The 229,268-nt window shown below is 70.2% G+C and carries 193 protein-coding genes, 8 tRNA genes and 10 pseudogenes (1 of these 211 running past the window's edge); 90 read left to right on the forward strand and 121 right to left on the reverse strand.

Features of this window, described 5'->3' with window-relative positions; all coding sequences use genetic code 11:
• Positions 1–264: 264 nt before the first annotated feature.
• A pseudogene (locus tag AC5WRT_RS05985) lies at positions 265–807 on the reverse strand (lipid II flippase MurJ); the annotation flags it as partial.
• Between the two features lie 521 nt (positions 808–1,328).
• Between AC5WRT_RS05985 and AC5WRT_RS05990 the strand changes: the two are divergent.
• Positions 1,329–2,348, forward strand: a complete 1,020-nt coding sequence (locus AC5WRT_RS05990; RefSeq protein ID WP_496092253.1) for a BRO-N domain-containing protein — start codon at positions 1,329–1,331, stop codon at positions 2,346–2,348.
• Between the two features lie 87 nt (positions 2,349–2,435).
• On the opposite strand, the gene AC5WRT_RS05995 is transcribed toward AC5WRT_RS05990, so the two are convergent.
• Genes AC5WRT_RS05995 through pdhA (AC5WRT_RS06005) form a run of 3 tightly spaced genes read right to left on the reverse strand, consistent with a single transcriptional unit; the run spans position 2,436 to position 6,050 of the window.
• Positions 2,436–3,827, reverse strand: coding sequence for a dihydrolipoamide acetyltransferase family protein (locus tag AC5WRT_RS05995; protein ID WP_496092252.1), 1,392 nt, complete (start codon positions 3,825–3,827; stop codon positions 2,436–2,438).
• 11 nt (positions 3,828–3,838) lie between these two features.
• Positions 3,839–4,816, reverse strand: a complete 978-nt coding sequence (locus tag AC5WRT_RS06000) for an alpha-ketoacid dehydrogenase subunit beta (protein ID WP_496092251.1) — start codon at positions 4,814–4,816, stop codon at positions 3,839–3,841.
• Position 4,817: 1 nt separating this feature from the next.
• Entirely contained in the window at positions 4,818–6,050 is a 1,233-nt protein-coding gene (gene pdhA, locus AC5WRT_RS06005; RefSeq protein WP_496092250.1) for a pyruvate dehydrogenase (acetyl-transferring) E1 component subunit alpha, read from the reverse strand.
• 658 nt (positions 6,051–6,708) lie between these two features.
• Between pdhA (AC5WRT_RS06005) and AC5WRT_RS06010 the strand changes: the two genes are divergently transcribed.
• Positions 6,709–7,725, forward strand: a complete 1,017-nt coding sequence (locus AC5WRT_RS06010) for a phosphotransferase (protein WP_496092249.1) — start codon at positions 6,709–6,711, stop codon at positions 7,723–7,725.
• A 31-nt stretch (positions 7,726–7,756) separates the two neighbouring features.
• Here the strand turns inward: AC5WRT_RS06010 and AC5WRT_RS06015 are convergent, their stop codons facing one another.
• Complete coding sequence (locus tag AC5WRT_RS06015) at positions 7,757–9,418, reverse strand: protein kinase domain-containing protein (RefSeq protein WP_496092248.1); 1,662 nt, start codon at positions 9,416–9,418, stop codon at positions 7,757–7,759.
• A 343-nt stretch (positions 9,419–9,761) separates the two neighbouring features.
• Between AC5WRT_RS06015 and AC5WRT_RS06020 the strand changes: the two genes are divergently transcribed.
• Entirely contained in the window at positions 9,762–11,393 is a 1,632-nt protein-coding gene (locus AC5WRT_RS06020; RefSeq protein WP_496092247.1) for a Stk1 family PASTA domain-containing Ser/Thr kinase, read from the forward strand.
• Positions 11,394–11,488: 95 nt separating this feature from the next.
• On the opposite strand, the gene AC5WRT_RS06025 is transcribed toward AC5WRT_RS06020, so the two are convergent.
• Positions 11,489–12,034 carry a bacterial proteasome activator family protein gene (locus AC5WRT_RS06025; RefSeq protein ID WP_496092246.1) on the reverse strand — a complete coding sequence of 182 codons (546 nt, stop codon included), beginning with the start codon at positions 12,032–12,034 and terminating at the stop codon, positions 11,489–11,491.
• Positions 12,035–12,751: 717 nt separating this feature from the next.
• Here AC5WRT_RS06025 and AC5WRT_RS06030 point away from each other — a divergent pair.
• Positions 12,752–13,057: a hypothetical protein gene (locus tag AC5WRT_RS06030; protein ID WP_496092245.1), complete on the forward strand. Its 306-nt coding sequence runs from the start codon at positions 12,752–12,754 to the stop codon at positions 13,055–13,057.
• A 57-nt stretch (positions 13,058–13,114) separates the two neighbouring features.
• Here the strand turns inward: AC5WRT_RS06030 and AC5WRT_RS06035 are convergent, their stop codons facing one another.
• The 6 genes from AC5WRT_RS06035 to pdhA (AC5WRT_RS06060) all read right to left on the reverse strand — a co-directional run bounded on the left by AC5WRT_RS06035 (position 13,115) and on the right by pdhA (AC5WRT_RS06060) (position 20,105).
• Complete coding sequence (locus tag AC5WRT_RS06035; protein ID WP_496092244.1) at positions 13,115–14,095, reverse strand: NAD(P)H-quinone oxidoreductase; 981 nt, start codon at positions 14,093–14,095, stop codon at positions 13,115–13,117.
• Between the two features lie 97 nt (positions 14,096–14,192).
• Positions 14,193–15,545, reverse strand: coding sequence for a molybdopterin molybdotransferase MoeA (locus tag AC5WRT_RS06040; protein ID WP_496092243.1), 1,353 nt, complete (start codon positions 15,543–15,545; stop codon positions 14,193–14,195).
• Positions 15,542–16,453, reverse strand: coding sequence for an NTP transferase domain-containing protein (locus AC5WRT_RS06045; RefSeq protein WP_496092242.1), 912 nt, complete (start codon positions 16,451–16,453; stop codon positions 15,542–15,544). Before AC5WRT_RS06045 ends, AC5WRT_RS06040 begins: the two co-directional genes overlap by 4 nt.
• 69 nt (positions 16,454–16,522) lie before the next feature.
• Positions 16,523–17,950, reverse strand: a complete 1,428-nt coding sequence (locus AC5WRT_RS06050) for a dihydrolipoamide acetyltransferase family protein (protein ID WP_496092241.1) — start codon at positions 17,948–17,950, stop codon at positions 16,523–16,525.
• Positions 17,950–18,954, reverse strand: a complete 1,005-nt coding sequence (locus AC5WRT_RS06055) for an alpha-ketoacid dehydrogenase subunit beta (RefSeq protein WP_496092240.1) — start codon at positions 18,952–18,954, stop codon at positions 17,950–17,952. The genes AC5WRT_RS06050 and AC5WRT_RS06055 overlap by 1 nt, the downstream gene beginning before the upstream one ends.
• Complete coding sequence (gene pdhA / locus AC5WRT_RS06060; RefSeq protein ID WP_496092239.1) at positions 18,951–20,105, reverse strand: pyruvate dehydrogenase (acetyl-transferring) E1 component subunit alpha; 1,155 nt, start codon at positions 20,103–20,105, stop codon at positions 18,951–18,953. The genes AC5WRT_RS06055 and pdhA (AC5WRT_RS06060) overlap by 4 nt, the downstream gene beginning before the upstream one ends.
• A gap of 189 nt (positions 20,106–20,294) precedes the next feature.
• Here pdhA (AC5WRT_RS06060) and AC5WRT_RS06065 point away from each other — a divergent pair, with 189 nt between their 5' ends.
• Positions 20,295–20,780, forward strand: a complete 486-nt coding sequence (locus AC5WRT_RS06065; protein WP_496092332.1) for an Lrp/AsnC family transcriptional regulator — start codon at positions 20,295–20,297, stop codon at positions 20,778–20,780.
• Positions 20,781–20,799: 19 nt separating this feature from the next.
• On the opposite strand, the gene AC5WRT_RS06070 is transcribed toward AC5WRT_RS06065, so the two are convergent.
• A complete protein-coding gene (locus tag AC5WRT_RS06070; protein WP_496092238.1) occupies positions 20,800–21,387 on the reverse strand; it encodes a TetR/AcrR family transcriptional regulator in 588 nt (195 codons plus the stop codon).
• On the reverse strand, positions 21,384–22,901 hold the full coding sequence (locus tag AC5WRT_RS06075; RefSeq protein WP_496092237.1) for a 3-hydroxyacyl-CoA dehydrogenase: 1,518 nt from the start codon (positions 22,899–22,901) through the stop codon (positions 21,384–21,386). The genes AC5WRT_RS06070 and AC5WRT_RS06075 overlap by 4 nt, the downstream gene beginning before the upstream one ends.
• 212 nt (positions 22,902–23,113) lie before the next feature.
• Here AC5WRT_RS06075 and paaN point away from each other — a divergent pair, with 212 nt between their 5' ends.
• A complete protein-coding gene (gene paaN, locus AC5WRT_RS06080; RefSeq protein ID WP_496092236.1) occupies positions 23,114–24,808 on the forward strand; it encodes a phenylacetic acid degradation protein PaaN in 1,695 nt (564 codons plus the stop codon).
• Here the strand turns inward: paaN and AC5WRT_RS06085 are convergent.
• The 3 genes from AC5WRT_RS06085 to AC5WRT_RS06095 are packed head-to-tail and all read right to left on the reverse strand — an operon-like array spanning position 24,805 to position 27,823.
• A complete protein-coding gene (locus tag AC5WRT_RS06085) occupies positions 24,805–25,557 on the reverse strand; it encodes a TrmH family RNA methyltransferase (protein ID WP_496092235.1) in 753 nt (250 codons plus the stop codon). The two genes, paaN and AC5WRT_RS06085, sit on opposite strands and share 4 nt — an antisense overlap.
• Positions 25,554–26,789 carry an HTTM domain-containing protein gene (locus AC5WRT_RS06090; RefSeq protein ID WP_496092234.1) on the reverse strand — a complete coding sequence of 412 codons (1,236 nt, stop codon included), beginning with the start codon at positions 26,787–26,789 and terminating at the stop codon, positions 25,554–25,556. Before AC5WRT_RS06090 ends, AC5WRT_RS06085 begins: the two co-directional genes overlap by 4 nt.
• Positions 26,786–27,823 carry a DUF5819 family protein gene (locus AC5WRT_RS06095; protein ID WP_496092233.1) on the reverse strand — a complete coding sequence of 346 codons (1,038 nt, stop codon included), beginning with the start codon at positions 27,821–27,823 and terminating at the stop codon, positions 26,786–26,788. The genes AC5WRT_RS06090 and AC5WRT_RS06095 overlap by 4 nt, the downstream gene beginning before the upstream one ends.
• 367 nt (positions 27,824–28,190) lie before the next feature.
• Here AC5WRT_RS06095 and paaA point away from each other — a divergent pair, with 367 nt between their 5' ends.
• The 6 genes from paaA (at position 28,191) to AC5WRT_RS06125 (ending at position 33,211) form a co-directional block, all read left to right on the forward strand.
• A complete protein-coding gene (gene paaA, locus AC5WRT_RS06100) occupies positions 28,191–29,246 on the forward strand; it encodes a 1,2-phenylacetyl-CoA epoxidase subunit PaaA (RefSeq protein WP_496092232.1) in 1,056 nt (351 codons plus the stop codon).
• Positions 29,243–29,530 (forward strand): 1,2-phenylacetyl-CoA epoxidase subunit PaaB, encoded by a 288-nt coding sequence (gene paaB / locus AC5WRT_RS06105; RefSeq protein ID WP_014673816.1) that lies wholly within the window; start codon positions 29,243–29,245, stop codon positions 29,528–29,530. The genes paaA and paaB overlap by 4 nt, the downstream gene beginning before the upstream one ends.
• Positions 29,527–30,252, forward strand: coding sequence for a 1,2-phenylacetyl-CoA epoxidase subunit PaaC (gene paaC, locus AC5WRT_RS06110; protein WP_496092231.1), 726 nt, complete (start codon positions 29,527–29,529; stop codon positions 30,250–30,252). Before paaB ends, paaC begins: the two co-directional genes overlap by 4 nt.
• Complete coding sequence (paaD, locus tag AC5WRT_RS06115; protein ID WP_496092230.1) at positions 30,246–30,803, forward strand: 1,2-phenylacetyl-CoA epoxidase subunit PaaD; 558 nt, start codon at positions 30,246–30,248, stop codon at positions 30,801–30,803. The genes paaC and paaD overlap by 7 nt, the downstream gene beginning before the upstream one ends.
• Positions 30,803–31,867 (forward strand): 2Fe-2S iron-sulfur cluster-binding protein, encoded by a 1,065-nt coding sequence (locus tag AC5WRT_RS06120; protein WP_496092229.1) that lies wholly within the window; start codon positions 30,803–30,805, stop codon positions 31,865–31,867. Before paaD ends, AC5WRT_RS06120 begins: the two co-directional genes overlap by 1 nt.
• Before the next feature lie 213 nt (positions 31,868–32,080).
• Entirely contained in the window at positions 32,081–33,211 is a 1,131-nt protein-coding gene (locus tag AC5WRT_RS06125) for an acyl-CoA dehydrogenase family protein (protein WP_496092228.1), read from the forward strand.
• A gap of 27 nt (positions 33,212–33,238) precedes the next feature.
• Here the strand turns inward: AC5WRT_RS06125 and AC5WRT_RS06130 are convergent, their stop codons facing one another.
• The 3 genes from AC5WRT_RS06130 to AC5WRT_RS06140 all read right to left on the reverse strand — a co-directional run bounded on the left by AC5WRT_RS06130 (position 33,239) and on the right by AC5WRT_RS06140 (position 36,047).
• Positions 33,239–33,568, reverse strand: a complete 330-nt coding sequence (locus AC5WRT_RS06130) for a rhodanese-like domain-containing protein (RefSeq protein ID WP_496092331.1) — start codon at positions 33,566–33,568, stop codon at positions 33,239–33,241.
• Between the two features lie 69 nt (positions 33,569–33,637).
• Complete coding sequence (locus AC5WRT_RS06135; RefSeq protein WP_496092227.1) at positions 33,638–34,444, reverse strand: hypothetical protein; 807 nt, start codon at positions 34,442–34,444, stop codon at positions 33,638–33,640.
• Positions 34,445–34,613: 169 nt separating this feature from the next.
• Positions 34,614–36,047, reverse strand: coding sequence for a DUF2252 domain-containing protein (locus tag AC5WRT_RS06140; protein ID WP_496092226.1), 1,434 nt, complete (start codon positions 36,045–36,047; stop codon positions 34,614–34,616).
• Positions 36,048–36,418: 371 nt separating this feature from the next.
• Here AC5WRT_RS06140 and AC5WRT_RS06145 point away from each other — a divergent pair, with 371 nt between their 5' ends.
• Positions 36,419–37,207 carry an Fpg/Nei family DNA glycosylase gene (locus AC5WRT_RS06145; RefSeq protein WP_496092225.1) on the forward strand — a complete coding sequence of 263 codons (789 nt, stop codon included), beginning with the start codon at positions 36,419–36,421 and terminating at the stop codon, positions 37,205–37,207.
• A gap of 161 nt (positions 37,208–37,368) precedes the next feature.
• On the opposite strand, the gene AC5WRT_RS06150 is transcribed toward AC5WRT_RS06145, so the two are convergent.
• A tRNA-Leu gene (locus AC5WRT_RS06150) sits at positions 37,369–37,452 on the reverse strand.
• Positions 37,453–37,909: 457 nt separating this feature from the next.
• On the opposite strand from AC5WRT_RS06150, the gene AC5WRT_RS06155 reads away from it, so the two are divergent.
• From AC5WRT_RS06155 to pknB, 6 genes are all read left to right on the forward strand, one after another.
• Positions 37,910–38,755 carry an FHA domain-containing protein gene (locus tag AC5WRT_RS06155; RefSeq protein ID WP_496092224.1) on the forward strand — a complete coding sequence of 282 codons (846 nt, stop codon included), beginning with the start codon at positions 37,910–37,912 and terminating at the stop codon, positions 38,753–38,755.
• A gap of 10 nt (positions 38,756–38,765) precedes the next feature.
• Positions 38,766–39,296 (forward strand): FHA domain-containing protein FhaB/FipA, encoded by a 531-nt coding sequence (locus AC5WRT_RS06160; protein ID WP_496092223.1) that lies wholly within the window; start codon positions 38,766–38,768, stop codon positions 39,294–39,296.
• A 140-nt stretch (positions 39,297–39,436) separates the two neighbouring features.
• Positions 39,437–40,978, forward strand: coding sequence for a Stp1/IreP family PP2C-type Ser/Thr phosphatase (locus tag AC5WRT_RS06165; RefSeq protein WP_496092222.1), 1,542 nt, complete (start codon positions 39,437–39,439; stop codon positions 40,976–40,978).
• 27 nt (positions 40,979–41,005) lie between these two features.
• Positions 41,006–42,445, forward strand: coding sequence for an FtsW/RodA/SpoVE family cell cycle protein (locus tag AC5WRT_RS06170; protein WP_496092221.1), 1,440 nt, complete (start codon positions 41,006–41,008; stop codon positions 42,443–42,445).
• Positions 42,442–43,905, forward strand: coding sequence for a peptidoglycan D,D-transpeptidase FtsI family protein (locus AC5WRT_RS06175; RefSeq protein ID WP_496092220.1), 1,464 nt, complete (start codon positions 42,442–42,444; stop codon positions 43,903–43,905). Before AC5WRT_RS06170 ends, AC5WRT_RS06175 begins: the two co-directional genes overlap by 4 nt.
• A 191-nt stretch (positions 43,906–44,096) precedes the next feature.
• A complete protein-coding gene (gene pknB / locus AC5WRT_RS06180) occupies positions 44,097–46,079 on the forward strand; it encodes a Stk1 family PASTA domain-containing Ser/Thr kinase (protein ID WP_496092219.1) in 1,983 nt (660 codons plus the stop codon).
• A 420-nt stretch (positions 46,080–46,499) separates the two neighbouring features.
• Here pknB and AC5WRT_RS06185 read toward each other — a convergent pair whose 3' ends face one another.
• The 6 genes from AC5WRT_RS06185 to AC5WRT_RS06210 form a co-directional block, all read right to left on the reverse strand.
• The gene (locus AC5WRT_RS06185; RefSeq protein ID WP_496092218.1) at positions 46,500–47,252 is read right to left on the reverse strand and encodes a class E sortase; all 753 of its coding nucleotides are present in this window, start codon (positions 47,250–47,252) and stop codon (positions 46,500–46,502) included.
• Between the two features lie 14 nt (positions 47,253–47,266).
• Positions 47,267–48,355 (reverse strand): class E sortase, encoded by a 1,089-nt coding sequence (locus AC5WRT_RS06190; protein WP_496092217.1) that lies wholly within the window; start codon positions 48,353–48,355, stop codon positions 47,267–47,269.
• Positions 48,352–48,990 carry an aminodeoxychorismate/anthranilate synthase component II gene (locus AC5WRT_RS06195; protein WP_496092216.1) on the reverse strand — a complete coding sequence of 213 codons (639 nt, stop codon included), beginning with the start codon at positions 48,988–48,990 and terminating at the stop codon, positions 48,352–48,354. Before AC5WRT_RS06195 ends, AC5WRT_RS06190 begins: the two co-directional genes overlap by 4 nt.
• Positions 48,987–49,148, reverse strand: a complete 162-nt coding sequence (locus AC5WRT_RS06200) for a hypothetical protein (protein ID WP_496092215.1) — start codon at positions 49,146–49,148, stop codon at positions 48,987–48,989. The genes AC5WRT_RS06195 and AC5WRT_RS06200 overlap by 4 nt, the downstream gene beginning before the upstream one ends.
• 62 nt (positions 49,149–49,210) lie before the next feature.
• Complete coding sequence (locus tag AC5WRT_RS06205) at positions 49,211–49,903, reverse strand: class E sortase (RefSeq protein ID WP_496092214.1); 693 nt, start codon at positions 49,901–49,903, stop codon at positions 49,211–49,213.
• Positions 49,904–49,946: 43 nt separating this feature from the next.
• Entirely contained in the window at positions 49,947–50,735 is a 789-nt protein-coding gene (locus tag AC5WRT_RS06210; RefSeq protein ID WP_496092213.1) for a DUF881 domain-containing protein, read from the reverse strand.
• A gap of 153 nt (positions 50,736–50,888) precedes the next feature.
• Here AC5WRT_RS06210 and crgA point away from each other — a divergent pair, with 153 nt between their 5' ends.
• Positions 50,889–51,143 carry a cell division protein CrgA gene (crgA, locus tag AC5WRT_RS06215; protein WP_452971222.1) on the forward strand — a complete coding sequence of 85 codons (255 nt, stop codon included), beginning with the start codon at positions 50,889–50,891 and terminating at the stop codon, positions 51,141–51,143.
• A 234-nt stretch (positions 51,144–51,377) separates the two neighbouring features.
• Here the strand turns inward: crgA and AC5WRT_RS06220 are convergent, their stop codons facing one another.
• On the reverse strand, positions 51,378–52,274 hold the full coding sequence (locus AC5WRT_RS06220; RefSeq protein WP_496092212.1) for a rhomboid family intramembrane serine protease: 897 nt from the start codon (positions 52,272–52,274) through the stop codon (positions 51,378–51,380).
• Between the two features lie 108 nt (positions 52,275–52,382).
• Entirely contained in the window at positions 52,383–52,913 is a 531-nt protein-coding gene (locus AC5WRT_RS06225) for a peptidylprolyl isomerase (RefSeq protein WP_496092211.1), read from the reverse strand.
• A 282-nt stretch (positions 52,914–53,195) separates the two neighbouring features.
• On the opposite strand from AC5WRT_RS06225, the gene AC5WRT_RS06230 reads away from it, so the two are divergent.
• Complete coding sequence (locus AC5WRT_RS06230) at positions 53,196–53,921, forward strand: DUF5324 family protein (protein ID WP_496092210.1); 726 nt, start codon at positions 53,196–53,198, stop codon at positions 53,919–53,921.
• Positions 53,922–54,115: 194 nt separating this feature from the next.
• Here the strand turns inward: AC5WRT_RS06230 and AC5WRT_RS06235 are convergent.
• Positions 54,116–54,188, reverse strand: a tRNA-Ala gene (locus AC5WRT_RS06235).
• Between the two features lie 182 nt (positions 54,189–54,370).
• On the opposite strand from AC5WRT_RS06235, the gene AC5WRT_RS06240 reads away from it, so the two are divergent.
• Both AC5WRT_RS06240 and AC5WRT_RS06245 read left to right on the forward strand, forming a co-directional pair.
• Positions 54,371–54,922, forward strand: coding sequence for a helix-turn-helix domain-containing protein (locus AC5WRT_RS06240; protein WP_496092209.1), 552 nt, complete (start codon positions 54,371–54,373; stop codon positions 54,920–54,922).
• Positions 54,923–55,236: 314 nt separating this feature from the next.
• Positions 55,237–56,595 (forward strand): serine/threonine-protein kinase, encoded by a 1,359-nt coding sequence (locus tag AC5WRT_RS06245; protein ID WP_496092208.1) that lies wholly within the window; start codon positions 55,237–55,239, stop codon positions 56,593–56,595.
• Here AC5WRT_RS06245 and AC5WRT_RS06250 read toward each other — a convergent pair.
• Both AC5WRT_RS06250 and AC5WRT_RS06255 read right to left on the reverse strand, forming a co-directional pair.
• Positions 56,559–57,926 (reverse strand): hypothetical protein, encoded by a 1,368-nt coding sequence (locus AC5WRT_RS06250; RefSeq protein WP_496092207.1) that lies wholly within the window; start codon positions 57,924–57,926, stop codon positions 56,559–56,561. The two genes, AC5WRT_RS06245 and AC5WRT_RS06250, sit on opposite strands and share 37 nt — an antisense overlap.
• A gap of 214 nt (positions 57,927–58,140) precedes the next feature.
• A complete protein-coding gene (locus AC5WRT_RS06255; RefSeq protein ID WP_003999697.1) occupies positions 58,141–58,269 on the reverse strand; it encodes a DLW-39 family protein in 129 nt (42 codons plus the stop codon).
• Between the two features lie 349 nt (positions 58,270–58,618).
• Between AC5WRT_RS06255 and AC5WRT_RS06260 the strand changes: the two genes are divergently transcribed.
• Positions 58,619–58,963, forward strand: coding sequence for a DUF6344 domain-containing protein (locus AC5WRT_RS06260; protein ID WP_496092206.1), 345 nt, complete (start codon positions 58,619–58,621; stop codon positions 58,961–58,963).
• A 232-nt stretch (positions 58,964–59,195) separates the two neighbouring features.
• Positions 59,196–59,975: a glycosyltransferase family 2 protein gene (locus AC5WRT_RS06265; RefSeq protein WP_496092205.1), complete on the forward strand. Its 780-nt coding sequence runs from the start codon at positions 59,196–59,198 to the stop codon at positions 59,973–59,975.
• 31 nt (positions 59,976–60,006) lie between these two features.
• On the opposite strand, the gene AC5WRT_RS06270 is transcribed toward AC5WRT_RS06265, so the two are convergent.
• Both AC5WRT_RS06270 and AC5WRT_RS06275 read right to left on the reverse strand, forming a co-directional pair.
• Positions 60,007–60,195 (reverse strand): ferredoxin, encoded by a 189-nt coding sequence (locus tag AC5WRT_RS06270; protein ID WP_496092204.1) that lies wholly within the window; start codon positions 60,193–60,195, stop codon positions 60,007–60,009.
• Positions 60,196–60,290: 95 nt separating this feature from the next.
• The gene (locus tag AC5WRT_RS06275; protein WP_496092203.1) at positions 60,291–60,764 is read right to left on the reverse strand and encodes a hypothetical protein; all 474 of its coding nucleotides are present in this window, start codon (positions 60,762–60,764) and stop codon (positions 60,291–60,293) included.
• 650 nt (positions 60,765–61,414) lie between these two features.
• Between AC5WRT_RS06275 and AC5WRT_RS06280 the strand changes: the two genes are divergently transcribed.
• Complete coding sequence (locus tag AC5WRT_RS06280) at positions 61,415–65,482, forward strand: nSTAND1 domain-containing NTPase (RefSeq protein WP_496092202.1); 4,068 nt, start codon at positions 61,415–61,417, stop codon at positions 65,480–65,482.
• Between the two features lie 715 nt (positions 65,483–66,197).
• On the opposite strand, the gene AC5WRT_RS06285 is transcribed toward AC5WRT_RS06280, so the two are convergent.
• The 9 genes from AC5WRT_RS06285 to dnaA form a co-directional block, all read right to left on the reverse strand.
• Positions 66,198–66,274 (reverse strand) — tRNA-Ile (locus AC5WRT_RS06285).
• A gap of 112 nt (positions 66,275–66,386) precedes the next feature.
• Positions 66,387–67,121, reverse strand: coding sequence for a DUF3566 domain-containing protein (locus AC5WRT_RS06290; protein ID WP_496092201.1), 735 nt, complete (start codon positions 67,119–67,121; stop codon positions 66,387–66,389).
• A gap of 18 nt (positions 67,122–67,139) precedes the next feature.
• The gene (gyrA, locus tag AC5WRT_RS06295; RefSeq protein ID WP_496099997.1) at positions 67,140–69,731 is read right to left on the reverse strand and encodes a DNA gyrase subunit A; all 2,592 of its coding nucleotides are present in this window, start codon (positions 69,729–69,731) and stop codon (positions 67,140–67,142) included.
• A 42-nt stretch (positions 69,732–69,773) separates the two neighbouring features.
• Positions 69,774–71,870, reverse strand: a complete 2,097-nt coding sequence (gene gyrB, locus AC5WRT_RS06300; protein ID WP_496092199.1) for a DNA topoisomerase (ATP-hydrolyzing) subunit B — start codon at positions 71,868–71,870, stop codon at positions 69,774–69,776.
• Between the two features lie 374 nt (positions 71,871–72,244).
• A complete protein-coding gene (locus tag AC5WRT_RS06305) occupies positions 72,245–72,802 on the reverse strand; it encodes a DciA family protein (RefSeq protein WP_496099998.1) in 558 nt (185 codons plus the stop codon).
• Positions 72,799–73,920, reverse strand: a complete 1,122-nt coding sequence (gene recF / locus AC5WRT_RS06310) for a DNA replication/repair protein RecF (RefSeq protein WP_496092197.1) — start codon at positions 73,918–73,920, stop codon at positions 72,799–72,801. Before recF ends, AC5WRT_RS06305 begins: the two co-directional genes overlap by 4 nt.
• Before the next feature lie 118 nt (positions 73,921–74,038).
• Complete coding sequence (gnd, locus tag AC5WRT_RS06315) at positions 74,039–74,914, reverse strand: phosphogluconate dehydrogenase (NAD(+)-dependent, decarboxylating) (RefSeq protein WP_496099999.1); 876 nt, start codon at positions 74,912–74,914, stop codon at positions 74,039–74,041.
• A 183-nt stretch (positions 74,915–75,097) separates the two neighbouring features.
• Positions 75,098–76,228, reverse strand: coding sequence for a DNA polymerase III subunit beta (gene dnaN / locus AC5WRT_RS06320; protein WP_323375925.1), 1,131 nt, complete (start codon positions 76,226–76,228; stop codon positions 75,098–75,100).
• Positions 76,229–77,221: 993 nt separating this feature from the next.
• Entirely contained in the window at positions 77,222–79,180 is a 1,959-nt protein-coding gene (gene dnaA, locus AC5WRT_RS06325) for a chromosomal replication initiator protein DnaA (protein ID WP_496092195.1), read from the reverse strand.
• 396 nt (positions 79,181–79,576) lie between these two features.
• Here dnaA and rpmH point away from each other — a divergent pair, with 396 nt between their 5' ends.
• From rpmH to AC5WRT_RS06370, 9 genes are all read left to right on the forward strand, one after another.
• Entirely contained in the window at positions 79,577–79,714 is a 138-nt protein-coding gene (rpmH, locus tag AC5WRT_RS06330) for a 50S ribosomal protein L34 (RefSeq protein WP_003956500.1), read from the forward strand.
• A gap of 21 nt (positions 79,715–79,735) precedes the next feature.
• Entirely contained in the window at positions 79,736–80,107 is a 372-nt protein-coding gene (rnpA, locus tag AC5WRT_RS06335) for a ribonuclease P protein component (protein WP_496092194.1), read from the forward strand.
• Complete coding sequence (gene yidD / locus AC5WRT_RS06340) at positions 80,104–80,478, forward strand: membrane protein insertion efficiency factor YidD (RefSeq protein WP_496092193.1); 375 nt, start codon at positions 80,104–80,106, stop codon at positions 80,476–80,478. Before rnpA ends, yidD begins: the two co-directional genes overlap by 4 nt.
• Before the next feature lie 3 nt (positions 80,479–80,481).
• Positions 80,482–81,771, forward strand: a complete 1,290-nt coding sequence (gene yidC, locus AC5WRT_RS06345; protein ID WP_496100000.1) for a membrane protein insertase YidC — start codon at positions 80,482–80,484, stop codon at positions 81,769–81,771.
• A 15-nt stretch (positions 81,772–81,786) separates the two neighbouring features.
• A complete protein-coding gene (locus AC5WRT_RS06350; protein ID WP_496092191.1) occupies positions 81,787–82,299 on the forward strand; it encodes a Jag family protein in 513 nt (170 codons plus the stop codon).
• A gap of 114 nt (positions 82,300–82,413) precedes the next feature.
• Positions 82,414–83,130: a 16S rRNA (guanine(527)-N(7))-methyltransferase RsmG gene (rsmG, locus tag AC5WRT_RS06355; protein WP_496092190.1), complete on the forward strand. Its 717-nt coding sequence runs from the start codon at positions 82,414–82,416 to the stop codon at positions 83,128–83,130.
• Between the two features lie 384 nt (positions 83,131–83,514).
• Positions 83,515–84,588, forward strand: coding sequence for a ParA family protein (locus AC5WRT_RS06360; RefSeq protein ID WP_330342874.1), 1,074 nt, complete (start codon positions 83,515–83,517; stop codon positions 84,586–84,588).
• Positions 84,585–85,682, forward strand: a complete 1,098-nt coding sequence (locus AC5WRT_RS06365) for a ParB/RepB/Spo0J family partition protein (protein WP_496100001.1) — start codon at positions 84,585–84,587, stop codon at positions 85,680–85,682. Before AC5WRT_RS06360 ends, AC5WRT_RS06365 begins: the two co-directional genes overlap by 4 nt.
• 319 nt (positions 85,683–86,001) lie before the next feature.
• Positions 86,002–86,619 (forward strand): GNAT family N-acetyltransferase, encoded by a 618-nt coding sequence (locus AC5WRT_RS06370; RefSeq protein ID WP_496092188.1) that lies wholly within the window; start codon positions 86,002–86,004, stop codon positions 86,617–86,619.
• Between the two features lie 112 nt (positions 86,620–86,731).
• On the opposite strand, the gene trxA is transcribed toward AC5WRT_RS06370, so the two are convergent.
• The 7 genes from trxA to AC5WRT_RS06405 form a co-directional block, all read right to left on the reverse strand.
• A complete protein-coding gene (trxA, locus tag AC5WRT_RS06375) occupies positions 86,732–87,061 on the reverse strand; it encodes a thioredoxin (RefSeq protein WP_496092187.1) in 330 nt (109 codons plus the stop codon).
• Between the two features lie 46 nt (positions 87,062–87,107).
• Positions 87,108–88,079: a thioredoxin-disulfide reductase gene (gene trxB, locus AC5WRT_RS06380; protein WP_496092186.1), complete on the reverse strand. Its 972-nt coding sequence runs from the start codon at positions 88,077–88,079 to the stop codon at positions 87,108–87,110.
• 154 nt (positions 88,080–88,233) lie between these two features.
• Positions 88,234–89,121 (reverse strand): anti-sigma factor family protein, encoded by an 888-nt coding sequence (locus tag AC5WRT_RS06385; RefSeq protein WP_496100002.1) that lies wholly within the window; start codon positions 89,119–89,121, stop codon positions 88,234–88,236.
• Entirely contained in the window at positions 89,118–89,846 is a 729-nt protein-coding gene (gene sigM / locus AC5WRT_RS06390) for an RNA polymerase sigma factor SigM (RefSeq protein WP_496092184.1), read from the reverse strand. Before sigM ends, AC5WRT_RS06385 begins: the two co-directional genes overlap by 4 nt.
• Positions 89,847–89,872: 26 nt before the next feature.
• Positions 89,873–91,594, reverse strand: a complete 1,722-nt coding sequence (locus AC5WRT_RS06395) for a protein kinase family protein (protein ID WP_496100003.1) — start codon at positions 91,592–91,594, stop codon at positions 89,873–89,875.
• 118 nt (positions 91,595–91,712) lie between these two features.
• Entirely contained in the window at positions 91,713–94,067 is a 2,355-nt protein-coding gene (gene murJ / locus AC5WRT_RS06400) for a murein biosynthesis integral membrane protein MurJ (RefSeq protein WP_496100004.1), read from the reverse strand.
• A gap of 45 nt (positions 94,068–94,112) precedes the next feature.
• Positions 94,113–96,494 carry a DUF6049 family protein gene (locus AC5WRT_RS06405; RefSeq protein ID WP_496092181.1) on the reverse strand — a complete coding sequence of 794 codons (2,382 nt, stop codon included), beginning with the start codon at positions 96,492–96,494 and terminating at the stop codon, positions 94,113–94,115.
• 301 nt (positions 96,495–96,795) lie between these two features.
• Here AC5WRT_RS06405 and AC5WRT_RS06410 point away from each other — a divergent pair, with 301 nt between their 5' ends.
• Positions 96,796–98,262: a CCA tRNA nucleotidyltransferase gene (locus AC5WRT_RS06410; RefSeq protein WP_496092180.1), complete on the forward strand. Its 1,467-nt coding sequence runs from the start codon at positions 96,796–96,798 to the stop codon at positions 98,260–98,262.
• Between the two features lie 129 nt (positions 98,263–98,391).
• Here AC5WRT_RS06410 and AC5WRT_RS06415 read toward each other — a convergent pair whose 3' ends face one another.
• The 3 genes from AC5WRT_RS06415 to AC5WRT_RS06425 form a co-directional block, all read right to left on the reverse strand.
• Positions 98,392–99,654: an MFS transporter gene (locus AC5WRT_RS06415; protein ID WP_496092179.1), complete on the reverse strand. Its 1,263-nt coding sequence runs from the start codon at positions 99,652–99,654 to the stop codon at positions 98,392–98,394.
• A gap of 120 nt (positions 99,655–99,774) precedes the next feature.
• Positions 99,775–100,857, reverse strand: coding sequence for an inositol-3-phosphate synthase (locus AC5WRT_RS06420; RefSeq protein ID WP_030168547.1), 1,083 nt, complete (start codon positions 100,855–100,857; stop codon positions 99,775–99,777).
• A 43-nt stretch (positions 100,858–100,900) separates the two neighbouring features.
• Positions 100,901–101,578 (reverse strand): PadR family transcriptional regulator, encoded by a 678-nt coding sequence (locus tag AC5WRT_RS06425; RefSeq protein ID WP_496092178.1) that lies wholly within the window; start codon positions 101,576–101,578, stop codon positions 100,901–100,903.
• A gap of 395 nt (positions 101,579–101,973) precedes the next feature.
• Here AC5WRT_RS06425 and AC5WRT_RS06430 point away from each other — a divergent pair, with 395 nt between their 5' ends.
• Both AC5WRT_RS06430 and AC5WRT_RS06435 read left to right on the forward strand, forming a co-directional pair.
• Positions 101,974–104,694 (forward strand): transglycosylase domain-containing protein, encoded by a 2,721-nt coding sequence (locus AC5WRT_RS06430; RefSeq protein WP_496092177.1) that lies wholly within the window; start codon positions 101,974–101,976, stop codon positions 104,692–104,694.
• A gap of 130 nt (positions 104,695–104,824) precedes the next feature.
• Positions 104,825–106,369 (forward strand): glycosyltransferase family 87 protein, encoded by a 1,545-nt coding sequence (locus AC5WRT_RS06435; protein WP_496092176.1) that lies wholly within the window; start codon positions 104,825–104,827, stop codon positions 106,367–106,369.
• Positions 106,370–106,463: 94 nt separating this feature from the next.
• On the opposite strand, the gene AC5WRT_RS06440 is transcribed toward AC5WRT_RS06435, so the two are convergent.
• The 3 genes from AC5WRT_RS06440 to AC5WRT_RS06450 form a co-directional block, all read right to left on the reverse strand.
• A complete protein-coding gene (locus AC5WRT_RS06440) occupies positions 106,464–107,495 on the reverse strand; it encodes an alanine racemase (RefSeq protein ID WP_496092175.1) in 1,032 nt (343 codons plus the stop codon).
• Between the two features lie 82 nt (positions 107,496–107,577).
• Complete coding sequence (femX, locus tag AC5WRT_RS06445) at positions 107,578–108,699, reverse strand: peptidoglycan bridge formation glycyltransferase FemX (RefSeq protein WP_496092174.1); 1,122 nt, start codon at positions 108,697–108,699, stop codon at positions 107,578–107,580.
• A 177-nt stretch (positions 108,700–108,876) separates the two neighbouring features.
• A complete protein-coding gene (locus AC5WRT_RS06450) occupies positions 108,877–109,194 on the reverse strand; it encodes a hypothetical protein (protein WP_496092173.1) in 318 nt (105 codons plus the stop codon).
• A gap of 273 nt (positions 109,195–109,467) precedes the next feature.
• Here AC5WRT_RS06450 and rpsF point away from each other — a divergent pair, with 273 nt between their 5' ends.
• The 4 genes from rpsF to rplI all read left to right on the forward strand — a co-directional run bounded on the left by rpsF (position 109,468) and on the right by rplI (position 111,155).
• Positions 109,468–109,758, forward strand: coding sequence for a 30S ribosomal protein S6 (rpsF, locus tag AC5WRT_RS06455; RefSeq protein WP_014673750.1), 291 nt, complete (start codon positions 109,468–109,470; stop codon positions 109,756–109,758).
• A 78-nt stretch (positions 109,759–109,836) separates the two neighbouring features.
• Entirely contained in the window at positions 109,837–110,412 is a 576-nt protein-coding gene (locus tag AC5WRT_RS06460; RefSeq protein WP_496092172.1) for a single-stranded DNA-binding protein, read from the forward strand.
• A 41-nt stretch (positions 110,413–110,453) separates the two neighbouring features.
• Positions 110,454–110,690 carry a 30S ribosomal protein S18 gene (gene rpsR, locus AC5WRT_RS06465; RefSeq protein WP_003949403.1) on the forward strand — a complete coding sequence of 79 codons (237 nt, stop codon included), beginning with the start codon at positions 110,454–110,456 and terminating at the stop codon, positions 110,688–110,690.
• An 18-nt stretch (positions 110,691–110,708) separates the two neighbouring features.
• Entirely contained in the window at positions 110,709–111,155 is a 447-nt protein-coding gene (gene rplI / locus AC5WRT_RS06470) for a 50S ribosomal protein L9 (RefSeq protein ID WP_496092171.1), read from the forward strand.
• Positions 111,156–111,315: 160 nt separating this feature from the next.
• Here the strand turns inward: rplI and AC5WRT_RS06475 are convergent, their stop codons facing one another.
• On the reverse strand, positions 111,316–112,653 hold the full coding sequence (locus AC5WRT_RS06475) for an MATE family efflux transporter (RefSeq protein ID WP_496100005.1): 1,338 nt from the start codon (positions 112,651–112,653) through the stop codon (positions 111,316–111,318).
• 494 nt (positions 112,654–113,147) lie between these two features.
• On the opposite strand from AC5WRT_RS06475, the gene dnaB reads away from it, so the two are divergent.
• On the forward strand, positions 113,148–114,626 hold the full coding sequence (gene dnaB, locus AC5WRT_RS06480) for a replicative DNA helicase (RefSeq protein WP_496092169.1): 1,479 nt from the start codon (positions 113,148–113,150) through the stop codon (positions 114,624–114,626).
• An 80-nt stretch (positions 114,627–114,706) separates the two neighbouring features.
• Positions 114,707–116,092, forward strand: coding sequence for a serine hydrolase domain-containing protein (locus AC5WRT_RS06485; protein WP_496092168.1), 1,386 nt, complete (start codon positions 114,707–114,709; stop codon positions 116,090–116,092).
• A 69-nt stretch (positions 116,093–116,161) separates the two neighbouring features.
• Here AC5WRT_RS06485 and AC5WRT_RS06490 read toward each other — a convergent pair whose 3' ends face one another.
• Positions 116,162–116,614, reverse strand: coding sequence for a GNAT family N-acetyltransferase (locus tag AC5WRT_RS06490; RefSeq protein WP_496092167.1), 453 nt, complete (start codon positions 116,612–116,614; stop codon positions 116,162–116,164).
• A 9-nt stretch (positions 116,615–116,623) separates the two neighbouring features.
• Entirely contained in the window at positions 116,624–117,082 is a 459-nt protein-coding gene (locus tag AC5WRT_RS06495; RefSeq protein WP_496092166.1) for a MarR family winged helix-turn-helix transcriptional regulator, read from the reverse strand.
• A 144-nt stretch (positions 117,083–117,226) separates the two neighbouring features.
• Here AC5WRT_RS06495 and AC5WRT_RS06500 point away from each other — a divergent pair, with 144 nt between their 5' ends.
• Positions 117,227–118,435, forward strand: a complete 1,209-nt coding sequence (locus AC5WRT_RS06500; protein ID WP_496092165.1) for an MFS transporter — start codon at positions 117,227–117,229, stop codon at positions 118,433–118,435.
• A gap of 95 nt (positions 118,436–118,530) precedes the next feature.
• A complete protein-coding gene (locus tag AC5WRT_RS06505) occupies positions 118,531–118,950 on the forward strand; it encodes a GlcG/HbpS family heme-binding protein (protein ID WP_496092164.1) in 420 nt (139 codons plus the stop codon).
• Between the two features lie 73 nt (positions 118,951–119,023).
• Here the strand turns inward: AC5WRT_RS06505 and AC5WRT_RS06510 are convergent, their stop codons facing one another.
• Positions 119,024–119,890 (reverse strand): GNAT family N-acetyltransferase, encoded by an 867-nt coding sequence (locus tag AC5WRT_RS06510; RefSeq protein ID WP_496092163.1) that lies wholly within the window; start codon positions 119,888–119,890, stop codon positions 119,024–119,026.
• 529 nt (positions 119,891–120,419) lie between these two features.
• Between AC5WRT_RS06510 and AC5WRT_RS06515 the strand changes: the two genes are divergently transcribed.
• Positions 120,420–121,766 carry a globin domain-containing protein gene (locus AC5WRT_RS06515; RefSeq protein ID WP_496092162.1) on the forward strand — a complete coding sequence of 449 codons (1,347 nt, stop codon included), beginning with the start codon at positions 120,420–120,422 and terminating at the stop codon, positions 121,764–121,766.
• A gap of 5 nt (positions 121,767–121,771) precedes the next feature.
• On the opposite strand, the gene AC5WRT_RS06520 is transcribed toward AC5WRT_RS06515, so the two are convergent.
• From AC5WRT_RS06520 to AC5WRT_RS06540, 5 genes are all read right to left on the reverse strand, one after another.
• Complete coding sequence (locus AC5WRT_RS06520; protein ID WP_393857979.1) at positions 121,772–122,254, reverse strand: NUDIX domain-containing protein; 483 nt, start codon at positions 122,252–122,254, stop codon at positions 121,772–121,774.
• A gap of 88 nt (positions 122,255–122,342) precedes the next feature.
• Positions 122,343–123,248 (reverse strand): LysR family transcriptional regulator, encoded by a 906-nt coding sequence (locus tag AC5WRT_RS06525; RefSeq protein ID WP_496092161.1) that lies wholly within the window; start codon positions 123,246–123,248, stop codon positions 122,343–122,345.
• A gap of 216 nt (positions 123,249–123,464) precedes the next feature.
• Entirely contained in the window at positions 123,465–124,613 is a 1,149-nt protein-coding gene (locus AC5WRT_RS06530; protein WP_496092160.1) for a cystathionine gamma-lyase, read from the reverse strand.
• Positions 124,610–125,101, reverse strand: a complete 492-nt coding sequence (locus AC5WRT_RS06535; protein WP_496092159.1) for a low molecular weight protein-tyrosine-phosphatase — start codon at positions 125,099–125,101, stop codon at positions 124,610–124,612. The genes AC5WRT_RS06530 and AC5WRT_RS06535 overlap by 4 nt, the downstream gene beginning before the upstream one ends.
• A 7-nt stretch (positions 125,102–125,108) precedes the next feature.
• A complete protein-coding gene (locus AC5WRT_RS06540; RefSeq protein ID WP_496092158.1) occupies positions 125,109–125,486 on the reverse strand; it encodes a phage holin family protein in 378 nt (125 codons plus the stop codon).
• Between the two features lie 59 nt (positions 125,487–125,545).
• On the opposite strand from AC5WRT_RS06540, the gene AC5WRT_RS06545 reads away from it, so the two are divergent.
• The 5 genes from AC5WRT_RS06545 to thiC all read left to right on the forward strand — a co-directional run bounded on the left by AC5WRT_RS06545 (position 125,546) and on the right by thiC (position 130,315).
• Positions 125,546–125,863, forward strand: coding sequence for a cupin domain-containing protein (locus AC5WRT_RS06545; protein ID WP_496092157.1), 318 nt, complete (start codon positions 125,546–125,548; stop codon positions 125,861–125,863).
• A gap of 160 nt (positions 125,864–126,023) precedes the next feature.
• Positions 126,024–126,236 (forward strand): DUF5326 family protein, encoded by a 213-nt coding sequence (locus tag AC5WRT_RS06550; protein WP_496092156.1) that lies wholly within the window; start codon positions 126,024–126,026, stop codon positions 126,234–126,236.
• A 216-nt stretch (positions 126,237–126,452) separates the two neighbouring features.
• Positions 126,453–127,367, forward strand: coding sequence for an IclR family transcriptional regulator (locus AC5WRT_RS06555; RefSeq protein WP_496092155.1), 915 nt, complete (start codon positions 126,453–126,455; stop codon positions 127,365–127,367).
• 100 nt (positions 127,368–127,467) lie between these two features.
• Complete coding sequence (locus AC5WRT_RS06560) at positions 127,468–127,905, forward strand: SsgA family sporulation/cell division regulator (protein WP_360153351.1); 438 nt, start codon at positions 127,468–127,470, stop codon at positions 127,903–127,905.
• A gap of 625 nt (positions 127,906–128,530) precedes the next feature.
• Complete coding sequence (gene thiC, locus AC5WRT_RS06565) at positions 128,531–130,315, forward strand: phosphomethylpyrimidine synthase ThiC (protein ID WP_496092154.1); 1,785 nt, start codon at positions 128,531–128,533, stop codon at positions 130,313–130,315.
• Between the two features lie 180 nt (positions 130,316–130,495).
• Here thiC and AC5WRT_RS06570 read toward each other — a convergent pair whose 3' ends face one another.
• The 3 genes from AC5WRT_RS06570 to AC5WRT_RS06580 form a co-directional block, all read right to left on the reverse strand.
• Positions 130,496–131,356, reverse strand: a complete 861-nt coding sequence (locus AC5WRT_RS06570; protein ID WP_496092153.1) for a hypothetical protein — start codon at positions 131,354–131,356, stop codon at positions 130,496–130,498.
• 182 nt (positions 131,357–131,538) lie between these two features.
• Entirely contained in the window at positions 131,539–132,621 is a 1,083-nt protein-coding gene (locus AC5WRT_RS06575) for a metallophosphoesterase (protein WP_496092152.1), read from the reverse strand.
• Between the two features lie 281 nt (positions 132,622–132,902).
• Positions 132,903–134,015, reverse strand: a complete 1,113-nt coding sequence (locus tag AC5WRT_RS06580) for a LacI family DNA-binding transcriptional regulator (protein ID WP_496092151.1) — start codon at positions 134,013–134,015, stop codon at positions 132,903–132,905.
• Between the two features lie 431 nt (positions 134,016–134,446).
• Here AC5WRT_RS06580 and hisC point away from each other — a divergent pair, with 431 nt between their 5' ends.
• A complete protein-coding gene (hisC, locus tag AC5WRT_RS06585) occupies positions 134,447–135,526 on the forward strand; it encodes a histidinol-phosphate transaminase (RefSeq protein ID WP_496100006.1) in 1,080 nt (359 codons plus the stop codon).
• A 19-nt stretch (positions 135,527–135,545) separates the two neighbouring features.
• On the opposite strand, the pseudogene AC5WRT_RS06590 reads toward hisC, so the two are convergent.
• A pseudogene (locus AC5WRT_RS06590) lies at positions 135,546–135,867 on the reverse strand (cyclophilin-like family protein); the annotation flags it as partial.
• Positions 135,868–136,078: 211 nt separating this feature from the next.
• Here AC5WRT_RS06590 and AC5WRT_RS06595 point away from each other — a divergent pair.
• The 3 genes from AC5WRT_RS06595 to cydD are packed head-to-tail and all read left to right on the forward strand — an operon-like array spanning position 136,079 to position 142,236.
• The gene (locus AC5WRT_RS06595; RefSeq protein WP_496092149.1) at positions 136,079–137,587 is read left to right on the forward strand and encodes a cytochrome ubiquinol oxidase subunit I; all 1,509 of its coding nucleotides are present in this window, start codon (positions 136,079–136,081) and stop codon (positions 137,585–137,587) included.
• A gap of 15 nt (positions 137,588–137,602) precedes the next feature.
• Positions 137,603–138,622: a cytochrome d ubiquinol oxidase subunit II gene (gene cydB / locus AC5WRT_RS06600; RefSeq protein WP_496092148.1), complete on the forward strand. Its 1,020-nt coding sequence runs from the start codon at positions 137,603–137,605 to the stop codon at positions 138,620–138,622.
• A 59-nt stretch (positions 138,623–138,681) separates the two neighbouring features.
• A complete protein-coding gene (gene cydD, locus AC5WRT_RS06605; protein WP_496100007.1) occupies positions 138,682–142,236 on the forward strand; it encodes a thiol reductant ABC exporter subunit CydD in 3,555 nt (1,184 codons plus the stop codon).
• 107 nt (positions 142,237–142,343) lie between these two features.
• Here the strand turns inward: cydD and AC5WRT_RS06610 are convergent, their stop codons facing one another.
• From AC5WRT_RS06610 to AC5WRT_RS06635, 6 genes and pseudogenes are all read right to left on the reverse strand, one after another.
• The gene (locus AC5WRT_RS06610; RefSeq protein ID WP_496092146.1) at positions 142,344–143,213 is read right to left on the reverse strand and encodes an HAD-IIB family hydrolase; all 870 of its coding nucleotides are present in this window, start codon (positions 143,211–143,213) and stop codon (positions 142,344–142,346) included.
• A gap of 164 nt (positions 143,214–143,377) precedes the next feature.
• Positions 143,378–144,280 (reverse strand): LLM class flavin-dependent oxidoreductase, encoded by a 903-nt coding sequence (locus tag AC5WRT_RS06615; protein WP_496092145.1) that lies wholly within the window; start codon positions 144,278–144,280, stop codon positions 143,378–143,380.
• A 42-nt stretch (positions 144,281–144,322) separates the two neighbouring features.
• On the reverse strand, positions 144,323–144,784 hold the full coding sequence (locus tag AC5WRT_RS06620; RefSeq protein WP_496092144.1) for a hypothetical protein: 462 nt from the start codon (positions 144,782–144,784) through the stop codon (positions 144,323–144,325).
• Between the two features lie 61 nt (positions 144,785–144,845).
• Positions 144,846–145,418: pseudogene (locus tag AC5WRT_RS06625) on the reverse strand (RNA 2'-phosphotransferase); the annotation flags it as partial.
• Positions 145,419–145,683: 265 nt separating this feature from the next.
• Positions 145,684–147,438 (reverse strand): SDR family oxidoreductase, encoded by a 1,755-nt coding sequence (locus AC5WRT_RS06630; protein ID WP_496100008.1) that lies wholly within the window; start codon positions 147,436–147,438, stop codon positions 145,684–145,686.
• On the reverse strand, positions 147,435–148,277 hold the full coding sequence (locus AC5WRT_RS06635; protein ID WP_496092141.1) for a M24 family metallopeptidase: 843 nt from the start codon (positions 148,275–148,277) through the stop codon (positions 147,435–147,437). Before AC5WRT_RS06635 ends, AC5WRT_RS06630 begins: the two co-directional genes overlap by 4 nt.
• Positions 148,278–148,555: 278 nt before the next feature.
• Between AC5WRT_RS06635 and AC5WRT_RS06640 the strand changes: the two genes are divergently transcribed.
• The 6 genes from AC5WRT_RS06640 to AC5WRT_RS06665 all read left to right on the forward strand — a co-directional run bounded on the left by AC5WRT_RS06640 (position 148,556) and on the right by AC5WRT_RS06665 (position 152,817).
• Positions 148,556–149,536: an ABC transporter ATP-binding protein gene (locus tag AC5WRT_RS06640; protein WP_496092330.1), complete on the forward strand. Its 981-nt coding sequence runs from the start codon at positions 148,556–148,558 to the stop codon at positions 149,534–149,536.
• Entirely contained in the window at positions 149,526–150,443 is a 918-nt protein-coding gene (locus AC5WRT_RS06645; RefSeq protein WP_496092140.1) for an ABC transporter permease subunit, read from the forward strand. Before AC5WRT_RS06640 ends, AC5WRT_RS06645 begins: the two co-directional genes overlap by 11 nt.
• Positions 150,440–151,351 (forward strand): ABC transporter ATP-binding protein, encoded by a 912-nt coding sequence (locus AC5WRT_RS06650; protein WP_496092139.1) that lies wholly within the window; start codon positions 150,440–150,442, stop codon positions 151,349–151,351. Before AC5WRT_RS06645 ends, AC5WRT_RS06650 begins: the two co-directional genes overlap by 4 nt.
• Positions 151,352–151,361: 10 nt before the next feature.
• Positions 151,362–152,081 (forward strand): ABC transporter permease, encoded by a 720-nt coding sequence (locus tag AC5WRT_RS06655; protein ID WP_496092138.1) that lies wholly within the window; start codon positions 151,362–151,364, stop codon positions 152,079–152,081.
• A 117-nt stretch (positions 152,082–152,198) separates the two neighbouring features.
• Positions 152,199–152,441, forward strand: coding sequence for an SGM_3592 family protein (locus AC5WRT_RS06660; RefSeq protein WP_496092137.1), 243 nt, complete (start codon positions 152,199–152,201; stop codon positions 152,439–152,441).
• A 271-nt stretch (positions 152,442–152,712) separates the two neighbouring features.
• A tRNA-OTHER gene (locus tag AC5WRT_RS06665) sits at positions 152,713–152,817 on the forward strand.
• Positions 152,818–153,013: 196 nt separating this feature from the next.
• On the opposite strand, the gene AC5WRT_RS06670 is transcribed toward AC5WRT_RS06665, so the two are convergent.
• From AC5WRT_RS06670 to AC5WRT_RS06710, 9 genes are all read right to left on the reverse strand, one after another.
• On the reverse strand, positions 153,014–153,817 hold the full coding sequence (locus AC5WRT_RS06670; RefSeq protein ID WP_496092136.1) for an HAD family hydrolase: 804 nt from the start codon (positions 153,815–153,817) through the stop codon (positions 153,014–153,016).
• Positions 153,814–155,091, reverse strand: a complete 1,278-nt coding sequence (gene serS / locus AC5WRT_RS06675) for a serine--tRNA ligase (protein ID WP_496092135.1) — start codon at positions 155,089–155,091, stop codon at positions 153,814–153,816. The genes AC5WRT_RS06670 and serS overlap by 4 nt, the downstream gene beginning before the upstream one ends.
• Before the next feature lie 584 nt (positions 155,092–155,675).
• Complete coding sequence (pheA, locus tag AC5WRT_RS06680; protein ID WP_496092134.1) at positions 155,676–156,611, reverse strand: prephenate dehydratase; 936 nt, start codon at positions 156,609–156,611, stop codon at positions 155,676–155,678.
• 115 nt (positions 156,612–156,726) lie between these two features.
• Positions 156,727–158,001 carry an iron uptake transporter deferrochelatase/peroxidase subunit gene (gene efeB, locus AC5WRT_RS06685; protein ID WP_496092133.1) on the reverse strand — a complete coding sequence of 425 codons (1,275 nt, stop codon included), beginning with the start codon at positions 157,999–158,001 and terminating at the stop codon, positions 156,727–156,729.
• A gap of 8 nt (positions 158,002–158,009) precedes the next feature.
• Positions 158,010–160,043: a copper resistance CopC/CopD family protein gene (locus AC5WRT_RS06690; RefSeq protein ID WP_496092132.1), complete on the reverse strand. Its 2,034-nt coding sequence runs from the start codon at positions 160,041–160,043 to the stop codon at positions 158,010–158,012.
• Between the two features lie 17 nt (positions 160,044–160,060).
• On the reverse strand, positions 160,061–160,537 hold the full coding sequence (locus tag AC5WRT_RS06695) for a copper chaperone PCu(A)C (RefSeq protein WP_496092131.1): 477 nt from the start codon (positions 160,535–160,537) through the stop codon (positions 160,061–160,063).
• On the reverse strand, positions 160,534–161,187 hold the full coding sequence (locus AC5WRT_RS06700) for an SCO family protein (protein ID WP_496092130.1): 654 nt from the start codon (positions 161,185–161,187) through the stop codon (positions 160,534–160,536). The genes AC5WRT_RS06695 and AC5WRT_RS06700 overlap by 4 nt, the downstream gene beginning before the upstream one ends.
• Positions 161,188–161,293: 106 nt before the next feature.
• Positions 161,294–162,052: a YcnI family copper-binding membrane protein gene (locus tag AC5WRT_RS06705; RefSeq protein ID WP_496092129.1), complete on the reverse strand. Its 759-nt coding sequence runs from the start codon at positions 162,050–162,052 to the stop codon at positions 161,294–161,296.
• 158 nt (positions 162,053–162,210) lie between these two features.
• A complete protein-coding gene (locus tag AC5WRT_RS06710; RefSeq protein ID WP_496092128.1) occupies positions 162,211–163,080 on the reverse strand; it encodes a hypothetical protein in 870 nt (289 codons plus the stop codon).
• 211 nt (positions 163,081–163,291) lie between these two features.
• Here AC5WRT_RS06710 and AC5WRT_RS06715 point away from each other — a divergent pair, with 211 nt between their 5' ends.
• The gene (locus AC5WRT_RS06715; protein WP_496092127.1) at positions 163,292–163,738 is read left to right on the forward strand and encodes an ATP-binding protein; all 447 of its coding nucleotides are present in this window, start codon (positions 163,292–163,294) and stop codon (positions 163,736–163,738) included.
• A 74-nt stretch (positions 163,739–163,812) separates the two neighbouring features.
• Here the strand turns inward: AC5WRT_RS06715 and pdxR are convergent, their stop codons facing one another.
• The 3 genes from pdxR to AC5WRT_RS06730 all read right to left on the reverse strand — a co-directional run bounded on the left by pdxR (position 163,813) and on the right by AC5WRT_RS06730 (position 168,307).
• Positions 163,813–165,177 carry a MocR-like pyridoxine biosynthesis transcription factor PdxR gene (gene pdxR, locus AC5WRT_RS06720; RefSeq protein WP_496100009.1) on the reverse strand — a complete coding sequence of 455 codons (1,365 nt, stop codon included), beginning with the start codon at positions 165,175–165,177 and terminating at the stop codon, positions 163,813–163,815.
• Positions 165,178–165,273: 96 nt separating this feature from the next.
• Positions 165,274–166,758: an aminopeptidase P family protein gene (locus AC5WRT_RS06725; protein ID WP_496092125.1), complete on the reverse strand. Its 1,485-nt coding sequence runs from the start codon at positions 166,756–166,758 to the stop codon at positions 165,274–165,276.
• A 148-nt stretch (positions 166,759–166,906) separates the two neighbouring features.
• Positions 166,907–168,307, reverse strand: a complete 1,401-nt coding sequence (locus tag AC5WRT_RS06730; RefSeq protein ID WP_496100010.1) for a PP2C family protein-serine/threonine phosphatase — start codon at positions 168,305–168,307, stop codon at positions 166,907–166,909.
• A gap of 610 nt (positions 168,308–168,917) precedes the next feature.
• On the opposite strand from AC5WRT_RS06730, the gene AC5WRT_RS06735 reads away from it, so the two are divergent.
• The gene (locus AC5WRT_RS06735) at positions 168,918–169,604 is read left to right on the forward strand and encodes a bifunctional DNA primase/polymerase (RefSeq protein WP_496092123.1); all 687 of its coding nucleotides are present in this window, start codon (positions 168,918–168,920) and stop codon (positions 169,602–169,604) included.
• Positions 169,605–169,875: 271 nt separating this feature from the next.
• Positions 169,876–170,583: a hypothetical protein gene (locus tag AC5WRT_RS06740; RefSeq protein ID WP_496092122.1), complete on the forward strand. Its 708-nt coding sequence runs from the start codon at positions 169,876–169,878 to the stop codon at positions 170,581–170,583.
• Between the two features lie 250 nt (positions 170,584–170,833).
• Here the strand turns inward: AC5WRT_RS06740 and AC5WRT_RS06745 are convergent, their stop codons facing one another.
• The 3 genes from AC5WRT_RS06745 to AC5WRT_RS06755 all read right to left on the reverse strand — a co-directional run bounded on the left by AC5WRT_RS06745 (position 170,834) and on the right by AC5WRT_RS06755 (position 173,691).
• A complete protein-coding gene (locus AC5WRT_RS06745; protein WP_496092121.1) occupies positions 170,834–171,799 on the reverse strand; it encodes a DUF5926 family protein in 966 nt (321 codons plus the stop codon).
• A gap of 242 nt (positions 171,800–172,041) precedes the next feature.
• Positions 172,042–172,680, reverse strand: a complete 639-nt coding sequence (locus AC5WRT_RS06750) for an ATP-binding protein (protein WP_496092120.1) — start codon at positions 172,678–172,680, stop codon at positions 172,042–172,044.
• 180 nt (positions 172,681–172,860) lie between these two features.
• Positions 172,861–173,691: a glycerophosphodiester phosphodiesterase gene (locus tag AC5WRT_RS06755; RefSeq protein WP_496092119.1), complete on the reverse strand. Its 831-nt coding sequence runs from the start codon at positions 173,689–173,691 to the stop codon at positions 172,861–172,863.
• A 260-nt stretch (positions 173,692–173,951) separates the two neighbouring features.
• Here AC5WRT_RS06755 and AC5WRT_RS06760 point away from each other — a divergent pair, with 260 nt between their 5' ends.
• Together AC5WRT_RS06760 and AC5WRT_RS06765 are read left to right on the forward strand one after the other, a co-directional pair.
• Complete coding sequence (locus tag AC5WRT_RS06760) at positions 173,952–175,442, forward strand: S1C family serine protease (RefSeq protein ID WP_496092118.1); 1,491 nt, start codon at positions 173,952–173,954, stop codon at positions 175,440–175,442.
• A gap of 188 nt (positions 175,443–175,630) precedes the next feature.
• Positions 175,631–175,715: transfer RNA gene (locus AC5WRT_RS06765), tRNA-Ser, on the forward strand.
• 491 nt (positions 175,716–176,206) lie between these two features.
• Here the strand turns inward: AC5WRT_RS06765 and AC5WRT_RS06770 are convergent.
• The 4 genes and pseudogenes from AC5WRT_RS06770 to AC5WRT_RS06785 form a co-directional block, all read right to left on the reverse strand.
• A complete protein-coding gene (locus tag AC5WRT_RS06770) occupies positions 176,207–176,491 on the reverse strand; it encodes a hypothetical protein (protein ID WP_496092117.1) in 285 nt (94 codons plus the stop codon).
• A gap of 529 nt (positions 176,492–177,020) precedes the next feature.
• Positions 177,021–177,902 (reverse strand): hypothetical protein, encoded by an 882-nt coding sequence (locus tag AC5WRT_RS06775; RefSeq protein ID WP_496092116.1) that lies wholly within the window; start codon positions 177,900–177,902, stop codon positions 177,021–177,023.
• Positions 177,903–178,670: 768 nt separating this feature from the next.
• A complete protein-coding gene (locus AC5WRT_RS06780; protein ID WP_496092338.1) occupies positions 178,671–179,003 on the reverse strand; it encodes a primase alpha helix C-terminal domain-containing protein in 333 nt (110 codons plus the stop codon).
• Positions 179,004–179,012: 9 nt separating this feature from the next.
• A pseudogene (locus tag AC5WRT_RS06785) lies at positions 179,013–179,698 on the reverse strand (bifunctional DNA primase/polymerase); the annotation flags it as partial.
• Between the two features lie 201 nt (positions 179,699–179,899).
• Between AC5WRT_RS06785 and AC5WRT_RS06790 the strand changes: the two are divergent.
• The 6 genes from AC5WRT_RS06790 (at position 179,900) to AC5WRT_RS06815 (ending at position 185,642) form a co-directional block, all read left to right on the forward strand.
• Positions 179,900–180,217, forward strand: a complete 318-nt coding sequence (locus AC5WRT_RS06790; RefSeq protein WP_496092115.1) for a hypothetical protein — start codon at positions 179,900–179,902, stop codon at positions 180,215–180,217.
• Between the two features lie 226 nt (positions 180,218–180,443).
• A complete protein-coding gene (locus AC5WRT_RS06795; RefSeq protein WP_496092114.1) occupies positions 180,444–181,418 on the forward strand; it encodes a bifunctional MaoC family dehydratase N-terminal/OB-fold nucleic acid binding domain-containing protein in 975 nt (324 codons plus the stop codon).
• Between the two features lie 4 nt (positions 181,419–181,422).
• Entirely contained in the window at positions 181,423–181,893 is a 471-nt protein-coding gene (locus AC5WRT_RS06800) for a MaoC family dehydratase (protein ID WP_496092113.1), read from the forward strand.
• Positions 181,890–183,056: a lipid-transfer protein gene (locus AC5WRT_RS06805; RefSeq protein ID WP_496092112.1), complete on the forward strand. Its 1,167-nt coding sequence runs from the start codon at positions 181,890–181,892 to the stop codon at positions 183,054–183,056. Before AC5WRT_RS06800 ends, AC5WRT_RS06805 begins: the two co-directional genes overlap by 4 nt.
• Before the next feature lie 214 nt (positions 183,057–183,270).
• Complete coding sequence (locus AC5WRT_RS06810; protein WP_496092111.1) at positions 183,271–183,864, forward strand: SigE family RNA polymerase sigma factor; 594 nt, start codon at positions 183,271–183,273, stop codon at positions 183,862–183,864.
• 122 nt (positions 183,865–183,986) lie between these two features.
• Positions 183,987–185,642, forward strand: coding sequence for a long-chain fatty acid--CoA ligase (locus AC5WRT_RS06815; RefSeq protein WP_496092110.1), 1,656 nt, complete (start codon positions 183,987–183,989; stop codon positions 185,640–185,642).
• Positions 185,643–185,774: 132 nt separating this feature from the next.
• On the opposite strand, the gene AC5WRT_RS06820 is transcribed toward AC5WRT_RS06815, so the two are convergent.
• Together AC5WRT_RS06820 and AC5WRT_RS06825 are read right to left on the reverse strand one after the other, a co-directional pair.
• On the reverse strand, positions 185,775–190,292 hold the full coding sequence (locus AC5WRT_RS06820; RefSeq protein WP_496092109.1) for a hybrid sensor histidine kinase/response regulator: 4,518 nt from the start codon (positions 190,290–190,292) through the stop codon (positions 185,775–185,777).
• A gap of 365 nt (positions 190,293–190,657) precedes the next feature.
• Positions 190,658–191,107: an SSI family serine proteinase inhibitor gene (locus AC5WRT_RS06825; protein ID WP_496092108.1), complete on the reverse strand. Its 450-nt coding sequence runs from the start codon at positions 191,105–191,107 to the stop codon at positions 190,658–190,660.
• A 252-nt stretch (positions 191,108–191,359) separates the two neighbouring features.
• Here AC5WRT_RS06825 and AC5WRT_RS06830 point away from each other — a divergent pair.
• Positions 191,360–191,450 (forward strand) — tRNA-Ser (locus AC5WRT_RS06830).
• A 202-nt stretch (positions 191,451–191,652) separates the two neighbouring features.
• Positions 191,653–191,725: transfer RNA gene (locus AC5WRT_RS06835), tRNA-Arg, on the forward strand.
• A gap of 102 nt (positions 191,726–191,827) precedes the next feature.
• Here AC5WRT_RS06835 and AC5WRT_RS06840 read toward each other — a convergent pair.
• From AC5WRT_RS06840 to AC5WRT_RS06885, 10 genes and pseudogenes are all read right to left on the reverse strand, one after another.
• Positions 191,828–193,110: pseudogene (locus tag AC5WRT_RS06840) on the reverse strand (site-specific integrase).
• A complete protein-coding gene (locus AC5WRT_RS06845) occupies positions 193,110–193,292 on the reverse strand; it encodes a helix-turn-helix domain-containing protein (protein WP_496092107.1) in 183 nt (60 codons plus the stop codon). Before AC5WRT_RS06845 ends, AC5WRT_RS06840 begins: the two are co-directional and overlap by 1 nt.
• Positions 193,289–194,776, reverse strand: a complete 1,488-nt coding sequence (locus AC5WRT_RS06850) for a replication initiator (RefSeq protein ID WP_496100011.1) — start codon at positions 194,774–194,776, stop codon at positions 193,289–193,291. The genes AC5WRT_RS06845 and AC5WRT_RS06850 overlap by 4 nt, the downstream gene beginning before the upstream one ends.
• A 139-nt stretch (positions 194,777–194,915) precedes the next feature.
• Positions 194,916–195,620 carry a DUF2637 domain-containing protein gene (locus AC5WRT_RS06855; RefSeq protein ID WP_496092105.1) on the reverse strand — a complete coding sequence of 235 codons (705 nt, stop codon included), beginning with the start codon at positions 195,618–195,620 and terminating at the stop codon, positions 194,916–194,918.
• Between the two features lie 50 nt (positions 195,621–195,670).
• Complete coding sequence (locus AC5WRT_RS06860; protein ID WP_496092337.1) at positions 195,671–196,417, reverse strand: hypothetical protein; 747 nt, start codon at positions 196,415–196,417, stop codon at positions 195,671–195,673.
• A 278-nt stretch (positions 196,418–196,695) separates the two neighbouring features.
• Positions 196,696–197,085, reverse strand: a pseudogene (locus AC5WRT_RS06865) (FtsK/SpoIIIE domain-containing protein); the annotation flags it as partial.
• Positions 197,082–197,222, reverse strand: coding sequence for a hypothetical protein (locus AC5WRT_RS06870; RefSeq protein ID WP_496092104.1), 141 nt, complete (start codon positions 197,220–197,222; stop codon positions 197,082–197,084). The gene AC5WRT_RS06870 and the pseudogene AC5WRT_RS06865, both read right to left, overlap by 4 nt.
• A gap of 1,070 nt (positions 197,223–198,292) precedes the next feature.
• Positions 198,293–199,129, reverse strand: coding sequence for a protein kinase domain-containing protein (locus AC5WRT_RS06875; protein WP_496092103.1), 837 nt, complete (start codon positions 199,127–199,129; stop codon positions 198,293–198,295).
• Between the two features lie 61 nt (positions 199,130–199,190).
• Positions 199,191–199,633 (reverse strand): annotated as a pseudogene (locus AC5WRT_RS06880) (glycine-rich domain-containing protein).
• 250 nt (positions 199,634–199,883) lie between these two features.
• Positions 199,884–200,126 carry a hypothetical protein gene (locus AC5WRT_RS06885; protein WP_496092329.1) on the reverse strand — a complete coding sequence of 81 codons (243 nt, stop codon included), beginning with the start codon at positions 200,124–200,126 and terminating at the stop codon, positions 199,884–199,886.
• Positions 200,127–200,233: 107 nt separating this feature from the next.
• On the opposite strand from AC5WRT_RS06885, the pseudogene AC5WRT_RS06890 reads away from it, so the two are divergent.
• From AC5WRT_RS06890 to AC5WRT_RS06900, 3 genes and pseudogenes are all read left to right on the forward strand, one after another.
• Positions 200,234–200,977, forward strand: a pseudogene (locus AC5WRT_RS06890) (XRE family transcriptional regulator).
• A gap of 2 nt (positions 200,978–200,979) precedes the next feature.
• On the forward strand, positions 200,980–201,450 hold the full coding sequence (locus AC5WRT_RS06895; protein WP_496092101.1) for an NUDIX domain-containing protein: 471 nt from the start codon (positions 200,980–200,982) through the stop codon (positions 201,448–201,450).
• Positions 201,451–201,638: 188 nt separating this feature from the next.
• Complete coding sequence (locus AC5WRT_RS06900; RefSeq protein ID WP_496100012.1) at positions 201,639–202,151, forward strand: hypothetical protein; 513 nt, start codon at positions 201,639–201,641, stop codon at positions 202,149–202,151.
• Positions 202,152–202,270: 119 nt separating this feature from the next.
• On the opposite strand, the gene AC5WRT_RS06905 is transcribed toward AC5WRT_RS06900, so the two are convergent.
• Both AC5WRT_RS06905 and AC5WRT_RS06910 read right to left on the reverse strand, forming a co-directional pair.
• A tRNA-Trp gene (locus tag AC5WRT_RS06905) sits at positions 202,271–202,345 on the reverse strand.
• Between the two features lie 294 nt (positions 202,346–202,639).
• Entirely contained in the window at positions 202,640–203,020 is a 381-nt protein-coding gene (locus AC5WRT_RS06910) for a hypothetical protein (RefSeq protein WP_496092099.1), read from the reverse strand.
• A gap of 540 nt (positions 203,021–203,560) precedes the next feature.
• On the opposite strand from AC5WRT_RS06910, the gene AC5WRT_RS06915 reads away from it, so the two are divergent.
• From AC5WRT_RS06915 to AC5WRT_RS06925, 3 genes are all read left to right on the forward strand, one after another.
• Entirely contained in the window at positions 203,561–204,160 is a 600-nt protein-coding gene (locus AC5WRT_RS06915; RefSeq protein ID WP_496092098.1) for a class I SAM-dependent methyltransferase, read from the forward strand.
• A gap of 224 nt (positions 204,161–204,384) precedes the next feature.
• A complete protein-coding gene (locus AC5WRT_RS06920; RefSeq protein WP_496092097.1) occupies positions 204,385–204,828 on the forward strand; it encodes an SMI1/KNR4 family protein in 444 nt (147 codons plus the stop codon).
• 75 nt (positions 204,829–204,903) lie between these two features.
• Positions 204,904–205,407 carry a hypothetical protein gene (locus tag AC5WRT_RS06925; protein WP_496092096.1) on the forward strand — a complete coding sequence of 168 codons (504 nt, stop codon included), beginning with the start codon at positions 204,904–204,906 and terminating at the stop codon, positions 205,405–205,407.
• On the opposite strand, the pseudogene AC5WRT_RS06930 reads toward AC5WRT_RS06925, so the two are convergent.
• The 3 genes and pseudogenes from AC5WRT_RS06930 to AC5WRT_RS06940 form a co-directional block, all read right to left on the reverse strand.
• Positions 205,402–206,265: pseudogene (locus tag AC5WRT_RS06930) on the reverse strand (IS5 family transposase). The gene AC5WRT_RS06925 and the pseudogene AC5WRT_RS06930 overlap by 6 nt on opposite strands.
• Before the next feature lie 844 nt (positions 206,266–207,109).
• The gene (locus AC5WRT_RS06935; protein ID WP_496100013.1) at positions 207,110–207,622 is read right to left on the reverse strand and encodes a transposase; all 513 of its coding nucleotides are present in this window, start codon (positions 207,620–207,622) and stop codon (positions 207,110–207,112) included.
• Positions 207,604–207,777 carry a hypothetical protein gene (locus tag AC5WRT_RS06940; protein ID WP_496092094.1) on the reverse strand — a complete coding sequence of 58 codons (174 nt, stop codon included), beginning with the start codon at positions 207,775–207,777 and terminating at the stop codon, positions 207,604–207,606. The genes AC5WRT_RS06935 and AC5WRT_RS06940 overlap by 19 nt, the downstream gene beginning before the upstream one ends.
• A 985-nt stretch (positions 207,778–208,762) precedes the next feature.
• Here AC5WRT_RS06940 and AC5WRT_RS06945 point away from each other — a divergent pair.
• A complete protein-coding gene (locus tag AC5WRT_RS06945; protein ID WP_496092093.1) occupies positions 208,763–209,194 on the forward strand; it encodes a hypothetical protein in 432 nt (143 codons plus the stop codon).
• A 334-nt stretch (positions 209,195–209,528) separates the two neighbouring features.
• The gene (locus AC5WRT_RS06950; protein ID WP_496092092.1) at positions 209,529–209,864 is read left to right on the forward strand and encodes a hypothetical protein; all 336 of its coding nucleotides are present in this window, start codon (positions 209,529–209,531) and stop codon (positions 209,862–209,864) included.
• A gap of 516 nt (positions 209,865–210,380) precedes the next feature.
• On the opposite strand, the gene AC5WRT_RS06955 is transcribed toward AC5WRT_RS06950, so the two are convergent.
• A complete protein-coding gene (locus AC5WRT_RS06955) occupies positions 210,381–211,295 on the reverse strand; it encodes an alpha/beta fold hydrolase (RefSeq protein ID WP_496100014.1) in 915 nt (304 codons plus the stop codon).
• Between the two features lie 83 nt (positions 211,296–211,378).
• Between AC5WRT_RS06955 and AC5WRT_RS06960 the strand changes: the two genes are divergently transcribed.
• Complete coding sequence (locus tag AC5WRT_RS06960; protein ID WP_496092090.1) at positions 211,379–212,050, forward strand: TetR/AcrR family transcriptional regulator C-terminal domain-containing protein; 672 nt, start codon at positions 211,379–211,381, stop codon at positions 212,048–212,050.
• Between the two features lie 636 nt (positions 212,051–212,686).
• On the opposite strand, the gene AC5WRT_RS06965 is transcribed toward AC5WRT_RS06960, so the two are convergent.
• Positions 212,687–213,388: a TNT domain-containing protein gene (locus AC5WRT_RS06965; protein ID WP_496092089.1), complete on the reverse strand. Its 702-nt coding sequence runs from the start codon at positions 213,386–213,388 to the stop codon at positions 212,687–212,689.
• Positions 213,389–213,849: 461 nt separating this feature from the next.
• On the opposite strand from AC5WRT_RS06965, the gene AC5WRT_RS06970 reads away from it, so the two are divergent.
• The 5 genes and pseudogenes from AC5WRT_RS06970 (at position 213,850) to AC5WRT_RS06990 (ending at position 221,078) form a co-directional block, all read left to right on the forward strand.
• A complete protein-coding gene (locus AC5WRT_RS06970; RefSeq protein WP_496092088.1) occupies positions 213,850–214,719 on the forward strand; it encodes a DUF2797 domain-containing protein in 870 nt (289 codons plus the stop codon).
• Positions 214,720–215,070: 351 nt separating this feature from the next.
• Positions 215,071–215,811, forward strand: coding sequence for a response regulator transcription factor (locus tag AC5WRT_RS06975; RefSeq protein ID WP_496092087.1), 741 nt, complete (start codon positions 215,071–215,073; stop codon positions 215,809–215,811).
• Positions 215,808–217,393 (forward strand): annotated as a pseudogene (locus AC5WRT_RS06980) (HAMP domain-containing sensor histidine kinase). Before AC5WRT_RS06975 ends, AC5WRT_RS06980 begins: the two are co-directional and overlap by 4 nt.
• 14 nt (positions 217,394–217,407) lie before the next feature.
• The gene (locus tag AC5WRT_RS06985) at positions 217,408–218,916 is read left to right on the forward strand and encodes a bifunctional glycosyltransferase family 2/GtrA family protein (RefSeq protein WP_496092086.1); all 1,509 of its coding nucleotides are present in this window, start codon (positions 217,408–217,410) and stop codon (positions 218,914–218,916) included.
• Positions 218,913–221,078 carry a mannosyltransferase YkcB-related protein gene (locus AC5WRT_RS06990; RefSeq protein ID WP_496100015.1) on the forward strand — a complete coding sequence of 722 codons (2,166 nt, stop codon included), beginning with the start codon at positions 218,913–218,915 and terminating at the stop codon, positions 221,076–221,078. Before AC5WRT_RS06985 ends, AC5WRT_RS06990 begins: the two co-directional genes overlap by 4 nt.
• A 56-nt stretch (positions 221,079–221,134) precedes the next feature.
• Here the strand turns inward: AC5WRT_RS06990 and AC5WRT_RS06995 are convergent, their stop codons facing one another.
• From AC5WRT_RS06995 to AC5WRT_RS07010, 4 genes are all read right to left on the reverse strand, one after another.
• A complete protein-coding gene (locus AC5WRT_RS06995) occupies positions 221,135–221,608 on the reverse strand; it encodes a PPOX class F420-dependent oxidoreductase (RefSeq protein ID WP_496092084.1) in 474 nt (157 codons plus the stop codon).
• A 51-nt stretch (positions 221,609–221,659) separates the two neighbouring features.
• The gene (locus AC5WRT_RS07000) at positions 221,660–222,481 is read right to left on the reverse strand and encodes a YceI family protein (RefSeq protein WP_496092083.1); all 822 of its coding nucleotides are present in this window, start codon (positions 222,479–222,481) and stop codon (positions 221,660–221,662) included.
• A gap of 121 nt (positions 222,482–222,602) precedes the next feature.
• A complete protein-coding gene (locus AC5WRT_RS07005; RefSeq protein WP_496092328.1) occupies positions 222,603–225,089 on the reverse strand; it encodes an MFS transporter in 2,487 nt (828 codons plus the stop codon).
• An 82-nt stretch (positions 225,090–225,171) separates the two neighbouring features.
• Positions 225,172–225,681, reverse strand: a complete 510-nt coding sequence (locus AC5WRT_RS07010) for a MarR family winged helix-turn-helix transcriptional regulator (RefSeq protein ID WP_496092082.1) — start codon at positions 225,679–225,681, stop codon at positions 225,172–225,174.
• A gap of 203 nt (positions 225,682–225,884) precedes the next feature.
• On the opposite strand from AC5WRT_RS07010, the gene AC5WRT_RS07015 reads away from it, so the two are divergent.
• Positions 225,885–226,082 carry a hypothetical protein gene (locus tag AC5WRT_RS07015; protein ID WP_496092081.1) on the forward strand — a complete coding sequence of 66 codons (198 nt, stop codon included), beginning with the start codon at positions 225,885–225,887 and terminating at the stop codon, positions 226,080–226,082.
• A gap of 27 nt (positions 226,083–226,109) precedes the next feature.
• Here AC5WRT_RS07015 and AC5WRT_RS07020 read toward each other — a convergent pair whose 3' ends face one another.
• The 4 genes from AC5WRT_RS07020 to AC5WRT_RS07035 form a co-directional block, all read right to left on the reverse strand.
• A complete protein-coding gene (locus AC5WRT_RS07020) occupies positions 226,110–226,388 on the reverse strand; it encodes a hypothetical protein (RefSeq protein ID WP_496100016.1) in 279 nt (92 codons plus the stop codon).
• Between the two features lie 566 nt (positions 226,389–226,954).
• Positions 226,955–227,893, reverse strand: coding sequence for an RNA polymerase sigma factor SigF (locus tag AC5WRT_RS07025; protein ID WP_496092079.1), 939 nt, complete (start codon positions 227,891–227,893; stop codon positions 226,955–226,957).
• Between the two features lie 326 nt (positions 227,894–228,219).
• Complete coding sequence (locus tag AC5WRT_RS07030) at positions 228,220–229,062, reverse strand: RNA polymerase sigma factor SigF (RefSeq protein ID WP_496092327.1); 843 nt, start codon at positions 229,060–229,062, stop codon at positions 228,220–228,222.
• Between the two features lie 187 nt (positions 229,063–229,249).
• Positions 229,250–229,268, reverse strand: the 3' portion of a protein-coding gene (locus tag AC5WRT_RS07035) for a Dabb family protein (protein ID WP_496092078.1). It continues 275 nt past the right edge of the window; only the last 19 of its 294 coding nucleotides appear in the window; its start codon lies beyond the right edge, outside the window — the gene reads right to left on this strand; the stop codon is at positions 229,250–229,252.

A 229,268-nucleotide genomic window follows, 5' to 3' on the forward strand; every position in this document is an offset into this window, starting at 1 on the left:
CCAGGGCGTGTTTCGAAAGTGGCGTCGTCCGCCCGGAGGGCCGGGTCCGCGGCGTCCGGTGCGGTGCATCGCAAGGCGGAGGGTCGTCCTCGTACCGGACATACGTGGACGATCCCGACAACGCGGCGAGGTGCCGTGCCAGACGCCGCGGACCAGACGGGACTTTCGAAACACGCCCTAGGTGCAACCGTGCGGCACGAGCGGGCCGATGAGCCGGAAGCGGAGACTGAGCTGCCCGGTGTAGAAGTCGGACCGGCCGCCGTGCACCGGCGTCCACATCATGGCGCCGAACCTCTCCCGGGCGTTGAGCACTTGGCCGTAGATGGCGAAGAGCCCGTAGAAGAAGATCTGTGGGAGCAGGAACCGGGCGAAGACAACCGTCAGCCGGTACGCCGCGTGCTCCCTGGGCGTGTCCCGTATGTACAGGCTCACGATCCCCGGCGCCGCCCACACGGCGAGCGCGGTCCCGACGGCCGGCACGCCGACCACCAGTGTCACCAGCCGCTGCTCGTACGCTCGCCCGCCATCGGCGTGCGAGGCACGCGCGCGTACCAGTTGTGGCACCAGTACCGCGTTCAGCGCGCCGCCGATCAGCAGGGTGTACAGGCTGGTCGGCACGGTGTTGGCCGTGTTGTACGTCGTCGCGAGGAGCCCGGTCCCGAGCGCGGCACCTTGCAGCACCTGCCGGATCAGCCCACTGGCCCGCGACACGACGGTCCCGCCGGCCATGAGCACCGAGGCCCACCCGACCCCTCCCTCGGCCTCGGGTTTCGCATACCGGGCTGTGCTCTTCTCCCCCGTCACCATGGGGTGAATCTAATGACTCCACGCGACAGGCGCACGTATGACCGCCCAGCCGGCTCGCTCGAGGTGGGGGGAGCCCCGCGCACGCTCCGGGCGATCCACGCCGGGCCCACCGGCCCGTAGTCGGCGCCGCTCGTGCCGCCCCGGCACGACCGGCTGGGGAACTCGGCCCGGTGGCGCGGCCGGGCGAGCGCAGGCCGGGCGAGCGCGACTCCTTCCGGAGGCAACAGCTTCTCGCGATCGACTCCGCGCAGCAGCAACTCGAGGACGGCGCCGACGTCCTGCTCACCGGCGGCGCCCTGGCGGAGGCGGTGGACGCGCACTCCGACGGCCCACTTGTGCCGGGTGTGGAACCGGACGGAGACGGCGGGTCCGGAACCCGCGCCGCCGGGCCCGCTCCTCCACCGACGCCCGGTTCCGGTGCCCGGTCCCTCAGGAAATTTCACTCTCGTTCGTGAACATCACGATTGCAGCTGGCATATTCGATTTCCTCCGCTCTACGTTCCGCAGCGGAGGTGGTTCACATGAGCGAACCCAGCAAGCGGCCCCACTCGTCCGAACGGCACGAGGCGATCGACATCAGCGACTTCGTGTACGCGGCGACCGGAGCCCGTGTGCGGAGGCTGACCATGCCGGACGGGAGTCACTGGTTTCCCGCGGTGGACGTGTGCAAGGAGCTCGGGCACAGCAACTCTCGGCAGGCTCTCGCGGATCACGTACCCGAAGAGCATCGAGAGGTCCTCGAGACCGTGACCAGGGCTCATGGTCTCAGCATTCCCGCAGGCAGGAAGTGGCGGCGAGACCTGAACGTCGTCTCTCTGCAGGGTCTCGTCCTCCTCGTCAACGCCTGCGCCAAGCCCTCCTGCGCCCCCTTCAAGCAGTGGGTCGCCCAGGCGATCGAGACGGTGCAGCGGGAGGGTTCCTACACCCTGGAAAAGGCCGAGGTGCAAACGGCCGAGCCGGGCGCGCCGATCGCGTACGCCATGCCCGAGCAGGTCGCCGAGGCCATCGTCCGTCTCGAGGCGCACGACTTCCGGCTGGACGAGGAACTGGCGAACGGGCAGCGCACGTCCGTCGAGCCGCAGCAGGAAACGCTGGGCCTGTGGCCCGGGACAGCGGCCTTGCCGTATGCGGCACCGGCCCTGCAGCGGGAGATGCTGGCCACGCAGAAGGCCGTCCTCGCCGTGCAGCAGGCCATGGTCCGGGCGGTGGAACGGATCGCGGACCGGCTCGACGCCCTCGTGCTGGACCGCCGGACGCCGGTCGCGGACCTCGAGGCGCTGCCCGCCACGGAATCCGTACTGGCCGACTGGCGGCGGCGCCTCTCCGTGGCGGAGGACGTTTGGACCGTGGCCGTAGTCATCGCCCCCGCCCTCGTCGAGAAGGGCGAGTTGCGCGAACCACTCGATTCGATCGCTGCCCGTACGGGGCTCTCCGTGCACCGCGTCAACGAGTGTCTGGGGCTGCTGCGCAAGCACGCCTGCATCCGTGCGTGCGGCCGCACCGAGCGCGGGGCGCCCGTGTACGTGCTCCACCAGGACTGAGGGCCGAACCTCGCAGAAGAGGGGGGCGGCCGCAAGTCGAATTTGCGGCCGCCCCTGCAGTCCGAGAACGCTACCGTCCCCGAACCGTCACGCCCAAGTGATCAGCCTCTTCGGCTGCTCCAGCATCGCCGCCACGTCCGCCAGCACCTTGGAGCCCAGCTCGCCGTCCACGAGACGGTGGTCGAAGCTCAGCGCCAGCGTGGTGACCTGGCGCGGCTTCACCTTGCCCTTGTGGACCCACGGCTGGAGCTTGATCGCGCCGACCGCGAGGATCGCCGACTCGCCGGGGTTGAGGATCGGCGTACCGGTGTCGACGCCGAAGACACCGACGTTGGTGATGGTCACCGTGCCGCCCTGCATCGCGGCGGGGGACGTCCTGCCCTCGCGGGCCGTGGAGACCAGCTCGCCGAGCGCGGCGGCGAGCTGGGGGAGCGTCTTGTCGTGCGCGTCCTTGATGTTCGGCACGATCAGGCCGCGCGGGGTGGCCGCCGCGATACCCAGGTTGACGTAGTGCTTCTGGACGATCTCCTGGTTCGCCTCGTCCCAGGACGCGTTGATCTCCGGGTTGCGCTTGATCGCGACCAGCAGGGCCTTGGAGATCAGCAGCAGCGGGTTGACCCGCAGGCCCTGCATCTCCTTGTCCTGCTTCAGCTCCTCGACCAGCTTCATCGTGCGGGTCACGTCGACCGTCACGAACTCCGTGACGTGCGGGGCCGTGAACGCCGAGCCGACCATCGCCGCCGCCGTCGCCTTGCGGACACCCTTGACCGGGGTGCGGGTCTCGCGCGCGCCGTCGTACGACGCCACCGGCGCCGCGGTCACCGGCGCTGCCGAGGCCGCCGCGGGCGCGGGCGCCTGCTCGGCCTGCTGCGGTGCCGCCGCCGCGTGGACGTCCTCGCGCGTGATGATGCCGTCCGGGCCGGACGGGCTGACCGTCGTCAGGTCGACGCCGAGGTCCTTGGCCAGCTTGCGCACCGGCGGCTTGGCCAGCGGGCGGGGCCTCTCCGCCACGGGCGCGTGGCCGTTCAGCTCCGCCTGGATCGCCTGGGCCGGGGCCGGGACGGTGACCTCCGGGCCCTTGCGGGGACGGCGCTTGGTGGAGGATGTCGACACCCCGTAGCCGACCAGGACCGGCTGGCGGCCCTCCGGCTTCGGCTCCTCCTCGGCCGGCTGGGCGGTCTCGGCCTCGGGCTGCTCCGCCTCCGGTGCCGCCGTACCGCCCGTCACGTCCACCGCGATGATGGCCGTGCCCACGTCGACCGTGGTGCCCTCGGGGAAGTGCAGGGCACGGACCACGCCGTCGTAGGGGATGGGGAGTTCCACCGCCGCCTTGGCGGTCTCGACCTCGCACACCACCTGGCCGTCGGTGACGGTGTCACCCGGCTGGACGTACCACTTGAGGATCTCGGCCTCGGTGAGTCCCTCGCCGACGTCCGGCATCTTGAACTCGCGTACGGACGCTTCCGTCATCGTCGTCACGACCTTCTCCCTCAGTACGCCAGCGAGCGGTCGACGGCGTCGAGCACGCGATCCAGGTCCGGCAGGTACTCCTCCTCCAGGCGGGCCGGCGGATAGGGCGCGTGATAGCCGCCCACCCGCAGCACCGGTGCCTCCAGGTGGTAGAAGCAGCGCTCGGTGATCCGGGCGGCGATCTCCGCGCCGGAGCCGAAGAACACCGGGGCCTCGTGGACCACGACCAGGCGGCGGGTCTTCTCCACGGAGGCCTGGATGGCGTCGAAGTCCAGCGGGGACACCGAGCGCAGGTCCAGGACCTCCAGGGACTTGCCCTCCTCGGCGGCCGCGGCGGCCACCTCCTGGCACAGCTTCACCATCGGGCCGTACGCAGCCAGGGTGAGGTCGGAACCCTCGTGGACGACCTGCGCCTTGTGCAGCGGGGCGGGGATCGCCTCCGCGTCCACCTCGGCCTTGTCCCAGTAGCGGCGCTTCGGCTCGAAGTAGACCACCGGGTCGTCGCTCTGGATGGCCTGCTGCATCATCCAGTACGCGTCCGACGCGTTCGACGGCGAGACGATCTTCAGGCCCGCCACGTGCGCGAACAGGGCCTCGGGGGATTCCGAGTGGTGCTCGACCGCGCCGATGCCGCCGCCGTAGGGGATGCGGACGACGACCGGCAGCTTGACCTTGCCCAGCGAGCGGGCGTGCATCTTCGCGAGCTGGGTGACGATCTGGTCGTAGGCCGGGAAGACGAAGCCGTCGAACTGGATCTCCACCACCGGGCGGTAGCCGCGCAGGGCGAGGCCGATCGCGGTGCCCACGATGCCGGACTCCGCCAGCGGGGTGTCGATGACGCGGCTCTCGCCGAAGTCCTTCTGGAGGCCGTCCGTCACGCGGAAGACACCGCCGAGCTTGCCGACGTCCTCACCCATGACCAGGACCTTGGGGTCGGTCTCCAGGGCGCGGCGCAGCGACTCGTTGATGGCCTTGGCCATCGCCATCTTCTCGGCCATCTCAGTGACCCCCTTCTGCGTCCGCGAACGACGCCTGGTAGGCGGCGAACTGCGCTCGCTCCTCGTCGACGAGCGCGTGCCCGTCCGCGTACACGTTCTCGAAGATGGCGAAGTGGTCCGGGTCGGGCATGGCGCGGACCGCCTCGCGCACTCGTTTGCCCAACGCCTCGGACTCGGCCTCGAGTTCCGCGAAGAATCCCTCGTCCGCGTGGTGCGAGGCCTCCAGGTACCGGCGAAGGCGCAGGATCGGGTCCTTCGCCTCCCAGGCGAGGCGCTCGTCGTCGCCGCGGTAGCGGGTGGGGTCGTCGGAGGTGGTGTGGGCGCCCATGCGGTAGGTGTACGCCTCGACCAGGGTGGGGCCCTCGCCGCTGCGGGCGCGCTCCAGTGCCCACTTGGTGACCGCGAGGCAGGCCAGCACGTCGTTGCCGTCGACCCGCACGCCGGGGAAGCCGTAACCCCGGGCGCGCTGGTAGAGCGGCACCCGGCTCTGCTTCTCGGTCGGCTCGGAGATCGCCCACTGGTTGTTCTGGCAGAAGAAGACCACGGGGGCGTTGTAGACCGCGGAGAAGGTGAACGATTCGGCCACGTCGCCCTGGCTGCTCGCGCCGTCGCCGAAGTAGGCGATCACCGCGCTGTCCGCGCCGTCCTTGGTGACGCCCATCGCGTAGCCGGTGGCGTGCAGCGTCTGGGAGCCGATGACGATCGTGTACAGGTGGAAGTTGTTGCTGTTCGGGTCCCAGCCGCCGTTGTTCACGCCTCGGAACATGCCGAGCAGGTTGGTCGGGTCGACCCCGCGGCACCAGGCGACGCCGTGCTCGCGGTAGGTCGGGAAGACGTAGTCGTCGTCGCGCAGGGCCCGGCCGGAGCCGATCTGGGCCGCTTCCTGGCCCAGCAGCGAGGCCCACAGGCCCAGCTCGCCCTGCCGCTGCAGGGCCGTGGCCTCGGCGTCGAAGCGGCGGGTGAGCACCATGTCGCGGTACAGGCCACGCAGGTCTTCGGGGGTGATGCCGGCGACGTAGGCGTCGTACTCGGCGTTCTTGACCCGCTTGCCCTCGGGCGTCAGCAGCTGTACGAGCTCGGGCTCGGTGCTCTTCGCAGCGGTGGCGCGGGGGGTGCGCCGGGTGCCGGTGGCTCCGGACTTGGTACCGGCCGTGCCGGTCTTGCTGCCGGTGGTGCCGGCCTTGCCTGCGGCGCTGCGTCGCGGCTTGCGCGCGGCACTGCTGTCCACGGTCACGTGTGCTCCTCCGTCGTTCCGGCCCCCGGGGTTGCCGGTAGGCCAGTGCGGCTCACCTGTTTCGACCACCGGGCACGGGGTGGGTGCCACTCGGCCGGGAACAGGCGTGACAGGTGCCCCGGCGAGCGCCCTGCAACCATCACGTTACCCACAGCTCCACATTTCTGTGAAACCCCACCTGACCTGCGATTTTGCTTGGATTTCCAAGTAAATCGAGGAGGTGTGGAAGCGTGCTGGTCACAGCCTTGCGAAAGGCCGGAGCAAAGCGCACGTTATATCGCCGACCCAGGTCACGGGAAGAGCTGTGTATGAGACCGATCGCGCACCCAAGGCGGGACATGTCCGGGCATTCCTCCTGCAGCCATGAGGGTGACCGCCGCCACGCGCGCCGGACGCACGCGCCGGAACCGGATATCCGGGCAGCCGCTTGTCCGGCCGTGCGAGCGGAAATCACCGAGCCCTTCGAGACACCGAAAACACTGGAACGCCGTGCCGTCTCCGGGGCGTCATCATGATCGGAATGCGAGGGGAACGCGCACCCCGGACCGTCGCGTGACCGAAAGCGATCGGCGATGACTGTCTGCGACAAGGCCCAGCTCACGGCCTTTTTTTCTGCCCTACCATCTGCGGCGTGCCGCGCTCATGTGTACCACCCCTAGTGCCCCACGCGCCCCCTCTGGGCGCCCTGCTCCGCCTGTATGCCGCCGGTTCCGCCCTCACCTGTGAGCCGGTCGACCAGGGCCTGCTGAACCGCGGCTACCGGCTGTGCACCACCCGTGGCCGCTACTTCCTCAAGCACCACTTCGACCCCGACACCGCGGACCCGGCGGCCATCGAGCGTCGGCACCGGGCCACCCAGCGCCTGGCCGACCTCGGCGTCCCGGTCGCCGTACCACTCGCGCACCGCGAGGGCCGCACGGTCGCCGTGGTCGGCGGTCACGCCTACGCCCTGCACCCCTGGATCGACGGCAGGCACCGTCACGGCGGACAGCTCACCCGCGGGGAGAGCGCGCGCCTCGGAGCGGTCCTGGGCGCCGTGCACGCCTGTCTGGAGCGCGTGATGCCACCCAAGGGGCGCACACGTCCGGCCACCAGCCCCCATCCCGTGGAGAGCGCCGACCCCGCCGACACCTTCGCGCTCATCGACGACCTGCTCGCCCATGTGCGTCGGCACCGCCCCGCCGACGCGTTCGACGAACTGGCCCGGCACCGGCTGCTGGAACGCCGGGCGCTCCTGGAACAGCATGCGGACCGCCGCCCGCCGCCCGGCGGCTCGGTGGGCTGGGTGCACGGCGACTTCCACCCGTTCAACGTGCTCTACAAGGACGACACCCCGGCGGCCATCGTCGACTGGGACCGCCTCGGTGTGCAGCCCCGCGCCGAGGAGGCCGTACGCGCCGCCGCGATCTTCTTCGTACGGCCCGCGGGCACCCTCGACCTGTCGAAGGTACGCGCCTACGCGCGCGCGTACCGCGGTGCGGCCGACGCCACGCCGTCGGAACTGTCGGCGGCCGTGCACCGGGTGTGGTGGGAGCGGCTGAACGACTTCTGGATGTTGCGCTGGCACTACGAACGCGGTGACAACCGCGCGGACTGCCAGTTCCCGGCCGCGTCGGCGCTCGCGGTGTGGTGGACACGCGAGTACGACGCGGTGTGCCAGGCCTTCACCGGCTGACCACAGGCCGTGTCGGCCCGGCGGGCGTTCCTCAGCCCGTGGTGCCGGTGTTCGTGCCGCCGTCCGTCGTGGCGCCCGCGACGCTGCCGCCGTTGGTCGTGCCGGTGTTCGTGCCGCCGTTGGTCGTGCCCGTGCCGGTGCCGCCGTTGGTCGTACCGGTGGCGGTGCCGCCGTTGGTCGTACCGGTGTCCGTGCCGCCGTTCGTGGTGGTGCCCGTGGACTGCGACGGCGACGTCTGCGGGTCCGTGGGCTGGTCGGTCGGGGCGGTGGACTGCGACTGGGAGGTCTGCGGGTCCGACGGCGTGTAGCCCGACCCGCCGGTGTTCGAGCCCGAGCCGTTGTCGGTGGTGGTGTCCGTGGGCTGGTCGGTGGTGTTGTCCGTCGGGGACGGGGTGTCCGAGTGGTCCTTGGGGGCCTGCGAGTGTGTCGCGGGCGCCTTGGTGCCGGTGCCGGTGCCGGTGCCGGTGCCGGCGTTGTTGTGGTTCAGCGCCAGCGCGACGCCCGCCGCGATCGCGACGATGGCGAGGACGGCCAGGAGCAGCAGCTTGCCGCGGCCGCTGCCCTTGTTGCCGTGCCCCTCGAAGCCGCCGTCGTCGCCGCTTCCGTACCCCTGCAGCAGGACCGGCTGCGGGATCTGCGCGGTGCCGGAGCCGAAGTCGCCCGGATGCTGCATCGCGGTCGTCCCCGCGAAGCCGCCCGCCGGGGTGTGCCGACCGTCGTGCGCCTCCACCGGACCGGTGTTCCAGGTGCCGGTGTGCCCGCCCTGCTCGTACAGCATCTGCAGGCCGTACTGGATCAGGCCGCGCATCTCCTCGGCCGTCTGGAACCGGTCGTCCGGCTCCTTGGCGAGCGAGCGCATCACCAGCCCGTCCAGCTCCGGCGGGCAGCCCTCGGAGACCTCCGAGGGCGGGGTCGGGATGTCCTGGACGTGCTGGTAGACGACCGACAGCGGGGTCTCGCCGGTGAACGGGGGCCGCAGCGCGAGCAGTTCGTACAGCAGGCAGCCGGTCGCGTACAGGTCGGAGCGGTGGTCCACGGCCTTGCCGAGCGCCTGCTCCGGGGAGAGGTACTGCGGCGTGCCCATGACCATGCCGGTCTGTGTCATCGTTGTCGACGCGCCGTGCAGGGCGCGTGCGATGCCGAAGTCCATCACCTTGACGGCGCCGCTGTTCGTGATGATCACGTTGGCCGGCTTGATGTCGCGGTGCACGATGCCGTGCTGGTGCGAGTAGGCGAGCGCCTCCAGTACCCCGGAGACGATGATCAGCGCCTGCTCGGGGCCGGGCGCCTCGGCGTTCATCAGCAGGTCGCGGATGGTACGGCCCTCGACCAGCTCCATCACGATGTACGGCACGGACTGGCCGCCGACGAAGTCCTCGCCGGAGTCGTACACGGCGACGATGGCGTGGTGGTTGAGACCGGCCACGGACTGTGCCTCGCGCGTGAAGCGGGCCTTGGAGACCGGGTCCTCGGCAAGGTCGGCACGGAGCAGCTTCACCGCGACGGTACGGCCCAGCCGGACGTCCTCGGCCGCGAACACCTCGGCCATGCCGCCCCGGCCCAGCCGGTGGGTCAGCCGGTACCGGCCGTCGCCGACGAGCCCTCCGTTGCCCCATGTCTCCGGCGCGTCCGACATACCGCCGCCACTCGCCTCGGGGTCGGACGGGCCCTGGGCGCGCTGCGTCTGTGCCATCAGTCCTCGCCGTCGTTTCTGCCCGCGGTGCGCGCGGTGTTGTCACGGTCTCCGTCGGCCACGCTACAGCCTCCGCGCGAACCACCGGTCCGGAACCGGAACCGGGACCGGCCGAAGCCGGACCGGCCATCAAACCTGTAGCACGCGCTGTCGTGCAAATCCTGTGTGCCGGTCGTACACCCCCTGTAACGCTTGCGCGACGCTTCTTGCGCGTACGGTCACGGAACGGGCACCGCGCTTGACGTGTCACTGCCCTCGGGCAGACTTGGCCGGGAATGACACATTCGATCAAGGCCCGTGCGAAGAGCGAAGGCGCCGGACGGCCGATGGGGGACGCGGAAAGATGAGCCAGGACGGCGGCGCACACGGCCGGTACGCGGGACAGGCCCTGGCCGGCGGCCGCTACCAGCTGCGGGACCTGCTCGGTGAGGGCGGCATGGCCTCGGTGCACCTGGCCTACGACGCCGTGCTGGACCGTCAGGTGGCGATCAAGACACTGCACACGGAACTCGGCCGGGAACAGGCGTTCCGCGAGCGCTTCCGTCGCGAGGCCCAGGCCGTGGCCAAGCTCACGCACACGAACATCGTCTCCGTCTTCGACACCGGCGAGGACGATCTCGGCGGCATGACGACGCCGTACATCGTCATGGAGTACGTCGAGGGCCGCCCGCTGGGTTCGGTCCTCGAGGAGGACGTCCGGCAGCACGGCGCGATGCCCGCCGACAGGGCGCTCAAGGTGACCGCGGATGTGCTGGCCGCGCTGGAGATCAGCCACGAGATGGGGCTGGTCCACCGCGACATCAAGCCGGGCAACGTGATGGTGACCAAGCGCGGCGTGGTCAAGGTGATGGACTTCGGCATCGCCCGCGCCATGCAGTCCGGTGTGACATCGATGACACAGACCGGCATGGTCGTCGGCACCCCGCAGTACCTCTCGCCCGAGCAGGCCCTCGGCCGTGGTGTGGACGCCCGCTCCGATCTGTACTCGGTCGGCATCATGCTGTTCCAACTGGTCACCGGCCGACTGCCGTTCGACGCGGACTCGCCGCTGGCGATCGCGTACGCGCATGTGCAGGAGGAACCGGTCGCGCCCTCCTCGATCAACCGTGCGCTGCCGCCCGCGGTGGACGCGCTCGTCGCCCGGGCGCTGAAGAAGAACCCGAACGAGCGGTTCCCGAACGCGGAGGCCATGCGCGACGAGTGCCTGCGGATCGCCGGGTCCCTTCAGGCGGCCGCGCCCAGCATCGTGCCGGGCGCCGGGCCGTCGCAGAGTGGCGCGGGGGTCGGATCCGCGGTGTTCCCGCCGGTCGACCGCACCGCCCGGACGGCACCCGGCCCGGTGCAGACGCCGTACCAGCCGGGCCCGTACGGCACGCCGCAGACGCCCGCACCGGCCTACGGCTACCCGCAGCAAGGACACCAGGGCGGCTACCAGACACCGCCTCCCCTCGGCTACGGCCCGCAGGCCGCGCCGACCCCGCCGCCGTACGTGATCTCACCGCAGCCGTCGGCTCCGGGCTCCGGCGCAGGAAAGAGCAACAAGCCGGTGATCGTCGGCTCGGTCGCGGTGTCGCTCGTCGCGGTGGTCGCTCTGATCGTCGCGCTCACGCTGAACGACAACGGCAGTGGCGACAAGGCCGGCAGCGGCGGCGCGAGCGCCTCGGCGTCCTCCCATCCTGCGGGGTACCGCGGGCCGGACCGGACCCGGGTGATCGACCCGGCCAAGTGCACGGATCCGACGGAGTCCTACAACGACGAGAAGAAGGTCCTGCTGCCGGACGTCCGGTACAAGGACATCGACTCCGTGAAGAAGTGCTTCCAGGCCGCCCACTGGAAGTACAAGACCACGCGCCAGAACGACAACACCTGGGGAGACGGCACCGTCCTGGACCAGTTCCCCTCACCCGACACGGAGATCGACCCGAAGAACCCGGGCACCATCGAACTGACCGTCTCGACGGGCAATCCGGCGTAGGGGACACGGCTCCGGAAGAGCGGGGCCGCGCGGACGATCAAGGGCCCGGCGGTGGTGTGCCGGGCCCTTGCCGTGTACGGCCTCACCGGTGCGGCTTACAGGTACGGACCGCCCGAGCGGCCCGCGGTGCGGTGGTCGTCGTCGCCCTCATGACCGGTCACGCCGGGCGGCAGCGCGCGGCGCATCTGCTCCAGTTGGGCCCGCGCGGCCATCTGCTGGGCGAACAGCGTGGTCTGGATCCCGTGGAAGAGGCCCTCCAGCCAGCCCACCAACTGCGCCTGGGCGATCCGCAGTTCCGCGTCGCTCGGGGTGACGTCGTCGGTGAACGGCAGCGAGAGCCGCTCCAGTTCCTCCACCAGCTCCGGGGCCAGTCCGTCCTCCAGCTCCTTCACCGAGCTGGCGTGGATCTCCTTCAGCCGCACTCGGCTCGCCTCGTCCAGAGGAGCGGCGCGCACCTCCTCCAGGAGCTGCTTGATCATGCTGCCGATCCGCATGACCTTGGCCGGCTGTTCCACCTGCTCCGTGACCGGGGTCTCACGGGACTCGTCGTCCCCGTTGCCACCGCCGAGTGCCATCCCGTCCTGGCCCACGACGAGGATCTGGGGGTTCTCCGGCGACCGTTCGTTCCTCGGCATCTCCATGCCGCCATTCTCTCGCACGCGTACACCTCATCACCGTGGTGCCCCCTCGTAGGGGTGATCCACCGTTTAGACCCGACGGCCCATCCTGAAATGCCTGGTTTGTCATTGAATGTGAGGCTGAATCCGTATCGGTTGTCCGGCCGACCGCCCCTCCACCTGCCCCTTCGACCCGGCCCCCGTCCCCATGCCCCTCCACTCGTCCATCCGCCCATCGCTCACGCCATCGGGCTCCAGGAGGTCACCGACGTGACTCCATGGCTGCGCATATCGCTCCGCTGCATACGGCTGCTGCCGCTCGTCCTCGCCATATCCCCGCCGGCGTACGACACCGTCACCGCACACACCACGCCCGCCTACGCCGGCCACCCCGGCCCGGGGACGTCCCCCGGTCCCCCGCACCGGCCCCCCTCGGAAGACACGGCTCATCCGGCCCGCCGGGAACAGAGGGAGCACGGGAAGCACAGAAAGCACAAGACCCAGGGGACGCAATCGGCGCACGGGAAGCGAGGGGACCCTGCGGGGCTCGCGCACCATGGTGACCCCGAACCGCCGTACGATGACGCCGGCTCGGCGAGTCCCGATCCCGATCAGCTCGGTTTCCCCCCGCCCGGCCGCTCGCCGCTCCTGGTTCCGCCCCTGCCCTGGGACTCCGCCTCCTCCTCCCGTCCGACGGCCGTCGAACCGAGCCGCGCGGGCAGCCGGGCCGGCGAAGGGCGGATGCGACCCGGCCGGCCGGACGGTCCGGAGGCCGAGATCGAGGGCGGCGACGAACCCATACCCACCGAGCCCCCCAGCAGCGGCCAGGCGGAAGAACCGGAGATCGCGAACCTCCCGACCGCCACGCCGAGCCCCTCGGACACCTCCGACGAGGCCGACCTCGACCGGCCCCCGCCCCAGAACGCCGCGCCCGAGCACGAGCCCGCCCAGCCGGTCCTGCAGATACTCCCGCTGGGCAGCGGCATGGTCCTCATAGGGCTGGGGCTGGCCCTGGCCCTCCTGGGCCTCAGACTCCGCAGAGACTGACCACCAGCCCCGCAACGACCCCGCTTCACCGCCTTCCGGCGTCACGGCGTCACGGCGTCACGGCGTCACCAGCAATACCTTCCCCACGTGACCGCTGCCCTCCACCAGCCGGTGCCCCTCGGCCGCCTCGGCCATCGGCAGCTCGCGGTCCACGACCGGACGGACATGCCCGCCGGCGACCAACGGCCACACGTGCTCCCGTACCGCCGCCACGATCGCCGCCTTCTCGCTCAGTGGCCGGGCCCGCAGCGAGGTCGCGCTGATCGCGGCCCGCTTGTTCAGCAGCGTGCCGATGTTGAGCTCTCCCTTGGCCCCGCCCTGTAGTCCGATGATCGCGAGCCGTCCGTTGACGGCGAGCGCCCGCACATTGCGGTCCAGGTACTTCGCCCCCATGTTGTCGAGGATGACGTCGGCTCCCGAGCCCCCGGTGGCCTGCTCGATCTCGGCGACGAAGTCCTGCTCGCGATAGTTGATCAGAATGTCCGCGCCGAGTTCGGCACACCGCTCCAGCTTCTCCTTCGTGCCGGCGGTCACCGCGACTTTCGCCCCGACGGCCCTGGCGAGTTGGATCGCCATGGTTCCGATACCGCTGGACCCGCCATGCACCAGCAGCGTCTCCCCGGGCCGCAGATGGGCGATCATGAACACGTTGGACCAGACGGTGCAGACCACCTCGGGCAGCGCGGCGGCCTGGCCGAGGCCGACACCGTCGGGCACGGGCAGCAACTGCCCGGCCGGTACGGCGACCTTCTCGGCGTAACCACCGCCCGCGAGCAGCGCGCACACCTCATCGCCGACGGCCCAGCCGGACACTCCGGGGCCGAGCGCGGCGATCCTGCCGGAGCACTCCAGGCCGGGGTAGGAAGAGGCGCCGGGCGGCGGGTTGTAGAAGCCCTGCCGCTGCAGGATGTCCGCACGGTTGACGGCGCTGGCCACCACCTCGACCAGTGCCTCGCCCTCGCCGGGCACCGGATCGGGGACCTCTGCCCACACCAGCGCCTCGGGACCACCGGGTTCGGGAATCGTGATCGCATGCATGCCCGTGACGCTACTCCCCGCGACCGCGCCCCCGCGGCAGACCCGCTATCCGCCTGGCGGGCCAGGGCGTTGTGCTATGGCGTCAGGCCCGGACGTTTCACGTGAAACACACCTCGATTCCCGCAGTCGCCCACGGCAGTTCGAGCAACTCCGCCTCCTCGCCCTGACGGGCGCCACCGGGCGGTACGACGGCCAGCGCGTCGGCGGCGGCGATACCGCGGAGCATGGCCGGGCCGCTGTAGTGCAGCGGTACGGCATGGTCGCCGCGCAGCACCACGGGGATCAGCCGGGTGTCATACGGATGCCCCTGGACCGCCTCACTGAGCGGCAGCGTGTACGGCTCGGGCGCCGGGTGCGCGGCCAGCGTGCGCAGCAGCGGCTCGGCGAGGGTCAGCAGGCCGGACACGGCCGCGAGGGGGTTGCCGGGCAGGCCGACGAGGTACTGGGTGTCCTTGGTACGGGCCAGCAGCATGGGGTGGCCGGGGCGCACCTTGACGCCGTCGACGAGGAGTTCGGCACCGAGGCGCTCCAGGACGGGGTGCACGTGGTCGACGGGGCCGCCTGCCGTACCGCCCGTGGTGACGATCAGGTCGGCCGGGGAGCCGGTGACGGCCTTGTGCAGGGCCTCGGCGTCGTCGCCGATCCGGTGTACGGCGATCACCTCGGCGCCGAGCGCGCGCAGCCACGGCGGCAGCATCGGGCCGAGCGCGTCCCGGATCAGACCGTCGTGGGGCTGTCCCTCGGTCAGCAGTTCGTCGCCGAGCACGAGGACTTCGGCGCGCGGCCGCGGTACGACGGTGACGGTGTCGTATCCGGCCGCCGCGGCGAGGCCGAGCACGGCGGGGGTGACCCGGGTGCCGACCGGCAACAGCTGATCGCCGCTGCGGCACTCCTGGCCGCGTGGGCGGATGTCCTGGCCGTGCACGATCTCCCGCGTGGCGTGCAGCCGCCCCTGCGCATCGGTCCGTCCGTGCTCGCTGCGTAGGACCGCGGTGGTGTCGGCGGGGATGCGGGCGCCGGTGGCGATGCGCACCGCCTCGCCGTCGGTGAGCGGTGCGGGCTGGGAGTGCCCGGCGAGCACGCCCTCGTCGCGCACCTCCCAGGGGCCGGGTCCGGCGACGGCCCAGCCGTCCATCGCGGAGGTGTCGAAGGAGGGCAGGTCGGTGAGGGCGTCGAGCGGGGTGGCGAGCACCAGGCCGAGGGTGTCGCCGAGCGGCACGGAGGCGGGGGCTCGGCGGGCCCGAGCGCGTGCGGCGCGGGCGGCGATCTCGCGGGCCTGGTGCCAGGGGGTTGCCCCATGCCGGTGGTCACCGTGCGCCCCGGTCGCCGGGGCGGGGAGCCGGTTCGAGTGGTCGTCCTTGGCTTTCCTCACGAGCGCCAGGGCCTCCTCGACGTCGAGGTCGTCGCCGTTCTCGGCGGGCGCCGCGGCCCGCGTTCCCGGCGCGGTCATCCGGCGTCCGGGGCGCTCGAGCCCCCGCTGCTCGCTTCCTTGTCCCCGTCGTTCTCTTCCTCCCAGCGCAGCGCGAGCGCGACGGCCTTGCGGGCGGCCTCGGCGACGGCCTCGGGACCGCCCTTGCCCTGCGCGGCGGCATAGCCGACGAGGAAGGTGGTCAGTGGGGCTGCGGGCCGGGCCACGCCGTGCGCGGCGTCACGGGCCAGGTCGAGCAGGACGCCGGTGTCGACGTCCAGGTCGATGCCCAGCTCGTCCTTGACTGCGGAAATCCATTCATCCAACACGTGCCCATGCTCCCTGATGCGTGCCCTGGCGTTGCAGAGGTCGTCCCAGGTGTCGCAGTCGAACGATGCGAGCGGGTCCGGGACACGGGTGAGGCGGAGGGCGCCGGTCAGCCGGCGCAGGGGCAGCCCGGTCAGTCCGTCGGGCCCGGCCGCGAGAGCGGCCAGCTCACGGCGGAGCGCGGCGGTACGGTAGGCGGCCACGAGCGGCTGGTCGCGGCCGTCGGCGTCGGTGAGCAGCGCGCCGTCGGCTCCGGTGCCGCCGAGCGCGGCCAGCAGGCGCCTCAGTGTGTCCGGCCGGAGGAACGGCAGGTCGGCGGAGAGAACGACGGCGTGCTCGGCGTCGGTGAGGCGCAGTCCGGCCTCCAGCGCGGCGACCGGCCCGGCCCCGGGCGGCTCCTCGCGTGCCCACAGCACCGGTCGCGCGGTGGGCCGCCGGCCGGCCACCACGACGGTCGTCCCTGCGTCGGCGCAGGCGGCGAGGACCCGGTCGAGCAGGGCCCGGCCCCCCACCCGCAGGCCGGGCTTGTCGGCCCCGCCGAGCCGCCGGGCGGCGCCTCCGGCCAGCACGACGGCGTCGTACGGCACGGGCGTCGCGGATGCGGCGGAGGCGTTGTCGGTCACCCCCCGAGTATGTCCCGAGGGACACCGCTTGTATCTCCCGCGGGGTCTTCCTCGCGGGGCCCTCCGGTGTCACAGCGTGCGCAGGAGCACCGCCGGCTGTTCCACGCAGTCCGCCACGTACCGCAGGAAGCCGCCGGCCGTACCGCCGTCGCACACCCGGTGGTCGAAGGTGAGCGAGAGCTGCACGACCTGACGCACGGCCAGCTCGCCTTCGTGCACCCACGGTTTGGGGACGATCCGGCCCACGCCGAGCATGGCCGCCTCGGGGTGGTTGATGATCGGGGTGGAGCCGTCGACTCCGAAGACGCCGTAGTTGTTCAGCGTGAAGGTTCCGCCGGTGAGTTCCCCTGGTGTCAGCGTCCCGGCTCGGGCGGCCTCGGTGAGCCGGGCGAACTCGGCGGTCAGCGCCTCGGCGTCGCGCGCGTGGGCGTCCCGGACGACCGGCACGACGAGCCCGCGGTCGGTCTGCGCGGCGAACCCGAGGTGCACGTGGTCCAGCTGGACGACCTCGCGGGCCTCGGTGTCGACGAAGGAGTTCAGCTCGGGGAACCGGGCGAGGGCGGCCGTGCAGATGCGGGCGAGCAGCGCGAGGAGGGAGATCTTCGGCCCTCCTGCCGCGTTCATGGCGGCACGCGCGCGCATGAGTTCGGTCGCGTCGGCGTCGACCCAGCAGGTGGCGTCCGGGATCTCCCGGCGGCTGCGGGAGAGTTTGTCGGCGACGGCACCGCGGACGCCCTTGAGCGGGACACGGGTGCCTGCGGCGCGCGCGCCCGGAGCGGCCGCGGGTGCCGGCGGGGCGATGGCCGCGCAGGCCGGTTCCTGCGCCACGGGTGCCGCGGCGGCCTTGGCTCGCAGGACTTCCTCGACGTCCGCGCGCAGGATCAGCCCGTCGGGGCCCGAACCGGCCAGCTCCCGCAGGTCCACGCCACCCTCGCGGGCGAGCCGGCGGACCAGGGGGGAGATCACGGGCACCGGGCCCTCGGCGTGGAGCACGTGTTCGGTCCCGTCGGGCGTCGCACCGGTCGCTGCGGCGTCCGCTCGGTCCGCCCTTGCGACGGCGGCCCGGCTGTGCCGTCCGTCCGGGTGCGTCCCGTCGGGCGTGCTCACGGTACGGCCCTTACGGGTGCTGCCGTTCGCGGCGCCCGGACCCGTCGGCGCCGGGCGCACCCTGCGGCGCCGGGCCGGCGCCTGCGCGGTGCCGTATCCGACCAGGACGTTGCCCGATCCCTCGCCGTCGCCCGCCGGGGCCTGCGGTCCCACGGCCACGGTCAGCAGCGGTGCGCCGACCGGCAGTTCCGTGCCCTCCTCGCCGAGGAGGGCGGTGACCACGCCGCCGTACGGGCAGGGCACCTCGACCATCGCCTTGGCCGTCTCGACCTCGACGACGGGCTGGTCGACGGCGACGACGTCGCCGACTCGGACCAGCCAGCGGACGATCTCCGCCTCGGTGAGCCCCTCGCCGAGGTCGGGGAGCTTGAACTCCAGCACCTGTGCCATCAGCTCTCGGCCTCCCACTGCAGCCGGGCCACGGCGTCCAGGATGCGGTCGACGCCGGGCAGGTGGTGCCGCTCCAGCATGGGCGGCGGGTACGGGATGTCGAAGCCGGCCACGCGCAGCACGGGTGCCTCAAGGTGGTGGAAGCAGCGCTCGGTGATCCGGGCCGCGATCTCGCCGCCCGGGCCGCCGAACCCGGTGGCCTCGTGGACGACGACCGCGCGGCCGGTGCGCCGTACGGCCGCGCAGACCGTCTCGTCGTCGAACGGCACGAGCGAGCGCAGGTCGATGACTTCCAGGTCCCAGCCCTCGGCCTGGGCGGCGTCGGCGGCCTCCAGACAGACCGGCAGGGAGGGGCCGTAGGTGATCAGCGTGGCGCTGCGGCCCGGGCGGCGGACGACCGCCCGTCCGATGGGTTCCACGTCCGTGGGGTGCTCGGGGTTCCAGGAGTCCTTGGACCAGTACAGGCGCTTGGGCTCCAGGAAGACGACCGGGTCGTCGGAGGCGATGGCCTGCCGCAGCAGTCCGTAGGCGTCGGCGACCGTCGCGGGAGTGACCACGTGCAGGCCCGGGGTGGCCATGTAGTAGGCCTCGGAGGAGTCGCTGTGGTGCTCGACGCCGCCGATGCCGCCGCCGTAGGGGACGCGCACGGTGATCGGCAGGGGCATCCTGCCGCGCGTGCGGTTGCGCATCCGGGAGACATGGCTGATGAGCTGCTCGAACGCCGGATAGGCGAACGCGTCGAACTGCATCTCCACCACCGGCCGCAGGCCGTACATGGCCATGCCGACGGCGGTGCCGAGGATGCCGGCCTCGGCGAGCGGGGTGTCGGTGCAGCGGTCCTCGCCGAACTCCTTGGCGAGGCCGTCGGTGATTCGGAAGACACCGCCGAGGGTGCCGACGTCCTCGCCCATGACGTGCACGGTGGGGTCGGCGGCCATCGCGTCGCGCAGCGCGCGCGTGAGGGCCTGCGCCATGGTGGCGGGCTTGACGGCGACGGTGGTCATCGGGCGCCGCCTTCCTGCTCGCCGTGCTGCTCCTGCTCGGCTTCCAGCTCGGCCTTGAGCAGGGCACGCTGTTCGCGCAGCTGGGCGGTGGTCTCGGCGTAGACATGGTCGAAAAGGGCCATCGGGTCCAGCTCCGGATCGCGGTTCATACGCTCGCGCAGGGACGCGGCCATCGCCTCGGCGTCCTGACGGGCGGAATCGACACCGGCCTCGTCCAGCAGTCCGCGCTCGGTCAGCTCCGCCTCCAGCAGCTCGATCGGGTCGTGGGCGCGCCAGGCCTCGACCTCGGCGTCGCCGCGGTAGCGGTTGGCGTCGTCGGCGTTGGTGTGGGCGTCGATCCGGTAGGTCACCGCCTCGACCAGGGTCGGTCCGCCGCCCGCCCGCGCGCGCCGTACTGCGTCGCTGAGGACCTCGTACACGGCCGCGGCGTCGTTTCCGTCGACCAGCCGGCCCGGCATGCCGTACCCGACGGCCTTGTGGGCCAGGGAAGGGGCGGCGGTCTGCTTGGCGAGCGGGACGGAGATGGCGAAGCCGTTGTTCTGCACGAGGAAGACGACCGGGGCCTGCCAGACGGCGGCGAAGTTCAGCGCCTCGTGGAAGTCGCCCTCGCTGGTGCCGCCGTCACCGACCATGGCGAGCGCGACGACGTCGTCGCCCTTGAGGCGGGCGGCGTGCGCGAGGCCGACGGCGTGCGGCAGTTGGGTGGCCAGCGGTGTGGACAGGGGAGCCACGCGGTGTTCGTAGGGGTCGTAGCCGCTGTGCCAGTCGCCGCGCAGCAGGGTGAGGGCGTCGACGGGGTCCACACCGCGGGCGACGACGGCGAGGGTGTCGCGGTAGCTGGGAAAGAGCCAGTCGCACTCTTCGAGGGCCAGGGCGGCGGCGACCTCGCAGGCCTCCTGGCCGGTGCTGGAGGGGTAGACGGCGAGGCGGCCCTGCTTGGTGAGCGCGGTGGCCTGCGTGTTGTAGCGGCGGCCACGCACCAGCTGGGCGTAGAGCCGGCGCAGCAGGTCCGGGTCGGCCTTGGCGACCGCCTCGGTGCCGAGGACGCGGTAGGGCTCGGCGTCGGGCAGCAGCGGCGCGGGGTCCATACGGGGCTGCCAGGCGGGCGGCGGCGACGGCCGGTACGCGCCCCGCTGCTCCAGAACCGTCATGACGGCACCTCCTCGTGGGAGCGGCTACGGAGGCGCCTCGGCTCTGAGGCGCCTCACCAACCGATTGTTCGGTCGTCGGCACATTTTGGCTACAGGCGGCTTCAGGCTGTGGACAAACGGTTCTCCACAGCCTGCAATGAACGCAGGACGTCCACGGCGAGGGAGCGGGGGGCAATGGCAGCTGAACAAATGGCCGACGGACCGCAGAACGGAGCCGCGCTGCCGCCGCCGCGCCCGCTGGACGCGATCGACCAGGACATCCTGAAGATCCTGCAGGCGGACGGCCGCGCCTCGATACGGGCGGTCGCCGAACGGGTCCACGTCTCGCGGGCCAACGCCTACGCGCGCATCAACCGGCTGGTCGAGGACGGCGTCATCCGGGGGTTCGGCGCACGCGTCGACCACGAGCGGGCGGGGCACGGCACCTCGGCGTACGTCACGCTGAAGATCGTCCAGAACACCTGGCGCACGGTCCGCGAGCAGCTCAGACAGCTGCCCGGCGCCTCCCACATCGCGCTCGTCGGCGGCGACTTCGACGTGCTGCTGCTGGTGCACACGCCCGACAACAGGGCGCTGCGCGAGCTGGTGCTCACCCGGCTCCAGGCCATCCCCGAGGTGCTGAGCACCCGCACGCTGCTGGTGTTCGAGGAGGAGGACGTGGAGCCGGAGGCGTGAGTTGGGGGGCGGCCAGGTGTCAGCTCTGCTTGAGGCCCGCGAACACCAGCCGTACGACCGCGTCGGCGACCTCCCGTTCACCGGTGCCACGCGGGTCGGGCCGGTACCACTCCACGATCGAGTTGATCATCCCGAAGACCAGTCGGGTGGCGAGGCGGACCTCCACATCGCCGCGTACGTCCCCGTCGGCCGCCGCGGCCTTCAGCAGCTCCGCGACCCGGTGGTCGAAGTCGCGCCGCCGCTCCAGCGCCCACCGCTCGGTGGCGGTGTTGCCGCGCACCCGCAGCAGCAGCGTCACGTACGGCAGCTCGCGTATGAGCACCTCGACCATGCGCCGTACGACGTGCTCGAGGCGGTCGACGGGCCGCCCCACGCGCGCGTGCTCCTCCTCCAGGATCGTGAACAGACCGTCCAGGGCCCGGCTGACGGCCCGGCGCAGCAGCTCCTCCTTGCCGCTGACGTGGTGGTAGATCGACGACTTGGAGATGCCGGCCGCCTTGGACAGGTGCTCCATGGAGGTGCCGTCGTAACCCCGTTCGTTGAAGACCTGGACGGCGACGGAGAGCAGCGTCTCGGGCGTGTAGGTGTCGCGCTTGGCCGTGGTCATGACGTGCCCTCCCGCTTGTCGTCGATGGCGTACGCGTGGCGGTAGAGCGCGAGGGAGGGCGCGTAGCGTCCGGAGGGGTCGCGCTCGTGCATCTCGTCCAGGACGTCGTAGGCGAACTCGCGGCCGAGCCTGCGGTCCCACTCGAACGGGCCGAGCGGGTAGTTCACCCCGAGGCGCATGGCCGTGTCGATGTCCTCCTCGGTGGCGACACCCTTGGCGACGGCGTCGTGGGCGAGGTCGATGATCCGCGCGACGGTGCGCGCGACGATCATACCGGGGACGTCGCCGATGACGCTGACGGCCTTGCCGAGGGCCTGGAAGAGGCCGGTGGCCTCGGCGAGGGTCTGCGGCGAGGTGTCCTGGGAGGCGGACAGGGCGACGCGGGTGGCGGTGCGGTAGTCCAGGGCGAGGTCGAAGTAGACGACGTCGCGGAACTCCACGGAGGTCCGGCCGTCGGCGAGGACCAGCTGGCCGCCGCTCGGCAGCACCAGCCGGGTGCCGTTGTCCTCGTCCTCCTCGCGGACCCCGATGCCCGCCTCGCGGATCAGCGTGAGCAGTTCCGCCGCCGGGCCGAGGCCGCCCTCGGCGACGACGTACGCGGGCGGCTGCTTCTGGTCGGCGGTGTGCGGCTCGGGCCGCTCGGCGCCCTCGGTGTGGTCGTACCAGCCGTGCCCGGTCTTGCGGCCGAGGCGGCCGGACTCCACCAGCCGGCGCTGGGCCAGGGACGGGGTGAAGCGCACGTCCTGGAAGAAGGACTGCCACACGGAGTGGGTCACGGACTCGTTGACGTCCTGGCCGATCAGGTCGGTCAGCTCGAAGGCGCCCATCTTGAAGCCGCCGGACTCGCGCAGGACCGCGTCGATGGTGGCCGGGTCGGCGGCCTGGGCCTCGTGGACCGCGAAGGCCTCGGCGTAGAAGGGCCGCGCGATCCGGTTGACGATGAAGCCCGGGGTGTCGGCGCAGGCCACCGGGGTCTTGCCCCAGGCGCGGGCGGTCTCGTATGCGCGCGTGGCCGAGGTGACGTCCGTGGCGAACCCGGAGACGACCTCGACCAGCGGCATGAGCGGGGCCGGGTTGAAGAAGTGCAGGCCCACGAAGCGGCCGGGATGACGCAGGGCGCCGCCGATGGCCGTCACCGACAGTGAGGAGGTGTTGGTGGCGAGCAGGCAGTCCTCGGCGACGATCTTCTCCAGCTCGCCGAAGAGCTCCTGCTTGACGTCCAGCCGCTCCAGGACGGCCTCGACGGCCAGTCCGCAGTCAGCCAGCTCCGCGAGGCTCTCCGCGGGGGTGAGACGGGCGAGGGCCCTGTCCCGGTCGTCGGCGGCGAGCCTGCCCTTGTCCACGAGCCGGTCGAGACGGGCGCCGATCGCTGCGGCCGCGCCCCGGGCCCGCCCGGCCACGGAGTCGTACAGTCGCACAGGGTGGCCGGCGACCAGCGCGACCTGGGCGATGCCCTGGCCCATGGTGCCGGTGCCGACGACGGCCACGGGGCTGCTGAGGTCGAGTGCTGTCATGTGCGCGATCCTCCCGCACGACGTTTTCCACAGATGCGGCAGGCCCCCTTGTCCCGACCGATCGTTCGGTTACTCTAGCCCTGACCGTCCAGCCCGTCACCCGCCACCACCCCGGAACGAGGCGCTTCGCGCCGCACCTGCCGATTCCTGCCAGGTTTCCGCCCAGGTCATGGACTCGACGAAGAGTTCTCCGGACGAGGAGTTGATCCCGTATGGCCGCCGAAATGACCGCCCACGAGCTGGTCGCCAAGCACCGGCCCACGCTCGACCAGGCGCTGGAAGCGATCCGCACACGCGCGTACTGGTCGCCGCACCCCGAGCACCCGAAGGCCTACGGGGAGAGCGGCAGCCTGGATGCGGCGGCGGGCAAGGCCGCCTTCGACGCTCTGCTGGGCAACCGCCTCGACCTCGCCGACCAGCCCGGCACCGACGACTGGGTGGGCGGCGAAGTGTCCCCGTACGGCATCGAGCTGGGTGTGAGCTACCCGCACGCCGACATCGACGTCCTGCTGCCCGCGATGACGGCCGGGCAGCGCACCTGGCGGGAGGCGGGCCCGGAGATCCGGGCCATGGTCTGCCTGGAGATCCTCAGGCGCATCAGCGACCGCACCCACCAGTTCGCGCATGCGGTCATGCACACCTCCGGCCAGGCCTTCATGATGGCGTTCCAGGCGGGCGGCCCGCACGCCCAGGACCGCGGCCTGGAGGCGGTGGCGTACGCGTACGCGGAGCAGATCCGCACGCCCGAGACGGCCGAGTGGACCAAGCCCCAGGGCAAGCGCGACCCGCTGGTCCTCACCAAGCAGTTCACTCCGGTTCCACGCGGCATCGCCCTGCTCATCGGCTGCAACACCTTCCCGACCTGGAACGGCTACCCGGGCCTGTTCGCCTCCCTCGCCACCGGCAACGCGGTCCTGGTCAAGCCGCACCCCCGCGCGGTGCTGCCGCTCGCGCTCACCGTGCAGATCGCACGCCAGGTGCTCGCCGCGACGGGCTTCGACCCGAACCTGGTGGCGCTGGCCGCCGAACGCCCCGGCGAGGGCGTCGCCAAGACTCTTGCCACCCGCCCCGAAATCAAGATCATCGACTACACCGGGTCCACCGCGTTCGGTGACTGGCTGGAGGCCAACGCCCGCCAGGCGCAGGTCTACACCGAGAAGGCCGGCGTCAACACGGTGATCGTGCACTCCACCGACGACTACAAGGGGATGCTGTCCAACCTGGCGTTCTCGCTGTCCCTCTACAGCGGCCAGATGTGCACCACGCCGCAGAATCTGCTCATCCCCCGGGACGGCATCCGCACCGACGTGGGCCCCAAGACCTTCGACGAGCTCACCGCCGACCTCGCCCGCGCGGTCGACGGCCTGCTCGGCGACGACGCCCGCGCGAACGCCCTGCTGGGCGCGATCGTCAATCCGGACGTCAAGGCCCGCCTGGAGGCCGCCGCCGGCCTCGGCGAGGTCGCCCTCGCCTCGCGTGAGATCACCAACCCGGACTTCCCCGACGCGGTGGTCCGCACGCCCGTCATCGTCAAGCTGGACGGCGCCAAGCCGGACGCCGAGGCCGCCTGCATGAGCGAGTGCTTCGGCCCCGTCTCCTTCGCCGTCGCCGTCGACTCCGCGCGCGACGCGGTGGAGCTGCTGCGCCGCACGGTCCGTGAGAAGGGCGCGATGACGGTCGGCGCCTACACCACCGACCACGAGGTGGAGCAGGCCGTCGAGGAGGTCTGCCTGGAGGAGGCGGCCCAGCTGTCGCTCAACCTGACCGGCGGGGTGTACGTGAACCAGACCGCCGCGTTCTCCGACTTCCACGGTTCGGGAGGGAACCCGGCGGCCAACGCCGCGCTGTGCGACGGCGCGTTCGTCGCGAACCGATTCCGGGTGGTGGAGGTCCGCCGAGAGGCCTAGGAAGGCGTGAGCGCGCCCCCGGCACTCCAGTGGTACAGCGTCATCGCCACGCTCGTGGCCAGGTTGTAGCTGGAGACCTGGGGGCGCATCGGCAGGGACAGCAGACGGCCGGCACGCGCGCGTAGTTCCGCCGACAGCCCGCTGCGCTCGGAGCCGAAGACGAGGACGGCGTCGTCCGGGAGCCGCACGCCCCGGATGTCGTCGCCCTCGGAGTCCAGTGCGAACACCGGCCCCGGGGGCAGCTCGTCGACGTCCAGCCGCTCGACGGCGGTCGCGAAGTGCAGGCCGGCGCCGCCGCGCACCACTGTGGGGTGCCAGGGGTCGAGCGTGCCCGTGGTGACCACGCCGGTCGCCCCGAAACCGGCGGCCAGCCGGATCACGGCACCGGTGTTGCCCAGGTTGCGCGGGTTGTCCAGGACCACGACGGGCGCGGTGCGGGGCATGTGGGCGAGCCTGCGCAGATCGGCGTCGCGCGACGGCCGTAGGGCGAGCGCGGCCACCCCGGTGGGATGCGGCCGCGGGACGAGGGAGGCGTACGTCTTCGCGGGCACCTCGGTGAGCAGCGCGTCGAGCGCGTCGCGTACGTCTCCGGCCAGGTCCTCGGCGAGGCCGAGCGCGGCCCGCCGGTCCGTGGTGACCGCCACCGGGACGTCTGCGCCGAAACGCAGCGCGTGCTTGAGGGCGTGGAAGCCGTCGAGCAGCACCGCGCCTCCGGCAAGCTCGCGCCAGCGGGTCAGCGGGTCGGTCATGCGGTGAACCCTACGTGGTCCTGGGCACCGTGCCCGGAGGCGGTTTCAGGGCCGTCTTCGGGAGAGCGCGGCGCGGGAACCCTGCGGTCGCCGTACCGGACGAGCCGTCCCCAGGCGCGTGCGGCCGGCGTGCTCAGCCGGCGCAGGAACGACGTCGGCAGGAAGACCGCGTCCGCGCTGATCATCGCCAGTGAGAAGAACGGCAGGCCGAGCACGACCGCGATCACCGCGTGCTCGGTCATCATCAGCACCAGCAGGACGTTCTTGACCCGCCGGTTGAACAGGGTGAACGGGAACGCGACCTGCACCATGACGGTGCCGTAGGCAACGGCCATCATGATCGTGCCGCTGGAGGACATCAGGTCTGCGAGTCCGGGCCAGGGCGAGAAGTAGTCCAGGTGGAGCGGGTAGTAGACGGCGGTGCCGTCCTGCCAGCGCGAGCCCTGGATCTTGTACCAGCCGGCCGTCGCGTAGATCAGGCAGGCCTCCGCCATGATCACGAGCAGGCCGCCGTTGTGCACGACGTTGGCGACGACGTCCAGCAGGATCCGCGGCTGCTGCGACCTGGCCCAGCGGCCGACGGCCCACCACAGGCCCTGCACCGCCCAGGCCGTCCACAGCAGCGCGGGGATCAGCCAGCCGTTGTCGAACCGGCCGGTCAACGTCGCGACGAGCAGCGTAGGCCCGAACACCGCCCACAGGGCGGGGCCGACCCGGTCGGCGGGTACCCGCTCGCCACGCGCGCGTGCCGCATCCGCGCGCGCCGCCCGCCGCGCGTCCAGGGACCATACCTGCCCGCAGCGCGTGAACACGAGGTAGAAGGACATCAGGTGCAGGACGTTGTCGCCGCCGTCGCCCATGAAGACGCTGCGGTTCTGCAGCGACAGCACGCCCACCATGAACAGCACGGACGCCGTCCGGGTGCGCCAGCCGAGCAGCAGGGCCACGCTGGCGGCGATCGCCAGCAGATAGCAGCACTCGAACCACAGCTGTCCGTCCGACCACATCAGGGCCGTGAAGGCGTGGTTGTCGGCGGTCAGCTCCTCGGCGAGGTTCCAGCCCCAGGGGCTGGCGGGGCCGTACAGCTCCTGGCGGTGGGAGAACTCACGCAGCAGGAACAGCAGCCAGGTCCCGGCGAAGCCGATGCGTATCACGGCGCTCTGGTACGGACCGAGAGCCGACTCGGTGACTTTGGCGATCGCGCGCGAGAGGGTCAGGGCGAGCCTGTTCACCGCACACCTCCCGCTGCCTCGTCGGCCGTCACGGTCCACCAGGGCAGCACACGGTAGACGGGCTTGTCGGGCACGCGCTCACCGCTCCACTCGGGCGGTTGCACATTGGTGGTGCTGGAGCGGATCTGCACCCGCTGGACGACGCCGTCGCGGTCGGCGGGATACGTCCGGTACAGGCGCATCACCACGAGCCGGCGCAGGTACTGCTCGGAAAGCGAGCCACGCATGCCCACAGGACGGTTGTCCGCACCGTGCGTGGCGGTGAAGAAGTCCCAGGCACGGCGCAACTCGTTCTGCTGAGTGTGGCTCGGCACCGGGTTGCCGTCGATCGCGGCGCCGTCCTGGGCGGAGAGGTCGGTCCAGCCGATGGTGTGCAGCCCGCCGCCCTTCGTCCGCACGACGGCGCGCACCTGGACGGCGATGTTCTGCTGCAGCGGGTTCGGCGCGAAAAGCTTCCAGTTCTGCTCGAACTCCGGGAACACCCACTCCTCGACCGCCTTGCCGTGCTGCTTGGTCACCGTATTGGCGGGGGCGAGACTGAGGAACACCATCAGCAGATGCACACAGGCGGCGACCCCGACCACCGCGAGCGCCAGCGCCGCGACGACCTGGTAGCGGAGGGAGAGGGCGGCCACGCCGCCGCGGGGGGCGGGAGGCGGCGTGGCAGCGCCGGCCCCGGCCGCGGTGAACGGCTGGGCGGGCACGCCCCGCTGAGCAGGCACGCCCGGCTCGCGGGGCCCTGCCGGGTAAGGCGGCCCGGCAGGCTCCGCACCGGCCGCACCGCCGCCCATGCCAGGGGCGCCCTCACCCGCCCCGGAGTCCTGACCGCCTGTGTCACCGGGCACCGCCGAGGAATCCGCACCGGCCACGGGATCCGTGCCGGCCACCGGGTCCGCGGCGTCCGAAGAATCCGCACCGGTGGAGTCCCCGCGGGGCGAGGAGTCCACACCGTCCGGGGAGCTCTCCGGGAGACGCGCCCCGGCCGGCCCGCCGGGGTCCGGCCGGCCCCCCGGGTCCTCGTCGTACGCGTCCATTCCGCCCCGTCCCCCGTTCCGCTCGTCATTCGGCTCGTCGTTCGGCTCGGTGGTCCGCTCAGTGATCCGGCGCCCGCCACGAACGCCCCACCTGTCCCGTACGCCACTGCTCGGCGTCAGCACGGAACGGTACTCAGCCCCGGCCACCCCGCGCAGCCCCGGGTGCGGGCCACAGCGGTGGTCCTCGCCACGTGATATGCCCCGCACCGGGCCCCACCTGCCCTCACGGGGGTTGTCCACAGGCCGGGCGCCCGAGTTTTCCACAGCGGTTGACACCCCACGGCGGCCCGGCACACCATTGATGCGCACAGACCGAACGATCGGTCGGGACGGATGTCACCGCAGAACCCGAGGTCAGGGGGACCGCATGGCCACAGCAGCCGCGCAGCGCACGGCCCGCACGGAGGCGGACGGCGCACCGGACACCGTCGACACGGCGGGCTTCCAGCACGCCTTCGACACGGCGGTGGCCGCCGACGAGCGCATCGAACCACGCGACTGGATGCCCGACGCCTACCGCGCCACCCTGGTCCGGCAGATCGCCCAGCACGCGCACTCCGAGATCATCGGCATGCAGCCGGAAGCCAACTGGATCACCCGCGCGCCCTCCCTGCGCCGCAAGGCGATCCTGATGGCCAAGGTGCAGGACGAGGCCGGCCACGGCCTCTACCTGTACAGCGCGGCCGAGACCCTCGGCACCAGCCGCGAGGAGCTGCTCGACAAGCTGCACAGCGGCCGCCAGAAGTACTCCTCGATCTTCAACTACCCGACACTGACCTGGGCCGACGTCGGCGCGATCGGCTGGCTGGTGGACGGCGCCGCAATCACCAACCAGGTGCCGCTGTGCCGCTGCTCCTACGGGCCGTACGCGCGAGCGATGGTGCGGATCTGCAAGGAGGAGTCCTTCCACCAGCGCCAGGGCTACGAACTGCTGCTGGCTCTCAGCAAGGGAACGCCCGAGCAGCACACGATGGCCCAGGACGCCGTGAACCGCTGGTGGTGGCCCTCCCTGATGATGTTCGGCCCGCCCGACGACGAGTCCCAGCACTCGGCGCAGTCGATGGAATGGAAGATCAAGCGCCACTCCAACGACGAACTGCGCCAGCGCTTCGTCGACATCTGCGTCCCCCAGGCCGAGTCCTTGGGCCTCACCCTCCCCGACCCGGACATCGAGTGGAACGAGGACCGCGGGCACTACGACTTCGGCCCGATCGACTGGACGGAGTTCTGGGAGGTCCTCAAGGGCAACGGCCCGTGCAACGAACAGCGGATCACCCAGCGCAGGCGCGCCCACGACGAGGGAGCGTGGGTACGGGAAGCGGCCGCCGCCTACGCGGCCAAACACACCGGCGGCACCGCCGACAGCCGTGACGAGAAGACGGCCGGCGAGACACGACACGTGACAGGAGCGGAGCGAGCATGAGCACCACCGACTGGCCCCTGTGGGAGGTCTTCGTGCGCTCCCGGCGCGGCCTCTCCCACACCCACGCCGGCAGCCTGCACGCCCCGGACGCCGAGCTGGCCCTGCGCAACGCCCGCGACCTGTACACCCGCCGCGGCGAGGGGGTGTCGATCTGGGTCGTACCGGCCGCCGCGATCACCGCGTCCTCACCGGACGAGAAGGACCCGTTCTTCGAACCGGCCGCCGACAAGCCCTACCGGCACCCGACCTTCTACGAGATCCCCGAAGGGGTGAAGCACCTGTGACCGGCCCCGCCACCGTCCCGGTGACCGCCGCGCTCGCCCTCGGCGACGACGCCCTGGTGCTCTCCCACCGGCTGGGGGAGTGGGCCGGAAACGCTCCCGTCCTGGAGGAGGAGGTCGCCCTCGCCAACATCGCCCTCGACCTGCTCGGCCAGGCCCGGGTCCTGCTGTCCATGGCCGGCGACGAGGACGAACTGGCCTACCTGCGCGAGGAGCGGTCCTTTCGCAACCTCCAACTGGTCGAGCAGCCGAACGGCGACTTCGCCCACACGATCACCCGCCAGCTCTATTTCTCCACCTACCAGCAGCTGCTCTACGCCGAGCTGGCCGCAGGAGACGGACTCTTCGCATCACTCGCCGCGAAAGCGGTGAAGGAGGTCGCCTACCACCGCGACCACGCCGAGCAGTGGACGCTCCGCCTCGGCGACGGCACCGAGACCAGCCACGAGCGGATGCGCCGTGCCTGCGGGGCGCTGTGGAGGTTCACCGGCGAGATGTTCCAGCCCGTGGAGGGCCTCGACGCCGACTGGACGGCCCTGGACGCACGCTGGCAGGAGTCCGTCCAGGACGTCCTCGGCCGTGCCACGCTCCCGCTCCCCGATGGACCGCGCACCGGCGCCTGGTCGGCCGGTGCCGGCCGGCAGGGCATGCACACCGAGCCGTTCGGGCGGATGCTCGCCGAGATGCAGCATCTGCACCGCAGCCACCCGGGGGCGACATGGTGACCACCACCGCACTGGAGACGGAGCTGCTCGAGCTGGCCGGCTCGGTGCCCGACCCCGAACTGCCGGTGCTCACGCTCCACGAGCTGGGCGTGGTGCGCGCGGTGCACCTCAACGGCCCCGACACGGTCGAGGTGGACCTGACCCCCACCTACACCGGCTGCCCCGCCATCGAGGCGATGAGCGTGGACATCGAGCGGGTGCTGCGCGCCCACGGCATGCGCGAGGTCACGGTCCGCACGATACTCAGCCCCGCCTGGACGACCGACGACATCAGCCCAGAAGGACGGCGCAAACTCCTGGAGTTCGGCATAGCTCCCCCACGGGTGCGCACCGCCTCCGGACCGGTTCCGCTGACGCTCGGCCCGACCCGCGCCGAGAAAGCAGCCGCCGGGCACGTGGCCACCGGCGGCACACCCCCCGAGCCCGTCCGCTGCCCGCACTGCGGCTCCGCCGACACCGAGCTGCTGAGCAGGTTCTCCTCCACCGCGTGCAAGGCCCTGCGCCGCTGCCTCGCCTGCCGGGAACCGTTCGACCACTTCAAGGAGTTGTGATGGCGCGCTTCCACCCGCTCCCGGTGGCCGCGGTCGACCGGATCACCGACGACTCCGTCGCCCTCACCCTCACCGTCCCGCCCGAGCTGCGCGAGGAGTACCGGCACGCACCCGGCCAGCACCTGGCGCTGCGCCGCCGGGTCGACGGCAGCGAGATACGACGCACCTACTCGATCTGCTCCCCCGCGCCCGACCCGGCCGGCCCCGGCCCCGGCACCCTGCGGGTGGGCGTGCGGCTGGTGGAGGGCGGCGCCTTCTCGGCCTACGCGCTGAAGGAGATCGACGTCGGCGACGTCCTGGAGGTGATGACCCCGGCCGGCCGTTTCACGCTGGAGCCGGCGCCGGGACTGTACGCGGCGGTGGTCGGCGGCAGCGGCATCACCCCGGTGCTGTCCATCGTCTCCACGCTGCTGGCACGTGAGCCGGCGGCCCGGTTCTGTCTGATACGCAGCGATCGCACGACCGCCTCGACGATGTTCCTGGAGGAGGTCGCCGACCTGAAGGACCGCTGGCCCGAGCGGCTCCAGTTGGTGACGGTGCTCTCCCGCGAGGAGCAGCAGGCGGGCCTGCCGTCCGGAAGGCTGGACCGCGAGCGGCTCACCGGGCTGCTGCCCGCGCTGCTGCCGGTCGGTGAGGTCGCGGGCTGGTTCCTGTGCGGGCCGTACGGGCTGGTGCGAGGCGCCGAGCAGGCGCTGCGCGAGCTGGGCGTGGACGGCTCCCGCATCCACCAGGAGATCTTCCATGTGGACGCGGGCTCGCCCCCGCCCCTCAGCGCGCAGGCCCCCGCGCACAGCACGGTCACCGCCCGCCTCGACGGACGCGGCGGAACGTGGCCCGTGCGCGACGGCGAGACTCTGCTGGAGACTGTCCTGCGCAACCGCCCCGACGCCCCCTACGCGTGCAAGGGCGGTGTCTGCGGGACGTGCCGCGCGTTCCTGGTCTCCGGCGAGGTCCGCATGGACCGCAACTTCGCCCTGGAGACGGAGGAGACGGAAGCCGGATATGTCCTGGCCTGCCAGGCGCATCCACTGACGGAACAGGTGGAGCTGGACTTCGACCGCTGAGGGCGGCGTTCGCTGAGGCCGGTGTTGGGCCAAGGCTGATGGCGGTGTGGGCCGGGCTTGGCGGGAGCCAACTCGGTGGGGGTGGAGAGGGAGGGGGGCGGGGGGAGGGCCCCCGGAACACCGAAAACACCGGGATTCCCCCATTCCCTTCTCCCACGACCTCCCCTATCTTGACGCTCCGTCAGATCACCGCATCCGCCGGAGGGACAGGCCGTGGACTTCACCTTCACCGAGGAGCAACGGGCGGCGGCCGAGGCGGCGCGGGGGGTGTTCGCCGGGGTGGTGCCGGACGCGGTACCCAGCCCGGCGCTCACCACTGGTGCCGTCGCCGAGGGCTTCGACCGGGAGTTGTGGTCCCGGCTGGCCGAGGCGGACCTGCTGAGTCTGCTGCTCGACGAGACGCACGGCGGTTCCGGCCTGGACGTGATCTCGCTGTGCCTGGTGCTGCGGGAGTCCGCCGAGGTGCTCGCCCGGGTGCCGCTGCTGGAGCACAGCGCGGCGGAAGCGGCCGTACAAGCCTACGGCGGACCGGAGTTGGCGCGGCGTGTGCTGCCGCGGGCCGGACGGGGTGAGCTGGTGCTGACCGTCGCGTCGAACGGCCGCAGTGGCCACGATCCGGCGGAACTGGCCGTCCGTGCACGGCGGGACGGTGCGGACTGGGTGCTGGACGGGGTGCAGACGGCGGTGCCGTGGGCGTACGACGCGGACCTGGTCGTCGTACCGGCACACCTCGAGGGCCCGGCCGCCGGCCGGACCGTGATCGCGCTGGTGCCGCGTGAGCGGGAGGGTGTGGTCCTCGCCGAGCAGGTGTCCACCAGCGGGGAGCGGCTGGCCGAGGTGCGGCTGGAGTCGGTGCGGATCGACGTCGGCGATGTCATCGGGGCCGACGGCGCCTGGGAGTGGCTGCACGCGCTGCTCGTCACCGGCGTCTGCGCGCTGTCGCTCGGGCTGGGCGACCGGGTGCTGCGGATGACCGCCGGGTACACCGGCAAGCGGGAGCAGTTCGGGTATCCGATCGCGACCTTCCAGGCGGTGGCGGTGCAGGCCGCGGACCGGTACATCGATCTGCGCGCCATGGAGGCCACCCTCTGGCAGGCGGCCTGGCGGATCGCCGGGGGCATGCCGGCCGCCGGGGAGGTCGCGGTGGCGAAGATCTGGGCGGCGGAGGGGGTGCGGCGGGTCGTACAGACGGCGCAGCATCTGCATGGCGGGTTCGGCGCCGACACCGACTACTCGCTGCACCGCTACCACGCCTGGGCCAAGCACCTGGAGCTGGCGCTCGGCCCGGCGGCGGCGTACGAGGAGAGGCTCGGGGACCTGCTGGCCGTGCATCCCCTGGGCTGACCGGGCGGCCCGGCCGCCGGAAGCGGCCTACTGGACGAAGCCCGGCCGGCCGTCGTCCGTGATCACCGGGCGGCCCTTGGCCTCCCAGACCTGCATGCCGCCGTCGACGTTCACCGCGTCGATGCCCTGCTGGACCAGGTACATGGTGACCTGTGCCGAGCGGCCGCCCGAGCGGCAGATGACGTGTACACGGCCGTCCTGCGGGGCGGCCTCGGTCAGCTCGCCGTAGCGGGCCACGAAGTCGCTGAGGGGGATGTGCAGCGCTCCCTCGGCGTGACCGGCCTGCCACTCGTCGTCCTCGCGGACGTCCAGCAGGAAGTCGCCGTCCTTGAGGTCCGTGACCTCGACCGTGGGCACACCAGCTCCGAAGTTCATGTCCCCGACGCTACCGGAAGGTCCCCGGTCCCGGCCGCACCGAGCCGTGGCTCATCCCTGTCCCAGCAGGGCTGCCAGTTCGGCCTCCCGCCGGGCGATGTCGGCGCGCAGCTTGCCGGCGATCTCCTCGAGCAGTCCGTCGGGGTCGTCCGGGGCGAGCCGGAGCATGCCGGCGATGGCGCCCTCCTCCAGTTCGCGGGCGACGAGAGTGAGCAGTTCCTTGCGCTGGGTGAGCCACTCGAGGCGGGCGTACAGCTCCTCGGCGGGACTCGGTCGCCGCTCCGGCGGCACCGGACCGGCCGCCCACTCCTCGGCCAGCTCCTTCAGCAGGGTCTCGTCGCCACGGGCGTAGGCGGCGTTGACCCGGGTGAGGAACTCCTCACGCCGCTGCCGTTCCTCTTCCTCCTGTACGAGGTCGGGGTGGGCCTTGCGGGCCAGCTCCCGGTAGAGCTTGCGGGCCTCCTCGCTGGGCCGTACCCGCTCCGGGGGCCGTACGGCCTGGTCGGTGAGCATGGCGGCGGCCTCCGGGAACAGGCCGTCTCCGTCCATCCAGCCGTGCAGCAGCTCCTCCACGCCGGGGATCGGCAGGACCTGCGCGCGGGCCTCCTCGGCGCGCCGGATGTCCTCCGGGTCACCGGTGCGGGCGGCCTTCGCCTCGGCGATCTCGGCGTCCAACGCCTCGATGCGGGCGTAGAGCGGGCCGAGCCGCTGTTCGTGCAGCCGGGAGAAGTTCTCGACCTCGACGCGGAACGTCTCCACGGCGATCTCGTACTCGATCAACGCCTGCTCGGCGGCTCGTACGGCCTGCTCGAGCCGCTCCTCGGGGCGCGGGGACTGTTCGGCATCCGGGGTCGTCACGCGAACAGGGTAGGTGGTCCGGGCGGGGCGGGACGCCGGAGGGCCGTCGGTCGTCTGCCGGGTGCGCGTCCGGCAGGGTCGCCGGTGCCCAGGCGGGGAAGCCGCACACCGATGGGCGACAGAGCGGCGTGTCGGTTCCGCCCCGTGCCCGCGTCGGAGCCGCCCCGCGTCACACCCCCGGCTCGGCCGCGATCCGCCCCGCCCTGATTGCGGCCACCAGCTCGGCGTGGTCGGCCTCGGTGCGGTCGGCGTAGGCGACGGCGAAGGCGGCTGTCGCCTCGTCCAGTTCCTCGTTCTTGCCGCAGTAACCGGTGATGAGGCGAGGGTCGGCGCTGTGGGAGTGGGCGCGGGCGAGCAGGGCACCGGTCATGCGGGCGTAGTCGTCGATCTGGTCGGCCGGCAGGGCGGCGGGGTCGACGCTGCCCTTGCGGTTGCGGAACTGACGTACCTGGAAGGGGCGGCCCGAGACGGTCGTCCAGCCGAGCAGGATGTCGCTGACCACCTGCATCCGCTTCTGGCCGAGGACGACCCGGCGGCCCTCGTGCTGCACCGGCGGAGTCTCGAAACCGGCCGTGGCCAGGTGCGGGACGAGCGCGGAGGGGCGGGCCTCCTTGACCTGGAGGACCAGCGGCTGCTCGCGGTGGTCGAGGAGGAGTACGACGTAGGAGCGGGTGCCGACGCTGCCGGTGCCGACCACCCGGAAGGCCACGTCGTGCACGGTGTGCCGGGCGAGCAGCGGGTGCCGGTCCTCCGGCAGGGTCGTCAGATACTCCTCCAGGGATGCGGCGACCGCCGCGGCCTCGGCGTCCGGGATGCGGCGCAGCACCGGCGACGCGTCGATGAAGCGCCGTCCGCCGTCCTCGTGCGGCTGCGTCGACTTCGCCGCGAACCGGCCGCTGGTGTTGGACCGGGCTTTCTCCGAGACCCGTTGGAGGGTGCCGAGCAGATCGTGGGCGTCGGTGTGGGAGACCAGTTCCTCGTCCGCGATGGCGTTCCACGCGTCGAGCACCGGCAGCTTGGCCAGCAGGCGCATGGTGCGGCGGTAGGCGCCGACCGCGTCCCTTGCGGCGGCTCGGCACGTCTCCTCGTCCGCGCCGGCCTCCCGCCCCGCGAGCACCAGGGAGGCGGCGAGCCGCTTGAGATCCCACTCCCAGGGGCCGTGCACGGTCTCGTCGAAGTCGTTCAGGTCGATGACGAGGTCACCGCGGGCGTCGCCGTACAGGCCGAAGTTGGCCGCGTGCGCGTCTCCGCATATCTGGGTGCGGATCCTGGTCGTCGGGGTGCGGGCAAGGTCGTACGCCATGAGTCCGGCGGCGCCGCGCAGGAAGGCGAAGGGAGTCGCTGCCATCCGTCCGACGCGGATGGGGGTCAGCTCCTCGATACGGCCGGCGTTGGACGCGGTGACCGCGCTCACGGCGTCGGGGCGGGCGGCGTCGAGGTCGAGCGTGCGGTGCGCGCTGCGCGGCACGCTCGACCGCAGCGCCTTGCCCTCCTCCTTGGGGGAGTCCTGCCGCGGCCACCGGGCGAACCCGCGTACCCGCGGCAGCCGGCGCGTCTGCCGGTCCACCGCTTCCGCCGGCGCTTCCCCACCGGTTCCGGTCACTGCGACCGCCTCCCCCGAACACCCGTCGGCTGCGAACCGACACGAACATCAACTCGTGCAGACCGTACAGCGGGTGACGGAAACACGTCAGGCCTGCGGCGCGCTGCGCGTGGCCGGGAGAGAACTTCCTCACAGGGCGCGCACCGGCGATGCCGGAGGAGGGCCGGTACGGGGTCGGCGTCCGCGGCGCTCGGCGTAGGCCGTCCGGTGGAGGTACGGGCAGGCGGTGGGCGGCACGGGGAAGCCTGTCGGCAGCAGCCGGCCGGCTCCGGCTCCGCCGCTCCCCTCCCCTTCCGACACCCGTTTCTCGACTCCAACAGCCTCCGCCGCCGTTCACCGGGCTCCGCCCGCCGCCGTAGGGACCGCCCCCAATGCCTGAGCTTCCGGACGTCGAAGGTTTTCGCAGGGTGCTGGTGTCGTGTGCGCGGGGCAGGGTCGTCCGCCGGGTGGAGGTGCGCGACGCGGGCGTCCTGCACGGGGTGAGCGCGTGGCGGCTGGGCGACGCGCTGGTGGGACGGCGGTTCACCGAGCCGGAGCGGCACGGGAAGTGGCTGCTCGCCCGCACCGGCGGTCCCACTCTCCTGCTGCACTTCGGCATGACCGGCCTGCTGGTCTGCGCCCGTCCCGAGGACCCCGTGGAGCCCCATGACCGCGTCCTGTTCGACCTGGGCGGCGGCCGCGGGCTCCGCTACCGCGACCAGCGCAAGCTCCAGGGTCTGTGGCTGGCCGAGGACGATTCCGGTGTGGCCCGGCTGCTGGAGCGTCAGGGGCCCGACGCGCTGGCGGTGGACCGCGCCTGCTTCGAGGCCGCGCTCTCCGGACGCCGTGGGCACATCAAGACCACGCTGACCGACCAGTCCGTCCTGGCCGGTCTCGGCAATCTGCTCGCCGACGAGATCCTGTGGCGCGCCGGGTTGCACCCCGGCAGACGGGCGGGCGGTCTCTCGGAGACCGAACGCCGGCGCCTGTACACGCGGATGCGCCGCACGCTGCGTTCCGCGGTCGACGCGGGATGTGTCCCGCCGCGGGACGCGTGGCTCACCGGCCGCCGTGACGATCCCGATCCGGTCTGCCCCCGCTGCGGCACGCGCCTGCGCCGTTCCCGCATGGCGGGTCGCGGCACGGTGTGGTGTCCTCGGTGCCAGCCGGAGGCGGCCTGAGAGGGTCCTACGGCCGTTGTCTTCCGTGAGATAGCTCACCGGCGGAGCGGGCCGTCGGCCACGCCTTCGCTCCCCCGGGCTGTGCGATGTCTCACAGCGTGACCGCAACACGAAACGGGCCCCTGCCATGACTTCCGTCACGACACGGGCCCGTGTCTCTGTGCGCGAGGGGGGAGTTGAACCCCCACGCCCTTGCGGGCACTGGAACCTGAATCCAGCGCGTCTGCCTATTCCGCCACCCGCGCATTGGGTGTGTCTTCCGGTTCCGGCCCCTTCGGGCTGCCCCCTTCCGACACCCAGAACATTAGCACGCCGTACGGGGGGGATTCACACCCCTTCCCACCGGCGCGAACCGGGCCGGGACCCGCTCCCGCGTGCCAGGAGGGCCCCCGGATTGCGAGCCGGGCGGGCCCGCGCCCCGGCCACTTCGCTCCAACCGACCTCTCCTACCCGCCCCACCCGCCCCATACGTTTCGACGAGACCCGGTTCACGTATCAACCTCGTACCGGTACCCGCCGTCTGGCCAGGAGGCGGTCCGGGCGCACAGCGGGGTGCGGGACACTGGTCTGCGGCCGCCTCTACGATCCATGGCAGGAACCGGCTGATCGCCGGGCGCGTGGATACGATCGGTGAGCAGAGCGCGGTAGCACACAGCAGTACAGGTACGGCAAGGCAGACGGCAGGGACGGAGGAGGTGCCCCATGGGAGTCCTGAAGAAGTTCGAGCAGCGTCTCGAAGGTCTGGTGAACGGCACCTTCGCCAAGGTCTTCAAGTCCGAGGTCCAGCCCGTGGAGATCGCCGGCGCGCTCCAGCGTGAGTGCGACAACAACGCCACGATCTGGAACCGCGACCGGACCGTCGTACCCAACGACTTCGTCGTGGAGCTGAGCGCGCCGGACCACGAGCGCCTCAGCCCCTACTCCGGGCAGCTGGGCGACGAGCTGGCCGGCATGGTGCGTGACTACGCCAAGCAGCAGCGCTACACCTTCATGGGCCCGATCAAGGTCAATCTGGAGAAGGCCGACGACCTGGACACCGGCCTGTACCGGGTGCGCAGCCGCACCCTGGCCCCCTCCAGCAGCCAGCAGGCCCCCGCGGCCCCGGCCGCCGGCCGCCCCGCGCAGGGCGCCCCGGGCGGCTACGGCTACCCGCCCGCCGGCGCGCCGCCGATGCCGTCCGCGCCGCCGCCCGGCACCCGGCCCGGCGGCTACGGCTATCCCCAGCCCGCCACGCAGCGGCCCGCGGCCGCCCCGGTGAGCGGCGGGCGCACCCGCTACTGGATCGAGATCAACGGCACCCGCCACCAGATCTCCCGCCCGACGCTGGTGCTGGGCCGCAGCACCGACGCCGACGTGCGGATCGACGACCCCGGCGTGTCCCGTCGGCACTGCGAGATCCGGACCGGAACGCCCTCGACGATCCAGGATCTCGGTTCCACCAACGGCATCGTGGTGGACGGGCAGCACACCACCCGCGCTACGCTCCGCGACGGCTCGCGGATCGTCGTGGGCAGCACCACCGTTATCTATAGGCAAGCCGAAGGGTGAAGCGGGGGCAATGTCAGAGCTGACCCTCACGGTCATGCGGCTGGGTTTCCTGGCCGTACTGTGGCTGTTCGTGATCGTGGCCGTGCAGGTCATCCGAAGCGACCTGTTCGGTACGCGCGTCACCCAGCGCGGATCGCGTAGGGACGCCGGGCGCCAGCAGCAGGCGCCCCGGCAGCAGGCCGCCGCGCCCCCGCAGCAGCGGGGCCAGCAGCGGGGCCAGCAGAGCGGCGGCCGGCGCGGCCGCAACGCCCCCGCGAAGCTGGTCGTGACCGAGGGGACACTGACCGGCACGACCGTCGCGCTCCAGGGCCAGACGATCACGCTGGGCCGGGCGCACGACTCGACGATCGTGCTGGACGACGACTACGCCTCCAGCCGCCATGCCAGGATCTACCCGGACCGCGACGGTCAGTGGATCGTCGAGGACCTCGGTTCCACCAACGGCACCTACCTGGACCGGTCCCGGCTGACGACTCCCACGCCGATCCCGCTGGGCGCGCCGATCCGCATCGGCAAGACCGTCATCGAGCTGCGGAAGTAGTGCTACATCATGAGTGAGCGCGAGCGGAGCGAGCACGCAGTGGCAGGCCACACCCCGGTCTCCGGCGCGCTCCCGACCGGAGGGTGGGCAGTGTGGCTCGACACGACCGGCTGCATTCGGAGCCGATGGGCGAGGTGGGCATGAGTCTGTCACTGCGCTTTGCCGCCGGATCGCACAAGGGCATGATCCGCGAGGGCAATGAGGACTCCGGCTACGCCGGTCCCCGGCTGCTCGCCATCGCCGACGGCATGGGCGGCCAGGCGGCCGGCGAGGTCGCCTCCTCCGAAGTGATCTCCACCCTGGTCACGCTCGACGACGACGTACCCGGCTCCGACCTCCTCACCTCCCTCGGCACCGCCGTGCAGCGCGCCAACGACCAGCTGCGCTCCATGGTCGAGGAGGACCCCCAGCTCGAGGGCATGGGCACCACGCTCACCGCACTGCTGTGGACCGGGCAGCGGCTCGGGCTCGTGCACGTCGGCGACTCCCGCGCCTATCTGCTGCGCGACGGCGTCCTCACCCAGATCACCCAGGACCACACCTGGGTGCAGCGGCTCGTCGACGAGGGCCGCATCACCGAGGAGGAAGCCACCACGCATCCGCAGCGCTCCCTGCTGATGCGCGCCCTCGGCAGCGGCGACCACGTCGAGCCCGACCTGTCCATCCGCGAGGTCCGGGCCGGCGACCGCTATCTGATCTGTTCCGACGGCCTGTCCGGCGTCGTCTCCCACCAGACACTGGAGGAGACCCTCGCCAGCTACCAGGGCCCCCAGGAGACGGTGCAGGAGCTGATCCAGCTCGCGCTGCGCGGCGGCGGCCCCGACAACATCACCGTCATCGTCGCCGACGTCCTCGACCTGGACACCGGCGACACCCTCGCAGGACAGCTGTCCGACCAGCCGGTCGTGGTCGGCGCCGTCGCCGAGAACCAGCACCACCTGCACGACAACGGCATCATGCAGACCCCGGCCGGCCGCGCCTCCCACCTGGGCCGCCGCCAGCCCGGCCACGGCGGCGGCGAGTTCGGGCCGCCCGGCTCCGGCGACACCGGCTACATCCCCGCGGGCAGCTTCGGCGACTACGCCGACGGCGACTTCACCAAGCCGCGCGGTCAGCGCAGGTGGCTGAAGAGATCCCTCTACGGCGTGCTCACCCTCGCCGTCATCGGCGGCGGCCTCTACGGCGGCTACCGGTGGACGCAGACGCAGTACTACGTCGGCACCAAGGGCGAGCACGTGGCGCTGTACCGCGGCATCAGCCAGGACCTCGCGTGGGTGTCGCTGTCGAAGGTGGAGAAGGACCACCCCGAGATCGAACTCAAGTACCTGCCGCCCTACCAGCAGAAGCAGGTCAGGAACACGATCGCGGCGGGTGGACTGCAGCAGGCACAGGCGAAGATCGAGGCCCTGTCGGTACAGGCCTCCGCGTGCCGGAAGCAGGCGGAGCGCCAGACCGCCGAGTCGCAGCAGAACGCGAAGACGGGTCAGGGCCAGGCCGGAGGCACCACGGGAACCACCCGTAGCGCCTTCACGTCCAAGGCGTCACCGACACCGCACCCATCCACGACGGCACCCGCTACGAAGAACCCTTCGAAGTCCCCGTCCGCGACCGCCACTCCGAACCCCGGCCCGAGCCTCTCCGAGGATGAGCAGAAGGTCGTCGATCAGTGCGGCAAGCAGTAGCCGAGCCGCGAGAGGCACTGTCACACGATGAGCAGTACGACTAACCCGCCGACGCACCACACGTCCACGATCGGCGCGATCGGCGCGCCGAGCCGCCGCAACACCGAACTGGCGCTGCTGGTCTTCGCCGTGGCCATTCCGGTGTTCGCCTACGCCAACGTGGGCCTGGCCATCAGCAACCAGGTACCCGCCGGGCTGCTGGAGTACGGCCTGGGTCTCGGGCTGCTGGCCGGTGTCGCCCATCTCGCCGTACGAAAGTTCGCCCCGTACGCGGACCCGCTGCTGCTGCCGCTGGCGACGCTGCTCAACGGGCTGGGACTCGTGGTGATCTGGCGGCTGGACCAGTCGAAACTGCTCCAGCAGATGCATGCCGCGGGAAGCAAGGCGGCCAACCAGCTGCTCTACACGGCGCTGGGCATCGCGCTCTTCGCCGTGGTTCTGATCTTCCTCAAGGACCACCGCACGCTCCAGCGCTATACCTACATCTCCATGGTCGGCGCGCTGGTCCTGCTGCTCCTGCCGCTGGTCCCGGGCCTCGGCCTGAACGTGTACGGCGCGAAGATCTGGATCCACATCGGCGGCTTCTCCATCCAGCCCGGTGAGTTCGCCAAGCTCGTGCTGGCAGTGTTCTTCGCCGGCTATCTGATGGTGAAGCGGGACGCGCTGGCCCTGGCCAGCCGCCGTTTCTTGGGACTGTATCTGCCGCGTGGCCGTGACCTCGGCCCGATCCTCGTCGTCTGGGCCATCTCGATCCTCATCCTCGTCTTCGAGACCGACCTCGGTACGTCGCTGCTGTTCTTCGGCATGTTCGTGATCATGCTGTACGTCGCCACCGAGCGGACCAGCTGGATCGTCTTCGGTCTGCTGATGTCCGCGGTCGGCGCTGTCGGCGTGGCAAGCTTCGAGACGCACGTCCAGCAGCGTGTCCAGGCCTGGCTCGACCCGATGAAGGAGTTCAAGCTCAGCCGCCAGGGCCTCGCGGGCCACTCCGAACAGCTCATGCAGGCCCAGTGGGCGTTCGGCTCAGGCGGCACTCTCGGCACCGGCTGGGGCCAGGGCCACTCCGAACTGATCGGTTTCGCCGCCAACTCCGACTTCGTCCTCGCCACCTTCGGCGAAGAGCTGGGCCTGGCGGGCATCATGGCGATCCTGCTGATCTACGGCCTGATCGCCGAGCGTGGCATCCGTACCGCCCTCGCCGCCCGCGACCCGTTCGGCAAGCTGCTTGCCATCGGCCTGTCCGGTGGCTTCGCGCTCCAGGTCTTCGTCGTGGCCGGCGGTGTGATGGGACTCATCCCGCTGACCGGTATGACCATGCCCTTCCTCGCGTACGGCGGTTCATCCGTGATCGCGAACTGGGCACTGATCGGCATCCTGATCCGTATCAGCGACACCGCCCGCCGCCCGGCGCCCACACCCGCCACGAACCCCGACGCCGAGATGACCCAGGTGGTCCGCCCGTCATGAACAAGCCCCTGCGCCGGATCGCGATCTTCTGCGGCCTACTCATCCTGGCCCTGTTGATCCGGGACAACTACCTCCAGTACGTCAAGGCCGACGAGCTCGCCACCGAAAAGGACAACCGCCGGGTCGCCATCGAGCGCTACGCCCACCCGCGCGGCGACATCATCGTCGACGGCAACCCGATAACCGGGTCGGTCCAGGTCAAGCACGGCGACTTCAAGTACAAGCGCACCTACAAGGACGGGGCCATGTGGGCCCCGGTCACCGGATACTCCTCCCAGGTCTACGGCAGCAACTACATGGAGGGCGTCGAGGACAGCATCCTCACCGGGAACGACGACCGGCTCTTCTTCCGCAATACCCTGGACATGATCACGGGCAAGCAGAGGCAGGGCGGCAACGTCGTCACGACCCTCAACGCGGCGGCCCAGAAGGCGGCGTTCGACGGTCTGAAGCAGCAGGGCGGCAAGGGCGCCGTGGTCGCTCTGGAGCCGTCCACCGGCAAGATCCTCGCGATGGCCTCCTACCCGTCGTACGACCCCTCCACCATCGCCGGCCAGTCGGACGGCAAGAACTGGACCCGCCTGACCGCCGACAAGGCCGAGCCCATGCTGAACCGCGCGCTGCGCGAGACCTACCCGCCGGGCTCCACCTTCAAGGTGGTCACCGCCGCGGCCGCGCTGGAGAACGGGCTGTACAAGTCGGCCGACGAGGCGACGGACTCGCCGCTGCCGTGGACCATGCCGGGCACGACGACCCAGCTGAAGAACGAGGGCAACATCCCCTGCAAGAACGCCACCTTGCGGGTCGCCCTGCAGTTCTCCTGCAACTCGGTCTTCGGCAAGGTCGGCTCCGACCTCGGCAACGACAAGATGCTGGCCGAGGCGAAGAAGTTCGGCTTCGACTCCGAGCAGTTCACCCCGGTCCGCTCCAACGCGTCGGTGTTCTCCGACAACATGAACCCGTCGCAGACCGCGCTGTCCTCCATCGGCCAGTACAACACCGCCGCGACCCCGCTGCAGATGGCCATGGTCGCCTCGGCCGTCGCCAACGACGGCAAGCTGATGAAGCCGTACATGGTGGACAAGCTGCAGTCCTCCAACCTCGACACCGTCGCGCAGACACAGCCGCAGGAGATGAGCCGCCCGCTGTCCTCGCAGAACGCGCAGATCCTGCAGTCCATGATGCAGACGGTGGTCGAGAAGGGCACCGGCACGAACGCGAAGATCAGCGGCGTCACCGTGGGCGGCAAGACCGGTACCGCGCAGCACGGCGTGGCGAACAGCGCGAACCCGTACGCCTGGTTCATCTCCTTCGCCAAGATGCCCGACGGCAGCTCGCCGGTGGCCGTGGCCGTGGTCATCGAGGACGAAAGCGCCAACCGCGACGACATCTCCGGCGGCGGCCTGGCCGCGCCGATCGCCAAGAACGTCATGGAGGCGGTCATCAACTCCAAGAAATGACCTTGCCTTCAGGAAGTGACGCCGCTCACGTCTCCTCCACATCGCCGCACGTTGCGATACCGGTCCTGTATCGGGTTCCGGGCTTGGCCAGGTCATACAAAGCGAGCCGGGTACGGTAGGCCCGGACGGCAGCCTCCGGCCGTGCACGAGTGTGCACGGCCGAGACCGACGGAGAGGGCTGGTAGGTAGCTATGGAAGAGCCGCGTCGCCTCGGCGGCCGGTACGAGCTGGGCCAGGTGCTCGGCCGTGGTGGCATGGCCGAGGTCTACCTCGCGCATGACACCCGCCTCGGCCGCACCGTGGCAGTGAAGACCCTGCGCGCCGACCTGGCACGCGACCCTTCCTTCCAGGCCCGGTTCCGCCGGGAGGCCCAGTCGGCCGCCTCGCTCAACCACCCCGCGATCGTCGCGGTCTACGACACGGGCGAGGACTACATCGACGGCGTCTCCATCCCATACATCGTGATGGAGTACGTCGACGGCTCCACCCTGCGTGAGCTTCTCCACAGCGGCCGCAAGCTGCTGCCGGAGCGCGCGATGGAAATGACCATCGGCATCCTGCAGGGCCTCGAGTACGCCCACCGCAACGGCATCGTCCACCGCGACATCAAGCCCGCCAACGTCATGCTGACCCGCAACGGGCAGGTCAAGGTCATGGACTTCGGCATCGCCCGCGCCATGGGCGACGCCGGCATGACCATGACCCAGACGGCGGCGGTCATCGGCACGGCCCAGTACCTCTCGCCGGAGCAGGCCAAGGGCGAGCAGGTCGACGCCCGCTCGGACCTGTATTCGACGGGCTGCCTGCTCTACGAGCTGTTGACGGTGCGGCCCCCCTTCGTCGGGGACTCACCCGTCGCCGTGGCCTACCAGCACGTCCGCGAGGACCCGCAGCCCCCGTCGGTCTTCGACCCCGAGATCACCCCCGAGATGGACGCGATCGTCCTGAAGGCGCTGGTCAAGGACCCGAACTACCGCTACCAGTCGGCCGACGAGATGCGCGCCGACATCGAGGCCTGCCTGGACGGCCAGCCCGTCGCGGCGACCGCCGCGCTGGGCGCGGTGGGCTACGGCGGCTATCCCGACGACCAGCCGACGACGGCCCTGCGCCCCGACGCCGGCGCGGGAGCGACCACCATGCTCCCGCCGATGAACCCGGACGACGGCGGCTACGGCTACGACGACCGCCCCGACCGGCGCAGTCGCCCGAAGAAGAACAACACCTCCACGGTTCTCCTCGTGGTCGCGGGCATCCTTGTCCTGATCGGCGCGATCCTGATCGGCAAGTGGGTGGCGAGCGGAGGGAACAACGGCGACGGCAAGGTGTCGGTGCCGAACTTCATCGGCCAGACCGAGGCCTCGGCCAAGACGATGGCCGACAACGTCGACCTGAAGGTCTCGGTCACCAGGAAGCCCTGCGACAACGAACCGAAGGGCAGCGTCTGCGACCAGCACCCGGCGGCCAAGAGCGAAGTGGACAAGGGCAGCACGGTCGATCTGACGGTGTCCACCGGCGCGCCGAAGGTCGCCGTGCCGAACGTCCTCGGACAGAACTTCGACGACGCCAGGACGACGCTCGAGGGTGACAAGTACAAGTTCGATGTCGTCCGGAAGGATGAGGTCTCGACGCAGCCGGCGGGCACGGTCATCAAGCAGAACCCCGATCTCGGTTCGGAGGTCGAGAAGGGTTCGAAGATCACCCTGACCGTCGCCAAGGCCGAGGAGCAGGTCACCATCCCCAACGACGTCATCGGCGAGTCCTGCGACCAGGCGAAGGCCGAGCTGACCCAGCTGGGCCTGGCACCGACCTGCACCAACCAGCCCACCACGAACCCGGACGACAACGGCAAGGTCACCCAGACCGACCCGCAGCCGGGCCAGCAGGTCAAGAAGAACACGCCCGTCACCCTCACGGTCAGCGTGTTCCAGCAGAACCAGCAGACGCCGGTGCCGAACGTCACCCTGCAGCCCCTGAAGCAGGCCGTGCAGACCCTGAAGCAGCAGGGCTTCAACAACATCAGCGTCAACGGGCCCAACGACGACAAGGCCCGGGTCGTCCAGCAGACCCCGCCCCAGGGAACCCAGGCCGACCCGGGCAACACCCAGATCGTCCTGACCACCACGGACGTCGGCGGCGGCAACAACGGCGGCATCTTCGGCGGCATCAGCGGCTGACGACGCACCCCACCGAGTGAGCCCTGGCATTCCATGAGGACGCCAGGGCTCACTGAGAACCTGTGTCGGCCGCGCGACTCCGCCGGCGGCGTCCGCCTGCTGTCCACCTTCTCCACCCGGACCAGTTCGCCTCGGTGGTCGTCGACCACCGGGGAGATCCGGAGGCCACCGGAAGCCGGTGGATGCCGCGTCTCGGCAGGCTCGGAACCGACCTCCTACAAGGAGATCCGGGGGATCCGGCAACGCTCCCGATCACTCGCGGCGTACTCCCGCCGCACCGTCCTGACCCCGTGCACAGCGAAGCCGCCTCCCTCGACGACCGCATCGACCAACGGAAGAGGCCCCGAAGCCGCACAGGGCAGTCGCGGCTTCGGGCCCCTGTCGTGCTGGGCGACTGCCCCCTCGAAGGGGCCTGTCACCTCACCGCAACTCCGCCGGCGGCGTCCGCTTGCTGTCCACCTTCTCCACCCGGACCAGTTCGCCCCACACCACGTACCGGTACTCCGAGGTGTACACAGGCGTGCAGGTCGTCAGGGTGATGTAGTGGCCCGGCTTCTTCTTGCCGGACTCCTTCGGGACCTGATCGATGACCTTGACGTCGTACTTCGACGTCTCGGGGAGGATCGAGTAGACCTTGTAGACATACCAGTCGTCCCGCGTCTCGAAGACGATCGGGTCGCCCGTCTTCAGCTTGTCGATGTTGTGGAACTTCGCACCGTGCCCGTCCCGGTGAGCCGCGAGGGTGAAGTTGCCGTTCTTGCCGGACATCGGCAGGGTGGCCTTGACCGGATCCGTGTAGTAGCCGGCCACACCGTCGTTGAGAACGTCCGTGCCGGTGCCCTTCTCCACCAGAACCACGCCGTTCTTCATCGCCGGCACGTGCAGGAAGCCGATGCCGTCCTTGGTGTCCAGCGCGCCGGGCCCGGAATCCGTGGACTGCACCCAGTGCTGGCGTACCTTCTCAGCCTTCTTGTCCGCCTTGCGGTCCGCTATCACATTCGTCCACCACAGCGAGTAGACGACGAAGAGCGCCAGCAACAGACCTGCGGTGATGAGGATCTCTCCGAAGACACTGACCGCCGTCGCGATACGGCCGGGACGCCGGCCATGCGGGGCGGAACGCACATCGGACGCATCCGTGTGTTCTTCGGTGTCGTCAGCGGTCGCTGCCACAGTTCCCTCTGCCCCTACTCGATGAGCGCGTCCGGCTTGCCCTTGCTGCGCGGGCGTTCCTCGACCATCTTGCCCCAGACGATCAGCCGGTACTTGCTCGTGAACTCCGGCGTGCACGTGGTGAGGGTGATGTAACGGCCCGGCTCTGTGAAGCCCGAGCCCTTCGGAACGGGATCCAGCACACTCGTGTTGGACGGCGAGGTGACCGGCAGCATCGAGGTCACCTTGTACACGTAGTACGTGTCCTGCGTCTCGACCACGACCGCGTCACCGGGCCTGAGCTTGTTGATGTACCGGAACGGCTCCCCGTGCGTGTTGCGGTGCGCCGCGAGCCCGAAGTTGCCCGTCTTGGCGTCCGGCATCGCCGTCTTCAGCGGCGGCTCCCCGTAATGCCCGACCATGCCCTTGTCGAGCACCTTCGCGTTGCTGACACCCTCCGCGATCGGCGCGACCACGTCCAGCTTGGGAATGTGCAGGATGGCAAAGCCCTGCCCCGGCGCGAAGACACCCGGGTTGCGCTTGCCGCTGGCCCAGTCGTCCTGCAGTTGGTGCGTCTCGCTGCCCGCCTGCGCATGGGCGCGGACGTTGGTCCACCACAGCTGATAGGTGACGAACAGCAGCATCAGCACACCGGTGGTGATGAACACCTCGCCGATCACCCGGCTCGCGACGACCGCCGGGCTCGGCTTGCGCAACCGCGCCTGCCGCCGCGCCTCGACCCGGGACAACGGCCGCCCTGACTCCGCCCGCGCCGACGCCGTCCCTGCGGATCCCGCCTCCCGGCCACCGCCGTGCCGCCCGCCACGCCGCTTGGCGGCCCTTCTGCGCGCCGCACGGCCCCCCGCGGCCGCTGGGGTGGCCGAGGAGCCGTAAGAGGCCCCAGAAGCCCGTGTGGAGCCGTTCCCAGCGCTCTGCGTCGCACCGGGGATCCGCAGCGCCATCGTCTCGTCATCGACAGAGCCCCGGTACGGCTCCTCGTACCCCGGCTCCGGGTAGGAACCCTGGGCCCCTCCCGCGTCCCGCTCCCCAAGCGCACCGGAAGCCCCGTACGACTGATCCCCGTACGAGGCATCGGTCTCGCGCTCCGGGCGCAGCGCGGTCACGCCGTGGCCCTGCCCACCACCGGGGCCAGCCCCGTCGACCTCGCCACGGCACCCTCGTCACCGCACTCCACCAGCCAGTTGGCCAGCATCCGGTGCCCGTGCTCGGTCAGCACCGACTCGGGGTGGAACTGCACACCCTCCACCCGCAGTTCACGGTGCCGCAGGCCCATGATGATGCCGTCGTGCGTGCGGGCGGTCACCTCCAGCTCGGCCGGGACCGTCGCCGGCTCCGCCGCCAGCGAGTGATAGCGGGTCGCCGTGAAGGGCGAGGGCAGCCCCGCGAAGACGCCCTTGCCCTCGTGTTCCACCAGCGAGGTCTTGCCGTGCAGCAGCTCCGGCGCCCGGTCCACCACACCGCCGTACGCCACCTGCATCGACTGCATGCCCAGGCACACCCCGAACACCGGCACCCCGGTCGACGCGCAGTGCCGGACCATGTCCACACAGACGCCCGCCTCCTCCGGCGTCCCCGGACCCGGCGAGAGCAGCACCCCGTCGAAGCCGTCCTCGGCATGCGCCGTCGACACCTCGTCGTTGCGCACCACCTCGCACTCCGCACCCAGCTGATACAGGTACTGCACGAGGTTGAAGACGAAGCTGTCGTAGTTGTCGACGACGAGAATCCGCGCACTCACTGGTTGTTCACCGTCACATCGTTGAAGGGCAGCAGCGGCTCGGCCCAGGGGAACACGTACTGGAAGAGGACATAGACCACGGCCAGCACCAGAACGAACGAGATCAGCGCCTTCACCCAAGCGTTTCCCGGCAGATGCCGCCAGATCCAGCCGTACATGCCGCCCCTTGCCGTCCCTTCCGTATCCCTACGGCATCAGACCCACGCCGTACGCCACCAGACTAACGGCGCAGCGCCTCCGGTTCGCCTGCCTCGACAGACTGTGTCGAGTCCAGGTGCGCCCAGACGACCAGCCGGTGGCTGTGCCCCCATTCCGGATCGCACGTGGTCAGCGTCAGATACCGGCCCGGACGCGTATACCCCGACTTACGTGGCACAGGGTCGATCACCTCAACGTCGGTCGGCACGGTTTTGTAGGGCCCTTTGTCGATCCGATACGTGAACCAGGTCGTCCCGTCCGTGAGAACGACGGCGTCTCCGGGACGCAGCGCGGGAAAGTCCTCGAACGGATTGCCGTACGTCCGCCGATGCCCGGCCACCGCGAAGTTCCCCACCTGCCCCAGCCGCGCGGTGCCCGCATAGTGGGCAAGGCCCTTCGCCAGCACGTCCCGGCCGGTGCCCTCCAGGACCGGCTTGTTCCACGTGAAACCGAGCCGCGGAATGTACATGATCGCGAAAGCCCTGCCGTAGTGATACGGCTCCGGCCTGGCCACGCCGACCGTCCGCTCACCCGCACCGGTGGCAGCCGGCCGCACGCTCCCGGTCGACCACTGCCGGTGCAACCGGTCGATCTGATCACTCATGGCACCATCAGCCCGCACACCCGTCCAGAACAGCGCATAGGCCACGAAGAGCACGATCAGACTGCCGACGGTGATGCACAGCTCGCTGAGGGTCCTGACGATCACGCGCACCGGCGCCTCCGGGAAGGACGGCTGGCGGACGACCGGCGACCGCCTACTGCACGGGCTTCGCGTAGTGCAGATCCACTGTGCCGGAGTAGCCCGGAAGAGTCACCGTCCCGTCGTCGGTGACTTTCCAGCCCAGACCGTAGACGTTCACGTACACCATGTACGTCTGGATCGCCTTGCTCGCTGCCAGCGCCTGCTGCAGCTTCGCCGGATCCCCGACCGCCGTGATCTTGTACGGCGGCGAGTAGACCCTGCCCTGGAGAATCAGCGTGTTGCCCACACAACGCACCGCACTGGTGGAGATCAGTCGCTGGTCCATGACCTTGATCCCCCGCGCGCCGCCCTGCCACAGGGCGTTCACCACCGCCTGCAGATCCTGCTGGTGGATCACCAGATAGTCCGGCTGCGGCTCCGGATAGCCGGGAAGCTTGGCCGTGGCGTTCGGCGGAGCGTCGTTGAGTGTGACGGTGATGGCGTGACCGGTGAGCTTCTGCGTCCCCGCGCTCTGCTCCAGCCCGCTGAGCCTGCGGTCCTGCGCCCTGCTGCTGCCGTCGTCCTTCTCCGCGAAGGACTCCACCCTCCCGCGCAGCGCCGCGTTGGACTCGTCCAGTTCCTTGTTCTTGCGGCTGCGCTGCTGGATCAGGTCCGACAGCTTCAGCAGGGAACCGTCCTGCCGGATGTCGGTGCCCTTGGCCGTGTCGAAGCTGGTGAAGAAGATCAGTCCCGCGAGCGCGAAGACGGCCGCAGTGAGGATCCGCACCGGGCGGATACGCGGGCGACGGCCGGGGCCGGAGCCCGTTGATTGCGTCCCGGGGGAGTCGGCAGAATTGCTCAACGTACCCTTATCTCCTTCGGCGCCACGGAAGCACTACGCTAACGGACGCCCGGGGGAGCACACAGAGTCGTCATGTGGACCCCTTGTACGCTGCCCCGAGCCCCGTACCGGTTACCTGCGCGGCCACGCAGCGCATCGACAGGAGAGACCCTCGTGCCGAAGTCACGTATCCGCAAGAAGGCCGACTACACGCCGCCGCCCGCGAAGCAGGCACAGGCGATCAAGCTGAACAGCCGTGCCTGGGTCGCACCTGTCATGCTGGCCATGTTCGTCATCGGCCTGGCGTGGATCGTCGTCTTCTACGTGACCGACGGTTCGCTGCCCATCGACGCGCTCGACAACTGGAACATCGTGGTCGGCTTCGGCTTCATCGCCGCCGGCTTCGGCGTCTCCACGCAGTGGAAGTAGCTCTCCCACAGGCTTTCCACTGAGTTATCCACAGAGTTGTCCACATGGGGAGAAAGAACGACGATCTGTGGATAACTCATCGAGTGTTGACGCCGGTGTGACTGCCCCGCCGACCCTCATACACCTGTTCGCCCCCTGCCTGACCTGTGGAAACACATTCGAGCGACAGGGGGCACAGCTGTGTCCGCACAGGGTGCACAAGATCCGCCACAACCTGTGGACAACGGTTCGGTCTCAGGTGAGCTGAGCGGTCCTGACCAGCGTGAGCGCCACGATGACGGCGAGTACGGCCGCACAGGCGCCGTACTGGATCACGGTCCGCTTCTGCCGCGGGGCGTGGACCATCGCATAGCCGACGGCGACGCCGGCGACCAGGCCGCCGATGTGGGCCTCCCAGGCGATGTTGAAGCCCGGGGTGAAGGTGATGATCAGGTTGATCACGAGCAGGGCGACGAGCGGGCGCAGGTCGTAGTTGAGCCGGCGCATCAGCACGCCGGTCGCGCCGAAGAGGCCGAAGATCGCGCCGGAGGCGCCCAGGGAGGGCAGGCGGGGGTCGGCGATCATGTAGGTGAGGGCGCTGCCGGCCAGGCCGGAGACGAAGTAGAGGGCGAGGTAGCGGGCCCGGCCGAGGGCTGCTTCGAGAGGACCGCCGATCCACCACAGGCTGAGCATGTTGAACAGGATGTGGGTGTAGTTGGTCGGCGAGTGCAGGAACATGGCGGTCAGCAGCCGGTAGTACTGCCCCTCGGCGACGCCCTGGACGGGGCCGAACAGGGAGAACTGGGCCTGGCCGATCAGTTCGAACCGGTCGGTGAGGTTGCTGCCCGCGGCGAGCTGGGCGAGGAACACGGCGAGGTTGATGCCGATGAGGAGCTTGGTGAGCAGTCGTGGGTCGGCGGTGACCGCGCCGCCGGCGATGGTGCGGGGCCGGGAGGCCGTGGGTGCGGGTCCGGTGTCGCCTCCGCCGCGTACGCAGGCGGGGCACTGGAAGCCGACTGAGGCGCTGACCATGCATTCGGGGCAGATGGGGCGTTCGCAGCGGGTGCAGCGCACGCCGGTCTCGCGGTCCGGGTGGCGGTAGCACACGGGCGCGTGGTGGGCTCCCTGCGTGCCGGCTGCGGCCTGGTCCATCTGTTCCCCTTGTTGGTCGTGGGCTGGGATGCCCCTGGCAATGCCCCGCCCCGCTCATCCTTGGTACGGACGAGCGGGGCGTTTGGTTCCCTCGGGTGCGGGGTGGGCTCAGCCCTCGCGCTTTTCGACGACGACCTCGTTGATCACGACGTCGTTGACGGGGCGGTCGTTGCGGCCGGTGGGGGCGCCCGCGATGGCGTCCACGACCTTCTGGCTGGCGGGGTCCTGGACCTCGCCGAAGATGGTGTGCTTGCGGTTCAGCCAGGTGGTCGGGGCGACGGTGATGAAGAACTGCGAGCCGTTGGTGCCCGGGCCGGCGTTGGCCATGGCCAGCAGGTAGGGCTTGTTGAAGGACAGGTCCGGGTGGAACTCGTCCCCGAACTTGTAGCCGGGACCGCCGATGCCGGTGCCCAGCGGGTCGCCGCCCTGGATCATGAAGCCGCTGATGACACGGTGGAAGATCGTGCCGTTGTAGAGCGGCTTCTTGCTCTTCTCACCCGTGCCGGGGTGCGTCCACTCGCGCTCGCCCTGTGCCAGCTCGACGAAGTTCTTGACCGTTTCCGGCGCGTGGTTCGGGAAAAGCTGGACGACGATGTCGCCGTGGTTGGTCTTCAGGGTGGCGTAAAGCTGCTCGGCCACGATCTGCCTTCCGTTGTCTTCCTGTGACTCCCCGATCCTCGCACGGCCGGGCCCGTGCGTCGCCCGGCAGCCACGAGTTCCGCCCGGAAGGCAGCGCTCGGCGGGGATTCGTGACAGTGTCGACGACAGACCGAGGTTGCCCGGGAATTTCCCGGAATCGAGCTGAATGGAGCGATCGGCACCCGTATGCCCGCCCTCGCATGCCGTGCGGACCGTTGGCAGGCATGATCCGTAAAAGGGTGGAAAGTCGAAACACCGTACGCCACCGAGGAGGAGGAACCCGTGACCCGCATCGACAGCGTGCGCGCCGCGACCGGCTCGGCGAAGGACAGCGTGCTGCACGCCGCGGAAGTGGTGGCGCCCTACGCCGACACGGCCAAGGAGCGTGCCGCGCTCTACGCGCAGGAGGCACGCGTACGGCTGGCGCCCGTGGTGTCGCAGGCCGCCGAACAGGCCCGCGTGCAGTACGACGCCCGGCTCGCCCCGCGTCTGGAACAGGCTCGTGCGCATGTGCCGCCGAAGATGGACCTGGCGGCGCAGGAGGCCACTGTGCGCGCCCGCAAGGCTGCCCGGCAGGCGGCCGAGTATTCACGCCAGGCCGCCGAGTACTCGCGTCCGAGGATCGAGCAGGCCGTGGCCGCGACGGCTCCGGTCCGCGAGGAGGCTGCCGCGCGTGGCGCGGCGGCGCTGGCCGCGCTGCGCGGCCAGGTCTCGGCGGAGCAGATCCAGAGGCTGGCCCGCCGGAACGAGCGCCGGTCCAGGGCGGGCCGGACCGTGAAGGCGCTGGCGCTGCTGACCTTGCTGGCCGGTGGTGCTTTCGCCGCGTGGAAGTGGTGGGACAAGCAGGCCAACCCGGATTGGCTGGTCGAGCCGCCCGCCGCGACGGAGGTGCCGGAGTCGGGTGGCCGGCTGAGTTCGGTGGACGGCAGCGGCACCTCTGCCCTGGATCCCGAGGTTCAGGCGAAGCAGGCCGAGGAGGACGCCGCGCGCCACGACGACGAGCAGTAGCCCGCCGGGCCGGCTCGCCCGGGAAAGGGGCCGTGGGCCCAGCGAGCGTCAACTCGCTGGGCCCGCGGCCCGTTTCACGTGAAACGGCCCTGGCGGTCCCCGTCGTGGCGCCGACACCGTGTGCGCGGGTGGCGGCGTGTGTATGGAAAAGGCCTCCCGATCTGCGTTTCCGCAGGTCGGGAGGCTTTTCTGGGTGGAGCCTAGGGGAGTCGAACCCCTGACATCCGCCATGCAAAGACGGCGCTCTACCAACTGAGCTAAGGCCCCGGGAAGCAGCGTCCGGCCGGAGGAATCGCGTTCCGGTGGGCGCCGCACACCAGAGTACCGGGTCACCCCGGGTATCCCGCAAAAAGATTGGGGCTCCCCGCGCATGACCACGCTCCGTAAGATGCTCGACGTGGTTCGCTGCAGCGAACCGCGGTTTTCAGGGGAAGCGATGGGGAGACGCAATGGACGCCGCACAGCAGGAAGCCACCGCGAGAGCGCGGGAGCTGCAGCGGAACTGGTACGGGGAGCCGCTGGGGGCGCTCTTCCGTAAGCTCATCGACGATCTCGGGCTCAACCAGGCCCGTCTCGCGGCGGTCCTGGGTCTGTCCGCTCCGATGCTCTCGCAGCTGATGAGCGGCCAGCGCGCGAAGATCGGCAATCCTGCCGTGGTCCAGCGGGTGCAGTTGCTGCAGGAGCTGGCTGCGCAGGTCGCTGACGGCAGCGTGAGTGCGGCCGAGGCGACCGAGCGCATGGACGAGATCAAGAAGTCCCAGGGGGGCTCGGTGCTCAACAACAACACCACCCAGACCACGAGCGGTTCGGGGGCGCCCACGGTCAAGCGGGTGGTCCGTGAGATCCAGTCGCTGCTGCGCTCGGTGGCCGCGGCGGGCGACATCATCGACGCCGCGGACAGCCTCGCCCCGACCCATCCCGAGCTGGCGGAGTTCCTTCGCGTCTATGGAGCGGGCCGCACCTCCGACGCCGTCGCGCACTACCAGTCCCACCAGAGCTAGGGGGTTTCGTTTGGGTCAGTTCGGACGGGCCGCGACGTCCGGTGCCGTGCGTCACAAGGCGGAGGACCACCCGCGTCCTGGGCGTCCTCGGCTGGTCCGACAAAGCGGCGAGGTGCCGTGCCGGGCGTCGCGGACCCGGGCCGATCCAAACGAAACCCCCTAGTCCTGCGGCCCGACCCGCGGAGGGGGTCCGGGGGCTGGGCCGGGCCGGGTTCCGGCGCTGCGGCTGGGCGTGAGGGGGGAAACGAGCGGGCGGGGGGAACAAGGGGACGGGGGGACCGGCGCGGGTTCTGGGGGAGGAGCGATGGGCTGCCATGGGTGAGGTGTTCGCCGGCCGGTACGAGCTGGCCGATCCGATCGGGCGGGGGGGCGTGGGCGCCGTGTGGCGTGCCTGGGACCATCGCCGTCGGCGCTATGTGGCCGCCAAGGTGCTCCAGCAGCGCGACGCGCATTCGCTGCTGCGGTTCGTGCGGGAGCAGGCCCTGCGGATCGACCATCCCCATGTCCTCGCACCGGCGAGCTGGGCCGCCGACGACGACAAGGTGCTCTTCACCATGGACCTGGTCGCCGGGGGCTCCCTGGTCCACCTCGTCGGCGACTACGGCCCGCTGCCGCCGGCGTTCGTGTGCACCTTGCTTGACCAGCTCCTCTCCGGTCTCGCGGCCGTGCACGCCGAGGGAGTGATCCACCGGGACATCAAGCCCGCCAACATCCTTCTCGAAGCGACCGGAACCGGGCGGCCCCGGTTGCGGCTGTCCGACTTCGGCATTGCGATGCGGCTCGGCGAGCCTCGTCTGACGGAGACCAACCTCGTGGTGGGGACGCCCGGTTATCTCGCTCCCGAGCAACTGCTCGGCGCCGAACCCGACTTTCCCGCCGACCTGTTCGCCGTGGGTTTGGTCGCGCTGTATCTGCTCGAGGGGGCCAAGCCTGACGCCAAGGCGCTCGTGCAGTACTTCCTGGAGAACGGGACTCCGGGCCCGCCCAAGGGAGTTCCGGAGCCGCTGTGGCAGGTCGTCGCCACCTTGCTGCAGCCCGATCCGGCCGCGCGTTTTCGCACCGCCACGGGTGCGCGCAAGGCGCTGGCATCGGCCGCGGAGCTTCTGCCGGAGCCCGAGCCCGACGACGAGCTGATCGAGGTCTTCGACCAACTCGGACCGCTTCCGCCGGGGTTCGGGCCGGATGGTCCGCTCAAGAGGGCTTCCGGAGTGGCGTCCGAACTGGCAGAGCGCACGGGTGCGGATCCGGGTGCCGGTACGAATTCGGGTGCGGGTGCGGATCCGGGCACGGATTCCGGTGCGGGCGCGGATGCGGCTGAGGGGTGGGGGGACGACGCAGGTACCGGTTCTCTCTCCGACACCGGCAGTTTCCGTCTGCCGCCGCCCCAGGAACTTCCGCTCCACGAGCCGTACATCGCCCCCCGGCCCCCTGCCTCCCGGGATGTCCACGCTCCGTTGAGCGTCGTTCCGTCCCATCATGCGGCGGCGGACCCTCGTGTCGATGTCTCCACTGCCTCGTACACCGCTCAGAGCGTGCCCGTGCAGGGTCGCGCGGCGCGGCGCCGGGCCGGCCGGAGTCGGCGGCCGGGGCCGTCGGTCGGGGTGGCGATCCCGATGCTGTTACTGGCGCTGGCCTGCTACGTCGTGGGTTTCTGGGCGTTGACGCGCGCCTGAATCCGCCGTGCCGTCACCGTCCAGCCGGCGAGTACGAGCAGGAGCACGGTCCCCAGACCGATCCCGCCGATCGCGATCAGTCGCATTCCGCGACTGCCTCCCGTGCCGTCGGTCAGTGCCGCCTCCCGATCCTGCCGCGTGACGGTGAACACGTCATCGGGTGCGGGATGCCCGGCATACTCGGGCCCCGCGTGGGCCCGCCCGGTCACGGTGACCCGCAGTGTCACTGCGAACGGGCCTTGTCCGAACGTGCCGGTCATCTGCTTGCTGAGGTGCAGGACGAGGTAGTAGTCGCCGGCGAAGCGGACGGAGGTCACTGCGGCGGGCACGGCGTAGCGGTTGGCGTACTCCACCGGGGGGAGCGGGTCGAGTACGGCGGGCTTGCGGGTGCCGGTGTAGCCGAGGGTGGCGTCCTCGACACAGCCGCGGACGGGGTTGTAGAGGGAGAGGTTCAAGGCGCCGCCGACGTAGCCGTGACCTGCGGCGTCGCCCAGTTCGGCGGAGGCGTGCAGTTGTCGGCCCCAGTCGACCGGCACCTTGTAGAACCGGGTCTCGCCGGGCAGGAGGGACGTCCGCCAGACGCCTTGGTGGAGGGGGATCGCGGCGGCGAATCCGGCGCCGCCGGGACGGTCGCGGGGCTCGCCGGTGAGCGGTGCGGGTGTGGCGGAGTCCCAGGCCTGCGGAGCGGAGGTGGCGCCGGTTCGGGCCGTACGCGGTTCCGTGACGGGCGCGATCTCCAGGTCCCAGCGCTGTGCCGGGGCGGACGTGCCGGTGCTCTGGGTGTCGAGGCGCTGGACGACCAGGTAGTAGGTTCCGGTGCCCTGGCACAGTGCCTTGCCGTTCTCCCGCCGGCCCAGCGCGGTGAGCGGGCGGGGGCTGAGCCCGGCGCCGAAGCGAGCGTTGGCGTAGGAGCAGGGGGTGCCGTGCGCGTCCTGGAACGACACGCCGATGCCGTCGGTGGCGGAGACGGTGGTGTCCGCGGGGGGGACGGCGGTGACGGGGACGTAGGCCGTATCGGTCGCCGTGAGTGCGAGCCGGTAGTAGAGCTTGCCGCTTTTCGGCAGGGAGCTGCGGTAGGTGCGGCCCGGCTCCAGGAGCGGGGCCGTGGTGGTGTCGGGTGCGCCGGCGACGACGAGGGCGCCGGGCGCGAAGGCGTACGGCCTGGGTGAGGTGCCGTCGAAGGCGGTAGCGGTTCCGTGCGCGGACGCCGTACCGGCGGGCAGGAGGAGCAGCGCGCACAGCCCAGGTGGCAGCGCCGTCCGCAGGGCTCCGGAGACCGCTCGGCGGGCGTGGCGCCACCGCCGGGCCCTGCGTCGTCCTCTTTCCCGCACGTGCCGCCCTCCCCCTGTCGTCGCTCCGTGGCCGGCGCGCTTTGCATGCCGTGACCTATCGGACCGCGCTCCATCCTGCCGTCTGCGCCCGCACGCCATCAGGGCAATGCGTACGGCCGTCCGAATCGCCCTGCAACGCCCGGCGGGCGTGCGCAACACAAAGCCCCGACCGCGAGGGGCGATCGGGGCCTGCTTCAGATTCTGGAATCGGCACTCACGAACCCGTGGGCACGGAGTCAGTCGCCTCCGTCCACAGATCCTGCTCGGCGCGATCCGCCTGGATCTGGCGGTACACGAGGAGCCCGCCGATGGCGGCCAGTGCGACCAGGAGCAGCTTCTTCACCGCGCGACCTCGTCTTTCCTTGACGTAGGGGACCTCTGGCGCCCGACTATACACACCGGTCGATATCGATCGGTGACCTGCGTGGGTGCCCAACTCCCGCCTGCCGAAGCGCAATAAGCCAGGCAACGGTGCCGTTCCGATCGGAGGGTGATCACACCTCCACGGACGGTTACTTTGCTCCCTCTTCGCTCGGCTCACCAGGTTTTGGGGGTTTTCCGGCCCTCTTACCGCCATCCGAGTGGTGTTCATCGGAACATCGACGCGTCACGGGCGTCGGTCCACCACTTCGCGGCCCACATACACATCATGAGCAAAGTACGCAAATCGCCCAACCCGAAAGTGAGGGGCCATGACCAAGAACACGGTCATGAAGCTGTGGACCGCCATCGTCACCGCCTTCTTCGCGCTGTGCACCGCGCTCGGAATCGTCACCGCCGCGACCGCCACGACCGCGGCGGCCGCACCCAGCACCGAGGGCCCCCGCACCGGCACAGCACTGAGGACCGTCCCGACGATCCCGGCCCCACGCCACTGGTCCTGGTCCCGCACCAAGGCCCTGCCCCCCACGATGAAGCAGCGGATCCGGGCCGAGGCCCACGGTAAGTCCCCCAGCTGTCGGCACCGACCTCTCGGCGAGACCGAGACGGAGAGCGTGATCACCGACGAGTCCTCGGAGGCGCGGCTCGACTGCTGACCTCCCGCCCCACGCAGTACCGCAACGTCTCGACCACACGGCGACTTGCGTACGCATCAGTCGACACGGAAAGACCCCCGGCCGGGTTCGGCCGGGGGTCTCGCGCGTTCCCGCCTGGGACGATGACCGACGGAACCATGGCCTATGGAACCGCGGCCGGCGCAACCCCGGCCGACAGACCGACGGCGCGTCCCACGCGTCCGACGCCCCCGGAAAGGTGGTGAGTGCTGCCGTGACCCGGCGCGTCACCGTTGTCACCGCTGTCCACGGCCCCTCCGCGCGTTTCCTGCCGGACGCCTACGCGTCCCTGTGCGAGCAGCGGCTTCCCGGGGGCTGGGACTGGGAGTGGCTGATTCAGCAGGACGGTACGACGGACGAGGTCCGCCCGTACGTGCCGGACGACGCGCGCGTGGACTTCGGGCAGGGCCGGGCGGGCGGGCCCGGGGTCACCCGGACGATCGCGCTGGCGCGCGCCGGGGGCGCGTACGTGAAGGTCCTGGATGCCGACGACCGGCTCACGCCGGGCGCGCTGGCCCGCGACGTGGCCGTGCTGGAGGCGGACCGGACCGTCGGCTGGACCACGTCCGGGGCCCTCGACCTGCTGCCGGACGGCTCGACCGTCGGTTTCCCCGACAACCCGGACGACGGCCCGCTCGAACGCGGTGCCGTGCTCGATCACTGGAAGCGGCACGACTTCCGGGCCCCCGTCCATCCGGCGACCCTGTGCGTCCGGCGCGAGCTGCTCATGGCGCTCGGCGGCTGGATGGCCCTGCCGGCGTCCGAGGACACCGGTCTGCTGCTGGCGCTGGACGCGGTCAGCCGCGGCTGGTTCTCCGCGGAGGTCGGCCTGCTCTACCGCAAGTGGGAAGGCCAGGTCACGGGCCAGGCGTCCCATGTCGACCCGGTCGAACGGGCGGCCCGCACGACGGTCGCCGAGACCCGGGCCCGCGCACTGGCCGATCTCGGGTGGACCTATCCGGCGCCTGCGTCGGACCCGTCGACCACGGCGTGAGCCCTGCGCTCGGAGGCCTTCTCCCGCGGTCCTACTCCGTGAGCACGATGGCTTGCGAGGGGCACTTCTCGGCCGCCTCCCGGACCTCCGGATCGTCGGCGGACTCCTCCCGTCCGGGCCGTACGACGCCGTAACCGTCCTCGAACGCGAACACGGCCGGTACCCGGTGCGCGCACTCGGCGGAGCCGTAGCACAGGGAGCGGTCGACGGAGACCTTCATAGGTCCTCCAGCTCTCTCGACGGTGGCTTCCTGGACGTCACTGCCCGGGGAACCGCCCGTCGAACCGGACCCGTTCGCCCGCCTTCCCGTTCGCGCTACCGCCGGCCGCCCGCGGCCGAGAGCCAGTGGGCCACCCGGCGGACCGTCGGCTCGTCGAGCAGGTCGGCCATCGTCCGCACCGCCTCGCCGTCCTCGGCGCTGAGGTCGTACAGACCCGCCTTGCTCAGACCGGCCATGAGCACCTGGTACCGGCGGTCCGTCATCCGTTCGGCAAGCTTGGCCGGTCCACCGGCGCCGGACGCAGGACGGTCGGCCGTGGCGGGGGCGGGTGCCGCGGCGGGCAGGGAGTCGTAGCGGCGCCAGGTGCCGTCCCCTGGCCCCCACAGCACGACCTCGGCCTCCTCCCCGCGCGCCCGCAGGGTCTGCGTCATGTCGCCGACGGCGTACAGCACGGCCGTCCGGTCGCAGGACTCGGCGCCGACCGTCCAGGAGTCCTGGGAGGGCCGGTGGAACATCGCGACCCAGCGCGGAGCACCGTGCGGTCGCGGACACGGGGGACGCTTGTGCATGACACTCACCCCTTCGGGAACAGGACGCCCGCCTTCGGAAACAGCGGAGGAAGCGCACGATATCTGACGTACCATCAGATAACCAGGTGGACGTCCTTTCGGGACGAGCGCCGACAGGCCGAAGCCCGAGCGACCGGCCGTTCGGCACCAGATGGGTGTTTCACGTGAAACGTCGCTTGTTCCGCCCCCGCGCCACTCGCCTTAGGCCCGGCAGTGCCACCCCTGCCCGCCCGGCACCGGTCCCTCCCCTCGTGGGGACCGCTACCGGGCGGTGCGGGGGTGTCGACCCGTGCCGCGTCGGCTCGGCGCGAATCGCAGATGGGAGCCACGTGAAGGGCTCACGAGACGGTCAGGTCACCGTTTCCTGCCTTCGGTCGCATCCGCTCGGTCGGCGCCGGCAGGGTCCGCTCGCATGTCTCCGGGGAAGTCGGCCGAGATGCTTCGACACTCGGGGCCGCTTCACCGGGCACAGAGCCGTGGCCTGTCCGGACGGTGTGCGATGGGTCCGCAACCGGGTCCGGATCCTGCCATCTGATGTGCGTGCGGAGGAGACCGTGACCTCCGGGCCAGTACTTATCCGCAGGTCAGGCGTATAAGGTGGGTTTTCCGGTCCGGACGTCCAGATGCGGGGGATGTAAAGGGGTGGGACCTTGAGTTCCGACTCAGGGGCACGCACAGCTTTCGCCGAGCGCCTCGCGCTGCTGTACAAGGAGGCCGGAAACCCTCCCCTGAAGAGCGTCGCCGAGGCGGTCGTGCGGCTGCAGCGGATCGACGAGCGGGGGCGGCCCGTGCGGGTGTCCGCCCAGCGGATCAGCGACTGGCGCCGGGCCAAGAACGTACCGGCGCAGTTCACCGCCCTCGCGGCGGTACTGCACATCCTGATACCGGAGGCACGCCGGCTGCGGCCCGCGCCGGTGTCCACGGGCCTGTACGACCTCGCGCACTGGCAGCGGCTGTGGGAGCGTGCGCTGGCCGACCCGGTCGGTGACCGGATCGCACCGCTCACCGAGGAGACCCGCCGGCCTCCCGCCCAGGCCCCGCCCGCCGGAGGTGTCTGCCCCTACCGGGGGCTCGCCCCCTACCGGCAGGAGGACGCCCGGTGGTTCTTCGGCCGGGAGCGGAGCACCAGCGCGCTCGTCGCCCAGTTGCGTGCCGCCGAGCGGACCGGCGGTCTGGTGATGCTGGTGGGCGCCTCGGGCGCCGGAAAATCCTCCCTGTTGAACGCCGGCCTGGTTCCCGCCCTGCGCGGCGGCGCGCTGCGCGACGGGTCCGGCAACACGAGCGCACCGGTGCCCCAGGCCTCCCCGGAGACCGCCGCCGGCTGCGTCCTGCACCTCGTCCCCGGCGCGGACCCCCTCGGCGAACTGGTCCGCCGCATCCCCGATCTCGCCACGGTCGCCGCCGACGCGCGCCAGGCCGAGCAGGAGGCCACGGAGAATCCGGCCGGCCCCGGCTCCGACTCCCCCAAGGTCGCCCGTGCGGCGCGCGAGGCCGTGTCCGCGTGGGCGCGGCGGGAGGCGCCCGGCGCGATCCGACCGGTCGTCGTCGTGGACCAGTTCGAGGAGGTATTCACCCTCTGCGCCGACGAGGCCGACCGGCGTACGTTCATCCAACTCCTGCACGCCGCCTGCACCCCGTCCGCCGACACGGACGAGCCCGCCCCGGTGGTCGTCGTCCTCGGCATCCGAGCCGACTTCTACGAGCAGTGTCTCGGCTATCCGGAGTTGGCCGACGCGCTGCAGCACCGGCACATGGTGCTCGGCCCGCTGACCGGCACCGAGTTGCGCGAGGCGGTGACCGGCCCGGCCAAGGCGGTCGGTCTGGAGCTGGAGCCGGGGCTCGCCGAGCTGATCGTCCGTGAGGTGAGTGCGGACGGGCCGCGCGGCGCGCACGACGCGGGAGTGCTCCCGCTGCTCTCTCACGCCCTGCTGGCGACGTGGCAGCGCCGCAAGGGCGGGCGGCTGACCCTGGCCGGCTATCGCGCGGCGGGCGGGATCCAGGGAGCCGTCGCGGCGACCGCCGAGCGGGCCTGGTCGGGCCTGGACCCCGCGGCACGTACAGCGGCCCGGCTGCTCCTGCTGCGGCTGGTCCGGCTGGGCGAGGACACTCAGGCCACGCGCCGGCGGGGCACCCGGCGCCAGCTGGCGGAGGAGTCCGCGGACCCCGGCAAGACGGAGGAGTCCCTGGAGGCCCTGGTCCGGGCCCGGCTGGTGACGCTGGACGCGGACACCGTGGAGATCACCCACGAGGCGCTGCTGCACGCCTGGCCCCGGCTGCGGCATTGGATCGACGACGACCGGGGCGGTCAACTGCTGCGCCAGCGGCTGGAGGAGGACGGCCGGGCCTGGGAGGACTCCGGCCGCGACAGCTCGCTGCTCTACCGGGGCTCCCGGCTGGAACAGGCGCGCAGCTGGGCGCGGTCGGCCGGGGACCCGTATCTGACCCGCAGCGCGGTGGAGTTCCTGGCCGCGGCGGTACGACTGCGCAAGCGCACCGTATGGATGAGCCGGGCCGCGGTGGCGGCGCTGGTGGTGCTGGCCCTGGTCGCGGGTGGTTCGGCGGTGATCGCCCGGCAACAGCGGGACGACGCCGTGTTCGAGCAGGTGGTCGCCGAGGCGGACCGGGTCCAGCACACGGATCCGTCCCTGGCCGCCCAGCTCGACCTGGTCGCCCATCACCTGCGTCCGGACGACGAGGGGACGTACAGCAGGCTGATCTCGATCGTGAACGCGCCGCTGGCCACCCCCCTGACCGGCCACACCGGTGCCGTCTACCTGACCTCCTTCAGCCCCGACGGCAGAACACTGGCCACGGCCAGCTACGACCGGACCGTGCGGCTCTGGGACGTGTCCGATCCGCGTCGGCCCAAGCCGCTCGGCAGACCGCTGACCGGTCACACCAGCTGGGTGAGCAGCGCCGTCTTCAGCCCGGACGGGCACACCCTCGCCAGCGCCGGCGACGACGGCACGATCCGGCTGTGGGACGTCACCGACCCCGCCCACCCCGTGCTGCTGGGCAAGCCGGTCACCGGCCACCAGGGCACGATCTACCTGGTCGCCTTCAGCCCGGACGGGCGGATGCTGGCGAGCGCCGGTGAGGACCGCACGGTACGGCTGTGGAACGTGGCCGACCCGCGCCGGCCGAGCGAGGCCGGGGCCCTGCGCGGCCACACCGCCGCCGTGCGCAGTGTCGCGTTCAGCCCCGACGGCCGTACCGTCGCGGCGGGCGGTGACGACGACACGATCCTGCTGTGGGACGTGACCGACCCGCGCCACACCCGGCGGTACGGCACGCCGCTCAAGGGCCACACCGACCTCGTCCACTCGGTGGCGTTCAGCCCCGACGGGCACACCCTGGCCTCCGGAGGCGCGGACGACACGATCCGGCTGTGGAACGTCACCGACCCCGCCCACCCGTCCGCGCTCGGCTCACCGCTGGCCGGTCACACCGGTCCGATCTGGTCGGTGGCCTTCAGCCGGGACGGCGGCCGGCTGGCGGCGGCCAGCGCAGACAGCACGGCGAGCCTGTGGAACGTACGCGATCCCTCCTCCCCGTCGCAGGTCGGGGAGCCGCTCGCAGGCAGCAGCGGGGAGATGTACGCCCTGCAGTTCAGCCCCGACGGGCGGACCCTCGCCACCGGCAGCGGCGACGGCAAGGCGCGGCTGTGGTCGCTGCCGGCCTCGGACATCATCGGCCGCACCGGGGCGTTCCGGCCGGACGGACGGGTGCTGGCCACGGCGGCCCGGGACGGCAGGCTCCGGCTGTGGAACGTGACACGGCCCGGGCGGCCCGTGCAGCTGGGCGGGCCGTTCATGCAGTCGGACGGCGGCCACCGGGCACCGGTGTTCTCCCCCGACGGCCGGGTTCTCGCCGTCCTCACCAACAACCAGGCGGTGTACCTGTGGAACGTGAGCGATCCGTCCCACCCGGTCGCCGCCGCACCGCCGCTGCGCCTGCGGACGCGGTTCGCGGGGCCCGACACGCTCGCCTTCAGCCCGGACGGCCGCACCCTGGCCACCGCCTACGACGACCGCACCCTTCAGCTGTGGAACATCACCGATCCCGCGCACCCCGCCGCGCTCGGCAGACCGCTCACCGGGCACCGGGGCTTTCTCAACGCCATCGCCTTCAGCCCCGACGGGCACACCCTGGCCAGCGGCAGCGCGGACAGCACCATCCGCCTCTGGAACGTCACCGATCCTGCCCACCCGACCGGGATCACCCAACTCACGCAGCACACCGGCCCGGTCAACGCGATCGCCTTCAGCCCCGACGGGCGGGTTCTGGCCAGCGGCAGCGACGACGACACGGTCCGACTGTGGAACGTCGGCCACCCCGCCTCCGCCACCGCACTGGGCGAGCCGCTCATCGGGCACACCGAGGCGGTCAAGACACTGACGTTCAGCCGGGACGGACACGTTCTGGCCAGCGGCGGCAACGACAACACGGTCCGACTGTGGAACGTAGCCCACCCCGGCTCGGCGACCCCCATCGGGCAGTCGATGAGCCCCAACGCCAAGTCGGGCACGTTCCTGTCCTTCAGCCCCACGAGCCGCGTCCTCGGGGTCTCCAGCGGCACGGACACGGTACGCGTGTGGAGCCTGGACGCCGACGCGGCGATCGCGCACATCTGCTCCGTCACGAGGGGCGTCATGACCCCGCAGAAGTGGCACGAGTACCTGCCGCGGCTCTCGTACGACCCTCCGTGCGATCGTTGACCGGCCAAGCTGACTTATTAACGCCCGACTTCGCCCCACAGGGCGCTCGGGCTTGTTACCCTTGGCCACAGCCCGGTCGCTGGTGCATCCCCCGTCGCCAGCGATCGGGCCTTTTTCGTACGGCCTTCTCCCGCGAACTCCCCGTGCGCACACCCTTCCCGCCGGGCCTGCGCGCCCGCACCGGCGCGGTTGCCGCCCTCTCCCGGTGATCACCGACGCGTACACTGCCTCCGCTCACCGGGGGCCCGCCGACCAGGCGGGCCTGACCTTTCAGGGACTCGATGCGGAGATGGACGATCGGCTCGACCCTGCTCGGTTCCGCGGCCAATGGCCGCCCTGCTCGCTCCGAGCGCTCAGGCGAACGAGTGCGTGGGTGACGCCCCGCACTCCTGAAGCCCACTGCGGCGGCGGTGGGCACGGCCGACGGAACCGCCTCCGCGCTACGCCGAGCTGACCTGGAAGGCGTCTGCCGAGCCCGCCGCCAAGGGCGCCACCCGCACGGTCACGTGAGCTCCACCGGCGTCGCCACGGCGAGGGTCACCGCGCCCGCCGACCGCTACTTGCGCTACGAGTTCAGGAGCACCTCGGCCCCCCGCGGCGTCGAGGCGACCGCCGACGCGCGGAACACCCGCCGGTCCATCCGCGGACACAGACGCCTGAAAACGGCCACAGACACCGAAGACCCCCGATCCGTCCGGACTGGGGGTCTTCGTGCTGGTGGGGCTAACAGGATTTGAACCTGTGGCCTCATCCTTATCAGGGATGCGCTCTAACCAACTGAGCTATAGCCCCGCCGCGCTTTGCGGTGTGCGTCCCGCGCGCTGACTCCTGAAGATTAGCGCACGACCACGTCAGTCCCAAAATCGGTTGTCGCGGGGCCGTCACCAGCGCACTCGGCACCCGGTCACTCGTCCTCCGCCAGGGTCAGCTCGATGCCGCCCACGAAGCCCGCGGACAGGTTGTAGATGAACGCGCCGAGCGTCGCGAGCGCCGTGGCCAGGACCACGTCGATGACCGCGATGACCGACGTGAACATCAGGACGTGGGGGAGCGACAAGAACGCCTGGAGGTTGAAACCGTTCCCCTCGTTCGAGCCGGTCGCCTCCGAGATCGTGCCCCCCACCGTCGAGAACACGCCCATCGCGTCCATGACCATCCACAGCAGCGCCGAGGCGACGATCGCGCAGATCCCGAGCGCGATGGAGAGCAGGAAGCTCACCTTCATCACCGACCAGGGATCGGCCTTGGCCACCCGCAGCCGCGCCTTACGGGTGCGCGGTGCCGTACGCGCGCCCGTACGCGGCCGTCGTATCGCATCGGCGGGCGGCTGGGCCGGATAGGCCTGCGGCGGGTGGTAGGGGCCGGCGGGCTGCTCCGGGCCCCGCTCCCGGGGGAGCGGAGACGGCGACTGCGCCTCGCCGGCCGCGGCCGGGCCTCGAGTGTCCGTCACAGTTCCCCCCTGGGATCCAGACGTGCCGGCGGAGCCCTGCCCGGACGCCTTCACCGGCTTGAGATTGGTCGTGTGCGGGTCGTTCGCGCTCCCCGCACCCACCCCGTGCGCGGCGGAGCCACGGCCGCCGCCGTCCGTCTCCGTACCCGTGGGGGTACCGGCCGATCCGGCGCCCGTGGCTCCGCTCACGATGACTCACTCCTCGTGCTACTCGGCCGAGGGCGCCTCACCCTCGTCCGTGCCGCCGGCCTGAACACCCTCGGCGACGTCGGCGGCCTCGCCGTCGACCTCCTCCGCCTCGCGCCCCGCCTCGGCGTTACGTGCGATACCGACCACGGCATCGCGCTTGCCCAAGTTGATCAGTTGGACGCCCATGGTGTCACGGCCCGTCTCCCTGACCTCGTTGACCCTCGTACGAATCACGCCGCCGGAGAGCGTGATCGCGAGGATCTCGTCGGTCTCCTCGACGACCAGCGCTCCGACGAGCGAACCGCGATCCTCCACGATCTTGGCGGCCTTGATGCCGAGGCCGCCGCGGCCCTGGACGCGGTACTCGTCGACGGCGGTCCGCTTCGCGTACCCGCCGTCGGTGGCAGTGAACACGAACGTACCCGGTCGAACAACATTCATCGACAGAAGTTCATCGCCTTCACGGAAACTCATGCCCTTCACGCCGGAGGTGGCACGGCCCATCGGGCGTAGGGACTCGTCGGAGGCGGTGAACCGGATCGACTGTGCCTTCTTGCTGATCAGAAGCAGATCGTCGTCCGCCGAGACCAGCTCCCCGCCGATCAGTTCGTCGTCGCTGCCGTCCTCGCGCTCACGCAGGTTGATCGCGATCACGCCGCCGGAGCGGGGCGAATCGTAATCCTTCAGAGGCGTCTTCTTGACCAGACCGGACTTGGTCGCGAGGACCAGGTACGGCGCCGCCTCGTAGTCGCGGATGGCGAGGATCTCGGCGATCGCCTCGTCCGGCTGGAAGGCGAGCAGGTTCGCCACGTGCTGACCGCGCGCGTCCCGGCCGGCCTCGGGCAGCTCGTACGCCTTCGCCCGGTACACCCGGCCCTTGTTGGTGAAGAACAGCAGCCAGTGGTGCGTGGTCGAGACGAAGAAGTGGTCGACGATGTCGTCTTCCTTCAGCTTCGTGCCGCGCACGCCCTTGCCGCCGCGCTTCTGCGCCCGGTAGTCGTCCGTCTTCGTCCGCTTGACATAGCCGCCGCGCGTGACCGTGACGACGATGTCCTCCTCGGCGATCAGGTCCTCGATGGACATGTCGCCCTCGTAGGGGATCAGCTTGGTCTGGCGGTCGTCGCCGTACTTCTCGACGATCGCGGCCAGCTCCTCGCTGACGATCCCGCGCTGGCGGACCGGGGAGGCGAGGATCTTGTTGTACTCGTTGATCTTCGCCTGGAGTTCGTCGTGCTCCTGGACGATCTTCTGCCGCTCCAGGGCCGCCAGGCGCCGCAGCTGCATCTCGAGGATCGCGTTGGCCTGGATCTCGTCGATCTCCAGCAGGTCCATCAGGCCGTTGCGCGCGATCTCGACGGTCTCACTGCGCCGGATGAGCGCGATGACCTCGTCGATGGCGTCCAGGGCCTTCAGCAGACCGCGCAGGATGTGCGCCCGCTCCTCGGCCTTGCGCAGCCGGAAGCGGGTACGGCGGACGATGACCTCGATCTGGTGCGTCACCCAGTGCCGGATGAACGCGTCCAGGGACAGCGTGCGCGGCACTCCGTCTACCAGCGCCAGCATGTTGGCACCGAAGTTGGTCTGCAGGTCGGTGTGCTTGTACAGGTTGTTCAGGACCACCTTGGCGACCGCGTCGCGCTTCAGCACGATCACCAGGCGCTGGCCCGTACGGGAACTCGTCTCGTCACGGACGTCCGCGATGCCGCCGATCTTGCCGTCCTTCACCAGGTCGGCGATCTTCTGCGCCAGATTGTCCGGGTTGACCTGGTACGGCAGCTCGGTCACCACCAGGCACTGCCGGCCCTGGATCTCCTCGACCTCGACCACCGCGCGCATCGTGATGGAGCCGCGCCCGGTGCGGTACGCCTCCTCGATGCCCTTGCGGCCCACCACCAGGGCGCCGGTCGGGAAGTCCGGGCCCTTGATGCGCTCCATGAGCGCGTCCAGCAGCTCCTCGTGGGAGACCTCGGGGTTCTCCAGGTACCACTGGGCACCGGCCGCGACCTCGCGCAGGTTGTGCGGCGGGATGTTGGTCGCCATGCCGACCGCGATGCCGGCCGAGCCGTTGATCAGCAGGTTCGGGAAGCGGGCCGGCAGGACGGTCGGCTCCTGCGAACGGCCGTCGTAGTTGTCCGTGAAGTCGACGGTCTCCTCGTCGATGTCGCGGACCATCTCCATCGACAGCGGCGCCATCTTGCACTCGGTGTACCGCATGGCGGCAGCCGGGTCGTTGCCCGGAGAGCCGAAGTTGCCGTTGGAGTCCACCAGCGGCATCCGCATCGACCACGGCTGCGCCAGGCGCACCAGGGCGTCGTAGATCGAACTGTCGCCGTGCGGGTGGTAGTTGCCCATGACGTCGCCGACGACACGGGCGCACTTGTAGAAACCGCGGTCAGGGCGGTAGCCGCCGTCGTACATCGCGTACAGCACGCGCCGGTGGACGGGCTTGAGGCCGTCCCGGACGTCGGGCAGCGCACGGGACACGATGACGGACATCGCGTAGTCCAGGTAGGAGCGCTGCATCTCCGTCTCGAGCCCGACGGGCTCGACACGCATCGCGAGCTCGCCGCCCTCGGTCTCAGGGGTTTGCGGAGTGTTCTCGTCGGCCATTGCTGGTGAAGATCCTTCCTGGTGCGGTCAGCTGAGACCGACTCAGATGTCGAGGAAGCGGACGTCCTTGGCGTTGCGCTGGATGAACTGGCGGCGGGCCTCGACGTCCTCGCCCATGAGGACCGAGAACAGGTCGTCGGCCTGGGCGGCGTCGTCCAGCGTGACCTGGCCGAGGACCCGGTGCTCCTGGTCCATCGTGGTCACGCGCAGCTCCTCGGCGTTCATCTCGCCGAGCCCCTTGAAGCGCTGGATCGAGTCCTCGCGCACCCGCTTGCCGCGCTGGCGCCCCATCTCGATCAGGGCGTCCCGCTCACGGTCCGAGTAGGCGTACTCCACGTCGTCCCGGCCCCACTTGATCTTGTACAGCGGGGGGCGGGACAGGTACACGTGCCCGGCCTCGACCAGCGGCCGCATGAAGCGGAACAGGAAGGTCAGCAGCAGGGTGCTGATGTGCTGGCCGTCGACATCGGCGTCCGCCATCAGGATGATCTTGTGGTAGCGGAGCTTCTCGATGTCGAAGTCCTCGTGCACACCCGTGCCGAAGGCCGAGATCAGCGCCTGGATCTCCTGGTTCTGCAGGATCTTGTCGATCCTGGCCTTCTCCACGTTGAGGATCTTGCCGCGGATCGGGAGGATCGCCTGGTACTGCGGGTTGCGGCCGGACTTGGCCGAGCCGCCGGCGGAGTCACCCTCGACGATGAAGATCTCGCACTTGGACGGGTCGTTGGACTGGCAGTCGGCCAGCTTGCCCGGCAGGGACGCCGTCTCCAGCAGGCCCTTGCGGCGGGTCAGGTCGCGGGCCTTGCGGGCCGCCACGCGCGCGGTGGCGGCCTGGATGCCCTTGCGGATGATGTCCGCGGCCTCGACCGGATTGCGGTCCAGCCAGTCGTTGAGGTGCTCGTAGACCGCCTTCTGCACGAAGGTCTTGGCCTCCGTGTTGCCCAGCTTGGTCTTCGTCTGGCCCTCGAACTGCGGTTCGCTCAGCTTGACCGAGATGATCGCGGTCAGACCCTCACGGATGTCGTCACCGGTGAGGTTGTCGTCCTTCTCGCGCAGCAGTTTCTTGTCGCGCGCGTACTTGTTGATCAGCGACGTCAGCGCGGCCCGGAAGCCCTCTTCGTGCGTACCGCCCTCGTGGGTGTGGATGATGTTCGCGAACGAGTACACACCCTCGCTGTAGCCGCTGTTCCACTGCATCGCGACCTCGAGGGACAGACTCTTGTCCTTGTCCTCCGCCTCCAGGTCGATGACGGTGGGGTGCACGACCTCACCCTTGCGGGAGTTGAGGTACTTCACGAAGTCGACGATGCCGCCCTGGTAGCAGTACGCGACGGTCTTGACCTCGGCCTTCTCGTCCGCACCCGCCTCGTCGGCGCCGCTGGTGGCCTTCGCCGACTCGCGCTCGTCGGTGAGCCTGATCGTCAGGCCCTTGTTGAGGAACGCCATCTCCTGGAAACGCCGCGACAGCGTCTCGAAGGAGTACTCGGTGGTCTCGAAGATCTCCGGGTCGGCCCAGAAGGTGACCGACGTGCCGGTCTCCTCGGTCGCCTCGTGCTGGACCAGCGGCGCGGTCGGGACGCCCATCTTGTAGTCCTGCGTCCAACGGTGGCCGTCCGTCCTCACCTCGACGCCGACCTTCGTGGACAGCGCGTTCACGACGGACACACCCACACCGTGCAGACCGCCGGAGACGGCGTAACCACCGCCTCCGAACTTGCCGCCCGCGTGCAGCACGGTCAGCACGACCTCGACGGCCGGCTTGCCCTCGGAGGGCACGATGCCCACGGGGATGCCACGGCCGTTGTCGACGACCCGGACGCCGCCGTCGGCGAGGATCGTGACGTCGATCGTGTCCGCGTACCCGGCCAGCGCCTCGTCGACCGAGTTGTCGACGACCTCGTACACCAGGTGGTGCAGACCGCGCTCGCCCGTGGAACCGATGTACATGCCGGGCCGCTTGCGGACCGCGTCCAGCCCTTCGAGCACGGTGATGGCGCTGGCGTCGTACGACGTCGAGGCGGTGCCCTCGCTGTTGGCGGAAACCTGGGCGACCTCGGCGTTCACGCCGGCGTCGGTGGACGGGATGTTCTCGTTGGGGTTGCCGGAATCGGCCACGAAGCGCCCTTTCTGGCACAGCACGAGCCGGGCTCGTCGGCAGGTTGCCGGAGCGGCTGCGGCATGTTGCGGTGGTAAGCCTTGATCAGCGTTGCTCAGCTCTTCCCGGGCGGTCCCCACGTTGGGGCGGGATTGTCTTCCAGTCTACCGGTACGTCTGACATCGATGGGGGTTTGCCGGTACCTGAGTCCCCATGTGCCGCCCTGAACCGGCCTCGATCGGGTCCCGATATACGGATGGGGGCTCCAAGGGGCTCACAGCGGCACTCAGCGCTTCGAGCCGTCAACCCTTGGCTACCGGCGGGTCAGATGGCGATCCGACCGCACAGCGGTGGCCCGCCCCACCCGTGGCACGGCGCCGGACCGACGGCACGACCGCCCCCTACGACGTGATGTACGTCACCCGTACGTATCGCCGGGCCCGGAGCTTCCCGGAGCCCGCAGCGGCCCGTAGCGGCGGGCCGGGCCGCCCGGATTCAGCACCTTGATCATCCGCACCGTGCCGTGCCCCAGGTCCTCGTTGAGCCGGGCGATCAGTGCGGGCGCCAGATGACGCAGCTGGGTGGCCCACGCCGTCGAGTCGCACTGCACGACCAGCACGCGCTCGTCCTCGTCGTACCGCTGCGGCACACAGTGCTTGGCCAGATCCTCGCCGACGATCTGCGGCCAGCGGCCCATCACACCGCCCACCGCCGCGGGCGTCTCCCAGCCACGCTCGGTCAGCAGGCGGTTGATCGCGGCGCCCAGCGCCATCGGGTCGCGGCCGTCCGCGCGCGCCCCGGATCGCAGCCCGCCCCCGCGCCGCGCCTGCTTCTTCTGCCGTGCCGCGTCCCCACGCGCGCGTGCCTGCTCCTTCGCCGCGCGCAACGCCACGCGCGCAAGGTCGACACCGGAGGGCTCCGGCGCCTTCCCGGGAGTGGCTCCTTCGGCCTTCGGGGTGGGGTCCTCGATGCTCATACGCGCTCCACCGTCCCGCCGGCCACGGCGTACCGCGCCCCCGCCAGGACCTGCGGTACGTCGTCGTCCACGGCGGCGGTGACCAGCACCTGCTCGCCGGGCGCGACCAGTTCGGCCAGCCGGTCGCGGCGCCGCGCGTCCAGCTCGGCGAACACGTCGTCCAGGACCAGCACCGGCTCGTTGCCCTCGGCCCGCAGCAGGTCGTAGGAGGCCAGGCGCAGGGCGAGCGCGTAGGACCAGGACTCGCCGTGCGAGGCGTACCCCTTGGCGGGCAGCTGACCGAGTCTGAGCACCAGATCGTCGCGGTGCGGGCCGACGAGGGTGACCCCGCGCTCGATCTCCTGCTTGCGCGCCTCAGCCAGCGCCGCCATCAGCTGGGCACAGAGGTCCTCGCGCGCGTGGGCCTCACCGGGCGCGGACGGCTTGTAGTCCAGCGCCAGCGGCCCGCCGCCGGGGGCCAGTTGGTCGTAGGCCTTGTCGGCCAGCGGCCGCAGCGCGGCGATCAGATCCAGCCGCTGGGCGAGCAACTCCGCGCCCGCCCGCGCGAGATGCTGGTCCCACACGTCCAGCGTGGACAGGTCCATGGACCGCCCACCGTGCCGACGCGCCAGGGCAGCGGTCTTCAGCAGGGTGTTGCGCTGCTTGAGGACGCGCTCGTAGTCGGAGCGCACCCCGGCCATGCGCGGCGACCTGGCGGTGATCAACTCGTCGAGGAACCGCCGGCGTTCGCCCGGATCGCCCTTCACCAGGGCGAGGTCCTCGGGCGCGAACAGCACGGTCCGCACGATCCCCAGCACGTCCCTCGGCCTGACCTGGGAGGACCGGTTGATGCGGGCCCGATTGGCCTTGCCCGGATTCAGCTCCAGCTCGACCAGCTGCTGCCGGTCGCCCTGCCGGACCTGCGCCCGGATGACGGCGCGCTCGGCGCCCATGCGGACGAGCGGGGCGTCCGAGGCGACCCGGTGGCTGCCGAGCGTGGCCAGGTATCCGACCGCTTCGACCAGATTGGTCTTGCCCTGCCCGTTGGGGCCGACGAACGCGGTGACGCCCGGGTCGAGCGGGACCTCGGCCCGGGCGTACGAGCGGAAGTCGGCCAGCGAAAGATGCGTGACGTGCATGGTCGTTTCGCCGGCCTTCCTCGGAGTGCTGATGAACTGTGGATCATGGACCGCCGGGCGAGCCCGGTCGGTCCCTATGGCTTCCGCGGATCCCCTGGATCGCGCGGATCCCTGTGGATCACTTCTTCTCCACCGCGTGACCGCCGAACTGGTTGCGCAGCGCGGCGATCATCTTCATCTGCGGCGAGTCCTCCTGGCGGGAGGAGAACCGCGCGAACAGCGACGCGGTGATCGCCGGCAGCGGCACCGCGTTGTCGATCGCGGCTTCCACAGTCCAGCGTCCCTCACCGGAGTCCTGTGCATAACCGCGCAGGCCCTCCAGGTGCTCGTCGTCGTCCAGCGCGTTGACCGCGAGATCCAGCAGCCAGGAGCGGATGACAGTGCCCTCCTGCCAGGAACGGAAGACCTCGCGGACGTTCTCCACGGAGTCGACCTTCTCCAGCAGTTCCCAGCCCTCGGCGTAGGCCTGCATCATCGCGTACTCGATGCCGTTGTGGACCATCTTCGCGAAGTGGCCCGCACCGACCTTGCCGGCGTGCACCGAACCGAAGTCGCCCTCCGGCTTCAGCGCGTCGAAGATCGGCTGCACCTTGGCGACGTTCTCCGCGTCGCCGCCGTACATCAGCGCGTAGCCGTTCTCCAGACCCCAGACGCCGCCGGAGACGCCGCAGTCGACGAAGCCTATGCCCTTGGCGGCCAGCTCCTCGGCGTGCTTCTCGTCTTCCGTCCAGCGGGAGTTGCCGCCGTCCACGACCACGTCGCCGGGCTCCAGCAGCTCGGCCAGCTGGTCGATGGTCGACTGGGTGGGCTCGCCTGCCGGGACCATCACCCAGACCACGCGCGGGCCGCTGAGCTTGCCCACAAGCTCGTCCAGGCTGTGGACATCCGCGAGGTCCGCGTTGCGGTCGTATCCGATGACGGTGTGGCCCGCGCGGCGGATCCGCTCGCGCATGTTGCCGCCCATCTTGCCGAGGCCGACGAGACCGAGCTCCATCAGTTGTGTTCCTTAAGGTCGCTGTGTGGCGTGTGAGGCACCTTCGTGCCGTGCCGAGCCTAATCGCGACCCTTCGTGCACAGCTGTGGGCATACGCGCTCACCTGCGGAAAGCAACCACCGGCCGCCACCGGTGCCGGGCACTCGGCAGGCGCCCGGCACTGTGCACGGCTGTGGGGAACGGTCAGCCGCTCAGCCGCACCGGCATGATCAGGTACTTGTACGCGTCGTCGGCCTCGGCATCCACCGCCGGCTTGCCGCTGAGGAGCGCCGGCTTGGTGGACGTCGTGAACGACAGCTGGGCCACCGGGGAGTCGATCGCGCTCAGACCGTCCAGCAGGAACGTCGGGTTGAAGGCGATGGAGATGTCGTCGCCGTCCAGCTGGGCGTCGACCCTTTCCACAGCCTGTGCGTCGTCGCTGGACCCGGCCTCCAGGATCAGCACGCCCTGCTCGAAGCTCAGCCGCACCGGGGTGTTCCGCTCGGCCACCAGCGCCACCCGCTTGACGGCCTCCACGAAGGGCGCGGTCTCGATCACGGCGACGGAGTTGAACTCGGTCGGGAACAACGTGCGGTACTTCGGCAGGTCGCCCTCGAGTAGACGCGTGGTCGTACGACGCCCCGCACCCTCGAAACCGATCAGGCCCTCACCGGCGCCCGAGCCCGACAGCGCCAGCGTCACGCTGTCCCCCGCGCCGAGCGACTTGGCGGTGTCCAGCAGCGTCTTGGCGGGAACCAGGGCGACCGCGGAGGCGTCAGGGTTCTCCGGCTTCCACAGGAACTCGCGCACGGCGAAGCGGTAGCGGTCGGTGGAGGCCAGCGTGACCGTGTCGCCCTCGATCTCGATGCGCACACCGGTGAGGACGGGCAGCGTGTCGTCACGGCCAGCGGCGATGGCCACCTGGGAGGCGGCGGCCGCGAAGACCTCGCCGGGGACGGTGCCCGTGGCGTTCGGCATCTGCGGCAGCGCCGGGTACTCCTCCACAGGCAGGGTGTGCAGGGTGAACCGGGAGGATCCACAGACCACGGTCGCCCGTACACCGTCTGTGGAAATCTCCACCGGACGGTTGGGGAGGGCGCGGGAGATGTCCGCGAGCAGCCGGCCGGAGACGAGGACGGTGCCCTCCTCCTCGACCTCGGCTTCCACGGACACACGCGCGGAGACCTCGTAGTCGAAGCTCGACAGGCTCAGCTGGCCGTCCTCGGCCTTGAGAAGGAGGCCGGCGAGGACAGGCGCCGGCGGACGGGCCGGGAGGCTGCGTGCCGCCCACGCCACTGCCTCCGCGAGTACGTCGCGTTCCACCCGGATCTTCACCGTAAGCCGCCTCCTGCTGTTGCTTCTGAAGTCCTCCGACTCGGTGTCACCGCCCGCTGCGGAGGGAAGGACACCGGGGACCAGTCTGACGCACCGCACTGACAGTAGGTGCCCGTCGCGGTCAAGTCGCTCCGGGAGGCAGCCGGGCACGAGACGGCGAGTTGTGCACAGCCCCCGCTTCGAAACGAATGCCGAGCTATCTCTAGTCGGGAGTAGTAGTAGGGCCTGTGGATACCGTGGATAACCACGTTTGCCCAGCTCAGAGCTAAGATTTTGTCCACCGGCCCTGTGGGCGGTGGCGGTGGACAACTGGGGGCGTCTGTGGAGAACGGAAAGTTCTGCACACACCGCCCACAGCCCGCGGGCAGTTCTCCCCAGCTGCGTCCCCAGGTTTACCCACGTTTCCCACACCCCAATCCGGCAGCTTGGTGTGACGGCTTTCACTCGACGCGGTGAGAGGGTGCGTCGCATTGCCGAACAGTGGACAGCCATGTGGAGAAGCTGGAGATCGCTGGGGACAACCGACGCCTGCCTGTGGGTTGCCAGTGGAAAACTCCGTGCACAGCCTGTGGATCTTTGGTCGGTCCACAGCCTGTGGAGATCGTTCGTCCACGATTCCACAGGCAGTTGAGCTGGGCGAACGCCATATGAACAGGTCGCCTGTGGACACCGTTCGGGACAACTCCGCAGTCCCCAGCATGTGGACCGAAGAAACCCAGCGAATCTGTGGAGAGTGGCCGTAACCAGGCAGAAAATCGAACACCCGATGGCGGGCGGGGAACACTCCACAGCCTGTGAGCCGCCGTACGACGGGGCCGCGCTCATCGGTAGCGGTGGTCGCCGGCGCGGGCAAGCGCCTGACCCGGCCGATGCGAGCACGGCCGCTCCCACGGACACACCGGCACTGTGCGCAGCGGTCACGCCGAAGGGCGCCCCCGGGACACTCTCCCGGGGGCGCCCTTCGGCGCCGGCGAGACCGGCGGCAGCCGTATGTCAGCCGTTCTTGATGCGGTTCGTCAGCTCGGTCACCTGGTTGTAGATCGACCGCCGCTCGGCCATCAGCGCCCGGATCTTGCGGTCGGCGTGCATCACGGTCGTGTGATCGCGGCCACCGAACTGCGCCCCGATCTTGGGCAGCGACAGATCGGTCAGCTCCCGGCACAGATACATGGCGATCTGCCGCGCGGTGACCAGGGCACGCCCGCGTGAGGTGCCGCACAGGTCCTCCACCGTCAGCCCGAAGTAGTCGGCGGTGGCCGCCATGATCGCGGTGGCCGTGATCTCGGGAGCCGAGTCCTCGCCACCGGGGATCAGGTCCTTCAGGACGATCTCGGTCAGGCCGAGGTCCACCGGCTGCCGGTTGAGGGAGGCGAACGCCGTCACCCGGATCAGCGCGCCCTCCAGCTCACGGATGTTCCGCGAGATCCGCGAGGCGATGAACTCCAGCACCTCCGGGGGGGCGTTGAGCTGCTCCTGCACCGCCTTCTTACGCAGGATCGCGATGCGCGTCTCAAGCTCCGGCGGCTGGACATCGGTGATCAGACCCCACTCGAAACGGTTCCGCAGCCGGTCCTCCAGCGTGACCAGCTGCTTCGGCGGCCGGTCGGAGGACAGCACGATCTGCTTGTTGGCGTTGTGGAGGGTGTTGAAGGTGTGGAAGAACTCCTCCTGCGTCGACTCCTTGTCCGCGAGGAACTGGATGTCGTCGACGAGCAGGATGTCCATCTCGCGGTAGCGCTTGCGGAAGCTGTCGCCCTTGCCGTCGCGGATGGAGTTGATGAACTCGTTGGTGAACTCCTCCGAGCTGACGTAGCGCACGCGCGTGCCGGGGTAGAGGCTGCGGGCGTAGTGCCCGATGGCGTGCAGCAGATGCGTCTTGCCGAGCCCCGACTCCCCATAGATGAACAGAGGGTTGTACGCCTTCGCCGGCGCCTCGGCGACAGCCACCGCGGCCGCGTGCGCGAACCGGTTGGACGCGCCGATGACGAACGTGTCGAAGAGGTACTTCGGATTCAGCCGTGCCGTCGGCTCACCGGGCCCGCTCGCCGACGCGGGCTGGGCGGCCGGCGGGCCCGGTGAGCCGGTCGTGGGCAGGTCCGGTCGGCCGGGGCCGCCGCGGTGGGCGGGGCCGCCACCGGTCGGCTGCTCGGGCAGCTCGCGGCGGACGGGGTCGCGCTGGTCGTACTCCGAACGCGTCTCGTACTCGGGGCGCGCGGAGTCGTAGTCCGGGCGCCCCGAGTCGTAGTCGGCGCGTGGGGAGTCGTACTCACCGCGCTGCTGCTCGTACGACGGCCGGTCCATGGCCGGGCGGTAGTCGGGGGACGGCGGTCCGTAGGCGTCGGGGCCGGAGCCGTAGGCGTCCTGGGACGACGGCGACGCATACGGGTCGCGTTCGGGGAAGCCGAGGCGCGGCTGCTGCCAGCCGTACTCGTCCTGCGGGGGGCGCGGCCAGGCGCCGGGCTCGCGGCGCTGGTACTCGGAGGGGTACGCGGGGCGGACGAGGGGGATCTGGTCGGCGCGGGACTGCGGCTCGGCCGACGAGGGGTCGGGGGCGCGATGGCGGCCGTAGCCGTCGTACGACCGCCCCTCGTAGGAGGGGCCGGACGGCAGCTCCGGCTCTTCGTAGCGTGGTTTGGGCGGCTGCTGCACGGGCGCTGCGGGAGCCGGCGGCTCGCCCGCGGAGTCGTCCACGGTGATCGCGATACGGATGGGGCGGCCGCACTCGCGGCTCAGCGTCTCGCTGACGATCGGCGCGAGACGGCCCTCCAGCACGCCCTTGGCGAATTCGTTCGGTACGGCGAGCAGAGCGGTGTCCGCGACCAGCGCGAGGGGCTGGCAGCGCCGGATCCAGTGCTCGTCCTTCGCCTCGACACCCTGTCCGCGGCCTTCTCCGAGGAGCTGCTCCAGTACTCGCGGCCACACTGCGGCAAGATCGGCGGGTACGTCAGCCACAGGGCACGCTCTCTCACAGGTCCCACGAACGTGTGATCGCGGAACGGGTCGGGGGTACTTCGGGTGGTCGGGTGGGTCAAACCCGCCGGGGCGGGGGACAAAAGAACGAATCGGAGTTCAGCCACGGTAGTCAGCGCGGCGGGTACGGTTCAAGTTGTTGTCCCCAGCCTGTGGATAGTGTCTCTCCATGACCCCCGGTTTGACCGGATGACGCAGCCCCGCGTACCGTAACCAGGTCGAGTTGTCGATGGCTGCTGCCGCCTGCCTCCGATGGGCACAGGTCACGTCAGGTGATCGGGAAGCGGTGCACTCGGGCGTGACGCGAGCTACTCGTGGGCGCACGGTGACAGCCAAGACGGCACCCCGCAACTACCGATTTCTTTCTGGAGCCCCCGAGTGAGCAAGCGCACCTTCCAGCCGAACAACCGTCGTCGCGCGAAGACCCACGGCTTCCGGCTGCGTATGCGCACCCGTGCCGGCCGCGCGATTCTCGCGTCCCGCCGCAGCAAGGGTCGCGCCCGCCTGTCCGCCTGATCCCGATCAGGTCATGACGTCGTGCTGCCCACCGAGAACCGGCTGAGGCGGCGCGAGGACTTCGCGACCGCGGTTCGACGAGGACGCCGGGCAGGCCGTCCGACTCTCGTCGTCCACCTTCGTAGCGGTGCCACGGACCCGCACGCGCCTGGGGAGAGCGCTCCCTCGACGCGTGCGGGTTTCGTCGTGAGCAAGGCCGTGGGTGGCGCGGTCGTGCGCAACAAAGTGAAGCGCAGACTGCGTCATCTGATGCGTGAGCGAGTAGCCCTGTTTCCCCCCGGTAGCCTGGTAGTCGTACGAGCGCTGCCCGAGGCGGGCGACGCAGACCACGCACAGCTGGCCCGAGACCTGGATGCCGCCGTTCAGCGGCTGCTGGGAGGGGGCGCGCGATGAAGTACCCACTGCTGGCTCTGATCAAGCTGTACCAGTGGACGATCAGTCCACTGCTGGGGCCTGTGTGCAAGTACTACCCGTCGTGCTCCCACTACGGCTACACGGCCATCGACCGGCACGGTGCCATCAAGGGAACGGCACTCACCGCCTGGCGCATCCTCCGGTGCAATCCGTGGTCGCTGGGCGGGGTGGACCATGTCCCACCGCGCAAGCGCCCGCGGTGGCACGAAATGCTGCGCAACGCTTGGCGCGCACGCAAGGCGGGGCCCTCCGCCGCCGAACCGGCCATCGAAGCGGCGCCCGGGAGCCCTCCTCCCGAGCCTTCTCCGAGCCCGGCCGCAGAGACCTCGTCCCATGCCCAAGGAGCATGATTAGTGGACACGATTGCCAGCCTCTTCAGTTTCATCACCTGGCCCGTTTCCTGGGTCATCGTCCAGTTCCACAAGATGTACGGCGCGATCTTCGGTGCCGACACCGGGTGGGCCTGGGGCCTGTCCATCGTGTCCCTGGTGATCCTGATCCGCATCTGCCTGATCCCGCTCTTCGTGAAGCAGATCAAGTCGACGCGCGCGATGCAGACGCTCCAGCCGGAGATGAAGAAGATCCAGGAGCGCTACAAGAACGACCGGCAGCGTCAGTCCGAAGAGATGATGAAGCTGTACAAGGAGACGGGCACGAACCCGCTCTCCTCGTGCCTTCCCATCCTGGCGCAGTCCCCGTTCTTCTTCGCCCTGTACCACGTACTGAACGGCATCGCGACGGGCAGCAAGATCGGCGCGATCAACGAGCCGCTGCTCGCCAGCGCCCGTAAGGCGCACATCTTCGGTGCCCCTCTGGCTGCGAAGTTCATGGACAGCTCGGACAAGGTCGCGGCACTGGGCGCCACGCTGACCGACGTCCGTGTCGTGACCGCGGTCATGATCGTCCTGATGTCGTTCTCGCAGTTCTACACGCAGCGCCAGCTGATGACGAAGAACGTCGACACGACCGTCAAGACGCCGTTCATGCAGCAGCAGAAGATGCTGATGTACGTCTTCCCGGTCATGTTCGCCGTCTTCGGTATCAACTTCCCGGTCGGTGTCCTCGTCTACTGGCTGACCACCAACGTGTGGACCATGGGCCAGCAGATGTACGTCATCCACAACAACCCGACCCCGGGTTCCAAGGCCCAGGCCGCCTACCTGGAGCGCCTGACCAAGCACGTCACGCACCACGGCAAGGTCCGTCGGCGCAGCGAGAAGACCATCGTCAAGGCGATCGTCGCCAAGGGCCGCGACCGCAACGAGTTCGAGCGGAAGTTCGTCAACGCCCTGAACAAGGCCGGTCTCGCCGCCCAGGCCGACGGCAGCGTGGTGAAGAGCACGGCCCAGGCCGCGGCACAGACCGAGGACGGCGCCGAGGTCACCTCGGCGACCGGCGCCGGCGCCGCTGCCCGGCGTCAGCAGCCCAAGCGCCAGTCCAAGGCCCAGCGTCAGTCCGGCGGGCCCAAGCAGGCGGGCGGGTCCACCTCGTCCACCTCGCTGGAGAAGTCCGACGAGCCGCAGGACGACAAGCCCGCCGCGGCTCAGCAGGCCCCGAAGCCCGGCTCCGGCACCCGTAGCAAGGCCCAGTCTGGCCAGCGCAAGGGTGGCCCGCAGCGGCCCAAGTCCCCGTCCAAGAAGTAAGAAGGAGCCCATCCCGTGACGGAAGGCACCACCTCCGCCGCTGCCGACGGTGCAGACGCCCTGACCCACCTCGAGCAGGAGGGTGAGATCGCGGCGGACTACCTGGAGGGTTTGCTGGACATCGCCGACCTCGACGGCGACATCGACATGGACGTCGAGGCCGACCGCGCTTCCGTGTCGATCATCAGCGACACCGGAAGCCGTGACCTGCAGAAGCTGGTCGGCCGGGACGGCGAGGTGCTGGAGGCACTGCAGGAGCTGACGCGCCTGGCCGTGCACCGGGAGACCGGTGACCGCAGCCGGCTGATGCTGGACATCGCGGGCTACCGGGCCAGGAAGCGGGCCGAGCTGTCCGAGATCGGCTCGAAGGCCGCCGCCGAGGCGAAGAACACGGGCGAGCCCGTCAAGCTCAAGCCGATGACGCCGTTCGAGCGCAAGGTCGTGCATGACGCGGTCAAGGCCGCGGGGCTGCGCAGCGAGTCCGAGGGCGAGGAGCCGCAGCGGTTCGTCGTCGTGCTGCCGGCCTGATCGGCCTCGAGGTTTCACCGGCCCCGTCTGTTCAGCAGACGGGGCCGAACTTTGTCAGCCTGGTTCTGGTGGCCGGTGTGTGAAGCACCGGCGCTGTACGGAAGGACGGTCCCCGTGACGGAGGCAGCGGAGCTTCCCCCCGCGCCCGAGCAGGCGCGGGAAGTGTTTGGTGATCGCTTCGCCGATGCGGTCCGCTACGCGGAGCTGCTCGCCGAGGCGGGCGTGCAGCGTGGCCTGATCGGCCCGCGGGAAGTGCCCCGCCTGTGGGAGCGGCATCTGCTGAACTGTGCGGTGCTCTCCGAGGCCGTCCCCGAGGGAGTGACGGTCTGCGATGTCGGCTCCGGTGCCGGACTGCCGGGCATCCCGCTGGCCCTGGTCCGGGAGGACCTGAACATCACCCTGCTGGAGCCGCTGCTGAGGCGCACCAATTTCCTCACCGAGGTCGTCGAGCTGCTCGGCCTGGACCATGTCACCGTTGTGCGGGGCCGTGCCGAGGAGGTCCTGGGCAAGCTGCCGCCGGTCCATGTGGTGACCGCCCGGGCTGTCGCCCCGCTGGACCGTCTGGCCACCTGGGGCATTCCGCTGCTGCGTCCTTACGGCGAGATGCTGGCGCTGAAGGGAGACACCGCGGAGGAGGAGCTGAAGGCCGCGGCCACGGCGCTGAGTAAGCTCGGTGCGGTGGAGACGTCGATTTTGCATGTGGGTGAGGGCATCGTGGACCCGATGTCCACGGTGGTGCGGGTCGAGGTCGGGGAGAGCCCGGGAGGCGTGCGGTTTGCGGCCAAGCGTGCCAAGGCCGCCCGGACGGGCCGCACCCGTCGTCGCCGTTGATCATGAGCGGGCAGTTTTCCGATCGTTTCTGAGACGGAGACGTACTCCACACGCGGAGACGTACTCCACACAAGGTGCCAAACCTACGCAGGCCGGAGTGTCGCGAAGGTCCGGTCGCTGCCGCTGTGCATCGTGTTTCACGTGAAACGTCGCTCACTGCTGCACGGGATCATCAGTCGCGGACGCGCTGCGGCCGAACCTCGCGACCGCAAGCCCCTCGGTTCCCTGGGAGAGGAGTCTGTCTCCCGGGGAGCTTCGTCACTCTCACCGGGAGCCCCGCCCTTCTCCCAGGGGGATTCGTCCCTCTCGAGGGGCACGGAGTTGTCCACAGAGGTGGATTTCTCCACAGAACGCCAGGCCTCACTGGTTCACGACCCCGAAGGCATGGGAGGCTCTGTTCATTGCGAGCCTGAAGTCGAGGAGAGTGAATCCTTGCGGTCCGACGCCAACATCGCGGGACCGATGACCGATCCGGTCCCCGGTCCCCGTACCGAGTCGATGGGGGCGGATGTTTCACGTGAAACACCGCCTCCGATGGACGACACTCCGATCGGTCGTGCGGCCCAACTGGCGGTAGAGGCTCTGGGCCGCGCCGGCGAAGGCCTGCCCCGGCCGGAACAGACCAGAGTCATCGTGGTCGCCAACCAGAAGGGCGGCGTGGGCAAGACGACGACCACCGTCAACCTTGCTGCTTCGCTGGCTCTGCACGGCGGCCGCGTCCTGGTGATCGACCTCGACCCGCAGGGCAACGCGTCCACTGCCCTCGGGATCGACCACCACGCAGAAGTCCCTTCCATCTATGACGTGTTGGTCGAGAGCAAGCCTCTCGCCGAGGTCGTCCAGCCGGTCCCCGATGTGGAAGGTCTTTTCTGCGCTCCCGCCACCATCGATCTCGCCGGTGCCGAGATCGAGTTGGTGTCGCTCGTGGCCCGTGAGAGCCGACTGCAGCGGGCCATCCAGGCCTACGAGCAGCCGTTGGACTACATCCTCATCGACTGCCCCCCGTCGCTCGGCCTGTTGACGGTCAACGCGCTGGTGGCCGGCCAGGAGGTCCTCATCCCGATCCAGTGCGAGTACTACGCACTCGAGGGCCTCGGCCAACTGCTGCGCAACGTCGACCTGGTGCGGGGGCACCTCAACCCCACACTCCACGTGTCGACCATCCTTCTCACCATGTACGACGGCCGGACGCGTCTCGCTTCCCAGGTCGCCGAAGAGGTGCGCACCCACTTCGGTGATGAGGTACTGCGGACGAGCATTCCCCGCTCGGTCCGTATCTCCGAGGCGCCGAGTTACGGGCAGACGGTGCTGACTTACGATCCTGGTTCGAGCGGTGCCCTCTCGTATCTTGAGGCGGCCCGAGAAATCGCGCTGAAGGGCATCGGCATCAGCTATGACGCCGGCCAGGCCCACATCGGCGCCCAGAACGACCCAAGCATGGTGGAGGGGATCCAGTGAGCGAGCGACGGAGGGGGCTGGGCCGTGGACTCGGCGCGCTGATCCCAGCTGCCCCGACCGAGAAGAGCCCGGCGCCGGGCGCGCTGGGAGGCGGAGCCTCCGCCTCTCCCGCGGCCGTCCCGGTGCTGACGACCGACCGTGGGGTGGCCGCGGCGAAGGTGGCGACCCTGCCGCCTGTTCCACATGAAACCGAGGAGTCCCCGGCACACCCCGCCGCAGACGCGCCGGCTCCCCCGATGGGCGCACACTTCGCCGAGATCCCTCTCGACGCCATCTCGCCCAACCCGCGCCAGCCCCGTGATGTCTTCGACGAGGACGCACTCCAGGAGCTGGTCACCTCCATCAAGGAGGTCGGTCTTCTGCAGCCTGTCGTCGTACGGCAGCTGGGGCCCGCCCGCTATGAGCTGATCATGGGTGAGCGCCGGTGGCGGGCCTGCCGTGAGGCCGGTCTGGATGCCATCCCGGCGATCGTCCGGGCCACGGAGGACGAGAAGCTCCTCCTGGACGCCCTCCTGGAGAATCTGCACCGCGCGCAGCTGAACCCGCTGGAAGAGGCGGCCGCCTACGACCAGCTGCTGAAGGATTTCAACTGCACGCACGACCAGCTAGCCGACCGGATCGGGCGCTCTCGGCCCCAGGTCTCCAACACACTGCGTCTGCTGAAGCTCTCGCCGGCCGTCCAGAAGCGGGTGGCCGCCGGTGTCCTCTCCGCCGGGCATGCCCGGGCGCTGCTGTCCATCGAGGATTCGGAGGAGCAGGACCGGCTGGCTCACCGCATCGTGGCCGAGGGGCTGTCGGTGCGAGCCGTCGAGGAGATCGTGACCCTCATGGGATCGCGGCCCCAGAAGCCCCAGCGACCGAAGGGGCCGCGCGCCGGCTCCCGGCTCTCCCCGGCCCTGAACGAGCTGGCGACTCGGCTGTCGGACCGCTTCGAGACCCGGGTGAAGGTCGACCTGGGGCAGAAGAAAGGCAAGATCACCGTCGAGTTCGCCTCCGTGGACGATCTCCAGCGGATTCTGAGCACCCTGGCCCCGGACGAGGGACCGGTGCTCCAGCAGGAGCTGCAGAGCGCGACCGAAGAGCAGGACGACTGATCCTCGTCCGGTCTCCAGGGCCTCGAGCAGACGGGCCGTGTCCGGTGCACACCGGACACGGCCCGCTCTTTGCGGTGAGGCGGTATCGAGCGAATCACATCGTGGATACGATGCGAATGGGTATGGCGCATCCACCGGACAGCATCTGCATCTCTGAGTGGGGAGTCGGGGCCATGCGATCGATGAGCCGCACGGGACTGGTGAGCGTGGGTCTGTGCCTCGGGGCGGTCGGCGGATTCGTCGGCAGCCTGCTCAGGGAACGCAGCGCTCTGGCAGCCGCTCGCGATGCGGCGGGCGAAGGAAGCGAGGAACAGCCTTCATGGGGCGTCGGCTCGTGCCGCTCACACTGGACAACCTTCAGGACCTCCCCCACCGCTGTCGCTCGTGTGTCTTCTGGGAGCTGGACCACGTCAGCGGGGAAGCGGCGGTAAAGGCGGGCACCTCGGCGCTGGAGAAGGAGGCCTGGATCTCCGCCGTTCTGTTGGACTGGGGGTCGTGCGGCCGGGTGGTGTATGTCGATGACGCGCCGGTGGGCTTCGTCCTGTACGCCCCTCCGGCCTATGTGCCCCGCTCGACGGCCTTCCCCACGAGCCCGGTCTCGCCGGACGCCGTGCAACTGATCACGGCGTTCGTCATGCCTGGCTATCAGGGTCAGGGGCTGGGCCGGGTACTGGTGCAGACGGTCGCCAAGGATCTGCTGCGCCGAGGCTTCAAGGCGATCGAGGCCTTCGGTGACGCTCGCTGGAAGGAGCCCGCCTGTCTGCTTCCGGCCGACCATCTACTGGCCGTGGGGTTCAAGACGGTCCGGCAGCATCCCGCGCATCCCCGGCTCCGTCTGGAGCTGCGCTCGACTCTCTCCTGGAAGGAAGACGTGGAGATGGCACTCGACCGGCTCCTCGGAGCAGTTCAGAAGGAACCGGCGCTCAGGCCGTTGTGAAGACGTCCGAGGCCACTATGCTGCCGTGATCAGGCCGAGTGGCGTCAGTGAAGAGGCACAAGCGAATGGGCCAACCCTCAGGGGTTGGCCCATTCGTGTTTCACGTGAAACGTCACTCGGCGATGAAGTCGGCGAGGTCCCTTTCGATCGCGGCCTTCGGCTTGGCGCCGACGATCGTCTTGACGACCTCGCCACCCTGGTACACGTTCAGGGTCGGGATGGACATCACGCCGTACTTGGCGGCCGTACCCGGGTTCTCGTCGATGTTCAGCTTGACGATCTCGATCTTGTCGCCGTGCTCCTTGGCGATCGCCTCGAGAGACGGCGCGATCTGACGGCACGGACCGCACCAGGCAGCCCAGAAGTCCACCAGGACGGGCTTGTCGCTCTTGAGGACGTCCTCGTCGAAGGAGGCGTCGGTCACGTTCTTCAGGTCGGCCACAGCGGGCTCCTCAACTTGATCGTGCAGCGGGGCAGGGAAGGGAAGGTCAGACGATGGCGGTCTTCTCGGGCTCCGCCTTGGCCTCGTCCGCGAGGGCGGAGAGGAAGCGCTCGGCGTCCAGGGCGGCGGAGCAGCCGGTGCCTGCGGCGGTGATCGCCTGGCGGTAGGTATGGTCGACCACATCACCGGCGGCGAAGACACCCGTCACATTGGTGCGGGTGGACGGGGAAGCCACCTTCAGGTAGCCCTCCTCGTCCAGGTCCAGCTGGCCCTTGAACAGCTCGGTGCGCGGGTCGTGGCCGATCGCGATGAACAGACCGGTCACCGGCAGCTCGGACAGCTCGCCGGTCTTGACGTTGCGCAGCTTCAGACCGGACAGCTTCTGCTCGCCCTGGATTTCGGCGACCTCGCTGTCCCAGACGAACTTGATCTTCGGGTCGCCGAAGGCGCGCTCCTGCATCGCCTTGGAAGCACGCAGCGTGTCCCGGCGGTGGACGATCGTCACGGACTTGGCGAACCGCGAGAGGAAGGTGGCCTCCTCCATCGCGGTGTCACCGCCGCCGATCACGGCGATGTCCTGGTCCTTGAAGAAGAACCCATCACAGGTCGCGCACCAGGAGACACCACGGCCGGAGAGGGCGTCCTCGTTCGGCAGGCCCAGCTTGCGGTGCTGGGAGCCGGTGGTGACGATGACGGCCTTCGCCTGGTGAACCACACCGGAGGTGTCCGTGACGCTTTTGATCTCGCCGGTGAGGTCGACGGAGACGATGTCGTCCGGAACCAGCTCGGCGCCGAAGCGTTCGGCCTGTGCCCGCATGTTGTCCATGAGGTCGGGGCCCATGATGCCGTCGCGGAAGCCCGGGAAGTTCTCGACCTCGGTGGTGTTCATCAGCGCGCCACCGGCGGTGACGGCCCCCTCGAACACCAGGGGCTTCAGCGACGCGCGCGCGGTGTAGAGCGCCGCCGTGTAGCCTGCGGGCCCGGAGCCGATGATGATCACGTTACGGACGTCGCTCACGGCTTGATTCCTCGTCTCTGGTCTGCGTCAGTCGACCGGCGGGAGCCCCTTTCAGGACTCTCACCCCACCCAACGGATCCTACGGGGCGCGCATTCCCGCTGTGTCGGGGCACACGCATGCCACGCGGGGAGACTGACGCAGCCTCCAGCAGACTCAGGGCCGGGCAAAAGAGTGCTTCAGGAGCACGGCGCCGGGAGTGCCCGCCTGCTGGCGGATGCACGCTGCGTCCACGACATAGACGGTGACGCGCGTGCTGTCGTCGAGGTCCGGCAGAACGACGAGGTAGGCGCTCTTTCCGGCGTAGGTGCCGGTCTTGGCGGCCAGGGCCTGATCACCCCGAGGGATGGCCCGGCGGATGCAATCGGGAACGGGGATCTCCGTCTGGAGCAAGGTATTGGCGCTCTCAGTGCCCTGCGGGGTGTTCTCCTCGCCGGTGAGTCCGGATCGGGGGTGCTGGTTGTCGTATCCGCGTTGCGGCGCCTTCTTCGTGGAGAGCAGATCGCGGACCTGGCTCTCGACGCTGGTACCGGAGAATACGCTGAGAGACGGGCTGGGCGTGCTGTGCGCCGTCATGGCGGACGTACCGCCGGAGAGTGACTGGAACACCAGGGAGCCGGCTCCCAGGACTGCAGCGGTGAGTAGCGTACCCAGCACGACGACCCTGCGGCGCCGACCGCGCCCGCTCTTCCTCCGACCCGGCCCGGTCGAGGCGTGCGGGCGCCCGGCGGGACGATCGCTCAAGGCCGATGTTTCACGTGAAACATGGTCTTCGGTGGTTTCCCGCGAGTCACTGGGCAATGCCTCGGCAGCGAGAGCGGCATCAATACGAGCGGCCACGTCCGCCGGCATGGGTTCCGCATCCGGCGCGGATCCCAGTAGCCCCCGGATCTGCTCCAGCGAGGCCTGGACGTCCGCGCACAGGTCGCATGTGTCCAGATGGCGCTGTATGTCCGCGCAGCGGTCCGGGGGGAGTAGGCCTTCGGTGAGCTCGGAGATCGACGCGACGTCCGGGTGCCCGGCTGTGTCTGTCGTGGAAGTCACGCTCGCCCACCTCCGCCCTTCACTACGGCTGAATCGCTGCTCGGTCCCCTGTTCTCCGGGCTGTCACCGGGAGACTCCGTTGCCGGTGGGACGGATGTCCCCTCCACGCGGTTCCGTCCCGTGCCGGGTTCTTTTCCGCTTCCGGAACCCTCGGGCCGTAGATGAGTGAGCAGAGGCAGCAGTCGGGCTCTGCCCCGGGCGCACCGGCTCTTCACCGTGCCCGTCGGCACATCGAGAATCCGTGCGGCCTCGGCCACGGGGTACCCCTGCATGTCGACGAGGATCAGGGCGGCCCGCTGGTCGTGCGGGAGTGTGCCGAGAGCTTCCAGCAGCTGGCGCTGCACGTCGTTGCGTTCAGCAGGTGCCGAAGCCGACTCGTGCGGCTCCAAAAGCTGCTCCAGCCGCTCGGTGTCGTCGACGGGCGAGGTCTTTCGTGAGGCCACCTTGCGGGCACGGTCCAGGCAGGCATTGACCGTGATCCGGTGCAGCCACGTCGTGACGGCCGACTGACCCCGGAAGGTATGGGCAGCCCGGTACGCCGACACCAGGGCGTCCTGCACCGCGTCAGCGGCCTCCTCGCGGTCCCCCAGCGTTCGCAGAGCGACCGCCCAGAGCCGGTCCCGGTGCCGCCGCACGATCTCACCGAAGGCACCGGAGTCGCCTTCCACGTGGCGGGCGAGCAGCTCCTTGTCGCTCACTCCGTCGTATCCGGCGCCTTCCGCCATCTGCCCCCTCCGGTCCGGGTGAGACGTCAGCCCGTGAACTTCACTTCGCCGATGGCCTGCTTGTAGCCGGCACCGGCGTATGCGCTCGGGTCCGCGCCCGAGTACGGCACGGCCGTCAGCCACACGAGGACATACTGCGTCTTCACCGGCTTGCTGAGTTTCACCGTGGCGGTGGTGCCGGTGGTTGTGACCTTGCCGATCTGGTCCATCGAGTCCAGGGACGGCGGTGTCAGCGAGTCAGCCGCGTACAGCTCGACCGTCGTGTGGTCCCCGGGGTAGCGCAGGCTGATGGTGGCCGCGCTGAGGGACTTCGCCGAGCCGAGGTCATAGACGATACCGACGCCCGGCTTGTAGGGCGCGATGGGCGGACCTTCGTTGAAGGTCTTGGTACGCCAGTACGTCGAAGGGTTCCCGTCGTACGTCTTGGCCACGTCGCCGGGATGCTGGGCATCCCCCTCCGCGACGAATTCCTGACTGCCCTTGATGCTTATCGGCGTCGGCTTGGGCAGTGCGGCGCCCTTGTCCCCGTCGTCCGTCTGCTGGCTCTTGTTGGTGTCGTCGGACTTGCCGCCCCGGTGCATCAGTGCATCCGCCAACTGCCAGCTGCCCAGACCGAGGGCGGCGATGAGCAGCGCGGAGACCGCCCACTTCAGCGCCTTGCCGGTACGGCTCTGCAACGGCGGCGGCGGGGTGGTGAGGGGCTGGGTGGCGGCGGGGTGCGGCGCCGGGCGGCCGTACGTGCCCTGCTGGTAGGTCGTGCGCTGGTACTCCGGCGGGGTCGTGAACGCTGGCTCCGGCGGGCGGATGCGGGGCATCTCGCCGATCGCCTTCACCAGTTCCTCCGGCGTGGTGCACGGAGCCTCGTGACGGGAGGCGGTCGCACCGTCGTTGGCGAGGGCGCGCATGGCCAGTTCGGACAGGCCCCGGTGAACACCGGCCCGCACCTGGTCCGGTGCGATGAGGCCGACGCCCTTGGGCAGCCCGGACAGGCCGTACGCGTCGCTCTCGTACGGCCAGCGCTGGGTCAGCGCCGCGTACAGCAGGGCGCCGATCGCCTCGGTGTCGGTGCGCTGCGGGGTGTCGGAGCCGATGCCCCGCAGCGCCGCGTTCACAGCGAGGCCCCGGATGCGCCACTGACCGGTGGAGGTGCGCAGGACGGCGTTGGGGTTCAGCCGGAGATGGGCGAGGCCCTCGCGGTGTGCGGCGGCCATGGCGGAGGCGACCTGACTGACCATCTGGTAGGCGTCGTGCGGCTCCAGCGGGCCTGCCGTGACGAGCGTGGTCAGCTCGGTGGCGTCGGGCAGCCACTCGTGGACGACGTAGACGAGGTCGTTCTCCTCGACGGCGTCGAGGACCTGGACGAAACGGGGGTCGCCGAGCAGCGCGGAAGAACGAGCGGCGGCGAGCACAGAACGGGCCCGTGTGTGATCCGCCGGAAGGATGTGCACGCCGACGGCACGACGGAGCTTCTCGTCGACCGCACGCCAACTGCTGAATCCGTCCAGACGGGTGACGCACTCCTCCAGTCGGTAGCGTCTGGCGAGCTTGTGACCGCTGTGCAGTTCAGGAGGCGACGCCTTCTGTCCGGAATTCTCGATCCCGCGGCTCCCCTGTGCCTGGTCGCTGTCCGTGTCCCGCTCCGGGTTCTTGGCCACCCCGTCGGCCGTGGACTGGTCCGCCTTGGCGGTCAGCGGCTGCTCACCGCTGTTGTCTGCCACGTCGACGGCAGCCGTGCTCCGTTCCGCCACCGTCGTCCCTGCCTCCCCATCCGTTGCGCGCTCTCCGACGCCGAAACCAATTGTGCCCACAGTCCGCCGCTATGCACGACACGCGGCGGCGGACGATGGTTGTGCGCCTACCCCCACCTCAGCGGCCCAGACGCCCGCGGACCATGCCCACGAGCGAGTTGAGTTCCTCGATGCGCATCCGGCGGGCGGCGACGAAGAAGATGCCGAGCAGAACGGCACCGCCGACGACCAGCGCGGCGAAGGAGCCGATGACACCCTGGCCGAGGGTGCGCCCGATGCCGTAGCAGGCAGCGCCGCTGAGCAGGGCTGCGGGCACCGAGGCGATGCACAGCCGCGCGTACGTCCGCAGCACCCGGGCGCCGTCCAGGTCACCGCCGAGCCGCTTGCGCAGCCGGCGCCAGGCGACGCCCACACCGATCGCGTAGGCGAGACCGTAGGCGGCCGCCATGCCGGCCACTGCCCACCGGGCGGGGAGCAGGAAGTAGCAGAACGCCGAGGCGCCCGCGTTGACGGCCGCCACGATCACGGTGTTGTAGAAGGGCGTACGGGTGTCTTCGTAGGCGTAGAAGGCGCGCAGGACGACGTACTGCACCGAGTACGGGATCAGGCCCAGACCGAAGGCCATCAGCATGTAGCCCATGTTGGTGGCCTCGCCGGTGCCCGAGGAGCCGAAGATCAGCGTGCACATCGGGATGCCGAGCGAGAGGAAGCCGAAGGCGATCGGGACGATGGCGACGGCCGTGGTCCGCAGGCCCTGGGAGATGTCGTCACGGACCGCGCCACCGTCGCCCTCGGCGGCCGATCGCGAGATACGCGGCAGCAGGGCGGCCATCAGGGACACCGTGATGATGGCCTGCGGCAGGCCCCAGATCAGCTGGGCGTTGGCGTAGGCGGCGAAGCCGGTGCCGGCGATACCGGAGTCCTTGCCGGCCGCTGTGGACAGCTGGGTGACGATCATGGCGCCGGCCTGGTTCGCGAGCACGAACAGGACCGTCCACTTGGCGAGCATCGCGGCCTTGCCCAGGCCGTGGCCCCGCCAGTCGAACCGCAGCCGGATCCGGAAGCCGGTCTCGCGCAGATACGGGATCATCGCCAGGGCCTGGACGGCCAGGCCGAGCAGCACACCGACGCCGAGCAGGCGCTGGCCCTCCGGCGGGATGTTCGTGACCGTCATGTGGGAGTTGGCGGCGGTGCCGTAGACCCAGATGAACATGCCCAGCGTCACGATGATGACGATGTTGTTCAGCACCGGGGTCCACATCATCGCGCCGAACTTCCCGCGCGCGTTGAGGATCTGACCCATCACCACATGGATGCCCATGAAGAAGATCGAGGGCAGGAAGTAGCGGGTGAAGGTGACGGCCACGTCGTTGGCCGCGGGGTTGGAGGCGACCGGGTTGGACAGCATGCGCACCAGCAGCGGCGCCGCGAACATCGCGAGACCGGTCAGCGCGGCAAGGGCCACCATCACCAGGGTCAGCAGACGATTGGCGAAGGCCTCGCCGCCGTCCTCGTCCTCCTTCATCGCCCGCACCAACTGCGGCACGAAGACGGAGTTGAGACCACCGCCGACCGTGAGGATGTAGATCATCGTCGGGAGCTGGTAGGCCACCTGGAAGGAGTCGCCGAGGAAGCCGAGGCCGAGCGCCGAGACGATCAGCGCCGAGCGGATGAAACCGGTGAGGCGGGAGACCAATGTGCCCGCCGCCATCACGGCACTGGACTGCAGCAGCCCGCCGACCTTGCCGCCCTTCTTCGCGGGCGCGGCCGCGGAAGCCGACGCCCCGGGTTCCGCGCCGCCGTGCGGTCCGGCGGGATCCGGGGCCGCGGCCGGGGCGGGCACCGGCGGCTGCACGGGGTTCCCATGGGCGGCCGGGTAGGGGGCCTCGGTGTACGGGCCGGCCTGCTGAGGGCCCTGTCCGTGCGCCGACGGGTACGGGGCCGCCGGGCCGTATCCGCCGCCTGGAGCGGCGGCCGGCCGCGCGTACGCCGACGGATCCATGGGCGCCTGCCCACCGCCCTGCTGCTGGTCCTTGAAGAGGTGCGCGAAGGCGTCCGGCTCGTGGTATCCGTCGGCCGATTGGGTGACCCGGTCGTCCACACCCGCGAACTGGTTGGCGCGCGGGTCGTCGCCGTAGGGCCCGTACCCGGCCGCACCCTCCGGCTCCTGCGCCGGCGTCTGCGCCCACCCCCGCGGGTCGGGCCCGTACGACGGCTGGGCAGGCCGCCGGCCGTACTCCGGCTGCTGGTAGCCACCGGGAGCGGGCGGCGGGTGCGCGGCGCGGTCGTAGAGCGCCTCGTTGACCGGGTCCTGAGCGGTGAGGGCCTGCTGGTAGGGGTCCTGGCCGTAGGCATCCTGGAGGTACATGTCCACCGCGTGCTGCGGCGGCACCTGGCCGGGCTCCGGCGGCGTCTCGGGGTAGCCCGAGCCGGCCGCGCCCTGGCCGCGATCACCGTCGTACGGCGCGTTCATGCTTACCCCACCTCATCGTCCCTGGCCCACTGGCCATGACATCGCTCAACGGTCCACTCTCTCACCCGTCCCGGACGGGTCGGTGCGTTCCGGTGCGGTGTCCGGCGCAGGGTCACTCGGGTGCTCCCGGTCGCCTGCCCCGGAGGAGGAGACGGAATCCTCCGGCTCCTGGGGAAGACGGTCGGCGGGCGCGTCGGGGTTCCGGTACTCCTCGCCGGCCTGTTCTGCCGCGTCGGGGCCGTCGTTCTCCGTCTGGCCGGCCGCTGCACGCTTGCGCTGGGTGTACATCCGGAAACCGGCAAGGACAAGGAGCAGCACACCGCCGCCGATGACCAGCATCACCGTCGGCGTGATCTCGGTGACCTTCACGTCGAAGCTGACGGGGTCGCCGTACCTCTGGCCGTCCTCGGTGTACAGCTGGGCGATCACCGTGGCCCGGCCGTTGGCATTGGCCGAGGTGGTGAACTTCACGGACTGGCTGTGCCCCCCGGAGATCTCCACCGGCTGCTCGGAGTAGGCCTTGCCGCCGATCTTCAGACGGGTCGGCATGGTCGAGGTGAGGCGCAGGACCAGATGGCCGACCGGCTGGACGAGGTTGTTCTGGACGGTCACCGGGATGGTGGCGCTGCGACCGGAGAGCTTGGTCTCCGACTTGTCGATCAGCTTGACCTGGTCGGCCAGGTTGTCCAGCCACTGCTCCACGCCGTCCCGGTAACTCTCGGCCTCGTCGCTCCTGCCGCGCCAGGACGTGGACATCTCACGGTTTATGGCCCGCCCGAACGGCGTGACGACGCGGGACTGGTCGGAGAGGATCACCTGGAAGCTGCCGAGCTCGTTCTGCGTGCGCGCGATCTGCTCGAAGGCGGCACGCGGCAGTTCGTGCGAGCGCAGCGAGGTGGGGTAGTCCGACGCCGGCGGGATGCGCGTGGCGGCGTTCGGGTCCGGCTTGTCCTTGGCCGCCGCGGAGAGGTCCTGGGACTGGGACCAGTTTCCTTCCTGGAGTGTCTTCAGCGCCGCCGCCATCGCCTGTGCCTGGCTCACGGTGGGCATGCGCTGGGGGGCGACCACGATGCTGCGCTGCTTGTCCGTCTGCGCGTTCACCTCGAGGCTCTGGGCCAGGAACTCCTGCACGGCGAGCGTGGCCGCGTCCGCCTTCGTCAGGTCGCCCTCGAAGGCGGTGGACAGTCGGGCGTCAGCGACCACCGCCGTGGTGCCACCGCCGACCGGGCGGGCGGCGGAGGGTGTGTACGGCAGTCCGGCGTTGTCCTGCAGGCTGTCGCTGCGGGCGATCACGCGGTCGGCACCCGCGGAGGTCGCGACCTTCATGATCGCCGGGTCCACGGCACCCTCAACCGGCCAGGCGAAGTCGGTGTTCGGGGTGACGTGGAGCACCGTCTTGACGGTGGTGGCGGCGACGTCGGTGGCGTCCTTGAGGTGGCTGAGCGAGCCGGTGACGCTGGTGCCGTTGTGCGCGAGGGACGCCAGGTCGGGGTCGGCGAAGGGCAGCGCGACGACCTCCTTGCCCGACACCGCGTTCTGCAGGTTCGCCAGCCACTGCTTGGCGAGCGCCTGGTGGTCCTTGGGGCCGGGTGTGGTGGTGTCCCCGGTGCCGGGGAGCCGGTAATTGCCGGTCGCCATCGCGTCCACCGAGGCCAGCAGGTCCGGGTCGATCACCCAGGTGACGTCGAGATCCTTGCCCAGATCCACCATCTGGGCCAGCCGGCCACCCGGCGCGAGTTCCTTCGCCAGGTCGTCGTTGCGGAACACCGGTGTCTGGAGTTCACCAGCTCCCGTCTTGGCCGTCATGTGGACCGTGGAGATCAGTGGCCACAGGTACGTCGTCTTCGTCTTGGTGCCGGCCTCGGAAGGCTGCCATGGCAGGAACGTCCGCTGGATGCCGAGCATCTGGTCCCAGGGCTGGGCCGCGGTCTGCCCGGAGAGGGAGACACCGAACTCGTAGACGCCGTCGTCGCCGAGGTCGAGCTTGGACACGGGGACGGAGATGCTGAAGTGCTCCGCGACACCCGGGGTCAGCTTGGAGAACTTCTCCACGTACTTGCCACCGACCTCGGGGCCGGTTTCGCCCTGGAGGTCATCGGGGTGCTGGGCGAGGGAGTCGATCTCCGAGCGGGTGTCCAGCAGGGGGCCCACTCGCAGGTCCACCTCAGCGGCGGTGACGGTCTGCTTGCCGTGGTTGGTGACCGTGCCCGACACGGTCAGCGTGTCGCCGTCCGTGGGAGCGGTGGGGGTCAGCGAGTCCAGATCGACGGTCACCGTGCCCGAGGAGGCGGCCTGAGCAGGTGCCGCGGCGGGCAGCTGGAGCAGCCCGGCCAGCAGAGGCGCGCCGGCGAGCAGCGCGCCGGTGCGTCGTAGCCACCGGCGGGCAGGTGAGGCAGGGGTGCCCTGGAAGTCAGCCGCCTCGGCCACGCGCTCGCCCGTCCCTCGTCGTCGTCAGTGTCGTCGGAATGTGCGTCCACGCATGGTAACGATGCGCGCTGAGGGGAAGTGCCGCGGTCTCCGTCACAAGATCGACGAACACCAGCGACCCGTCCCCTTATATCCAGTATCGAGGGGAGAGCTTCCGTACGCCGTAAGGGCAGCGCTTGCGCGGGTATGCCGACAGCTGTCCACTGCCCCTTTCACCGGGCCGTCCCGCGATCTCCACCCGGCCGTCCGTGGATGAAATGGAGGCAGCTCCCGGCCGCCGGGGCACGTACCCTCTTCTGTTGTGCCGAACCCGAACGAAGACACTCCCTCTGCCCTGAGCCAGGCGCAGCAGCGCGCGGTCGCCGAGCTGCTGCGGGTGGCCCCCGTCGCCGACGATCTCGCCCGCCGATTCCAGGAGGCGGGGTTCTCCCTCGCCCTGGTCGGCGGATCGGTACGCGACGCGCTGCTCGGCCGGCTCGGCAACGACCTGGACTTCACGACCGACGCCCACCCCGAGGACGTATTGAAGATCGTCCGGCCGTGGGCGGACGCCGTCTGGGAGGTCGGCATCGCCTTCGGCACCGTCGGCGCGCAGAAGCGTGCCCGCGTCGCAGACACCGACTGGAACTTTCAGATCGAGATCACCACATATCGGTCGGAGGCCTACGACCGCACCTCGCGCAAGCCGGAGGTGTCGTACGGCGACTCCATCGAGGAAGATCTGGTCCGCCGGGACTTCACGGTGAACGCCATGGCCGTGGCCCTGCCGGAGAAGGAGTTCATCGACCCGCACGGCGGCCTGGAGGATCTCGCGGGGCGTGTGCTGCGGACGCCGAGTACGCCCGAGGAGTCGTTCTCGGACGACCCGCTGCGGATGATGAGGGCCGCCCGGTTCGCCGCCCAGCTGGACTTCACCGTCGCCCCCGAGGTCGTCAACGCGATGACGGAGATGGCCGCCCGCATCGAGATCGTCTCGGCCGAGCGGGTCAGGGACGAGCTGAACAAGTTGATCCTCTCCACGTACCCGCGCAAGGGGCTGAGCCTTCTCGTGGACACCGGCCTCGCCGACCATGTGCTGCCGGAGTTGCCGGCGCTGCGTCTGGAGCGGGACGAGCACCACCGGCACAAGGACGTCTACGACCACACACTGATCGTCCTGGAACAGGCGATCGCACTGGAGCAGGACGGCCCTGATCTCACCCTGCGGCTGGCCGCCCTGCTTCACGACATCGGCAAGCCGCGCACTCGCCGCTTCGAGAAGGACGGCCGCGTCTCGTTCCACCATCACGAGGTGGTCGGGGCCAAGATGACCAAGAAGCGTATGACCGCGTTGAAGTACTCCAACGAGCTGGTGAGGGACGTTTCACGACTGGTCGAACTGCACCTGCGTTTCCACGGCTACGGCACCGGAGAGTGGACGGACTCAGCGGTGCGCCGATATGTCCGTGACGCGGGCCCGTTGTTGGACCGTCTGCACAAGCTGACTCGCTCGGACTGCACCACCCGCAACAAGCGCAAGGCGTCCGCGCTGTCCCGGGCCTACGACGGCCTGGAGGAGCGCATCGCCCAGCTCAAGGAGCAGGAGGAGCTGGACGCGATCCGCCCGGACGTCGACGGCAACCAGATCATGGAGATCCTGGGCGTCGGACCCGGTCCCGTTGTCGGCAAGGCGTACAAGCACATGCTGGAGCTGCGCCTCGAGAACGGCCCGATGGGGCGTGACGCGGCGGTAGCGGCTCTCAAGGAGTGGTGGGCCGAGCAGGGCTGACCTCTGCAGCGGGTCGGTGATGTTTCACGTGAAACATCCCGCCGTACCGAGAGCGAGCGAGGGGCGATGTTTCACGTGAAACATCGCCCCTCTTCGTTTGAGCGGCGCCGTTCGGCCTGGGCTGCCGCCTCAATGTCGCTCGAAGCGAGCCATGGCCGCGGTCACACCGCCGTAGATCACGGCGACCAGGATCACCAGAAGTGCCGATCGGCCGTCGGGTGGCAGCATGAGCGCCGCCACTCCGGCCGCCCCGACGAAGGCCACGTTGAAGAGGACGTCGTACACGGAGAAGATCCGGCCGCGGAAGCCGTCGTCGACGGCGGACTGGACGATCGTGTCGGTGGCGATCTTTGCACCTTGCGTGGTCAGGCCCAAGACGAAAGCCGCGACCAGGAGGGGCCCGGTGGCGAACGGGAGACCGAGGGCGGGCTCCAGGATCGTGGCGGCACCGGCGCAGACCACGATCCAGCGGCCCGGACCGAGAAGTCCCGCCGCCCACGGTGTCACCGCGGCAGCCGCGAAGAATCCCGCCCCCGACAGCGCCAGCGCGAGACCAAGCAGCCGGAGTCCGGCCTCGGGACTCGCGGACAGGGCGTACCGGGACAGCATCAGCAGAAGGACGAGAAGCGCGCCGTAGCAGAAGCGCATCAGCGTCATCGCGGCCAGCGCCCACGCAGCTGCCCTGCGCCGGGGCGCGGCCAGATGGCGGACGGCCTCCATGAGCTCCCGTGCCGTCTCGGCGAGGGCGGTGGCCACACGCGGCCGTGCCGGCTGCCGGTCGGGCCCGAGGAGCGCGGGAGGCACGGTCAGGGACGTGAGGCCGGCACACAGATAGAGGAAGGCACCGAGAAGGACCACGGCCGCGTCGGAGTCCGACGCCACGAGCCGTACGGCGAAGGCGAGCCCGCCGCCCGCGGTCGCGGCGAGCGTTCCTGCCGTCGGGCTCAGGGAGTTGGCGAGCACCAGGCGTTCGGTGTCCACCACGCGCGGCAGGGAGGCGGACAGCCCGGCGAGGACGAATCGGTTGACGGCTGTGACACACAGCGCCAATACGTAGAAGAGCCAGTCCGGAACCTGGCCGGTCACCAGCACGACGGTGAGCGCGGCCAGCAGGGCGCGCAGCAGATTGCCGTAGACGAAGACCTGTCGGCGCCGCCAGCGGTCCAGCAGAACGCCGGCGAACGGGCCGACCAGCGAGTAGGGAAGCAGCAGGACGGCCATCGCCGAGGCGATGGCCGTGGCCGAGGTCTGTTTCTCCGGGGAGAAGACCACGTACGCGGCGAGTGCGACCTGATAGACGCCGTCTGCGCCCTGGGACAGGAGCCGGATGTACAGCAGGCGCCGGAAGTACCGCAGGCGCAACAGGACGCGCAGGTCACGGACGACGGGCATGGGGCACAGCCTCACATATGCGGAAGGTCCCCGGGTCAGGGAACCCGGGGACCTTCACAGCCCTGGCAGGAGCGTTCTCGGGCGAGCAGGCGCCGTCAGGCGCCTTGGCGCCGTGTCCGACTATCGCTCGACGTCGCCGCGGATGAACTTCTCGACGTTCTCACGGGCCTCGTCGTCGAAGTACTGGACCGGCGGGGACTTCATGAAGTAGGAGGACGCCGACAGGATCGGGCCGCCGATGCCGCGGTCCTTGGCGATCTTGGCAGCGCGCAGGGCGTCGATGATGACACCGGCGGAGTTCGGGGAGTCCCAGACCTCGAGCTTGTACTCCAGGTTCAGCGGGACGTCACCGAAGGCCCGGCCCTCGAGGCGGACGTAGGCCCACTTGCGGTCGTCGAGCCAGGCCACGTAGTCGGACGGGCCGATGTGGACGTTCTTCTCGCCGAGGTCCCGGTCGGGGATCTGGGAGGTGACGGCCTGCGTCTTGGAGATCTTCTTGGACTCCAGGCGCTCGCGCTCGAGCATGTTCTTGAAGTCCATGTTGCCGCCGACGTTCAGCTGCATCGTGCGGTCGAGGATGACACCGCGGTCCTCGAACAGCTTCGCCATGACGCGGTGCGTGATGGTCGCGCCGACCTGGGACTTGATGTCGTCACCGACGATCGGGACACCGGCCTCGGTGAACTTGTCCGCCCACTCCTTGGTGCCGGCGATGAAGACCGGGAGGGCATTGACGAAGGCGACCTTGGCGTCGATGGCGCACTGGGCGTAGAACTTCGCCGCGTCCTCGGATCCGACCGGCAGGTAGCAGACGAGCACGTCGACCTGCTTGTCCTTCAGGACCTGGACGACGTCGACCGGCTCCTCGGCGGACTCTTCGATGGTCTGGCGGTAGTACTTGCCGAGGCCGTCGAGGGTGTGGCCGCGCTGGACGGTGACACCGGTGCTGGGCACGTCGCAGATCTTGATGGTGTTGTTCTCGGAGGCGCCGATCGCGTCCGCGAGGTCGAGGCCGACCTTCTTGGCGTCGACGTCGAACGCGGCGACGAACTCGACGTCGCGCACGTGGTAGTCACCGAACTGCACGTGCATCAGGCCGGGGACCTTGGACGCCGGGTCGGCGTCCTTGTAGTACTCGACTCCCTGCACCAGCGACGCGGCGCAGTTGCCCACGCCGACGATGGCTACGCGAACCGAACCCATTCCGGTTGCTCCCTGTGTGTACGAGTGAGGCCCTGGGTGGGTCTCACGTGGCGGTGTCGCCGGGCGTATCCGTCCGGGGGGTGTCCCCGCGACGGGGCAGGCCGCCCGTCGATCCATTGGTGGTGTCCTGCTGCGCGGGCCCCCCGGATGCGGAACCCTTCAGGTCCCGTCCGGCCCGCTCGCTCTCGATGAGCTCGTTCAGCCAGCGCACTTCGCGCTCCACGGACTCCATCCCGTGGCGCTGGAGCTCGAGTGTGTAGTCGTCGAGGCGCTCCCGGGTGCGCGCCAGGGAGGCACGCATCTTCTCCAGACGCTCCTCCAGGCGGCTGCGCCGGCCCTCCAGCACGCGCATGCGCACATCGCGCGACGTCTGCCCGAAGAAGGCGAAGCGCGCGGCGAAATGCTCGTCCTCATACGCGTCGGGGCCGGTCTGCGCGAGCAGCTGCTCGAAGTGCTCCTTACCTTCTGCCGTCAATCGGTACACGATCTTCGCCCGGCGTCCGGCGAGCGGAGCGGCGTCCTCGTGGGTGCTGCCCGGCTCCTCGATCAACCAGCCGTTGGCGACCAGCGTCTTGAGACAGGGATACAGCGTCCCGTAGCTGAACGCCCGGAACACACCCAGGGACGTGTTGAGTCGTTTGCGCAGCTCATAGCCGTGCATCGGAGACTCGCGGAGCAGGCCGAGCACGGCGAACTCGAGGATGCCGGAACGTCGGCTCACCGTCGCCTCCTCTCGGTCCCGCTGATCGCTCACGCGGGTCTCGCAGTCCTCTCAGCGTCTTTATCTCGCGCTGATGTATCGACTCGATACATCATGACGATAGAACGGCCGCTCGCGGGCGACAAGAGGGACGGCGGTGAACGGGATCACATCGCCGATTCGCGTGAGTCAAGTTGCCTGTTTTGGGGTGAACTTCAAGGCTCGGCTGGTTTTGGCGGTGCGTAGTCTGTGCGGCATGCACAGCACCGGGAACCAAGTGACACCTGGGGAGCGTCGTCGTCCCCGGTGCGGTACGGGTGAATGCAGAACCGACCACATCCGTACTTCGGGGGGACCGGAAACCAGCCGCCGTTCCAGGCGCGCACGGGTGCGCCTGCCCGAGGAGTAATCGTTCGATGAGCGAGCACCGTCGCAAACCGCCGCAGCCGCAGGGAGGCGGACGTGCCGCGGCCCGACGCGGCCAGTCCGGTTCGTCCTCCGGCCGCCGGGCGGCACCGCGAGGCGCCACCGGATCTCCAGCCGACTCCTATGGGTCCAGTTCCTATGGGTCGGGTCGCAGCGGAGCAGGAAGTGAGGAGCGCCCCTACGGCAGCCGTGCCGAGGCCCGCCGGGCGGCGCAGAGAGGCAGCCGCCGCAGAGGCGCCGACAACGCGGGCCCGGGCGGCCGGCGCGGCGGCCCGACCGGTCCCGGGCGTGGCAGAGGCCGGGCGGCGACGGCGCCGGGCAAGAAACGGATCATCGACTACCCCAGGGCCGACAGGTACGGCTGGCAGCGCTGGGTGCCCTCTTGGAAACTCGTCTCCGGGCTGTTCATCGGTTTCGTCGGCAGCCTGGTGGCGGTGGCGGGCATCGCGTACGCGATGGTAAGCGTTCCCGACGAGGCCGCGGTCGCCAAGGCCCAGAACAATGTCTTCTACTGGTCCGACGGCTCGGTGATGGTCGCGACCGGCGGTGAGGTCAACCGCCAGAACATGAATTACGCCAGCATCCCCAAGGAGATGCGTTACGCGGTCATCTCGCAGGAGAACAAGACCTTCGAGACGGACAGCGGTATCGACCCCAAGGGCATCGCGCGTGCCGTCCTCAACATGGCCCGCGGCGGTCAGACACAGGGTGGCTCGACCATCACCCAGCAGTACGTCAAGAACGCGATGCTGAACGACCAGGCGCAGACGTTGTCCCGGAAGTTCAAGGAGATCTTCGTCGCGATCAAGGTGGGAGCCCAGGTCCCCAAGGACAAGATCATGGAGGGGTACCTCAACACGACGTACTTCGGCCGCGGGGCCTACGGTCTTCAGGCCGCGTCCCGGGCGTACTTCAACAAGGACGCCACGAAGTTGAACCCGGGTGAGTGTGCCTTCCTCGCGGCGATGGTCAAGGGCGCGACGTACTACGACCCCGCGGGCGCGACGTCCCTCGACCCCGCTGCGACGCCGCAGGCCAACAGCAGGCGGGCCCTGGCGCAGATGCAGGACACTCTCGACAAGATGGTCAAGTACGGGCATCTGAGCCCTGCCGAGCGCGCCAAGTACAGGACCCTCCCCCCGATCCAGAACCCCCGGTCGAACGGCCAGCTGGGGGGCCAGATCGGCTACCTCGTCGACCTTGCCAAGGCGTACCTGGTCAACAACCCCGCGACGCACATCACTGCGGACGACCTGCAGAAGGGCGGTTACCAGATCTACACGACCTTCGACAAGAAGAAGGTCAATGCGCTGGAGGCCGCCGTGAAGAACGTCCAGAAGGCGAACATCAAACCCAAACGGCGGCCCAAGACGGACACCTATGTCCAGTTCGGCGGGGCTTCCGTGGACCCGACCTCGGGTGCCATCAAGGCCATCTACGGCGGTGAGGATGCAACAAAGCACTTCACCGACAACGCCGACTCGACCGGTGCGCAGGTGGGTTCGACGTTCAAGCCGTTCGTGCTGGCGGCGGCCATGCAGTGGGGCGTGCGCAACCCGGACGGGCCGTCGTCACAGCCACAGGACGCGCGCACGATCGCCTCTCCCAAGAGCCTGTACAGCGGAAAGAACAAGCTCAAGATCAAGAACTACGACGGGTCGGTCTGGAAGGACAAGAACGGCAAGGAGTGGCTGCAGACCAACGACGGCGGTGAGTCCGTCGGACATGCGCCGGACTACAAGATCGACCTTCGCGAGGCGATGCAGTTCTCGGTCAACTCGGCCTACGTCCAGCTCGGCATGGACGTGGGGTTGGACAAGGTCAAGGAGAGTGCCATGGACGCCGGCATTCTCGAGGGCAGCCTCGCCAGTGCGAACTACCCGTCGTTCTCGATCGGTACGTCGGACCCCAGCGCCATCCGCATGGCCTCTGCGTACTCCACGTTCGCGGCCAGCGGTCAGCAGCGTGATCCCTACTCCGTCGTCAAGGTGAGCGACAAGGACGGCGTGGTCTTCAGGCACACCGACAAGTCCACCGAGGCCTTCACCCCGCAGGTGGCCGACAACGTCACCGACGTGCTGAAGACCGTGGTGGAGAAGGGCACAGGCACCAAGGCGCAGCTCGCCGGTCGCGATGTCGCCGGTAAGACGGGTACCACGGACGGCAACAAGTCCGCGTGGTTCGTCGGCTACACCCCGCAACTGTCGACCGCGATCAGCATGTTCCGGCTGGACGACAACGCGAAGAACAAGAACCGGACGTTCCTGGAGATGTACGGAACGGGCGGCCAGGAGAAGATCCACGGAGCCTCGTTCCCTGCCGAGATCTGGCACGACTACATGGCCCAGGCGCTGGCGAACGAGCCGGCCATGAAGTTCCCGACTCCGCAGCCCATCGGTACGGTGCTCAACGCCCAGCCGAGTCCGACACCGACTCCCTCGGCAACCCAGAGCCAGACGGCGAGCCCGTCGCCCAGCCCGTCGTCCAGCCAGACGTCCCCGTCTCCGTCCCCGTCGGCGAGCGATACCTGCCAGTGGAGCTGGGGCAACCCCAACCCCTGCAACGGTGGTGCCAACGGCGGTACGGACACGGGAGGCACCAACGGAGGCACCGGGCCGTCGCCCACTGTGTCGGATACGACCGGTGCCGGCGGCACGACACGAGGAAACGGCAATGGCAACGGAGGCCTCTTCGGAGGTCAGACCGGTTAGCCACCGCGCCCGACCGGTTGGCGAGCATTTCGACCGCCACGGGTGTTTCACGTGAAACATGGGCCGCCGCACCCCACCAGGCGCGGCGGCCCACGTCGTTTTCCTAGACGGGTACGGCAGGATGTGCCCCATGCCCAGTGCAGAGATGACGCCTGAGAGCAGGCACGAGCCCGAGCCCGTGCGGCCCGCCACGGCAGAACCGGTACGTCCGACCAGTGAGGACGAGATCGCCCGGGCCGGCAGTGAGCTGATCGGTGGTCCCTTCGGGCGGCGCGCGCTGCTGGGGGCCTCCTGGTGGACCCCCGTGCGGGTGGTCGCGCTCGTGGCGATCGGCATGTTCGCCCTCGGTCTGGTTCAGAAGGCGCCCTGCTATCACAGCGCCTGGTTCTTCGGCGCGAGCAGTCAGTACACCAAGGCCTGCTACTCGGACATCCCGCACCTCTATCAGGGCCGCGGATTCGCCGACCATCTCGTGCCGTACTTCGACAAGCTTCCGGACGACATGTCCGGTGGCATGGGCTACCTCGAATACCCCGTGCTGACCGGTGTGTTCATGGAGGTGGCGTCCTGGCTCACTCCGCACAGCGGCAGCATCCAGCACCAGGAGCAGTGGTACTGGTTTGTCAACGCCGCGATGCTGATGGTGTGCGCGGCCGTGATCGCCGTCTGCGCGGCCCGCACCCATCGCCGCCGCCCCTGGGACGGCTTGCTGGTCGCCCTGGCGCCCGCCTTCGTGCTCACCGCGACCATCAACTGGGACCTGCTGGCGGTGGCGCTCACGGCCGCCGCGATGCTCATGTGGTCTAGGAGCCGTCCCGTAGCCTTCGGCGTCCTCCTGGGTCTCGCCACGGCCGCCAAACTCTATCCCGTGTTCTTGCTGGGCCCGCTGCTCCTGCTGTGCTGGCGTGCCGGCAAATGGCGGGAGTACGCCCAGGCCGTGAGCGGTACGGTGATCGCCTGGCTCGTGGTGAATCTCCCAGTGATGCTCTTCGCCTTCCCGGGCTGGTCGAAGTTCTACACGTTCAGCCAGGAGCGGGGCGTCGACTTCGGCTCGTTCTGGCTGATCTGGGCACAGAACTCCAGCAACCCGCCGAGCACGGGCTTTGTGAACGCAGCCGCGATGGTGCTGGTGGCGCTGTGCTTTCTCGGTATCGGCGCGCTGGCCTTCACCGCGCCGCGTCGGCCGCGTTTCGCCCAGCTGGCATTCCTGGTGGTGGCTGCGTTCATCGTCACCAACAAGGTCTACTCGCCGCAGTACGTCCTGTGGCTGGTGCCGCTGGCGGTCCTCGCCCGGCCCAAGTGGCGCGACTTCCTGATCTGGCAGGCGTGCGAGGTGGCGTACTTCCTGGGCATCTGGATGTACCTCGCGTACACGACCAGCGGTGACGCCCACAAGGGGCTGCCGACGCACGGCTATCACTGGGCGATCGTGCTGCACCTTGTGGGCACGCTGTACCTGTGTGCCGTCGTCGTACGGGACATTCTCATGCCGGAGCGGGACGTGGTGCGCAGGTCGGGCGACGATGACCCCTCGGGCGGGGTGCTCGACGGTGCGGAGGACGTCTTCGTGCTGGGCGCGGCGGCCCATCCACCGCGGCATGCGGCCCACTTCGAGGGGGTCCAGGTGGACTGGGGCAGGCCGCTGCCGCCCTCTGGGGAAGACGGTCCGCTCTGAGCGAACGTACGGACGAAGGGCCGTGAAGAAGGCCGTGCACGCGGGATGCGTGCACGGCCTTCCTGCTGTCGCTCCGGTCTCCCGGGGGCCGGGCTCAGCGGTCCACGAGCCGGTCGAACTGCGTGGTGGTGTGCCGCAGATGGGCCACCAGTTCGTCGCCGACCTTCGGCTCCGGGGCGTCCGAGGGGACGAAAAGGATCGAGACCTGCATGTGCGGGGGCTCGGCGAACCAGCGCTGCTTGCCGCCCCAGACGAACGGAGAAAGGTTCCGGTTGACCGTGGCGAGGCCGGCCCGTGCGACGCCCTTGGCGCGTGGCATGACGCCGTGCAGGGCCTTCGGGGCCTCCAGGCCCACCCCGTGCGACGTACCGCCCGCAACGACCACCAGGTAGCCGTCGGAGGCTGCCTTCTGCTGACGGTAGCCGAACCGGTCACCCTTGGACACGCGCGTGACGTCCAGGACGGCGCCGCGGTACTCGGTGGCTTCGTGGTCGCCCAGCCACAGTCGCGTGCCGATGCGGGCGCGGAACCGGGTCTGTGGGAACTGCTGCTGGAGCCGGGTGAGTTCGTCGGCCTTGAGGTGGCTGACGAACATCGTGTGCAGCGGCAGCCGGGCCGCGCGCAGCCGGTCCATCCAGCCGATGACCTCCTCGACGGCGTCCGTGCCGTCGGTGCGGTCCAGCGGCAGATGGATGGCGAAGCCCTCCAGCCGGACGTTCTCTATGGCCTGGTGCAGCTGGGGCAGGTCCTGCTCGCTGATGCCGTGCCGCTTCATCGAGGACATCACCTCGATGACGACACGGGCGCCGACGAGGCCGTACACGCCGTCGATCGACGACACCGAGCGCACCACCCGGTCGGGCAGCGGCACGGGCTCCTCGCCGCGCCGGTACGGCGTCAGCACCAGCAGGTCACCGCTGAAGAAGTCCTTGATGCGCGCGGCCTCGTAGGTGGTGCCGACGGCGAGCAGGTCCGCGCCCAGTCGCGTGGCCTCCTCCGCCAGCCGCTCGTGCCCGAAGCCGTAGCCGTTGCCCTTGCAGACCGGGACGAGCCCCGGAAACTGCTCCTGCACGTGCTTGTGGTGCGCCCGCCAGCGCGCGGTGTCGACGTAAAGCGTGAGCGCCATGGCCGGACCCGGAACCTTTCTCGTGGCTGCCGTGTATCGAGGTGTGGAAGCTGTGGACCCTATGGAATCAAACGCCCGCGGGTCAGCGGCGCGACATGTAGATGTCGAGGGCCTTGTGGAGCAGCTTGTTCAGCGGGAAGTCCCACTCGCCCAGGTACTCGGCCGCCTGACCGCCGGTGCCGACCTTGAACTGGATCAGACCGAACAGGTGATCCGTCTCGTCCAGGGAGTCGGAGATGCCGCGCAGGTCGTAGACGGTGGCGCCGAGCGCGTAGGCGTCGCGCAGCATCCGCCACTGCATTGCGTTCGAGGGTCGGACCTCACGGCCGATGTTGTCGGAGGCGCCGTAGGAGTACCAGACATGCCCGCCGACGATGAGCATCGTCGCCGCGGACAGGTTCACGCCGTTGTGGCGGGCGAAGTACAGGCGCATCCGGTTCGGGTCCTCGGTGTTGAGGGCCGTCCACATGCGCTGGAAGTACGCCAGAGGGCGGGGCCGGAAGTGGTCGCGCACAGCGGTGATCTCGTACAGCCGCTGCCACTCGGGCAGGTCCTGGTAGCCGCCCTGGACGACCTCGACGCCTGCCTTCTCGGCCTTCTTGATGTTGCGTCGCCACAGCTGGTTGAAGTTCTTGTGGACCTCTTCCAGGGAGCGGTTGGCGAGCGGCACCTGGAAGACGTAGCGAGGCTGTACGTCGCCGAAGCCGGCGCCGCCGTCCTCGCCCTGCTGCCAGCCCATACGGCGCAGCTTGTCGGCCACCTCGAAGGCGCGCGGCTCGATGAAGTCGGCCTCCAGGTCGCGCAGGCGCTTGACGTCCTGGTCCTGGATGCCCCTCTTGATCGTCTCGGCGTTCCAGCGCCGGATGATCACCGGCGGCCCCATCTTCACCGAGAACGCGCCCTGCTGCTTCAGGTGCGCCAGCATCGGCTGGATCCAGTCGTCCAGGTTCGGAGCGAACCAGTTGATGACCGGGCCTTCCGGCAGGTAGGCGAGATAGCGCTTGATCTTGGGCAGCTGCCGGTAGAGGACCAGCCCGGCGCCGACCATCTCGCCGGTGCGGTCGTCGAACCAGCCGAGGTTCTCCGAGCGCCACTCCGCCTTCACGTCGGCCCAGGCCGGGACCTGCATGTGGCTCGCCGCCGGCAGGCTCTGGATGTAGGCCAGATGTTGCTCGCGGCTGATGGTCCTCAGGGTCAGGCTCATGTCGGGGCGCTCCTCGGGCTGGTGTGTCCCCATGGGTTCAGGGGCTCCGGCTCTCGCGCCGAAGCCTACTGCGCCCTGCGAGCGCCCCGACTGGCGTACGGGCCTTAACCCCGGCCGGATGCGCGGCCGGGCGGCTCGTGCGGTGAAAAAGGGCGTCGGGCGGACGCCCTCCGGCCGTCAGCTGCCGACGAGCCCGCCGAACAGCCCGCCGTGCGCCATGCTGATCAGGAAACCGACCCCCGCGGCGCCGAGACCCAGGATCAGGATGAAGCGCTCCCGGGTCGTCACGGAGATCCACTGTCCGTAGATGCCGACACCGAGCCCCACCAGACCCGTCCACGAGGACAGCAGGTGGAGGCCGTGGAAGAAGGACGTGATGAAGGACAGGAACCCGAGGACGAAAGTCACCGCCATCAGGGTGTCCTGAAGCGGACGGCGCTTGCCGTCCGTGGCGAAGAGGGAACCGGCGACGTTGGGATGCAAAGCCTGTGCCATGGGCACCTCCTGCGGAAGGCGGCGCATAGTAGCGCCGTACACACCCGACGTGTACAGAGTGACGGCCTTCGCAGGCGGATTTCAACCGGAAGCGGGTGTGCGGGTAGTCTGTACCGTCTGCACCGGTGTCTGCCCACGCCTGCCCAGGTAACACTGCGGGATTCCCTCGCAGGCCCCCGATTGTCAGTGGCGGCCGATACCGTTGCGTACGCATCACAACCCTCCTGCCACGGAACGACCGTGGCCGCTGAGTCCAAAGGAGGTGGGTTCCACATGCGTCACTACGAGGTGATGGTCATCCTCGACCCCGATCTCGAGGAGCGTGCGGTCTCCCCGCTGATCGAGAACTTCCTGTCCGTCGTCCGTGACGGTGGCGGCAAGGTTGAGAAGGTCGACACCTGGGGCCGTCGTCGTCTCGCCTACGAGATCAAGAAGAAGCCCGAGGGCATCTACTCGGTCATCGACCTGCAGGCCGAGCCTGCGGTCGTCAAGGAGCTCGACCGCCAGATGAACCTGAACGAGTCGGTCCTCCGGACCAAGGTCCTCCGCCCCGAGACCCACTGAGCCCTTCCGCTCAGCTGATCTCGGGATTCGAGTAGCAAGCAAGCAGCCAGAGCAGCAAACCCGCCGAGAGGTTCCCCCATGGCAGGCGAGACCGTCATCACGGTCATCGGCAATCTTGTCGACGACCCCGAGCTGCGCTTCACCCCGTCCGGTGCGGCCGTCGCGAAGTTCCGTGTCGCGTCCACTCCCCGCACCTTCGACCGCCAGACGAACGAGTGGAAGGACGGCGAGAGCCTGTTCCTGACCTGCTCTGTCTGGCGTCAGGCGGCGGAGAACGTCGCCGAGTCGCTTCAGCGAGGCATGCGCGTGATCGTCCAGGGCCGGCTGAAGCAGCGGTCCTACGAGGACCGTGAGGGCGTCAAGCGGACGGTCTACGAGCTGGACGTCGAGGAGGTCGGCCCCAGCCTGCGCAACGCCACGGCCAAGGTCACCAAGACCGCCGGTGGCGCTCGCGGTGGCCAGGGCGGTTACGGCGGCGGTGGCGGCCAGCAGGGCGGCGGCTGGGGCGGAGGCCCCGGTGGCGGCCAGCAGGGCGGCGGCGCTCCGGCCGACGATCCGTGGGCGACCGGCGCTCCCGCCGGTGGCCAGCAGGGCGGCGGCTGGGGCGGCGGCTCCGGCGGCGGTGGCGGCTACTCGGACGAGCCCCCGTTCTAAGGGCTCGCATCCCCACTTCTTGATCACACAGGAGAAACACCATGGCGAAGCCGCCTGTGCGCAAGCCGAAGAAGAAGGTTTGCGCTTTCTGCAAGGACAAGGTCACGTACGTGGACTACAAGGACACGAACATGCTGCGGAAGTTCATTTCCGACCGCGGCAAGATCCGTGCCCGCCGCGTGACCGGCAACTGCACGCAGCACCAGCGTGACGTCGCCACGGCCGTCAAGAACAGCCGTGAGATGGCGCTGCTGCCCTACACGTCCACCGCGCGATAAGGGAAGGGTGACCGACTCATGAAGATCATCCTCACCCACGAGGTCACCGGTCTCGGCGCCGCCGGCGAGGTCGTCGACGTCAAGGACGGTTACGCTCGCAACTACTTGATCCCGCGGAAGTTCGCTATCCGCTGGACCAAGGGTGGCGAGAAGGACGTCGAGCAGATCCGCCGCGCCCGCAAGATCCACGAGATCCAGACCATCGAGCAGGCCAACCAGGTGAAGGCCCAGCTCGAGGGCGTCAAGGTCCGCCTGGCCGTCCGCTCCGGCGAGTCCGGCCGACTCTTCGGTTCCGTCACTCCGGCCGACATCGCGTCCGCGATCAAGGCCTCTGGTGGCCCCGAGGTCGACAAGCGCCGCATCGAGCTCGGCGCGCCGATCAAGACCCTGGGCGCCCACGAGACGTCCGTGCGTCTGCACCCCGAGGTTGCCGCCAAGGTCAACATCGAGGTCGTCGCGGCGTGACGCTGCGCTCGGCCTGAACGGCTGAGAGGGGGCCGACCCTTGCGGGTCGGCCCCTTTTCCGTTGTCCGTGCCCGGGACACTGCGCGGGGTCCTGGCATGTTCCACGTGAAACCGGAGTCACCGGGCCGAGATCTGAGCCGGGGCTCTCATGCCGACTTGTTCAGCGGGTCGCGCCTGTCACGATCCAGCGCCCCGACCGCATGCGCAGCCACAAGGTCAGCATGCGGACGGTCATCATCAGGGTCATCGCAGCCCACAGCGCCGTGAGACCTCCGCCGAGGGCGGGGACGAGCAGGGCGGCCGGAGCGAACACCGCGAGGGTGACGACCATGGCTCCGGCCAGGTACGGCCCATCGCCGGCGCCCATCAGCACTCCGTCCAGTACGAAGACGATCCCGCAGATCGGCTGCGACAGGGCCACCATCAGCAGTGCGGGCAGCGCCGCGTCCTTGACTCCGTAGTCGCTGGTGAACAACGGCAGGAAGAGCGGTCGTGCGGCCACCACGAGAAGGCCGAGGACCACACCGGTGGCGGTGCCCCACTGGACCATGCGACGGCAGCCTTCACGGGCTCCGCGGGCGTCGTTCGCTCCCAGGTAGCGGCCGATGATGGCCTGTCCTGCGATCGCTATCGCGTCCAGAGCGAAGGCCAACAGATTCCACAGGGACAGGATGATCTGGTGCGCGGCGACATCGGCGTCGCCCAGATGTGCCGCGACCGCCGTGGCGAGCATCAGGATCGCCCGCAGCGACAGGGTACGGACCAGGAGCGGGGCGCCTGCCTGAGCCGAGGTCCGGATGCCGGCTGTGTCGGGGCGGAGAGAAGCCCCGTGCCGACGGGCCCCTCGTACGACCACGGTGAGATAAACGGCCGCCATGCCGCACTGGGCGACCACGGTTCCCCAGGCAGAACCGGCGATGCCCAGCCCCGCACCGTACACAAGCCCCGCATTGAGTGCGCCGTTGGCGACAAAGCCCGCGACGGCGACATAGAGCGGGGTCCTGGTGTCCTGCAGGCCACGCAACACTCCCGTGGCAGCGAGGACGATCAGCATGGCCGGAATACCCAGCGATGAGATGCGCAGGTAGGTCGTGGCGTAGGGGGCAGCGGTCGTGGAGGTGCCGAAGAGGTCCACGATGCCGGGGGCCAGGGGGAGAACGACGACGATGACGGCGATCCCGAGGAGCAGCGCCAGCCAGATGCCGTCCGTGCCCTGGCGGATGGCGGCCTGCAGGTCGCCGGCGCCGACACGCCGGGCCACGGCTGCAGTGGTGGCGTAGGCCAGGAAGACGAAGACACTTACCGCGGTGGTGAGCAGGGCCGAGGCCACACCGAGACCGGCGAGCTGGGCGGTACCGAGATGGCCGACGATGGCACTGTCCGCCATGACGAAGAGAGGCTCCGCGACGAGCGCGCCGAAGGCCGGGACGGCCAGCGCCACGATCTCTCGATCGTGGCGCCGCCGGGTGGTCTCGGGTATCGCAGGAGCCTGTGTCATGACCACCAATCTAATCGTCCACAGGTAAGTGATGCAAGCGATAGTCACCCCTTACACTTTCTCTGCGGGTGTGTCCATTCGGGCACCGTTCGAAGCAATCTCGGCCCGGCTGGGGAAGTTTTTCTTCTGCACAGCCCGTGGACGGCAAAGATGCAGGTCAAAGTGGTGCTGAAGGTGAGCGGGAGGTCTTGTTCACAGGGCTGTCCACCGGGTCGTGCACAGGTTTCGGTGAGTTCTCCACAGCATACGGGCGGTCGTCCACATGGCCTGTGGATAACCAGATTGGCTGACGGTGCCGACAGGCCTACCGTTGTCCGGCGCCCGCTCCTTCCTCAGGCCTGGAGAGTGCCCTTCGAAGGCACCTTTTCCTCAGCCTTGGAATCGGTACAGAACCGACGCGTCGGAACCGGAGTTGGGCCTCTCAGTTGTCAGTGTCGTGCCGTACAAAAGAGGACACGGCGAGGTCCGCCGCGCGGACGGGAGGAGGTGGCTCGGTGAGCATTTCCGAGCCCTTGGACGATCCGTGGGCCGACGCCGGGCCCAGTGATCGCCTGCCGGCCTCCCGTCGACGCGGTGACGGCGGCCGGGGTCGTGACGAACAGCACGACCGGGGCAGGGAGAGCGGCTCCTGGGACGGCGGTAGTTCCTCCTTCGAACGGGTGCCGCCGCAGGACCTTGACGCCGAGCAGTCCGTGCTGGGCGGCATGCTGCTGTCCAAGGACGCCATCGCCGACGTGGTCGAGATCCTCAAGGGGCACGACTTCTACAAGCCCGCGCACGAGACCATCTACCAGGCGATCCTGGACGTCTACGCCAAGGGAGAGCCGGCCGATCCGATCACCATCGCCGCCGAGCTCACCAAGCGCGGTGAGATCAACAAGGTCGGCGGTGCCGCGTATCTCCACAGCCTCGTCCAGACGGTGCCCACGGCGGCCAACGCCGAGTACTACGCGGAGATCGTCCATGAGCGGGCGATCCTGCGCCGCCTTGTCGAAGCCGGTACGCGCATCACCCAGATGGGATACGCCGCCGACGGTGACGTGGACGAGATCGTCAACAGCGCCCAGGCGGAGATCTACGCCGTCACCGAGCAGCGCACCAGCGAGGACTACCTGCCGCTCGGCGACATCATGGAAGGCGCCCTCGACGAGATCGAGGCCATCGGTTCGCGCAGCGGTGAGATGACCGGTGTGCCGACGGGCTTCACCGACTTCGACTCGCTGACGAACGGTCTGCACCCGGGGCAGATGATCGTCATCGCCGCCCGGCCCGCCATGGGCAAGTCGACGCTCGCACTGGACTTCGCGCGGGCCGCCTCGATCAAGCACAACCTGCCGAGCGTCATCTTCTCCCTCGAAATGGGCCGCAACGAGATTGCGATGCGTCTGCTGTCGGCCGAGGCCCGGGTCGCCCTGCACCACATGAGGTCCGGCACCATGACCGACGAGGACTGGACCCGGCTCGCCCGCCGCATGCCCGATGTCTCGGCCGCTCCGCTCTACATCGACGACTCTCCCAACCTGTCGATGATGGAGATCCGCGCCAAGTGCCGGCGCCTGAAGCAGCGCAACGACCTGAAGCTCGTCGTCATCGACTACCTCCAGCTGATGCAGTCCGGTGGGTCCAAGCGGGCCGAGAGCCGTCAGCAGGAGGTCTCGGACATGTCCCGTAACCTCAAACTGCTCGCCAAGGAGCTGGAGATCCCGGTCATCGCGCTCTCCCAGCTCAACCGTGGCCCCGAGCAGCGTACCGACAAGAAGCCCATGGTCTCGGACCTGCGTGAGTCGGGCTCCATCGAGCAGGACGCCGACATGGTCATCCTGCTGCACCGCGAGGACGCGTACGAGAAGGAGTCCCCGCGTGCGGGCGAGGCCGACCTGATCGTGGCCAAGCACCGAAACGGCCCCACGGCCACCATCACGGTCGCCTTCCAGGGCCACTACTCCCGATTCGTGGACATGGCCCAGACCTGATCCGGCGCCGGGCCGGAACGACGTCTTCCGGCCGGGGAAATGGACTCGACGTCTGCCGTCACACCAGGTGGACTGGGCCCATGACGTCATCTCAGGAAGAGCTGCTCCCGTGGACGCGCCGCGCCCTGCTGCACCGGATCGCCGTCGCCCAGACAGAAGGCCGGGCGCCCTCGCTGGTCGCCTCCGTGGTGCGCGGTGGTACGGCCGTGTGGCACGGGGCGCGGACCTCGGTGGACGGGCACGGGCCGGACCAGAACGTGCAGTACCGGATCGGGTCCATCACCAAGACCTTCACCGCTGTGCTGGTGATGCGGCTGCGGGACGAGGGCCTGCTGGATCTCGGTGACCCGTTGGAGAAGCATCTGCCCGGCACGGGTGCGGGCGAGGCGACGGTCGCCGAACTGCTGGCGCACACCGCAGGATTGGCGGCGGAGTCGCCCGGGCCCTGGTGGGAGCGGACCCCGGGCGCCCTGCGCCCGGAGCTGAGCGATGTGCTCGGCGAACAGCCTCTTCTGCACCCCGTCGGCCGGCGGCACCACTACTCCAACCCCGGCTACACGGTGCTCGGTGCTCTGGTGGAGCAGCTGCGGGACGCTCCCTGGGAAGAGGTGCTGCGCACCGAGATCCTCGAGCCGCTCGGTCTGCACCGTACGAGCATGCAGTCCCAGCCGCCGCACGCCGGTGGATGGGCCGTGCATCCGTGGGCGGACGCGCTGCTGCCGGAGCCGCTGGAAGACCTGGGCAAAATGGCGCCGGCCGGCCAGCTGTGGTCGACCACAAGGGACCTCGCGCTGTTCGCCGCGTTTCTGGCCAGGGGTGACGACCGGGTTCTTAGCGCGGAGTCGGTACGGGAGATGCGCACACCTGCGGCCCCCGTCGAGGCGGCGGATGTGCTGGAGTGGGCCACGTACGGCCTTGGCCTGCAGATCCAGCGGCGTGACGGCCGGCTCCTGGTCGGGCACTCCGGCTCGCTGCCGGGCTTCCTGGCGAACCTCACCCTCAGCGTGGAGGACGACGTGGCCGCGGTCGTGCTTGCCAACTGCACCAGTGGACCGCTGCTGGGCGCGCTGGGAGCCGACCTGGTACGGATCGTGGCCGAGGCCGAGCCGCGGATCCCGGAGCCTTGGCGCCCGCTGCGCGAGGTCGATCCAGCAGTTCTGGAGCTGGCGGGGCAGTGGTACTGGGGGACCAGCGCCTTCGGTCTTCGGGTGAACGGCGGCGGGCTTCTCGCGCTCGGACCCCTGACCGGCAGTGGCCGGCGCTCCCGTTTCCGTTCCAACGGTGACGGCACCTGGACGGGGCTGGAGGGCTATTACGCCGGAGAGCTGCTTCAACCGGTACGACGCCCGGACGGGTCCCTGAGCCATCTCGACCTCGGCTCGTTCGTATTCACACGGCAGCCGTACGACCCCGAGGCTCCGGTCCCCGGTGGGGTGGACTCCGAGGGATGGCGGGGCATCCACTAGGCCTTCATGGCTCAGGGGGTGCGTTTCACGTGAAACGCACCCCCTGGATGTTCGGGTTCGGCGCTGCCGTCACAGACCGAGCTTGAAGCCCTCGTGGGAGGCGCTGAAGCCGAGTCGTTCGTAGAAGCGGTGCGCGTCGGTGCGTGTCTTGTCTGAGGTCAGCTGCACCATCCGGCAGCCGAGCTGTCGCGAGGTCTCGATCGCCCACTCGATCAACTGGCCGCCCAGCCCGCTGCCCCGTTCGTCTGTGTGGATGCGCACAGCTTCGATGAGCGCGCGGGTGGCACCCCGGTGCGAGAGTCCCGAAATGATCGTGAGCTGGAGGGTGCCGATCACGCGACCTTCGCGGATGGCGACGACGAGATGCTGGTTCGGATCGGTTTCCAAGCGTTCCAGCGCGGCCCGGTACGGGGTCATGTCGTCGGGGGACTCGCGCTCGGCGCCGAGCGGGTCGTCGGCGAGCATCGCGACGATCGGCGGCAGGTCGTCGACGGTCGCACGCCGTATTTCAAGATCTCCCATGAGCGCACCCTATGCCGGTGCGTTCAGCGACTCCACGACCCGCACCAAGGGGGCCAGTTCCGGGTACCTGGAGGCGTCGTCCAGGGCCTCGCGCAGGGCGGCGTCATGGGTGGGCCGTGCCTCCTCGAGGAGTCGCAGGCCCGCCTCGGTGACGTTGGTGTAGATGCCGCGCCGGTCGGTGGGGCACAGATAGCGCTCCAGCAGGCCGCGGTCCTCCAGCCGGGTCACCAGGCGGGTGGTGGCACTCTGGCTGAGGACGACCGCGTCGGCAACCTGCTTCATCTGGAGATGCCCGCCCTCGCCGTCGTGCTGGCGGCTGAGTACATCGAGCAGCGAGTACTCGCGCACGCTCAGGTCGTGCTTTGCCTGCAGGACGCGCTCGACATGCGCCTCGATCCTCCCGTGCAGCGCAGAGAGGGCGCACCAGCCCTGTGCGAGGGCGGTGAGCGCGGGATCCGTCGCTGTCATTCGCGTTCTCCTCCGTTCCGGAGCGGCTGCATCCAAGAGTAGAACAGGTGCGCAATAGTCAGCGATTGCATTTATCACGCGTCTGCAATTATTGTTGATGCACGTAAGGCGCACATGCAATCTTCTGGGAAGGTGTACCCCTCCATGCCTCTCGCGCTTCTGGCCCTCGCGATCGGGGCCTTCGGAATCGGAACGACCGAGTTCGTGATCATGGGCTTGCTGCCGCAGGTCGCGGGTGACTTCGGGGTCTCCATCCCCACGGCGGGCCTGCTGGTGACGGGCTACGCGCTCGGTGTGGTCATCGGTGCCCCGCTGATGACCGTGCTCGGCACCAAGGTCTCCCGCAAGCGCATGCTGATGCTGCTGATGGGCCTCTTCATCGCCGGCAACCTGCTCTCCGCAATGGCCCCCGCCTTTGTGATCATGCTGATCGGACGTGTGATCGCCTCGCTCGCGCACGGCGCCTTCTTCGGCATCGGATCGGTCGTCGCTGCAGAGCTTGTCGCACCCCACAAGAAGGCCGGAGCCATCGCCATGATGTTCACCGGTCTGACCGTCGCCAACGTCGTGGGCGTTCCGCTGGGCACGCTCATCGGCCAGCACCTCGGCTGGCGCGTCACCTTCGCGATCGTCGCCGCGCTCGGTGCCGTCGGCCTCGTCGGCATCGCCAAGCTGGTGCCCGAGTTGCCCAGGCCCGACGGCGTGCACCTGCGGCACGAACTGGCCGCCTTCAAGAACGCCCAGGTCCTTCTCGCCATGGCGATGACCGTCCTCGGCTTCGGCGGCGTCTTCGCGGCGATCACCTATATCGCGCCGATGATGACCCGCATCGCGGGCTTCGCCGACGGCTCGGTGACCTGGCTGCTGGTCCTGTTCGGTCTCGGCATGGTCGGCGGCAACCTCGTCGGCGGCAGGTTCGCCGACCGCGCCCTGATGCCGATGCTTTACGTGTCCCTGGGTGCTCTGGCTCTTGTCCTTGCGGTCTTCACGCTCACTGCCCACAGCAAGATCGCGGCGGCTCTCACCATCGCCATGATCGGCGCCCTGGGCTTCGCGACCGTTCCGCCGCTGCAGAAGCGTGTGCTCGACCAGGCGCACGGTGCACCGACGCTCGCGTCGGCCGTGAACATCGGCGCCTTCAACCTCGGCAACGCGTTGTCCGCCTGGCTCGGCGGCATGGTGATCGCGGCCGGCTTCGGCTACACGGCGCCCAACTGGGTCGGTGCCGCCCTAGCGGCTGCTGCCCTGGTTCTCGCCTTCCTGTCGGCGGCATTGGAGCGCCGTGGCGGCTCCCGCAGCACCGTGATCGCCTCCACCACACCCACCGGGCAGCAGACGCCGGTCCACCACTGAGCCGTGGCGGCACAGAGCACCCGACCACGCGCATCTCACAGACCTCCGTGCCGGGGCTCAGCCCCCTTTCAGCAACACCCGAGGAGCGAACCTTCATGAGCACCACCGCCGTCGCCCCGCTGTCCATCGAGGACGCCGAACTGCTCGTCGCCATGGCCCGCCGCGCGGCCGAGAACGCCGGGGTCACCGTCAGCGTCACCGTCCTGGACGCGGGCGGCCATCTACTCGCCTTCCGCCGGGACGACCGGGCCGTGCTGATCTCCGGCGAGACCAGTACTCGCAAGGCGTACACGGCGCTCCAGCTGAACGCCCCCACCGCTGACCTGGTCGACGCCGTGCAGCCGGGCAGACTCTTCCACACGCTGCCCACGGCCCTCGATCGGCCGCTGCTGTTCATCGCGGGTGGAGTGCCCGTCCACCGCGACGGCCGACTGATCGGCGCGGTCGGTGTCGGCGGCGGTGCACCGGAGCAGGACCACGGCTTCGCCGTCACGGCCGTCCAGGCGCTCGCCTGAGCCATCAGCCCGCGGGCACGAACGCCGGCCCCGCCGCAGGACGCGGCGGGGCCGGCGTTCGTCGCGGGACGACTCAGCCCGCGGCCACCGTCAGGGGGGCGAACCGGCGGGTCCAGTCCCCCGGGAGGTCCGTGATGCCGTACGTCATGATGGCGTTGAAGGCCACAGAGGCGAGTCCTCGCGCCTTCGCCCATCCCAGCAGTTCCTTGTGGCGCACGTCGATGTCGGTGCGCAGCGGGCGGGCCGTGTGCGCCGCCAGCGAGGCGATCAGCGCCTTGGCTGTCTCCGTGTCCCGGGCGACCAGAGGGCCGATGACATGGGTGTCCATGTTGGGCCACGCCGCCGAGTAGCCGGTGATGCGGCCGTCCTCCTCGGCCACCCGCAACTGGTCCGCGAAGGCGGGCAGCCGGGTGATCAGGGGAGTGCGGTCCGTACCGAAGACCTCCTCGTCGAGACGCAGGATCGCGGGGAGATCCTCCGCGCTGGCGGCACGGGTGGGTATGACGCACTCCGGCCCGCCCGGAGTGAAGCGGCCCACCAGCATCTCCGCCCGGCCCGTCACCTGGAACCCCAGTTCCTCGTACAGAGGGCGGCCGTTGGGTGTGGCGTACAGGGTGAGAGGAGTGGTCCCCATGGTCGCTACGACATGGCGTATCAGGCGGCGCCCGACGCCTCGGCGGCCATGACGTTCGGCCACCAGGACCATGCCGACGGCGCCGAGGTCCGGGCGCTCCGGCGGGCCGTACTCCGTGACCACGCAAGCGGCGACCAGACCGCCCACGGGGTCGTCGATACCGAATCCTTTGCAGGCCGTGAGGAGAAAACCCCACTTGTGTTCCTCGCGTGGCCACCCCCGGTTCTCGGACAAGTCGGCGCAGGCGGTGAGATCGCGAAGCGTCAGACGGCGGATGGGCAGAGCAGCGAGGGAAGGAGTCGACACGCAGGTCAGGCTGTCTGACCGACGCCTCGACGTCCAGCCGTTTCCCTGCACACACACCGTCTTTTGGTCATGCCGTGGCCGACTGCACAGCTCGTGGACAGCACGGCGCGTTTCACGTGAAACATGGGCTGCTGCTGGGTCTCGGGGGTCGTGGCGAGTCTGTGGAATGCCCGTGGATCGGTTCGCTCGGCCCGATAGTTGCCGGACTTCGCGTGCGTACCCCCGATCCATGAGGCGGGGGACTTGTGTGTGCGACCTCCGCCGGTAGGGTCGACTCCGGTTCACGTCCGGGACGGTGTTTCGCAGGTCCCACGCGGACCGAGAGCAGGGCAGGCAGCCAACGGGACGCACAGCGCGAGACCCGCGTTTCCGGTTGTGCACCATTGGAAAGCCACACGGGCGCTACGGCTGCCGCTCAACGGGGGAAAGCTGCGCCTTCTCCGGAGAGGGGGTGCGCAGACCGACCGCAAGACGTTCGAGGCGAGGGCACACCATGGACGCGCCGACCACTACGTCGGGGGATGACGACATGTCGGGCGGGGGCGGCTGGTTCACGCCGCGCACAACATCCCCTGCTCCGCCGCCGGACGCCGGACAGGAGACGTACGAAGGCTCGGCGGGCGTATCCGCCGCGCAGCCGGTGCACCTATCCGCCTCGGAGTCGGGGGCTTCATCCTCCCTGCGGCCCGTGGGCACTCAGCGCAGTGTGGACGCGTCCGCCCTCCAGCACGTACCCGCCCCAGGGGCGGCCACGGCCCCTGAGGAGGGGCCTGTGGACGCCATCCTCGTACGCCGCACGTTGGCCGAGATAGGCCCGATCGCCGACCAGGTCACCTCGTACTTCTACGCGCTGCTCTTCGTACGCCATCCCGAGCTGCGGGCGCTCTTCCCGCCCGCGATGGACATCCAACGGGAGCGTCTGCTGAAGGCGCTGCTCGTCGCGGCAGAGCACCTGGACAACACTCCGGTCCTGGTCGGCTACCTGCGGAACCTGGGCCGTGGGCATCGCAAGTACGGGACGCATGCCGAGCACTATCCGGCCCTCGGGGAATGCCTGATCGACGCCCTGAGCAAGTACGCCACCACCGTCTGGAGCCGCGAGACGGAAGCGGCATGGGTACGGGCCTACCGGACGATGTCCCAGGTCATGATCGATGCCGCGGCGGCGGACGAACTGCGGACTCCGGCGTGGTGGCACGCGGAGATCGTGGCGCACGACCTCAGGACCGCTGATGTCGCCGTCCTCACCGTCCGCCCGGACCAGCCCTATTCCTTCCTCGCCGGGCAGTACACGAGCGTGGAGACGCCCTGGTGGCCGCGCGTGTGGCGGCACTACTCCTTTGCTTCGGCGCCCCGCTCGGACGGCCTGCTGACGTTCCATGTGAAAGCCGTGCCGGCCGGCTGGGTGTCCAACGCACTGGTGCACCGCGCCCGTCCCGGAGACGTCATACGCCTCGGGCCGCCGTCCGGTTCCATGACCGTCGACCACTCCACCGACAGCGGCCTGCTCTGCCTGGGCGGTGGCACCGGCATCGCGCCCATCAAGGCGCTGGTCGAGGATGTCGCCGAGCGCGGGGGACGCAGGCCTGTCGAGGTGTTCTACGGCGCCCGCACCGACCACGACCTCTACGACATCGATACCCTGCTCCGATTCCAGCAGAGCCATCGCTGGCTGTTGGTTCACCCGGTCATCGACCAGCAGGCCCGCATCCAGCTCCCCGACGCCCTGCGGTCCTATGGTCCATGGAAGGAGCACGACGCCTATCTCTCGGGACCGCCCGGAATGATCCGCAGTGGTATCCATGCGCTCCGCGACATCGGCATCCCGCAGAGCCGCATACGGCACGACGCGATGGAGGAACTGCTCGGGAACTGAGCGCGCTAACCGAGGTCGGGGGCGTGCATCGCACGTACTCCTTCGATGTTGCCGTCCAGATAGTGACGCAGGGACAGAGGGACCAGGTGGACCGAGGCGATGCCGACGCGCGTGAAGGGCACACGGACGATCTCGTACTCACCCGCGGGCTCGTCCACTTCGGGGCCATGCCGCCGGGCCGGATCCATGGACTCCAGTCGGCAGACGAAGAAGTGCTGCACCTTCACGCCGGTGGCGCCGCCGTCCTCACCAATGTGCTCGACGGTGTCCACGAAGCACGGCACCACATCGGTGATCTTGGCGCCGAGCTCCTCCGACACCTCCCGATGCAGGGCGTCCACGACGGTCGGGTCCTCGGGCTCGACGCCACCACCGGGAGTGACCCAGTAGGGATCGACGCCGGGCTTGGTGCGTTTGATCAGGATCAGGTCGTCACCGTCGAGGAGAATGGCACGAGCGGTGCGCTTGACCACGGGTCGGACGGTCATGGGAGAAATGTGGCCCGGCTGGTTCCACGTGAAACATCGCCACGGGTCACCATGTGATCGCCGCGTGGGGAGGTCCTCTCGGCAGGTCTCAGGACCAGGCCGTGGCGGCCCGCTGCAACCACTCGTGGGCTCGCGCTATATGGGGCATGGCGAAGGTACCGGTGCGGACCACCAGGAAATACGTGCGCAGCGGCGGTACCGCCGGATCGTGCAGCGCTGCCACCGTGCCGTCTTCCAGGGACGCCGCGCACAGGTACCGGGGCAGCACAGCGAGCCCGGCACCTGCTATCGCGCAGGCGAGTACGGCGCGTAGATCCGGAACGATGACCGTGCCCGAGGCCGCCGGACGGGAGTCGAAGACGGAGGCCCAGTAGCGCGACACGAAGGGTAGCGACTCATGGACCTCGACGACGGGCAGATCCTCCAGTGCGAGAGCCCCCTTCAGACGCAGGGCCTCCGCGCCGATCCGCTCCACCCAGCGAGGGGCGGCGACCAGCACGTGCTCCTCGTCGCAGAGCGGTGTCGCGGTGAGCAGAGCGCCGCGCGGGCGGGCCGTACTGATCGCAAGATCATGATGTCCGGCGGCCAGTCCCTCCAGCGTTTCCTCCGCCGTGCCGAAGGAGGCGCGCAGAGCGAAGGGCTGGCCGTCGTCGCCGGTCAGCTCCGTCAGAGCGGGCAGGGCGCGTTCGGCGGTGAACTCGGGGGGGCCGGCGAGGTGCAGGGTCCGGAGCGAGGACTCGTCGTCCAGGCCGCTCTCGGCTATCTCCACCAGGGCGTCGAGATGGGGCGCGGCCTTGTGCGCGAGTTCGTCGCCAATGGTCGTCGGGGTCACGCCGCGCGACTGGCGGAGGAAGAGGGGCTTGCCCAGCTGCCGTTCCAGCGTGCGGATCTGCGAGGTCACGGCGGGCTGGGAGAGGCCGAGCAGCGCGGCGGCGCGGGTGAAGGAGCCGGCCCGGTGCACAGTGACGAAGGTGCGCAGCAAGGCCAGGTCCATGATGTGCACTCCCCTATCCCTGCCCTCCTCCAGCCCCGGGCAGGCCCCCACTATAAATATGTCGATAGGTCTCTGTCGCTAGCGTGATTGGACACTGACTCACAGTCAACTAGCCTTGTTCGCGCGGTTCTTCGCGCGCAGGAACCGAAGACGGTCCGAGCCACGAGGGGGGAGGCTCGGACCGTCGTGCGCTGTCGCAGGCCGGAAGGCCACGGCTCACTCGGCGGACTCGTCCAGGGCCCGCAGCAGGTCGGCGATCAGGTCCTCCGGGTCCTCGGCGCCGACGGACATACGGATGAAGCCCTCCGGGACCGCGTCCCCACCCCAGCGGCGGCGGCGCTCGGCCGTGGAGCGCACCCCGCCGAAGCTCGTCGCGTCCTCCACCAGCCGCAGCGCCCGCAGAAAACGCTCGGCACGGGCGCGCGTGGGCAGCGTGAAGGAGACCACGCAGCCGTAGCGGCGCATCTGCTGCGAGGCGATCTTGTGCGAGGGGTCGTCGGGCAACCCCGGATGGCGCAGGCCGGACACCTCCGGCCGCTGCTTGAGGGCCTCGGCCACCGCGAGGGCGGTGGCGTTCTGCCGGTCGACGCGCAGTTGGAGCGTGGCGATGGATCGGTGCGCCAGCCAGGCCTCCATGGGCCCGGAGATCGCCCCGACGATCTTGCGCCACCGCCGTACGCCGGCCATCGCCTCGGCGTCGCGTCCGGCGACGTAGCCCAGCAGCACATCACCGTGGCCGGTGAGCTGCTTGGTGCCGCTGGCCACGGAGAAGTCGGCGCCGAGCTCCAGCGGGCGCTGCCCGAGCGGGGTGGCGAGGGTGTTGTCGACGGCCACCAGGGTGCCCTGCGCATGGGCCGCCGCCGTCAGCCTCCGGATGTCGCACACGTCGAGCCCAGGGTTCGACGGGGACTCGATCCAGAGCAGCCGGGCGCCGTCGAGGACGTCCAGCTGGGCGTCGCCCGCGGTGGGAGCGGTGCGCACCTCGACGTCGTACGCCTCCAGCTGGGCGCGGACCAGCGGCAGCACCTGATAGCCGTCGGAGGGCAGCACGACCGCGTCCCCGGCGCGCAGCTGGGAGAACAGCACGGAGGAGATCGCCGCCATGCCGGAGGCGAAGACCAGCGTCTCGACGTCGTTCTGCCCCGGAGCCTCCAGCTCGCCGATGGCCCGTTCCAGCAGCGTCCAGGTCGGGTTCTCGTCCCGGCCGTACAGGTAGGGTCCCGTCGCCTCGCCGGGCAGGTGGAAGTGCGCCGCGAACACCGGTCCGGGCAGGGTCGGCTCGTGCTTGACCGGTTCGGGCAGTCCGGCGCGCACCGCCCGCGTGCCGTCGCCGGTACGGCCCTCGCTCCTGGGAGTGTCGCTCATGCCGCTCTTCCTTCCAGATGCTCGCGTACGGCGGTGAGCAGACCGGTGCTCGCCGCCTCCACCATCCCAAGACACTCCTCGAAGCCGTCCCGGTCTCCGTAGTACGGATCCGGCACCTCGAGGTCGTCACCGGCGGCGAGGTCGTAGGACCGCAGCAGCCGGACCTTGCGCGCGTCCTCCTCGCTGGGCGCGAGGCGCCGCAGGGCCTTGAGATGGCCGGTGTCCAGGGCGATCACGAGGTCGAGCCGGGAGAACCACGACGGCTGGAACTGCCGCGCGACGTGATCCCCGGGGTAGCCGTGCTCCTGGAGGACGGAGACGGTCCGCGGGTCGGCCGGCTCGCCCTCGTGCCAGCCGCCGGTGCCGGCGCTGTCGACCACCACCCGGTCCCCGAGGCCGGCCTCGGCCACGCGCGCGCGGAAGACGATCCCGGCCATCGGGGAGCGGCAGATGTTGCCGGTGCACACAAAACAGACGCGGTAGGTCATGGCTGCCTCAGTCCTCGTCGGGGAGGACGACGTGCAGCGCCCAGGAGACGACGGAGACGATCAGGCCGCCGAGGACCGCCGTCCAGAAGCCCTGCACGTGGAAGCTCAGGTCGAGCTTGCCGCACACCCAGGAGGTCAGCAGCAGCATCAGCGCGTTGACGACCAGGGTGATCAGGCCCAGAGTCAGGATGAACAACGGGAAGGTGAGCACCTTCACGATCGGCTTGACCAGCCAGTTCACCAACCCGAAGATCAGCGCGACGACGATCAGCGTGCCGGCCTTCTTGGCGGTGCTGTCACCCGTGAGAGTGATCTTGTCCAGCAGCCACACGGCGACCGCCAGGGCGCCCGCGTTGGCGATCGTCTTGACTACGAAATTCTTCATGTGTCTGATCGTGGCAGACCCGATCGGAACCGAGCAGTGAGACGAGGGCGACAGCGGCGATGAAGGCATTCCGGCTGGACGAACTGGAGGCGGAGCGCGCCGCCAACGAGGGGGCCTACCTTCAGTTCCTGCGCGAGCGGAACATGTCCGTCGGCCTGTACGCCCTGAACGCGGGGGAGCACGACCCGCAGAAGCCGCACAACCAGGACGAGGTGTACTTCGTCGTCAGCGGCCGGGCGTCGATCACGGTGGGGCTGGAGACGACCGAGGTGGCGCGCGGCAGCGTCCTCTACGTACCGGCTGGTGTCGCCCACAAGTTCCACCACATCAGCGAGGATCTGAGGGTTCTCGTCGTCTTCTCTCCGCCCGAGGCGTGAGCCCGGACCCCGGGGTTCCCTAGGGGACGGGTCAGGGGAGGACAAGGGGCGCGAGGCAACCACGGGGCCCCTGCCGGCCCTAGCATCGAGTGCAGGACATCAAAGCCGTACGTGAAAAGTACGCGCACGCGAACATACGAGAAGGCGAAGGACGAGGGCGATGCGAGAGATCTTCACGGGACTGCCGTGGTGGGTGAAGTGGGTCGCGGTGCCGGTCATCGCCCTGGTCGTGTTCGGCAGCCTGATAGTCACGGTGCTCAGCATCGTGATCGGCCTGTTGTTCAAGGCGCTGGTCTTCGTCGCCCTGGTCGGCGGACTCATCTACGTCGTACGCAAGTTCATGTCGAACTCCTCGTCGCGCGGCGACTGGTGACGGCACCGGGGGTGGTGGTCGGCGACGGCATCACCGGTCCCGGCAAGCTGAACACCGGTTTCCCTCGGGCGAGGGAAGTTTCCCGCGAGGCCGTCCGGGTCCGGCGGAGGACGATTAAAGTCCGGAACCCCGCGGGGTCAGGCCCCGCGGGCGGCGCAGATCCCCTCCGTGCTCTTTCCCCGCACGGGCTGCCCCTCGCGCTCCCGGGAGTGATCCTTGGCCACGGTCGACACCGCACCGGCAGAACCGCACGCACCCCCCACGCCATCGCGCTCCCGCGCACCCCTCACCCCGCGGTCGCCGTCCATCGCGGTCCCCGAACAGCCGCACCCCATGGGCGTCTCCGGGCCGCCGCACCCCTCCGCAACCTCCGGCCCCCCGGCCACCGCGACGCTCATCGGATCGGTCCAGCGTGCGATGCGTCTGTTGGAGACAGTCGCCGCACATACGTACGGGGCCCCCGCCAAACAACTCGCCCGCGAGACCGGCGTCGCCCTCCCGACGACGTACCATCTGCTGCGCACCCTGGTGCACGAGGGCTATCTACGCCGCGAGAGAGGGCTGTTCTTCCTCGGTGAGGCGGCCGAACGGCTGGGCAGCAGCGGGGCACAGCAGAAACGTCGCAGCGCGCTGGCCGACACCCTTGCGTACTGGCGCGATTCCATCGGTGCGCCCGTGTACTACGCGATGTACCGGGACGGCGAGATCGACATCATGTGCGTCTCCGGCTCGCCCGAGGCGCCGGCGGTCGAGGAATGGGCCGACTTCCGCGAGACCGGCCATGCACACGCCATCGGGAAGTGCCTGCTCTCCCAACTGGACGAGGACGCCCGCCGTGACCATCTCGACCGTTATCCCGTGACGTCCCTCACGCCGTACACCGTGCGCGACAACGACGCCCTGTTGCGCCGGCTGGCCAGGATGCCCCGCATGGAGCCGGTGGTGGAGCGCCAGGAGTACGCGCTCGGGACGATCTGCGCGGCGGTCCCGATCACGGTCGGCACCACCGTGGCCACGATGGCGATGTCGCTGCCCTCCCACCAGGCCGATCGACTGCTGCCCGCGGCTCGTCGGCTGCAGACGGAGATCGGACGGCATCTGGGGGCGCTCAGCCTCTCTATCAGTATCTGAAAACTTACTGCTTGTGATCTGCTGTGTACTTTCAGCAAGATTTGACCACGGTCGGAGGGATCGAACCCGGCCAGTCGATGTCCATATGGCGGGGTAGACGATGCGCGAGTCCGTACAGGCAGAAGTCATGATGAGCTTTCTCGTGTCGGAGGAGCTCTCCTTCCGCATTCCGGTGGAGTTGCGCTACGAGACCTGTGATCCCTATGCCGTGCGGCTCACCTTTCATCTGCCCGGCGACGCTCCGGTGACCTGGGCGTTCGGGCGTGAACTGCTGATCGACGGCGTCGGCCGGCCGTGCGGGGAAGGGGATGTGCACATCGCTCCGGCCGATGCAGAGGTGCTGGGAGAGGTGCTGATCCGGCTTCAGGTGGGCGGTGATCAGGCTCTGTTCCGCTCCTCGGCACCGCCGCTCGTGGCCTTCCTCGACCGCACGGACAAGCTCGTGCCGCTCGGCCAGGAGGGCGCTCTGGCCGACTTCGACGCCCATCTGGAAGAAGCCTTGGACCGCATCCTGGCCGAGGAGCAGAGCGCCGGCTGAAGCGTTGCGGCGTGGGTCCGGGGTGCTCCGCCGTGCCGCATGCAACGGTGCAGGAACGCTTCTGCGTGAGGTGTGCGGGCTCGGTCATCGGCTGGCATCCGACGCGGGTCACCACCTCACCCGTACGGCACCCGTACTGACCGACTGGCCGGGTCCGCATCCGCGCCTCACGTCTGCCCATCCGGTGGACGGTGTTCGCCGTCGGCGCATGCCGCCCTCACTGTTTCCGGCGTCGCCCCCGCCCACCCGCGCCGGGACGGGAGGGATCCCGGCCGGGGCCGGGGCGGTCGGCCGCGACGACCAGGGTGCGGGCGCGGTGGTGACCGTGACCGAGGCGAGCAGGCCCATCGGGCCCACCAGCGTGCGCACGATCTCCCTGGTCACCGCCCGATCATTGCAAGAACGCCGGGGGCCCACTGTTCATCGCGCCACAGATGACGCTAGCGTGGAGGCACCTTTGCACACGCGGGAGCTCGGAGCACCGGGCTGAGAGGGCGCTGAACTCCGTACGCGCGATGTTTCACGTGGAACATGCCATGTTCCTCAGGAAACACCGACGGACGGAAACCGCTGCGTCGACCGCCGAACCTGTTACCGGGTAATGCCGGCGTAGGGAGTAGGTCTCATGACCAACAAGGACGCACGCACGTCTGTCTCCGTTCAGGACGAGACGTCCCAGGAGGCCCGGAAGTCCATCGGCTGGCACAAGGCATACGTCGAGGGCTCGCGCCCCGACCTGCGTGTGCCGGTCCGTCAAGTGCACCTCACCAATGGGCAGTCGGTCACGCTGTACGACACATCGGGCCCGTACACCGATCCACTCGTCGACACCGATGTCCGCAGGGGCCTGCCGGCGCTGCGCGAGAACTGGATCGTTGCCCGCGGCGACACCGAAGAGTACGCGGGCCGTCCCCTCCGTCCCGAGGACGACGGGATCAAGCACACCTCGCCGCGCGGCGGGCTCCGCAACCTGGACGCGGTCTTCCCCGGACGGCCTCGCCAGCCCCGCCGGGGCAGGGCTGGCGAGGCGGTGACGCAGCTCGCGTACGCCCGCCGGGGCGAGACCACCCCGGAGATGGAGTACGTGGCCATCCGCGAGAACGTCTCTGCCGAGGTGGTCCGCGAGGAGATTGCGGCAGGCCGGGCGGTGCTGCCCGCCAACGTCAATCACCCGGAGATCGAGCCGATGATCATCGGCAAGCGGTTCCTGGTGAAGGTCAACGCCAACATCGGCAACTCCGCGGTGACGTCCTCCATCGAGGAGGAGGTGGAGAAGATGACCTGGGCCACCCGTTGGGGTGCTGACACGGTCATGGACCTGTCCACCGGCCGCAACATCCACACCACCCGTGAGTGGGTGCTGCGCAACTCCCCCGTCCCCATCGGCACCGTGCCGCTCTACCAGGCCCTGGAGAAGGTCGACGGCAAGGCCGAGGAACTGACCTGGGAGATCTACAAGGACACGGTCATCGAGCAGGCCGAACAGGGCGTCGACTACATGACCGTCCACGCGGGCGTCCGGCTGCCGTACGTACCGCTGACCGCCAACCGCAAGACGGGCATCGTCTCGCGCGGGGGCTCGATCATGGCCGCCTGGTGCCTGGCGCACCACAAGGAATCGTTCCTGTACGAGAACTTCGAGGAGCTCTGCGAGATCCTCGCCGCCTACGACGTCACGTACTCGCTGGGCGACGGCCTCAGGCCGGGTTCGATCGCGGACGCCAACGACGAGGCACAGTTCGCGGAATTGCGAACTCTTGGGGAACTCAACCGGGTCGCCAGGCGTTTCAACGTACAGACCATGATCGAGGGCCCGGGACACGTCCCGATGCACAAGATCAAGGAGAACATCGACCTTCAGCAGGAGATCTGCGATGAAGCTCCGTTCTATACGCTCGGCCCACTGACCACGGACATCGCTCCGGCGTACGACCACATCACCTCCGGCATCGGCGCCGCGATGATCGCCTGGTGGGGCACGGCGATGCTCTGCTACGTCACGCCCAAGGAGCACTTGGGCCTGCCCAACCGTGACGACGTCAAGACGGGCGTCATCACGTACAAGATCGCCGCACACGCGGCCGATCTCGCCAAGGGGCACCCGGGCGCCCAGGAGTGGGACGACGCACTGTCCGACGCCCGCTTCGAGTTCCGGTGGGAGGACCAGTTCAATCTCGCCCTGGACCCGGACACGGCCCGCGAGTTCCACGACGAGACCCTGCCGGCCGAGCCCGCCAAGACGGCCCACTTCTGCTCCATGTGCGGGCCGAAGTTCTGCAGCATGAAGATCTCGCAGGACATCCGCCGCGAACACGGCGGCAGCAAGGCCGAGATCGAGGAGGGCATGGCTCAGAAGTCCAAGGAGTTCGCGGCGAGCGGGAACAGGGTGTATCTGCCGATCGCGGACTGAGCGGGACTGAAGGAACTCGCCGCGCCGGAAGCACGTTGAGGCGTCCGGTGCGGTCGAGGAGCTGCGGGGATGGCGGCCGACCGGGGTGGTGGCACCACACCGGTTGCCGCTCGCCCGCCACCCGGCCGGGCCCCGTACCGTTCAGGGGCGCACCGGGGTTGTCCGGGTGCTGCCACGGGATCACTCGGGCTGGTGCTCAGGGCCGCCGAAGTCCGGGCTCGTGTAGTCGGGGCTGGTGAAGCTCGGCCGGCCGGATGCGGTGCCGTCGTCGGGGCTGCTGAAACCGGGACGGTCGTATCCCAGGCGGGGCATACGGCCGCGCGGGGTCGGCGGGGCCGTGCGGTGCCGGGTGACCGGTCCGGGCTCGGCCAGCGCCTCCGCGAGGAACGGCAGGATGCCGCGCTCCAGCAGCGCGTCCCGCCAGGCCTCTCTGGCGCTGTCCAGTTCCCGGTGCGCCGCGTCCAGCGCCTGAGCCTCGTCCGAGCCGCCGTTGCGCAGGGCGGTGAGGAGCAGTCCGACGGCGGCCACGAGGATCGCGGCCGCGGTCACCGCTCCGAACACCCAGCCGGCGGTGAGCATGGTCCCGGCGAAGGCCTGACCCGGGCTCAGGGTCTTCAGGATGTAGCCGACGAGGAGGAAGATCACCGCGGCGGTCCCGGAAAGGACGGGGGCCAGCACGGCGATGACCGCGACGGCGCCCGCGCCGGTACTCTCGGCCGTCTCGCCGAGGCTGGTGACGAGCCCGGCCGTGGCCGAACTCTGATCGACACCGCCGGGGCCGCCGGCGGCCGAGGGGGCCATCGCCGGCTGCCGCAGTTCCTGGCGGATCTTCACGTAGTGCTGGTATTCGGCCGCGGCGGCGGCCGTTATCAGAGCGGTGGCGTTGAGCGCCATGGTGCGCAGTTGCTCGGGATTGAGCCGCTGTCCGACAGCGGCCAGTTCCGGCCGCTGTGGTGCGGAGCGCAGCGCCTCGTCGAGGAGCCGCTCGAATTCTTGGCGGTCCTCGTTCTGCAGGTGCTGCGGAACGCTGTTCATGTGCATCCCCCGATGCTCCGTAGGGCTTGGGGCTCGCACGCCGGCGAGCCGTCGGGCAGAAACGGAGGGGAGCCTGCTACGGATAAGCCGATGGTAGAGCCGCCACGGCACACGGTGACAGGGGGTTGCCGGAAAATTGCCCCACCGGCCTGTGGATACGCGGACGGGTGCGCCGCTCTGCAGAACGGTCAGACGGCCAGGGGAAGTTGCCGGACCAGTAGCTTTCCGGCCATGGTCACTCCGCCGTCCATCGCGATGGCGAGCCCGTCGGCGTAGACGTGCGGTCCCTCCACGACCGGGCCGGTGCTCTCCTCGCCGTCCTCGGAACCGACCTCGCCGAGCAGGTAGGGAATAGGGCTGTGGCCGTGAACGACCCGGGTGCCGCCGTACGTATCGAGGAGGGAGCGCACGGCGTCGGCGCCTCCCTCGTCGCGGAAGGAGAAGCGCTTGGTGAACTTGCGGAACAGATCCCAGCACTCGTCCGCGTCGTTGCGGGTGAGGGTCTCGCGGACGGTGTCGTTGACCGCCTCGATGGAGTCTCCGTAGTCGAGGTAGGCGGTGGTGTCCGAGTGCACGAGCAGATAGCCGTCGACCTCCTCGACGGCGTCGAGGCGGGCCATCCACTGCAGATGGTGGTCCTGGAGACGGTCCATGTCGGTCTTCTGGCCGCCGTTGAGCAGCCAGGCCGCCTGGAAAGTGGCGGTGCCCGCACCGGAGTTGACGGGGGTGTCGCCGAACCGTTTGGCGCCGAGCAGCAGCAGCTCGTGGTTGCCCATGAGGGCCTTGCAGTAGCCGCCGGCCGCGGCGGCCTCGGCGGACAGTCGCATCACGAGGTCGATGACGCCGATCCCGTCGGGGCCGCGGTCGGTGAAGTCGCCGAGGAACCACAGCCGCGCGGTGCCGGCGCACCACTGGCCGGAGGCGTCGATCAGGCCCTGCTCCTGGAGTGCGGCCACCAGTTCGTCGAGGTACCCGTGGACGTCTCCGACGACGTACAGCGGTCCTGGGCCGGTCGCGGGATGCGGGGCCGGGGCGGCGGGTGCCGTCTCGGGGGTGGCGACCGGGGGTGTCTCCGCCCGGTTGATGACGGGCAGGTCGCGCTGGGTGGGGGTGTAGCCGTCGGGGTACGCCTCGTCGGCTGGCGGTGCGGTGTCGCCCGGGTGGGCGGTGGGGACGTACGGACCGGTCTCGTGGACGTACGCAGGTACCCGGAAGTCGCGCAGCGTCGCCGTCCGCTCCACTTCGGGTCCCTGACCGGCCCCCTGAGTCATCAGACCCCTCCACCATCGCGCCGCATCTGCACCCCTTCGGACTGCCTGGTCGCAGCGGTCCGCGGTGTCGTGGGCCCATCATAGGAATGCGCATCGCGCCGTGTGATGACCCAGGGGTGGTGAATCGGAACAAGACTCCAGTTCACCGCGGCTTTCGCCCCGTTTCGGCAGGTGTTCGGCTGGCTGGGGGCCGACCGGACACGCTTGCCCGCGCGCCGCCGGCCCGCCGAGCCCCCTCCCTCGGTCGGCACGGGCACGGGGCGAGCGCCCCGCTTTCCGCGTCATCTCCCGTCGGGTGTCCGCGGCGGGCTGACCGTCGTGCGCGGCGGACGGCGTTGCGAGGAGGTGCGGACGATCAGCTCCGTCGGTATCACCTGCTCGACGGGCTGGTCCGACTCCACGCCCTCGATGGCGTCGATGAGGAGCTGGACGACCGCGGTGCCGATCCGGCGCGGCTTCAGGGAGAGCGTGCTGATCGGCGGCTCGGTGCTGGCGTACACCATGGACTCGCTGCAGCAGACGAGCAGCAGGTCTTCGGGGACGCGGAGACCGTAGCGGCGGGCGGCGGCCAGCAGGTCGGTGCCGTTGGGGTCGAACAGGCCGTAGACCGCGTCGGGCCGGTCGGGGCGGGCGAGCAGCCGGTCGGCGGCGACGGCGCCCGCGCACGGGTCGTGCGCCGGGTAGGCCTCGTAGACCGGGTCCTGGCCGACCCGCTCGCACCAGTGCAGGTAGGCCGTGGTGGACAGATGGGTGTACGTGTCGGTCGTGGTGCCGGTGAGCAGGCCGATACGGCGGGCACCGGCGTCGGCCAGGTGGTCGAGGATGTCGAGTACGGCGGCCTCGTGATCGTTGTCCACCCAGGCGGTGACCGGCAGGGTGCCGGCCGGGCGGCCGTCGGAGACGACGGGCAGGCCCTGCCGGACCAGTTCGGTCACCACCGGATCGTGGTCGGAGGGGTCGATGACCACGGTGCCGTCGAGCGCGACGTTGGACCACACGTCGTGGCGGGAGGTCGCGGGCAGGATCACCAGGGCGTAGCCACGGGCGAGCGCGGCCGAGGTGGCGGCGCGTGCCATTTCGGCGAAGTACGCGAATTCCGTGAAGGTGAAAGGTTCATCCCCGTACGTCGTCACGGTCAGGCCGATCAGACCCGACTTGCCGGTACGGAGGGTGCGGGCGGCCGCCGAGGGGCGGTATCCCAGCCGGTCGGCGACCTCACGGACATGGCGCCGGGTGGCATCCGGGAGCCGGCCCTTGCCGTTGAGGGCGTCGGAGACGGTCGTGATGGAGACTCCGGCGGCGGCGGCCACGTCCCTGATGCCCGCCCGTCCCGGCCGGCTGCCTCGACGTGAGGTTTCCGCGCGGCTCACCTGGTGCTTCCCTGCTGCTGTCATGGCGAGCCGATAGTAGGGCTCATGCGGTGGGGTAGTGCGGACGCATATGCACGCGTTGACAGGTACGTTTCTGCATGGTCGTAAGGCGTTAAGTTCCTTAGAAACAAAGCCAGTTGAACGATCCTGCGGCAAGACGTGTCGTGGTGGCGCGTATGGACCTGCCAAGTGCCCGATGTTTCGAAGAGGTCTCAACTCACCTGCACGGGGGATGCGCGCCACGGCGTGAGCCACCGGCGCGTAGATATATGTACGGCGCGCCCCCTGAAACGTACGCCTTCGTACGGCGATGCCCCGGGATGGTGCCGGACCGGATCGGGATCGCGTATCGAAGGACCGCGACCTGTACGCACCGGGGCCGAATCCTCATAAGGTGAGGAGTATTGGAAGCCGGCGGCGTCGACGGTCCGCCGGTGGTCGCGAGGAGGACTGCGGTGAGCGAGACGAGCCCCAAGCTGCGCGCCGAGCTGGAGGGTATTCCCACCTACAAGCCGGGCAAGCCGGCCGCGGCCGGCGGGCCGGTCGCCTACAAGCTGTCCTCCAACGAGAACCCCTATCCGCCGCTGCCCGGCGTCATGGAGACCGTCACCGCGGCGGCCTCCCACTTCAACCGCTACCCGGACATGGCGTGCAGCGGGCTGATGGAGGAGCTGTCGGAGCGCTTCGGTGTCCCGGTCTCCCACCTGGCCACCGGCACCGGCTCGGTGGGCGTCGCACAGCAGCTCGTCCAGGCCACCAGCGGTCCCGGCGACGAGGTGATCTACGCGTGGCGGTCCTTCGAGGCGTACCCGATCATCACGCAGATCGGCGGCGCCCGGTCGGTGCAGGTGCCGCTCACGCCCGGCGATGTGCACGACCTGGGCGCCATGGCGGACGCGATCACCGACCGGACGCGCCTGATCTTCGTCTGCAACCCCAATAACCCGACCGGCACGGTGGTGCGGCGGGCCGAACTGGAGCGGTTCCTGGACCGGGTGCCCGGCGATGTGCTGGTGGTGCTGGACGAGGCGTACCGCGAGTTCATCCGCGACCCTGAGGTGCCCGATGGCGTCGAGCTGTACCGGAACCGGCCCAACGTCTGTGTCCTGCGTACGTTCTCCAAGGCCTACGGGCTCGCCGGGCTGCGCGTCGGATTCGCGATCGCCCATGAGCCGGTCGCGGCGGCGCTGCGCAAGACGGCGGTGCCCTTCGGAGTCAGCCAGCTCGCCCAGGAAGCGGCGATCGCCTCGCTGCGGGCCGAGGACGAGCTGCTCGGCCGGGTCGGTTCGCTGGTGTGCGAGCGCACGCGCGTGGTTGAGGCGCTGCGCGCCCAGGGCTGGACGGTGCCCGAGACGCAGGCGAACTTCGTGTGGCTGCGGCTGGGGGAGCGCACGGCCGCGTTCGCCCAGACCTGTGAGCAGCACGGCGTGGTGGTCCGGCCGTTCCCGGGCGAGGGTGTGCGGGTGACGGTCGGCGAGACCGAGGCGAACGACATCTTCCTGAAGGTGGCGGAGGCGTTCCACAAGGAGCTGTGACCCGGCCGGGGCGCTGCTCGTCGATCAGTTCCACGCGGATGGGGTCGCCGTCTCGCACGGTCGCCAGGGCGTGGGCGTCCCCGTCCAGGGTTCCGAGGATGTTGCACGGGCTCGCGAGGCGGCACTCTCCCTCGAACCCTCGAACTCCGTTCGGGGGGACCCCAGCCTCGCGAGATCGGCGTGGGCCCGTAGGGGAGGGCGAGCGCGTCGCCGTCCGTCCAGAAAGCCACGGTGCCCGGCTCCACGACCTGCCGGGCGTCCGTTTCGCGGGAAACAGTGACTCCTGTATCGAAATGGATCTCCTCGCCCCATGTGCAGGCGCTGGAGGTGAGCGGCAGTGCCATGCCGCGTGATTCAACAAGATGTTGAAGTTGCTGCCAAGGTCTTGACGCGGAGACGAAGAGGGGACCCCCCGTTCCTTGCTGAAAATCGGTGCGTCATAATAGCTTGTGAATGTGAACGCGTTCACAAGCGCGTCCCGATTGCCCTGTATGTGCGCGGTAAACGGGGCAAACCGCCGCTGTACCACGGCGTAGTAAGGAGAGTGACGACGTGGACCTGGCTCTGGCGCCGGAGACACTGGCGCGCTGGCAGTTCGGCATCACCACCGTCTACCACTTCCTGTTCGTCCCGCTGACCATCTCCCTGGCCGCCCTCACGGCCGGGCTCCAGACGGCCTGGGTGCGCACGGAGAAGGAGAAGTACCTCAGAGCGACGAAGTTCTGGGGCAAGCTCTTCCTGATCAACATCGCGATGGGCGTGGTCACGGGGATCGTGCAGGAGTTCCAGTTCGGCATGAACTGGTCCGCCTACTCGCGCTTCGTCGGTGACATCTTCGGTGCGCCGCTCGCCTTCGAGGCACTGATCGCGTTCTTCTTCGAGTCGACCTTCATCGGCCTGTGGATCTTCGGCTGGGACAAGCTGCCCAAGAGAATCCACCTGGCCTGCATCTGGATGGTCTCGCTCGGCACGATTCTGTCGGCCTACTTCATCCTCGCGGCCAACTCCTGGATGCAGCATCCGGTCGGCTACAAGATCGACAAGGTGAAGGAGCGGGCGGAACTGACGGACTTCTGGGCTGTGCTGAGCCAGAACACCGCCCTCAGCCAGGCCTTCCACACCCTGTCCGCGGCCTTCCTGACCGGCGGCGCCTTCATGGTGGGCATCGCCGCCTACCACCTGGCCCGCAAGAAGCACATCCGTGAGATGAAGACCTCGCTGCGGTTGGGCCTGGTCACCGTGGTCATCGCCGGACTGCTCACCGCGGTCAGTGGCGACACCCTCGGCAAGGTGATGTTCAAGCAGCAGCCGATGAAGATGGCGGCGGCGGAGGCGCTCTGGGACGGCCAGAAGCCGGCACCTTTCTCGATCTTCGCCTACGGTGATGTGGACAAGGGCCACAACACTGTCGCGATCGAGATACCGGGCCTGCTGTCCTTCCTCGCCGACGACGACTTCACGTCGTACGTCCCCGGCATCAACGACGTCAACAAGGCCGAGCAGCAGAAGTTCGGCCCGGGTGACTATCGGCCCAACATCCCGGTCGCCTTCTGGGGCTTCCGCTGGATGATCGGCTTCGGTATGGCGTCCTTCGCCATCGGACTGGCCGGGCTGTGGCTGACCCGCAGGAAGTTCATGCTGCCGCAGCATCTGCGGGTCGGTGAGGACGAGGTGCCACACCTGGTGCTGTTCAAGAACAAGAGGCTCAGTCCGAAGCTCACGCCCTGGTACTGGCGCATCGCGACCTGGACCCTGGCCTTCCCGCTGATCGCCAACTCCTGGGGCTGGATCTTCACCGAGATGGGGCGGCAGCCATGGGTCGTGTACGGCGTCCTGCGCACACGCGACGCGGTCTCCCCTGGTGTCTCCCAGGGCGAAGTACTTACCTCGGTGATCACCTTCACAGTGCTGTACGCGATTCTCGCCGTGGTCGAGGTCAAGCTGCTCGTGAAGTACATCAAGGCCGGCCCGCCCGAGCTGAGCGAGGACGACCTCAACCCGCCCACCAAGATCGGCGGCGACGCTCGTGACGCCGACAAGCCGATGGCCTTCTCGTACTAGGCCGGGGGAACAGTCATGCAACTTCACGACGTCTGGTTCGTTCTGATCGCCGTCCTGTGGACCGGCTACTTCTTCCTGGAGGGATTCGACTTCGGCGTCGGCATCCTCACCAAGCTGCTGGCCCACAACCGGTCGGAGCGACGGGTGCTGATCAACACGATCGGACCCGTCTGGGACGGCAACGAGGTGTGGCTCCTCACCGCGGGCGGTGCGACCTTCGCCGCGTTCCCCGAGTGGTACGCCACCCTCTTCTCCGGCTTCTACCTGCCGCTGCTGGTCATTCTGGTCTGCCTGATCATCCGGGGCGTCGCCTTCGAGTACCGGGCCAAGCGAACCGAGGAACACTGGCAGCGCAATTGGGAGGCGGCGATCTTCTGGACCTCGCTCATCCCGGCGTTCTTGTGGGGCGTGGCCTTCGGGAACATCGTGCGGGGCGTGAAGATCGACCAGCACTTCGAGTACGTCGGCAACGTCTGGGATCTGCTCAACCCCTATGCCTTGCTCGGCGGTGTGGTGACGCTCACCCTGTTCACCTTCCACGGAGCGGTCTTCACCGCGCTCAAGACCGTGGGGGACATCCGGGTGCGGGCACGACAACTGGCCCTGAGGGTCGGCCTCGTCACGGCTGTCGTGGCGCTCGGCTTCCTGCTGTGGACGCAGGCCGACAGCGGTGACGGCAGCAGCCTGGTGGCCATGGCCGTGGCGGTCGCCGCGCTGGTGGCCGCACTGGTGGCCAACCGACTCGGGCGTGAGGGATGGGCGTTCGCACTGTCCGGCATCACCATCGTGGCCGCCGTGGCGATGCTCTTCCTGTCGCTCTTCCCGAATGTCATGCCGTCCACGCTCAACGGGGACTGGAGCCTGACGGTCACCAACGCCTCGTCGAGCCCGTACACCCTGAAGATCATGACGTGGCTGGCGGCCGTCGCCATGCCTCTCGTTCTGCTCTATCAGGGCTGGACCTACTGGGTCTTCCGCAAGCGGATCGGTACGCAGCACATCGCCCCCGATGCTGCGGCCGGCGCCGCACACTGAGTCCGTCGAGGGTGTGTTTCACGTGAAACACACCCTCTGGGCCGAAGGACACGTTTCACGTGAAACCGATCGATCCGCGTCTGCTGAAGTACGCCCGTGCCACCCGTCTCTTCCTGCTGGCGGTCGTCGGCCTGGGGGCCGTCGGTGCGGGGCTGTTGATCGCCCAGGCGATGCTCATCGCCGAGGTTGTCGTCGGAGCGTTCCAGCACGGGCAGTCCGTCGCCGAACTGCGCACGCCGCTGCTGCTGTTGGCGGCTGTGGCCGTGGGGCGGGCGGTTGTCGCGTGGCTCACCGAACTCGCCGCCCACCGGGCGAGCGCGGCGGTGAAATCCGAACTGCGGGGGCGACTCCTGGACCGGGCGGCAGCGCTCGGTCCAGGGTGGCTGTCCGGACAGCACACGGGCTCGCTGGTGACGCTGGCGACGCGCGGCGTCGACGCCCTCGACGGCTACTTCGCGCGCTATCTGCCCCAGTTGGGCCTGGCGGTGGTCGTGCCGGTGGCGGTGCTGGCGCGGATCGTCACCGAGGACTGGGTGTCGGCCGCGATCATCGTCGGCACCCTGCCCCTCATCCCGCTCTTCATGATGCTGATCGGCTGGGCCACCCAGTCCCGGATGGACCGCCAGTGGCGACTGCTGTCCCGGCTGTCCGGGCACTTCCTCGACGTCGTCGCCGGACTGCCCACGCTGAAGGTGTTCGGCCGGGCCAAGGCGCAGGCCGAGTCCATCCGCCGGATCACCGGTGAGTACCGCCAGGCCACGCTGCGTACCCTGCGGATCGCCTTTCTCTCCTCCTTCGCGCTCGAGTTGCTCGCCACCCTGTCGGTCGCGCTGGTCGCCGTGACCATCGGCATGCGACTGGTGCACGGCGACATGGACCTGTACATCGGTCTGGTGATCCTGGTGCTGGCGCCCGAGGCCTATCTTCCGCTGCGGCAGGTCGGGGCGCAGTACCACGCGGCGGCCGAGGGGCTTGCCGCGGCGGAGGAGATCTTCACCGTGTTGCAGACGCCGGTTCCGGTGTTCGGTACCGGTGGGGTGCCTTCGGGTGCACTGGCCTTCGAGGGGGTCAGCGTTCGCTACCCCGGTCGTTCCGCGGACGCCGTGGCGGAGGCGTCGTTCGCCGTCGAGCCCGGTGAGACGGTCGCTTTGGTGGGGCCGAGCGGAGCGGGCAAGTCCACGCTGCTGAGCGTTCTGCTGGGCTTCGTACGGCCGACGCAGGGCCGGGTGCGGGTCGGGGGAGCCGATCTCGCGGATCTTGATGTGGAGGAGTGGCGGTCGCGGATCGCTTGGGTGCCGCAGCGGCCGCATCTGTATGCCGGGACCGTGGCGGAGAACGTACGGCTGGCCCGGCCCGACGCGGACGACCGTGCCGTGCGGCGGGCGCTGCGGGACGCGGGCGCGCTGGAGTTCGTGGACGCGTTGCCCGAGGGTGCCCACACCGTGCTCGGGGAGGACGGGGCCGGGTTGTCGGCGGGGCAGCGGCAGCGACTGGCTCTTGCGCGGGCCTTTCTCGCCGACCGGCCCGTGCTGCTGCTGGACGAGCCGACGGCTGGGCTGGACGGGCAGACCGAGGCGGAGGTCGTGGCGGCGGTACGGCGGCTCGCGGTGGGTCGAACGGTGCTGCTGGTCGTGCACCGGCCGGCCTTGCTGGAGGTTGCCGACCGGGTCGTGCGGCTGGGCGGCGCGGAACTGCCGGCCGGTCGGCCCGACAGCGCGTGTCCCAGGGGACTCCACCCCCTGGACTCTCTGCCCCGCCCAGCCGACACCCGACCGGGCGGAGTGGAAGGCGAGCCGACGGGACCCCGGCCCACCGGGCCGCAGAGCGGACCGTCCGTCCCCCGACTCGAGGGGCAGGTGCGGTCGCGGCGGGTGCTTGCGCGGGTGCGGCGGCTCGCCGGGCCCCGGCGGGCGCGGTTGGTGCTGGCGTCGCTGCTGGGGAGCCTGGCGCTGGCCGGCGCGGTCGGGTTGATGGCGACCTCGGGGTGGCTGATCTCGCGGGCCTCCCAGCACCCGCCGGTGCTGTATCTGATGGTGGCGGTCACCGCCACGCGGGCCTTCGGGATCGGGCGGGCCGTGTTCCGGTACGCCGAGCGGCTCGTGTCCCACGACGCCGTGCTGCGGATGCTGGCCGACACCCGGGTCGCCGTCTACCGGCGGCTGGAGCGGCTGGCGCCTGCCGGACTGCGGACCGCCCGGCGCGGTGATCTGCTGACCCGGCTGGTCACGGACGTCGACGATCTTCAGGACTACTGGCTGCGCTGGCTGCTGCCCGCGTCGGTCGCCGTCACCGTCTGCGCCGCCTCCGTCGGCTTCACGGCCTGGCTCCTGCCCGAGGCCGGCGCCGCACTCGCGGCGGGGCTCGTGGCGGCCGGCGTCGGCGTACCGCTCGTCACCGCGGCCGCGGCCCGGCGGACCGAACGACGGCTGGCCCCCGCCCGGGGCGCCCTCGCCACCCGGGTCACCGACCTGCTCACCGGCACCGCAGAGCTGACCGTCGCCGGCGCGCTCCCCGCCCGCACGGACGCGGCCCGGGGCGCCGACGGCACCCTCACCCGGATCGCCTCGCGTGCCGCTGCCGTGACTGCGCTCGGCGACGGGCTCACCGCGCTGATCACCGGTCTGACCGTCACGGCCACCGCGCTGTTCGGTGCCCAGGCGGTGGCCACGGGCCGGCTGGCTGGTGTGACGATGGCCGTCGTCGTCCTCACTCCCCTGGCCGCCTTCGAGGCCGTACTGGGGCTGCCGCTCGCCGTGCGCCACCGGCAGCGGGCGCGGCGGAGCGCGGAGCGCGTCTACGAGGTGCTCGACGCTCCCGAGCCCGTGCGTGAGCCCGAGCGGCCCCGGCAGGCGCCCGCCTCGCCGTTCCCGGTGGTGGTCAAGGGGCTGGCCGCACGCTACGAGGGCCAAGAGCGGGAAGCGCTGGCCCAGTTCGACCTCACACTGCGGGAAGGGCGGCGGATCGCGGTCGTGGGGGCGTCCGGTTCCGGCAAGACGACTCTCGCCCAGGTGCTGCTGCGCTTCCTCGACCCGCAGCGCGGCTCGTACACGCTCGCCGGTGTGGACGCGTACGCGCTGGATGGCGACGACGTACGGCGGCTCGTCGGACTGTGCGCGCAGGACGCGCACCTTTTCGACAGTTCGGTCCGCGAGAACCTGCTGCTCGCCAGGAAGGACGCCACCGAGGCCGATCTGCGCCGGGCGCTGGACCGGGCCCGGCTGCTGGACTGGGTGGACGGGCTGCCCGACGGTCTGGACACCCTGGTCGGCGAACATGGTGCGCGGCTGTCGGGTGGTCAGCGGCAGCGGCTGGCGCTGGCGCGTGCCCTGCTGGCCGACTTCCCCGTCCTGGTCCTGGACGAGCCCGCCGAGCATCTGGACCTGCCGACGGCCGACGCGCTGACCGCCGATCTGCTTGCCGCCACGGAGGGGCGTACGACGCTGCTGATCACCCACCGGCTGGCGGGACTCGAGGCGGTGGACGAGGTGATCGTGCTCGACGCGGGCCGGGTGGTGCAGCGGGGCACGTACGTCGAGCTTGTCGCGGTGGACGGGCCGCTGCGGACCCTGGCGCGGCGGGAGGCGGAGGCTGAGGCGCTGGTGGGGGCACGCTGACGGACACCAGGCGGGTGCCGGTCCGGGACGGGACCACCGGCTTCCGGGCGCTCACCGGCAGTCGTGACGCTGCCGTCGCACGAGCAGCGGCCGGACGGGACGGTGCCTCAGAACCGGTCCGCGAGCAGTTGCTCGATCACGACCGCGACCCCGTCCTCGTTGTTGGCGACGGTACGGCCCGACGCGGCGGCGAGGACGTCCGGGTGGGCGTTGCCCATTGCGTACGACTGGCCGGCCCAGGTCAGCATCTCCAGGTCGTTGGGCATGTCGCCGAAGGCCACGACCTCCTCGTGCGAGATGCCGCGCTCGGCACAGCACAGGGCGAGGGTGCTGGCCTTGGAGACGTCGGGCCCGCTCAGTTCCAGCAGGGCGCTGGGGCTGGAGCGGGTGACGTTGGCATGGCCGCCGATCGCGATCCGGGCGAGGGCGAGGAAGGCGTCCGGGTCGAGGGTGTGGTGATAGGCGAGGATCTTGAGGACGGGCTGGTGGGCTTCGGGGCCGTCGGGGGCGAGGAGCCGCTCCGCGGGCAGGAGGTTGTCCGGTATCTCCATGTGCAGCTTGGGATAGTCCGGTTCCTGGTGGAAGCCGTACGTCTGCTCCACCGCGAACACCGTGCCGGGCGCCGCCTCACGCAGCAGCCGTACGGCGTGCAGGGCGTTCTCGCGGGCCAGCTCGCGCACCTTGACGAAGCGGTGGGCGCCGGAGCCGCCGTGCAGGTCGACCACGGCGGCTCCGTTGCCGCAGATCGCCAGGCCATGGCCGTGGACGTGGTCGCTGACGACGTTCATCCAGCGGGCCGGGCGGCCGGTGACGAAGAAGACCTCGATGCCCGCCTCCTCGGCGGCGGCCAATGCGGCGACCGTGCGCGGGGAGACCGACTTGTCGTCGCGCAGCAGCGTGCCGTCGAGGTCGGTGGCGATCAGCCGCGGCCGTACGGCGGCGGACGGGGTCCCGGGCTGTCTGGTCGCTGAGGTCACCCGGCCATTCTCATGCATATGCCAGCTCGCTCGTGCGGAACTGCGCACAGATGAGACACAGATGACGCCCGGCATGCCCACCGGCGGCCGCCTGCCCGGCACCGCGGACCGGCGCGACCAGCACTCGGCGGCGCCACCGGGCGGCCCGCCTCGCCGCGGTCCGGTCAGTCCAGCTGGGAGACGGCCTCCATGGCGATCTGCTCGAAGACCTTCTGGTCCGCGGCGAAGTCGGAGTCCGGGATGGGCCAGTGGACCACGATCTCGGTGAAGCCCAGCTCCCGATGCCGGCCGGCGAAGTCCACGAAGGCGTCCAGGGACTGAAGCGGCCGGGAGCGGTCCGGTGTGAAGCCCGTGAGCAGGATCTTGTCCAGGTCCGCCATGTCCCGCCCGGCGTCCGCACAGGCCTCGGACAGCTTGGCGACCTGCCCGCGCAGGGCCTCGACGGACTGCTCCGGTGTGCCGTGCTCGAACAGCTTCGGGTCGCCCGTGGTCACCCATGCCTGGCCGTGCCGCGCGGCGAGCCCAAGGCCGCGGGGGCCGGTCGCCGCCACCGCGAACGGCAGCCGGGGACGCTGCACACAGCCCGGGATGTTCCGCGCCTCGTGCGCCGAGTAGAACCGGCCCTCGTGCGTCACCGCGTCCTCGCGGAGCAGCCGGTCCAGCAGCGGCACGAACTCGGCGAGCCGGTCGGCACGCTCGCGTGGGCTCCACGGCTCCTGGCCCAGCGCCGTCGCGTCGAAGCCGGTGCCGCCCGCGCCGATGCCGAGGGTGATCCGGCCGCCGGAGATGTCGTCGAGGGAGATCAGCTCCTTGGCGAGGGTCACCGGGTGCCGGAAGTTCGGCGAGGTCACCAGCGTGCCGAGACGCAGCCGTTCCGTGGCGGCAGCGGCGGCGGTCAGCGTCGGTACGGCGCCGAACCACGGGCCGTCGCGGAAGCTGCGCCAGGACAGGTGGTCATAGGTGTACGCCGCGTGGAAGCCCAACTGTTCGGCCCGCACCCAGGCCGACCGGCCGCCCTCGCTCCAGCGGCGGTACGGCAGGATCACGGTGCTCAGACGCAGACTCATGGATCCGAGAGTAAGGGGATCCCCTGACAGCGGACCAAAGGGTCACCGTACGCCGCGGCTCAGCCACGGAGTGAGCAGGATCGTCGGCACGTACTCCGTGTGCGCGCGGTCGCCGGGCAGCGGCACCACCAGACGGTAGCCGGGCGGGAAGCGGCGCGCCCCGACGTGGGCGGGGCCCTCGAAGACGGAGCGGACGAAGGCGGGCACGTCGTCGCGTGGAATGTCGGGGCACTCGACGCCCTCGACGGTGATCAGCGCGTCGTCCTCCGGGTAGAGCCGCACGCTCACCCTCGGCACGCCGCCGAATTCGACGTACGCCTCGTGCGGCAGGGAGCCGTCGGGGTCCATGGTCACGCCGATGCCGGCGGCGCTGCGCCAGGAGGTCTGGTCGGCGCCGATGTCGTGGGCCACCTCGATCTCGCGCGCGTGGCGGGCGGCGAGGGCGCGCAGCGCGGTGACCGCGGCATCGGTGGTCGGCAGGCTCGGGCGAGTGATCCATACCACCGATCATGACGGAGGGGGGTGTACCGGGCCGGCGGGGGCGGGGCACGAGGCCGGCGGCTGAGTGCGGGCCGGGAAAGCGCAGGTAGCGCGGTGGTACCGCCTTGGTCAGCCAGACCCCGTTGGTGCTGACGTGGAAGACGTGGCCGTCACGGTGCATGGCGCCGGCATCGACGGTGAGCACCACGGGGCGGCCGCGGCGCGCACCGACCCGGGTGGCGGTCTCGCGGTCGGCGGAGAGATGGACGTCGTGCCGGTTCATGGGCCTCAGCCCGTCCGCTCGGATCGCGTCGAGATTGGGGGCGACGGTCCCGTGGTACAGGTACGGCGGCGGGGTCGCCGCGGGCAGGCCGAGGTCGACCTCGATGCTGTGGCCCTGGCTGGCGCGGATGCGGGTCCCCTCGACCGCGAAGCGCTGTTTGTCGTTGGCGGCCACCACATGGTCCAGTTCCTGGCGGGTGAAGGGGAAGCCATGTGCGGCGGCCGCGGCGATCAGCGTGTCGATCTCCACCCAGCCGCCGGGGTCGAGGGTGAGCCCGATGCGTTCCGGCTGGTGGCGCAGGTGTTTGGAGAGATACTTCGAGACCTTCACCGTACGTCTGTCGTCGACGTGTCGTCCGTCTCGTCTTTCGTTCATGCGTCCAGCGTGCGGGAGAGACACGGATCACGCAGATCTTTTTCGTCGGGAGGTTTGGTCCACAGACAACTGAAGTTGTCCACAAGCGAGTTGGGTGACCTGTGGACAACGGACTCATGAATCAAGGTGGTTGGCGAACTTCCTTGTGGATCAGGCAAGCTCGGGCGAGGTGTCCCAACACATCGATTTTCGCCGTACGTTCGATGATCGGCGCGACCACCCCGCCCAACTTCACCCGTCTCAGGTCACGATCGTCGGCTCGGGCTCACAACTTCGGCTCCACACGCGCCAGTCTCCGAAGCGCTCCCGGCAGCAGCCGAGACAGCACATGCGCGCCCTTCGCCTCCGGAGTCACCGGCACCACCGCCCTGTTGCGTGCCACGGCGTCCAGGATCGCCTCGGCCACCTTCTCCGGCGGATAGTTGCGCAAGCCGTACAGACGGGCCGAGCTCCTCCGGCGTCGGCACTCCTCCGCCTCGTCAACTCCGGTGAACCGTGCCGTGGATGTGATGCCGGTGTTGACGATTCCGGGGCAGATCGCACTCACCCCGATGCCCTGACCGGCGAGTTCGGCGCGCAGGCACTCGGAGAGCATCAGTACCGCGGCCTTGGATGTGCTGTAGGCGGGCAGGACACGGGAGGGCTGAAAAGCCCCCGCCGAGGCGATGTTGACGATGTGGCCGCCTTGGCCCCGCTCGACCATCCGTCCACCGAAGAACCGGCAGCCGTGGATCACACCCCAGAGATTGACGTCCAGGACCTTGCGCCAGTCCTCGGAGGAGGTGGCGAAGAAAGAGCCCGACAGGCCGATGCCCGCGTTGTTCACCAGCACGTCTAGGACGCCGAGTTCGCGGTGCACTTTCTCCGCGAGTTTCTCCATCGCCTGCTCGTCGGAGACATCGGCCGTCTCCGCCCACGCCTCGGACGCGCCGATCAGCCGGGACAACTGGGCGGTTCGGGCGGCGGACTCGGCGTCGCGGTCGACGGCCACCACGCGCGCGCCGGCCTCCGCGAACGCGAACGCCGTGGCCCGGCCGATGCCGCTGCCGGCCCCGGTGACCAGGACCAACTGGCCGCCGAACCGGTCGGCATGGCGGCCGGTGGCCTTGAGCGCGGTGCGACCGCCGTCCACGGACATGACGAACTCTGCGATCCACGAAGCGAGCTGGTCGGGGCGGCTGCGCGGCACCCAGTGCTTGGCCGGGAGCGTACGGCGGGTCAGCCGCGGCACCCACTGCTCGAGATCGTCGTACAGCCGCTCCGAGAGGAACGCGTCCCCCTCGGGCGTGATGAGCTGCACGGGCGCGTGCGCGTACGCGTCGGTGCGCGGGTGGAGCAGTCGGGCACGGACGTTGTCCCGGTACAGCCAGGCGCCGTGCGCCGCGTCGGAGGGCAGGGAGGCGGTCGGGTAGTCGCCGCCGGGGACCTTCTCCACGCGCTGGAGGATCTTCGGCCAGCGCCGGCCGAGCGGGCCGCGCCAGGCCAGCTCCGGCAGGACGGGGGTGTGCAGCAGGTACACGTACCACGACTTGGCTCCCTGGCCGAGGAGCTGCCGCACCCGGCGGGGCGTCGGACGCTTCATGCGCGCGTTGATCCAGTGCCCGAAGTGATCGAGGGACGGACCGGAGATCGAGGTGAAGGAGGCGATACGGCCCTCGGTGCGGCTCACCGTGACGAATTCCCAGGACTGCACCGAGCCCCAGTCGTGGCCGACGAGATGGACCGGGCGGTCCGGGCTGACCGCGTCGGCCACGGCCAGGAAGTCGTCGGTGAGCTTCGGCAGGGTGAACCCGCCGCGCAGCGGCTTGGGCGCCGTCGAACGGCCGTGTCCCCGGACGTCGTACAGGACGACGTGGAAGCGGTCGGCGAGGCGGACGGCGACCTCGGACCAGACCTCCTTGCTGTCCGGGTAACCGTGCACCAGCACCACCGTGGGCTGCTCCGGATCGCCCAGCTCGGCCACGCACAGCTCGACCCCGCCGGTCGCCACCCGGCGTTCCCGCGCACCTTTCAGCGTCACTTCTCCTCCGCCCAGCGCCGCACGTGCGGCAGATCGTCGTCCAGCCAGAAAGCGCTCTGCTCGGGGTCCTCGGAGTCCGTGACCACGAGGATCTCCTCGAACTTCGCGCCCGTACCCCGGAAGCCGAGGTGTGGTTCGACCGCCCACAGGCCCGACTGCGGCGGATGGTCGGAGAAGCGGTACGGCGACCACAGCGGCGACCAGCCCTCTCGGTGGCCGTGCAGCGCGTCGGCGGCCAGGCCCTTCAGGGCCTGCGTACCGAACCCGAACAGGTGAGGGGAGAAACGGTGCTGCTGCACGCGGTCCACCTTGTGGGCGATCACACCGAAGGGGTACGCGCGGTGCCGGTTGGCGTAGCCCTGGCGGACCATGAGGCGGTCCACGTCCTCGTAGATCTCGCGCAGCGGGCGTCGCTCGCGCACCTCGCGCAGGATCAGCTCGCGGTGGGCCTCCAGGTCGGCCATCAGCCGGTCCTGCACCGGGTTGACGCCGAGCGAGCCGGAGTAGCCGATGTCGGCCGCGTATCCCTCGTACACCGGCGCCATGTCCAGGATGAACGGCATCCCGGGCTCCAGGGCACGGTCGGTGGGGAAGAACTGCAGGGGGATGCGGAAGTTCACGAACGCCGTGCGGTCGCCGAACCAGGCGAAGGGCAGGTGGAACCAGTCCCGTACCCCGCGCTCGCGCAGCCACTCCCGCTGCATCCGCGCCGCCTCGCGTTCGGTCACACCCGCCTCCAGCCGTGCGGCGACCGCCTCCGCGCACTCGTAGGCGAGGCGCTGCACCCGCCTGAACCCTCGTAACCGCACGGGGAGTTCGCTGTTCACTGTCGTCGTCATGCCGCCCCGCCCCGATCGTGGCATCGACTCCGCACGCCGATGCGCCGACGCGTCTGCCGACTGCCTACTCATCCGTAACTTGACACTGGTGAATGTGACAGTTGTTAGAGGTGGCGTCAATAGCAGGGGTGACAGGCTGGGGAAAACCAGGGCTGACCCGGGTGACTCCCTGGATGCGGCATCCCCTAGGGCCCCCGTAATACCTGGGTCTGACGCAAAGACGGCTCTGAGGTCTGACGACCGGCGTGGCCCGGGTCACTAACGTCGTGGGCGTGACTGTGATCGCGACCGAAAGCCTGAGCAAGCGGTTCCCCCGGGTGACCGCGCTCGACCGGCTGTCCGTGGACATCGGGCCCGGTGTGACCGGACTCGTCGGAGCCAACGGCGCCGGCAAGTCGACCCTGATCAAGATTCTGCTGGGTCTGTCCCCCGCCACGGAGGGCCGCGCCGAGGTGCTCGGCCTCGACGTCGCCACCAAGGGCGGCGCCATCCGCGAGCGCGTCGGCTACATGCCGGAGCACGACTGCCTGCCGCCCGACGTCTCGGCCACCGAGTTCGTCGTCCACATGGCGCGCATGTCCGGCCTGCCGCCCACCGCCGCCCGCGAGCGCACCGCGGACACCCTGCGCCACGTCGGGCTGTACGAGGAGCGCTACCGACCCATCGGCGGCTACTCGACCGGCATGAAACAACGGGTGAAGCTCGCCCAGGCGCTGGTGCACGACCCGAAGCTGGTGTTCCTGGACGAGCCGACCAACGGTCTCGACCCGGTCGGCCGGGACGAGATGCTCGGCCTGATCCGCCGTATCCACACCGAGTTCGGCATCTCGGTCCTGGTCACCTCCCACCTCCTCGGCGAGCTGGAGCGGACCTGCGACCACGTCGTCGTCATCGACGGCGGCAAGCTCCTGCGCTCCAGCTCCACCACCGACTTCACCCAGACCACGACCACCCTGGCGATCGAGGTCACCGACAGCGACGCCCACCCCGACGGCACCCGCGCGGTCCGCGACGCGCTCCACGCGCGCGGGGTGGACACCGAGTCCGAGGGTCACGGCCTGCCCGGCGCCGGGCACATCCTGCTGCTGACCGCCCAGGGCGAGGAGACGTACGACCTGGTCCGGGACGTCGTCGCCGACCTCGGTCTCGGCCTGGTGCGCATGGAACAGCGTCGGCACCACATCTCCGAGGTGTTCACCAGCGGCGCCGAACACGACACCGACGAGCAGCGGAAGGAGGCCGTCCGCCATGGCGGTTGAGCACCCCTTGCAGCCCCTGACCACGCCCGCGGGCGACCAGACCCGCATCCACGACATCGGCTACCGCGGCTACGACGGCCCGCGCCTCGGCCGTGCCTACGCGCGCCGCTCCCTGTACGCGCAGTCCCTGCGCGGCGCCTACGGACTCGGCCGCTCGGCCAAGTCCAAGGTGCTGCCGATGCTGCTGTTCGCCGTGATGTGCGTGCCCGCGGCCATCATGGTGGCCGTCGCCGTCTTCACCAAGGCACACGAACTGCCGGTGGCCTACACCCGCTACGCGATCATGCTGCAGGCCGTGATCAGCCTGTACGTCGCCTCGCAGGCACCCCAGGCCGTCTCCCGCGACCTGCGCTTCAAGACCGTGCCGCTGTACTTCTCGCGGCCCATCGAGACCGCCGACTACGTACGCGCGAAGTTCGCCGCGCTCGCCTCGGCCGTCTTCATCCTGACCGCCGCACCCCTGGTCGTGATGTACGTGGGCGCGCTGCTGTCCAAGCTGGGCTTCGCCCACCAGACGAAGGAATTCGCCGAGGGACTGGTCTCCGTGGCCCTGCTCTCCCTGCTCTTCGCCGGCATCGGCCTGGTCATCGCGGCCGTCACCCCGCGCCGTGGCTTCGGCATCGCCGCCGTGATCGCCGTGTTGATCATCTCCTACGGAGCGGTCAGCACGCTCCAGGCCATCGCCCATGTGCAGAACCACTCCTCCGCCATCCCCTGGATCGGCCTGTTCTCGCCCGTCACGCTCATCGACGGCGTCCAGTCGGCCTTCCTCGGCGCGACCGCCCGCAACCCGGGGGCGGTCGGCCCCTCGTCCGGGCAGGGCGTGGTCTACGTCCTCGTCGTGCTCGCCCTGATCGCCGGCAGCTACGGCCTGCTGCTGCGCCGCTACAAGAAGGTGGGACTGTGACGACCCTCAGCATCGACCACGTCTCCCGCTGGTTCGGCAACGTGGTCGCCGTCAACGACATCACCATGACCATCGGCCCCGGCGTCACCGGCCTGCTCGGCCCCAACGGCGCCGGAAAGTCCACCCTGATCAACATGATGGGCGGCTTCCTCGCCCCCTCCACCGGCACGGTCACCCTCGACGGACAGCCGGTGTGGCGCAACGAGCAGATCTACAAGCACATCGGCATCGTCCCCGAGCGCGAGGCGATGTACGACTTCCTGACCGGCCGCGAGTTCGTCGTCGCCAACGCCGAGATGCACGGCCTCGGCGCCAAGGCCGCCCAAAAGGCCCTCGCCACGGTCGAGATGGAGTACGCCCAGGACCGGAAGATCTCCACGTACTCCAAGGGCATGCGGCAGCGCGTGAAGATGGCGAGCGCGCTGGTCCACGACCCCTCGCTGCTCCTGCTGGACGAGCCGTTCAACGGCATGGACCCGCGCCAGCGCATGCAACTGATGGAGCTGCTGCGGAAGATGGGCGACGAGGGCCGCACCGTGCTGTTCTCCTCGCACATCCTCGAAGAGGTCGAACAGCTCGCCCGGCACATCGAGGTCGTCGTCGCGGGCAGGCACGCGGCCAGCGGTGACTTCCGCAGGATCCGCCGGCTGATGACCGACCGGCCGCACCGCTACCTGGTCCGCTCCAGCGACGACCGCGCCCTCGCGGCCGCGCTGATCGCCGACCCCTCGACGGCCGGCATCGAGGTCGACATGACCGAGGGCGCGCTGCGCGTCCAGGCCGTCGACTTCGGCCGCTTCACCGCCCTGCTGCCCAGGGTCGCCCGGGACCACGGCATCCGGCTGCTCACGGTCTCGCCGTCCGACGAGTCCCTGGAGTCCGTCTTCTCGTATCTGGTCGCGGCGTAGGAGGCCGAAGATGTACGACCCCACCGTCGCCCGGCTCACCTACCGGGCCCTGCTCGGCCGTCGCCGGGCCCTCATCCTCGGCGCGCTGCCGTTGCTGCTGATCGTGATCTCCGTGGCCGTGCGCGGCCTGACCGGAGCCGACGACCAGACCGCCTCCGACGTCCTGAGCGGCTTCGCGATCGCCACCATGGTGCCGATCATCGGCGTCATCGCGGGCACCGGCGCGATCGGTCCGGAGATCGACGACGGCTCCGTCGTCTACCTGCTGTCCAAGCCGCTGAAGCGGCCCGCGATCATCTTCACCAAGCTGATCGTCGCCATCGCCGTGACCATGGTCTTCTCGGCGGTGCCGACCCTGATCGCCGGTCTGATCCTCAACGGCAACGGCCAACAGGTCGCCGTCGCCTACACGGTCGCCGCGCTGGTCTCCTCCATCGCCTACTCGGCGCTGTTCCTGCTGCTCGGCACGGTCTCCCGGCACGCGGTCGTCTTCGGTCTGGTGTACGCGCTGGTCTGGGAGGCGCTGTTCGGCTCGCTGGTGCCGGGTGCGCGCACGCTCAGCGTCCAGCAGTGGTCGCTGGCCGTCGCCCACAAGGTCGCCGGCGGTGACCTGGTGACCTCGGACGTGAGCCTGCCGACGGCCACCGTGCTGCTGGTGGTGGTGACCGTGCTGGCCACCTGGTACGCCGGGCAGAAACTGCGGACGCTGAAGCTGGCGGGCGAGGAGTAGTAGAGGGGCCGGGGTCCCTGCCAGGAGCCGACGGCTCCGCCTCCGACGGCCTTGACGGGGACTTCACCCGGACCCGGTCAGACTGGGCACAGCGGATGTACGGCTAGGAGGCCGGTCATGGCAGAGGGCAGGCCGCGGGACGACGGGCACGGGCAGCCCGAGGGCGACGTCTGGGACGAACTGGTCCTGGACGAGTCCTTCGTGCACGCCGCCGAGACCTCCGAGCCGTCCGCCAGAGCACGGATGCTCGCCGCACGCTGGCGGGCGGAGGATCCGCAGCCGCAGCCGTGGCGCTGCGACGAGCCGCCGGCGGGGTGGTTCTTCAGCAAGGCGCGCAGGCGCAGATGGCGTCGGCGGTAGCGGCACGGTCCTTGCGGCAGGGCGCGCGTTTATTCGGTGGCGCCCGACTCGGCGGGTGGGGCAGAGTGGTTGAGCCCCATCCGCCGGGAACGTCCCGGCGCCGCTTGCCGGGAGAGGAGCTGGGCGATGTCCATGCACGGCAGTGCGTCCAGCTCCCGACAGGGCAGCCCGAGGCCGGCTCCGGTGTAGTTACCCCACCGTGGAGCTCCAGGAGCTGCCCGGGGCGGCCGCTTCGAGCACGCGATGTCGCTCTCGCGTGGGCCGCCCACCCGGAGGATTGGCCGAGTGGTAAGGCACCGGTCTGCACTGTGTTTGATCACAAGCAGCCGTGGTCGGGCCTGGAAAGTCCGCGCACGTTCGATCCGTGCATCCTCCGCGAGACGTTCGCACGGGACTTGGCCGGGTTGTCGGCTGGGGCCGGCGGACTGGGCACCGGTGCCGTGGCCGGCCGGCGGCGGTGGTTCCGAACGCACCCATGCTGCGACTTCCTGAGGGGCGCGGGGACTGCGCTGTCGGCCAACCGCTCACCCGCACCCGGCGACGGACCGCGCCCCCGGCGGCGCGACTCCTGACTACCCCAGCAACCGCTCCAGCACCACCGCTATCCCGTCCTCCTCGTTGGAGGACGTCACCTCGTCGGCCGCCGCGCGGAGCGCCTCGTGGGCGTTGGCCATTGCCACGCCCCGGGCGGACCAGGCGAACATCGGGATGTCGTTGGGCATGTCGCCGAAGGCGATCGTGTCCGCAGCCTTCAGGCCGAGACGGCGGGCGGCGAGAGACAGCCCCGTGGCCTTGGACAGGCCCAGCGGGAGGAGTTCCACGATGCCCTCACCCGCCATGGCGACCGAGACGAAACCCCCGGCCGCCTGCTCGGCGGCCTTTGCCAGTTCGTCGTCACCCAACGTCGGATGCTGTATGTAGATCTTGTTCAGCGGAGCCGCCCAGAGGGCCGACGCATCCGTGAACGGGGTCGCCGGAAGGTGGCCCGTCACCGCGTACCCCGGACCCACCAGCACCTGGCCGTCGAGGCCGTCCCGGCCGGCCGCGAGATACAGCGGGCCCACCTCCGCCTCGATCTTGGCCAGCGCCACACCCGCCAGCTGCCGGTCCAGGGTCACCGACGTCAGCAGGCGGTGCGCCCCGGCGTCGTACACCTGCGCGCCCTGGCCGCAGACGGCGAGGCCGTCGTAGCCGAGGTCGTCCAGGATGTGCCGGGTCCAGGGGACCGCCCGCCCGGTGACGACGATGTGGGCCGCGCCCGCCGCGGTGGCCGCGGCGAGCGCGTCACGGGTGCGCCGCGAGACCGACTCGTCGGAGCGCAGGAGCGTGCCGTCGAGGTCGGTGGCGACGAGCCGGTACGGGAATCCGGCGCTCACCCGGCGACCGGTTCCAGGACCTCGCGGCCGCCCAGGTACGGGCGCAGCACCTCGGGGACCCGGACGGAGCCGTCGGCCTGCTGGTGGTTCTCCAGGATCGCCACGATCGTGCGCGGCACGGCGCACAGTGTGCCGTTGAGCGTGGCGAGCGGCTTGACCTGCTTGCCGTCACGGACGCGGATCGACAGCCGGCGGGACTGGAACTCGGTGCAGTCCGAGGTCGAGGTCAGCTCGCGGTACTTGCCCTGGGTCGGGATCCACGCCTCGCAGTCGAACTTGCGGGCGGCCGAGGCGCCGAGATCACCGGAGGCGACGTCGATGACGCGGAACGGCAGCTCCAGCGAGGTCAGCCACTGCTTCTCCCACTCCAGCAGCCGCTGGTGCTCGGCCCGGGAGTCCTCGGGGGCGACGTACGAGAACATCTCGACCTTGTCGAACTGGTGCACACGGAAGATGCCCCGCGTGTCCTTGCCGTGCGAGCCGGCCTCGCGGCGGAAGCAGGGCGAGAAGCCCGCGTACCGCAGCGGCAGCTTGTCGGCGTCGAGGATCTCGTCCATGTGGTAGGCGGCCAGCGGGACCTCGGAGGTGCCGACCAGGTACAGGTCGTCCTTGTCGAGGTGGTAGACGTCCTGGGCCGCCTGGCCGAGGAAGCCGGTGCCGGCCATGGACTGCGGGCGGACCAGCGCCGGGGTGAGCATCGGGGTGAAGCCCGCGGCCGTTGCCTGGGCCATCGCCGCGTTCACCAGGGCCAGCTCCAGCAGGGCGCCGACGCCGGTGAGGAAGTAGAAGCGGGAGCCGGAGACCTTGGCGCCGCGCTCGACGTCGATCGCGCCGAGCAGTTGGCCGAGTTCCAGGTGGTCCTTGGGCTCGAAGCCCTCGGCACCGAAGTCGCGGATCGTGCCGTGCGTCTCCAGCGTGACGAAGTCCTCCTCGCCGCCGACGGGCACGTCGGGGTGGACGAGGTTGCCGAGCTGGAGCAGCAGCTCCTGGGTCTCGGTGTCGGCCGCGTCGCGCTCGGCGTCGGCGGCCTTGACGTCGGCGGCGAGCTGGCTCGCCCGCTTCAGCAGCTCGGCCTTCTCGTCGCCGGTGGCCTTGGGGATCAGCTTGCCGAGCTGCTTCTGCTCGGCGCGCAGCTCGTCGAAGCGGACGCCGGAGGACCTGCGCCGCTCGTCGGCAGACAGGAGAGCGTCGACGAGCGCGACGTCCTCTCCACGGGCGCGCTGGGACGCGCGCGCACGGTCGGGGTCCTCACGGAGCAGGCGAAGGTCAATCACGGGGCCAAGGCTACCCGTGCGGACTCGCCGCTCACGAATCCCTATTCCATGGAGTTCCGGCGGAGCTCGGATTCGTCGCTGTTTGTCGCTTACGTTCCGTTATGTGTGAATTGCCGAACGTGGCGGAACGCGTCAAGGAAAAGGGTCTTACTCCCTGGGACGGAGCACGGCCCGGCCGCCGCGTTGACCGGATTTCCTTGTGGAGAACGAGACTTCGCAGCCCTCGCTGTCCACAGGAATCCACATGTGTCGGAAAGTTATCCACAGGGTGTGTGGACGGTCTGTGGATTGCGGAATTGATCACTCCGGAAGTTGTCGCAGAACCGAGGAATTCCCCGTTCGAGCAGGGGTGACACCCACCTTCGGGTGGAAAAAGGTCGCTCCAAAAGATGAACCAAAGGAAACGGCTGGACGAAGGGTGATCTCCCGGACGGTGGCCGCAACAGGGACTTCAAGGGCGATTTGTCGACTGGGCCGTGCATGGTTGTCGACTTGTCCCCAGGTCGAGAAGCGGACCTGTGGATAACTTCTGTGGATAACGAAGGTATGCAGGTAGTACTGGCTGGAAGAAGCGTACGACCGCCTCAGAACCGCCCGTCCTGGCAGCGCGCCACCCAGTCCGCGGCCGCCACGAACTCCTCGTCCGACGTGCCCTGCCGGGTGGCCGGGGCCTCGGTCGGCGTGATGTCCGCGCGCGGATAGGAACCGAGGAACCGCACCTGGAGGCAGATGCGCTTCAGCCCCATCAGGGCCTCCGCCATCCGCCGGTCGGAGATATGGCCCTCGGCGTCGATGCAGAAGCAGTAGTTGCCGATGCCGGCGCCGGTCGGCCTGGACTGCAGCAGCATGAGGTTGATCCCGCGGGAGGCGAACTCGCCGAGCAGGTCGCGCAGCCCACCCGGGTGGTCGTCGCGCTGCCACAGCACCACCGACGTCTTGTCGGCGCCGGTCGGGGCGGCGGGCCGGGCCGGGCGGCCGACCAGCACGAACCGGGTCTGCGCGGTCTCCGGGAAGTCGTGGATCCCGGTCTCCAGGGCCTCCAGGCCGTAGCGTGCGGCGGCGAACTCGCCGGCGAAGGCGGCGTCGTAGCGGCCCTCCTGCACCAGCCGGGCGGCGTCCGCGTTCGAGGCGGCGGACTCCCAGTCGGCGTCGGGGAGATGGGTGCGCAGCCAGTTCCGTACCTGGGACTGGGCCGCCGGGTGGGCGGAGACGGTCTTGATGTCCGACAGCTTCGTGCCGGGGCGGACCAGCAGCGCGAAGGTGATCGACAGGAGCACCTCGCGGTAGATCATCAGCGGTTCGCCGGCGACCAGCTCGTCCAGCGTCGTGGTGATGCCGCCCTCGACGGAGTTCTCGATCGGGACGAACGCGGCCTCGGCCTCGCCGGTCCGCACCGCGTCCAGCGCGGACTGAACCGACACATACGGGACGAGCTCCCGAGTGGCCGCTTCGGGGAGCGTCCGCAGGGCCACCTCGGTGAAGGTGCCCTCGGGGCCGAGATACGCATAGCTCGCTGGCATGTCCTCACCCTAATGGCCGCGGCCGGGCCCGTCGTGCGCGTCTCAGGAAAGCCACTCGACCGGGTGGTTTGAATCCGGAAAACCGGCAAATGGCGTAACCCGGTTGCGCCCCGGATCAGCCCTCCAGCAATCGTTGTCCCACGTACTCGCCCTTCGCCGCCCCGCCCGGAACGGCGAACAGCCCGCTCGCCTCGTGCCGGATGAATTGGGACAGGGCGTCACCCCGGTCGAGCTTGCGCTGCACCGGTACGAAGCCCCGCAGCGGATCCGCCTGCCAGCAGACGAAGAGCAGGCCGGCGTCGGGAGTGCCGTCGGCGTCGAAGCCGTCATGGTAGGAGAAGGGGCGCCGCAGCATGGCCGCGCCGCCGTTCTTGTCGGGCCGGGTGATCCGGGCATGGGCGTTGAGAGGGACGACGTAGTCGCCCTTGGCGTCGGTCTTCTCCAGGTCCATCGGGGTCGTCTCGTCACCGCCGGACAGCGGCGCCCCGCTGGACTTCCGGCGCCCGATGACCGCCTCCTGGGCCGGCACCGACAGCTTCTCCCAGTCGTCCAGGAGCATGCGGATGCGGCGTACGACGGCGTAGGAGCCGTTCGCCATCCAGGCGGGTTCACCCGAGGCGGATACGAAGATCCGCTGGTCGAAGTCGGAGTCGGTCGGCTTCGGATTGCGGGTGCCGTCGAGCTGGCCCATGAGGTTGCGGGCGGTCATGGGGTGGGCGGTGGCGCCGGGGGTGCGGTTGAAGCCGTTCATCTGCCAGCGGACGCGGGCCGCGGAGCCGGCGTCCTTCTGGATCGCGCGCAGGGCGTGGAAGGCGGCCAGGGCGTCGTTCGCGCCGATCTGCACCCACAGGTCGCCGTCGCTGCGTGTCTTGTCGAGGCGGTCGGAGGAGAAGTCCGGCAGCGGGTCCAGCGCGGCCGGCCGCTGCTTCTCCAGTCCGGTCCTGCCGAAGAAGGAGTGTCCGAGGCCGAAGGTGATCGTGAGCGAGGACGGCCCGGCGTCACGGGACACATCCGTGTCGTCGTGCGGCGCCGGCTCGCCCGCCATCAGCCGCTCGGCCGTCGCCGACCAGCGGCGCAGCAGGGCCGCGGCCTCCGTGCGGCCGGCGCCCGCCGCCAGGTCGAAGGCGACCAGATGGCCGCACGCCTGGAGCCTCTCGGAGATGCCGGGCTGATGTTTCCCGTGAAACATCGCCCGGTCGGACCCCACGGACGTCAGCGGGGTGGCCGGCGTGGGCGCGACGGCATAGCCCACGGCAGCGCCGGCGGCGCCGAACACGAGCCCGGTGGCGCCCGCGGTGCCGAGCAGCGCGCGGCGGGACAGGCCGGTGGAACGGGATGCCTCCGACACCTCGGCGGACGTACGGGTCTGACGGACGGACTGGTCGGGCATGGTGTCGTTCAGCCGATCTGGGCGTTCTTGGAGACGGTCACCTGGTCGATGTCGGAGGTCCGCACGGTCACGGCGATCTTCCAGTCACCGGCCATGGGGATCTGCACGCCGCTCGCCGACCAGTGGCCGGTCGTGATGTGCTCGGGGGTCACGGGGAGCGGACCGATCTTCTTCGCCTCCAGGGTGAAGGCGACCTTCACCTCGGGGATGTCGAAGGCCTGGCCGCCCGGTCGCTGGATGTACACGTGCATCTCGTTGCCGCCCACACGCGCGGGGTCGAGGTCGACGCTGACGACACCCTTGCCGTTGGTGCCGCCGGTGTCGAAGGGCATGTCGAGGGTCAGCGCGCCGTTCGAGGACGCTGTGGCCGCGCCGGCGGCGGAGGAGGAGGCGGCCTTGGCGTCCAGTTCGGTACGGCCCGGTTCGGTCTGGGTGAGCCAGGTGGTGACGGCGAGCAGCACGACCGCGACGCCGGCCTCGGCGAGCACCGAGCGGCGCAGCCCGAAGCGGTTCCGGTCGCCGTCGCGCAGCCGCTTCTGCCGGGCGGCGGCCATCGCGGCCTGCTGCCGGGCGAGCTGGGCGGCGCGCCGGGAGTCGCCGGAGCCCGTGTCCTTGGCGGCCGCCTCGGACCCGCCTGTCTTCGCCGCGGTCGCCCTGGTCGCGCTGACGTGCTCCTTCTCGGGTTTCCCGGCGGTTGTGACCGCGGTGCCGGGCTCCCCGGCGTCGGCGGCCGTACCGGGGTCGTCGGTGAGCCGGGCCGTCCATCGGCGTGACACGGCGGCGATGCCCACCAGCAGCGCCACCAGCCCGATCTTGACCAGCAGCAGCTGCCCGTAGCGGGTGTCGGTGAACGCCGACCAGGAACCCAGCTGCCGCCAGGACTGGTAGGTGCCGGTCGCGACGAGTGCGACGACGGAGCCGAAGGCGACCCGCGAGAACCGGCGGACGGCGCCGGCCTCCACCGGCGTCTCGGCGGGCGCCCGGTACAGGGCGACCAGCAGGGCGGTGAGCCCGCCCAGCCAGGCGGCCACGGCGAGCAGGTGGACGACGTCGACGGGCATGGCGATGCCCGGCTGGAGCCCGACCGAGGCATGCTCGGCCATGGCCCAGCTGGTGGCGAGCCCGGCCGCGACGACCACACCGCCGAGGGTGAGCCCGAAGGCCAGGTCCCGCTTCTCCCGGCCCTCCTCCCCGGGATCGGGCAGTCCGCGCGAAGCGCCGTCGTTCGGGGTGGTTGTGGGTGACGGGCGGGTGTACGCGCCGAAGAGGACGGCGATGAACAGCGCGGCGGCGGCGAGCAGCAGCAGCCGGGAGACCAGGGCCGCGCCGGTCTTGGTCTGCAGCACCTGTCCGAGCAGACCGAGGTCGAAGACGTCTGCGACCTTGCCTGAAGTGGTGTAGGAGCCGCGCAGGAGGAGCAGCCACAGGGTGGCCGCGGTCAGCGTGAGCCAGCCGCCGACGACCAGCCGCTGCAAGGGCCGTACGCCCGCGCCGCGCTGCCAGCAGGCGAGCACGAAGGCCGCTCCGCCGACGAGCACGATGAAGCCGGCGTACGACGCGTATCGGCCGAAGGCGTAGAGCCCGCCGACGACTCCGCCGCCCGCGACCGGCCCGGTGGAGGAGACCACGGTCTGCGAGGGCGCCCCGATGGAGAAGGTGTAGGCGCCGGAGACGGGGTGGCTGTCGGCCGAGACGACCTGATAGGTGACCGTGTAGGTGCCCCTGGCCAGGCCGCCCTTGAGCTTCACGGCGTACGTCGTCCCGCTCAGGTTGGCCGGGCCGCCGGTCTGGACCGGCTTGCCCCGGGGGTCGAGGACGCGCAGGGAGTCGTCGTTCGTCGCCACCTTCTCGGAGAAGGTGAGTGCCACCTGGCTGGGTGCCTGCTTGACCACCACCCCCTGCGCGGGGTCGCTGCCGGTCAGCGCCGCGTGTGCGAAGGCCGGTGCGGCTGCGGTGAACAGCGCGCCGGTGACGGCGAGGAGCAGCAGCACGAGATTGCGCAGGCTGACCCGCTGTCCTTCGGGGGTGATGGTCCGCGTCACGGTGGTCGGTCCCTCCCTCAGTGGCCGGTCGACGGGTTGTACGTGGCGGACTTCACCGGCATCTCGACGGTGAGGGGCCCGGATTTGGCGAAGGTGAGCTTCACGGTGACCGTCTGGCCCTGTTTCGGCCGGCGCTTCAGCTTCTCGAACATCAGATGGTTGCCACCGCTTTTGAACACGAGTTGACCGTGGGCGGGTATGGCGAAGGAGCTCTTCTCCTGCATGGCGCCGCCCATGGTGCTGTGCATGGTGACCTGGTCGGCGTCGGCGCTGGTCACCCCCGTCAGCTCGTCCGCGGTGCCGCCCTTGTTGGTGATCGTCAGAAAGCCGGCGGCCATGTCGGTGGCGACGGGCTGCGGCATGTACGGCCCGCTCACCGACAGATCGGCCTTGGCGCCGGAGGCGGAGCCGGAGCAGCCCGCGAGAGCCAGTGCCCCGGCCAGCGCGGCGGCCGCGGTCACGAGGGCCGGACGGCGCCTCGCAGGCCGCCTCACGGGTTCGCCCCCTTGACGAGCTTGGGCAGGTCCTTCGTGTAGTCGTCGACGGTGGCGCCCTCGCCGTAGAGGACGTAACCGCCGTTCGTCTTCGGGGAGAAGACGATGACCTGGGTGCCGTGGACGGAGACGAGCTTGCCGTTCTTGTCCTTCGTCGTCGGCTCTACGGAGATGCCGACGGACCGGGCGCCGGCCTGGATGGTGGCGAAGTCGCCGGTCAGGCCGATGAACTGCGGGTCGATGCCCTTGAGCCACTTGCCCAGCTCGGCCGGGGTGTCGCGGCCGGGGTCGGTGGTGACGAAGACGACCCGGAGGTCGTTCTGCTCGGCCTTGGGCAGCTTGGACTTGGCGACGGCGATGTTGCTCATCGTCGTCGGGCACTCGTCGGGGCAGTGGGTGTAGCCGAAGTAGAGCAGGGTCGGGTGGCCCTGGGTCTCCTTGCGGAAGTCGTACTTCTTGCCGTGGGTGTCGGTGAGGACGAGGTCCGGCTTGTCGAAGGGCTGGTCGAGGACGGTGGCGGCCTTGCCCGAGTCGGACTCCTCCGAGACCACGGAGACCGGCGACCTGCCGTCGTTCCCGCTGCCGCATGCGGAGAGGGTCAGGGTGGCGGCGGCGAGCAGCGCGGCCGCGGCGAACGTCTTCTTGCGCATAGAAAAATGTCCCAGATGTGAGTTCTCCGGTGCGCACCGGGGGTCGTGCGATGGCCAGGACAGCGTCGCACGCGCCGTACGGCTCCCGAGCGCGGTCCGGAACGGCTTATGCGGTTCGGCGGCGGCCGGCGAGGACGCCGTAGGCGACGCCCGCGACGCCGACGGCGATGCCGACGACGGCGAGGAGGCGTGCGGTGGTGTCGGTGTCGTCGGAGCCGGTCGCGGCGGCCGCGTTCGCGGTCCTGGCGGAGGTGTCCTGGGCGGTCGCCGTGTCCTGGTCGTCGGCCGCGGCGGACAGGTGCAGCACCGGCGCCGGGTTCTCCGGCTCGTCCTGGCCGGCCTGCGGCACCTCGATCCAGCGCACGACCTCCTTGTCGGAGTACGTCTGGATCGCCTTGAAGACCAGCTGGTCGGTGTCCTCGGGAAGTGCGCCGAGGGAGAGCGGGAACTTCTGGAAGTAGCCGGGCCGGATGCCCTTGCCGTCGGTGGCGGTCCAGGTGACCTTGGCGACGGCCTGATCGATCTTCTCGCCGTGCACGGTCAGGGGCTTGTCCAGCTTGGCCTTGGTGACCTTCACGTCCCAGCCGGCGACGGGCTCGGGCATGACCGAGGCGAGCGGGTGGTCGGCAGGGAAGTCGACCTCGACCTCGGTGGTCGAGGCGGTGTCGCGCTCGTTGGGGACCTTGACGTCGACGACCGTGTAGCCGCCCTTGGCCGCCGTGCCCTCCGGCTGCACGGAGACGTGCGCGAAGGCGGGGACGGACAGGGCGAGCACGGCCGTGCCCGCGACGGCTCCTGCTGCGGCGACACGGGAGAGGGCGCGCCGGGAGACGGCGCGGCGAGGGGTGATACGAGAAGCCTGCATGGCAGGGGCACTCCACTCCGAGAGTTCTTGCGTTCGGGTGACGAAGAGAGGTACGCGTGCGTGGCCGTGCCGTTCGGTGGGCGCACGGCGTGCACGCCTGCGTGCCGCGCGACCGCGGCAGCCCTCTCCGCCGGATCGGTGGAGTGGTGCGCGTCGCGTCAGGCGGCGAGACGGAAATGGGCGGCGGGCGGGCCGCGCCGGATCACCGTGTGCTGGAGTGTGATGCTGTGCGGGCCGGGTGCCGCGTCCAGGGCGGTACGGCGGCCGCGCGGGAGGAGCTCGGAGGCGGGCAGAAGCCCGGCGCACAGGGCGCACGCCAGCGCGAGCGCCGCGCGCAGGGACCGTACGAGCGCCCCCTCCGTGACTCCGTGCGCCGACAGTTCGATCAGCCGCAGCAGCGCCAGGTCGCCGCGGCGCAGCAGCCAGCCCGCGGCAACGGCCGCGAGCACGTGACCGAGCAGCATGGGCAGCGAGGGAAGCAGCGCGGCGGAGGAGCCGGTGGCGTCGTACGCGTGGCGCATGCCGCCCGGGGCGCCCGCGGGCCGGCCGGAGCGGTCGATGAGGCGGGCGGCGACCAGCACGTGGAAGGCACGCCCGGGGGTGAGCGCCGCCGGGTGCGCCCCGCACAGGAGCCGCGCGGCCTGCTCGACCAGCGCGGTGTCGCTCAGTGAGGGGCCGCGAGCGCTCGGAGCCCCCGTCGCCGTGCCGCGCGTCATGGCACTGGTCATGCCGCCGGATGCCACGGCGGTCCCGTGCTGCCCCAGCCCGAACAGCGTGTGCAGTGCGGTCTGGCCGAGCGCGAGGAGCGCGGCGATGCCCGGCAGCGAGCGGATCCGGCCCGCGAGTGGCACTACGAGCAGCAGACACCCGAGGAAGCCCGCGCCCAGCGTCCACAGCGGCACGCTCGCGCAGGAGGCGAGGGTGTGCCCGCACGCGGCCAGCACGACGCAGACCGCGGCGAACACCGCGGCCCGCAGGATCCGGAGCCCGGCTCCGGGACGCGCCGTGTGCGGGTGGGGGGCAGTCATGGCGGCCTCATCATCGCACTGGGCCGCCGGGCGTCGTACGGCAGGGCGCGGATGCGCGGCGCACGGCGGGGCCGGGAGAACGTCCCTCATACACCGATTCCTCCCCCGGCGCATCGGCCGTATGGGCGGAGTCACGTCGACTGTACGCTTACGGCCGCCTACGGGCGGCAATACGTATCGGTATGTCGAGCCGCGGCCAGGAGGCTGGAGCATGAGCATCTGGTGGTCACTCCATCTGCGCCGCGAGGCCGCGAGCGTGCCGCTTGCCCGGCGGCTGCTGATGGGCACCATGGAGACGGCGGGCGTCGACCCCGAGATCTCCTACGACCTGTCCGTCGCGTTGACCGAGGCCTGTGCGAACGCCGTCGAGCACGGTGGAACCGCGTCGCACGGTGGCTGCTCGGAGGCGTACCGGGTGACGGCGTACCTCGACGGCGAGAAGTGCCGGATCGAAGTGACCGATTCCGGACCGGGGTTCCCGCCCACCCAGGAGATTCGCCCCGCCCGCCCCGACGCCGAACACGGCCGCGGGCTCTGTCTCATCAAGGAACTCGCCGATCACGTGCACATCGGCGCCAAGCCTGGCCGGGGCGGCACCGTGGTCAGCTTCGACAAGATCCTCAAGTGGACGAAGGATCCCTCGCTGCTGACGGCTTAGTGCGGGCGGCCGGACCGGAAGCGGACACGGCGGCCGGGGCGGTCGCAGGTGTGCGGCGGACGACCGAACGCCCGTCACCCCAACACGTTCGCCAGCACCTCCAGCGCCTCCGGATACACCCGCTCCCGCGGTGTGCCGTAGCCGACGACCAGGCCTTGCGGGCGGCCTTCGGCCGGGCGGTGCCAGTGTGTGCCGAGGGCACCGAGGGCGAGCCCCTCCGCCTCCGCCCGCGCCAGCACCTCCGCCTCGTCGGGCACGTCGATCAGCGCGTGCAGCCCCGCAGCGATCCCGTGCACGCTCCGGCCCGCACCCAGCCGGTCCAACAGCTGGTCCCGGCGGCGCCGGTAGCGCAGCCGGCACGCGCGCACGTGCCGGTCGTAGGCATGGCTGTCGATCAGTTCGGCGAGCGCCAGCTGACCGATGGTCTCGGTGTGGTGGTCGCTGTGCAGCTTGGCATCGGCGACCGCGTCGACCAGGTGCGCCGGCAGCACCATCCAGCCGAGGCGCAGGGCGGGGCCGAGCGTCTTGGAGGCGGTGCCCAGATACACCACCTGGCCCGGTGCCATGCCCTGGAGCGCGCCGACCGGCTGACGGTCGTAGCGGAACTCCCCGTCGTAGTCGTCCTCGACGATCAGTCCGCCACGCGCGCGTGCCCAGTCGCCGAGCGCCCGCCGCCGCTCCGGGTGCAGGGTCACCCCGGTCGGGTACTGGTGCGCCGGGGTGACCACCACGGCCGTGGCCTCGCCCAGCTCCTCGGGGCGCACCCCCCGCGCGTCCACCGGCACCGGCAGGACCGTTCCGCCATTGCGCCGCACGACCTCCCGGTGGAACGGCAGCCCGGGATCCTCCATCGCGACGGCCGCGCCGTCCAGTACACGGGTGAGCAGCGCGAGGCCCTGGACGTACCCGGAGGTGATGACGATCCGCTCCGGGGGTGCCATGACTCCGCGGGCCCGGCCCAGGTAGCCCGACAGGGCCGTGCGCAGTTCGACGCGGCCGCGCGGGTCGCCGTAGTCGTACGCCAGTGAGGGCGCGGTCGCGATGGCCCGGCGCAGCGCGCGCAGCCAGGCCGCCGCCGGGAACGCGCCGACGTCCGGGCTGCCGGGGCGCAGATCGAAACGCGGGGCACGCGTGTGTGCGTGAACCTGCGGGGCCCCGACGTCCGGGGAGGGCGGCAGCGGCGCGACCCGGGTACCCGATCCCTGCCGAGCCGTCAGATACCCTTCGGCCACCAACTGGTCGTACGCCGCCTTCGTCGTGCCGCGGGAGACACCGAGGTCCGCGGCGAGCCGCCGGGTGGCGGGCAGCCGCGTCCCGGGCGCGAGCCGCCCGTCCCGGACGGCGTCCCTGAGAGCCCGCTCCAGCCCGGTACGGCGGCCGTCCGCCGCGTCGGAATCGAGGTACAGGTCCACACCCACACCGGTCCAGAAGTCCTCCACGAACACCCTCCCCCCCCACGTACGTGAATCCATCGCGCGTGTGCGGGACACGCGGATGGCCGGGCACGGTCGGGTGCCCGGCCATCGGTGTCCGACTCAGCCCTTCAGCGACCCCATCCAGGCCTCGACCTCGTCGGAGCGGCGCGGCAGGCCCGCCGAGAGGTTCCGGTTGCCGTCCTCGGTGACGAGGATGTCGTCCTCGATCCGGACGCCGATGCCGCGGTACTCCTTCGGCACGGTCAGGTCGTCGGCCTGGAAGTACAGGCCCGGCTCGACGGTGAGCACCATGCCCGGCTCCAGCGTGGCGTCGACGTACGTCTCGGTGCGCGCGGCGGCGCAGTCGTGGACGTCCATGCCCAGCATGTGGCCGGTGCCGTGCAAGGTCCAGCGGCGCTGCAGGCCCAGCTCGAGGACGCGCTCGACCGGGCCCTCGACCAGGCCCCACTCGACGAGCTTCTCGGCCAGCACGCGCTGGGCGGCGTCGTGGAAGTCGCGGTACTTGGCGCCCGGCTGCACGGCCGCGATACCGGCCTCCTGGGCCTCGTACACGGCGTCGTAGATCCTCTTCTGGATCTCGGTGTACGTGCCGTTGACCGGCAGCGTGCGCGTGACGTCGGCGGTGTAGAGGGTGTGGGTCTCCACGCCCGCGTCCAGCAGCAGCAGGTCGCCGGAGCGGACCGGGCCGTCGTTGCGGACCCAGTGCAGGGTGCATGCGTGCGGGCCGGCGGCGCAGATGGAGCCGTAGCCGACGTCGTTGCCCTCCACACGCGCGCGGAGGAAGAACGTGCCCTCGATGTAGCGCTCGGACGTCGCCTCTGCCTTGTCGAGGACCTTCACGACGTCCTCGAAGCCGCGGACCGTGGAGTCGACGGCCTTCTGCAGCTCGCCGATCTCGAACTCGTCCTTGACCAGCCGCATCTCGGAGAGGAAGACGCGCAGCTCCTCGTCGCGCTCGGCGGTGACCTTGTCGGTCAGCGCGGCCTCGATGCCGGCGTCGTGGCCACGCACCACCCGCACCGGGCCGGTGGCCCCGCGCAGCGTGTCGGCCAGCTCGCGCACATCGGCGGCCTTGATGCCGTACAGCGCCTCGGACTCGGCGAGGGAGTGGCGGCGGCCGACCCACAGCTCGCCCTGCCCGGAGAGCCAGAACTCGCCGTTCTCGCGGTTCGAGCGGGGCAGGAGGTAGATCGTCTCCTCGTGGCCGTCGCTCCTCGGCTCCAGGACCAGGACCCCGTCCTCGGTCTGGTTGCCGGTGAGGTAGGCGTACTCGACGGAGGAGCGGAAGGGGTACTCGGTGTCGTTCGAGCGGGTCTTCAGGTTGCCGGACGGGATGACCAGGCGCTCGCCGGGGAAGCGGGCGGAGAGCGCGGCGCGGCGGCGGGCGGTCTCGGCGGCCTGCGGGACCGGCTGCAGGTCACGCAGCTCCGTGTCGGCCCAGCCGGACTTCATGTTCTCGGCCAGCTCGTCGGAGACGCCCGGGTACAGGCCGTTCTTCCGCTGCTTGATGGGCTCCTCGGCCTCGGTCTCCGGGCCCTCCGCGGTAGCGGAGTCGGGCACAGCCGGGTTGAGCTCGTCGGACACGTGATCCTCCTCGATACGCCATCTGATCTCCCCCGGGCCCGCGACGCTCCTGCTTGTGGCCGAGCGGGGACCTCCATCATCGTACGGTCGTACCGGGGTGCGGCCGGGGCCGGATGCCCTGTTATGCCCCCTCATGCAAGCCGGGCACTCAGTCGAAGCGGGCCGCCAGCAGCACCACGTCCTCCTCGCTGTCGGCCGCGTCCAGGCCGTCGGGGAGGACCGTGCGCAGGACGTGGTCGGCGACGGCGCCGGGGTCCTGGCGCAGCGCGCGCGGGACGCTCGCGGCGGCCGTGCGCAGCCGGGCGAACGCACGGTCCACGGCCTCGCCGGTACGGTGCAGCAGCCCGTCGGTGTAGAGCAGAACCGTCTCTCCGGCTTCGGCCTGGATCTCCACGCTGGGCGCCTCCCAGCAGGCGAGCATGCCGAGCGGCGCGGAGACGGAGGTCTCGGCGAACTCGGTGCGCCGCTCGCCGATCAGCAGCGGCGGGCTGTGGCCGGCGCCGGCCAGCGTGATCTTGCGCAGGGCCGGCTCGCAGTAGGCGAACAGCGCGGTGGCCGAGCGGGCGGGCTCGGTCAGCCGCAGCAGCAGCTCCAGGTCGGACAGGACGGCGACCGGGTCCTCGCCCTCCATCACGGCGTACGCGCGCAGGGAGGCGCGCAGCCGGCCCATCGCGGCCACGGCGCTCGGGCCCGAGCCGGTGACCGAGCCGACGGAGAGGCCGAGCGCGGCGTCCGGGAGCGACAGCGCGTCGTACCAGTCGCCGCCGCCGCGCGGGCCGGTGCGGTGCCGGGCGGCGAGCTGGACGCCGGGGACGCGGGGCAGCCGGGTGGGCAGCAGCTCCTCGGCGATGGTCGCCGCACGCGCGCGCCCGCGCTCCACCTCCACCAGCCGGGCGAGGTGCTCGGTGGCGTGCCGGACATAGAGGCCGGCGAGGTGGCGTTGCCGCTCGTTCGGTTCGGCCGGTTCGTCGTAGAGCCAGACGACGGAGCCGAGGCGGCCGGCGGAGTCGGTGACGAGGGGAAGCGCGTAGCTGGCGGCGTAGCCGAGACGGGCGGCGACCTGCCGGTGCCGGGGGTCGAGGCCGTCCTCGGCGAGCAGATCGGGGTGGAGGACCTCGGCGGCCGCTCCGGTGTCGTACGGCAGCGCGCCGTGCGGGACGGTCTCGATGTGGCCGAGATCGGCGCGGCCGAGGCCCAGGCCGAGGGTGGTGCGGGGACCGAGTCCGTCGCCCGGTTCCAGGACGGCGAGGCCGCGGCGGGCGCCGACCAGGGCGGCTCCGGCGCGCAGCAGTTCGTGGAGGGCGGGATCCAGGGCGTTCGTGCGGGACAGGCGCTCGGTGAGTTCGTGGAGGGTCGTGAGGTCCGAGACCCAGCCGGCCAGCCGGTCCTGGAGGAGGGCGCCGGGAGCGGGGGTGTTCGGGGCCGGGACGAGCGCGGGGTCGGGGGAGGGACCGGAGCCGGGGGCGGGGGGAGCGGGCGCGACAGTGTGTGCGGGTGGCGGAACCGGTGGGTCGATTCCAGCCACTTTCGGAGGGTGCGGGGCGTTCATGGTGCCCGGCCTTCAGACCGGTGCGTATTGCTGAAAAGCATCGCAAACCCCCATGTCATTCTGCGCCGCTAGCAGTGTCTCCACATGTACACGCACTCGTGAGGAGATGTCCAGCATTGTCCTGCGGGGATTCCTGGTGTCCATGGGCCTGACGAGGTTTCTCCCCGAACCCCTTGCCTTACCGCCAAGTTGGCTGAAAACTGCACCAGGTATCGGTCCATTGCGGTCGACTGGCCTTGCTCCACGGAGCGTCACAGCGGTCGTGATGGGTACGTACTCGGAGAAGGCCAGGGGTGGTTGGGGACCACCCGGAACCTGGCGACGGACCCGGGCGTCATAGCCACCGACGGCCGAGCCCCATCCTCCCTGGCGGAGGCGGAGAGAACCACGCGCGACGGCAAAACGCCAGACTTCGCCACCCCCGCGCCGCGACCGTGCTTTTGCCAGACACCCACGGAGGCGGACGCGGCCCGTGCTCGACCCCTTGGGGTTCCCCCTGTCGTGCGCAGGGGTGTGATGCGCCAACAGGTACGCACAGTGAAGTGATCGACACATGATGTGATGTGGACCACGGTGTTGCCAGCGGTGCAACGGAAAGGAACGAGCGCTCATGCGCGAGATCCTCGGAAGGCGACGCAGGCTCCTGTCCAGGCGGAACGACGGGAAGCCCGGACGGAACGACGGGAAGGCCGAGCTGATCGGTGCGGCTCTGACCTTCGCGACCGAGTGGCAGTGGCCCCTGCTCCCGGGCGTGGCCCCGGACCCGCAGGGCCGGGCCCGGTGCGGTTGCCCCGATCCGGAGTGCACGGTGCCCGGTGCGCACCCCTTCGATCCCGGCCTGCTGGCGGCCACGGCCGACGCGCGCATGGTGCGCTGGTGGTGGACCAACCGGCCGAGCGCGCCCATCGTCCTGGCCACCGGGGGCAAGGCGCCCTGCGCGGTCAGCCTGCCGGCGCTCGCCGCCTCCCGCGCGCTCGCCCTGCTCGACCGGCGGGGCATGCGCCTCGGCCCGGTGATCGCCTCCCCGACCCGCTGGGCCCTGCTCGTACGGCCCTACTCCATGGAGCAGTTGGGCGAACTCCTCTACGCCAAGGACTTCGTCCCCGGCTCCCTGCGCTTCCACGGCGAGGGCGGCTACCTCGCCCTGCCCCCGTCCGAGACCGGCGAGGGCGCCGTCCGCTGGGAGCGGGCCCCGCTGCCCGGCTCGGCCGCGCCCTGGGTGCCCGACGTGGAGGCTGTGGTGGACGCCGTGGTCGACGCCCTCACTCGTACGGGTGTGAGCGCGCCCGAGTTGTAGGGGTGTCGGGCGCGGGCGGGGCGGGCGAGCCCCGCTCGCTCGTTATCTTCCGCACATGCTGCGAATGTCTGGGGGGCACGGGGGACACGGCCGTCGGAACTCCGGGAGGCCTTCTTGGGGCCATGGCCGTGGGGTCCTTGGGTGGGCTTCGAGAGGGTGCGGGCGCGGGGGATCCGAGGAGCCCGTCCGAGGCCGCGCCCGCCGGGCTACCGGCCGGCACGGTATCCGGTCGCCCCGGCACGGGGCGCGGGCGGCGCAGGTGTGGCCGTCGGTGTGGTGGCCGGCGCTGTCGTGGGGACGGGATCCCCGGAACCTGCGGCTGATCGCGCTCGCCGCCGCCGTGACGGCCGCGGTCGTGCTGCCGCTGGCCGTGGCCTCAGCGGGCCCGGTGGGCAGGGCGGCCCGGCAGGCGGTGGACGGGAAAGCCGCGGGCGCCGAACGGCCCCCGGGGCGGCCCGGCGCCTCCGGAGACGAGCATGCCGCCGGTTCCGAGGGCGGCGCCTGGACCGGGAGTGCCGCCGGCTCGGAGGGTGCCGCCGATTCCCGGGGCACCACCGGGGCCGGGGAGACCCGGGCGCCCTCGCTCGACGCAGGTCTCCGGCTGCTCGGGATCGGTCTGGCCACCGTCACGCGCTGCGGTCCCCAGCTCACCTCCCCCGCCGGCATCGAGGCGCAGACGTGTGTGCTGACCCGGGGCACCGACACCTGGGCCCGCACCTACTACCGCAACTCCACCGGCGAGTCGCTGGACTCCGCGCTCAGCCTGATGGGGCCGGACGACCGCAGCGTGCAGATGAGCTGTGTCACGAGCACCGACGACGAGCCCGCCACCTGCGAGACACCGCATGAGCGCAGCCGGGGCGGCATGGACGCCTACACGGCCGTCACCGAGTTCTCCGCGCACGGGAGGGACGGTGCGCTGCTGCTGCGCTCGGGCAGCGACACGGCCGACGCAGACGGCAACACCGGTTCAGCCTAAGGGAGTTGACGATCCGCGCCGCCCCGTGCACGGGCGCGGACATGGAAAGACCCGGTTGCTGGCGACGGGGGATGCACCAGCAACCGGGCTACTGGAACGGTAACAAGAGATCGGCGGTTCGCAAATTCCGCGTCGGTCATTCGGCCAACGATTTTCCCGTCGTCAAGCGGAGTTGTGACAGGAGTCACCCCGTGCGGCGGCCGTGCGCGCGCCTCACCGACCGTTCAGTCGCCGGGCGCGCGCGGCGGCGTCAGCTGAGCGTGACCTGCCGGTTGGTCAGCCCACCGCGGGCCCGGCGCTCGTCCACGGTGAGCGGCTCGGTGACGGCCAGGGCGGCGGCGAGCCGCTCGGCGAACTCGGCGGCCGGCTTCTCCACGTCGTCCGCCGTGACGCCGCTCGGCAGGTCCCAGACGGGCACGGTGAGGCCGTGAGCACGGAAGGAGCCCACGAGCCGGGTGCCCTCACCCAGGTGGGAACGGCCCGCCGCGTGCAGCCGCGCGAGAGCGTCCAGAAGCTGCTCCTCGGGATGCGGCATCACCCAGCGCAGGTGGTTCTTCTCCGGGGTCTCGCACCAGTAGGCGGCGTCCACGCCCGTCAGCCGCGCCGTCGGGATGGCGGCGTCGTTGGCCCGCGCCAGGGAGGCGGTCACCTCGGGCGTGGCGTTCTCCACGTCCGGCACCCAGAACTCGAAGCCGCTCTGCACGACCGGCTCGAGGGGCACGGAGAGGTCGAGCACATCCTGCAGCCGCGGACCGTCGGCCGGGGCGCGGCGGCCCTGCACCGGGGTGCCGGGCTCGGCCTTCAGGGCGCGCTGGAGGGTGTCGGCGAGGTCGCGGCTGAGGTCGCCGGAGGCCGTGTCGTTCTGCAGGCCGAGCAGGACCGAGCCGTCGTCGCGGCGCAGTGCGGGCCAGGCCATCGGCAGCACCGTGGCCAGAGTGACCGAGGGAACACCCTCGGGCAGGCCGTCCTTCAGGCGCAGCTCGGCCGTCGCGGCCGGCACCAGCTCGCGCAGGGCCACCCAGTCGCACTCACCGGGCAGCCCCTCGAACGGGCGATGCACCAGCTCGGTGACCGCGTGCGCCGCGGCCCGGCCGTGGCACGCCTTGTAGCGCCGGCCGCTGCCGCAAGGGCAGGGCTCGCGGGCGCCGACCACCGGGATCTCCGCATCGCTGAGCTGCGGCCGCTCGGCCTTCGTCTGGGGTCGCTTCTTGGCCATGATGGGATCTCCCGGTTACGGCTTTTCCTGTACGGGCGGGAGCCTAGCCGTTCAGACCTTGACCGTCGGGAACCTGTGGACAACGCACGCCCGCTCGACTCCGTCGGTGTGAACCTGCGGAGAACCGCGGTCCGTCCGCGCCGTGGATCCACGCCCTTCGTCGCATCCACCGGCGCGTTCCCACTCGCCCGTACGACCGCCGGATCAGGCTCACGGTCGGCTCCTTCGGCCCTGTCCCCCGGTCAGTCGAGTTCCTCGAACACGTCCGCGAAGTCCAGGTCGGGCATGTCCGGGAGTGCGGGGGAGGTGACGCGCGTAGCGAAACCGTCCCGTCGGCACCGCGCGTCGGGATCGTGGACGTCCTCGTGCACGACCACCCAGACCGTCACCTCGCCGTGGACGTCGTCGCGGACGCCCCAGTCGTCGGCGAGCGCGGTGATGATGTTCAGCCCCCGGCCGCCGTGCGCGGTCACCGACGGCGTGGCCGGTGCCGGACGGGTGGGACCGCCGCCGTCCGTCACCTCGACGATGAGCCGGCCCCGCGCGTCGACCCGCCACGCGGCGCGCACGTCGCCGTCGCCGGCCATCGCGTCGCCCAGGGGCCGCCCGTGCTTGCAGGCATTGCTCAGAAGTTCGGAAAGGATCAGTACGGCATCGTCGATGACCGATTCGGACACGCCACCGCTGCGCAACTGCGAACGCATTCGGTGCCTCGCCATCCCCACGCCCGCAGGGCCATGGGGAACGGCCATGCTCGACGACGTGGGCACCTCCTGTGCCACCACCAACGCCACCCCCGAGACCTCCTTTGCCCCACGCCACGGTGTGGATGCCCCATTGGCCTGTACCGGAAACCGGCCAATCCCCTTCCGGTGACGCATTCGCAACGGCCCTGTACGGAGCGAACGCGCCGGAGCACTCCCTGTGACGAAGGCCTTTCCTCTGGTCGTCGTATGGCTGGATTTCAGTGGTGTGGCCGATGTGGAGGATTCAGCAGCGGCACAGCCGGGTCAAGGCCCGCGCACGGCTTCTTTACCGGCCTCTTGAGATCACACGGCGGGTCACACCCGTCCCAGCTGCCCCAGCACGGCGCGCGGCCGGTTGGTGATGATGGCGTCGACGCCGAGCTCCACGCACAGATCGACGTCCTCGGGCTCGTTCACGGTCCACACATGCACCCGGTGACCGGCGCGTTTCAGCCGATCCGCATAGGCGGGATGGTTGCGCAGGGTGCGGATCGAGGGGCCCGCGATCCGCACACCCGCGGGCAGCCGTCCGTCGCGCAGCCGCGGTGTGAGGAACTGCACCAGATAGACGGTCGGCAGTGTCGGCGCGGCGGCACGCACCCGGTGCAGCGAACGCGCGGAGAAGCTCATGATCCGCACCTGGGACTCGACGGCGGAGGCGGGTGCGTCCAGTCCGAACCGCTTCAGCAGCGTCAGCAGCCGCTCCTCGACCTGGCCGGCCCAGCGCGTGGGGTGCTTCGTCTCGATGGCCAGCTCCACCCGCCGCCCTGCGTCCGCGACCAGCTCCAGCAGCCGCTCCAGGGTGAGCACGGAGGTGTCCGTGGGGTCCTCCGGCCGGGACACCCAGTCCGGCTCCTCGTCGCGTCCGCGCCAGCTGTCGCGCGTCTTCCAGGAGCCGAAGTCCAGGGCGGCGAGATCGGCCAGCTCCAGCGCGGAGACAGCGCCGCGGCCGTTGGACGTACGGTTGACCCGCCGGTCGTGGACGCAGACCAGATGGCCGTCGGCGGTCAGCCGTACGTCGCACTCGAGGGCGTCGGCGCCGTCCTCGATGGCCTTCTTGTAGGCGGCCAGGGTGTGCTCGGGCGCGTCTTCGGAGGCGCCCCGGTGGGCGACGACCTGGATGGAGCGCAGTGATGCGTGGGTCACCGCGTCATGGTGCCACCGTCCGGGGGCACGTGGTGCGCCTCGGGCATACCGAGTAGCCGTTTATGTAACTTTTGCCCTAAAAGCCCTATGTAAAGAATGGCCATGGACCCACAGCCACCGCTTATGGTGCTCTGACGGCCCGTGGGAAAAGCTGACTGCATACAAACGGAGCAGTGACGAACGGCCACTGCACCGTGCACAGCTGCCGAGCGTGACCGAGTGCGACCGAGAACAACAGCCGTGGACCGAGGAGAAGAGCTGTGAGCACCGAGAACGAGGGCAACGAGGTACCCAAGGCCCCGTCCGCACCTCCCGTGCCGGTGGACTCTCCCGCCGCCTCTTCGCAGAGCCACGCCGCCGGGGGAAGCGAGCCGACGGCGCCTCTCCCGCCCGTACCGCAGAACGCTCCGGACGCCTCCGAGCCCCAGCCGGGCGGGCCCTCCTCTCCGCACGCCTCCGCCCCGGCCCCCGACGGCTCCTGGCCGCCCCCGCCTCCGGCGCACCCGCCGTACGGCGAGGGCCAGGCCTACGGCGGCGGCCCGGCCGGCGGCTTCGGCGCGGACGGTGCGGGCGGCGCCGGCGGCGCCGGTGGCTGGGGAGCGTCGTACCAGCAGCCCGCCCCCAAGCCGCGCGGCGGACGCGGCGGTCTGGTCGCCGCGGTCCTGGTGGCCGCTCTGGTCGCGGGCGGCCTGGGCGGCGGACTCGGCTACACCCTGGCCAAGAACAACGACAGCAACGGCTCCACCACCGTCTCCGCCTCCGACAGCGGCGCCGCCCAGGTCAAGCGCGCGCCCGGCACGATCGCCGGCGTGGCCGCCAGGGCGCTGCCCAGCACGGTCACCATCGAGGCCCAGGGCAACAACGGCGACGGCGGCACCGGCACGGGCTTCGTCTTCGACACCCAGGGCCACATCATCACCAACAACCACGTCGTCGCGGACGCCCTCGACGGCGGCAAGCTCACGGCCACGTTCCCCAACGGCCGCAAGTACGACGCCGAGGTCGTCGGCCACGCCCAGGGCTATGACGTCGCGGTCATCAAGCTCAAGAACCCCCCGTCGGACCTGAAGCCGCTCCCCCTCGGCGATTCCGACAAGGTGGCCGTCGGCGACGAGACGATCGCCATCGGCGCCCCCTTCGGCCTGTCCAACACGGTGACGACCGGCATCATCAGTGCCAAGAACCGTCCGGTGGCCTCCAGCGACGGCAGCGCCACCAGCAAGGCGTCCTACATGAGCGCCCTGCAGACCGACGCCTCGATCAACCCGGGCAACTCCGGCGGCCCGCTGCTGGACGCCTCCGGCGCGGTCATCGGCATCAACTCGGCGATCCAGTCGACCAGCAGCGGCGGCTTCGGCTCCGGCCAGTCCGGCTCGATCGGCCTGGGCTTCGCCATCCCGATCAACCAGGCCAAGTACGTCGCCCAGCAGCTGATCAAGACCGGCAAGCCGGTCTACGCCAAGATCGGCGCCTCCGTATCGCTCGAGGACTCCAGCGGCGGCGCGAAGATCACCGACCAGGGAGCGGCCGGTTCCGCCGCGGTCGAGGCGGGAGGCCCGGCCGACAAGGCGGGCCTCAAGCCCGGTGACGTCATCACGAAGCTGGACGACATGGTCATCGACAGTGGCCCGACCCTGATCGGCGAGATCTGGACCCACAAGCCCGGCGACAAGGTCACGATCACCTACAAGCGCGGCGGCCAGGAGCACACGACCCAGCTGACGCTGGGCTCCCGTGTCGGCGACAACTGACGGTCCGCACACACGCGTACGGGCGCCTCTCGCGCGGTTCCCGGGGCTCGTCGAGCGGGCGCCCGGGTCGTCCGAGGCCGCCCGCGCGTCCCGTACCGGCTCGCGGAGCCCGGCGCGGACCACACCGCCCGCCGGTCCTCCGATCCCGGTACGCTGTACCCGCTCCGTCCCAGGTGGGACGGGGACGAGGTGGGTTGCCCGAGCGGCCTAAGGGAACGGTCTTGAAAACCGTCGTGGCGCGAGTCACCGTGGGTTCAAATCCCACACCCACCGCGCAGGTAGAACGGCCTCTGACCAGGTGACACGGTCGGGGGCCGTTCTCATGTCTGTTCCCTGCGGCTGACCGGTGTTCCCCGTGGTTACCCGCTCGTTGGGGCACGTGGGGGGCACGGATCCCAGGGAGCCCGGGGGAGCGGCCCTCTGGACACCGCCCGCCCCTGAGGAAAAGGCCGACTGAGCGGGAAACTGAGACGGACAACGTAGAAGGGCCCCACCTCACGGTGGGGCCCTTCTACGTATTGCCCGGTGAGAGCAATGGCGGAGGATACGAGATGCGAACTCGTGAGGGGTTGCCCCCAACACGCTCTCCAAGTCTGTTGGTGGCTCGCGGGGCCACGTGCAGCGGCGTTCACCTGCGTTCATGGTCGGCTGGCGGCCTCTGTGAGGACGGCCTGGGGTCTCGCCTGAACGGCCGTGAACGGGGCTGAATGAGACGGAAGCCGAGACGGGCCTCGCCGTTGCTGATCTGAGCGATGCCATCGGGTCTACAGACCGCGAAGCGCCTCGTAGAGGTCGCCGTAGGCGCTCCAGCAGTCGACACTGCCATCGCCGTTCAGACTGCCCATGTACCAGTCCTCATCGTTGACCGGCTTCACCAGACACAGCCCGTGGAACCCAAGGACGATCTCAGGATGGAGCCGTTCGTCTCCTCCCGGACGGCCCACCCACGTCACGACGCGATCGGTGTCGAGAGCTACGGAGTCCCGATCTCCGGAGACGTCGCGGATCTCCTCCAGAGTCCACCCTGCCGGTAGCTGCTCGCCTGCCATCACATGATGATGACAGCTACCGCACCTGAATTCGGCGCTCCTGGGCCCCTTCAGAGCACCGCATTAGGAGTTCATCCGGCTGATCTACTGATTAGGGCTCCGGCTCTCTCCGCCTGCCCTACGTGGTCCGGGACTGGTTCTCCGGATACGGCAGTGTGCGCGGGTGTTGCCGTCAAAAAGTGCCGTCAAGCCAATACGCGCGACAGTGCGGCTCTATCCGGACGCCGCGCTTGGCCGGTCAGGATGGCGTCCCGCCAGGTGGTGTGGGGATCAAGACACCGGAATCCGCAGGCCAGGGGCGTTGTCGCCGCTCGATCGGGTGTCCAACTCGCCGTACCGGGACGCTTCGTTGGCTGCGGCCTCCAGGTAGATCGCCATGGGCCTCGAAGCGGAATGCGTAGCACTTGATCCCCTACATCACCTCGCGGGACACGACCCCGGTCAGCTACGCACAGGCTGCCGTCGGCCGCAGCCCTTACTGTCGAAGAGCTCGCGCGCCGACCGGGCCGTCATCGGGGCATCGGTCCGGTCAGCCTGTGCAGCCCGGGATCGGAATGTCGCTGCCGGCGCAGTTGGTGGGCATGTTGCCATTGACCCGGCTGTTGGTCAGGGTGACGGTGCCGCCGGTGTTGAGGACACCGCCGGGAGCGACGTCCGCCACGTTGTTGTTGACGTTGCTGTCGGTGATGGAGGTGCTGCCTCCGCCGATGTTGGCGACGCCTCCCGCCCGGTAGGCTCGGTTCTCGTTGATGTTGGACCTGGAGATCTGCAGTGTGCCGTCGTTGGCTACGCCGCCTCCGACGCCGTTCACGGCGGCGTTGTTGGCGGTGTTGTCGACGATGCGGCTGAGAACGATGGTCATGTTGCCGTCGTTCGCAACACCACCGCCGTTGACGTTGGCGGTGTTGCGCATGATGGAGGTGCCTTGGATCCGAGTGGTGGTCCTCGATCCTCCGCCGATTCCTCCCGAGAAGTTGGCGTGGTTGTCCTGGATGATGCTGTCGATGACGGTCAGTTTGCCGCGGTTGGCGATGCCGCCGCCGAAGTCGGGCGCGTCACCGTTGGTGACGGTGGCATCCTGGAGGGTGAGGTCGCCGCCGGGGGCGACGGCGAGGATGCCGAAGCGCTGCGAGGACGAGCGGGTGATGGTGCTGTGCCGGGCGTCGATGGTGACCGTGGCGGCGATGTCCTGCAGTGGAAAGGTCAGCGTGTAGGTGCACCCTGGCGCCAGGGTCAGGTCTCCGCCTCCCTGATCGTTGGCCTCGTCGATCGCCCTGTGCAGGGCCCTTTCGCTGCACGGGACGAACGTGTGTGCCGACGCGGGAGCGGCGGTGGCGACGACCGTAGCGAGTGCTCCGGCGCACAGGGCCTGCGCCATGAGCGCAGAGGACTTGCGGGTGAAGATGGGCATGTGACTCCTTCGGGATCCCCGATCGGGAGCGCCGCCGGTGTCGATGCCGGTGACGCTGTGAGAGCGCTGCCGGTGTTCCCTGATCTTCATGCGGTGCTCACGGCGGAAGCCCGTTGTCCCTCGTACAGTGCAGCGGTTTTCGCGCGTACGGCGGACCGGAACCTTCCAGGTGCAGGCGGAACCTGACCGGGCTTCCGCCACGGCTGGACATCGATCTCGTCCTTCCCGGCACTGCATGAGGCGCGGGCATCCACGTGGTCCGAGCAACGTGCCGTCCGGCTCACGACTGCCCGCCAGGCCTTCCGTCCGTGGTGTCGGCGTCTTCACGGCTACGTCTTCGCCACGCGGAACGGCCGGCCGGTCGAGCCTGGGAACGTCTACCGGTCCTTCAAAACGGCCCGGACCATGATTGGTCCGGGCCGTTTTGCCTGGCCACACCCACCGCGCAGGTGAACGGCCCCCGACCAGCAGGTTGGTCGGGGGCCGCTGTCATGCGCCTCGCCCGTCACCAACGGCGGTTCCCCACTGGTTCGCGATCGATCGGGCACGGGAAGGACGCGGCGGGCACGACGGTGCCGGCTCCGCGGGGGGTGTCGGCGCGCCTCTCACCCGCGGCTCGGCGGTCGGCGGTCGTGATCGCCGAGAGGTCTGGAAGACCGTCGTGGCGCGCGTCACGGCGGGTCCGGATCCCACACCCGCCGCGGATGTCGTGCCGGGGTGCCTCCCCAGGGGGCGCCCCTTCCGTGTGCCGGGGCGTCGAGCCCGCCGTCACGGCCGGTGCCCCGTCATCCGTGCCGCCGAGGCGATGGTCGCGCGGGCTTCGCGTTCCGAGAGGCCGGTGTTGAGGGCGGCCTCGGTGAGGGGGTCGGCCAGGGCGGGGCCGATGCCGTTCTCGTAGGCGCGGCAGGCCGCCCAGAAGAGGCGGGTGTTGCGCTGCCCCTCGTGTGCGCAGAGCACGAACTGGACCAGGCCGCGGCCGTGGTCGCCGGGGGCGGGCGGGTCCGGGTGCGCGGGCCGGGGCGGGGGCGTGAGCAGGCGCAGGAGGGACGGCGGGCAGACGGCGGGGGTCAGGTGCGTGGTGCCGGGCGCGGTCGTGTACACGCCGTGGTCGGTGCGGGAGCCGGGGCCGACGAGGTAGCCACCGGCGCCGCGGATGTCGATGCCGGGGGCGAGCCGGCCGGCGGAGTTACGACGACGTCCGGCGGGCCGGTGAGCCACAGGTGCCGTCCGCCGCTCGGGGTGCGGACGACGACCGTCTCCGGAATGGTGAACAGGTGCCGCAGGGCGAGTTCGCGCAGCGCGGTCGAGGAATTCGTGCCGGACTTGGTGTCCAGGTCGACACCGATCAGATGGTACGGCGGCAGTCCGCAGGCGATGCCGTAACCGGTGGCCCAGGGCGCGGCGGCGAACATTTCGCGGATGCGGGCCGGGTCGGTGGAGGCGTCGTACACGCCGTGCCCGAAGCGGCCGCACTCACCGTGGCACCGCGGTCCGGCAGGGTCGGGGCGGTGGGGGGAGCGCAGGGCCGGGAGCTTCGTCCGGGACAGGGGGATGACGGCCAGGCCGCGTTCGGCGGCTGACAGCGCGTGTGCGAGGGCCAGCGTCGTGGCCTGCCGGTCGGTGGTGGCCATGGCTCCATGTTCGTACGTACGTTCGAAAAAGGAAAGAGGGGGCCGCAGTGACGCGCCGAGTGCGAGGAATATGGCCGGAAATATGGCGGAACGATTCATCCGTTGTGTCGCTTGAGAGGCGGAAGATACCGCTTGGCCACTCCCGGGGTCGAGGAGAGGAAGCATGCCGATAAGGGTTTATCGACTTGTCATCACGCTTGCGTGCGAATCATGCCTTCCTGGGTGGTTCGCCCTGGATCCGCTGGGCAACCCTGATCTCGCGACGTCGTCCACGACAGTCGGAGCGGTCGGCCAACCGCCCTGACGCAAGCCGTAGTTCACGTGCTCCCGGCCCTAGGGCCCGAGTGCTTGGTTCTGGAGGAACACATGGCAAGCATCCGTACCGCCCGCGTTCTCGCCGCTGTCGCCGCGGTCCCGCTCGCAGCCGCCCTCTTCGGTGGCGTGGCGGCCGCCGACAACGGCGCCCTCGCGGACAACGGATCGAGCGCCAACACCGGTGTGGCGGGGGTCATCGGCAGCGGAGTCGGCCACAACAACAACGGCAACTCGTCCACCACGCAGCAGAACGCGGTCGGGCGCGGTGCCTCGAACCAGAGCAACACCGCCCAGGTCGACCGCTCCGCCTGGACGACCGTCCAGCAGGGCGACGAGAACGTGGCCGTCTACTTCACCCGCCTGTGGTGACCTTCGGGCGAGGCCCCTCCCGGTGAGGGTCCTCGCGGGGTGTGCTTCGGGGTCGTGACACGTCTGCGCGGCGGTGCTTCGGGACCGCCGCGCGGACGTTTTCCCGCGCCGGGAGGTGGGGTGGAGCGGTCGGGTTCCGGTGGTGCGGGTTGACAGCCGCAGCTGCCTGACGGACAGTCAGAAACCGTCGCCCGGACCGTGGGCGGCGGGACGAGGAGGGGCGGCGGTGAGCGCGAGGGACGTGGAGCCGGCGGGCGCCGATCCCGGTGGGCTCGGGGCGCGGCTCAAGGCGTACGAGGGGCGACCGGCCGCGGTCGCCGGGGCGGGCAGGGATCCCGTGAACGCGCCGATGATCCGGCACTGGTGCGAGGCCATGGGGGACACCAACCCGGCCTACTGCGGCCCGGACGCCATCGCCCCGCCCACCATGCTCCAGGCCTGGACCATGGCCGGTCTGTCCGGACATCAGGGCCGTACCGGCGCCTACGACGAACTGCTGTCCCTCCTCGACGCCTCGGGCTGTACGGCCGTGGTGGCCACCGACTGCGAGCAGGAGTACGTGCGCCCCCTGCGGCCGGGCGACCGGGTCACCTTCGACGCGGTGATCGAGTCGGTCTCCGACCGCAAGACGACGAGACTCGGCACCGGGTACTTCATCACGACCCGCACGGACATCCGGGCCGGTGGCGGTCTCGTGGGCACGCACCGCTTCCGCATCCTCAAGTACGCCCCGGCCCGCCCAAAACACCCGGCCCCGCGCCCCCGCCCCGTGGTCAACCGGGACAACGCCGGCTTCTGGCAGGGCGTGGCCGAGCACACCCTCCTCATCCAGCGCTGCACGGGCTGCGGCACCCTGCGCCACCCCTGGCTGCCGGGCTGCAACGCCTGCGGATGCCCGGACTGGGACACGATCGAGGCGAGTGGCGCGGGCACGGTCTTCTCGTACGTGGTGATGCACCACCCGCCCTTCCCGGCCTTCGACCCCCCGTACGCGGTCGCCCTCGTCGAACTCGCCGAGGGCGTGCGGATGGTGAGCAACGTGACCGGAGTGCCGTACGACAAGGTGCGCATCGGCCTTCCGGTCCGGGTGGAGTTCCGCGCCTACGAGGACGCGGAGGGCGCGCCGGTCCTCCCGGTCTTCCGGGTCGTCGAGGGGCACGGTACGCCGTGCACGGGGGAGTCGGACGGGCGTGGGGAGTGAGGAGATGACGACGGCACCGACGGTGGGCGGGCTCACGGCGGGCGCGGAGCTGCCCCCGCTGGAGATCCCGGTCACGCGCACGCTGATCGTGGCGGGGGCGATCGCGTCGCGGGACTACCAGGACGTGCACCACGACGCCGAGGCGGCCAGGCAGAAGGGCTCGCCGGACGTCTTCATGAACATCCTGACGACGAACGGACTCGTCGGCAGGTACGTCACCGACCACTTCGGCCCGGCGGCGACGCTCCGCAAGGTCGCCATCAGGCTCGGGGCGCCCAACTACCCTGGGGACACCCTGGTGTTGACGGGCCTTGTCGAGGCGGTCGACGGCGACACGGCGACCGTACGGGTCGTCGGCGCCAACGCCCTCGGCAGACATGTCACGGGCACGGTGACAGTCACGGTCTCCACGGCACCGGCTCAGGCACCGGCTCAGGCACCGGCTCAGGCACCGGCTACGGAGGCGGCCCCGTGAGCCCGCGGGCCCGCGACGCCCTGGGCGGTCGCGCCGCGATCGCCGGGATCGGGGCCACCGAGTTCTCCAAGGACTCCGGGCGCAGCGAGCTGCGGCTGGCGGTGGAGGCGGTGCGGGCCGCGCTGGACGACGCGGGGCTCGCACCGGCGGACGTGGACGGGATGGTGACGTTCACGATGGACACCAACCCGGAGATCACGGTGGCCCAGGCCTGCGGGATGGGGGAGCTGTCCTTCTTCTCCCGCGTGCACTACGGCGGCGGTGCGGCCTGCGCGACCGTGCTCCAGGCGGCGCTCGCGGTGGCGACGGGCGTGGCGGAGGTCGTGGTCTGCTACCGCGCCTTCAACGAGCGCTCGGGCCGCAGGTTCGGCGCCGGCGTGCAGTACCGGGAGCCGTCGGCGGAGGGCGTGGCGCTCGGTTGGGTGCTGCCGTTCGGGCTGCTCACCCCGGCCTCCTGGGTGGCGATGGCGGCCCAGCGGTACCTCCACGTGTACGGGCTGCCCCCGGAGGTGTTCGGGCACGTGGCCGTGGTGGGCCGCAGGTACGCCGCGACGAATCCGGCGGCGTACTTCCACGGCCGTCCGATCACGCTCGCCGACCACGCGGCGTCCCGCTGGATCGTGGAGCCGCTGCGGCTGCTGGACTGCTGCCAGGAGACCGACGGCGGGCAGGCGATCGTCGTCACCTCCGTGGAGCGGGCGCGGGACCTGCCGCATCCCCCGGCCGTGATCGCGGCGGCCGCCCAGGGCGCCGGCCGGGCGCAGGAGCAGATGACCGGCTTCTACCGGGACGATCCGACCGGCCTGCCGGAGATGGGCGTGGTGGCCCGCCGGCTGTGGACGGCGTCCGGACTCGGCCCGGCCGACATCGACGTGGCGATCCTGTACGACCACTTCACCCCGTTCGTGCTGATGCAGCTGGAGGAGTTCGGGTTCTGCGGAAGGGGGGAGGCGGCGGACTTCGTGGCCGAGGAGAGGCTGCCGCTGAACACGCACGGGGGCCAGCTCGGGGAGGCGTACCTGCACGGGATGAACGGCATGGCGGAGGCGGTACGCCAGCTGCGGGGCACGGCGGTGAACCGGATACCGGGCGCGACCCGCACCCTGGTGACGGCCGGCACCGGGGTCCCGACCTCGGGCCTCGTCCTGACGAGGGACACCTGAATCCCGCACCGGGACCCGGCCCTCGTCCTCGGGGTCGGACCAGCGGCCGACCCGACCGTTGTCCGGGCGGCGTCGGGGTCGTACCCGCAGACGGAGTGCGACCGCCGTCCACCTTCAGGAGGTGGGGCCGGCCCCACCCCTACAACCTGAGGGGGATTCCGCTTCGGGACCTGCGGGCGATCCGCCGGGGCTGCCCCGCTCCTAGCGTGGAGCCATGACCACACCCGTCTGCACCAGTGCCTCGGCCGCCGCAGCACCAAGGCGGCAGGCCCTCCCCCACCACCGGCTGCGGCCGAGCGTGGAGGCTCCCCCGTATCCGACGTTCGCGTCGTATGTGCGGGCCCGCCAGCCGGTCCTGCTGCGGACCGCGCGCTCGCTCACCGCGAACCTCAGCGACGCCGAGGATCTGCTGCAGACCGCGCTGGCCAAGACGTACGTCGCCTGGGAGCGGATCGAGGACCAGCGGGCCCTCGACGGCTATGTGCGCCGCGCGCTGCTGAACACCCGGACCTCGCAGTGGCGCAAGCGCAGGGTGGACGAGTTCACCTGCGACGAGCTGCCCGAGCCCGAGCCGGTACCCGGCGAGGACGACCCGGCCGAACGGCAGGCGCTGCACGACGCCATGTGGCGCGCGATCACGAAACTCCCGGCGCGGCAGCGGGCGATGGTCGTCCTGCGCTACTACGAGGACCTCAGTGAGGCCCAGACCGCCGAGGTGCTCGGGGTGTCGGTGGGCACGGTGAAGTCGGCAGTGTCGCGTGCGCTCGGCAAGCTCCGCGAGGACCCCGAGCTGGGCCTGGTCCGCTGACCCGGAATTCCCTTGCCTTTTCCTGCCTGTGACTTCTCCCCTAGTGACATACCGCGCGGTATGTGCGCAGAATCAGCGCAACCTCTACCACCGCGTAGGCAGTGTCGCCCCGGGAGGACCCCGTGCTGAGCACCATGCAGGACGTACCGCTGACCGTCACCCGCCTCCTCGTGCACGGGACGCTGGTGCACGGGCGGTCGCAGATCACCACCTGGACCGGGGAGGCCGGGCCGCAGCGGCGCAGTTTCGCCGAGGCGGGGAGGCGCGCGGTGCAACTGGCGAACGCCCTGCGCGACGAACTCGGTGTCCGGGGCGACGACCGGGTCGCCACCCTGATGTGGAACAACGCCGAGCACGTCGAGGCCTACTTCGCGATCCCCTCCATGGGCGCCGTGCTGCACACGCTCAATCTCCGGCTTCCCGCCGAGCAGCTGGCGTGGATCGTCAACCACGCGGCCGACAAGGTCGTCATCGTCAACGGCTCCCTGATCCCGCTGCTCGCCCCGCTGCTGCCCAAGCTGCCGACGGTCGAGCACATCGTCGTCTCCGGCCCCGGTGACCGCACCCCGCTCGAGGGCGCGCGCGCCCGGGTCCACGAGTACGAGGAGCTGATCGCGGACCGGCCGACCACGTACGACTGGCCGGAGCTGGACGAACGCCAGGCCGCCGCCATGTGCTACACCTCCGGCACGACGGGCGACCCCAAAGGCGTGGTCTACAGCCACCGTTCGATCTACCTGCACTCGATGCAGCTCAACATGACCCAGTCGATGGGCCTGACCGACCAGGACACCTCGCTGGTCGTCGTCCCTCAGTTCCACGTCAACGCCTGGGGCCTGCCGCACGCCGCCTTCCTGACCGGCATCAACATGCTGATGCCGGACCGTTTCCTCCAGCCCGCGCCGCTCGCCGAGATGATCGAGCGGGAGAAGCCGACCCACGCGGCGGCCGTTCCGACCATCTGGCAGGGCCTGCTCGCCGAGCTGAACGACAGGCCCCGCGACGTCTCCTCCCTCGCCCAGGTCACCATCGGCGGCGCCGCGTGCCCGCCCTCCCTCATGGCGGCCTTCGACAAGCTCGGCATGCGCGTCTGCCACGCCTGGGGCATGACGGAGACCTCGCCGCTGGGCACGGTGGCCCGTGCGCCGGCCCACGCGGTGGGCACCGAGGAGGAGTTCGCCTACCGCCTCACCCAGGGGCGCTTCCCGGCCGGTGTGGAGGCCCGCCTCACCGGGCCCGACGGCGAACGCCTCCCGTGGGACGGCGAGTCGGCGGGCGAGCTGGAGGTGCGCGGCCCCTGGATCGCGGGCGCCTACTACAACGGCCCCGACGCCGGACCCCTGCGCCCCGCCGACAAGTTCAGCGAGGACGGCTGGCTGAAGACCGGTGACGTCGGCACCATCTCCCCCGACGGCTTCCTCACCCTCACCGACCGCGCCAAGGACGTCATCAAGTCCGGCGGCGAGTGGATCTCCTCGGTGGAGCTGGAGAACGCGCTGATGTCCCACCCGGACGTCGCCGAGGCCGCAGTGGTCGCCGTACCCGACGACAAGTGGGGCGAGCGCCCGCTGGCCACGGTCGTTCTCCGCGAGGGGGCCACCGCCGACTTCGAGACCCTGCGCGCCTTCCTCGCCGAGGAGGGGAAGATCGCCAGGTGGCAGCTGCCCGAGCGGTGGACGATCGTCGAGTCGGTGCCGAAGACGAGCGTGGGCAAGTTCGACAAAAAGGTACTGCGCAGGCAGTACGCGGACGGCCGGCTGGACGTCACCCGCCTGTGAGGCCGCCGGGCGCGCCGGGCGGCGGTGCGTGCCGCCCGGCGCTTCGCCGTCGGCTGCGGGCAGTCCCCGGGCACGGCGATCAAGAGACCACCGGACCGTGCCCGGGGTGTGCGCGCAGGTGAGAGGCGTGCGCTAGTTGGTGCCGATCCTCGCCAGCAGGTCCACGATCCGGCTCTGCACCTCCGTGCTCGTGGAGCGTTCCGCGAGGAACAGGACCGTCTCGCCCGAGGCCAGCCGGGGCAGGTCGGCCTGGTCGACGGCGGCGGTGTAGACGACCAACGGGGTCCGGTTGAGCTGTCCGTTGGCACGCAGCCAGTCGATGATCCCGGTGTGGCCGGCCTGCCGCCGCCGCACCTGCATCAGGTCCATCACCACGAGGTTCGGCCGGAACTGCCCCGCCAGCGTCACCGCGTCGTTGTCGCTCGCGGCGCGCGCCACCTGCATCCCGCGCCGCTCCAGCGTCGAGGTCAGCGCCAGCGCGATCTCCGCGTGCTCCTCGATGAGCAGCACCCGCGGCGGATGCTGCTCGCTGTCACGCGGCGCCAGCGCCTTCAGCAGTACGGCGGGATCGGCGCCGTACGCCGCCTCGCGCGTCGCCTGCCCGAGCCCGGCCGTCACCAGCACCGGCACCTCGGCGGCCACGGCGGCCTGGCGCAGCGACTGCAGCGCCGTCCGCGTGATGGGCCCCGTCAGCGGGTCCACGAACAGCGCGGCCGGGAACGCCGCGATCTGTGCGTCGACCTCCTCACGGGAGTGCACGATCACCGGCCGGTAGCCGCGGTCGCTCAGCGCCTGCTGGGTCGTCGCGTCCGGCGCGGGCCACACCAGCAGCCGGCGCGGGTTGTCCAGCGGCTCCGGCGGCAGCTCGTCGTCGAGCGGCTGCGGACGCGGGGCGTCCGCGACCTCGACGGCACCGCCCGGACCGTCCAGCGGCTCGGGTCCCTCGGCGGCGTCGGCGTCCGGCGCGCCGATGGCGTACGACCGTCCGGCGCCCTCGGTGCCCGGAGTGAGCCGGGACTGCCCGGCCGGGGGCGCGGGAGCGGGCGTCTGCTCGGTCGGCGGATGCGGCCGGGCCGCCTGCTCCGGCTGCTGCTCCGTGCGCTGCGCCGGGTCGGGGGGCGTGCCCAGCTTTCGCCGGCGGCCGGAGCCGCCGGGCGCGTGCGGCGGCGGGGTCGCCGTCGGCTGCTGCACCTGCGCGGCCTGCCGGGCGAACGGCACACCCTGGCCGAGCGTGCGGACGCTGATCGCCCGTCCTTGCGTCGAGTTCGGGTCGAGCGCCGTCCCCGCGGCGGGCAACGGCTGTGCCGCCCGCGGGATGCCGGCGGCCGGGGTACCGGTCTGCGGCACGGGCGTGCCCGCGCCGGAGGTGTCATCGGCACCGGGCCACTGCTGGGGCACGCCGGCGGTCTGGACGGCGGCCGGCACCGGTCCGGCAGCGGCCTCCGCGGGCAGCGGCTGCGCGCTCGGCGTACCGCCGGGCGGCGTCGCGGCCACAGCGGGGGCGGACTGCTGGGCCGGCACCGCCTGGCCGGGCGCCGCCTGGGCCACGGGACCGTTCTGGGCGGGGATGCCCGCTCCGGCCGTGCCCTGCGCCGGAACGCCGTGAACCGGCGTGCCCCGACCGGGAGTCGGCGTCCCGACCGGCTGCGGTCCGGCCTGCCCCGGAGCCGTCGGAACGCCCTGTGGGGGAGTCACCTGGCCAGCAGCCACCGGGACACCGTGAGGGGGAGTCACCTGGCCCGGGGCGTCCTGGGCCGGCAGGGCCGGTGCGGGACCGGCCTGCCCCGGGGCGAACTGTCCCAAAGCGGCCTGTGGCACGGGAGCGGGGGCGGCCGGCGGCATCGGTACCGAGGCCGGTTGTGCGGTGCCGGGCGCGGTCCCCTGCGGTGGTGCCACCGGATGAGCGGCTTCCGCGGGCTGGGCCACGGCGCGGCGACGCCGGCCGGTCGGCGCGCCGGTCGGGTGCGGCTGCGGCGGAGTGCGGTCCGCGGCCTGGTCGAGGGGTACGGCGTCGTGGTGGCCCGTGTCACCGGGTACGCCGACGACGGCCAGCGGCGGCTGAGCGGGCACCTGCACCTGCCCGGGCCCCTGTCCCACGAACTGCGGCTCCCGCTCGGCGCCCGGGACGGCAGCGGTACCGACGGGCACGCCCGCGCCGGGGCCGGCCGGCACGCCGCCCACGGGTGCTGCGGGAGCCCCGGGCACGCCCGCACCCGGAATGCCGCCGGGCGGGACCGTGCCCGGAATGCCGCCGGGCGGGACCGTACCCACCCCGTTCGCCGCGTCCGGGGACTCCGGTGAGCGGTCGGCCTCGGCCGGCGGCAGGGCGAAGACCGTACGAGGACCGCTCGCCTCCTGGGCCGCGGCCCGTTCCGCCGCTGCGGCCAGCGCACGCCGGCGCCGCCCCGTCGGCTGCGCATCCTCGGCCGGGACGGCCTCCGCACCCGGCGTCCGCCCGCCCCCCGCCGCCGGCAGCGCGGGCGGCAGGGCGGACTGCGGTGCGCCGGAGTCGGGGCGGGCGGGTACACCCTGCGGGGGTACGGCTGCGCCGAGGCCCGTACCGGTGGCGGCGGCGCCCGCGGCGTGCTCGGCCGCGGTCACCACCGCACCCTCGCTCACTCCCGCGCCGTCACCGGCCTCGGCGGGCCGGCCACGGCGCCGCCCGGTACCGCCGGACGCGGTCTCCGCGGCGTCGGCCGGGACCGCACCGGTCTTCTCGGCGGGCGCGGCGGCACGCCTGCGACGGCGTCCGGTCGGGGCGGCCGCGCCGGCCTCACGGGTCCGGCCCGCGCCGGACACCTCGCTCTCCAGGAAGGCGTCGGTGGAGGCCCGCCGGGCCCGCCGCCGCCCGCCGGTGGCCTGCCCGCCGCCCCCGGCCACGACCAGCTCACCGCCACCGGCGACCTGCCCGCTCGCGTCCGGCACGGCCTGCCCGGCCGGAAGCTCCCCGACGGCCGCCTGCCCACCGGCCATCGCGTCGACCGTCCCGGCGCCACCGCCGAGCGGCACCTCCAGCACATAGGCGCTGCCGCTCATGCCCGGCACCTCGTGCGTCTGCAGCACGCCGCCGTGGGCCCGTACGATCCCGCGCACGATCGGCTCGTGCACCGCGTCCCCGCCCGGGTACGGCCCGCGCACCTCGATCCGCGCGACCTCGCCGCGCTGGGCGGCCGCGACCACGACGGTGTTGTCCAGGTAACCGCCCGCGGACACGGGCGAGTTGCCGGTCGCGTCGACACCGGCGACGTCCGCCACCAGATGCGCCAGCGCGGTGGCGAGCCGCTGCGGGTCCACCTCGGCCTCGATGGGCGGCGCGTGCACGGCGAACTGCACCCGGCCCGGGCCGATCAACTCGACGGCCCCCTCCACGCCGGCGGCGACGACGGCGTCCAGCATCACCTTCGTACGGGTGATCTCCTCGGCGCCCGCGTCCAGCCGCTGGTAGCCGAGGACGTTGTCGATGAGGGTGGTGATCCTGGAGTACCCGGCGCTCAGGTGGTGCAGCACCTGGTTGGCTTCCGGCCACAGCTGCCCGGCGTCGTCGGCGGCCAGGGCCGCCAGCTCGCGCCGCAGCTCCTCCAGGGGCCCGCGCAGCGACTGCCCGAGCAGCGTCAGCAGCTGCTCGTGCCGGCCCGCCAGCGCCTCGTACCGGTCCTTCTCCCGCTCGCCGAGCGCGGCGTACCGCTCCTCGCCGGCCGCGAGCTCCTCCGCGTGCTTCTCGCGCAGCTCCTCGAGCTCGGTGACGTGCTGCTGGCGCAGCGCGGTCAGGTCGGAGGAGTGCTCCTCGGAGAGCCGCTCGAGCTCCTGCGCGTGCGCCTTCTCCAGCGCGTCCTTCTCCGCGGCCAGCACCTCGTACGGCCGCCGGTCGGTGAAGGTCATCACGGCGCCGACGAGCTGGTCACCGTCGCGCACCGGCGCGGTGGTCAGATCGACGGAGACCTTCTCGTCCCCCTTGGACCACAGCACCTGCCCGCGCACCCGGTGCTTGCGCCCGGAGCGCAGGGTGTCGGCGAGCGGCGACTCCTCGTACGGGAAGGGGGAGCCGTCGGCGCGCGAGTGCAGCACGAGGGTGTGCAGCTCCTTGCCGCCCAGCTCTCCGGCCCGGTACCCCAGTATCTGGGCGGCGGCCGGGTTGACGAGCACGATCCGCCCGTCGGTGTCGGTGCCGACGACGCCCTCCGCCGCGGCCCGCAGGATCATCTCGGTCTGCCGCTGCGAGCGCGCCAGCTCGGCCTCGGTGTCGACGGTGCCGGACAGGTCCCGGACGACGAGCATGAGCAGCTCGTCACCCGTGTATCCGTAACCGTCGTAGGCCTGCTGCCCGTTCTCCAGATTCGCGCTCGTGACCTCGACCGGGAACTCGCTCCCGTCGGTCCGCCGCGCGACCATCCGCGTCGGCTTGGTGCGCCCCCGCGGATCCATGTGATCGGGACGCCGCATCGACCCGGGGATGAGCCGCGAGTCGAACTCGGGCAGCAGATCGAGCAACCCGCGTCCGACGAGCGCGGTGCCGGGCGCCTCGAAGGCCTCCAGCGCGATGGTGTTCGCGTTGACGACGGTTCCGTTGGCGTTGACCAGGACCAACGCGTCCGGCAGAGCGTCGAGTATGGCTGCGAGGCGAGCAGCGCCTCGGGATGGCCTGCTGCTCACGAGACGCTTCCTCCCTGTCACCGCACCTTGCCGACCGCTCGGGCCATCTTGCCAACCGGCCCGCGACGTGTCACGCGAGGGAGTCTAAGCGCACGCGTTGCGCTCGCGATGCCGGATGAGAGCGAGGTCCCACGACGAAGTGACACCGATTCGGCCACGACCCGCCGGCCACACCCTCCGACTCCCCGGGACCTTCGCGGGACCTTTACCGGACCGGGGGGATTCCGTCAGGGGACGCCCACGGGGGCGGCGGGGAGGCGGGCCGACGCGTCCGGCACGGTGCCCGGGCCCGACCCGGCCCCCGCCCGTACCCACCGCCCCGGCCGCCGGTCCTCCGGCCGGAACCACCCGCCCGTCCCCCGGCCCTACGTCACTGCTGCGACCCTCGGCAGGAGAGGCACCATCCGGTCCCACCGCCCGGTCTCGCATCCGTTGCTGCGGTCGTACGCGGCGTCGACCCTGCGTCCGGCCCAGGTGCCGGTGACGTGGGCGGTGGCCGGGCCGCCGTAGAGCATGGTGCAGACGGTGCCGGGCGCGACGGGGGCGAACAGGTCCCGTCCCCAGTTCGTCTGCGCGTCGAGCGCCCGGCACGCCCGCACCGCGTCCGGGTGGGTTCCGCCGGCCGGGTGACAGAACAGCTCGTACGTCCCGTCCCGCCCGGCGCCGGCGTGCCGCACGACCACGGTGAGGTGATCACCGGCCCGGTCCTCGGGCCGCACGGGCGGCGGCATGCCGGGCACGGCGACGGCGGGCACGGCGGCGAGGCCGATCAGACCCGATACGGCGGCGAGGACGGGTACACAGCCGCCGGGCACGCGAGTCCGGCGGGGGGCCGCCCGTCCAGGCTCCCGCCGGGCAGGGGTCCGCCCGGGACCTCGCAGAAGAAGAAAGACCATGCCCTGTCCAACGCGCGGACCCCCCGAACGTTGCGTCCGCGCCTCGCCGGGCGGAAGGCCTTTGCCCTGCGGCCCGACTGCCTAGTACCGTGGGGGGCGATTGGTGACAGGCCGCTCGGCTGTGTCATCATCTGCACACACCACTCGCGCGCTCGCGGGAGCGGTTGTGCTGGAGGCGTCGCCTAGTCCGGTCTATGGCGCCGCACTGCTAATGCGGTTTGGGCCTTAAAGCCCATCGAGGGTTCAAATCCCTCCGCCTCCGCACCGATCCCGAAGCCCCGGTCCCCGGACCGGGGCTTCGGCGTTCCGCCCCTCCAACGCCCCGCACCCGCCCACGGGCGTTTCCGCAGGTCACAAGGGGTGTGCGAATCGGATTTCACATGACGGCGGCAGTCATGTAATGTTCTTCCTGTCGCCGGGGCGGGCCGAAAGGAACCGGAACGGGGACAAAAACAAAAGAACAAGCACTCGTAGCTTAACGGATAGAGCATCTGACTACGGATCAGAAGGTTGCAGGTTCGAATCCTGCCGAGTGCACAGCAGACCAGAGGCCCTGTGGAGTCATCCACAGGGCCTCTGGCTTTTGCCTTGACGGCAGTGTTTGACGGCAACCGCCTCAGAGGGCGGAAACGGGGTCGATCAGAACGCTACCGGGACGCTCGCCGCGCCGTCGTCATCATCCGGATCGTTGCCGTCACCCCTCAGTGCATCCCCGACGCGGTCGAAGGCGGAGCGCTGGGAGTCGAGCCGTACGAACGTGTAGATGTCCATGGTCACGCGGATGGAGCTGTGGCCCAGGACTTCCATGATCATTCGGGCATCGGCGCCCTGTTCGTGGAGCAGGGACGCGCAGGTGTGGCGCAGGTCATGAAAGCGCACCCTACGGACGCCGGCGCGGGCGCACAGGGCCTCGAAGGACCGGTTCAGGTTGCGCGGCTCGATGGGGGTCCCGTTCTTCGTGGTGAAGAGGAGGCCCTGACCTGTCCCCTTCCAGTTGGCACCGGCCGCCTTCCGGTCGGCTATCTGCTGCGCGCGCTGGGCACGGAGCGCGGTCACGCACTCGGCCGGCAGGGCCACGCGGCGGGCCGATCGCTGAGTCTTTGGCGCGACGATCAGCAGTTCGCCGCCGACCCGCTGTAGGGCTTGCCGGACGGTGAGGACGCCTTCATGAAGATCCACGTCCGACCAGCGCAGTCCCAGCACCTCACCGCGCCGCAGGCCGATGCGGACGGCCAGCTCGTACGCGGCCCACAGCCGGTTGTCACGGGCCGCCGCCAGGAGCTGACGCCCCTCCTTGGCGGTGAGCGGTTCGATTTCGCGCTGCGTTCCCATGCTCAGCTCCACGTTCCGGGCAACGTTGCGGGGAAGCTCGTCCTCACGTACGGCGTGTTGGAGGGCGGCCCGGAGGATCACCAGCAGGAAGCGCACGGTCCGGTCGGACGGGAGCTTCTTGCAGCACCTGCCGAGGGCGCAGCAGCGCCGCTTGTGCTCCGGCCGCTTCTTGTCCTTGCCCTGCGCGCAGCACTGGCAGGTGGCCGCCGTCTTGGTCAGGAAGGCCCGATGTCTCGGGCGGTGAGCCGGGTCAGCTTCTTCCTGCCGAACTCGGGCGTGACGTAGTTACGGACGAGCGATTCGTAGTTGACGTAGGTCGTTCGGCGGACTTTGCCCTTGGCGACGTTCGTGAGCCAGTACGTCAGGTACTGGGCGACGGTCATCTTGCTGGTGGCGACCGGGAGGCCGTTGAGGGAGTCGGCCTTGAGCTTGGTCAGCTTCTCGTGCGCGTCGTCCCAGGTCTTGCCGTAGACGCTGCGCCGCTTGTACGTGCCGTCCGTCGTCAGCACGTACGCGCTGCCTTCCCAACGGCCGTCCTTGCGCTGGTAGATGGTGCCTTCGTTGTTGGCGTTCTTCTTCGGCTTGGCCATCAGGCGGCTTCCTGTTCGGTGCGGAGGGATATGTAGGAGTCCACGGCTGCTTCGCTGATGCGGCGGCAGCGGCCGATCTTGAAGGAGGCGAGTTCGCGGGAGCGGATCAGGTCGTGGACCTTCCACCGGCTGATGCCGAGACGCTCGGCGACCTGGTCCACGGTGAGGACGGTCGTCGTCATGCGGGCACCAGTCCTTCCTGCTTGAGGCGTTGGGCGTGGGCTATGTCGTGGCGGACTTGGGCGGCCAGGAGTTCTTCACCGGGGCGGTAGCCGCTGCTGAGGTAGTTCCAGGAGGAGGCGGTGACGAGGGTGGTGTTTTCGTCGGTGGTGGGGAGGCCGGCGCGGGCGCGGGCGGCTTCGGCCTGGGCCAGGCGCCAGGCGCGGCGTACATCGCGGAGGGCGCCGAGAGTGGTCGAGTAGGCGCGTGACTTGCTGGAGAAGTGGCCGCGGAAGCCGAGCATGTGGGCCCACTTCCAGAGCTTGAGTTCGGCGAACTCCGGGAGGTGACCGAGCGCCCAGGCGGTGCAGATCATCTGCCGGGCGTGCTGCTGGACGGGCAGGGACTTGATGGGTTCGGCCTGTCCGGTGCCGTCGCAGTCGGCGCACCGGTCGTGGAAGCGGTCGGGGCCGCGTACGTAGCCGCGTCCGGCGCAAGGGCGGCAGATCAGGGTGCGGTCGACGGTGCCCGCGCCTTCGGCGTTCTTGGTGGCGTACTTGGCGATGTATCCGGCGACCTTGGCGTCTGTGTACTCGGCAACCCTGGCGTCGGTCAGTTCACCGTCGCCCAGGGCCGAGATGGGGCCGACTTTGAACCGGCGGCCCCAGGCGATGACTCGTTCGCCGATTGCGTCCGACTCGACGGTGAGCCGGGCGCGCTTCCGAGCCAGGCCCACGGCGGTTTTCAGGGCGTCGAAGGTGGCCCAGGGCGGGGGCGCGCTGGTGTGGCCGTCGGGTCCGTCGAAGCGGATCACGGCGTGGAAGTGGACCAGGCCGCGCTTTTGGTACTCGGCGACCTTGGCGAAGGAGACGCGGAGGGCGGTGTTCAGTGCCTTCTGCGTCATGCCGAGGTGTTCGGCCAGGGCGCGGCGCAGGTAGGTGGTGAAGCGTGCCCAGAGCTGTCCGGCGTGCGCGTTCCAGAGCACGGCCCCGGCGTAGTCGTAGGCGGATGGGTTCAGCGGGGTGCCGAGTTCAGGGGCGTCTTCGGCGTGGGTGTCGCCGCAGGCGCAGGGCCGGGGTTTGCCTGTGTCGGTGGTGGGGCGGTTGTGGACGGGGCCGAAGGAGGGGGCGGTGAGGGTGACGAAGGCGCGGGGGTGGTCGCGGACGGTTTCGGCGACGTTCTTCCCGCCGGACAGTCCTGCCTTGATGAGGTGGTAGGTGTCGGCGGCGTAGACGCGGGAGCAGGCGGGGCAGCGGGAGGCGCGGCGGTTGCCGCAGACGGTGAGGAGGCGTCCGGAGGGCTCGTCTTCGGAGCGGTAGGAGCGGACGACTTCCTTGGTGGTCTGGTCGGTGGTGGTGGTCCAGCCGTGGAGATTGACGGGGTGGGTGCAGCCGTGCAGGTTGCGGACCTGTTCGGTGACGCGGTCGAAGTCGTGGGTGTTGGCCAGATCGATCAGGTCCCGCAGACCGGGGCTGATCACATGGCGGAGATCCAATTGGGGGCGCATCAGTGGTGCGGTCTCCCTTCTGGCACGAGGGTGGGTCTGCGGGCAGCAGCGATTCAGTGCGCTCGGGCTGCTGCCCGCAGGGCATGACGAGGTGGGCCCAGGGGTGGGAGGTGCCGGGAAGCCGGCGGAGGGAGCGGCCCTACAGAGCGGCGTGGAGGGCGGTGGCCATGGGCAGGCCGATGCCGAGCCGCGTCTTGAGCTGGGCCGCTGTGATGGGTTCGCCGTGCTCGGTGTGGTGGAACGCGGCGATCGAGCGTGCTTCGGCCAGCAGGGGCTCAGGCACCTTGACCGCAGGCGCGGCGGGAGCCGGGGCGACGAGGGGAGCGACCGGCACGGAGTTCTGTTCTGGCGTGACGGGCAGTGCCCTGGGTGCAGCCGGGGTGGGCCTCGTGTCGGCTTCCGGCCCTGTCTCGTCCGGCGCGGAGTCCGGGTTGGCCGGGCGGGCGACCGTGTGGAAGGCGCGCAGGAGCTGCGGGCCGACAGCGCCCCAGCCGAGTAGGAGCAGCGGGGCCACGGCGTCCACGGCGGCACGGCCGTAGTGTCCGGCGACGATCGGTTCGGCGACGTTGAGCGCCAGGGTCAGCAGTCCGGAGAAGTGCATGAGCCGGGTGGCCGCCGTCATTTGTTCGGCAGGTAGACCGCGAAGGGAGAGGTAGCGCAGGGCGACCAAGAGGCCGACCACGGACAGGTCCACCATGGGAGCGATGAGCGGTGCGATCGGGGCGGGGACGCCCAGGCGCAGGGCGAGAGACCAGACGTTGCCGAAAGAGAAGACGAACGCCAGCGCGGCAATGACGATCATGACGGCGGTGATGGTGCGCTGAGTGATCCCGTCCTCTGTCATGGGTGTTCACCTCCTCTCGGGTGGGCCGTGACTGTGCAGTGCCGGGGTGGTCAGGCCGATTCGGAGTCGGCCTTGACGAGGTCCACGTCCCCCATGCGAGGGCCGAGGACGGCTTCGAGGAGGGCGTAAGGGTCGGCGGTGAGGTTCGCGGTCTGGTCGGCGATGCGGGCTGCGTCCGCGTCCGGCACGTACGGCGTGCGGATGCGGGTGAAGCCGGGTTGGGACTGGTGGTTCATGGACGCGACGCCGACATAGGTGGGGTCCTGGAGGTTGATCGGGTCGGCGTCCGGCCATTCCCGGATCTCCTCGCCGAGCGCGGCCACAGCGGCTTCGGCGGTCTTCTGCGCGAAGCTCAGGCCCACGGGGCACACATCCCGGATGAAGGTCGGGATCGCGTCGCCGGTGGACTTCTGGGTGGTGAGGATGACGAGCAGGCCCACGGAACGGCCCTTCTTCACCAGGTCTTCGACGAGCCGGGCGTTTTCTGCGGTCAGCGCGGCGAGCTTCTTGGTCCTCGGGTCACTGCCCTGGTGGTCGCGGAAGTAGGTGTGGGCTTCGTCGATGATCAGCACGGCCAGCGGCCAGCGGTCGGACGGGCCGACGTCCCACATGGATTTCACGCCGAGCACCGAGCGCACCGAGGCCGATCGTGCACGGCGAAGTTCCACGAGGTGACGGAACAGCTTGTTGGCTTCTTCCAGGTCATCGCCCACGAAGGCGAACATGCGCTGCACCCAGTCGGCGTAGTCGCCCTCGTACGCAGCCGAGACCTTGCCGTCCGCACAGGCGAACTGCACCGCAGGCGAGGGTGCCCAGTCCGACAGAAGTCGGTTGACCAGGCTGGTCTTTCCGAAGCCGGCAGGCCGGCCACGGTCACGCCGGGTACCTGCGTGAGGTCCACGGACACCGGCTGGGCGTGCTCGTCCACACCCAGGTCCCACCGCGCCGTTTCATCCGGCACGTCACCCGTGGGCTGGTGCTCGGTGGGGAACTTCAGCGGATCGAGGCGCACCCCCCGGATGAGGACCTGACCCGGCTTGTCCTGGGTGACCGCCACCCGTGTGCACCGCCAGGCGTCCGCCAGATGTGGGGCAGCCTTCTGGAACTGTTGGAGGCCCACGCCGGGCAGGCACCGCGCCCGTGCGATCACTCCGTACGCGTCGTGCGTCACCCGCAGGGCGGGTATGAGGATACGGGGCTTGATGGGCTTGCCGTTCGTGTTCGCCAGCGTTGCCGGCGCGGTCGGGGTCTTGTCCGTGACCGACAGCTTGAGCATCGGTGCGAGTCGCTTCCAGCCCCACCGCACACGTACGGTCTGCCGGATGGACTGCCGGGTCATGGTGTCGGCGCGCAGGTAGCGGACCACCCACCAAACCGCCCAGCCGACGATCACGGCGAGCACCAGGACGACGAATAGGGGCGTGTGGCCGACGACCCCTTCAGCCAAGGCGTTCTGATCCTTCATGCGTGGTTCTCCGGGGAGTTGTAGAGGAAGGCCACGAGGGCCGATTCGAGGGCCACCCGATCCGCCGAGGATCCGAGGAGGGGATAGCCGTAGCCGACGAGCACGGCCGCCAGATCCGTGCCCTCAGCGCTGATCATCAGGAACTGCGGCGTGAGGTCGAGGAGCTGAAGGCTGCCCAGCAGGCGAAGTCGTAGTCCTGAGCTTGGCCACTTCCTCTCGCAACTCTCTGGTCTCCCTGCTGAGGCGACCGACCATGGCCCGCATCTCTTTGATCAGCGCGGTCATCTGTTCTGCGTCCCCGGCGTGAATGCTGGTCAACCCCATTTCGCTGTCCGGTATGTGCTCGGCCATCGCTCCTCGTTTGCCGCCGTGCCGTCGTCGCGTAGGTGCTAGCTCGAACCGCCGGGGCACTGCTTGATCGCTTGCCCGACGGGCCTTCTGACGCAGGTCCGGCGCTTGTTCATCGTGCGGTCGCGTGTCTCTCGCGTTGCCCTGCCCTGCCCTGCGGAGCTGTTCAGAGTTTCTTTACTGGATCAAGGCGGCCCGCCTACGGCGGTCCGCGCGCGCTGGCGGCCCGTGGCCGCCACCGCTCCATGTCTCCGCCACCGCTCCGGCGGCCCCCCGCCGCTCAGCGCGCAGAATCGCCAAGGCGGACAGCCAGACCAGGGAGCAACCCGACCACTCCGAGCACCAGGACCAGGCCGACGTACGCCAAGCACAACCACGCCACCCAACCGCCCACCGCCCCAGGCCACATGGCCACCAGTACCGGCACAACCAAGCGCACGGCGCCGACAAGATCCGTGGCGCGGCGCCCGGCTTCGTCGCGGCCTGCGGACCGGTCGCGCCATCGCTGAGTGACCGGCGGGGGCGAAGCGGAGGCGTCTGCGGGCTAAAGATCAAAAGCATGGCAGCGTGGCCGAGGCCAGTGGGGGGTTGCTGCAACACACGTGACGGGTGCCCGTTCGGCGCCCCCGTCGTCGTGGCTGACTTTCTGTGGCTCAGGTCAGAACCCCTTTCAAATCGACATCGAAAGGCCGGTGTTGAAGCAGCGCCCGAATCCGAGCACGCCAATGGCCCCGGTACCATCGGCACCGGGGTCCTGATCAGGGCCTCCGTGACCGGACCACCCGGAATGCTGTCCAGGCTGAGGGGTGGTCCGGTCTTTGCGTGTGGTCGGCTTTCGCCGTGCGCGGCGTCAGCGGGCTTAGCTCAGGGCTTTACCGACCTCGTAGATCGTTGGCCTGTCTTCGGGGGCATGGCTGAGCATGGCCTCGATCAGCTCGCCCAGTTCGTCCTGCACCTTCACCGGCCGCCGCCTGCCGTCCGCCACCGCTTGTCGCTGCACGGAGCGCGGTGCGTCGTCCGGGTATTCGACCGCCCGCCAGCCCGTGGCGGAGATGAGCAGTGATGCGCCGAGTGCGTAGATGTCGGCTTCGGGTGTGGCCTGCGCCGCTCCGGTCGCGAGTACACTGCGCGCGATCTCCGGCGCCTCGTAGTGGACGAGGCAGCCGCGGAACGGGAAGTCGTACCCCTCGGGCACGTGCCCACCGCGCGCCAAAGCCAAGTCGATGAGGTGGGTCCGTTCCGGCCCGATGATGAAGTGCGCGGGCTGCACATCGCCGTGGGCCCAGCCCTGGGCATGCAGTTCGGCCAGCGCCTCCACACAACTCAGGGCCACGCTGGTGTGCGGCTCGATGCGCGAGTCCGGCTCACGGCAGGGCTCCCACAGCTGGTAGAGATCCGGTCCTTCGCGCCACGGCTGGAAGTTCCAGGTACCGCCGTCCCATTCGCCGTACGCGAAGTCAGGGCACCCGAGGCGGTGCAGCACGGCACCTTCACGTGCGGGGGCGAGCGCCGTCCAGGGCTGGGCGGACCAGTCCGTCGTTGCCTCGATCGGGTAGCCGACCTTCACGGCGTAGTGGCCCCTGTGGCTTTCCACCTCCCAGACCGTGGAGCCCCGGCGATTGAGGACCAGGCGCTGAGCCGTGGGCATGAGTGCGTCGAGCACGACGATCGGCAGTTCAGGGGGTGTCCCGGACAACGTCTGTTCTCCTTCCGGGCGAGGCGGCCGACCCAGAGTCGAGGCCGGCCGCGTCGTGTTGCTATGCCTGGCCGTACGGTCGACCGCAGTCCGAGTCGCACTGCGCGAGGTTCGTGCCGTCCACGGTCCACAGGTCGTCGAAGACCATGAACCCGGCAGCCTTCATCGCGTGCGCGGAGGCGGCAACCTTCTCCCGGTCACGGGTCCGCCGCCCAGCGTCGGGTTGTGGTGCAGGAAGCGGCCCGCGTTCTGCTCGCAGAGCGCGGCGTACTCCTTCGTGTGCAGGATGAGCGCGTGCAGGCCGAGGTCCACGTCGTCCGACGGGACCATGGGGACGGTGGCGGTTGCCGCAGTGACCAGGAAGGCCACCGCCTGGTCCGCGATCCGTGCCGCCCGCTCGGGTGACTGCCCGTTGTGGACGACCACGAAGTGGGTGAGGCTGTCGAACAGCTCCTCACCGGCCACCGCGCGCCCGGTCCTCTGGTCGTTGGCCGTTGCCGTCATGCGAAAACTCCTTGAGTGTCGCTGTGCTCTGGCACTTACGCCCGCATCGGTCACCGAGGCATGGCCCAGGACAACCGAGTGGGATGGAAGGCCGGCCCCGAACGGGGAAGGGGGAGCCAAGGAAGGTGGCACCCCGTTCGGGGCCAGCCGGTCTACCGGCGGATACCGAGGGCCATGCCGATCACCAGGCCACACGAGCTGCTGATCACGATGATGAACAGAGGTCCCGCGTATCGGCCGATGGCGCGCATCACAGCCTGCCCCGGCGGTTGCCGTCCTTGATGGCAAGGCGGGCGCTCAGTTCCTCCCGCGCTGTCGGCACCACCACGTTGTCCGGCCGGGCGTCCCACTCGACGCCACCACCGATGGGCCTTATCTGCACCCGGGCGCCGATCTCACCCATGACGACGCCGATTCGTCCGCTGGCAGGGTCCTTCGCCAGTTCACCGATGCCTGGTCTGGTCTGCTGGTTGCTCGCCATGTGCACGAGCATCCTGGCGCCCATGAGGACGTCGGAACCTCCGACAAACACCACTTCAGGACGTCCCGCGTCGGATAGAACGTCCCTAGTGCCGTCCCCGAGTGTTGGGAGAGATTGGGATGCCGAACGAGAGGCTACGTGCTGCCATGGCGGCCGGCGGCTGGACGTACACCGCCCTCGCGGACCGGGTCGAAGTCGATCCCAAGTCCGTCGAACGATAGGTCAATTTGGGGCGTACGCCACGCCGAGCCACGGCCATGTTGGCAGCGGAAACGCTAGGAGAAGACGTGCACGCTCTATGGCCAGCGCTCCGACAGGCACGCCCTGCCCGCGCTGTTAGTCCGGAACTTGTGGCTCTCTACGACCAGCGGGCGGACATCCCCGTGTCCACCTTCGTGAACATGCTGTCCCAGGCCCGCGAGCACATCGACGTGTTGGTGTACGCGGCCGTCTTCCTGCACGAGGCGTACCCGCGGCTCAACGACTTGTTGCGAGAGCGAGCTGCCGATGGGTGTGCTGTCCGTATCGCGATCGGCGACCCGGACAGCACGAACGTCCAACAGCGCGGTAGCGAAGAGAGGTTCGGCCATGGGATCGAGTCCCGCTGCCGACTCGCCCTCATGCACTATCGCCCCCTGGCCGAGGTACCCGGCATCGAGGTGCGGACCCATGCCACCACGCTGTACAACTCGATCTATCGTGCAGATGACCAGGCGCTGGTCAATGCCCATGTCTGGGGCGTGAACGCCTACGGTGCACCCGTATGGCATCTTCGGCGCAACGGAGAGGGCGGCATGTTCGACACTTACGTCAGCAGCTTTGACGCGGTGTGGGAGACCGCGGCCCCGGTACGAGAAGGGTGACCATGGCACGGACCGAGTATTACGACGACCCGGCGGCACCTGAGCCGAACAGCTTGGTGGTCGCCGCGTCCGCCGTGGTGACCGACGACGAAGGGCGTCTCCTCCTTCAGCGCCGCCGGGATAACGATCTTTGGGCGCTCCCTGGTGGCGGCATGGAGATGACCGACTCACTCCCGGGAACGGCCGTCCGAGAGGTGAAGGAGGAAACGGGTCTGGACGTGGAGATCACCGGGCTCGTGGGCACCTACACCGACCCTCGCCACATCATTGCCTACTCGGACGGTGAGGTACGCAGACAGTTCAACGTCTGCTTCACCGCCCGCGTGGTCGGTGGCCGGCTGGCGATCTCGGACGAGTCCACGGAGCTGCGGTTCGTCCAGCCGAAGGAGATTGATCAACTACCGATGCACCACACGCAGCGGCTCCGGATCCGTCACTTCCTGGAGCACCGTGAGCGGCCCTACCTCGGCTGATCGAACCTGCGACATCCGCTTTAGGAGTTCGGTCCGGAGTCCGTGGGCTCGGTGATGTTGACTGTCTTCCCAGCCACATAGAGACGCGTGCGTGCCTGTCTGGTGTCGTTGATGTCAAGCATGGATGTCAGCGAGCCGCTGACGGGTTCTGGGGCCAGCGACGGTGGCCAGCCGCTAGGGTCGCGTGCATGGGTGCCACGACTGCCGCCATGGTCACTGCCGTCGTTGGAGTGCTCGGCACGCTCCTGGCGCCTGTCATCACGACTTGGACGACGAAGCGCCAGCGGGCGGAAGAGAGGCAGGTCGAGGAGGGAAGGCGGGTGTTTGAGGAGCGGCGCGCTGCGTACAGTGCTATGAACCGCGCCTCCCGTCACTTCCACACCATGCTGAAAGACGCCCTCCATCGCATGCGGGACAGTGTTTACACCGACGACGACCGCGCCCAGGTCGAGGAGGCGCGGCGGGACTACCGGGATCGCTACGCCGAGGCTCAGATGATCGTCCCCGAAGCGGTACTCAGGGCATCTCGCGAGTTGAACGTTGTCCTGGCCGCGATCGACGCTACTGCCAAGCGCATTGATCGGGGTCTGGCTCGGGAGGGCGAGAGCGCGGATCAGGCACTCATCGACCTGAAGGCGGCAGAGCCCGTACTGACTGCCATGCGCCGGATCATGCGTGAGGACCTGGGCGTGGCTGACTAGTTCTGTCTTGCCGACGGACCGCTTTGTCCCGAAGCAATGCGAGCGACTGCGTGATGATCCGTACCGCTGACGGGGCCATTCTGTGCCCCTGGGACTGCACCTCGCGCAGCCTGGGCGGACGAAGCCGGCCGGATTCGAACCGGCGTCCTCGCGATTTTGGAGACCGCGCGCGACTACCTCTGCGCTACGACTTCGCCCGGCTGGGATCCTAGTCGCGCCGGCACCGCGCGAGGCGTTCGGGCTCTCCGTCAGGCCCTCAACACGCCTTCCAAGTCTGTTGGTGCCTCGTGGAGCGGCGTGCAGGGGCGTTCAACTGCGTTCATGGTTGGCTGGTCGTCCGATGCGGGGACGGCTTGAGGTCTCGCCTGTACGGCGGTGAACGGGGCTGAATGAGACGGAAATTGAGACGACGGCAGCCAGGTTGCATGGGGCCCGCCTCGTCGGCACCGGGCGCGGGCCCCATCATCAACCTGCGGCGCTTGCTCCGGCTATTCGGCGGTGTGGCTCTGCTGCCGAATGAGCGCTCGCCACGTCTCCGTGGCTGACAGCGTGACGGCGCCGATCCAATCTGGATCGTCAGGGTCGTCCCAGACCGCCGGATCCTTGAGGACCTCGGGGATCTCCGCACGGGGTATCGGCGGGCCGTATGTCGCGACTGCCTGTCCGTCCGGTGCGGTCCAAGGTTCGAGGCGATGGACGTGTACCCAGCCGCGATCGACGAGGCCGAGCACAATGTGCGGAAGATCGACAGCGTGGCCGTGTTCGTCTTTGCCGCTCGTCGCGTAGGCGAGGATGCCCGACGCCTCGCTGGCGCAGACCATCAGATCGCGCTCCACCGAAGTGAGTGCTGCCCATGGTGAATCAGCCATGCGGAGAGGATGTCATGTGGACCGGTGGGGGAGGCTGCGGCCGCCGGCACTGTGCATCTCAGCTTGGGAAGCTTGGGTGCTGCAGCGGTGGTTCCCCTTCTGACCTGCGACGGTGCGGGCTTGGCGCCTGGCTGGCCCTTCCTCGATACACTGGTGTTCCCCGTGGTTCCCCGCTGGATCTGGCACGCGTCTGGCACGACCTCTTCGTCCCGGAGCAGCTCGGTTGCTTGGCCCGACCAAGCGCTTAGAAGATGCGGGCACACCTCGGTGGGCCGGACCCATCGTCCCTTGCAGTCACTGTGCCAGGCTGCCGAGTGCCGCTGCCGCCCCCCGTCGTTGCCGTCAGCGCTGCCGTCACCGCCGTCGGCGCCGCTGTCGTGTGACCACCGCTCCAGGAGTTCGATCATGCGCGCGGCTCGGTCCCTGCTCGCCGGGCGCTGCCTCGCCCTGGTCGGTCCGTCGACCGGTGCCGGGGTCCCTGGCTTTTCGCCCTCGCTGATGTCGGCTGCTCCACGCATGTTCTCGTCGTAGGGTGGCGGTGTGATCGACAACATACGGGAGACACGGGCTACGTACGACGTCATCGCGTCTGAGTACGCAGAGCGGTGGGCCGGACCGGCCAAGTGGATCACCGCCGATCTTGATTACCTGTCCGCAGTGCTTCCGGGCGGAGCCCGCGTCGCGGACATTGGCTGTGGCCCCGGCCACCACACGCAGTTACTGCGGGAATGCGGCTTCCGCGCTACTGGTTTCGATCTTTCCTGGGGGATGCTCTCCTCGCAGGGCGCGCAAGGCGTCGCTCAGGCCGATATGCGTGCACTACCGATAGCAACGAGCTCGCTGGATGCCATATGGTGTGCTGCCGCGCTGCTGCACATCCCAAGGTCCGACGTGCCGGTCGTGCTCAGCGAGTTCGCGCGAGTGCTGCGAACAGGCGGCGAGTTGATCACCAGCCTCGCCGAAGGTGACGGCGAGCTATGGGAGCCGGTCTCCTACCAGTCGAGTCGCCAACGCTGGTACGTCTTGCACCGGTTCGAACCGTTTACCGCCCAGCTGGGTGAGGTGGGCTTTCACGTCGTCGGCCACTCTCGCCGGTCAACCCACCGTGACTGGCTGCATTTCCGTGCTCGTCGGCGCTGAGCGGCGGCCACTCGAACGAAGCGGCCAGGGCGAGCAGCCCCAGTTTGGAAGACCCGGATGCGGATCGGAGCTGAGCTGGGGAGATGCTGACTGCGCGTTCTTGGGGCACTGACCGGGCTTCTCCGCTGTTCCCCGTGAGTCGCCGCTGCATCGGGCACGTGTTGGGCACGCATCGCGGATAGCTCGGGGTTGCCTTATCTGGGGGTCGGTACGATCATCGCCGAATGTGGAAAGAGTTGATCACGCGGCACGCTGGCGGGGTCGAGATCGCGTTCAGCGCTCCCGCCACGGATGACGCCTTGAGCGAGGCCGCGGAGGCCCTTGGGCACCCGCTGCCGGACGACTTGATCTCGGTGCTGCGGGAGAGCAACGGTGTCGTTGGCGAGTACGGCAATCACCTGGTGTCGCCGCTCGAAACGATCATCCAGCGGAACCTGGAGCTGCGCAGCTCCTTCTCTGACCTGTACATGGCCTTCGATCAGCTGCTCTTCTTCTCGGACATTCCGGGCAATGGTGACTTGTTCGGGGTAGTGCTTGTACCAGGGCAATTTGAGCAGGTCTTCCTCTGGGATCACGAGACCGACAGCCGCAGGTGGGCAGCCTCTTCGGTCGCCGAGTTTGTTGAGCGATGGCTTACGGGAGTGATCGAGGCGCAGCTCGACTGCTAGGAGCTGTCCGGGCGATCACGGTTCGGTGTGCAAGGCCAGGGGTTGGTTGTCGGCGCAGTCCCATAGCCTGCGCTCATGACGACCGCTGAGTTCGGATCTTTTTCGAGTGGGGCCCTTGAGGAGTACCTCTCCTTGATCGACGAGCTGCTCGCACAGCCTTTCCCGGAGGCGAACTTCCATGACGCCACCGGGTGGGGTGGCCCTGAGCATCGTGTCCGCATCCTGCGAGCCAGTCAGGAGTTCTGGGATGACGATGACGGCCAAGCGGCGCGCGAGGCTGACACAGACCTGAGGGCCTACCTGGACGCCCTACTCGCAGCCCTTACCGCACGCTGGGGCGAGCCGCTCGTCGTTGACCTGTTGCCGTATCTGCGGGCCGGCCTCGAGGGGGAGGCGGTGTCCGAGCCGATCAACTGCCTGAGCCAGCTGGCTGGAAGCATGCAGGCGTGGCCGCACCGGGATCCCGGTCGCTGGCTCGGGCTCGCTATTGGACAGGGGGATAAAGAGTTGCCACTCGAACTGCTCGCGGCGGTTGGCCAGAGCTTTGCGCTTGAGCCGAGCGCGTCCGTTCGGTCATGAGCGGAGCCAGATGATCGCTGTTGCCACAGTGACCGTTCCGAGGAAGACGTAGCCGGGCTTGTCGTAGCGAGTGGCCACGGCCCGGGACTGCTTGAGCTTGTTGATCGCCCGCTCGCAGGCGGGCGGCCTTGCTGTCCGCCCTCTCCGGAATCGTGTGGCGGATGCCGCGACGTCGTAGGTACTCGCGGCACGGGCCGTTGCTGTAGGCCTTGTCCGCGGTGACGCTGTCGGGCTTCTTGCGCGGCCTGCCCCGACCGTGCCGCGGGACACGGATTTTCTCCAGTACCGCCTCAATCTGGGTGCAGTCCGCCCGCTGTCCGCCGGTAATGACCAGGGACAGCGGGCGGCAGCGGCCGTCCGCGCTCAGGTGGAGCTTGCTGGTGAAGCCGCCGCGCGAGCGGCCCAGGCCCTCACCTCCTGCACCACCTCCACCAGGCGAGCGAGCAGACTCTGCCACGGCGTCTCGGCCTGATGTTCGGCGTCGTCGCCCCCCTTTGACACGGGGGCCGGCGGCGGATCGGTGCGGGCACCGGCCGCGTGCTGATGGGCCCGCACGATGGTGGAGTCCACCGCGATGTCCCAGTCGATCTCACCCGCGGCGCCCGCCGCGGCCTGGACCTGCTGCAGCAGCCGTTCCCAGGTACCGTCGGCCGACCACAGCCGGTGGCGTTCGTACACCGTCTTCCACGGTCCGTACCGCTCGGGCAGGTCACGCCACTGCACCCCGGTCCGCACCCGGTGCAAGATCCCGTCGATCACCTGCCGGTGATCCCGCCACCGACCGCAACGGCCGTTGCTGACCGGCAGAAATGGCCGAAGCCGTTCCCATCCCCTGTCCGTCAATTCGCCCCGCCCCATGCCGGCATCAACGATTCAGGCACGATGCCGTCACATGATCGCCCGGACAAGTCCTAGTCCCAGGGTCAGCTCGCGCGCGGCCTCGGTTCGGCTGGCCGCACGTGCATTGCTGAGGTCGGCGGAGCGACTTTGGCCGGGAGCTGCTTTGGCGCGAGTGATCATGGCCCCGTAAGCTTCCGGCGCGTCGGGCAGTCTGTGGACCTGCCCGGTAAAGCACGACGATGGGGCCATGATCTTCGAGGCTCGCGCCAAAGTGGCTGGCTAAAGTCGCGGAGCCGACCGCCCCAGCCACGACGTGTTCTGACCTCATGCCCGGTGCCTGCCTCTTGGGCGGGAGCGGGCGGCCAGCGGTGCCGAGCGGGGCGGAGACATGAGCGCGGGCGCCGCCGGCCGCCCGCGCCCGCCCGGAGGAGCGAAGCGACGACGGGTGCTTGAACCTGTGGAGAAAGGTGTAACTCACATCCGGGCTGGGCCTGTGCCGGGCTGGGCCTGAAGTCCTGCGCACGCTGCGAGTCGGCGCTACCCGGTGCCACCGCCCAGCGCTGACGGCAACCCTGACGGCAACGACGGCACACTGAGGCTGTTGATCACGACCGTCAGCGATCAGCCGGGAGGAAGGCGGAGACCCCGCCCAACCGTCCGCCCGATCCTACGGATCAGAAGGTTGCAGGTTCGAATCCTGCCGAGTGCGCACAGATGAGAGGCCCCGGAGAGATCCGGGGCCTCTTGCGTTTCAGGGGCGTACAACAGCGAAGTACAGCAACGGGGTCTGGATCAGCCGGTCTCGGCCCCGGTACCGCCCATGGCGGCGGACAGTTTGCCGAGCGCGGCCGGCACCTCTTCCTCACTTGCTTCCGCAGCGGCTGGTGGAACGAGGCTGGCTGGTCGAGCAGAAACCGGGCCGGTTCACCGCTGCCTCCCCCGCTGCCGGAACACGACGCTGCTGGCGGTGGGCGGCAAGGCGGCGGCTCATGAGCATGGTCATCGACCACCAGATGACGGCTTCACTGGTGTCGGTGCGCCGCTCGTAGTCACGGACCAGGCGCCGGCTGCGCAGGCACCAGGCGAAAGACCGTTCCACGACCCAGCGGCGGGGCAGCACCTGGAAGCCGCTGATGCCGTCGCTGCGGCGGACGATGTCGAGAACGACTCCGAGCTGTGCCGCACTCCAGTCGACGCGGCGGCCGGTATGGCCGCCGTCGGCCCAGACCCGTGTCAGCCGCCCGAAGCGGTCCCTGGCCGCCGTCAGCAGGATGCGTGCGGCGTCCCGGTCGGTGGTCGACGCCGGCGTGACCAGCACGGCCGGCAGCAGACCGAGCGTGTCGGAACCCCCTGCAATCAGCTGCTGTCGTGGCACTCGCGTTCGGTGGGGGCCTGGCAGGCCTGGCACAGTTCGTGCCGCCCCTGGGAAGTGATCACGGTTCCCCAGCCGTTGCACACCTCGCAGTCGGCAGCCAAAGCGGCTTTGGCGCGGGGGTTGGACTCGGGAGCGGCCATCGTTCCGTAGGTCATTGAGAGTCTCCTGGCGTCGGGACTGTCCCGGTGATGCACCCCTTGGCTGCACAGTGCCCATTTTATTCCGTTTCATGCCTGTTTGCACCCATTCATGCAGATTTTATGACCGTTTTGCCTGTAGTGGCAGCCGGACTCGCCCGCGGCCGGGAAACCGATCCCTGAATTGGTGCCGAGGCAGGGTGGTCGGCCGACGATCGAGGGGGGTGACGGCGAAGCGCCGTTCCCTCCGCGTGCCGGCCGGGGGCTGCACGGGGAACAGCGGGGAGTCGCGGTCAACGCACCGGAAACGCCCAGGTCGGCGTCTCACCTGGTTAGCACCCACCCGCATACGCGATCTTCCAAAACTGGTGCTCCGGGTGGATGACCGCCCAGCCATCTTCCTGCGTGATTCGCACCCTATGCGAATGATGCCCAGGCGACCCAGAGAAGGATGAGCGCAATGGGGATGGTCACGGAGCCCACGCCGACAAACAGACATCCATAGGCGAAGCTCTTGGCGATCTTGTGGTCCTGGGAGCGGAGCGCGGCGAAGCAAGCGAAGCAAGCGATGGCGAGACAAGGCAGGATGACGAAGAAGAGGCCAGGTGCCCGCACGCTTGCTACCCCCCGTCGCAGGCTCCGCCGTACAGCAGGAACGTACAGCGCACCCACAGCAACCGTGGCCGTCCGCCGTCGACCCCGGACGACCGACTGACCTGCCGAGCAGACCTCAGTGACCGTCCCGCCCATGGTTCGCATCGAGGAGGCAGTCGTGCCCCTTGCGTGCCGATCAGCGGGAACCCACGGGGACGCCGGTAAGTCACGGTAGCCGGACCCGAGAACGGCCCCCGGCCAACCAACCGGGTCGGAGGCCGTTTCCGCTGCTCTCAGAGTGGAGGCGGTGGGGTTTGAACCCGGGGTGGCATCGCTGCCGCGACGGTTTTCAAGATCAGTCAGGAGGTGGACAGTGCACCAGACCGGCGGGCTGAGCCATGATGCAGCGATGAGCAGGATCATCAAATTCTTCGTTGCGCCGGATGAGACGTCAGCGGCGGCCAGCGTCCTTTCGGGTGGACCCGAGGGCACGTTCGAGACGGTGACATTGGGCAACTTCTTGGTTGAGATCTCTGTCGTGGAGTGGGAAGAGCTGACGACCGCGACAAGCTTCGATGCGCTTTTGGATGCCGGGGAGCCGCGCAGTGTCGCCGAGGACGGTGACTGCGAGGTGTTCGTGGTGTCCGAGCGGCTCCTCCGCGAGTTGGCAGGCGCCGACGACCTTCGCATCGCCGAGCTCGCCAAGGGCTGGAAACGCATGCGCAGCGAAGATGGAGAGGATCTGGACGACGAGCCCGCACGCGAGATCCTGACCGAGGTTTCTGAACTGGCCCGCGTCGCGAATGATCAAGGGTTCGACCTCTACTGCTGGGTGGCGTAGGCGGTCCCCCCCACCGCCGGATCGGCGCGCGGGCGCCCAGATGCCCGCCCCGGCCCGGTCAGCACGTAGCGGTACAGCAGCGGAGTACAGCAACCACAGCAACCCTGCCCGCCCGGTAATGCCCACTAGAGCGACTGGCCGGACGGCAGTCTCACCGATTCTCGTTCAGCGGCGTTCATGGCCGTTCAGACGAGACCGACGGCGCTCGCCACCCTCACGAGCGGCCGCCCATGAACCCAGGCGAACGGCCATGTTCGATACCCCCGGGACCACCAACAGACTTGGAAAGAGTGCACCGTCAAGCGTTGTCGGAGGCTGGTGGGATCGTGCGCGCATGGACACGCTTTTTGGGCTTCCCGAACCAGAGGCGCCGGAAGAAGCAGTGATTGCCCACTACCGGCTCAGTGACAACGAGTACGGCTCGCGTGCCGAGCGCCAAGCGATCTTCGACGCTGAGCGGGCCATGGCGGTCGCCGCCGAGGAGGCGGGAGTCGGCGAGGTCGACGGGAACGAGTTCGGCGGAGGCGAAGCAGTGCTATACGCCTACGGGAAGGATGCAGAAGCGCTCTTCAGGGTGATGGAGTCAACCCTCCGCGGTCTGCCCTTCAGGCCGGCGCACGTCGTGCTGCGGCAGGGTAGCCGGGAGACGGAGTCCCGAGTGGACCTGTGAGTGGCACAGCAGCGAAGTACAGCAACCCCAGCGACCGCCCATGGCCGACAGCCACTCCGAGGAACCGAACGGTGGCTTCCATGACCCTCATTGACCGATCTCTGCAGAGCTACGGATCAGAAGGTTGCAGGTTCGAATCCTGCCGAGTGCGCAGAGGTCGAAGGCCCCTCAGATTCATCCTGAGGGGCCTTGTACATCATCCGCTGACATCAACGCGGCCCGAAGAGCCGATCACTCCTCGGTGCGGGGCTCCTGCTCGCCGTCTGATTCCGCCGGCTCCTCCAAGCCGAGGGCGTCGTCATCCGGTCGGCGGCGGCCTTGAGCGTCGTGGGCATGACGTGTGTGCGTAGGTGTCCGGCGCCATCGTGATCGTGCCGTGCCGTGCCGTGCCGTGCCCGAGCGTTTCCATGAAGTTCGACCCGCGCGAACCGGCCCGCCATCCGGCCCATCAGGACCTCGAACTTCTCATGCCGGCGGGCAGGATCTATGTTGTGGCCTGCGGCCACCACATGATTTTCAGTCTTCACGGACGGTGGACGGCTGGTCGTCGACGCGGTCGGCGAGCGCGCGCAGTTCGTCTGCGTAAGTGGCCCAGACGTCGCCGGCGAGGAAGTGTCCCACGCCTGGCAGGGTGCGCAGACGGGCGCCGGGGACGGCAGCGGCGATGTCGCGTGCGGCCGACACGCGCAGCAGCGGGTCTTGTTCTCCGTGCAGCACCAGGGTCGGCGCGGTGAGCCCGGCGAGCGGGCCGCCGTGCCACTTCGCACCGATCTGGCGGCTCTGCGCCTTCTGGTCGCGGAAGCTGACGACCTGGTGCGCGGCCTCTTTGTCCAGGAACTCACGCACGTCGTACTCGCCGATGTGCTGGCCGGGTGCGGCCAGGATGCGGGCGACGGCCAGGGCCAGGGCCATGTTGCCCTGCGGGGTCTGGGGGTGATGCAGCCTGGCGAAGCGGACCAGGGGTGCCAACCGCAGATAGCGCAGGACACTCAGGCCCTTCGCGTCACTGGGGACGGCCGAGGAGGTGGCGAGCGTGTGCACACGTTGTGGATGGCGGATCGCGATGCGCTGAGCCACGAGCCCGCCCATGGAGTGGCCGAAGAGGTGAGCGCATTCCCAGCCGAGCGCGTCGAGAACGGCGACGGCATCGTCGGCCAGGTCCTCGCCGCTGTAGGCCGGGGGTGCGTGGCGCAGGAGGGCTGCGACCGGCGGGCCCACGCGCCGGTCGGGCAGGTGAGTGGACTGGCCGGCGTCGCGCTGGTCGTAGGCCACGACGTGGAAGCCGCGGTGCACCAGTTCGTTCACCAGTCCGTCCGGCCACCAGAACCGCGAGGTCCCCAGTCCCATCACCAGCAGCAGCGGGTCCCCGCCCGCCCCGCCGAGGTCTTCGAAGGCGATCTGGATTCCGTCGTTGTACGCGAAGCGCTGCATAGCGAGTCCCCCAATCGTTCGCAAACGCTGTTCGCGAACACCGTACCCGGAAAGGTAGAGTGGCGGCAACGCGGGAGGTGGCAGTGGCAGGACAGCGCGAACCGGTGATCTGGCTGCGGCCGGAACAGGCACCGGTCGGACGCCCGGCCGAGCGCAGCCGCGCCGAAATCACCGCCGCCGCAGTGGAACTGGCCGACCGGGAGGGCCTGGACGCCGTCTCCATGCGGCGCCTCGCCGCGGCCCTGGGCACCGGTGCCGCCTCGCTCTACCGCTATGTGGCCACCCGCGACGACCTGCTCGACCTGATGGTCGACAGCACCGCCGGCGAATACCACCTGCCCGCCCCAAGCGGCGACTGGCAGGCGGACCTCCTGGAAATCGCCCACCAGGCCCGCCAGATCATGCGACGCCACCCCTGGCTGCCGATCCTGGTCGTCACGCGTCCTGTCCTCGGCCCGCACGGGACCGACCTGCTTGAGCACCTACTCGACGTACTCGCCGACCATCCGGCCGAGCCGGCCCACAAACTCGAGGCATTCGCCGTACTGAACGCACTGACCGCACTGTTCGTCCAGAATGAACTGGCTGCCGCAGACCCCGACGCCCAGCGCCGGTCCGCCTACCTGAGCCACGTGGCCACCGCCGGCACCCACCCCCGTATCTCCGCCTTGCTCGCCGCCACCCAGCCCCGACGCAACCCCCGCGACCGCTTCGCCACCGTACTCACCCGCGCTCTCACCGGAGTGCTGGGCTGACGAACAGGGCGCCGAAGCCCGAATGATCACGCGCTGGCGCGGCGGAGGTCATGAAGCGGACCACGCGGACTCCCGTGCGGGAGCACGGCGCCTCGAATGATCGGTTCAGGTTGAGCGGCTCGACGGGAGTCCCGCTCTTCGTGGGGAGGACGAGGCCCCGAACCGTCCCCTGCCAGTTGGCACCGACCGCCGTCCGGCTGTTGCGCGTGCCGGCACGGAGCGCGGTCACGCATGCGGCGACAGGCCGCGCGACGGGCCGAACGCCGAGTCTTCGGCGCGACGATCAGGGATTCGCCGCCGACCCGCCGTGGGCCTGCCGGACGGTGGGGACCCCTTCGCGAAGATCGACGATCCGGCCGGCGCAGCCCCAGCACCTCACCGCGCCGCAGGCCGATCCGGACGGCCGGCTCGCACGCGGCGCGCAGCCGGTTGCCGCGGGCAGCCGCGGGGATTTTGTCGAAGCGGATCACGGCGGGGAAGGGGCCGCACGGCGCCCGGCGGATGATCGGCACAACCGGGTCCGTGGAACTCCTCGAAACACGGGCTTGGATGCGGCTGCGCCTCCGGGTCCCTGGCCGAGGCGGTCAGCCGCATCGGCGACGTCGTCAAGAACATCGCCAGTACCGCCTCATGACGTCATGGGACCGTGATTTCCCTCAGCTTCTGAGCAGCCTTCAGGTCCCCGACGCTGGTGCTCGTGTAGTACTGGGTGCCCAGCCCGGGCTGGTTGAACCAGGGTCTGGCCGGCCCGGCCTCGACGGTGAACGGCGCGGTGACCTCGTAGAGGTGGTAGTTGAACGGGGGGTCCGAGGCGTTGTATTCGTCCAGGTTGCTCGGCGGGATCGCGCGCTTGGCGTACGGCGTGCCCTTCGGCGCGAGGAAGTGGCCCGTGTCCCCTCTGCCGAAGAGGTCGATCAGTTGCCCCGTCCGGAGGGTCAACGACCGCTCCACCGGACGGCCGTGGCGGAGCAGGAACCCGTTGTTGTCCGGGAACCACCAGCCGCCGACCTGCTGTGCCGGCGGATTCTGCGGATTCGTCTGCCAGTAGCACCCGAGGAACCAGTACCGGGACGTGCGGCCCTCCGGCCGGTAGCCCCGCAGCATCCGCCCGATGCGGCCGGCGCGGGGAAGTTTCTTGGGGCCGAGCCGCCAGTCGCCGTCGTGGTACTCCTCCAGCTGTGGGTTCGGGGCCGTGTTCTGCGCGGTGTTGCGATGCTCGGTCGGGCAGAAGGCCTGGCTTCGGCCCCGGGCTTCTGCGGCCTGGCTGGTGGCGGGTGTGATGCCGACCAGCAGGAGCGGCAGAATGACGCTCCCTACGATTTTGCGCGATACGCGCATCCGATGTCTCCTTAGCTGCGGCCGGCCGCAAGCCCAAAATCGGCACGGGCGAGGAACCGGGCAAGTACCAGCCATGCGCCCCCCTTTGTGGACGACGTTCAGTTCAGCTGCTCATCCTCACGGCCTTGCGGAAGCCGTCGTGGGTGGCCACTCGAACGGCGGCACAAGTACGCACGGGCAGCCGAACATCATTCCGGCGTGCGGGCCTCGCACCATCGCCCGGGCGCAGGGGCCGACGGGGCGGGAAGGCGGTCACCGACGGGGCCGGCCGCCCGGCGCGGGGGCTCCTCATGGCTGTGCTCGGCACCACCCGCCGCCACGGTCATGCCCCGGCGGACGGGACCACGTGGCCTGGGCGGCCCCGGCCGCAGCGGCCGTGTCGAGTGAAGGGGCCGGCGCCGCCCGCGCCCTTCCGCCGCGCGCATCCCCTCTGTCGGACCCCGCCCTTACCCTCACGAGTGATGGCACAGGTGTGGAAGTGTTCGGGGCTCCGTTGGGCGATGGGCGGGCCCGTGCTGGTGTGGGGTGGGGGACGGCGCAGTGGGCTGCCCTGGGGGAAGCGGATCGGGTTCGGCGTGCCGGGAGGTTGTGAGCGGACGTGTGTGGGGGCGCGGGGACATGACTGTCCGGTGCGGGCCGTGGTGTCGCGACGGAGCACGGGGGCCCGGTGCGAGGAGTGCGCGCGGCTGGACCGGGCGCACTCCGTGGCCGCCGACACGCTCGCCGACGACCCGCGGCCGTACCGGGTGTACCTGGCGTGGTTCGGGCCCGGGATGGTGAAGGTCGGGATCACCGCGGTCGAGCGCGGCGGCGCGCGGCTGCTGGAGCAGGGCGCCGTCTGCTTCAGCTGGCTCGGCACCGGCCCGCTGATGGCCGCGAGGCGGACCGAGGAGTTGCTGCGGGCCGCGCTCCGGGTGCCGGACCGGGTTCCGTACGCCGAGAAGCGGGCCGTGCGGTCGGCGTTGCCGCGGACCGGGGCGGAGCGCGCGGCGCAGGTGCGGGAACTGCACGCGCGGGCCGTGGCGCTCGGCGGGTGGCCGGAGTCGTTGAGTCGCGAGCCCTGTGAAGTCGTCGACCACTACGAGGCGTTCGGGCTCGCCGGTGCGCCGGCCGCCCTCGGGGAAGTGGTGGAACTCGTGCCCGGCGGCGGTGTGAGCGGTGAGTTGGTCGCGGCCGCGGGACCTGATCTTCATGTGGCGGTCGCCGGACGCGGGGCGGTGGTCCTCGACACGCGCCTGATGACCGGCTGGGAGCTGGTGCCGCCGGCCGCCTCGGGCGGACTCGGCTTTCCGGTGCGGGAGTTCGCCCACCCGCAGGAGGGGCTGTTCTGAGCCGGAGGCAAGGACCCGGATCCGGTACGCGTCCCATTCGGCACGGGCCATGGACGCAGGACGGGCCCTCGGCCGAGCGTGCTCGGCACGAGCGATCGGACGAGAGTCCCGGACGGCCCGCCTTCCGTCCCCAATCCCCTTGCCACACCGTCGTACCTCGCTTCCAGGCGCAGCGGGCGCGAGCGGTGTACGGACGGTACGCGATCCACGTCGCCAGGGCCGAGCACGCGCACGTCTTCGCCTCGCAGTGAGCGTTTCCCAGGCGCCACCTGAGAGCCGCCTGTGTGATTCTCAGGCAATTCACAGATCGGGGAAAGTCTCTTCTCACAGGGCCCCGACAAGGTGGCCGCCATGACCACGACCTCGCCCCAGGGGCGCACCGAACTGCTGAGGCCGGACGGGAGCCCCGTCCGAGTGCTTGTGGTGGACGACGAGCAGTCGATCACCGAACTCCTGAGCATGGCTCTTCGTTACGAGGGCTGGCAGATCAGGAGTGCGGGGGACGGCCACGGCGCCGTGCAGACCGCCCGTGAGTTCCGGCCCGACGCCGTCGTGCTCGACATGATGCTGCCCGACATGGACGGGCTGGCCGTCCTCGGGCGGCTGCGCCGCGAGCTGCCGGAGGTGCCCGTCCTCTTCCTGACCGCCAAGGACGCGGTGGAGGACCGTATCGCGGGGCTGACCGCCGGCGGCGACGACTACGTCACCAAGCCGTTCAGCCTGGAGGAGGTCGTGGCGCGGCTGCGCGGGCTCATCCGCAGGTCCGGCGCGGCGGACCGGCGGTCGGACTCCGTGCTCGTCGTCGGCGACCTTATGCTGGACGAGGACAGCCACGAGGTCGCGCGGGCCGGGCAGTCCATCCACCTCACCGCCACCGAGTTCGAGCTGTTGCGCTTCCTCATGCGCAACCCGCGGCGCGTGCTCAGCAAGGCGCAGATCCTGGACCGGGTGTGGTCGTACGACTTCGGCGGGCAGGCCAACGTCGTCGAGCTGTACATCTCCTATCTGCGGCGGAAGATAGACGCCGGGCGCGAGCCGATGATCCACACCCGGCGTGGGGCCGGTTACCTGATCAAGCCCGCCGTGTCATGAGCGGACGACGGAGCCCGGGTCCGCGGAAGCGGCGGGCGGGGCAGCCGCGCACCCTGCGGACCCGGCTCGTCGTCGCGCCGGTGGTGCTGATCGCCGCCAGCTGAACGGGCAGCTTCGGAAGGCCTCCGCGCGCGCGGCCGGCGGGTTCGGGCCGGTGCCGGAGGGGTTGTCGAAGAACGGTGTCACGCCGCCGGACCAGCGGGGCGACGGGCAGGACAAGCGCCTTCCCGAAGAGACGAAACCGGCCGACTTCGTCACGTGGGACCCCCAGCCCAGCGGCACCGTCGCGGCCAAGGTCGAGAACGGTGTCATCACCGACGCCAAGGTCGGCAACAAGTCCAAGGACGACAACAACGTCCCGCAGATGGGCGTCAAGCCGCTGACGGCCCCCCAGCTCAGGGTGCTCGGCTCCGTCGCCGGGGACGAGAACATCCACAGCACGGAGATCCCCGGACTCGGCAACTACCAGGTGCGGTACGTCGACGGCAACAACGGCACCTGTTACGTCGCCCTGCCCACCGCGGAGGCCGACGGCACCATCAGCACCCTCATCCTCGTCGAGATCAGCGCCACCGCCGCCGGTCTCATCGCCGCCACCCCCGCCGCGACCGTCATCGTCGGCGTCGCCACCCGTCCCCTGCGCAAGGTCGCCGCCACCGCCATCCGGGTCTCCGAACTCACCATGCACACCGGCGAGGTGAATCTCAGCGAGCGGGTCCCGGAGTCCGAGTGCGACCCGCACACCGAGGTCGGCCGGGTCGGTGCCGCGCTCAACCGGATGCTCGACCGCGTCCACGGCGCCCTGCACGCCCGGCAGCAGAGCGAGATGCGGGTCCGCCAGTTCGTCGCCGACGCCAGCCATGAGCTGCGCACTCCGCTCGCGTCCATACGCGGGTACGCGGAACTCACGAGACGAGGGCGGGAACAGGTCGGCCCCGACACCCGGCACGCCCTCGGCCGGATCGAGTCCGAGGCGGGCCGGATGACGCTCCTCGTCGAGGATCTCCTCCTGCTCGCCCGCCTGGACGCGGGACGGCCGCTGAAGTTCGAGCAGACCGGCCTCGTCCCGCTCGTCGTGGACACCATCGGCGACTCCCGCGCGGCCGGCATGGACCACAACTGGCGGCTCGACCTGCCCGACGAACCCGCCCTCGTGTCGGCGGACGCGGCGCGGATCCAGCAGGTGCTGGTCAACCTGCTCGGCAATGCCCACACCCCGCCCGGTACGACCGTGACCGCGCGCGTGCAGCGGCGCGGGGCGTGGATGTGCGTCGACGTCGAGGACGACGGGCAGGGCATTGCGCCGGACCTGCCGCCGCGCGTCTTCGAGCGGTTCGCGCGCGGCGACTGCGCACGGTCCAGGGCCACCGGGTCGACGGGTCTCGGACTCGCCGTCGTGCAGGCCGTCGCCGCCGCGCACGGCGGTGCCGTGACCGTCGACAGCGTTCCGGGCCGGACGGTGTTCACCGTGCGTCTGCCCGCGCTCACCCCGGCCGTTGCCCACCCGGCGCCCGAGACGAACCGGCAGTCGCACTCACAGGCGCAGCACAGTGCCACCACATGGGTGCGACAGGGGGCTTGAGTTGAGTCGGCCCCATGCGAACCGACTCTTCTCCCGGCGCCCTGCCGGCGCGGGAGCACCTCCCGGCCGGAGACGCCGGTACGCCCGTCCTGGACGTAGTGATCCCCGTCCACAACGAGGAGAAGGACCTCCGGCCGTGCGTCCGCAGACTGCACGAGCACCTCACGCGCACCTTCCCGTACGCCTTCCGCATCACGATCGCGGACAACGCGTCCACGGACACCACCCCGCAGGTGGCGGCGCGGCTGGAGGCGGAGATCCTCGAGGTCACCGGCTTCCGCCTGGAGCAGAAGGGGCGGGGACGGGCCCTTCGGACCGTGTGGTCCGCCTCCGAGGCGCCGATCCTCGCCTACATGGACGTCGACCTGTCCACCGACCTCAACGCCCTGCTGCCGCTGGTGGCGCCGCTGATCTCCGGCCACTCGGACCTCGCGATCGGCTCCCGGCTCGCCCGTACCTCCCGGGTCGTGCGCGGCCCCAAACGGGAGCTCGTCAGCCGGGCCTACAACCTGGTCCTGCGCGGATCGCTCCAGGCCCGCTTCTCCGACGCGCAGTGCGGTTTCAAGGCCATCCGGCGTGATGTGGCACAGGTGCTGCTGCCGCTGGTGGAGGACACCGGCTGGTTCTTCGACACCGAGATGCTGGTGCTCGCCGAGCGCGCGGGCCTGAGGATCCACGAGGTGCCGGTCGACTGGGTCGACGATCCCGACTCCACCGTCCACATCGTGAAGACCGCGACCGACGACCTCAAGGGCGTCTGGCGGGTCGGCAAGGCGCTGGCCACGGGTTCCCTCCCGCTGGACCGGCTCGCCCGGCCCTTCGGTGACGACCCGCGCGACCGCGAACTGACCAACGTCCCCACGGGACTCGCCCGGCAACTCGTCGGCTTCTGCGTGGTCGGCGGCCTGTCGACCCTGTTCTATCTGGTGCTCTACAGCGTCTTCCGGCAGTTCTCCGGCGCCCAGATCGCCAACGCGCTCGCACTGCTGGTCTCGGCGGTCGCCAACACGGCCGCCAACCGCCGGCTCACCTTCGGGGTGCGCGGCCGGGGCGGCGCCGTACGGCACCAGGCGCAGGGCCTGGTCGTCTTCGGCATCGGACTGGCCCTGACCAGCGGCTCCCTGGCCGCCCTGACCGCGGCCGGCGGCCACCCGGCACACTCCACCGAACTGGCGGTACTCGTCGCGGCCAACCTCGCCGCGACCGTGCTGCGCTTCCTGCTCTTCCGCGCCTGGGTCTTCCCGGACCGGGACGAGCCCGGTACCGGCTCCGCGGTCGTCGCCGCCCACTCCGTCTCCTCGCCGGCGTACCGCACGAGCGCCATCACGACCCCGCCGCAGGGGACGACGACCGCGCCGTACGCCCCGCCGCACCAACGGCCGACGCCGAACCAGCAGTCGTACGGGCAGCCGCACACCACCCAGGTCCGCGCCGGTGAGGGCGCGGACGTCCGCTGGAGGGACGCCACCGTGCCGCTGCAGCCGGTGCGCCCTCACGACACCGATCCGGGGGACCCCCGATGACCATTCACCAGGAAGAGAGCCGTACGGCCGTCTGGGGGCCGCCGTCGGCCGCTCCCCCGCGGGCCCCGGAGACCGGAGAACCCGGGCAGCCGCTCGCCCGCAGACTGTGGCGCGGCCGGACCGAGGACCCGCGCTGGGCCCGCCCCGCCCTCCTGGGCCTGCTGGCCGCCACCCTCCTGCTCTACCTGTACAACCTCAGCGCCTCCGGCTACGCCAACTCCTTCTACTCGGCGGCCGTGCAGGCGGGCAGCAAGTCCTGGAAGGCGTTCTTCTTCGGGTCGCTGGACGCGGGCAACGCCGTCACCGTCGACAAGCCGTCGGCCTTCCTGTGGCCGATGGAGCTGTCGGTCCGGATCTTCGGCCTGAACTCCTGGGCGATCCTCACGCCCGAGGTGCTGATGGGCGTCGGCACGGTGGCGGTCGTGTACGCGGCCGTACGCCGCCGGTTCAGCCCGGCCGCCGGTCTGATCGCGGGCGCGGTGCTCGCGCTCACCCCGGTCGCCGCGCTGATGTTCCGGTTCGACAACCCGGACGCCCTGCTGGCCCTGCTGATGGCACTCGCCTGCTACTTCGTCGTGCGGGCCGTGGAGGACGGGCGGACCAGGTGGCTGGTGTGGGCGGGGACCGCGATCGGCTTCGCCTTTCTCGCCAAGACCCTCCAGGCCTTCCTGATCCTTCCGCCGCTGGCGGTCGTGTACGCGGTCTGCGGTCCGGTGGGGCTGCGCAAGCGGCTTGGTCAACTGGCGCTCGGCACCCTCACGTTGGTCGTCTCCGGCGGCTGGTGGGTCGCGATCGTCGAGCTGTGGCCGGCCTCCTCCCGCCCCTTCGTCGGCGGTTCGCAGCACAACAGCTTCCTGGAGCTGACCTTCGGCTACAACGGCCTCGGGCGCATCAACGGCGACGAGACCGGCAGCGTCGGGGGCGGCGGCGGGGGTGGCTCCGGCCGCTGGGGCGCCACCGGCTGGAACCGGATGTTCAACTCCGAGATCGGCAGCCAGATCTCCTGGCTGCTCCCGGCCGCGCTGATCCTGCTGGTCGCGGGCCTGTGGGCGACGCGGAAGCTACGCCGCACATCCGTCACGCGCGCCTCGTTCCTGGTCTGGGGCGGCTCGCTGCTGATGACCATGGCGGTCTTCAGCTACATGGCGGGCATCTTCCACCAGTACTACACGGTGGCCCTCGCGCCCTACCTCGCGGCCGTCGTCGGCATGGGCAGCGGGCTGCTGTGGGAGAAGCGGCGGACGCTGTGGGCGTCGATCGCCCTCGCCGCCTCCGTGGTCGCGGCGGCCACCTGGGGCTACGCCCTGCTCAACCGCGCCTCCGGCTACCTCCCCTGGTTGAAGTGGCTGGTGCTGATCGGCGGTCTGGCGGCCGCGCTGGGGCTTGTCCTCGCCGGCCGCATCTCCCGCCGGCCGGCCCTCGGGGCGGCGGCGGTGGCGCTGGTGGCCGCGCTCGCCGGTCCCACGGCGTACACCCTCAGCACGGTGGACTCCGCGCACACCGGTTCCATTCCGACCGCGGGTCCGGCGGGCGCGGGCATGATGGGCTTCGGCGGCGGCCGGGGTCCCGGCGGTGGCAACGGCGGCGGTGGCATGCCGGGTCGGCAGGGTCAGCAGGGCCGACAGAACGGCAACGGCTTTCCCGGGGGCGGCACCGGTGGCTTCCCCGGCGGCGCCATGCCGGGCCGGAACCAGCCGAACGGCACCGGGAACGCGCCGGGCCAGGGCCGGAACGGCAACGGTTTCCCCGGGGCCGGCCGGATCGGCGAAGGCGGCGGCACGGGCGGGGCCGGTGGCCTGCTGAACGGCGCGAACGTCTCCTCCGCCGCCCGGAAGCTGCTGGAGCGGGACGCCTCGAAGTACACCTGGGTGGCCGCGTCCGTCGGTTCGCAGAACGCGGCCGGCTACCAGCTCGCCACCGGTGCCCCGGTCATGGCGATCGGCGGGTTCAACGGCACCGACCCGTCGCCGACGCTGGACCAGTTCAGGAACTACGTGGCGGAAGGAAAGATCCACTACTTCATCGCCGGCGGACGCATGGGCGGTGGCATGGGCGGTGACAGCGGTACCGCCTCTCGGATCAGTTCGTGGGTGCAGAGCACCTTCAAGAAGGTCACGGCAGGTTCGGCCGCCTTCTACGACCTCACGCAGAAGGCGGATTAGCCCGGGCAGCGGTCGGGGCCGCGAGGAGGCGGACACCCTCCTCGCGGCCCCGTCGGCTACTCGCCGTCGGTCACCAGCCGCGCCGGGAAGCCTCCCGTCGCCACCGGACCCCACCGCTCGGGTGTCACCCGGACGATGGATTTGCCCTGCTTGACCATGGCCTGCCGGTACTCGTCCCAGTCGGGATGCTCACCGGCGATGTTGCGGTAGTACTCGACCAGCGGCTCCACCGAGTCCGGCGCGTCGACGACCTCGGCCGTGCCGTCGATCTGCACCCAGGGGCCGTTCCACTCGTCGCTCAGCACGACCAGACTGACCCGTGGGTCCCGCTTGGCGTTGCGGGTCTTGGCCCGCTCCGGGTAGGTGGAGACGACGATCCGCCCCGAGTCGTCGACCCCGCAGGTCAGCGGGGACGCCTGCGGGCCGCCGTCGGTGCGGCGGGTGATCAGCAGGGCGCGGTGCCGGGGCCGTACGAAGTCCAGCAGTTCGACCAGCGATACGCGGGTGTTGGTAGCGATGTTCGGTGCCATGGGCAGGCAGCCTAGGGGCAGAACCCGCCCCCGTGGCTGACCCTGCTGTGCCTACGCCTGCGCCAGCGAGTCGCCCTGCACCGCCTGGATGTCCAGCTCCACCCTCAGCGTCGTGCCGATCGCGGCGATACCGGCCTGCAGGACCTGGTTGTAGTTCATGGCGAAGTCCTCGCGGTGCAGTTCGGCCGTCGCCCGGAACGCGGCGCGCGTGCCGCCCCACGGATCCGCTCCGGTGCCGAGGTAGCTGAGGTCGAGGTCCACCGGTCGTACGACGCCGTGCATGGACAGCTCGCCGTGCACCGTCCAGCGGTCGGAGCCCGCTGCGCTCAGACCCGTGGAGCGGTACGTGATCTCCGGGTGCTGCTCGACGTCGAGGAAGTCGGCGGAGCGCAGATGCGTGTCGCGCATGCCGTTGCCCGTGTCGATGGACGCGGCCTTGATCACCGCCTCCACGCGGGACTTGGTGACGTCGTCCGGCGCGATCTCGACGGTGCCGCCGAACTCCGTGAACCGGCCGTGCACGCTGGAGATCCCCAGGTGCTGGGCGACGGCGGCGACGGAGGAGTGCACCGGGTCGATGGTCCAGGGGCCGGGCGGCGGCAGTTCGGTACCGCCCTGCCGGGCCAGCGTGACCGTGCCGACCTCGGCCCGGCCGCTCGCGGTGACGAGCGCCGAGGACGCCACCGGCGCGTAGCCGACGGCCGTCACGATCACCGTGTACGCCCCTGGCGCCAGCTGGGTCGTGTCCCGTACGGCTCCCTCGGTGTCCGCCTCGGCGCGCAGCACCTGCGCACCGGTCATGTCGGTCACCGTGACGACCGCGTGCGACACGGCCCACCCGTCCCGCGTACGGATCTTCGCGGTCAGTCCCATCCCGTTTTCTCCCTGCAAGCCTGTGAAGGCCCTCGAAGCCTTGCAAATTGGTCTTAACACACCGGCCCGTGGCGCGCGCCGGGAACCGGCAGGTCAGGTGCGCGCCACGGGCCGGCTGGGACTACCCGCCGGGGTGGGCGAGTTCGATGCCGTGGTCGTCGACACCGGTCCCGGCGACGGTCAGGGCCGTCGCTACCGGCGGGTAACCCGTCGCGATGACGGTGTACTCGCCGCTGTCCAGGTCCGTGAAGGCGTACGCCCCGTCCGCCCCCGTGGTGGCGGTGCCGACCACGTTGCCCGCCTGGTCGACGAGCGTCACCCGGGCGTCGGCCAGCGGGCCGTGCGGGGCCCGCACGACACCCTGGAGGCGGGCGCCGGCGTCCAGGTCGATCTCGATCCGGGTGAGCCCGGTGGTGCCGATCTCGACCGGCAGGGCGCGCGGCCGGAAGCCGCTCGCGTTGACCGCCAGGGTCACCGTGCCCGGCACCAGGTCGGTCAGGGCGAAGTCGCCCTGCTCGCCGGTGGCGGCGGTGGCCAGCAGGTCACCGCGGACGTCGGTGACGATGACCATGGCGTCCTTGACCGGCAGGGCGCTCCCGGCGGCCCTGACCACACCGGTCAGCCCGCTGGTGCCGCTGAGCAGGATGTCGTACGAAAGCGGCTCCTCGCCCACCACGACGGTGGAGGCCTGCGGCTGGTAGCCGTCGGCGGAGGCGATCAGGACGTACGACCCGGTGCCCGGGGCGTCGACGGAGTAGGAGCCGTCGGCGTGGGCGACCGCGCGGCCCAGCTGACGGCCGGTCAGCGAGATCAGGGTGACGGCGGCCTGCGGGACCGGGGCGCTCTCGGCGCCGCGGACGAAGCCGTGCACCGGGGTGCCGCCCCCGTTGCCGGGCTCGGCGATGGTGGCGACGGCGGTCGCCGCGGGCTGGGCGGCCGTGGCGGCGGCCGGCGACTGGGCGGGGGCGTCCGCCACGACGGGGGTGGCCCAGCTGGGCACCTGCTTCTGCGCGGGTTCCTGCACGGTGTTCTCCACAGCGCTCTCGACGGCGGCGGCGACCGGCTCGGCACCGCTGCTCCGGCCGTCGGCGGTCTGGGCGAGCGCGCCCTTGGTCTTCAGCGGGACCTCCTTGATGAACAGCGTGATCAGGAAGGCGAAGGCGGCGAGACAGCCGGCGATGAAGAAGACATCGGCGATGCCGTGGCCGTAGGCGCTCTCCATCAGCGTCCGGATGGGAGCCGGGAGCTTGTTCATGTCCGGGATGGTGTCGGTGGAGCCGGAGCTCTGGGCCAGCGCGGCCCGGTACGTCGGGCTCAGCGCCGAGACGCCGTCCTTGACGTAGTCGGTGATCCGGTGGGACATCACCGCGCCGAGCGCCGAGACGCCGACCGCACCGCCGAGGGAGCGGAAGAAGGTGACCGTGGAGCTGGCCGAGCCGAGGTCGGACGGCGAGACCTGGTTCTGTGTGCACAGCACCAGGTTCTGCATCATCATGCCGATGCCGAGACCCAGCATCGCCATGAAGACGGCCATCTTCCAGTAGTCGGTGTCGTACCGGATGCCGCCCAGCAGCACGAGGCCGGCCGTGACCAGCACACCACCGCTGACCAGCCACGCCTTCCAGCGGCCGGTACGGGTGATGAACTGGCCCGAGACGGTCGACGAGACGAACAGACCACCGATCATCGGGATGGTCATGATGCCCGACATCGTCGGCGACTTGTCGCGGGCGAGCTGGAAGTACTGGCTGAAGAACACGGTGCCGGTGAACATCGCGACACCGACGAACAGCGAGGCCAGCGACGCCAGCGTGATCGTGCGGTTCCGGAACAGGCGCAGCGGGATGATCGGCTCGCTCGCCTTGGCCTCGACCAGGACGAACAGCAGGCCGAGGACGACCGAACCGCCCACCATCGCGTAGGTCTGCCAGGACAGCCAGTCGTACTTGTCCCCGGCGAAGGTGACCCAGATCAGCAGCAGCGAGACGGCGGCGGCTATGAGGGTGGCGCCGCCCCAGTCGACCTTGACGTCCCGCCTGACCACAGGCAGGTGCAGGGTCTTCTGCAGCACGATCAGCGCGATGACTGCGAAGGGGACACCGACGTAGAAGCACCAGCGCCAGCCCAGCCAGGAGGTGTCGGTGATGACACCGCCGAGCAGCGGGCCGCCGACGGTGGCGACGGCGAAGGTGGCTCCCAGGTAGCCGGAGTAACGACCGCGCTCCCGCGGGGAGATCATCGCCGCCATGACGATCTGCGCCAGGGCGGACAGGCCGCCGACGCCGATGCCCTGCACCACGCGGCAGGCGATCAGCATGCCGGGGTTCTGCGACAGGCCGGCCGCCATCGAGGCGACCACGTAGATGATCAGGGCTATCTGGACGAGAGCCTTCTTGCTGTACAGGTCGGCGAGCTTGCCCCACAGGGGAGTGGCCGCGGTCATCGACAGCAGGGCGGCGGTGACCACCCAGGTGTAGGCGGACTGGCCGCCGCCGAGGTCTCCGATGATGTGCGGCAGGGCGTTGGAGACGATCGTGGACGACAGGATCGCCACGAACATGCCGAGCAGCAGCCCGCTCAAGGCCTCCATGATCTGCCGGTGCGTCATCGGGGCGTGGCCTGTGCCTCCCCCGTGCTTGGCGTGAGCCCGCACACCGGCTGGTGTGGTCGTTGCCATGGAATTCCTTTTCTTACCTGCTCGCGGGTGTACGGGTGGTCTCTTCGGCTACGGGCGTGGGCTCCGCGGGGGCGGGGAGCCGGAGCGGGGCGGACCGGCAGTCGCCGAACGACGCGCGCAGGCGGGTCATCAGCCGGATCAGCTGGGCGACCTCCTCGTCGGTCCAGTCGGCGAGCCGTTCGGCGAGCAGATGCGTGGTCCGCCGGGAGAGTTCCTCCAGCTGCTCCAGGCCGGCGGGCGTCAGGCGCAGGATGCGCGAGCGCTTGTCCGCGGGGTCCGGGTGCCGCTCGATCCAGCCGCGCGCGGCGACGTGCGCGACGTGCCGGCTGGTGACCGACATGTCCACGGCGAGCAGCTCGGCGAGCTTGCTCATGCGCATGTCTCCGTGGCGGCCGAGCAGAGTCAGCACGGCGGCCGAGCCGGCCGGGCAGTCGGGCGGCAGGATCCGCCCCAGGTCCCGCTTCACGGCCCCGACGGCGCTGAGCTGACGCGCCAGCTCTTCGAACTGCGTCTGCTCGGCCATCACACCTCCCGTATTCGTTGCTTGGGGCAACCATAAGCCAGTTGGTTGCCGCAGGCAAACAAATGCCGATTCGGTGGCGTAAAAACTCGGCAAAGGCACGTGTTGTGGCCGTGCAGACGCAGGTGACTGCGGGTGAGGTGCCCCGTCTGTCCCGGTGGCCCCGCACTTGGGCCGGCCACCTGGATTCGCTAGTGTCTCGGGCCATGGCTAACACCCAGGGCCCCCAGGGCAATTACGACCCCGCCGGCAGCACCCAGATGTTCCGCGCGTTCGTCGACGAGGCTCCCCAGGGCCGGCAGCAGCAGGCGGCCGCCTCCTCCGGCCCCCGCGTCGGCGTGATCATCGGTGTCATCGTGGCCATCGCCGTGGTGGCCGGTGTCGCCTGGCTGGCGCTGAAGTAGGACGCGCCCCGGCCTGGCTCCGGGCGATCACTTCCACCGGACGGACACGTCCCGCGTCTCGATGTGCATGCCGAGCGGCACACCTCCCCACTCTCGGCTCCGCCCGAGCGGGGGGACCGTCATGGCGTCGACGCACACCGTCCAGGTGGGGCTCTCGTGTGCGCCCGGCGGGATCGGCACCGGGAGGGCGGCCGTCGAGTCGACCGTGCCCCAGTCGATGCCGAGCGCGCCGATGACGTGCGTCCCGAAGGTCACCGAGCCCGACCGCACCGCCGTACCGCCCGCGTTGTGGAAGGCGACGGTCACCTTCTGGCACCGGCGCCGGTCCGTGGGCGAGGTCGTCGGGCTGCCCCAGGAGAGGGCGGCCGGGCCGACGGGCTGGCCGGTGCCGGGAGCCGGTACCGGTGAGGGGGCGGCCGGGGGTGCCGGTGTCGTACGGCTGTCCGTGCCACCATCTGCCGTTCCACTCGGCGCGGGCGGACCGGGAGGCGGTGCGGTCCGCTCCCGGCTGCCGGGAGCGGCGGCCGATGCGCCGCCCGACCGACGTGAGCGCGTACCGATGGGGGAGTCGTCCCCTTGTGCGCTCCCCCCGTCGAGGGGTACCAGCGACACGGAGCCGGTCGGGGTGACGGCGGCCGGAGCGTGCTCCCCCGTGCCGACCGCGACGTAACCGTCGCCGGGACCGTGGCCCCCGCACGCGGCCGCCACCCCGCCCAGCACGACGACGGCCGCCGACGCTGCCGTAACGGCGCCTCGGCGGCCATGCGTCCATGCCGCGCCTGTCGTTCGCCCGGTGTCCTTCGGCCCTGTCGCCCGCAGCATCGGGCCAGTGTGGATGACGGACCGTCAGATGTGAAGGCTCGGTCGAAGGCTCAGTCGGAGATCAGACCCTCCCGCAGCTGTGCCAGCGTCCGGGTCAGCAGCCGGGAGACGTGCATCTGGGAGATGCCGACCTCCTCGCCGATCTGGGACTGGGTCATGTTGGCGAAGAAGCGGAGCATGATGATCCGGCGCTCGCGGGGCGGGAGCTTGGCCAGCAGCGGCTTGAGCGACTCGCGGTACTCCACGCCCTCCAGCGCCGCGTCCTCGTAGCCGAGCCGGTCGGCCAGGGAACCCTCGCCGCCGTCGTCCTCGGGGGCCGGGGAGTCGAGGGAGGAGGCGGTGTAGGCGTTGCCGACCGCGAGGCCGTCGACCACGTCCTCCTCGGAGACGCCGAGCACGGCGGCCAGCTCGGTGACCGTGGGGGAGCGGTCCAGCTTCTGCGACAGCTCGTCGCTGGCCTTGGTGAGGGCCAGGCGCAGCTCCTGCAGGCGGCGCGGGACGCGCACCGACCAGGACGTGTCGCGGAAGAAGCGCTTGATCTCACCGACCACGGTCGGCATCGCGAACGTCGGGAACTCGACGCCGCGTTCGCAGTCGAAGCGGTCGATCGCCTTGATCAGGCCGATGGTGCCGACCTGGACGATGTCCTCCATCGGCTCGTTGCGGGAGCGGAAGCGCGCGGCCGCGTAGCGGACCAGCGGCAGGTTCAGCTCGATCAGGGTGTCCCGGACGTAGGCCCGTTCGGGACTGTCCTCGGCGAGTGCGGCGAGCCGCAGGAACAGGGAGCGGGACAGCGTGCGGGTGTCGATCTCCCCTGAGGCCGGCGGGGCCGGGAGGTCGGCGGCCGCCCGGGCGGGCGGGGCCGGCACGGCGTCGAGGGCCGTGACGCCCTCGATGCCGTCGAGGACGTCGAGTGCGTCGAGCTCCTTGGGCGCTGCCTCGCTCTTCGCGGGCGTCAGCACCTTCGAGCTGCCCTGGTCTGCGGACATGCCACCCCCTTTGGGTCGCGGGACGGTCGTGGCGGCGCCGTCTTTCGGACAACGCAGCCTTCACCTGAATACCGGCGCCGGAGGCCCGGCAAACGCGTCTCCCGCAGAATGTCACATGTCGGCAACACGCTGTAGTGACATGTCGACATGTGAGAGGCGAATCGACCCTGGAAAGAGGGGGTCTGACGCCTTGTCGGGTTCGAACTGTCGGCATCTGTGCTGGTGAGCGATTCGCTCGCGACGGTGAAAGATCGAGCGGGTTTGCGATGCAGGGGATGATCCCGGGTGTGCTTCCGTGCGCCCGCCGTGCTCCGCCCCGACCCCTTCTATGCGTCGATGCGGTTCGCCGAGCGCAGTCTCTGGAAGCTGCGGGCGAGCAGGCGCGAGACATGCATCTGGGACACGCCGAGTTCCGCGCTGATCTGTGACTGGGTGAGATTGCTGTAGTAGCGCAGCAAAAGGATTCTCTGTTCGCGCTCGGGGAGTTGGACGAGCAGATGCCGGACCAGGTCACGGTGTTCCACGCCGTCCAGGGCCGGGTCCTCGTAGCCGATGCGGTCCAGCAGGCCGGGCAGCCCGTCTCCCTCCTGTGCCGCCTCCAGCGAGGTGGCGTGATACGACCGTCCCGCCTCGATGCAGCTGAGCACCTCCTCCTCGCTGATCCTGAGCCGGTCCGCGATCTCGGCGGTGGTGGGGGAGCGGCCGTGGAGGGTGGTGAGGTCCTCGGTGGCGCTGTTCACCTGGACCCACAGCTCGTGCAGCCGGCGCGGCACGTGCACGGTGCGGACGTTGTCCCGGAAGTATCGTTTGATCTCGCCGACCACGGTCGGCATCGCGAAGGTCGGGAACTGCACGCCCCGGTCCGGATCGAACCGGTCGATGGCGTTGATCAGGCCGATGGTGCCGACCTGGACCACGTCCTCCATGGGCTCGTTGCGGGAGCGGAAGCGGGCGGCGGCATAGCGCACGAGCGGGAGGTTCGCCTCGATCAGCGCTCCGCGCACGCGGTTGTGCTCCGGCGTGCCCGGGGTGAGCTCCTTCAGCTCGGCGAAGAGCACCTGGGTGAGGGCTCGGGTGTCGGCTCCGCGCCGCTTCTCGGGGGGCGCAGGGGCAGGGGCGGGGGCGGGGGCCTCCTCCTGGGGTGGCGCAGTACTGGCCGACACGGTCAACGCCACCTCTTCATCACTCAATCATCGGTCAAAAGCGGTCATAGCATCACAAGACATGTGCACGGTGTGCAAGCACCTCATCACGCCGTGTTGTGTTCAAACTTCGACAAGTTGGGACTGTGCGAAGGGCCCCAGGACGCACGAAAGCCCCCCGCCTTTCCGGCGGAGGGCTCGGGGTGCGAGAGGCTCAGAACTCGTAGTCGGCG

The sequence above is a fragment of the Streptomyces sp. NTD91 genome, assembly GCF_059510455.1.

Coding starts and splice junctions, on each gene's coding strand:
- AC5WRT_RS05990 (WP_496092253.1), top strand. CDS start 1,329: ATGAGCGAACCCAGCAAGCGGCCCCACTCGTCCGAACGGCACGAGGCG.
- AC5WRT_RS06000 (WP_496092251.1), bottom strand. CDS start 4,816: ATGGCCGAGAAGATGGCGATGGCCAAGGCCATCAACGAGTCGCTGCGC.
- AC5WRT_RS06015 (WP_496092248.1), bottom strand. CDS start 9,418: ATGGCACAGACGCAGCGCGCCCAGGGCCCGTCCGACCCCGAGGCGAGT.
- AC5WRT_RS06020 (WP_496092247.1), top strand. CDS start 9,762: ATGAGCCAGGACGGCGGCGCACACGGCCGGTACGCGGGACAGGCCCTG.
- AC5WRT_RS06025 (WP_496092246.1), bottom strand. CDS start 12,034: ATGGAGATGCCGAGGAACGAACGGTCGCCGGAGAACCCCCAGATCCTC.
- AC5WRT_RS06030 (WP_496092245.1), top strand. CDS start 12,752: ATGCGACCCGGCCGGCCGGACGGTCCGGAGGCCGAGATCGAGGGCGGC.
- AC5WRT_RS06035 (WP_496092244.1), bottom strand. CDS start 14,095: ATGCATGCGATCACGATTCCCGAACCCGGTGGTCCCGAGGCGCTGGTG.
- AC5WRT_RS06040 (WP_496092243.1), bottom strand. CDS start 15,545: ATGACCGCGCCGGGAACGCGGGCCGCGGCGCCCGCCGAGAACGGCGAC.
- AC5WRT_RS06050 (WP_496092241.1), bottom strand. CDS start 17,950: ATGGCACAGGTGCTGGAGTTCAAGCTCCCCGACCTCGGCGAGGGGCTC.
- AC5WRT_RS06055 (WP_496092240.1), bottom strand. CDS start 18,954: ATGACCACCGTCGCCGTCAAGCCCGCCACCATGGCGCAGGCCCTCACG.
- pdhA (WP_496092239.1), bottom strand. CDS start 20,105: ATGACGGTTCTGGAGCAGCGGGGCGCGTACCGGCCGTCGCCGCCGCCC.
- AC5WRT_RS06065 (WP_496092332.1), top strand. CDS start 20,295: ATGGCCGACGGACCGCAGAACGGAGCCGCGCTGCCGCCGCCGCGCCCG.
- AC5WRT_RS06070 (WP_496092238.1), bottom strand. CDS start 21,387: ATGACCACGGCCAAGCGCGACACCTACACGCCCGAGACGCTGCTCTCC.
- AC5WRT_RS06075 (WP_496092237.1), bottom strand. CDS start 22,901: ATGACAGCACTCGACCTCAGCAGCCCCGTGGCCGTCGTCGGCACCGGC.
- paaN (WP_496092236.1), top strand. CDS start 23,114: ATGGCCGCCGAAATGACCGCCCACGAGCTGGTCGCCAAGCACCGGCCC.
- AC5WRT_RS06085 (WP_496092235.1), bottom strand. CDS start 25,557: ATGACCGACCCGCTGACCCGCTGGCGCGAGCTTGCCGGAGGCGCGGTG.
- AC5WRT_RS06095 (WP_496092233.1), bottom strand. CDS start 27,823: ATGGACGCGTACGACGAGGACCCGGGGGGCCGGCCGGACCCCGGCGGG.
- paaA (WP_496092232.1), top strand. CDS start 28,191: ATGGCCACAGCAGCCGCGCAGCGCACGGCCCGCACGGAGGCGGACGGC.
- paaB (WP_014673816.1), top strand. CDS start 29,243: ATGAGCACCACCGACTGGCCCCTGTGGGAGGTCTTCGTGCGCTCCCGG.
- paaD (WP_496092230.1), top strand. CDS start 30,246: ATGGTGACCACCACCGCACTGGAGACGGAGCTGCTCGAGCTGGCCGGC.
- AC5WRT_RS06120 (WP_496092229.1), top strand. CDS start 30,803: ATGGCGCGCTTCCACCCGCTCCCGGTGGCCGCGGTCGACCGGATCACC.
- AC5WRT_RS06145 (WP_496092225.1), top strand. CDS start 36,419: ATGCCTGAGCTTCCGGACGTCGAAGGTTTTCGCAGGGTGCTGGTGTCG.
- AC5WRT_RS06155 (WP_496092224.1), top strand. CDS start 37,910: ATGGGAGTCCTGAAGAAGTTCGAGCAGCGTCTCGAAGGTCTGGTGAAC.
- AC5WRT_RS06160 (WP_496092223.1), top strand. CDS start 38,766: ATGTCAGAGCTGACCCTCACGGTCATGCGGCTGGGTTTCCTGGCCGTA.
- AC5WRT_RS06165 (WP_496092222.1), top strand. CDS start 39,437: ATGAGTCTGTCACTGCGCTTTGCCGCCGGATCGCACAAGGGCATGATC.
- AC5WRT_RS06170 (WP_496092221.1), top strand. CDS start 41,006: ATGAGCAGTACGACTAACCCGCCGACGCACCACACGTCCACGATCGGC.
- AC5WRT_RS06175 (WP_496092220.1), top strand. CDS start 42,442: ATGAACAAGCCCCTGCGCCGGATCGCGATCTTCTGCGGCCTACTCATC.
- pknB (WP_496092219.1), top strand. CDS start 44,097: ATGGAAGAGCCGCGTCGCCTCGGCGGCCGGTACGAGCTGGGCCAGGTG.
- AC5WRT_RS06200 (WP_496092215.1), bottom strand. CDS start 49,148: ATGTACGGCTGGATCTGGCGGCATCTGCCGGGAAACGCTTGGGTGAAG.
- AC5WRT_RS06220 (WP_496092212.1), bottom strand. CDS start 52,274: ATGGACCAGGCCGCAGCCGGCACGCAGGGAGCCCACCACGCGCCCGTG.
- AC5WRT_RS06240 (WP_496092209.1), top strand. CDS start 54,371: ATGGACGCCGCACAGCAGGAAGCCACCGCGAGAGCGCGGGAGCTGCAG.
- AC5WRT_RS06245 (WP_496092208.1), top strand. CDS start 55,237: ATGGGTGAGGTGTTCGCCGGCCGGTACGAGCTGGCCGATCCGATCGGG.
- AC5WRT_RS06260 (WP_496092206.1), top strand. CDS start 58,619: ATGACCAAGAACACGGTCATGAAGCTGTGGACCGCCATCGTCACCGCC.
- AC5WRT_RS06270 (WP_496092204.1), bottom strand. CDS start 60,195: ATGAAGGTCTCCGTCGACCGCTCCCTGTGCTACGGCTCCGCCGAGTGC.
- AC5WRT_RS06275 (WP_496092203.1), bottom strand. CDS start 60,764: ATGCACAAGCGTCCCCCGTGTCCGCGACCGCACGGTGCTCCGCGCTGG.
- gyrA (WP_496099997.1), bottom strand. CDS start 69,731: ATGGCCGACGAGAACACTCCGCAAACCCCTGAGACCGAGGGCGGCGAG.
- AC5WRT_RS06305 (WP_496099998.1), bottom strand. CDS start 72,802: ATGAGCATCGAGGACCCCACCCCGAAGGCCGAAGGAGCCACTCCCGGG.
- recF (WP_496092197.1), bottom strand. CDS start 73,920: ATGCACGTCACGCATCTTTCGCTGGCCGACTTCCGCTCGTACGCCCGG.
- gnd (WP_496099999.1), bottom strand. CDS start 74,914: ATGGAGCTCGGTCTCGTCGGCCTCGGCAAGATGGGCGGCAACATGCGC.
- yidD (WP_496092193.1), top strand. CDS start 80,104: ATGAAGTACCCACTGCTGGCTCTGATCAAGCTGTACCAGTGGACGATC.
- AC5WRT_RS06360 (WP_330342874.1), top strand. CDS start 83,515: ATGGGAGGCTCTGTTCATTGCGAGCCTGAAGTCGAGGAGAGTGAATCC.
- AC5WRT_RS06370 (WP_496092188.1), top strand. CDS start 86,002: ATGGGGCGTCGGCTCGTGCCGCTCACACTGGACAACCTTCAGGACCTC.
- sigM (WP_496092184.1), bottom strand. CDS start 89,846: ATGGCGGAAGGCGCCGGATACGACGGAGTGAGCGACAAGGAGCTGCTC.
- murJ (WP_496100004.1), bottom strand. CDS start 94,067: ATGAACGCGCCGTACGACGGTGATCGCGGCCAGGGCGCGGCCGGCTCG.
- AC5WRT_RS06415 (WP_496092179.1), bottom strand. CDS start 99,654: ATGCCCGTCGTCCGTGACCTGCGCGTCCTGTTGCGCCTGCGGTACTTC.
- AC5WRT_RS06420 (WP_030168547.1), bottom strand. CDS start 100,857: ATGGGTTCGGTTCGCGTAGCCATCGTCGGCGTGGGCAACTGCGCCGCG.
- AC5WRT_RS06430 (WP_496092177.1), top strand. CDS start 101,974: ATGAGCGAGCACCGTCGCAAACCGCCGCAGCCGCAGGGAGGCGGACGT.
- AC5WRT_RS06435 (WP_496092176.1), top strand. CDS start 104,825: ATGCCCAGTGCAGAGATGACGCCTGAGAGCAGGCACGAGCCCGAGCCC.
- AC5WRT_RS06440 (WP_496092175.1), bottom strand. CDS start 107,495: ATGGCGCTCACGCTTTACGTCGACACCGCGCGCTGGCGGGCGCACCAC.
- femX (WP_496092174.1), bottom strand. CDS start 108,699: ATGAGCCTGACCCTGAGGACCATCAGCCGCGAGCAACATCTGGCCTAC.
- AC5WRT_RS06450 (WP_496092173.1), bottom strand. CDS start 109,194: ATGGCACAGGCTTTGCATCCCAACGTCGCCGGTTCCCTCTTCGCCACG.
- rpsF (WP_014673750.1), top strand. CDS start 109,468: ATGCGTCACTACGAGGTGATGGTCATCCTCGACCCCGATCTCGAGGAG.
- AC5WRT_RS06460 (WP_496092172.1), top strand. CDS start 109,837: ATGGCAGGCGAGACCGTCATCACGGTCATCGGCAATCTTGTCGACGAC.
- rpsR (WP_003949403.1), top strand. CDS start 110,454: ATGGCGAAGCCGCCTGTGCGCAAGCCGAAGAAGAAGGTTTGCGCTTTC.
- rplI (WP_496092171.1), top strand. CDS start 110,709: ATGAAGATCATCCTCACCCACGAGGTCACCGGTCTCGGCGCCGCCGGC.
- AC5WRT_RS06475 (WP_496100005.1), bottom strand. CDS start 112,653: ATGACACAGGCTCCTGCGATACCCGAGACCACCCGGCGGCGCCACGAT.
- AC5WRT_RS06485 (WP_496092168.1), top strand. CDS start 114,707: ATGACGTCATCTCAGGAAGAGCTGCTCCCGTGGACGCGCCGCGCCCTG.
- AC5WRT_RS06490 (WP_496092167.1), bottom strand. CDS start 116,614: ATGGGAGATCTTGAAATACGGCGTGCGACCGTCGACGACCTGCCGCCG.
- AC5WRT_RS06495 (WP_496092166.1), bottom strand. CDS start 117,082: ATGACAGCGACGGATCCCGCGCTCACCGCCCTCGCACAGGGCTGGTGC.
- AC5WRT_RS06500 (WP_496092165.1), top strand. CDS start 117,227: ATGCCTCTCGCGCTTCTGGCCCTCGCGATCGGGGCCTTCGGAATCGGA.
- AC5WRT_RS06505 (WP_496092164.1), top strand. CDS start 118,531: ATGAGCACCACCGCCGTCGCCCCGCTGTCCATCGAGGACGCCGAACTG.
- AC5WRT_RS06515 (WP_496092162.1), top strand. CDS start 120,420: ATGTCGGGCGGGGGCGGCTGGTTCACGCCGCGCACAACATCCCCTGCT.
- AC5WRT_RS06520 (WP_393857979.1), bottom strand. CDS start 122,254: ATGACCGTCCGACCCGTGGTCAAGCGCACCGCTCGTGCCATTCTCCTC.
- AC5WRT_RS06525 (WP_496092161.1), bottom strand. CDS start 123,248: ATGGACCTGGCCTTGCTGCGCACCTTCGTCACTGTGCACCGGGCCGGC.
- AC5WRT_RS06530 (WP_496092160.1), bottom strand. CDS start 124,613: ATGAGCGACACTCCCAGGAGCGAGGGCCGTACCGGCGACGGCACGCGG.
- AC5WRT_RS06535 (WP_496092159.1), bottom strand. CDS start 125,101: ATGACCTACCGCGTCTGTTTTGTGTGCACCGGCAACATCTGCCGCTCC.
- AC5WRT_RS06540 (WP_496092158.1), bottom strand. CDS start 125,486: ATGAAGAATTTCGTAGTCAAGACGATCGCCAACGCGGGCGCCCTGGCG.
- AC5WRT_RS06545 (WP_496092157.1), top strand. CDS start 125,546: ATGAAGGCATTCCGGCTGGACGAACTGGAGGCGGAGCGCGCCGCCAAC.
- AC5WRT_RS06550 (WP_496092156.1), top strand. CDS start 126,024: ATGCGAGAGATCTTCACGGGACTGCCGTGGTGGGTGAAGTGGGTCGCG.
- AC5WRT_RS06560 (WP_360153351.1), top strand. CDS start 127,468: ATGCGCGAGTCCGTACAGGCAGAAGTCATGATGAGCTTTCTCGTGTCG.
- thiC (WP_496092154.1), top strand. CDS start 128,531: ATGACCAACAAGGACGCACGCACGTCTGTCTCCGTTCAGGACGAGACG.
- AC5WRT_RS06570 (WP_496092153.1), bottom strand. CDS start 131,356: ATGCACATGAACAGCGTTCCGCAGCACCTGCAGAACGAGGACCGCCAA.
- AC5WRT_RS06575 (WP_496092152.1), bottom strand. CDS start 132,621: ATGACTCAGGGGGCCGGTCAGGGACCCGAAGTGGAGCGGACGGCGACG.
- AC5WRT_RS06580 (WP_496092151.1), bottom strand. CDS start 134,015: ATGACAGCAGCAGGGAAGCACCAGGTGAGCCGCGCGGAAACCTCACGT.
- cydB (WP_496092148.1), top strand. CDS start 137,603: ATGCAACTTCACGACGTCTGGTTCGTTCTGATCGCCGTCCTGTGGACC.
- AC5WRT_RS06615 (WP_496092145.1), bottom strand. CDS start 144,280: ATGAGTCTGCGTCTGAGCACCGTGATCCTGCCGTACCGCCGCTGGAGC.
- AC5WRT_RS06635 (WP_496092141.1), bottom strand. CDS start 148,277: ATGACGACGACAGTGAACAGCGAACTCCCCGTGCGGTTACGAGGGTTC.
- AC5WRT_RS06645 (WP_496092140.1), top strand. CDS start 149,526: ATGGCGGTTGAGCACCCCTTGCAGCCCCTGACCACGCCCGCGGGCGAC.
- AC5WRT_RS06655 (WP_496092138.1), top strand. CDS start 151,362: ATGTACGACCCCACCGTCGCCCGGCTCACCTACCGGGCCCTGCTCGGC.
- AC5WRT_RS06660 (WP_496092137.1), top strand. CDS start 152,199: ATGGCAGAGGGCAGGCCGCGGGACGACGGGCACGGGCAGCCCGAGGGC.
- pheA (WP_496092134.1), bottom strand. CDS start 156,611: ATGCCAGCGAGCTATGCGTATCTCGGCCCCGAGGGCACCTTCACCGAG.
- efeB (WP_496092133.1), bottom strand. CDS start 158,001: ATGCCCGACCAGTCCGTCCGTCAGACCCGTACGTCCGCCGAGGTGTCG.
- AC5WRT_RS06700 (WP_496092130.1), bottom strand. CDS start 161,187: ATGCGCAAGAAGACGTTCGCCGCGGCCGCGCTGCTCGCCGCCGCCACC.
- AC5WRT_RS06705 (WP_496092129.1), bottom strand. CDS start 162,052: ATGCAGGCTTCTCGTATCACCCCTCGCCGCGCCGTCTCCCGGCGCGCC.
- AC5WRT_RS06710 (WP_496092128.1), bottom strand. CDS start 163,080: ATGACTGCCCCCCACCCGCACACGGCGCGTCCCGGAGCCGGGCTCCGG.
- AC5WRT_RS06715 (WP_496092127.1), top strand. CDS start 163,292: ATGAGCATCTGGTGGTCACTCCATCTGCGCCGCGAGGCCGCGAGCGTG.
- AC5WRT_RS06730 (WP_496100010.1), bottom strand. CDS start 168,307: ATGAACGCCCCGCACCCTCCGAAAGTGGCTGGAATCGACCCACCGGTT.
- AC5WRT_RS06735 (WP_496092123.1), top strand. CDS start 168,918: ATGCGCGAGATCCTCGGAAGGCGACGCAGGCTCCTGTCCAGGCGGAAC.
- AC5WRT_RS06745 (WP_496092121.1), bottom strand. CDS start 171,799: ATGGCCAAGAAGCGACCCCAGACGAAGGCCGAGCGGCCGCAGCTCAGC.
- AC5WRT_RS06750 (WP_496092120.1), bottom strand. CDS start 172,680: ATGCGTCACCGGAAGGGGATTGGCCGGTTTCCGGTACAGGCCAATGGG.
- AC5WRT_RS06770 (WP_496092117.1), bottom strand. CDS start 176,491: ATGGCAGGCGAGCAGCTACCGGCAGGGTGGACTCTGGAGGAGATCCGC.
- AC5WRT_RS06775 (WP_496092116.1), bottom strand. CDS start 177,902: ATGCCCATCTTCACCCGCAAGTCCTCTGCGCTCATGGCGCAGGCCCTG.
- AC5WRT_RS06790 (WP_496092115.1), top strand. CDS start 179,900: ATGGCAAGCATCCGTACCGCCCGCGTTCTCGCCGCTGTCGCCGCGGTC.
- AC5WRT_RS06800 (WP_496092113.1), top strand. CDS start 181,423: ATGACGACGGCACCGACGGTGGGCGGGCTCACGGCGGGCGCGGAGCTG.
- AC5WRT_RS06810 (WP_496092111.1), top strand. CDS start 183,271: ATGACCACACCCGTCTGCACCAGTGCCTCGGCCGCCGCAGCACCAAGG.
- AC5WRT_RS06845 (WP_496092107.1), bottom strand. CDS start 193,292: ATGACGACGACCGTCCTCACCGTGGACCAGGTCGCCGAGCGTCTCGGC.
- AC5WRT_RS06850 (WP_496100011.1), bottom strand. CDS start 194,776: ATGCGCCCCCAATTGGATCTCCGCCATGTGATCAGCCCCGGTCTGCGG.
- AC5WRT_RS06855 (WP_496092105.1), bottom strand. CDS start 195,620: ATGACAGAGGACGGGATCACTCAGCGCACCATCACCGCCGTCATGATC.
- AC5WRT_RS06870 (WP_496092104.1), bottom strand. CDS start 197,222: ATGATCAGCGCTGAGGGCACGGATCTGGCGGCCGTGCTCGTCGGCTAC.
- AC5WRT_RS06885 (WP_496092329.1), bottom strand. CDS start 200,126: ATGCTCGTGCACATGGCGAGCAACCAGCAGACCAGACCAGGCATCGGT.
- AC5WRT_RS06895 (WP_496092101.1), top strand. CDS start 200,980: ATGGCACGGACCGAGTATTACGACGACCCGGCGGCACCTGAGCCGAAC.
- AC5WRT_RS06900 (WP_496100012.1), top strand. CDS start 201,639: ATGGGTGCCACGACTGCCGCCATGGTCACTGCCGTCGTTGGAGTGCTC.
- AC5WRT_RS06910 (WP_496092099.1), bottom strand. CDS start 203,020: ATGGCTGATTCACCATGGGCAGCACTCACTTCGGTGGAGCGCGATCTG.
- AC5WRT_RS06920 (WP_496092097.1), top strand. CDS start 204,385: ATGTGGAAAGAGTTGATCACGCGGCACGCTGGCGGGGTCGAGATCGCG.
- AC5WRT_RS06925 (WP_496092096.1), top strand. CDS start 204,904: ATGACGACCGCTGAGTTCGGATCTTTTTCGAGTGGGGCCCTTGAGGAG.
- AC5WRT_RS06940 (WP_496092094.1), bottom strand. CDS start 207,777: ATGACCTACGGAACGATGGCCGCTCCCGAGTCCAACCCCCGCGCCAAA.
- AC5WRT_RS06945 (WP_496092093.1), top strand. CDS start 208,763: ATGAGCAGGATCATCAAATTCTTCGTTGCGCCGGATGAGACGTCAGCG.
- AC5WRT_RS06950 (WP_496092092.1), top strand. CDS start 209,529: ATGGACACGCTTTTTGGGCTTCCCGAACCAGAGGCGCCGGAAGAAGCA.
- AC5WRT_RS06955 (WP_496100014.1), bottom strand. CDS start 211,295: ATGCAGCGCTTCGCGTACAACGACGGAATCCAGATCGCCTTCGAAGAC.
- AC5WRT_RS06965 (WP_496092089.1), bottom strand. CDS start 213,388: ATGCGCGTATCGCGCAAAATCGTAGGGAGCGTCATTCTGCCGCTCCTG.
- AC5WRT_RS06970 (WP_496092088.1), top strand. CDS start 213,850: ATGGCACAGGTGTGGAAGTGTTCGGGGCTCCGTTGGGCGATGGGCGGG.
- AC5WRT_RS06975 (WP_496092087.1), top strand. CDS start 215,071: ATGACCACGACCTCGCCCCAGGGGCGCACCGAACTGCTGAGGCCGGAC.
- AC5WRT_RS06985 (WP_496092086.1), top strand. CDS start 217,408: ATGCGAACCGACTCTTCTCCCGGCGCCCTGCCGGCGCGGGAGCACCTC.
- AC5WRT_RS06990 (WP_496100015.1), top strand. CDS start 218,913: ATGACCATTCACCAGGAAGAGAGCCGTACGGCCGTCTGGGGGCCGCCG.
- AC5WRT_RS06995 (WP_496092084.1), bottom strand. CDS start 221,608: ATGGCACCGAACATCGCTACCAACACCCGCGTATCGCTGGTCGAACTG.
- AC5WRT_RS07000 (WP_496092083.1), bottom strand. CDS start 222,481: ATGGGACTGACCGCGAAGATCCGTACGCGGGACGGGTGGGCCGTGTCG.
- AC5WRT_RS07005 (WP_496092328.1), bottom strand. CDS start 225,089: ATGACGCACCGGCAGATCATGGAGGCCTTGAGCGGGCTGCTGCTCGGC.
- AC5WRT_RS07010 (WP_496092082.1), bottom strand. CDS start 225,681: ATGGCCGAGCAGACGCAGTTCGAAGAGCTGGCGCGTCAGCTCAGCGCC.
- AC5WRT_RS07015 (WP_496092081.1), top strand. CDS start 225,885: ATGGCTAACACCCAGGGCCCCCAGGGCAATTACGACCCCGCCGGCAGC.
- AC5WRT_RS07025 (WP_496092079.1), bottom strand. CDS start 227,893: ATGTCCGCAGACCAGGGCAGCTCGAAGGTGCTGACGCCCGCGAAGAGC.